We start from the raw sequence: 178,251 nt of genomic DNA, 5'->3' as shown, positions 1-178,251 counted from the left end.
AAAACTAAACGGCCTCAGTCCGATGGAGTTCAGGACGAAGGCCGCTTGATTGATTTTGATTTTTATACTGTCTACTTGACGGGGGGCTGTTCACGCGGCAGCTGCTCCAATTTTTTGTTCAGGACACCTCATCCAAAGCCAAATTCCCTCTCCGTTCGTCGAGAAATAGCAGTCATTCCACTACATTTCGAATTTTTTTGCTAAAATATGCAGGGGTAGCAGGCCGTTCAGACGTCTATTGAAGATAGAGAGGGGGAGAGGATATCCAGGACGACATCATCATCGAACAAATCCGTTCGGGCGACGTCGATGCGTTCCGGCAGCTGGTCGACAAATACCGCGAATACGTATTCAGGCTCGTTTATTCGACGCTTCGCCACCCGAAGGACGCCGAGGACGTAACGCAGGAAGTGTTCATGCGGATATACCTCTCCTTGCCGCAGTACCGAAATCAAGGGTTCAAAACTTGGATTTCGCGCATCGCGGTGAATAAATCGATCGATCTGAAACGATCTCGCATGCGAAAGCCGGAGGAATTGTCGGAAGCGACGGAGGAGCTGGTTCTCGAGCACGCGGCGGCAAATGAGGTGGAGGACGTATTCCTGCGCAAGGAACGCCGGGATCGACTCAGGCAGAAGGTGAACGAGCTTCCGCCGAATTACCGGAACGTGGTAGTCGCTTATTATATTGAGGAAAAGTCATATCAGGAAATCGCGCATAGGGAAGGGATCGAGATCAAGAGCGTCGAATCCCGGTTGTATCGGGCAAAAAAATGGCTTCGGGAGCATTGGAAGGAGGGCGACTTGGAATGAATCACGTTGATCGAAACATATGGCGAAGCTACATTGAAGGAAGATTGCCGGACGAAGAGATGACCGTTTGCGAAGAGCATTTATATGATTGCGACGAGTGTATGTCGGTTTATATGGACATCTTGGAGGAATCGGATCAAGCCGGAACCTTCGATGCCGTACGATTGCCGGATGCCGACAGCTTGACGGAACGAATTATGGCGGACGTCCGGTTGAACGCATTGCCTCGGTGGGAAACCGCTGCCGCAGAGTCCCAATTACGGTCCGAATCGGATGTATCGGTTACGATTGCCGCTCGTGCCCCGGCCAAACGGAGCTCGGCGTTCCGCAGAACCTTCTTCCATTATGTGATCGCCGCCAGCATCACGCTGCTGCTCATGTCGACGGGCGTCTTCCATCAGTTGATCGCCAACTCGATGCATTTGACACAAGCGGCTTCAACGAGCAAACAACCTTTTTCCCAGCAGCTGCTGGAGAAGACGGAGTCGATATTTTCAACATGGAGCAAGAAACGATAAGGGGGTCTATAAACTTGTATAAAAATCCTTTGGTTGCTTTTTTATTGGGCGTTATTCCCGGAGCAGGCCACCTATACTTGGGACGCAAAGGCCGCGCCCTTGTATATCCGCTTCTATTTTTCGGTCTTCTTGCGATGGGGGTGTTTTTCTCGGTCGTAAGCAATGACGATGCTCCGTTTGTGATGATGGGAATAGCCGCCGCCATCATTTGGGGCGTGAATATGCTGGACGTCCTCATATCGGCAATCACTTCCGGGCGCAGGCATGCCATGGAAATGACCGCCGCCGTGCCTTATCCCGACGGAACGGTGCCGATGCCGCCTTATCCGCATTCGCAACCGCAGCAGGCGAGAGATTCCGATGAACGGTTTCGCACGATTCTGCTTTCCTTCATCCCGGGGCTCGGACATTTCCAGCTTGGCTTAATGAACCGGGGGTTGACGCTGCTGATCGGCTTCTTCGGCTCGATGACGATGATTTTGTTCGTCTCCTTCCTCGCCAGACAGGACGGGTTCCTCGTGTTCTTCGGGGCATTGCCGATCATCTGGTTGTACGGCATGTTCGACGCCATCCGGATGGTAACGCGCAAGCAGCAAGGCGAAACGCTGATCGATCGGACCATTCTTGAAGATATCGACGAGCACCGGGAGTCGGGCAAGCGAAGCAAGGTCATCGCAACGCTGCTGGCGATTTTCCCGGGCGCCGGGCATATGTATCTGGGCTTGCAGAAACGGGGACTGCAGCTCATGGCCGCGTTTTTATTCTCGATTTATATTTTGGATGTGCTCCGGCTGTCGTTATTTTTATTTTTCGTGCCCATCTTATGGTTCTACTCTTTCTTCGATGCCTTGCAGCAAGTGACGCGATACAGCGACGGCAAAGAGGAGATGAAGGATGTTCCGATCGTCGATTGGCTCGTGAACCAGCAAAAATGGATTGGTGTCGGTTTGCTTCTGCTCGGCGGTTTTTATTTGGTGGACCAGTTTGTATTGGAAATGCTGGATCGCATGTTCCCCGACCGGAACATCGGCTATTGGCTGAGATCGTATCTCCAGACGATTGTCGTCTCCGCGCTGCTGATCGGCGGCGGCCTCAAGCTTGCATTCGGCAAAAAGAATAGGAAGGAAGAATAAGATGCGTCAGTGGCGTGTAGGTACGTTTTCGATGGGGCTGTCGCTCATCGCGATGGGGATCGTATTGCTGTTGTCCCAGTGGAACGGCAGCATGAAGGTCATGGATTNTTTCGATGGGGCTGTCGCTCATCGCGATGGGGATCGTATTGCTGTTGTCCCAGTGGAACGGCAGCATGAAGGTCATGGATTACATCATTATGTGGTGGCCTTTAATCTTTATCTTGTTAGGTCTAGAAATCATCTTTTATTTGTTCGTGCACCGCAAAGAAAATCCGATTGTCAAATATGACGCCTTCAGTGTCATTATTGTTGGCGCGCTTGGAACGGTTTGCATCTTGTTCACGGCGGTTAGCGGCTCCGGCATTATGCATGAGCTGCGTTATGTGCTGCAAACGGAAGAACACACGGTCGATTTGCCGCATCTGAAGCAACCGGTTCCGGCAGACGTGAAACGGATTGTCCTGCAAACATCGGGATATTTGAACAACGTCGTGCAGGCGGAGGGCTCGAACATGCGCGAGGTTCATTTGTTCGGCAATATGCGATATGTCGCTTCGTCCGTAACGGAAGAAGACAAGAAGCCGCCGGAATTCGATATGGCGGCGATCGAGCAGGTCGGCGATACGCTTTATGTCACGATCAAGCAGCCTTCGCGCAAGCTGGGTCTCGTGCGGGAGTATGCCGACGTCCGGTTGACGGTCGTGCTGCCGAAAGATATTGAAGTTCAAATGCGACAGGGCGGAAACGGCATCGACTGGGATCGCGAAGGGCTGCCGAACTGGAAGGCGCGATAGTAGATGAATTAAACCCCGCTGCTTTCAGCTTCAGCGGGGGGATTTTTTTGCAGGAGAACAAGCAAAAGGAGTGCCGCCTAAAAAATGCTGACCATTAGCGCCATGGTGCTGGTAAAGTCGACAGATTGAGGGCAGGAACCGTGAAGCAGCTGGCCGATATCAACAACAAGATGGCCATATATTCGTTACCCGGCGGAAAGACGGATTTGAGCCGGGTGTCCAAGTAACTATGCAACGCGGTGCTAGGCGATATTGCGGTTCATATTGGATGTCTCGGAACACAAACAACGCCCTTCCGACTTCCTTGGGAAGAGAAAGGGCTGGAAAGTTTGCTTACTAATTAAGTGGAACTTTGTTAACCCTTTGAACCACAATTAAGGTGATGTGAGAGGACGGAAGCCGCCCTCTCCTTTCTCGATTTTCGCCGATATGAAGCCCCCATGGGAGACTCCAACACTACCTGTCGTACCTTGTGTCTATTCCTCTAGCGACAAACTTCCTCTTCGCGCCGCTGCGCAGCGTATCAGGCAGCGCGAGCAATGCCGGGAGCAGCATCGGAAGCAAAATGTAACACAGTACGAGGAGACCAACGATGACCGCTACCGCAAGCTCGATCAACAGAACGAGTCCGGACGGCATCAGTGTGGCGAACGTGCCGCCCAAAATGACCATCGCTGAGATGACGACCCCGCCGACACGCTTAGCCGCCTCCACGATCGCTCGGCTCGGCGACATCTCGCCATATTCCTTGTACCGCATCATGAGGAAGATGCTATAGTCGACACCTACCGCCACGATGATGATGAAGGAGAAGAACGGCACGAAGGAAGAGACACCGTCTGCGCCGATGATGTAAGTCGTGACCGCCTTGGAGGCGGCCATCGCCACGTAATAGGACGCAAGCAGCGAGAGTATGATGTATACCGCCGGCCAAAATGAGCGGATCACGAGCAGCAGCACGAGGAACACGCCGACGACGACGATAACGGCCGTGCCGTTGAACGACTCCAACTGTGCGGCGTTCGTATCATACGTCGTTGAGCTCGGTCCCGCTGCGCCGAACTTCGCGTTCGCCAGCACCGTGCCTTGCAAGCCGCTTTTCATCTCCTGATTGATCTTCTCGATCGTGTCCATCGCATCCATCGAGTACGGATCATAGTCGAGCACGACGATCCATTTCGCGATTTTACGATCCTTGGACAGGAAGCTGTCTTCGGCTTTCCGGAAATCCGCGCTCTCCAGAGCCGCTTTCGGTATGAAAAAGGTTTTCGATGCCTGGTATTCCTTCAGGAAGTCTCCCGTCTTGCCCAGTCCTTCCGAAATGTCGCCCAGGCCGTTGCCGCTTTTGCCGAGCCCGTCTTTCAGCTGTGTCATGCCTTCGGACAGTGTGGAGAGGCCATTGTCCAGCTGTTTCTGTCCGTCCTGGATGCTGACGAGCGCCGTGTTCAGCTTTTTCATGTTCGCCTCGATTTTTCGGTTGCCCGCGCTCCCTTGCTTCAGACCTTTGGTCAAATCGTCTGCACCCTTCTGCAGCGCTGCCAGACCGTTCGAAAGCTTCGTTTGGGCCGAAGCAATCTGCGACAGCCCCTTCGCCGACTCGTCGAACGAACCGTTCAGCTTGGCAAAGTTGGCGTTCAACTCCTTCAGGCCGCCGCTCAACTGGGCCACACCGGATTCCAGCTTCTCACCCGTTTGTTTCAGCTTCTCGTAATCGACGTCGTTCTTCAATTCGCTATATTTCGTACCGAGACCGCCGATCAGCCCGTTCATGCCAGCCAATCCTTGTGCGATAGGTGGAAGTTGAGCTTCGAGTTGTTGATAGCCGCCGTCCAGAGAAGTATAACCCTGCTGGAGCTTACTTAGTCCGCTCGAGAGTTGCGTCGTGTTCCCGGCGATGGCGTCCAGGCCGCTCTTCATGCGGGCGATTCCGTCGTATAAGCCGGCAGCACCGTTCGCACCTTGATCGATGCCGCCAGTCACTTGCCCTAGCGCATTCGTAAGCTGTTCGTAGCCTTGCCGCACGTCGCCAGTGCCCGACACCAGCTTATCGACGCTTGTAAAGTCCGGGCTCGCAAGCTGCGACTGCATCTGGTTGATGCCGTCTTGAATTTGACTCACGCCGTTCTTGGATGCCGCGATGCCTTCCGTCACGTTCTCGGTTTGTGAGCTGATGTAGAATTCGTCGATCGGTTCCCCTTGCAGTTGGGTGATGCTTGCGACCTTACCGACGCCAGAGATGCCCTTCAGCTTATCGGTCAACTTGTCGATCACGGCCAAAGCGTCGTTGTTGTCGAGCGCCTGATCATTTTCGATAACTACGGTCGTCGGCAGCGCCTGCCCCCGGCTGAAATGATCCGCAACCAAGGTAAAGCCCTTGGTGGAAGGATATTTGTCGCCCAGCTCGCCAAGTTGGTCGAAGGATAAGGTTTGCTTGCTGAACAGCAGCGCTGGAATCATGGCGAGCACAATAAGCACCGTCGTAATAATCGGCCGCTTCACCGACACGGAAGTCAGCTTCGCCCAGAACTTGCTTTCCTTGTGGCCCGACGCCTTCTTGGAAGGCCAGAACAGCTTGACGCCCAGCGTCTTCATGAGAAACGGCGTCAGCGTCACGATCTCCAGCAGCAGCACGAGCGTACCGATCGCAACGACGTTCGCGGACTTGTAGATGCCGAAGGTGGAGAAGCTCAGCCCGGCGAACGCGATGAACACCGTTAATATACTGTAAAAAATCGTTTTGCCGGCTGTTTTGTATGTCTGAATGATCGCTTCGTCCGTGGAGCGGCCATGCGCCAACTCTTCTTTGAAACGATTGAACAGGAGAATATTGTAGTCCGTCCCGATGCCGAACAGAATGAGGATCAGCAGCATCTGCGTTACGCTCGTGACCGGGAAGTTCAGTTTATCGATGATTTGCGCGGCAATCCCCATCGACACCGCATAGGAGACACCGACGGCGGCCAAGGATACGAACGGAATGATAACGGAACGGAACATAATGACCAGCACCGCTAATATAAAGACGATCGTTAGAACGGCACTCTTCTCCACGCCTGCCGTCGATGCCTTTAAGTAATCGTTCTGGATGAAGTCCTCGCCCGACAAATAATACGGTACTTGCACGTCTTTCAGCACATCGTCGAACTCGCTCTTGATGTCGTCGACTTCCCGGCCCTTACGGTCCAGCGTGAAGCTGGCCATCAGTGTCGTCCCGTCTTTTGAGATGAGCGACGACTTCGCTTCGGGCATCGAGAACGGTTCGAGTAAACCGTCAAACCCGAGCTCCGCTTGATGCTGCTTTAAGCTGGCGACGGCGGATTCGATCCGCTTCATCTCTTCGTCCGACAGCTTATTCGGGTCGTGAAAGACGAGAATATCGCTCGCGCCCTTGGCGCCGCTCATTTTCTGAAGAATCTCCATCGCGACCTTGGACGGGCTGTTGCTTGTCAGCGGGTCCTGGCCACGAAGCCGCAGAATTGCGTTGACATCAGGCTGGAACACCGTGAGCAGCAAAGTCGCGACGAGCCATGCGGCAAGGATGGCCCAGCGCCATTTAATGATCGTTTTCAAGTTTCAATCCTCCTATGAATGCGTATACCATTAAATAAACAGGCGTTCATTTTTGCTGCAAAAGTTTGCTTGCGACGTACCCGAACAGTGCCGCGCTAACATCGACAATCGAGCGTGGCGCAGCAGGCATTAGGCGCTAGAAGCGATCCAGCGCCATAATGCCGGCGGCATACACGTGCACCAATTCGTCGACGAGCAGCTTGATCGTGGCGCTATCCTCGTAATCCCGCAAAATACAGATCAGCCCCTCGATGATCGTCGTTGCCAGCATGCGCGCAACATTCATCTCTTCCTTGTCTAAAGGCGCCGGCGGGCTCTTCCTTACCGAGAACGCATCCTGCAGAATGCTGAACGCAAGTTCGATCAAATCCTGCTTTAGCGACACATATTTCGAGCCCGCGCTGAAAATGAGCAAAATTCTCAGCTCTTGACTGGATTCCTGAAACAGCTCGAAAATCGACTGGTGGATCAGGTGTAAGTAGAGAAGTTTCCCTTCAGCCGCAATGCCGGAGGATGAGCTCCCGATCTCCCGCTTGATGTCGTCGTTGAAGCGGAGAAACTTGGCATAGGTCGGCTGGACGATATCGTCGAACAAGTCGTCCTTGTTCTTGAAATAGCGATAGATGTTCCCCGTCGTAATCCCCGCATCCTGCGCAATTCGCCTCATGGACGAATGCAGGTACCCATGCTGCTTAAACTCCTTCAAGGCGGCGGAAATAATTTTGTTCTTCACGTCGTCTTTCAAATATTGCATAAGTGAACACCTGTTTATTTATAAGATTATCATCATTATAATGACAACAGGAGTATATATCAAGTTGATTTGCAAATCACCTCCAGATCAGGACCTCGACCGAATTTCCTGGCGCATGAAAAGGACGTAGGACAGCCCGAAGCAGATGATTGTTGCCGCGATCAGACATGTTAGCTGAGGCCAGACGAGCAGCACGCTTTGCCCGAGCGGCAGCCGGCTGTTCGGAATGGCACCGTACAGCTGCTCCATCGTGAGCGGACCAAGCGAGCGCACGTTAGGCATGAGCAGCGTGGACGTCGCTTCCGTGAACAAGTAGCTCGGCGACAGCCGCTCGAGCAGCAGCATCCAGTTCTGGTAGCTGAGCAGCCTTTCAACGTCGGCCGTATCCGGCGGTACGGTTGCGCTTGCGACTAACTTGACGATCATATTGTAGAAAATCGCAAAGAACAGCCAAATCGAGATGCTGGACAAAGCGGAGGTCGCGGCCTGTCGGAAGCGGATGGAGAACAGGATCGACAGGTTGAGCCAGAAGCCGACGTATACGACAGTGACGACCAGGAAAAAGATGACGCGCCAAAATTCCTCCGGGGTCGGCGGGTAGCCGATCGTCAGCATGCCAAAGCCCATGACGAGAAAGCCGAGTGCGAAAAACATGACCGCGATCATCAGCAATGCCGCGACGAACTTGGCGTTGATGAAATAGTCCCGGTGAATCGGCTGGGACATGATCCGGCTGAGCGTTCCTTTGTTTCGCTCGGAATTGACCGCGTCGAAGCCAAGCGCGATGCCGATGAGCGGCCCGATAAAGCTGACGAACGTGATGAACGATGGCAGCGTGCCGTCGGTTGCCGTAAATATTTTGAGGAACAAAAAGGTCGTGTCGGCGTCGGCGGATTTTGCGCCCGTTTTCAGGGCGGTAATCGCCGTGTATATGGACCCGATGCACGTTAAGGCGATCAAGGCGAGCAGGATGACGTAGCGCCAGCTTCGCACGTGGTCGGACATTTCCTTCTGCACGATGACCCAGAACGGATGCAGAGTCCCCGAAGCGGTCTCGGAAGCGGTGCCTAAAGCTGCGCCGGCCGCATCATTTCGCTTTCTTAGCTTTAGCAGAAGCCCGTTCACGGGAATCTCCCCCTTCGAAGTAGCGGTGGTAAATTTCGTCCAAGCCATATTCCTTGCGGCTCAAATGCGTGATCGCCGCGCCGGCTTCCACGACACAACGCGAGATTGGGCCGGCGGCGTCGCTGGAACAGCTGACGATGAGCCTTTGGCCGCTGCGCTCAACCTTCAGTACGGCTTCGAGTCCGCCGATTCGCTCCAGCAGCCCGTCGTCCATCGGCTCGGCCTCAAGCTCGATCCGCGTCGCTTCGCCCTCGAACAGCGTACGCGACAAGGAGGCGATGTCGCCTTCCGCGATCAGGTTGCCGCGCACGAACAAACCGACGCGGTCGCAAATTTGCTGCACCTGATGGAGGTGGTGCGACGATAGAAGCACCGTTATGCCTTCGTCCCGGCTCAGCCGTTGAATGAGCATAAGCAGGTCGCGGACCCCCTCGGGATCGATGCCCAAGGTCGGCTCGTCGAGCACGATGACCTCCGGCTGCTTGATCAGCACATCGGCAAGTCCGAGACGCTGCCGCATACCTCGCGAGAAGGCACTCACCTTCTTCCGCGCCGCCTCGGCGAGGCCGACCCGTTCGATGAGACGGTTTGCCCGCTCCGTCGCTTCCTTCGGCGGGATCCGGTTCAACTTGGCCGTATACAGCAAGTTTTCCAGCGCGGTGCGGTCATCGTAGAAACCGAGGTCGTCCGGCATATAGCCGACCCGTTTCTTCACTTGTAGCGGCTGGCGGGTCGAATCGATGCCGCATACGCGCACCGATCCTCCGGACGGCTCGGTTAAGCCGAGCAGCATCAGGATGGTCGTTGATTTGCCCGCGCCGTTCGGTCCGAGCAAGCCGAATATTTCGCCTTTGCGGATCGACAGCGTCAACCGGTTGACGGCGGTTTGCTCGCCGTATCGTTTCGTCAGCCCCGACAATTCGATGATGTTGATGTCCTCCAAGGTTATCGCCTCCCGTATTTACGGAACAAATAATATATTCCGGCCAGGACAACAACGATAATGATGGCGCCAAGCCATCCCCACAGCACCGACGTTTGGACGGCGACGCGGAATTGGGCGTCGGACGATTTTTCGGCCGTGCTGGCCGTCATAGCCACGACGTAGTCGCCGGCGATCGATTTTTTGTCCGCTTTGATCGTTGCTTGCACCGAGGCGGTTTTACCGGGGGCTAGGCTGCGGATTGTCTTCGGCTCGAACGATACTTCCCAATCGACCGGCGCTTGCGAGCTTAACGAAATGTCCCGCAGCTCGCTTGTTCCCGTATTGGTGACGACGAGATCGAGCTTTTTGTCCGAACCCGCCGTCACGCTCGTGCTGAGCAGATCGTTCGGCGTACTCAGCTTGATGCCGTACGTGCCCGTAATGACGACTTCGAATTCGGCCGAGGCGGTCGTTGAGCTCGTCGCCGCTTCTACGGGAATTTTGTAGCTGCCTGCGGCGACTTTTTCGGGCGGATGAACTTCCAGGCTGATCGATGACGTAGCGTTCGGATCGACGCTGACCGACGATACGTTTTTGCCGCCGGAGCTGAACTGCACGTCCCAGCCTTCCGGAGCGGCTGCCCTTAACGCGTACAGCTGTTTTTCGACGGTACGGTTTTTAAGCGTCGCACTGAACGTGAAGGTGGAATCGGCGTGACCCTCCATGTTCGGTTGATCGGTTGTCAGCTCGCTTTTGTATGTCCCTTGCTCCTCGACCTTGACCTTCAACGGCAGCGACCCGAATCCTTTGGCCGTAATATTGAACGTATAGTCGCCTTTGTTCACCGCAAGCGGCACTTCCAGCTCGACGTTGACGGATTGGGATTCTTTCGGCTTCACCGAAATTTGCTCGATTTTCCGCCCGCCTGCCGTCAGGCTGTAGTTCCATTTATTCGCGCCGGCGTCGACGCCAAGTTCGACCGCCTGAATGGCATCGCTGTTGTTGATGACATCCACCGAATAATTGATCGTTTCGCCCGGCGAAGCGACGAGACTCGTATACGGCGTATACAGCGATACGCCGCTTTCGGCGTAAGCCGAAACGCTTGCCCCGATCACCCCTACCCATAAGCTGAGCAGCAGGCACCATGCCAATTTGCCGACTCTTTGCATTTGAACACCCTCCTAAATTGTAAGTAATAACAAAACTCGCATCGGAAGCATACGCCAAGTTTTGGTTTCACTCCGATTACGTTTGAGGGGAGGGTGCCGGATTTATAAAATTACATAAAAATTGGCTTAAAAGAACCTTAAAAAAATTAAATTCTCATAAAAAATGGCATGATGCGGTTCACTTGCGGCCTCTTTTTTGCTACATATGGGGAAAGAAATCATTTTGGCGCGAGGTGAACCGTGTGTCGACGGAGCATATCGAAATGATCGAGGTCATGCAGGAGATGAGCCGCGGCTCTTTGTCCGCGTTCCGGCGGTTTTACGAGCAATACGCTTCCTTTGTGCTGCAAATTGCGCAGCGCGTAACGGGAGACCGGATGGAGGCGGAGGACGTGTGCCACGACGTGCTGCTGCACGTATTGCAAAAAGCGGAGGGCTTCGACCCGTCCCGCGGCAGTATCGAAGCTTGGCTTGCGGTGACGACGCGCAACCGGGCGTTGGATCGGCTGCGGCGCAAGCAGCGCATGCTACCGGGCTTGCTGGCGGAGGAGGAGGCCGAGGCGGCGATTGCAGCGGCGGGAAGCTTTCCGCCGGTGGAGGATTCGGTTGTCGCCAAGCTTGACGGCGAAACGTTAAAAAATGCGCTGCAGCGGATACCGAGCATGCAGGCGAAAGCGATCGCGGGCTACTACTTGCATGCACAATCCCAGCGCGAGCTGTCGGCGGAGCTGCAAGTCCCGCTTAGAACGGTCAAATCGCTCGTCCGCTACGGACTGCACAATTTGCGCAAGCAGCTTGTCCAGCTCGGTTGGTCCGGATTGCAGAAGGGAAAGGGGGCGAAGCGGCATGAATGAGCAAAATACGGCGGTGCGAAACGAATGCGGTTGGCTGGATGAAGAACGGGCGGATTATGCTATGGGGCTCATGCAGGAGCAGAAGCGGTTCCGGTTCGAGCAGCACCTACGGCAGTGCGAAGCGTGTAGAACGGAATGCGACGAATGGCGCAGGCTGCTTGCCCCGTCCGCGGAAGTTCCCGGAGCAGCGGATACGGCAGCATTTGCAGCTGCTCGTAGCGGTACCTTTCCTTCAGCTGTTTTTCAAGGCACCTCCCCGGCAGCTCCGGCAGTACCGTACCAAGAATCGCCATCGGCTACCGTTAAGCGGAGACTTGAAGCCCGCGTTCGGCGGCGCAAAATCAAGTCCGTTTTTACCGAAGTATTGGCGCGTCCCGCCCCGATCCTCACGGCGGCATGCTGCATCGTTGGGGTGATGCTCGTTTACGGGCTGTTCTTCACGGCCGCTATACCGCCGTCCCCAACCCGAAGCGGCGGTGAAAAGGTCGCGAGAGAAGACGTAGAGCGTCATCCGTTTCTTGCAGATCCGGGGACGGTCGCTTATCGAGTGAAGCAGACGCCGCAGCTCGCCGTCAGCGGTTATGTATGGATCAACGGAGAGTCAAAGGAAATGCTGTTGTGGATCGAGGGTTTAATTCCTTCGGCGGAGCGGGATTTCCAGGCGTGGGCCGTTCAGGACGACGGCAGGCATGCCAACATCGGCGTATTAAGTCACGTAAGAGGGATCGCTCAGTTGTACGTGCAAGGTATTCAACTGGAGGATGCGGACAATATCGCTGTCAGCATCGAGCCGAAAGGCGGCAGTGCGCTGCCGACAAGCGAAGATTCGTTCTGGGTCAGCCTAAGGCCGTCGAATTGAACCAAGAAGAAGGGGATTATTGGCTGGTGGCCTGAATGGATGGCAAGGTAAATCACCGGGATCCTTTTGTCGAAATCCCCTTCGTTCAGGAAAGCCGCTTGTCCATTCAGACTTATCACCTTTGAGCGCGTCCGAAGCAAGGGGAACTTTCTCCCGTAAATGCTCATCCATGTAACCGCAAAGCAATAAGCAGAGTCGGTCATCGTTAGCATAGCAATTGACGGTTCAGTTAAACAAAACAATACTCGCCGAAGTTCCGATTCCTGAGCCAAAGGGATACCGGCAAAAGAGCAAAGTCAAAAGGCAAAGTCAAAAGAGCAAAACCCAAAGAGCAAAACCCAAAGAGCAAAACCCAAAGAGCAAAACCCAAAGAGCAAAACCCAAAGAGCAAAACCCAAAGAGCAAAACCCAAAGAGCAAAACCCAAAGTCAAAAGGCTGTCTTTCTCGATAAACGAGAAGGCAGCTTTTGTTCAAAATAAAATGCAAAATAAGGATTGACTGGGAGAACCCCTTTTTGATAAAGTATTAATACCAAGTAAAGTAATAGGAATTATTATAGATGTAATGCTTGTTCGGAATGCAGCGGGAGGTAGCGGACGTGAACGGAATCATTCGACATCGTTGGTGGAGCTGGGGTTTTCGAAGTACGGTCATGGTTTATTTTATACTGCTTATCGTATTGCCGATCGCGGGGGTTTATGTCAACAGCTTCTCGCCGGGGTGGAGCACATTTGTCGAAAATGTTACCCATACGCTGGCCTGGAAGTCCGTTCTCCTGACGATCAAGCTGGCATTGATCGCGACGCTCATTAATGTGGCCATCGGGACGATGGTCGCTTGGGTGTTGAACCGGTACCGGTTTTTCGGGCGGACGATTCTGAATAGCCTTGTCGATCTCCCGTTTGCCTTGCCGACGGCGGTCGGAGGCCTCATGATTCTGCTGCTGCTCGGTCCAAGAAGCTGGGTCGGGCAATTGGCCGATCAGCTAGGATTCGAAATCGTTTTTCATGAGCCGGCCATCGTGATCGCAATGGTATTCGTCACTTTCCCGTTTGTCATCCGGGCGGTTCAACCGCTCTTGGAGGAGCTGGACAAATCGGAGGAAGAAGCCTCCTATACGCTTGGCGCTTCCCGCGCGAAGACGTTTTTTCAAGTGATTTTTCCGTCGATGCTTCCCGGCATTTTGAGCGGAGCGATGCTTGCCTTTTCTCGCGCATTGGCAGAATTCGGCGCCGTCGTGCTTGTGGCTGGCAACATCCCCGGCAAAACGCTGATCGCCTCGGTTTATATTTTCGGCGAAGTGGAAAGCGACAACCCCAGCGGCGCGGCCGCGGTGTCCATCCTGCTATTGACGTTGTCTTTCCTGATCCTCTGGCTCATCAATATGGTGCAAATGAGGAGGTCTTCCGCAAAATGAAAAAAGTGCTGATCCCTCTCACCTATCTCGTTTTTCTCGTATTGCTCATCATTCCGCTCGGCAAAATTTTGCTCAGCTCCTGGGAAGACGGTTTGAGCGGCTTCATCGACGCCCTGACGCGCCCGCAAGCGCTCCATGCCTTGTATATGACCGGCCTCATCGTCGTTATCGTGACGCTGGTCAATACGTTGTTCGGCGTCATGCTCGCGATGTACATCGTCCGCGGGACGTGGATCGGAAGACGGCTGAAGCAGCTGCTCAACAGCTTGGTCGATTTGCCTTTTGCCGTATCGCCGGTGATCGGCGGACTGATGATCGTGCTCCTGATCGGTCCGGGAACGGCGATCGGAAGCTTGTTCGACAGCGCCGGAATCAAGATCGTTTACGCACTGCCCGGCATGATTATCGCGACATTGTTCGTTACGTTCCCGCTGATGGTGCGGGAAGTGATACCCGTCCTGCAGGAGATCGGCGCGCAGCAGGAGGAGGCCGCGTCGACCTTGGGCGCGCGTCCTTGGTATACATTTTGGCGCGTAACTTGGCCTTCTATACGGTGGGGCGTCATTTACGGCGTCGTGCTGACGGTAGCCCGTTCCTTGGGCGAATTCGGCGCCGTACTCGTGGTATCCGGCAACATTATGAACAAAACGCAAACGGCGACAACGCTCGTTTATCAAGACGTGGAGAACTTCAACCTAGTTTCGGCGAACGGCGTCGCGCTGGTGCTCGCGGCTTTTTCGGTGGCGCTGCTGCTGTTGATGGAATGGGCGAAAAAGCGAAAGGAAGTGCACTGAGATGCATATTGAGGTTAGCGGATTAAATAAGCATTACGGCCAGTTTCATGCGGTGAAGGATGTCAGCTTTTCGATCGAAAAAGGCCATTTGATCGGCTTGCTCGGCCCGAGCGGCGGCGGCAAAACATCGATTTTGCGCATGCTGGCAGGCCTTGAAGTGCCGTCCTCCGGCGACATCGTGTTTCATGGCCGGCGGGTGAACGATTTGCCTCCACAGGAGCGGGGCATCGGCTTCGTATTCCAGAACTACGCATTGTTCAAGCACATGACCGTTTATGACAATATCGCCTTCGGCTTGAAGGTGAAGAAGCAGTCGAAGCAGCAAATCGAAGGCCGGGTCAAAGAACTGGTCGAGCTGACCGGGCTCAAAGGGTTCGAGCATCGTTACCCGCACCAGCTGTCCGGCGGACAGCGCCAGCGCGTCGCCTTTGCCCGGGCGCTGGCGCCGGAGCCGCAGCTGCTGCTGCTTGACGAACCGTTCGCGGCCATTGACGCGAAGATTCGCCAAGAGCTGCGTACGTGGCTGAAGGACATGATCGAGCGGGTCGGCATTACTTCGATTTTCGTAACGCATGACCAGGAGGAGGCGATCGAGGTCGCCGACGAAATCATGATCATCAACCACGGGCGGTTGGAGCAGAAGGGCTCGCCATGGGACATTTACAAAAATCCGCAAACGCCGTTTGTTGCAAGCTTCGTCGGGGAATCGACGATTCTGGACAACGCGGCCAGCTTGAAGGGATTCGAGCAAGTGGCCCAGTGGCCTTCAACCAAAGCGCTTATTCGCCCCGAATATATCGAGATCGGCAAGCCGCATGAATTCAACATTTTGTCCGCGACGGAAAAAGGCCGGATCAAGCATATCCATTTCCGCGGCAGCGAATGGATGGTGGAGCTGGAGGTCGGTCAGCATCGGCTGATCACGTACCGTTCGTTGGAGAAGGAAGTGCTTCATCCCGGGGAAGAAGTGACGGTGCTGGTGCACCGGGCGTATTTGTTCAACGACGACCACAGCTGGGTCATGGAAAATAAGCTGAAGGAAGACCCGATGCCGATTCACATTTAGACGAAAAGAGTGTTCTTATGCGCATACCGATCTACCGGTCTTCCGGATTGGCACAACAAGCACGAAAAACCGCTATTATCGCAGTTTTGTTATTCTGCTTTTTCATAACGGCTTGCGGCAACACGGGCAGCGGCAACGGAACGGCGCCGCAAGGAACCGCGGGCGGAACCGGGGCGGCCGCGTCGGGCGACGAAGTGACGCTGACGATCGGGGCTTATTCCGTCATTAAGGAATCGCTCGGCGAAATTTTGCCGAAATTCCAGCAATATTGGCTCGCCAAAACCGGGCAGCACGTCAAATTTCAGGAGTCGTACGAAGCTTCAGGCACGCAAGCCCGTGCCATCGTCGGGGGGTTCGAGGCGGATGTCGCCTTACTCGCGATGGAGGGGGATATTCTCAAAATCGTCAAAGCGGGGCTCATCACGCATGATTGGCAGCAGGCGCCGAACAAAGGCATCATGACCCAGTCGATCGTGGCGCTTGGGACACGCGAAGGGAATCCGCTTGGGATCAAGGATTGGCCGGATTTGACGAGGACCGACGTCAAAGTACTGTACCCGAATCCGAAGACGTCCGGCGGCGCGCAGTGGGACATCAACGCGATTTACGGCGCAGGGCTGAAGCTGGCCGAGGAGCGGGGCATGGGCAAGGACGCCGCTGCGGCGAAGCAGTTTCTGGTCGACGTGCACAACCAAATCGAGTCGCTGGACAAAAGCGGCCGCGCTTCGATGGCGGCGTTTGAATACGGCGTCGGCGACGTTATCGTCACGTATGAGAACGAGCTGCTCGCCCGCATCAAGCAGGGCGTCCGATATGACATCGTGATCCCGAAGCATACGCTTCGGATCGAGAATCCGGCGGCGGTCATCGATGCGAATGTCGACAAGCACGGGACGCGCGAGGTGGCGGAAGCATTTGTCGACTACCTGTGGAGCGAGGATGCGCAGCGCGTCTTCATGGCGTACGGCTTCCGCCCGGTCATCGAGTCGCTTGCGGCGGAATCGGCGCAGCAGTTCAAACAGCCGAAGGACTTGTTCGACATCAGTTATCTTGGCGGTTGGGATCAAGTACGCAAGACGCTGTACGCCAAAGGCGGTGTGTGGGATCAAGTTCTGGCCGGCGAATAGAATAGGCAGGGAAATCGGATAATCCTCCTGTTGCCGTGCGGCGCAAGCCGTATGGACGCAGGAGGATTTTTTGCGCATTTGGGGTCGGTGGATGGCTGCGATTTTCAATTGGTGACTTCAATTCGGTGTGATGGTTGCGATTAACAATTGACGATATGCGGATGGTGTGAAAGCTGTGATTAGTAATTGGAGATTGCGGATGGTGCGGTAGTTGCGACTTGCGGTCGATTGCGGTTGATCCACAGCTTGCGATTTTTGAGATTGTTCGCATGGGATGGCCGCGTATATAATCGAATTGAACAATTTTTATGCAATGCCGACGGCCGCCAACTATGCGATACCTAAGCCAACCAAGATCTGGTTGGGTGCCTTTTTTCATTTAACTGTATATCATGTATTTAAATTTGCCCGTTTCGCTTGTTTTTGGAGCATTAACTGGAAAATATGCAGTTAATCCTTTCGTTTTCTTCGTTTTTCGGGTGAATGCGATAATTTACATACATGTTTTCCAGTTATTTTTCCCCAGTCCGAATTCTTTCGCTTAATAACTACGTATTTTCCAGTTAAATAATTTGGATTCATAGCATTTATCTAAAAAACGATGATTGGAGCTGATTCCGGATGGAACGTATCGTCTACTTATGGGACCGGGAAGTGCCTATGGCAAACGGCAGCAACGAAGAAGATAAGCCGTCTCTTGTTCCCTATCTGATCGACCAAGCAAACTCGCCGGCGGTCATTGTTTGCCCCGGAGGAAGCTATACGCACCGGGCGAGCCATGAAGGCGAGCCGATTGCATTGTGGCTCAACTCGCTTGGCATTTCCGCCTTCGTCTTGAACTATCGCGTTGCGCCGTATTTTCCGACCGTATCGCTGATGGACGCGAAACGAGCCGTTCGCTTGCTGCGTCATCGGGCGGATGAATTCCGTATCGATCCGCAGCGGATCGGAATGATCGGTTTTTCGGCAGGCGGTCATTTGACCGCCATGGCCGGGACGTTATTCGATCCGGGCAACCCCAGTTCCGAGGATGCCGTAGAGTGGCAGTCGAGCCGTCCGGACTTGCTTATTCTCGGATACCCGCTCATTTCCTTCTTGGACCCGCCAAGAGAAGAATTTCTAGATGAGTATAAAGCCGATCGATATGTGAGCGAGTCGACTCCTCCCGTATTTATGTGGCATACGTCCGACGACGACGTGGTGCCTTCCGTGAACAGCATTTCTTTTGCCGAAGCGCTTTCCAAATATCGCATACCGCATAGCCTTCATATTTTCGCCCAGGGCGTCCACGGACTCGGTCTGGCGGAAGAGCATGACGAATGCCGGGAATGGACGCGGCTTTGCGCCGGTTGGTTGCAGGGCAGAAAATTCATATAACGCGGACATGGACTTGAACCAGCACAAGGGGAGGGTATGCGATGTTTCGACTGACATTAAAAAAGCTCCATGGTTGGAACGCAATGACGCTACTTCTACTGACGGTGAGCGGCATCGTTCTGTACGTGCCGTCCATTCGCGGCGATCTGGGCGCTGCACGCGTAGTCCTGAAGCAAATCCATATCGGACTGGGCTTCGTCTCGGTGCTCCTCATCCTGCTCTATCTCCCTTTCATACGCAAGCATTGGCGACAATTGAAAAATAAGCTGCATCAGCAAGCTAACCTGTTGTTCGTATTAGCGCTCCTGCTAGGCTGGATCTTATCCGGTATCGTATTGTGGCAAGTGAAGCTGTTCCCATCGCACTGGACCGGCACGGCGCTCTTATGGCATGATTTGCTGACGTGGGTCGGCATACCTTATGGCGTTTATCATTCCGTATCGCGGAGCCGATGGCTGAAGCGTCATGGACGCAAGAGCGGGGCGGGTGCGGCTCGCTCCGCACAATCCCGGGAAAACACCGGAATAGCCGCAAGCGTAGAAGATCCCCATCCGGGCGATACCTTAATCGAAACGCTGAAGAACTCCCCGATATCGCGCCGCACTGTGCTGCGAGCGGGAATCGGGTTGTTGCTCGTTGCGGGCGTCGGCCCAACCTTCTACCGCTGGATGAAAAGCGCGCTGGACGACGGGGGCGCGAATACGGAACAGCTTGCCGCCTCGGACGGCAATGCCATGATACCCGAGCCCGCCCCGCTCCCCGATTCGAAGCCGCCCCTTGGCGGCGGAGCGCGTGGCAATTTCCGGGTTTACACGGTGACCGACATTCCGTCGTTCACGTCGGATAACTGGCAGTTCGCCTTATCGGGTCTTGTCGACAAGCCGAAGACATGGGACTGGCCAAGCTTTCTCGAGCTGCCCCGCAAAGTGCAGGTGAGCGATTTCCATTGTGTAACCGGCTGGTCCGTCTACAGCGTTACGTGGGAAGGGATCCCGTTATCGCAATTTCTGGAGCAGGCCGGGGTGAAGAAGAGCGCACGCTACGTCAAGTTTTATTCGGGCGACGGCGTTTATACCGATACGCTGTCGCTGGAGCAAGCGGAATTGGAGGACGTCATGATTGCCGTGCTGATGGACGGCAAGCCGATTCCGCAGCAGCTCGGCGGCCCCGTCCGGCTCGTCGTACCGCAAATGTATGCGTACAAATCGGTAAAATGGCTGCAAGCCGTCGAGTTGATCGAGCAGGAGCATATCGGCTATTGGGAGCTGAGAGGGTACGATCAGGACGCTTGGATAAGAGCGTGAACCGAAACTTCATCAAATGAAGGGCCTCTCGCATGCTCGGTCAATAAAACGTGTCAAAGCGGATGCTCCGATCCCGGCGTCCAGCCAACAAACGTCGGTTTACGAGCAGTACCGCAACAAATATCCGCTATCATAACGAAAAGCCGGGCTCCCGAATGGAGGGACCCGGCTTTAAAAATATAAGACTTCATTTGGACTGCGCAAGCCGTGTATCCTTGACAGGGGCGGGAGCAGGTCCGCTTCCATCTTTTCCATTACCTTACGCTTCAAATACGGGTAATTCGCATAAATTCGCTTGCTTTTTAAAAAAAATTATACTATAGTAAAATAAAGTTGAATAAAACGTTGTTATTTACTTTAACCGGCAAATGTAAGCGCTTTTTTTGGATCGCAATAAAACAGCCAGATCTCTTGAACATTGCCGACGCAAGCCATTGCTACGCTCTTACTCTTTGCAAAGTTGCCCTCTTTAAGCCGCTCCAATGTTTCTTTTTGTTCCTTGCTAAGATTCGATTCGTTCTTCAGCCAATGTATTTTGTCTTCCTCAGCTCTGACGCTTGTTTTGCTCTTCGATTCAACTGTCATCGACCGCTTCGCTCACCAGCTTCATCACATAGGATTTATCAAACGTAATTTCTGCCTCGGGATATTGTTCCTCTACATCCTTAATAAAAGCCGCAGACATACCGCAGCACAATTCTTCGATCTAGCCGAGTGCAGTGCTTTTACTCGTCAGATGTAATGGAAGCGTTTCCAACGTGTTTATTCCTTTGCCGACCATTGTAAATAATACTATTTAGCGGTCGACATCGACAAACAACGTAAAGTACTGGTGGCATGCCTTACACTCGATTCGAGGGAGGCTGGCGTGCATATACGTTTTCCCCAAAAAAATCCAAGTGCCTCCACGGTCTCTTGTTGGTATCATACACTTTACACATTCGACCGCATAGTGAGCCTTTGGTAAAGTCCACATACAGATGCCAAGCTTCTTACGTATGATCAAAGGTGATCTCCTTGAGTTCCCAAGGCTTTTCAACCTGCGACTTCTACACAAACAGTTCCATAAAAACGGGTTCTTCGCCAGTTGCCAAGTATTTAGACGTTATCCATCAGATATAGCGAGGAGGCTAGTAAATTGCGTATAAGACGACGTTTCAACAAGGATGATTTGGAACTGATATTTCTGGCTGTGCCTACTGCTTTATGGTATCTTCTATTCTGCTATCTGCCGATGTTCGGGATCATTATTGCTTTTAAACAGTTCAGGCCAATACCAGGAGCCGGCTTTATCGAAAGCTTGCTTAAGAGCAAATTTGTAGGCATAACCAATTTCAAGTTCCTCTTCGCGACACCGGATGCATGGATCATGTTCCGAAACACGGTTTTATACAATGCCGTTTTTATTATACTGGGCACATTTGTCACTGTTGCATTAGCGTTGATGATCTCCCAGCTGCGTTCTAAAAAGATGCGGAAGTTCAGCCAGACTGCCATGTTTCTTCCGCACTTCCTATCCTGGGTGGTAGTGAGTTATTTCGTATTTGCTTTTCTGAGCTCAGAGAACGGCTTGATAAGCAAACTAATAGAAATTGCAGGGGGAGATCCCGTTCAGTGGTATATGACGCCGGAATACTGGCCTTATATTCTGGTATTCGTATATCTTTGGAAGACTGTAGGGTATGGAATGGTCGTATATTTAGCCAGCATATCAGGAATTGATGAATCATTATATGAAGCCGCTATTATCGACGGCTCCACCAAATGGCAACAGGTAAAATACATTACACTGCCCTTACTGCAGCCCATCATCTTTATTATGTTTATTCTATCGGTGGGACGTATATTTTCTAGCGATTTTGGCCTATTTTATCAGGTGCCGCGTAATGCCGGTCCGTTGGTTGATGTGACACAGACCATTGATGTATATGTATACAAGGCACTTACCGGTCTCAACAATATCGGCTTTGCTTCCGCAGCCAGCGTATTACAGTCTGTGCTTGGCTTGATTACCATTTTGATAGCCAACTCGATTGTTAAGAAAATGAACTCCGAAAATTCTCTATTTTAAAAGGAGGAGGTAGATGAATGCAAAGAAGCCGGGGAGAATTGAGTGCAGTAGAGAGATTCAACCGTATATCCGTTCCAACCAACATCATCTTCAGTGCCTTGTTTATTGCACTTGCACTGATCTGTGTGATTCCCCTTGTATTTGTAGGTATTATTTCCTTATCGTCCAGTGAGTCTATAGAAAAGGTAGGCTATAGCTTCTTCCCGTCCAAGTGGTCTATCGATGCATATTCCTATTTGTGGCGTGAGCGGATTTCCATCGGCTCTGCAGTCTTTGTCTCGGTTTTTGTAACTGTGGTCGGAACGATTGCCGGCCTTTTCCTTAATGCAACGATGGGTTATGTGTTATCCCGCCCAACCTTTAAATTGAAAAAGTTTTTTACAATTTTTATATTCATTCCAATGCTTTTTAATGGCGGCCTGGTTTCATCCTACCTGATCAATACCCAGGTACTGAAGCTTACAAACACCTATTTAGCATTGATTTTGCCTATTGCCGTATCATCTTTTTACGTGATTATCTTAAGGACTTTTTTTCAAACGACAATACCCGACTCCATAATTGAATCTGCAAAAATCGACGGTTCGAGTCAAATGAGAATCTTCTTCAGCATTGTGCTGCCAATATCCCTGCCTGTACTGGCAACCATCGGACTGTTTCTTTCCTTTGGTTATTGGAATGACTGGTTCAGCGCCATGCTGTACATCCAGTCCAACCATCAGGAGATGTATCCTTTGCAGTATGTACTGATCAGCATTGAGAAAAATATGGAATTTCTGAGCCGTAGTGCCCAGTACATGTCACCGGACAGATCAACCTCCAGCCTTCCAACCGAATCCACCCGTATGGCTATCGTCATGCTTGTGGTTATTCCAATTGCCCTCTCATACCCATTCTTTCAAAAATATTTCATCTCCGGCCTGACCATTGGAGCTGTAAAGGGATAAGCCTCCGAAGAGGCAACACCCGGAATATTCCGGTAAATATAAATTATAGGAGGTCGTTTATGAAGAAGAGAGTATTCGTTCTGATCCTGGCACTTATCTTCATTGTAACAGCATCAGGGTGCGGCACCGGACAAGATGAAACGAAGGATGGGAATAAACCTACAGAATTGATCTGGATTATGGGTAACCCAGGCAAGGTTCCGGTAGATCAGGAAAAAGTCGAAGCAAAGCTCAACGAGATATCCATTCCGGCAATCAATGTAACTGTGAAGACGCTGTATTATGATGATGAAAAAACCAAACTCGCCCTTTCATCCGGTGAACCATTTGATATGGTGTTTACGAGTGAATGGTTCAACAACTTTGCTCTACAAGCTCAGGCAGGATACTTTGCGGACATCACCGACAAAGTGAAAACATTGACTCCGAAACTTTATGAGACCATGCCTGAAATCGTGTGGGAGGGCGCTAAAGTCAACGGTAAGATTTATGCGATTCCGGTCAAGAAGGACTATGCCGCAGAAATTTTCTGGCGTTTTGATAAAGCTTTGTTCGTAGATGATTTGAAGATGGAAGTCAAGGATAAAATGGACTTCTTTGAGGTCGAATCTTACCTTAGGGCTGCTAAGGATGCATGGAAAGCCGGCGATAAAGCTGCTGCCAATGCGGAATACCCCCTTAAGCTGAATAAGAATGGTCTTGCAGGAATAGATAGCAGCTTTGACATGATTAACCGTGATGTTATGCTCGGTATTCCGTATTCTGCGATCGGAACTGCCGACGAAAACAAAGTTGTTATCACTTATGATCATCCTGACCTCACCAATCGGCTTACAGCTCTGTATAACTGGTATAAGGCTGGTTACATCAACAAGGATGCAGCTACCGTTGAAGACACAGGCAAATATTCTGCAGTCAAGAATGGCCAAGGTTTTTATGGAGCAGATGCAATCTGGTCTGGCGGTGACGGATACACCCAGTTGATCTCCAAGTACAGTGGTCCGTACCTCTCCACCGCTTCCATCCGTGGTGCGATGAATGCTATTTCGGCTAACTCCAAAAATATCGACGCTGCTCTCAAACTCCAGGAATTGATAAACACCAATCAGGAGTATCGGGACATTCTACGTTATGGTGTACCGGGTGAACATTGGAACAAGAATGCAGAAGGTCTTGCTGTCAAGACACAACTTGGCCGTGATAACTATGGTCCATGGCCCTTCTCTCAGGGTTCTTATTCTCTAAGTACAGTGGAGGCTTCTGATGGTGTCAAGGCAGATCCGGATATGTGGAAGAAAATTTTCGATGGCTATAAGGATCTGAAAGCGACCAAGTCTATCGGTTTTGCTTTCGATATCACCAATGTATCCGCACAGGTTGCTGCCATTAAAGTTATTGCAGATAAATACAGAGGCGGACTTAATACCGGAACACTTGATCCAACGACTACATTGCCGAAGATGATGAAGGAGCTGGAAGCTGCAGGCATCCGAGATGTCCAGAAAGAATGCCAGAAACAGTATGATGCTTACATTGCAAGTAAATAAGCTGATGAATCACAAGTTGCCGCTTCGTTTCCCTGTCAGGAAACGAGCGGCTTTTTTTTGCAAAGGCTGGCGGAGACAGGAGACAATAAATGGTGGAAAAATAAATGGAAGACGTCGGTCATCCGCGCTTTTCTTGTTCGTCATTCAAAACAAATTTATCGATGACATGCTTCACGCCTTCATCGTTATTGGTCAGCGTGACATAATCGGCGACCTGCTTCAGCGATTCGATCGCATTGCCCATCGCAACGCCGAGCCCGGCGACCTCGATCATCTCGCGGTCGTTCCAGGCGTCGCCGATGGCGATCGTTTCTTCGATGGCACAGCCGTAATGTTCTGCCAAAAATTGAAGTGCATGGCCCTTCGTGCCTTCGCGATGCAAAACTTCGAGGTAGTGCGCCTTCGATTTCGTAATGTGCGTCTGATCGCCGATCAATTCGCCGAGTTCAATGGCAACCTTATCCAACAGATCCGGGTCGTCGATAATGAGCATTTTGGTCGTCGGCTGCGCGAGCAGCTTCGCGAAGCCCGGCTCGACGACAAAAGGAATTTTGGATAATTCGCTGTAGCCTTGCGCCTTCTCGTTCGCTTCCCTGACATAGAGGATGTCGTTGACGTACAGCTGCAGGTGCAGGCCGCGCCGCTCGCAATAATCAAGCAGCTTCTGCGCCGCTTCCTGCGGAACCGAACGTTCGTACAGCACCGTTTCGTCGAGCAGCCGTTTGACGAGCGAGCCTTGGTACGTAATGATCGGAACGTTCAGATCGATTTGGCGGGCGATTTTTTGCGCCGAAGCGAACATCCGGCCCGTCGCCAGCGTAACGACAACCCCTTGCTCGATTGCGCGGGAGAGTGCTTCCTTCGTTCCTTCCGTAACGACCAGATCGTCGTTCAGCAGCGTATCGTCCACGTCGATGGCAATGAGTTTATACATGATTTCTTCTCCTTTTTGTCTATATCGTCGATTTTGTCAGTTTCAGCTCCGCTAGCAGCATGCCGGCCAATATGCACGCGCATCCGGCGACGGCGCGTCCGCCCAATGTTTCTCCGCCGACCAGAACGGCCGTAAGCGCGGCGAATACCGGTTCCGTCGCGAATATAAGCGCAACGCGCGCCGCCGACGTATGACGCTGGCACACCATCTGGATCCAGAACGCAAGCGTTGTTGCGGGACCTGCCGTAATAAGGAGCGCCCATAGGACGTCCGGCTCCGCCAGCTTGGCGAATAGCGCCGGTCCTGGCGCAAAATCTTCGAATAGGAATGCGCCTGCGGTACTTAGCACGGCGACCGCGGTGATTTGCAAGAAGGCGAGCGGCAAGGGTGAAATGCCGGGTGCGTATTTGCCCGTCAAAATGATTTGCAGCGCGAAGGAGATAGCACAGAAAAATACAAGCACATCCCCGGTATTCAGGGAAAACGACCCCGAGAAGCTGAGCAGGTATAATCCGGCCGTCGCCGAAGCGACGCCGAGCCAGGCGGTCCAGCTGAGCCGCTGCTTCAGCATGGCTACGGCAAGCAAAGGGACGAGCACGACGGACAGCCCCGTGATAAACCCGGCTTTGGCCGAGGTGGTGAACAGAAGTCCGGCCGTCTGAAATGCATATCCGGCGAACAGCCAAATGCCGATCCAGCTGCCGGCGATCATGTTCTTGAACGTCAGCGCCTTCCATTGATCCCGATAACGTAAAGTTATAATCAGCGCCAGCATCGCAGCCGCTAATGTGAAACGGATAGCGTTATACGTCAGCGGCGGGACGGATTGGATGGCGTTTTGCACGATCACGAATGTCGTTCCCCAGATGAAGGTAACGAACAACAAAGCGGAATCGGCGATAATCGATCGTTTCATAGCGTTAAAAATCCTCTCGGTGCGTAAACTGGCTGTTGGTTCAATGTATTTCATTCTATCTCAAAAGCAGGACCCGTACAATGATAGTTTCGCTAAAAAGGAACGTTCCCTTGCCGCCGCATTGCCTGAACGGTATAATTTTGACCTGTGATTCGCGCGTGCGTTTCGCGTAAAGACCGAAGTAAAGGAAGATGCGAATGATTCGCAAGTTTATGTCGTTTTACCGTCCTCATATGAAGTTGTTTTATATCGATTTCGGCAGCGCTTTGATCGCCGCACTGCTCGAGCTGGCATTCCCGCTGGCGGTGAAGTGGATGATCGACGACCTGCTGCCCTCCGGCAACTGGCAGTGGATCGTATGGGCGTCGCTTGGGCTGCTTGGGCTTTATTTGCTCAATACGTTCTTGAACTTTGTCGTGACGTACTGGGGCCATATGCTCGGCATCAACATCGAATTCGATATGCGGCAGAAGCTGTTCCAGCATGTGCAGAAGCTGTCGTTCCGATTTTTCGACAATACGAAAACCGGGCATCTGATGTCGCGCATGGTGAACGATTTGTTCGATATCGGCGAGCTTGCTCACCATGGACCGGAAGATTTGTTCATTACGATCGTCACGATTCTTGGCTCATTCGGCATCATGCTCGCGATCGATTGGAAGCTGGCCTGCATTGCGATCGTCGCTTTGCCGATTCTGATCTGGCTGATTTCGATTTGCAGCATCAAGGTGGAGAAGGCGGCGGAGCAAATGTTCGCGAACATCGCCGACGTCAACGCTCAGGTCGAAGACAGCATGGCGGGCATTCGCGTCGTGAAGTCGTTTACGAACGAGGAGCACGAGCTGAGCAAGTTTTCCGTGAATAACCGGAAATTCCGCAAGGCGAAACTGGACTCGTACCGGATCATTGCCTACAGCACGTCCGGCATGTACTTGCTGACGCGGCTCATGTCGCTCGTCATCTTGTTTTGCGGAGCGGCGTTCGTCATTTTCGGAGACTTATCCTACGGCGAACTGGTCGGTTTCCTGTTGTTCGTCAACATCTTCATGAAGCCGATCGAGAAGATCAATGCTTTAATGGAGCTGTATCCGAAAGGCATGGCCGGCTTCAAGCGCTTCATGGAGCTGCTCGGCGTCGAGCCGGACGTGGCCGACGCGCCGGATGCGACCGACGTCAAGGGATTGCAGGGAGATATCGAGTTCCGCGGCGTAACGTTCGGTTACGAGGGCCATGCTCACGTGCTCCGCAACATCGACCTGAATGTCCGCGCGGGTGAAACCGTCGCGTTCGTCGGACCGTCGGGAGCGGGCAAAACGACGCTGTGCAGCCTCATTCCGCGTTTCTATGAGGTGGATGCCGGCGAGATCACGATCGACGGCATCGACATTCGCCGCATGACGCAGCGGTCGCTTCGCTCGCAAATCGGCATCGTGCAGCAGGACGTCTTCTTGTTCAACGGCACGCTGCGCGACAACATCGCCTACGGCAAGCTGAAGGCGACGGATGCCGAAATTCGCGAGGCGGCGCGCCGGGCGCATCTGGAGGAGTTCATCGACGGCTTGCCGCTTGGCTTCGAAACGCCGATCGGCGAGCGCGGCATCAAGCTGTCCGGCGGGCAGAAGCAGCGACTCGCCATCGCGCGGATGTTCCTGAAAAATCCGCCGATTCTCATTTTGGATGAAGCCACATCGGCGCTCGATGCCGAGACGGAAGCGGTCATCCAGCAGGCGCTGACCGAATTGGCCGTCAACCGGACGACGCTTGTCATCGCGCACCGCCTGGCCACGATCCGGCATGCCGATCGGATTATCGTCGTGACCGAGGACGGCGTTGCCGAGCAGGGCAGCCACGAGGAGCTGCTACGGCGCGGCGGCGTATATGCAAGGCTGTATCAGGTTCAGTTCGAGACGGTATAAGTCAATCGTCGCAAACTACAAAGCCGTTCGGAGCATCAAGCTCCGGACGGCTTTGCTTTGTGCATGCGGGCATCAAAAATGTATCATCGATACGATGATACCGGTGACCATCCCGAGTACTCCCCCGACGAAACAGTCGGAAGGATAGTGTAGTCCAAGATATACGCGAGAGACGCCGACAATAAAGGCCAGCAGCAGAATGAGCAATGAAATCCAACCGGTAATGAAGATGATCGGCGTTACCGCAGCGAAGATCGCGGTCGTATGGCCGGAAGGAAAGGAATGATCCCGAAGCGGCCGGCTGCCCAGCTTCGCCTCGGGCAAAGCTTCGTAAGGGCGTTTTCGTTGATATCTCCGCTTGATGACGACGGCGATCGCATGGCTGATCGACAACGCGGCGAAGCTTTGCCAGCCGGCTGCGCTCCATTTGCCTGGCGCCAGCAGAGCCAGCGTAAGTGTGCAAGCAACGGTAAAGGTAGCCCCGCCTAAATGCGTGAGCCATCTGAAAATCCGATCGAGCAAAGAATGGTTTAACGAATGATTGCACCATAAAAATAAACGTTTGTCATAGTGGTAAAGCTTTTTCCAATCGTAATGTTTCATGAATTGATCCCTCGAGGCAGTTCCATGTAGAACGTATAATGTCCATCCTGATGATTCAGTCCCATGACTCCGCCGTGCAGCTCGACGATATTTTTGGCTATCGACAGCCCGAGTCCCGAGCCGGGCGGCATATGGTTATCGTTGCGTGAAGCTTCGGCTTTATAGAACCGTTCGAATAGAAGAGCTTCCTGTTCTTTCGTGATCGGCTTTCCTTCATTGATGACGGCAAAATAAATGTGGCTTTGCCGTTCGAACAACCTGACGATAATTTCGCCGGGCTTATATGAAAATTTTAGAGCATTCATAAGCAGGTTGTCGATCGCCCGCACGATCTTTTCGACATCAACGCGCCCGAGAATCGGCCGCAGCTCCCGATTCGTCGACACCTTAAGCGAATGCTCGGCGGCAAGCGGCTCGAACTCGTTCACGATTTGCTCCAGAAGTTCACCGAAATCAACGGTTTGCATCGTTAAGCGGGCGCTTCCGCTCGTCAGGCGGGTATATTCGAACAAATCGTCGATGAGCTTCTTCAGCTGCTGCGATTTGTTAAAAGCGTTGTTGATGTACCGTTTATGCTCGTCGAGATCGGTATAATCGTCGTTCTGCAGCAGGTTCAAATAACCGATCAAGCTCGTGAGCGGCGTGCGCAAATCATGCGAAACGTTCGTGATCAGCTCCATCTTGGAAATCTCGGCTTGCCGTTCCTTGCGGATCATATCCTGCAGCTGCCCCGCCATATAGTTGATGCTCTTGGCGACTTCGCCAAGCTCGTCTTCATGGGTCTCGGGAATCCGGAAATCGAGATTGCCCCGCGCAATCGACATGAGACCGTCGGCGAGCGTGCGCAAGTAGCGGACGATAGGGTACGTGAAGAGAAAGAAGAAGAAAATAAACGTCACGATAATCATCGCAAAACCGCTCGGAAAGCCATATATCAACGATAACACATTTTCAAATAGAATAGACGTCAGCATCGATAGAATGAAGCTGAACAACGCGGACCAGAACATCCACGCGCGGATGTTCTTCTTCCAGTTCAGAACGGACAACAGCTCTTTACTCCACTTTATAACCGACACCCCATACCGTTTTAATATAACGCGGTTCCCGAGGATTGTCCTCGATTTTTTCGCGTATGTTCCGTATATGCACCATAATCGTATTATCGGACAAGAACTTGTCTTCCTTCCAGACGCTTTGGTAAATTTTATCGACATTAAAAACGTGGCCGCGGCGGCTGGCCATCAGCTCCAAGATGGCGAACTCCAGCGGCGTCAGCGACACGGCCTTATCCCGGACCGTAACGGTATGCCGAACTTTATCGATGACCATGTCGTTGATTTCGATGATCGCGTTATCCGCGGACGGACGATTGTCGCTCGCTGCGGCATACGTTTGCCTGCGCAGCTGCGCTTTGACGCGGGCGATCAGCTCCAGCGGGTTAAACGGCTTCGACACATAATCGTCGGCTCCCGTCGTCAGCCCCGTAATTTTATCGATATCCTCGCCTTTGGCGGACAGCATAATAATCGGAATGCTGGACATCTCGCGAATTTTGAAGCAAGCTTTGATGCCGTCCATGCCGGGCATCATGACATCCAGAATGACGAGGTCGATCGCCTCGCGGCGCATGAAGTCCACGGCCTGCAAGCCGTCTTCGGCTTCGAGCACTTGAAAACCTTCGTTTCGAAGGAAGATATGAACGACGTCGCGAATTTCGGGGTCGTCATCGGCGACGAGTACGGTTTTGGTCATGCTTGATCCCTCCTGTTAGAGTGCGGATGGCGTGCCGAATAACGAAGGATGAGATATACGGCGGTCAGCACGCAAGGGAGCCAGAGCCATTTTAATCCGATCCGGTAGATCATATCGCCGACCACCCCGGCGTGATCGCCGACGAAACGGCCGACGGTGAAAAAAATAAGCGTCCAGACAAATCCCGTTGTGAACGAGAAGAGGGCGTAACGTTTGAAGCTCATTTTGTTAAGGCCGACCACATAAGGCATCACATGGCGGATGATCGGAAAAAAATAGCTCATGCAGATGGCGAAGCTGCCGTATTTGCTTACCAGCTTTTCCGCAATATCGATATAACGATTCATGTTCCGTTTTCGTTTCAGCCGTTCAAGAACGGATTTGCCGAAAAATCGGCCGAGCACATATCCTATGGACAATCCGGATACGACGCCGAGGTAGGTCAGCAGAAAAGCGGGGTAAGGCAGCAGCATGCCGCCCGACGTCACCGCACCGCCCGTCATGACAACGACCTCGTCCGGGATCGGCATGCCGACAATGCCGAGCCATAAAGCCAGGAATAACGCGAAATACCCATACTGCTCAATGTACGTTACCAGCGTATCATAATTCATGGATGATTCGCTCCTTTCTTCTTAGCTTGAAGAAGGATCTCCTGACGACAAGGAACAGAACCTCCGACAGGATGATGCCGCCGGCGATGTCGAACAGCACATGCTGCTTGACGAATAGGGTAGATACGATGATCGCCCAAGAAGTCAGGCCTACGGCCGATTTGACGAGTTTGCTCCATTGACATTGAAACGCGGCTTTTAAGACGACGTGACTGGTGAGTACGTGAATGCTCGGAAAACAATTATACGGGGCATCCGTCGAGTATACGACATTGACAAGCCAATATAAAATGCCGTCTTGCGGCAGCATCGGGCGAATAATCGTCGTCTGATACAAATAGAATACAAGGTAGCTTATGACCAGCCCGATGCAAATAATCGTCAGGCTGCGATAAAAGACGATCCGGTCTTTGAAGAAAAATACGATCAACATCCCGAATACGAACGGATACCAAATCAAATACGGAATGACGAATACCGGAAGGAACGGAATCATTTCGTCCCAAGGGGTCGTTAAATTGCTAACGTTTCCTTTGCCATGGTTCAAAATGCCGTAAAATACGTTCAAAATCGGAATTGCCAGCATCCAGAGCAGCGGCGCATGCTCAATCCATTTTTTTCGCATAAGCTTCAGGCCCTCTTGCGGCATACATAAACGAATGCCGGCGGGATATTAAGCGGAACGTAGTGCACATGAAGGATGTCGAATTGCTGCTCCAGCTGTTTTTTCATCTGTTGGGAATATTGGAATGCGACGAACAATCCGCCCGGTTTGAGCGACAGGAAGATTTGGGCCATTAGCTGGTCGCGCAACTGCTGGGGGAAGTTGAAAAAAGGAAGTCCGCTGAAAATACAATCCAGGTGCTCGATGCCTTCCTTGCGCAACGCCTGATCGAGTTTGCATGCGTCGGCGTAACAGGGGTAATCGGGAAAGCGCCGCGCCAGCTGTTCGCGCAAAAATGCGTCCTGCTCGAACAACATGATGTTCGTTTGGGGGTATCTTGCGGAATCGAAAAATTTGGTGATCGCTCCCGTGCCTGCGCCCAGTTCGGCAACATTGCCGGCCTTGCTCCAGTCGAGCTGCTCGATCATCTTCTTGGCCAGAAACATCGAGCTTGGCGTTACGCTGCCGATTTGTTTCGGCGCGCGTGTAAACTTATATAGAAACAACAGCTTTTCCTGGATTGCCCTCATCATCGTGCATATCTCCCTTCGATCTTCCAACTGATCTCATCGTAGCATGCAAATCTTTGGATTCCGTGAAGGAAATTCTAAAGAAATTCTGTAGTGAAACTGCAGATTCATAAAGATATGAAAAACGAACAGGAGGTCGGTAACTTCCTGTTCGTTGGTGACGTGAGGACGTGGCTGAATCGACTAGATCGCCCAATTGCCCTTGCGGAAAATCGGTTCGACCGTGCCGTCATGATGAATGCCGTCGATGTCCATTTCAGCCGAGCCGATCATGAAGTCGACATGCGTCAAGCTGTTGTTGGCTCCGTTCTTCGCCAGATCCTCGCGCGACATTTCTTTGCCGCCCTCCAGATTGAAGGCATATGCGCTGCCGATCGCAAGGTGATTCGAGGCATTTTCGTCGAACAGCGTGTTGTAGAACAGAATACCCGACTGCGAAATCGGAGATTCGTGAGGCACGAGAGCAACTTCGCCGAGGTAATGCGAGCCTTCGTCCGTATCGACAAGCTGCTCCAGAATCGCTTGCCCTTCTTCGGCTTCCACTTTCACGATGCGTCCTTCCTCGAAGGTCAGCTTGAAGCGGTCGATCAGGTTGCCGCTGTAGCTGAGCGGCTTCGTGCTGGACACATACCCGTTCACGCCGCTCCGGAGCGGCATCGTGAACACTTCCTCGGTCGGCATATTGGCCATGAACGCGACGCCGGCCGCGCTCGTGCTGCCTGCTCCGACCCACAGATGCTTCTCAGGCAGTTCGATGGTCAAATCCGTACCCGGCGCCTTATAGTGCAGTTTATGGAAGCGCTTGGCGTTCAGCACGTCCACTTTCTTATGTAATGTTGCGTTATGCTCGTTCCATGCATGGATAGGTTCGGCCGTATTCAGGCGCACCGATTGGAAAATCGCCTCCCACAGCTTGCTGACCGCTTCTTCCGGTTGCGCATCGGGGAATACCTTCTGTGCCCATGCTTGCGAAGGGGCGGCGACGACCGTCCAGCTCACTTTGTCCGATTGGATCGCTTGGCGGAACTGCTCAAGCGCCTTGCCGGACGCTTTCTGGAAGTTGCCGATCCGCTGCGGGTCGATGCCCTTCAGCAAATCGGGATTGGAGGAAACGATCGAGATAAATGCGGCTCCGTTGTCCGCGAGCGTATTTCTTTTGAGTGCGTCCCATTCCGGGAATTGCGTGAACACGTCATCGGCTGCTTTTTCGTATTTCAAGCGGGACAACGTATCGTCGCTCCAGTCGATATGCACGTTGCGCGCACCCGCTTCATACGCTTTGCTTGTGACGAGGCGGGCGAGAGGAGCCATGTCGATCGAGCTGGATATGTTGACGTCCTGTCCTTGTTGGACGTTAACGCCAACTTTGACGATCAATTCTGCATATTGTTCAAGTTTTTGTTCGAATGTCATTTTAATTCCTCCTAATCGTTAGCCTTCAATTCTATTGTAACGCAATTGCAGTCCGTTAATAAATGGTATACTAAGAAAAAAAGGTATTGATGATGGGAGGCAGAGTATGGCGAACGGCACCATGGAGCCAGGCGAACGCGAAATCATGATTGAAGCCGACGGGCTGGTTAAACGGTACGGCGACTTCACGGCGGTGAACGGGATTCATTTTCAAGTGCGCAAAGGCGAAGTATTCGGGCTGCTCGGTCCGAACGGAGCAGGCAAAACGACAACGATGGAGATGATCGAAGGATTGCGCCAGCCCGATGGAGGAACGGCGAAGGTCGCCGGCTTCGACACGAAGAAGCAGCTCAAGAAAGTCAAAGAAGTCATCGGCGTGCAACTGCAGTCGACATCGTTATTCGATTTGCTTAAGGTAAAAGAGATTACGAAGATGTACGCGAGCTTTTATGCCAAGTCGGTACCGATCGAGCCGCTGCTGGAGTCGATGATTCTCGGCGATAAGATGAACGGGCGCGTCAAAAGCTTGTCCGGCGGGCAGAAGCAGCGGCTTGCCATCGCCTTGGCGCTGATCAACGATCCGCTCGTTGTATTTCTGGACGAGCCGACGACCGGGCTTGATCCGCAAGCGCGGCGGACGCTCTGGGATATCATCTTGCGCATGAAGGAGCAGGGCAAGACGGTTGTGCTCTCGACGCACTATATGGATGAGGCCCACATCTTATGCGACCGCATATGCCTGATGGATCGAGGCCAGGTCATCGCGCTTGATACGCCGCAAAATTTGGTGCGCAGCCTCCAGTCCGACAGTGCGATCGAATTTCGCGTTCCGGCCATGGAGCAGGCGGGCGCCGCGGAACAAGAGCGCCTTCGCGTGCAGCTGCTTGCTATCGATGGGGTGAAGCAGGTCGATCTCCGCAAGGATACCTATGTATTGTACACGGACGAATTGCAGCAATCGCTGCTTGGTCTTATCCATCAAGGGGAACGGGAAGCTATCGTGTTCACCGACTTGCAGACGCGGACGGCAACGCTCGAAGATGTGTTCATCCATATGACGGGAAGGAGTCTGAGAGAAGCATGAAAGCCTATTTGCAGCTAACAGCCGCTCAACTCCGAATATTCGGGCGAAACCGGCAAGTATTGTTCTGGAGTTTGTTGTTCCCCATATTTTTCATGATTATGCTCGGTTCGTTTAGCGGGGGAGGAGGAACAGGCTCCTTGACCGGATATATCATCGACGAGGACCGTTCGGCGGCGTCGCAAGCATTTATCGACTCGCTCCATAAGCAGAATGTGATCGAGCTCGAAACGGCGACCGACCGCGAGCAGGCGCTTGCACCGCTTCGCAAAGGAGACAAGGAGCTCGTCGTCGTGATCCCGGCCGGATACGGGCAATCGTTGACGCAGGAAGCGGCGGCAGCCGGCACGCCGGGATCGATTCTTCTGTATTATGACGAGACGCAGTCGGTCAAAGCGCAAATCGCCATCACCGCGATGTCGCAAATCGTGGACGGCATCAGCAAGCAGATCGTCCAATACAAGCCTGCGTTGACGCTGAAAACCGAAGGAATTCAAGCGCTCAATTTGCAATACATCGATTTCCTCGTGCCGGGTATCGTTGCCATGATGATCATGTCCAACAACCTGAACGGCGTCGCCGGTCAAATCGCGGCATGGCGGGAGCGTGGCATTTTGCGCCGGATGCAGAGCACGCCGCTGAACGCGTCGAGCTTTATCGCCGCGCAAATTACGGCGCGCTTGCTGCTTAACGGCATTCAAGCCGTCATCGTGCTGCTGATCGGAAACCTTGTATTCGGCACGAAGGTAAACGGCTCCTGGCCGCTGCTGCTCATGTTCGTCATCGTCGGTACGCTGGCGTTTATGGCGATCGGCTTCATCATTGCCGGCGTCGCGAAGAACCCGGAAAGCGCAGGGCCGATCGCCGGGTTTATCTCGTTCCCGATGATGTTCCTGGGCGGCGTCTTCTTCCCGATCAGCAACATGCCGGACTGGCTGCAGCCGATCGTCAAGCTGCTGCCGATCTCGCATTTGTCGACCGCGCTCCGCCAAGTGATGAACGTGGGCGCCGGATTGACCCAGCTTTGGGGCGAAGCGCTGCTTCTATGCGGCTGGCTGGTCGTGGCTTTTATCGTAGCGACGTTCACCTTCAAGTGGGAATAACGAGGAACTCGTCGTCCAATGAGAGCTATTGAATAGCATTATTCCAGACGGTCTTTTGAGGCTCTAAAAGACATTTGGGCTACGACCGAAGAAACAAAAGGCTTTAAGGTCGAAGGATCAAAGGGCCTTACGGCCAAAGGATCAAGCGCGACCGATTTACGGCGATTGTCCGCGGTCGAATAATTAAAGTCCCACCGATTCAAATCACGCCCGAGAATTAAGTCCGACCGATTGCGCTGATTGTCCAAGGCCGAAGAAACAAATGGCCAATCGATTCACGGCGACTGTTCGCGGCCTTATATCGAAGCCTGCCCCACTCCATTAGCTGGGGTGGGTATTTTTTTTGGCTGGATTTATACCTTTTTTTATTTTCATCAAGGTCGAATGCTTGAGTTCTTCCATTTTACCGTTACTTGTGTGGAGATGAGCTTCTGTCATTGCGTTCAGAAAAATATTTCTGAAATTCAGAAACTATTTTCTTAATTATCGGGGAAAAGATGGGAAATGAGCGGAATTCAGAAAATAATTTCTTATTTTAGCCAAAAAATTCTGTTTTTCAGAAACTATTTTCTGAATCTTTATAGGAACGCGAGTTATCAATTGAAATTCAGAATTATGCTGCTGAATTTCAGCCAAAATTTTCTGAATGTGTAAACGGTAGGTCAACGGCTCTGGAAGCTTGTTTCTCTATAAAGAGCTCCTTCATCGTGCAATGAGATGCTGATGGTAGTTGTGAGGCGAATTCGGTGGCGATTGGCGATGCATGTTGAATGGATCGGCGTATAATTCGTCAGGCGGAAGGGGAAAATAAGGAAATGAAATGATAGCGGTTGCAAAACAAGGCAAAGGAGCCTTCCGGGATGATTTTATACCAATTCGCGACTTGGATGGATGAGCGCCAGCGGCTGGCGGATACGATTCGTGCGTCGGGCGATGCCGACATCTCGTTCCTGCAGCAAAAAAAAGAGCAGGTAGAGCAGAAGATGCTCCATCAGGCGAATCTGTGGTTGCAGCCGATGCCGATGCTTGCCGCAGCCGATGGTGCGGCCTGGGAAGATGAGCCGCCCGGCGCGGCGGTTACCGAATTCGGCAGCTGACCTCGACGGGCAGAACGCAGGCCGGCCGAATCCGTCGCTTCGGAATTCGGCAGCTGAACCGGCGATTGATCGCCGTTATGCAGGGACAATGCCCATTTCGCGAAACTCGGCGATGAAGCCCTGCAGCCAATCTTCGCCAAAGTCGAGCGCTCCTGTATCGGTTGGTACAAATGCTGCATCAAGACTCATGACCCACCATCTGCGCGCCGCAGCAAAAAGCCGGACGGCTTCTTCGTCCTGCGCGGAAAACCCGCGAACCGTACGGTAGCCAGCCATAACGGCAGCCCATAACTTCTCGGCTTGATCCGGCATGTGACGTTTCCGCGACAACAGCACTTGGGCAAGATCGTATGCGCGCCAGCCCGACGCCGCCCATTCAAAATCAATATGCGCAAAACGTTCCCCATCCCGATGAACATTGTTGTTGCCATGCATATCCCCGTGACATAGTCCCCAATCCAGCCCTTGTCCCGTCGCCAGCTCGATTTTCTCTTTCAAGGCATAAGCGAATTGCCGGAGGAAAGGAACCGATTCGTGTTCCGCACCGACGTGCCCTAAAATCCGTTCCAGCGGCTCATCTACAAGAAAGCGCGTATCCAGCGCATAACGCGGCAGACTCAGCTCGACCCGGTCAAGCGCCAGATGCAGCTCCGCGGCGGAACGGCCGAACGCGAAGCAAGATCCCTCGTCGCGCATGCCGTTTTCCTCGCCGTCGACATAGCGGAACAAAACCGCGCATCGTGGGCCTTCCGGCGCATCCAGTACCGTGTACCTGCGCCCGTTTCTGTCGGCAACAGCTTCCGCCACGGAAGTGCTTTTGCCTGCAAGGAGCGATCGCAGCTGAGAGAGCAGCGCCAGCTCGTACATCACGTCCTGCTCGCAAACTTCCCGCCGATAAACCCGAAGAATATAATACCCTTGAGGCGTGCTGATCCGGTATGTATCGTTTAAGCCGCGAAGCCAATATTTGCATTCCTTCCAAGGGCCGGTATCGTATTGCTCACCCAAAATTTCCTGTATCGCGATAGGATTCAGCACCGAACGGAGTGCGAATGGCTGCCGTGTCATTTTCAGTCCATCTCCTTTAATAAAGTCATTCTTCTCAAGGCATGTTTTGAATATTGTACAGGTGCGCATGGTACAAAACTAGGGAAACTATACCTACAATCAATTTTTAACGGGCCATTGAAAAACAATATATCATGATATATTATTATGTTTATGAATGGCGTCGAATTGTGGGCGTATTGGGGGAACATTATGTCGAATGAATCGTCATCCAAACCGATGTACGAAAAAATATTTGAAACGCTGCGCGAACGCATCGTGGAGCGGAAGTATGAAATCGGCGAACGCGTTCCTTCGGAGAAAGAATTGGCCGAGGAATACAACGTCAGCCGCATTACGAGCAAAAAAGCGCTGGAGCTGCTCGCGGGCGCCGGCCTGATCGTGCGCAAGCCCGGACGGGGCTCGTTTGTCGCCGGCCTTTCGCCGTCCGAACCGGTTACATCCGCAGCCGCCGACAAAACATCCGTACCCAAACCAGTGCGCCGGACGTTAATCGGCTTGGTCATTACCGATTTTGCCGATAGCTACGGCACCGGGTTATTATACGGCATGGAAGCCGCATCGCGGGAAAACGATTGTTTCCTCGTGCTGCGCCGCACGTTCGGCATTCCCGGCCAAGAAGAGGAAGCGATCCGCGGGCTGCTTGATCTGGGCGTGGACGGTCTGATCGTTTTCCCGGCGCAAGGGGAATATTTTAACGCGGAAATATTAAAGCTTGTCATCGAGCAGTTTCCGCTTGTGCTCGTGGATCGCCACTTGAAGGGCATATCCGCCGCTTCGGTCAGCACCGACAATGTATCGGCCGCGCGTAAAGGAACCGACTATTTATTCCAGCTCGGCCACCGGCATATCGGCTTGTTGACCCCGCCGCCGCTCGATACGACAGCCGTTGAGGATCGGATCGAAGGTTTCGTACAGGCACACGCCGAAAAAGGAATAATGGTCGATAGAGGGCTGTGGATGACGGATATTACGTCGACGCTGCCGAATTCGTTCCATGATCCGAATATCGAGCAGGACATTCGCAAAATCCAAGGGCTGCTGCAGCGGAATCCGCATATAACGGCACTGTTCGCGAGCGAATACAACATGGCCTTGGTGGCCAAAGCCGCGGCTCAGCAAATGGACCTGCGCATACCGGAGGACATCTCGATCGTTTGCTTCGACAATCCGCCGGCGGGTCATGGCGGAGGATATTGCTTTACGCATTTGCAGCAAAACCAGGAAAGCATGGGTCACACCGCGATGGAATACGTCCTGAAGCTTGGCGCAGGGCACAGCGTGCCGAATAAAACGCTGCTTGACGCGAGGTTGATTATCGGCGAGTCGACCGCCGCCGCTCGCGAGGATCGGCCGGAAAACAAATAAGATCACATTTCAAAAATGATTTCTAGAGAGGCTGCCGCAGCAGTCTCTTCTTCTTTTCAATCTACATTTTTTCAATCTATATTTTTACAATCTATATTGTCATATTGATATGATATTTGAATGAAATATCACCTATTGACATACCAATTATATAACAATATAATAATCGGCAGATGGGATTTTCCATGATTAAGGGTGGAGGAGGATAGGAACGCAACATTTTTGGAACGGATTATGAAAACGCTTTATACATCTTGTGCGATCACATTCGTGGTTTATTGGACTTTGGCACGTACGTATTCATTCTCATGGAATTCATGAAACGGCAATCGAAGGGAGTCGTGCTTAATGACGAGTAAAAAAAGGCTGATTTTCACGTTGGTTATGATTTTGAACTTATTCTTATTTACAGCATGTACGTCGCAAGATACGGGTAAGTCCGATGACGCCGGCGATACGAAACAGGTTCAGGTAGCCGCTAACGATCAAGACTTGGAAAAAAATCCCGAGGCGCCCGCGGTGAATATGGATGAAGAGCTGACGTTAAAAAATCATGCTGCCGTGGGGCGAGGATGTACTGAAGGAACGGATAACCGACACGCTGTATAAAAAATATCCGAATATTAAGTTGGAGCTGTTGTCGCTGCCGGTGAATTCGGCAAACCTGCAGGAACTAAACGCCAAAGGAATCGTGCCCGACATCATGCTTGCGCACGAAGGGCTTGAAGTGCTTCAAGAAATGGATATGGCTTATCCGCTTGACGACATGATCGAAAGGTTTCGATACGATTTGACGAGGTTCAGGCCAGGGACCGTTGAAGCGATCAGAGCGAGAGATCCGGAGGGCAAAAAACAATTGCTTGGGCTTCCGGCGGAAGATTTGGTATGGGGATTGTTTTACAATAAAGAGATTTTCGATAAATTCGGGGTCAAATACCCGACGGACGGCATGACTTGGGATGAAGTAATCGATCTTGCGAAAAAACTGACGACCGAGGTAGAGGGAGTCAAATATCGCGGCATTAATTTTCACAATATGGAGCAAGCCTTCGCCCAACTGTCCGCAACCGGAACCGATCCGGAAACAGGCGAAACGCAATTTTCCAAAAACCCGGCTTTTGCCAAGTTTCTGGATTTGTTGAAACGGATGCAGAGCATTCCGGGCAATTACGAGAAGGATGTCGTCGATTTTTTCCAAAACCGCAATGTCGCGATGCAGATTGAATATATTTTGTATACGCCTTATTTTACGACCGTGGAAGGATTGAACTTCGATATGGTCAGCTTTCCGAGCTGGCCGGACAAACCGGGAATCGGACCGTCAAACTTCGTATATCCATGGGTCATCAATAAGTATAGCGAGCATAAGGAGCAAGCTTTTAAAGTGATCGAAAGCATTTTGTCGGACGAAAATCAGCTTGCCCTTACAAGAACCGGGGTTCCTTCGCCCCTGGCGGATTCGAACATCCATGAGCAATTCGGCGCGGCGAAAGGGCTGCAGGAGCTGAACTTGAACTTCAAGGGCGTATATTCGATGAAAGACGCGGAGCCCGTCTATTCTCCTTATGGGCCGGAAACCTTGGTGTTCGGAGGAAATTATATCCGTGATCAAATCCGCAAGTTTCTCGATTCGGGCGACGACATTCCAAAGTACTTAAGAAAGATGGATGACGAGTATGCGGCTGTCGTTGCGGAGATGAAGGAGAAAAAATAGCCGCGGACGCGAGCGGGAGTGGGCTATGTTGACGGATTTGCACCGAGAAGATCGGGTATGGTCGGCACGTGCGGACCTGGCTCAGGATGAGCTCTATGCATCGTATTGGGACGTATCGAGGAAGGTGTTTCGTAATGCCGCGCCTTGCAGCGGAGAGCTTTGCACCGATCCTTTTAATTACTGGTGGCTGGCGCATGCGGCCGATACGTTGACCGACGGGCTGGCCCGTACGGGCGATTCCAAATACAAACGGCGTTTAAGCACGTTGTACGAGGGGATTTTGGAGCGAAACGGCGGAGAATGGCCGAACGAATATTACGACGATATGGAGTGGATGGCGCTCGCTTGGCTTCGAGCATATGGCGCGGCGAACGAGGAGAAGTATAGGCGGGCGGCGCTCGTCTTGTGGGAAGACATCAAGACCGGCTGGAACAGCCAAATGGGCGGAGGCATCGCATGGCGTAAGCCGCAGCCGGATTACAAGAATACGCCGGCGAATGCGCCTGCCGTAATTTTGGCGGCTCGCCTGTACATGCGCTTCCATCGTGATGATGACCTCGCATGGGCGAAAAAAATATACGACTGGCAAAAGGCGAACCTTGTCGATCCGCATACGGGACTTGTTTGGGACGGCATGAACCGGACCGGCGACGGAGCGATCGATAAAGATTGGAAGTTCACCTATTGCCAAGGGGTCTACATCGGGGCCGGCGTCGAATTGTTCCGGGCGACGAATGAACGCGTTTATTTGGATGATGCCATCCGTACCGCGCGCAACGTCAGCATAGAGCTAGCCGATCCAGCGACCTGCGTGCTGCCATCGGAAGGCGATGGCGACGGCGGTTTGTTTAAAGGCGTGCTTGTCCGCTATTTGGCGCAGCTTGTGCTGGAAGACCCGGCTCGGCAAGAAACGGCCGCATTGCTGAAAATAAACGCGGACAGCTTATGGGGGTTCGGAAAGGCGCAGGATCATGTTTTATTCGGCAATAGCTGGGCGAATCCGCCCGGCTCCGTCGTTCCGCTCAGCACGCAGCTGAGCGGCGCGATCTTGCTGGAGCAAGTTGCGATGCTTGAGCGGGCGGGGCTTTTGGAGACATCGTAACTAGGTTCGATCCCCGGTGCCGGATGGTGCCGGGGTTGTTTTATGTTTCGCGAAGGGCGTTCGCTTCGTGTTTCCGGCTTTGTGTTTCCCGCGATGTCCGTGTAGAATAGGGGCATAACCCTAAGAACGAGGTCTGGACCATGAAAATCGTGTTGTCTACATTAAATGCCAAATATATTCATACGTCGCTCGCGCTTCGTTATTTGAAAGCATTCAGCGAGCGCGACTTTGCGATCGAAATCGCCGAATATACGATCAAGGACCCGGCGATGAATATCGTCTCGGACCTGTTTCAGAAAGATGCCGACGTCATCGGTTTTTCGTGTTATATCTGGAACATCGAAGAAACGATTACCGTCATTTCCATGCTGAAAAAAATCAAACCCGAGCTGCGCATCGTGCTCGGCGGCCCGGAGGTGTCGTACGACACCGAATATTGGATGAAGCGGCTGCCGGACGTCGATTTTATCGTCATAGGCGAAGGGGAAGAGACGTTCCACCATTTGCTGACGGAAATGTCGACCACGCAAAAATATCATTTCGTCTACGGGCTCGCATACCGCAAAGGGGAAGAGATCATTATGACGCCGGCTAGGCCGAAGCTGAAGCTGGACGATATCCCTTCGCCGCATTATTTTCCGGAGGACGTTCCGAGCTTGGCGAACCGCGTCGTGTATTTCGAGACGAGCCGCGGCTGCCCGTTCAGCTGCCAGTTCTGCTTGTCGAGCATCGAGGTCGGCGTTCGCTACTTCGATATCGAGCGGACGAAGCGGGACATTCTATATTTGATCGACAAAGGCGCCAAGCTGATCAAATTCGTCGACCGGACGTTCAACATCAAGCGCGATTATGCGCTCGAGATCTTCCAGTTTCTGATCGAGAACCACCGAGGCTGCGTGTTCCAGTTCGAGATCACGGCCGATATTATGCGGCCCGAGGTGCTCGATTATTTGGCGGAACATGCGCCGCCGGGTATTTTCCGCTTCGAAATCGGCGTCCAATCGACGAACGATCCGACGAACGAAGCGGTCATGCGCCGGCAAAATTTCGCCAAGCTGACCCGGACGGTCAATAAAGTGAAGGAAAGCGGCAAGATCGACCAGCATCTCGATCTCATCGCTGGCCTTCCGCATGAAGACTACGACACGTTCCGCAAAACATTCAATGACGTATTCGCGCTTGGGCCGGAGGAGCTGCAGCTCGGCTTCCTGAAGATGCTGCGCGGTACGGGCCTGCGCAACGACGCCGACAAATACGGTTACGTGTACATGGACCATGCGCCGTACGAGATGCTCGGCAACGACATTATGCCATTCGCCGATCTGGTTCGCATCAAACGGGTCGAGGACGTGCTTGAAAAATATTGGAACGCGCACCGGATGGACCGGACGCTGCAATATTTGATCGCGCGCGAGTTTCCTTCTGCTTTCGACTTCTTCCAGCAGTTCGGCGATTATTGGGAAAGCCGGGGCTGGCAAAAAATCGGCCACCAGCTGGAGGACTTGTTCACGCGCCTGCTGTCGTTCCTGCAGTCCCGGGAGACGCAGAACCTGGATGCGATCGTCGGCTTGATGAAGTTCGACTACTTCCTGAACCACAAGTTCAAGCCGCGCAAGGTGTGGTGGGATTTTGCGATGGACAAGGACCGCTGGGGCGCATTAATCCGCCTCGCCGCGGAACGCCCGGAGCAAGTATCCGGCGGGTTCGCCGCCATGCAGCCAACCGAGAAGGAGCTGCAGAAGCACGCCGTCATCGAGGTGCTGCCGTTCGACCTGCAGCGGTTCGTCGAAACGGGCGAGATGGCGCTTGATGCGAGCGAAAGACGCGATACGCTGCTGATTGTTTATTACCCGTCCGACGGCGAAACGAAGCCGAGCTGGCATACGATGCCGCTGTCTGAGGAAGCGTTGGTTTGACGGTTTTAAAACTTCAATAAATGCCAAGAAAGGCGCCCGAATTGTTCGGGTGCCCTTTCTTTGTCAGCGGGTTCATTTTTTCTTATGGTTGCATTGTACCGTGCGCGCTATGTATCTGTATGGTTCGCAATAAATTCATCTTTCGTTAACCCGAATAAAATCAAATCCATATGCCGCCCGTTCATGTAAATGACTTGACGGCGGACGCCTTCCTGAACGCAGCCGAGCTTCTTCATCATCCGGATCGAAGCTTCGTTCCCTTCAAGCGCGTAATCGTTGAATTTGTGAAGCCTTCGTTCGAAGAAGGCATACTTCAGCAGGATGCGCATCGCTCTCGTGCCGTAGCCTTTACCGCGGTGGTCGCGGTCGATTTGGATGCCGATGCTGAACGTGCCGTTGCGCTCGTCGATGCTGTTCAGGTTGACGCCGCCGACAGGCTCGCCCTGCAAATTTTCAATCGTAAACATAATGCGATGATGATCGGACGCGAAATCGGCGTATTGCTCCGCGAAACGGCGAGCTTCCGCTACGGTAGGCGGCAGTTCTACGGCGCACTCCAACAGACGCCTTGCCGGCGTATCGAAGCGGTTGACGTAATGATCCTCCCAGTCCTCAGCTCGGGTCGCGCGCAGCCTAATTTGTTCATCCTGCCAAAAATATTGGCTATAATCGATTTCCCGCATAACTTATCTCCTTCCAAAATCGTAAGAACAACCACATCTTAACATGAAGCGATGCGTTTGGAAGTGCCGTAAATGAATATATAACGATTGCGGTATAGCGTTATGTAGAAGGTAATGCCCCTTCCGCTTCATATGTCGTCATGCCCATCGAAACATTCATCCGAAATCGAAGTATGAGGCTATTTTCCTTGAACTTAAGGGTGTAGCTGACCTTGTATGGAGATTCGGTGTAGAACAAAACGAGCTCCAACGTGTCTTTGTCCTCCCAATAAGCGTATGTGACAACGTCCTGCTCGTGCAGGGACAAGTCCTTCGTGAATATGCCCCGGGTATGCACTGCTTTGGTCCAGTCGAACAATAGGCGATCCTCGTAGTCCCGGTATCGCAATTGAAGCTCCAGTTGCTCTCCTGTCATGTGGATGAAAAGTTCCAGGAGATGGCTTGGACTTTCATTCATCGCATAGCGCCTATGGTGCAGTTCGGGTATCCCTTTCGGTACAGTTCGAAAGGCGGGGACAGGGCAAGATCTGTCTGCCAGGTGCTGTTCCAGAAGACTGTAATCTTCCGTGCTTTGAGCCAGGCTTATATCCGGCCGATCCAGCCGATCGATAATAAATTCGTAGATCAAATTCAATAAGGTCTGCAGTTCGTTCATGCTGCGAAAACCGGACGTTGCCGCGATCACGATTTTTTCCTTGGGCGCCACAAAGCACAATTGGCCGAAGGCGCCGTCGCCGCGGTAGCAGCCGCGCCTGCACAAATGAAACTGATACCCGTACCCTTGCGCGGAATCGATGCGGGTCGCCTCTATGCGGTTATCGCTTTGTTCGGTTGTCGCGAGCTCGATATATCGTTCCGACACAATGCGTTTTCCTTCGTACATGCCTCGATTCAAAAGCATTTGACCGAATTTCGCGATGCCCTCGGTCGAGAGGCTAAGTCCCATGCCGCCTGCCGTAATGCCGAGCGGACACGTTTCCCATGAAGGTCTCGGTATACCCAGAGGCTCGAATAACCGAGGCATTAAGAAATCGACCAAACTGCCGCCGGTCACCCGTTCGATGACTGCGGACAGCATGTACGTGCAATGCGTGCTGTACCGATAGAAGGTCCCCGGTTCATACTGGACGTCTTGAGCCAAAAATGCCCTCACCCAGTCATGTTCCTTTGCGACAACGCTATAAATGTTGTCCTGATGTCCGGCGTTCATCGATAACAGATGATGAATAGTCATCTTCGCCAAATGATCGGAAACCGTCTCCGGAAGCTTATCCGGGAAGAAAGAGATCACTTGATCCGTTAACTCGAAGCAGCCTTCATCCCAAGCGATGCCGGCGGCGATGGAGGTGAAGCTTTTGCTGAGCGAAAACAATAATTGCGGGCATTCCGGACGATAAGGTTTGCGCCAAAACCGGGCGGTCGCTTTGCCATTCTGCAGCAGCATGAAGCTGTTGACATCTAGCCCCAATCGATCGATTTGCGCCAAAAACTCCAGCAGCGCTTCTGAAGAGAGTCCATGATTTTCGGGAAGATCGCTTAATATGCTCATATTTTCACCGCCTTTGGATGTATTTTTACAGAAAAAAAGCTTCCAAAACCACGGTGTAGGTGGGTTTGGAAGCTTCTTTCCAATCAATCGATCGCTTTGTCGATCGCGATCCGGCCGCCCGACCACACCTTCCGCGACGTCCATTCCTCTTCGCCCTGCCAGAATGCGTCGATATCCGGCAGCCCGAGGGGTAGAAACACCATCGAGCATAAGTAAAGGCTGCCTGTCGAGATATATTCCTCGCCGAGCTCGGGCTGGTGTCCGGCTAATCCGATCGTCAGCCAGCCGCTCGCATCGAACGTGCCGGGCATGTCCAGCGTCCGCCGGATGACCGCCGTCAGCGCGCACCGAACCTGCGCCGGCGCGAGCGCCGGGTCAAGCTTGCGCAGCAGCGCGATTTGCGACAGCAGCTGGAACGCGCCGAACCTGTATACGATCGAACGACCGATTGCAGGATAGGTGCCTTCCGGCGAAATAAGCCGCTCCAGCACGGCTGCATGCCGCACGGCGCGCCGTTCAATCGGTTCCTTCACGGCCGCCCAATCCCAATATTGCTCCGACAACGTGTTCGTAATATCGAGCAGCATCGGATGGATGACGAAGCTGTTGTAATAGTCCCAGTGAAACTTCGGCCCGTCGCTGTACATGCCGTCGCCGAGATACCACTGCTCGTGCTGCTTCAGCGCGTAATCGACCCGCATTGGGTCCCAGTCCGCGCCCATCCGATAAAGGGCCGTCTCGATCGTGGCCGCGAACAGCAGCCAATTGTTGAAGCCGGGCTTGCGCGTCCGGGTCGCTTTCAGCGCCGCTATAAGCTGCTGTTTCACGTGCGGCGCAAGCGCTTCCCAAAGCTCGTTTGGCGCTCTTAAGACGGCTTGCGCGAGAAAAGCGGCGTCCACGATCGGCTGCAAGCCCATTGGCGAAGTTCATGAAGTCCGGCGAGCCGGGATCGGTCGCCGCATCGATGGCGCTGCGCGCCATTTCGGCGTATGTATCGCGAAGGTCCGCTTCTTCGCCATGTACCTCGCGGTTTTCCAGCCAAGGCGCGATCCCTGCCAGCAATCGGCCCAGTGCTTCTAGGTAAGTGAAGTTGGGGCGGTCCTCCAGCTTAGCCTCCACGGGCATATGCTGTTTCAGCTCCCGCCGGGACAAGTGATACAATACGGGATATGCGATTTGTTGAATTGCCTCCAGCCAATAACGGCGGTCTTCCAATCCGCGTGACATCAGGTACGCCACCTCTCCCAAATCGGTGCAAAATGGTTTCGTCCCTCAGTATACCATGGCTTTGGCAATTGCCCCACACACTTTTGCGGAACTCTACAAGGGTGCTGCCGAGTAGGGGGCGAATCGGAGTGAGAGCAAGGGTAAGAACGAGAGTAAGAGCGAGAGTAAGAGTAAGGGTAAGAGTAAGGGTAAGAGTAAGAGTAAGAGTAAGAGTAAGAGTAAGAGTAAGAGTAAGAGTAAGAGCGAGAGTAAGAGTAAGAGTAAGAGTAAGAGTAAGAGTAAGAGTAAGAGTAAGAGTGGGAGTGGGAGTCGCGGATCAAGCATAACTGCAAAAATACAGTTATTTTCTGAGCCGGAACGAAAATAGCAGCAACTAACTGCGAATGTACATCTATTTGTCTAAAAATGATCCCGAACCGCACGGGTAGATAAAAATAACAGTACAATCGCAGTTATTCATTCTCGAGGCCGAGGGCTTGTGAAAATAACTGCACTTTGGCATTTATTGCGAGTCTGTAAAATACTTTGTGTAAACTCCCAAATCTATTAAAATGAAAGTAACAGGAAGGTTGGGGAGCACACATGGGATTATGGACAAAGGAGCAGCTCAGAGCGTTCATCAAGGAGAATAAGCTCGTCACCGCTCAAGATGCACAGAAAGCTTTAAAGGACTTGTTTGCCGAGACGCTGCAGGAAATGCTTGAAGCCGAAATGGACACGCATTTGGGTTATGAGAAGCATGACGTACAAAACAAACAGACGGCGAATAGCCGCAATGGCAAGAGCAAGAAGACGATCACCAGCGAATACGGCGAACAGGAGATTTCCGTTCCCAGAGACCGCCTCAGCGAGTTCGAGCCAATCGTGGTGAAGAAAAATCAGTCGAGCGTGACCGGCATCGAGGACCAGATTATCGCGCTCTACGCCAAAGGTGTCAGCACACGGGAGATTCAAGATCATCTCCAGAATTTGTACGGCATTGACGTGTCCCCGACGATGATCTCGAACGTAACAAACAAGATCATTCCACTGATCAAGGAGTGGCAGAATCGCCCGTTGCAAGGCGTTTACGCTGTTGTTTTCCTAGACGCCATTCACTTCAAAGTGAAGCAGGACGGAGCCATCGTAAACAAAGCGGCCTACATGGTCATCGGCATCGATCTGGACGGCAACAAGGACGTACTGGGCATGTGGATCGGCGAGAACGAGTCCGCGAAGTTTTGGCTCAGCGTTCTAAACGATCTCAAGAACCGCGGCGTTCAAGATATCCTCATTACCTGTGTAGACAATCTCACCGGTTTCTCACAGGCGATCTCTGCCTGCTATCCGAAGACGGAGATTCAGAAGTGCATTATCCACCAGATCCGTAATTCCACGCGCTATGTCTCCTACAAGGATCTAAAGAAGGTGACGGCGGATCTGAAGCCCATCTACAAGGCAGCGACAGAGGAAATGGCGCTGCTCGAGTTAGATCGCTTCGAAGAGACGTGGGGCGCCAAGTATCCACTCATTCTCCGTTCGTGGCGTACTAACTGGGACGAGCTTGCTACGTTTTTTAAGTACCCGCCAGAGATCCGTAAGCTTATCTATACGACGAACATGATCGAAAGCTATCATCGCCAGCTACGCAAGGTCACGAAAGGGAAAAGCATTTTCCCAACCGATGAGTCGCTGCTGAAGATGCTGTATCTCGTCACGATGGACGTCACGCGCAAATGGACGGGCCGCGTACAAAACTGGGGTCAAATGCTACTACAGCTCTCCGTTTTCTTTCCGGAACGGATCGGCCAGCATCTGCCGTGAGGGTCAATGTCCTCCGAGGGGGACATTCTCTATAAAAGAGTTTACACAAAATTATTGACAGACCCTTTATTGCTTCATGGGAGGGCAGCGAACAGGCTGAGTGAGGCATGGCGGAGCCGGATCGTGAAAAAAGTGCCGCCCTCGCATTTGCATAACCCCCACTAGAACATCCCCCATAAACCGTACACGCCCTCACCCCGCACACGGCTCCCATGGCACGGGGCTTTGAGATATAACGCGACCGGACACGCTGGCTTAGCCTTGGCCTTCAGCAGGATCGATCCGGTAATCGGTGGACTGCCGTGCCTTCAGCTCGAACGGCATCGTTAGCCTGATCGATCGGGAAATCGGCGGATCGCCACGCAACGCGGCAGCTCAGCCTTCGGCCGAAGCCACCCGGTAATCCGTAGACTGCCGCGCCTTTAGCTCGAACGGCACCGTGACCTTGATCGGCAGCGGATACGGGTCCTGCAGCGCATTAACCATCGTTCGGGCGGCGATAATGCCGATCTCGAACGTCGGAATGTGGATCGTCGACAGCGGCGGCACCGTAAATTGAGACGGCTCGTTGTCGTCGAAGCCGATGATTGCGATATCGTGCGGGATGCGGTAGCCTTTTTCGGCAACGGCGCGCATGGCGGCCATCGCCATAATGTCGCTTGCGGCGAATATCGCGGTCGGCAAATGCTCCTTGTGCCGATCGAGAAACGCCAGCATCAGTTCGTAGCTCGTCGTCGGATCCCAGTTGGCATTGACGATCCACTGCGGCTTGAGCTCCAGTCCCGCCTGTTCCAGTGCCGCCTTGTAACCGCGGAACCGCTTCTCCTTCTCGAAGTTGCCGGACAAGCCGGTACCCCCAATGAACACGATGTCGCGGTGCCCCTGCTCGATCAGATGCGAAACGGCGATTCTGGCCGCTTCGACCCGGTCGTACGAAATGTTCGGCACCGTATGATCGGTCGTATCGATGCCGACGATGCAGCGGATATGCTTTTTGAGCTGGCTGTAGATTTTGCTGTCGATCCCTTCGACGACGATAACGCCTTCGACCCGGCTGTCGTGAACCGCCTTCTGCAAAACGGCCGGGTTGCGCAAATCGTCCATCGTATACGTATACGTCAATTCGTAGCCGTGCTTCGCCAGCTCGCGCTCAATGCCTTCAAAAATCACCGAAAAATAAGGGTGATAATGCTTGTTCTGCAGCGTCGACACAATGCAGCCGATGCCTTTTGTAACAGGCGCCGCTTGGGCAACCTTTACCGGATAGCCGACTTCTTGGGCGGCATTCCATATTTTTTGCTTCGTCTCCTGGCTGACGGAACGGTTCGCTTCATTCTTCAAGACGCGTGAAACGGTGGATATCGATACTCCGACCAGTTGCGCAATATCTTTCAGCGTTGCCATGCTCGAGACCACCTTTTTTGTTCGTTTTTTATGCTATAGAAATGTTTGCGGCAAATTTGTATACGTTCACTTTATAATATTTTCAAGGTGGAGTCAATTATTGGGCAATAAAAATTCGCGGCAAAAACATATAAAAATTCGTTGACGTTCGCGCAACTTTTGATTATATTATGGGTGAATTTATTTTGAATTTGCTGCAAAAACGATCTGGGGGAGTGATCCAATTGACGAAAATATCGATCATCGGCGCAGGAAGCGTGTTTACAAAAGCGCTAGTCATCGACATTTTGAATATAGACGGAATGGATGAAGGGGTAATTGCGCTAGTCGATATCGACGAACGGCGGCTCGAAATCGCGCACAAGCTGACGGAGAAGATTGTCGTCCATTCGGGCAAGAAGTGGAGCGTCATCTCCTCGACACGGCGCAGGGAGGTGCTGTCGGATTCGGACTTCGTCATCAATCAGATCGAAGTGAATGGGATGGATACGGTCAAGAACGAATTCGAAATTCCGTTGAAATACGGCGTCAAGCAATGTATCGGCGACACGATGGGTCCGGGCGGCTTGTTCAAGACGCTGCGGACGCTTCCCGACTGGATCGAAATCGTTAAAGACATCGAGGAGCTATGCCCGAAAACAACGATTCTGAACTACACGAATCCGATGTCGGCGGTCACGCTCGCCACGGCGAAGATCACGAGCATCCCGGTCGTCGGATTATGCCATTCCATACAAAACTCATCCCGCCAACTCGCCAAGTACACCGGCGTTCCTTATGAGGAGCTGAAGTGGCGTGCCGGCGGCATCAACCATATGTCCTGGTTCGTGGAGCTGTCGCATAACGGCAAAGATTTGTATCCGGTGCTGCTCGAACGAATGAAGGACCCAGCGCTGCTGGTCAAAGATCCGGTGCGGCTCGATGCCGTTAAGTACTTGGGCGCTTTCGTTTCGGAATCGAGCGGACATTTTTCCGAATACATTCCGTATTACCGCAAGCGCCAGGATTTGATCGACGAGCATTGCAGCACCGGCTATAACGGCGGCACCGGTTTTTACGCGAACAACTGGCCGATTTGGCGGCGCTACAACGATGAGCGAATTTTGCGTCACCTGTCCGGCGAAGAGCCGATCGACTATACGTCCAGCAATGAATATGCGTCGACGATCATCGAAGCGATGGTCAAAAACGAGCCGAAGGTCATTTACGGCAACGTGCCGAACGGCGGACTCATCGAAAATTTGCCGTCCGACGGCGTTGTCGAAGTCGCTTGCCTGGTCGATCGTACGGGCATCCATCCGACCAAGTTCGGGAAGCTGCCGGAGCATCTTGCGGCACTGTGCCGAAGCAACATGGCGTTTTTCGAGCTGGCGGTTTCGGCGGTACTCCACCGCGACAAGGAAATGGCGATGCGGGCGCTGATGGTTGATCCGTTAACCGCGGCCGTCTGCTCGCTGGCCGAGATGAAAGCGATGTTCGACGAACTGTACGAAGCAGAACGAGAATATATCGGGGAGCTGAACTAAACATGACGATTTACGTAGTCGGCGAACTGAACGTCGACATCATCATGACGGGCGCCGACGTCATCCCGGCCTTCAATCGCGAGAAGCTGCTCGATACGTTCGATACGGTGCTCGGCTCGTCTTCGGCGATTACCGCATGCGCTTTGGCCGGTCTCGGCTGCGACGTCCGGTTCGTCAGCGTCGTCGGCGACGACGAATACGGCGCGTTCTGCATCGAGAGGCTGCGGGAGAAAGGGGTCAACACCGATCATGTGAAGCGCTACGCTGCGCTGAAGACCGGCGTCACGCTGTCGTTCTCGACGAGCACCGACCGGGCGCTTATGACCTATATGGGCGCGATTCCTTGCCTTACGCCGGACGATCTGCCGGAATCGATGCTGCGGGAAGCGAAGCATATTCATTTTGGTTCCTATTATTTGCAGGACGCGATGCAGGATCACTGGTCCGAGCTGTTCCGCAAAGCGCAGGAGCAGGGCATCGGCACATCGTTTGACACCGGTTGGGATTTGCACGGGGCGTGGCATCGCGACAAAATTACGGCGCTGCTGCCGCACGCGGACCTGTTCATGCCGAGCGAGGAAGAGCTGATGCACATTTTCGGCGCGGACAGCTTGGAGGAGGCGCTGGAACGGCTGCCAGCGGAACGCGGCCTCGTCGCCGTCAAGCGAGGGGCATCCGGCGCTATGGCCGTCGAAACGGATGGCCGCATCACCCGCACGAACGCCTACGACATCGTTCCGGTCGACACGACCGGGGCCGGCGACTCGTTTAACGCAGGCTTCATCTATGGCCGGCTCAGCGGCATGCCGCCGGAGGAGCGGCTCCGCTTCGCAAGTGCTTGCGGCGCACTCGCGACGCAGCGGATCGGCGGGGCGAGCGAGGTATCTTCGCTGGACGATATTGAGCGCTTCATGCGCACGCGGACGCTCAAACCGTAAGGCTCTGACGTCCGCGTGATTTGCAAATGAGGAGGAACGGGCTTTGACGAACAAAGTACGCAGGGGAGAGGTCAAACTTTAATTTGCACGGGCGCGGTGAAAAACGGACTCGGATTTACGGCATTTCCGTACCTTCCTTTCAGATGGCAAGCTGCACGTATTCATCCGGTTTGATGCCCGCATAGCGGGTGAAGGCGCGCTTGAACGAATATACATTCTCGTAGCCTACCCGGTGGGCGATATCGTCGATTGCGCATTTTTGCTCACGCAGCAATTCTTTGGCCATTTCCATTCTTAATCGGCACAAATAATCGTAAAAGTTGATGCCCGACACTTCTTTGAATAGTTTTGACACGTTCGACACGGACATTTGATACAACTCCGCCAGCTTTTTTAACGAAACGTCGGCGCTTGTGTAATTCTGGTTCACGTATTGAAGAAGCTTGCCGCCGACTTCCATCGTCGACGACGTGTTGGAGTACCGGTTCCGTTCGCACAATAACGTGCCGACTTCATACACGTAGCTCCACATCGACTCGGTGTCGGCTGCGCTGACGCGGTTCGCGAATTGTTTGGCATAAATGCCCGTATCGAGATTCAGCTCTTGAAGCACCCGAAGCATCGTTTCCATCAATAACGAAACGAGTTTGACGGTGCTGCCTTCGGATAGCTGCCGCTTGCCGTTTTCCGCGCTGATTTCCTGCAAAATATGCATCGACGTGTCGAGGTTGCCGATCTTCAAATTATTGATCAGCTGCACTTCCCAATCGGTCGGGTAATAATAGTCGACTTCGTTCTGGATCGTTTCCTCTTGTGCCGCAAGCAAATGTCCGCGTGAAAAGATTTTATGCTGCAAGCTTTCGTTCGCCGCATAATACGATTTGCTGATGCCGACAAGACCTTTCTCTATCGTGCCATAGAGGACGTCAGGGTGAAATCCGCAAGATCGCTCGATTTCCGCCGCGATTTCAGAAGCGATTCGCTCGATCATGCCGTCGTTCCCGAATCGATCTTCGGAGGACACGATCAGCGCCTTGTCCGCGTACGTCACTTCAAACAGCTCGAAGTCAAGCCCATAGCCTTGCATCGCTTTTTCGACGACGAGCATCGTGATCATCTCGATCTTGCGTATTTTCGCGAAGTCGGAGAAATCCCGAATGGCGTGGAAACTGACGAGCATCGTGCAATAGTGCATGTCATCGGTATAGCGGATTCCGAATTTTTTCAGCCCGTTCAACTGATGATCGTCCGGAAAATATCCTTTCAGCAAACGGAGGAACATGTTCGACCTTGCGGCGCTTTCGTAGTCCTGCATCGATTGTTGGAGCTTTTCGTTTTCAAGCAGCAAGCGATCGAACGACTTCTCGATATAATTGTATTCGGAGCCGGAGACCGCACCGCTTCGGACATCCTCATACCGCAGTGCGCCGGCGAGCTTGTTCAGCAAAGCGCGGAGCGGGCGGTAGCTGACTTTGGCCAATAAGAAAGCCGTGCATGTGCCGACGGCGATCGAAATGATAATGGCGAGCAGCGAGCCGAACAAATTATGGATCCAAACCCCGCTGCTGTCGGCATAGGAGATCGCATATTGCCATTCGCTCACTTGAGACGGCAGAACAAGCTTGTATTCTTTCCCTTCGGACGGGTCACCGTCCGTTATGCCGCGTGTTTGCCTATACACGGTCGCATTATGGGATGAAATTTCGATTTCCTTGGACTCGATGCCTCCGAAACGACGCATGTATTCCGTGAAGTAAGCGTTATCAATAAATAAGACCAAAACCGCGCGCGGGTGATTGACCACTTCCAGGCTTTGAAGCACGGGAATGACACGTTTGCTGTTGCCCCATAGCTTCATGGACGCCGGCGGCATAATTTTGAAGTAGTTATACTCCGGGAAGGAATTTTGAATCGATTGCCCGGCACCGTCGCCGAATTCGGCGATTTCCGCGAAAAAGTCTTTCTCCGCATAAGTGCCCCACGAAGACAGAACGAGCTGTTTCTCCGGAAAAACCACCATGCCGAAAGAAAGAATGCCGAGCGAGTTCATATCGTCCTCCAAACGTTTACGGATTTCGAGCATTTTGAGCAAATCGAATTCTTGGTCGTATACGTTCGTATTTTGCATCATTTTTTTAACCCAGGATTCGCCGCCCAGCACTTTGCCGAGATTTTTGAGCTCGTTTAATTTGTTGTCCACGATATCCGCGATCCGCTTTGCGTCCGAGGCGTGCTTTTCGTATTGCTGGCGCTGTTCTTCCATGATGTTCCGGTGTACGTTCAAGGCGCTGAACACGATGATCGGGATAATGAGAATGGCGGTGTAGGACATGAAAATTTTGCGAAACGTTTTGCTTCCGAACCTTTTTTTGTCCATGGGTGGCCCTCCCTCGTGGAATACAAAGAAACAAGGAAAGAAAAATGGCAGACCCGGCATGGGAGTGGAATCTGCCATCTTATATTTATCATATTTTCCTTGACCTTACTGGATGCTATTGTACCTGTCAAGCAATTGCTGGTCGATTTCAAGCAGTTGGTCAAGACCGAGTTTCTTCAACTCCGCAATATATTCGTCCCAGTTGTCGAGCGATTTTTGGCCTAGTGCGAGCTTGGTGGCAAGCTCCGAGGAGTACGTGGACAAATTGGTCAAAATTTTGGTCTTCGTCTCCAATTGTTTGTCATCCGGAATCGCCAAATAGTTATTATTCATGTTGACATAATACGGTTTATAATTCATAACGCTTAGCTCGTTATCCGCTTTATGCTTCGGCACGCTGGTCAGCTCGAACTCGAGATTGGCGAACTGCACGCGCGGAAAGACGGTGTCCCCGAACAGCTTGCTCCCGTTCACTTGGCCCGATTTGGCCTTTTCTTCGTCCGAGCCGTTGTTGATATATACGTTGGCGCCGCTGCTGTCCGTTTTGTAGGTTTGGCCCTCGATGCCCCAGTAGAGCAGTTCGGCGTATTTGTCCGAATAAACCGTATCGAAAAATTTAATGGCTGCTTCGACGTTTTTGGCGTCTTTGGTGATGGCATATTTCTGCCATACGAGGAACGGAGGCTCCAACTGCGCCGCAGGGGTAATGCCGTCTACCGCCGGAAGCGGCATGAGCGGAAGATAATCGCCGCCGCCCTGAATCGTCGGCTCATACCAAGTTTCCATATTGTAATTATGCAGCGAGGCGATCTGGTTGTTCGTCATTTTCTGCTGAATTTGTTCTTCGGTCGCTCCGATCAGGCTTGTGTCGAGCACGCCTTCTTTCACGAGACGCTGCAAATATCGGAAGTAGTCCTTGATTCCGTCCTGATACCACGGGGAGACGACTTTTTTGTTCTCTACGTCGACGGCCGTGATGCTTGTGCCTAGCCCGAACCATTGGGCAATGGAGCCTCCAAAATTGCTAGGGTCGTAAACGAGCACCTCATCCTTTTGTCCGTTGCCGTTCGCATCGTTGTCCCGCATTGTTTTAAGCGTTTGCAAATATTGCTCCGCCGACGTCGGCACCGGTAGCTTCAGCTTCTCGAGCCAGTCTTTGCGGAGGAGCATGGTGAGCGAGACGGGCGCAGGATCCTTCTGTTGGTACGTCTTCTTGTGCAAATTACTGAACCAATACATTTTGCCGTCGGGGGACGTCGTCGTTTTTCTGGCGTAAGGGAAGTCGACGTCGTACATTTTTTTAATGTTGCCGTTGCTGTATTTTTCGATCAACGGATTAAGGTCGAGCAGGACGCCTTGCTTGGCTAGGTTGAGCACCGTCGTATTGTCGAGTGCGGAAATGTTGACGATGTCGGGAAGATCGGCTCCGGTTGCCATTCTTGTCTTTATGACGACGCTATACTGCTCGTTCGGAACCATTTCGTAATCAAGCTGAAGGCCGGCGGAATCGAACAGCTTGCTGACCTCTTTCCATACCGGATATTTCTCTCTGTCCTCGAACTTGATGTACTTGTTCGCGCCGGCAGGGCCGAGCAGCCGAAGTTTGCTCGATTGCTGGCCGGATGAGCCGGTGGAGGCGGTGTCGCCGTTTTCTTCCGTTTTATTGCCGCTGCTGCTGCAAGCGGTGGCCGATCCGATGAGCAAAACCGCCGCCATGGCGGTTAGGAACGATTTTTTCCAGAGCTTCATATCGTTAGATTCCTCCTCTGAATGGTATTAAGCATTATTCTTTTAACGAGCCGAGCAGTGCTCCCTTGATAAAATATTTTTGAAAGAACGGGTACGTAAAAATAACGGGCAGCGTCGTAAACACGATGATCGCATATTTCAACTGAATGTTCGACAGCATATTGGCTACCGCACTGCGGGTATCCTCCAGCGACAGCATCTTCAAATCGACCGTTTGTTGGACGACGACACGGTACAAATACATTTGCAGCGGGTGAAGCTTTTCGTTCGGCAAATAAATCAAGGCGTCGAACCAGCTGTTCCATATGCCGACGACCGTATAAATCGCGATAACCGCAATGATCGGCTTCGAGATAGGCAGGATGACTTTGAACAGCAGCTGCCAGTGGGAGGCACCGTCGATAAAAGCGGATTCTTTGAGCCCCTCCGGAATCGTCGTGAAATACGTCCTCACGAGAATGATGTTCCAGATGCTGACCATCCCGGGGATTATGACCGCGAGCATCGTATTGTACAATCCGAGTTTGTTGACAAGCAGGTAGGTCGGGATTAACCCGCCCCCGAAATACATGGGGATCAGCAGGAAAGCGATCACCCATTTGCGCCCCTTCAGTTTGCGTACGGTAAGCGGATAAGCGCCCAATACGGCCGTCATGCAGTTCAGTAACGTCCCTGCGGTAACGTAAATCAACGTATTGGAGTACGCCCACCACATTTTCGAATCCCTTACGATCAATTCGTAGGATTTCAGGAACAGGCCTTTCGGATACCAAAAAACGTTCATGGCCGCCACTTCCAGGGGCGAGCTGATCGACATGATGACGACGAAATAAAACGGATACAGCGTGATCAAGCAAATGACGAGGGCGATGGCATATAGGACAATATCGACCGCGATTGAACCTTGCCTGATCTTGTTCGAATGTGTTCCGACCGGGGTGGTGGTCATCGTTCTCCCCCTTACCACAAGGCATAATCAGAATATTTGCGGCTTAGCTTGTTGGCGACGTAAAGCAGCGTGAAATTGATTACCGAGATGAACAGTCCGACTGCCGCCCCCGAGCTGAAATTGCCGCCAAGCAGGCCGTCGCGGTACAGATAGGTGCCGATGACATCGGCAGTTTCGTAAACCATCGGGTTATAGATCAATAGAATAAACTCGCTGTTTGCCGACAGCAGGTTGCCGATCGCGAAGATGAGCAGGATGAAGATGGTCGGTCGAATGGAGGGCAGCGTAATATGAAGCATTTGCTTGAACCGGTTGGCTCCGTCCATTTTGGCTGCTTCGTAAAGGTGCGGGTCGATGGAAGACATGGAGGCCAAATATAAAATGCTGCTCCAGCCGAATGATTTCCATATGCTCGTAATGGTGTAGATGGCGGGAAAATAACCGGGTTCCGTATTGAGCGCTACCGGCGTTCCGCCTAGCAGCTTCACGACGGCGTTGACGATGCCGTCCACATTGATAAAGGACAATACCATGCCCGCAACGACGACGTTCGAAATGAAATGAGGCAGATAGCTGGCCGTTTGCACGTACTTTTTGAATAGACCGCTCTTCAATTCGTTCAGCAGAAGCGCGAACAAGATCGGCACCCAAAAGCCAAAGATGAGGGTATAAACGCTAAGCAGAAACGTATTGCGCATCAGTCTTCCGAAATACGGACCGTTAAAAAAGTCGATAAAGTGCTGCAGGCCAACCCAGTTAACGCTTCCATCAAACGAAAGGAAAGGTTTCCCCGGGTAATAATTTTGAAAGGCGATCACGATACCGTACATCGGAATGTAGCTGAATATAAAAATGTGGATCAGAACGGGAAGCATTATCAAGTACAGCTGCATATTTTCGCGGAAGCGAAAAGATAAGCGCTTCGAAGGCGATCTCGTTGCTCTCATGATCTTCCCCTTTCAGTTAGCGATTGCGTAACCGGGCCCGTTCCGCAGCTTCATGATATAGCGCACCCGATCTTCAGGGCAAGCAACATTTTTTGAGCGGCTGCGCAATATTTTCGCTGGCTGAGGAATGTGCTTGATACCAGCGTTTATCGGATTTTGACAACGTTCAAGAACGTGAGAAAGGCCGTCCTGCGAAGATGACATGCATCTTCTGCGGGACAGCCTTTATTCGTATATGGTTATTCGTTCAAATAGGTGTTAATTCGGCCTGCCAGCGATTTGGCAACCGCATCAGCCGGTTTGCTGCCGGAAAAATAGGCGGCGGATTCGTCCGCGATCATGCTGAGCACTTTCGGATCTTGATTCGTATATTTGCCGACGGACGGCATTAAGTCCACTACTTTGGCGATATCTTCGTCAGTCAGCGTCGGTTGGACTTCTTTCCCATCCGGACCTTTCATCATGATTTTGCCCTTCTTGCCTTGTCCGTCGCCTTTGCCCGTAAGCATTTGCTGCACCTGGGTCAGCTTGTTTTTGAGCGCCGTCTTGTTCACGGGAAAATTCATCAGCGCCATCGAGGACTGTGTTTCTTCGGAAAGCAGGAATTTGACGAACGTCCAGGCCGCATCCTTCGCTTTCGAATTCGCGTTCAGACCGAGCACCTGGCTCGATTTGAACGGGATGCCCTCGTCCTTGCCGGTTCCCGGGGGACGAAGCATCGCCTGCGAGTTCCCGCTCATTTGCGGCATCATCACGATATTGATCGGGTTCTGCATGTTGATGTGGCTAAAGCTTGCATTCGGTCCCATCTTCTCCGAGGTTGCCAGACCGCTATCGTAGAGCTTCTTGATCTTCTCCATGTACGCTTGGAACGCATCGGCATCGAAGGCCGCGGAAGCGCCATCTCTCTTCACCAGCTGCCCGTAAACCGATCCGGCGACAAATTCGAGCAGCTTTTCGGGCGTCATCATGGCAATGCCGAATTTGCCTTCGGTTTTCGTTTTCTCGAGCAGGCCGACGAATTGGTCCCATGTCCACGTTTTGTCGTCCAGGCCGTTTTGCTTCAGAAGGGAAGAATCCCCGAGCATGACGTCTAACGAGAAGGAGGCGGGGATGCCGTACCAGCCGTTGCTGTTCGAAACGCTGTCAAAAATATTCTCGTAATAATCGGATTTATTGAAGTTGCCGTCTTTGCCGGCGAGTTCGTTCCAATCCGCTAGCAGTCCTTTTTCCGCGTACTTGTCTACGGGCAAATTTTCTAAGGAAATAATGTCCGATGCATTGCCCGACATGATCGCGGTATTGACGCTGTTTACGTATTTATCCACATCTTCCGGTTTGGGACCTGAATCGGAAAACATCACGACTTTGTCGCCGCTGCTCGTGTCCGCAGGCACAATTTCTTGGATTTGAATGTCGATGTCGGGATGTGCGGCTTCGAACTTTTGCTCCGCTTCCGCCAGGAAGCGGTCTTTGGTCATGACGGTCATCGTGACGGCCGTTTTGCCGTCAGACGTTTTCGGCGCGCTGCCGGATGATTCCGGCGATCCGCCCGCTCCTTCATTGTTTTTTCCTCCCGAGCATGCCGTTACTGCGGCGCATAGCAGGAGCAGTGCACCCGTTTTCCAAACGTTATTCCATGTTTTCATTTCGTTTCCTCCCTTTAATAACGGACGCGGTCTCCGTCGCTGATCGGTTCGCTGGCTTCCGTAACGAATTTTTCGTCAGGCCTCAGCCCGTCCGTAACTACCGTATTCTCGTTCTCGTCTTTGATCGTTACATAGGCTTTGCTGACGTAATAAGCGGCTCCGATCGGACCGTCTTTTTCCGTCACGGTGAACACGTAATAACCGTTATTGTCTTGTTTGAGCGCGGACTTCGGGATTTGCAGCCCAAATGATTTGCTTTGGTTTTTGATGTTGACGGAAGCTTTCAAGCCAGGCCGCAGCTTGGGGTCCTTCACGTCGAACGTAATTTTTTTATTTACGTCATCCGATCCGTTCGCACCGTTACCGCCGTTGCCCCCGTTGTTGTCCGCCGATGCGTCCTCGATTTCGGAGATCATTCCGTCAATGCTCCTCTGTGGTGTTTCATCCAGCTGCACAACGACTTTGTCGCCGATGCGAAGCGGAGAAGCAGCGAGGCTGTTCGCCACAATGGAAAATTGGTAGCCGGAAGCGTCGTCGGCGATTTCGACGATCGCCTGTCCGCGGCCGGAGGCTGCTCCTTCGGAAGCGTTAAGGGAAGTGATGACGCCGTCAATGGGCGCTTTCAGCATGCCGCCTTCAGCGATTTGCTTGTTCAGATCGGCGATTTTGCGCTCTTGCATCTGCATATCCAGTTGATGCCTTTCGATGTCGCGTTTCTGGTTTTCGATGCCGGCCGCATCGTCGCTCCGCAGCATCGTTTTCAGCTGATCCGTCATCTTGGCGAGCTGAAGCTTCTGCTGCTCGTAGCGAGTATTTTCATCCTGCAATGTTCTTTTTGTCGAAGCCGTATCGAAGGTGACGAGCGGATCGCCTCGTTTCACCCGATCGTTCTTGCGCTTAAGGATCTTGTCGACCTTCCAGTCCCCTTCCGCATAAAGCTGCGCGGTATGCGCCGCCCGGAGAACCCCGTCGCCCGATACGTTCTGATCCAGACCGCCCATTTCGGGCTTCTCGGCGGATACTTTGGGCAGCGACAATCCCTGAATCGTATTGGACAAAAACGTAAGCGCGAGGAGGCCGGAGAAAAAAAGGCCGATCATCCAGCGCAGCGTCTTTTTTCGCCGTTGCATGTTCGTATATCACCTCCTAAAAGTTTTGCGATGCATAATCTTCCTGCCATTCTTACCCTTTGATTCCCGACATTTGAATGCCTTCCACCAGATGCTCTTCGCCGTAGAGGAAAATAAGCACCATCGGGGCCATGTATAGGACGGACGCGGCGAAAGCGACCCCTCGCGCCCCTTCGGCGATATTCGCCAAATAGACGGACAACGGCTGGCGAATTTGCTCGGTCAGAAACAAGATCGGCTGCTCGACCATGTTCCAGTTATCCGCGAACGATAGGAGGATGAGCGCGGCGACGCCCGGCTTGGCGAGCGGCAGCGCGATATGGAGAAATGCCCGAATGGGGCCTGCGCCGTCGATTTTCACCGCTTCCAGATAGGCGTCCGGAATGCCCGCCATGAACTGCCGCATGAGGAACACGCCGAACGACGCGAAGATTCCGGGAAGCACAATCGCTCCGTAGCTATTCAAAAGGCCAAGCTTATCCGCCACCAGGTAGTTCGGCACGAGCGTAACCTGGAACGGCATGAGCATCGTAAGCAAATAAACGAAGAAAAGCCTGTCCCTCCCGGGGAAAGCCAGTTTTGCGAACGCAAACCCAGCTAGCGTGCCGACGATCGCCTGTCCGAGGATGATGGGGAGCGTCAGCTTGACCGAATTCCAGAAATGTAGCAAAAACTTCGGCCGCTTGAGCAGTACTTCGCCGAATTGGGATAATGTGACGCTTTCCGGGATAAGGCGGATCATTGCATGTTTGCGCGTTGCGGCGGAATCGCCGCTGTTCAATGCCTCGTAATGGCGGCCGATTTCCGCCTCGGACATGAACGAATTGCTGACCGTCAGCACGACGGGAAACAAAATCGCAAGCACGATCAGGGCAAGGAACGTCACTTTGAAAGAAGTTAGCGTATTGCGCAAAGCGGTTGTCATTTTTCGAGCGCCTCCCTTGACCGTCTTTCCGCCCGGAAGAGGACGTACACCGTAATCCCGATTACGATCGACAGCAAGACGGCCGCCGCCGTCAGCTTCGGATAGTCCAGCGACTTGAACATGTTGTTCATGAAATGCTGCAGCGTGTAAATGGAGTCGTGCGGGTAAGCGCCGGCCACCAAATACGTTTCGCGGAACACCTTGAACGATTGGACGATGCTCATGACGATGACGAAAAAGGATGTAGGCGCAAGTCCCGGCCATGTAATGTGCAGGAACTGGCGGAATTTCCCCGCGCCGTCGATCGACGCCGATTCATACTGTTCCGTCGGGATGTTGGATAAACCGGCGAGAAAAACGACCAGGTTGTAGCCGGCGTTTTTCCAAACGAATACGGCCAGCATGACGGCAAACGCCCACCTCGTGTTCATCCAATCGACGGGATCGAGCCCCCACTCCTCGAAGAGGCCGTTGATCGCGCCATTCCAATGAAACAGCGTCTGCCATACAAGGATGACGGAAGCGACGGGAACGACGAGCGGAAGCAGAAATATCGTCCGGAACGATTGGCGGAAAGGCAGCTTCCCCTTAAGAAGCAGAGCCAGTCCAAGCGATGCCGCGAAGAGCAAAGGCACGCTGACGCAGGCAAACATCAGGGAGTTCGCGAACGCTTTGCGAAATGATCCGCTGGCCCACAATGCTTCGTAGTTGTTGATGCCGACAAAGTTTCCGTTTACGGGATTATCGATAAACGAGTAATAGATGACCGCCCCGAACGGGACGATGAAAAACAGAAGAAATCCGGCGAGGCTCGGGGCAAGGAACAGCAGCGCGAACGGCGCGTCCCGCCGGTATTGTACTCGAATCCGTTTCAGATGATCTCCTCCTTTCTAAGGCGCGTTGCTTCGCGTTCGGTCGCGATTACGGCCCATTATATCCGCGTTTTGTGTCAGCCGTGTGACAGGCCGCGGCGTGACAAAGCTGCGTACGCTCGCCTATAATTAGGCGAAAGGAGGAGCCGACATGAAACCGAAAGTGCTGATTATCGAGGACGAACGGCGCATCCGGGAGCTGATCGCGGATTATTTGGAGGAAGAAGGCTTGGACTCATGCGAATGCAAGCGGGGAGACACTGCTCTGGAGACATTCCGGCAGCATGCGCCTCATCTTGTTATTCTCGATATTATGATGCCGGGTCTGGACGGGTACGACGTATGCGAAGCGATCCGGACCGAGTCGGATGTGCCGATCGTATTCCTGACGGCCAAATCCGAAGAAGACGACAAACTGCTCGGCTATGACCTCGGCGCCGACGATTACATAACTAAACCATTCAGCCCCAAAGTGCTGGTGGCCAAAATCAAAGCTTTGCTGAAGCGAGCGGAGACGACGAAAAAAGAGGCACTAAACGAGACAGAAGGCGATTGGTTGGAAATGGAAGGGCTGACGCTGAACGTTGCGGCGAGAGAAGCGACGGTATTCGGGATGCCTCTTGTGCTGTCGCCCAAAGAATTCGATTTGCTTCTCCATTTCGTTCGCAACCGCAACCGTGTCCTCAGCCGCGAGATGCTGCTGGATGCCGTGTGGGGTTACGATTACGAGGGATACGCCCGGACGGTCGATACCCATGTGAAAAGGCTGCGCCAAAAGCTGGGCGACCGGGCGGAGTGGATCGTTACCTTGAGGGGAAACGGGTACCGGATGAAGGTGACGCCGTGACCAAGTGGAGACATTCCGTCGCTTTTCGGCTGTTCGCCATCACGTTTCTTGTCGTTATGCTTTTTCTCGGGCTGCTGTTTTCGGTGCTTGCGGGCAGCTTCGCATCATTTTACGAGCGTCGGCAAATCAAGGACATTACGGAGCAAATCAATTTCATTCGGGATCGGTATGTTAGCGAAGGAATGCCGACTTCCTCCGAGGGCGGGTTCCCTTCATACTTTTTTCAGTTCGAAAATGAATATTTCGCACAGATTTCGCTGGTGACCCTGGAGAAGGACGGTGGAATCCTTATCCAAAGAGACATGCAGAATAAGAAAAATGTAATTATTAAATCATACGTACCTAATCTTCGGCTGGGTCAATTTTACGGATTTAAGTACCCCGGTCCCCTTGGTCCAATCAATGAGCAGTCCGACAATTTTTGGCCGGCCCTTGCGGAATGGCAGGGGGACGGAGAAGTGTTTGATCGGGTCATGAAGCAGCGTGAAACGCTTGTATACCGTACTCAAGGAGTTGGCCCCCTTAAGCTTGGGGGCGAGCAGCTGATCGCGGTCGCTCCGCTCAAAACCGACGGATTCGGCTACGGAACCGTGCTGTTCGCCGTATCCTCGCTGCAGCCGATTATCGGGGCCGCGAGCGCCATTCACGACTTTTCGTGGTACGCGTTTGGCGTCGCTTTCCTGCTGGTGCCGCTCCTTGCTTTCCTGTACGCCGGCATTCTCACCAAACCGCTCCGCTCCTTAAACGAGCTTGCCGGCAGGCTGGCGTCGCTCGATTTTTCCGCACGCATCCGGTGGCGCCGCAAGGACGAGATCGGCAAGCTGGCCCGTACTTTCGATTTCCTGGCGGATAATTTGCAACGGGCGCTCGCGGAGCTTCGCGAGGCCAACGACAAGCTGCGGGAAGATATCGAAAGGGAAAAAGCGCTGGAGCGGATGCGCCGCGATTTCGTGACCGGGGTTTCGCACGAGCTCAAAACGCCGCTCAGCCTGATCGGAGGGTATGCGGAAGGCTTGCAGGACAACATCGCATCCGGAGCCAAGCGGGAGAAATACGTGGAGGTCATCCTGGACGAAACGCGGCGCATGTCCGCCATTGTCGGCGATATGCTGGACCTGTCCCAGCTCGAAGCCGGGCAATATAGGCTGAACCGGGAGCCGTTCGATGCGTCGGAGCTGCTAAGGGAATCGGGGGAGCGGGCGAAAGCGCTCGGAACGGAAAGAAACGTCCGGGTGGAATTGTCCTTGCCTGCGGAAGGGGACGGGGAGGTCGAGGTTGAGGCGGACCGGTTCCGGGTCGGGCAAGTGCTGACCAATCTGGTCACGAACGCCGTGCGGCACGTTCCGGAAGGAGGGACGGTCACGCTGTCGGCTGCACGGGATGGGGGCGACTGGCGTTTCTCCGTCCATAACGAGGGCGAACCGATCCCGGAGAAGGAGCTTTCGCGCATATGGGGCCAGTTTTATCGCGTCGACAAAGCGCGCACCCGGGAAGGCGGCGGCACCGGCATCGGGCTCGCCATCGTGAAGCAAATTCTCGAGCTGCACGGCAGCCGGTACGAAGCGCGTAATGAGCGGGGAGGTGTCACGTTTGATTTCACGCTTCCCGCGTCGGAACTTTCCGTGCCGCCCGTGGAGCAGCCATCGTCGCCGTAACCGATTCGCTTCGGCCAAAACTCAGGTCCGCGCGATACAGGGCATCATTTTCTTTGTGTAGACCTAAATCGGCTTGCAATTAGCTTGAAAAAGAGCCCCCGCTAGCGCTTTGCTGCGGGGGCTCTTTTGACGCCGGCGCCAATCTCGTTGTGCGCCTTGCCAGTGTGAGGGTTGACGGTTTAAACTCACCTGAGAATAAAATAACTGGAAAACATGTCGTTAATTCGACGCAAGGTTCTCTAATCCCACGAATAAATGGAAATCATGCATTTATTTTTACGATATTGGTTCGATAGGATTGAAATGTGCGGAAATAACAGCATGTTTTCCAGTTGTTGCTGGCATATCGCCGCATTCATGCAAAATTAACTGCATGAAATCCAGTTATTCGCGTGCGATGCATGACCTGAATGTCGGCGAGTCTATCATCCGTCTGACTCATTGCCAACGCAAGCAGGTACCCCGCGCTTAAGGCAAGTAGCTGCGCAGCACGGTCATGCCGCCTTGCAGCGTGTAGGCGCCGAGGCTTGCCGGAAGCAGGAAGCATTCGCCGGCTTTGACATCTTGCGCGCCGCCGTCCCATGCGATGGAGCCGGTGCCGTCGCAAACGACGACGATCGTGAAGCTTTCCGGCGTCGTCTGCAGGCTCCATGGCGCGTTCACGATGCCTTTTTCGACGATGAAATAAGGGGAAGTCGCCAGCGTCAGCCATTCGTTCGCCTTGGCGCCATCCGTCTTCATGCGGGTCGCGCCGGAACCTTCGTAGGCGATGACGTTAAGTGAATCTTCAATGTGCAGCTCGCGCAGCTTGCCGTCGAGGCCCGGACGGTTGTAGTCGTACAGCCGATACGTCGTGTCGGAGTTTTGCTGAATTTCCGCTACGACCACGCCCGCGCACAAAGCATGTACGGTTCCCGCCGGAATGTAGAAGGAGTCGCCTGCGGCAACCGGCACTTCCTGCAAGCAGTCCATGATCCGGTTTTCGGCGATCGCTTGGCTGAGCTGCTCGCGGTCTACGCCCGGCTTCATGCCGTAGATGATTTTGGCGCCCGGTTTGGCGTCGAGCACGTACCACATTTCCGTTTTGCCCAGCTCGCCTTGCGGCAAGCCTGTATAGTCATCGTTCGGATGAACTTGGATCGACAGATCGTCGTTGCAGTCCAGCAACTTGATCAGCAGCGGGAAGCGGCCGTTTTTCTCCGAAAATCCGCGCGTTCCGAAAAACTCCTTGCCGTATTGCTCGCGAATTTGATCCAGTCCGAGACCCGCAAGTTCGCCGTTTATGACTTTGGTGGTGCCGTTCGGGTGATCGCCGATCATCCAGCCTTCGCCGATGGCGCCTTCGGGCAGCTCGAGTCCAAACTGCTCAAGCGCGCGTCCTCCCCAAATTCGTTCTTTCATTTCCGGTTGAAATTGCAATGGATAAGGTTTTGTCATGATGATGCCTGCTTTCGATATGGATTGGATGGCAACGATTATTTCGTGCCGGGTTGGAAAAATTCAAGAAGTTCGCCGTCCGGACCGTAGAAGAAGAAATAACGGCTGCCGTTGGACAACGTTGTAATTTCCGTGTCCATGAGCGGAACGTTCAGCTGTTTCAGACGATCGACCTCTTGCTCGACGTCGTCCACCGTAAAGGCGAGATGATGCACTTTGCCTTCCGCCGGCAGGTTCGGATTAAAGCCTTCGACCAGCTCGATCTCCGTTTGTTTGGCGCCTGGGAAGGATAAAAAGGCAAGTTTGATGTTCTCGTCGTTATGTACAAGCGTCGACGTGTGCTCCATGCCAAGCACTTCGGTATAAAAGCGGATCGAAGCCTGCATATCCTTGACCATAACGCCAACGTGCTCCAGCTTTTTGATTGCCATGGGGGGAACCTCCTAAAAGTTTTGTGAAGCCTAGCTTCCTGAGCAGTCCTCGCAACAAAACTTGCAACGGAAGCATATGCTAAGTTTGTAGAATGGGAAGCCATAAACTCAAGGTACCGACTTGCAAGGAGGATGTCAAGCCTTGCCGAGCTGCTTTAGCAGCCTTTTTGGCGCGGCCCGGCAATAACCTTCCTCGATCAATCCGACGATTTCCTGCCACTCGACCCGATCGAAATCGCGGATCGAAACCCAGCCGTGTTGGCCGATGTACGGCGTTTTATAGTAATGCTCCTGCTGCAAAAGCACTTCTTGCGTAAACGGCGATGTTTTGATGGAAAGCGACGCCTTTTCTGTTTCCGCATGTTCGCCGATCATGACAAACGGCTTGTCCTTGACGCGGAACGAAGTATGGCCGAAGGCATCAACCGCTTCCGTCATCTCGGGCAGTTTCATGCACTCGCTTCTGACTTTTTCGAGCAGTTGCTTTCCTTTTGCGGACTTGATCGATGGGTTGTGCATTTTGCCGCATGCCTCCTCGCCTTGTTAGGATAACAAACCGTTATCCTTGTAATATCGATAACCGCGCGCCGTTAAATCAGATAGCTCGTCGATGACGGCAGGTGTGATTTCTTGCTTGAAATTGAAGCACGATTTGCCCTGCATCCGCTTCTTTAACTCGTCCGTCATATTTTCGAGCAAAGAGGGACAGGCATATACCGGCATCAAATGAAAGCTGACATAATTTTTGCCGATTTTCACCGAGCCAAAAAAGACGGGCAGCTTGTTTTTCGTGTAAATCTTATGCGTATCCAAATAATATTGCTCGTCGCTGTCCGCTTTGACAAGCATTTCGGACGCGTAAGGAATCAAAATTTGTTTAAGCTGCTGAAAAACACCGGTAAACTTGCTGTGTGCGGCCATGCTTCTACCCCCCGATTGAACGAGTGTGAGAGTTGCTTCTATTAATGTAGCATCTCGGTTTCTATCTTTTTTCGACGGCAATCAGATAGGGAGCATTATCGCTGCGGTTGATCATCCGGTAGATGACCGTCTGCGCAGCCGAGCCGGGCAGCTTCGAGGCCCATTCGTAAACGGCCGCCGCTTCCGTATCCCCGCCTTCATGGCCGGGGTATACGACGATCGTCGCGATGCCGCCGCGGCGAAGCAGGGAGAAGGCCGCTTCCAGCGCGGGAAGGGTCGATTCCGGCGTCGTGATGACGGTTTGATCGAAGCCGGGCAAGTAGCCGAGATTAAACATGACCGCGGCCACGTTGCCATGCGACTCCTCCTGCAGCGTCTGCGCCATCTCGGCATGGCTGCGCTGCACGAGCAGAACTCGCGGGTGAATGCCGTCATGTGCCGGATCGGGGCAGCGATCCGCTATACCTGTCGAACCGCGAGGTTGCGCTTCATCGCGAAGACCTCCGCCAGCGTAGGCTGGCTTTTCGCCGTTCATCGCCACGCCGCGGTCAGGTTTTGCGCCGCTGCTGTATTCGACGGCGCAGCCGATGTTTGCGGCCGCAAGCCGCGCGGCGGTTTTGTCCAGCGCCTCGCGCTGGACGTCGAAGCCGTAAACGCGGCCGCCTTCGCCGACAAGCCCGGCGAGAAACAACGTGTCGACGCCGCCTCCGACGGTCGCGTCAACAACCGTGTCGCCGGGCAGCACGCGCTCTTGCGCCAATTTATGCGCAAAGCTGAGTACAGACAAGAAGCCCATCGCTACGGCGCCCTCCAGTACTTGCCTTGCCACGTGTCTCGCGCTTTCAGTTCGGCGTCGATCGCATTCAGTACTTCCCACTTCTTGAGGCTCCACATCGGTCCGATGAGCAGGTCGCGCGGGGCGTCCCCGGTCAGCCGGTGCACGATCATCTCCGGCGGCAGCATTTCCAGCGAATCGGCGATGAGCTTGACGTATTCGTCCATCTCCAAGAAGCGGACGAGCCCGGCTTCGTATTGCTTCACCATCGGCGTTTTGCGCATCAAGTGGAGAAGATGGATCTTAATGCCTTGCACGTCCATTCCGGCCACGGCACGGCAAGTATCCAGCATCATCTCGTGCGTTTCGCCCGGCAGGCCATAGATGATATGGGCACAAACGCGAATGCCGCGCTTGCGCAGCCGTTCCACCGCGTCATAGTAACAAGCCGTATCATGGGCGCGATTGATGAGCGTCGAAGTCGATTCATGTATCGTCTGCAGCCCCATTTCCACCCAGAGATAAGTGCGTTCGTTCAACTCCGCCAAATAATCGACGACATCGTCAGGCAAGCAGTCCGGTCTTGTCGCGATTGACAAACCAACGACGCCAGGCTGCTGCAAAATGACTTCATAATATTCACGAAGCTCCTCTACCGGCGCGTACGTGTTCGTATAGGCTTGAAAGTAGCCGATATATTTCGCTTCCGGCCACTTCTTGTGCTGCAGGTCGCGAATATTGTTGAATTGCGTCACGAGGTCGTCCCTTCGGCTTCCGGCAAAATCCCCCGAGCCCCGCGCGCTGCAAAACGTGCAGCCGCCCTTGGCAATGGAGCCGTCCCGATTCGGGCACGTAAAGCCCGCGTCCAGCATCACCTTGAACACTTTGCCGCCGAACTGCTCCCGCATTTCGTAGTTCCACGTATGAAATCTTTTATCCACCCACAAGCGGGGTTGATTTCCCGTGGCATGTATTGTTTGTTCCATAAAGGAATCCCCTTTGCTGATTGCCATTAAATCGTTGTAACATGATTTTCAAAATGTTGTACTGCATACAACAGCATAGTACCAAAAGAGGCGATTTTAAGCTGGAAATTGCAGTTTATACAACAACTTCCTTGGATATCGCCTGTTATTGCCCAAATTGCTGCATCTACTGCAACAATTCCTGAAAATAGAACCCGGTGAATGGGGGAATGTTGTACCCGATACAACATTTAAACACGAATGTATCTTCGTCGAAAGGCTTCGATCGGAAGCTTTTCTTAACGATAAAGAATGTTAGAGTTCGGTAAAGTGTAGACCGAAAGAGAACATTCTTTACCAAGAAAAGCTACCTCTATAACACGAATGTATCTTCGTCGAGAGGCTTCGATCGGAAGCTTTTCTTAACGATAAAGAATGTTAGAGTTCGGTAAAGCGTTAGACAGAAAGAGAACATTCTTTACCAAGAAAAGCTACCTCTAAAACACGAATGTATCTTCGTCGAAAAGGCTTCGATCGGAAGCTTTTCTTATTGTAACGAAAAAAAAGGCGAAATGCGAGCATGAACCGTCTTCCATACTCGCATGATCGCCCATCGGCAATGCGTAAGTTATTTTAATGCCGCAGGCATTTCCACGGCATACAGTTTTGTTTTGCCCCGGACAATAACCACTCCGTCCGCAGCTATGGTGGAGCCATATTCGCGTTCTTTCGTAACGAGTTTAAACAGAGGCTTGGTCGTCTCCAAGTTGAAGCCGATGAATGTCCCATCCGTTTGTCCGGCATACACGCCATTTCCGACAAGGTCGACGCGCGAGATTGGGTTGCTGATGCCGTTGTAGGCACTCGCTTGTCCGTTTGCCGTCTTGACTGCCGAGAGGCTGCCCATTTTATTTTTATCCAAGAAAAATAACCGGTCTCGATAAGGACCAAGGATCAGGTCCGTACCCCCATTTACATTTATCGTTGAATACTTTTTCGGCTGATCTTCCTTCGAAGCGTCCGTCGCCGAATATCGATATGCGGCTTTTTTGCCGCTAACATAAATAAAGTCGCCTTCCACTGCGATTTCTGCATTCATATCGTCAAGTTTAAACGTTCTCGTCGCCGTCTTTTCGCCCGTCTTCAAATCCAACAGGTCGATGTCGTAATAAGGAGGCACGTCGAACGATTGCAGCATGTTGTATCTGGTGTAAACGAGATTATCCCGAACGGCGAGCGGTTCATCATGCCAATCCGCTATCCATAGTTCCGCGCCCGTCAGCAAATCGTATGCCAGTAGGTTGTTATGGGTGAGCGCTCCGGATACTTGGATCGTGCGAATAACAACGTTGCCCGAAATGAAAAGCGGAGCTTCGTTCATATAATCGGATGCATGCTTCGCTTGCCACAATACCTTGCCTGACTTGCGATCGAGCGCGGTAATGGCCTCACGATTCAATACCAATAAGCGGTCGCCTTCCGCAACGATCTGCTCCGCGTCTGTGATTTTAATGCCGGAGGCCCATTTTTTGCCGCCGTCTTTGGACGATAGGGCATAAACCGTTCCGTCCTTCGAACTGGAATAAACGATCTCGCGGTCGTAATAGACGGGGGCGGACAGCGACTTGCCGGACGTCCAGCGCGTTTTGCCGGTTTGGGTCGATAGGGTCGTCAGCCGGTTGTTCTTATAGACGAAAAGCTTCCCGCCTCCTGCGGCGATCGGTTCGGTCAAAATCCCATCCTTACGGGAGTCGAATTCGGACGTCCATTTCAGCTTTGCCGTCGGTATAGAGGCAGTATCTCCCCAATAGCCGCCGATATATGTATTCTGCGGCAACTTGTTCGCATATGCGGACGGCGTGGTTGCGATGATCGCGACAAGTGCGACGACGGCACATGCGATCGATTTGAATTTGTTCAATATAAACATCTCCTTCGAGTGAATGGAATGACGTTGCAATTGTTAGACGTCGACCCGACGATAAAAGTTACATAAAAATGAAACAATATCCAAATTTCCGTCGAAACATTTTCCAGAACAATCGTTTGTTTTTCTCGAAAACCACTTGCGAAACCTAACATGGTGTGTTATATTAAAAGTGCCTTAAGTTCAGCAATATCAATGGTTTTCAAGCCTTATATTTATCTTCGTCGCTGAGGAATTCATAGTTAGATCGTTCAATGGGGAAACTGGTAATTAATTAACCTAAGAGGTGATGATCCATGAATTCGCAATTCAATGTCAACCAAGGAAGCGATAAAGTGATGGTCGAATTGACGATTAACGAAGCGATGGCTTTGACGGGCGTCAGATTCAACCAGAACCCGCAAGTGAAGGCAGAGGCACGGCGCAAGTTGCACCAAGCTCTGGATAACCAGCTGAACCTGAACAAGAAGGATGCCATCGATTACCGATTGCTTGTTTAATACACGACTCGAACATAGAGCGTTCCTCGTCAGCGAATTGCTGCGACGGAACGCTTTTATTTTGCGCTCTTTACATTTTCGGGTTTGTTAGGCACAATAGGGCAAGGAGTTTGAATCGAACTTGTGGAGGATTTAGTACGATGCGGTTAAGAGGTAGAAAAGGCATACGCGAAAATTTGGAGCAGCAGCCGGAGCTCGTCCTGCTGCAGCCGAATCAATATAAAGGCAAATGGGCCGAATTTTTCGGCAACGACCGTCCGATTCACGTCGAGCTCGGCATGGGCAAAGGTCGTTTCGTAAGCCAGATGAGCGGCAAGTACCCGGAAGTGAATTTTATCGGCGTCGACATGTACGACGAGCTGCTGCGCCGCGCCAGCGAAAAAGTGAGAGCGGTCTGGGAGGAAAAAGGCGAGAGCGAGCCGCCGAACGTGGCGCTTGCGTTGTTCAATATCGAGCGCATCGAGGATATTTTCGAGGAAAACGAAATCGAACGGATTTATCTCAATTTCAGCGATCCATGGCCGAAGAAGAAGCATGCCCGGCGCCGTCTGACGCATGCCGGCTTCCTGGAAAAATATAAGAAGCTGCTGAACGAACGCGGCGAAATTCATCAAAAAACCGATTCGCAAACGTTGTTTGAGTTTTCGCTCAACTCCTTCGCCGAGATGGGGCTGCAAATGCGCAATATTTCGCTCAATTTGCATCGCGACGGCATCAATGAAGATCATGTCATGACCGAATACGAATCGAAATTTGTCGAGCAGGGTATTAACATTCACCGGTGCGAAGTTGTTATCGGCGCCGAAGCGCTAGCCGAATATGAACGCAGCAAAAAGGAGCTTTCCCGCTAATTACGGGAAGCTCCTTCTTTTTGTTCCACGTATGGCTTTACGCCTTCGAGCCTATGACATGAGGCGCATAATCTCTTGCGAGCAAGCGGTCGGATTGTAGCTGGCTATCATTTCGACAAGCTTGCGGCGCCGTTCGGATACGGCGGGATATTGGTCGCGCAGCAGGTTGAACCAAGTATCGATGGTCTCGAACGAAGTAATCTGCTCGCCGTAGCCTTGCTGGGTGAAGTACAGGCAATTTTCTTCTTCTTGTCCGGGAAGCGGCTTGTAGAACAGCATCGGTATTCCTTTGGCCATGCCTTCCGTACAGGTCATGCCGCCCGGTTTCGTTATGAGCAAATCCGATACTTCCATCAATTTATCGACTTCTTTCGTAAATCCGAGCAGCCGAATGTTCGTATGTCGAAACAACGGATTGGACGATAGTTTCGCGCGAATTTTGTCGTTGCTGCCAAGGCAAAAAATAAGCTGTATCCGATCGCGCCAGCGGGTCATATATTCAATAAGTTCGATATTGTCCAGCAGTCCCCAGCCTCCGCCCATAATGAGCACGGTTGGCATGTCTTTAAGCAGAAAACGCTCGCGAATTTCATTTTTGTTCTGATGCTCCCAGAAGTTCGGATGAACGGGGATGCCGGTCACCTGGATTTTGCTGCTGGGGACGCCGCGGTCGAGCAGCTTCTTCTTCACTTCCGCAGTCGATACGAAATATTTGGTCACTTCGGGGCTGATCCAGGTACCATGCGCGTCGTAATCGGTAATGACCGTGCATAGAGGCACATTTAACCCAAGCCGACGCAGCCGGGAGATCACGGCGTTCGGAATGGGGTGCGTGCATACGATCGTATCGGGACGTAGCTGCCGGATCATGCTGAGCGCCTGGGTGTAAAAAATACGGTGCAACGCCAGCGTGGTCAAACGGTTCAACGATTTATGGTATTGGGAACGATACATCATGCCGACCAGCTTCGGTTGAGAGCTGACCGTTTTGCGGTATGCGGACAATATCCATGGAGCGATAGTCGGGTGAAAAAAACTTCCTAGCTCAAATACGCGTGTCTGTACGTTGGGGTAAAGCTTTCGCAAACTGATCGATAGCGCATGGGCAGCCTGCGTATGACCGGCGCCGAAGCCTTCGGAGAACAGCAGAACTCTTTTTTTGCGCAATGGATTTCACCTATCCCATACCTTATAGTACCTTTTACAATACCTATTTTATGGGAAAAAAGCAACCGTCCCCATCGCAACGGCCGTTCCGATGACACCGCCCGCGGCGCAATCCGACGGGTAATGCAGGCCGAGATAGATTCGCGACAAACCGACGATAACGGCTACCGGGATCAGAATGAAAGCAAGCCAAGGCATTGCGACGATAAACGGTACGACAACGGAAAAAATCGCCGTCGTGTGCCCGGACGGAAAGGAATGATCGGACAGCGGATTTTTGTGTGTATTCGTTTGCGGCAGTACGAGATACGGCCTGAGGCGCGGATATTTCTTCTTGATAATCGCCACCGGAATATGGCTTATGGCAAGTGCGATCAGGCTTTGCAACCCGACGGTACCCCATGGTGCCGGAGCGAATAAGGCGAACGATAGCGTAATGAATATCGTCAATGTCGCGCCGCCGAGAAAGGTCAAATAATATAAAAGAAAATCGAGAATGGCGTGATTGATGCGGCGGTTTACCCAAAAAAACATACGCTGCTCATGCTCTTGAAGCCAACTGACAACCCGGCTCATCGCGCGTCCTCCTCGTCATGTAGTTTGAGAACATTCTTTACCAATACAAGCCACCGCTGAAACACGAATGGATCTTCCTCGAAATACTTCGATCAGATGCTTTTATTATAAATGATAAATGTCAGGCGAATATCAACCAAAAGTAAATTTTCTTTAGTGTAACCGATATTCGAAAAAAGCAAAAGTGTTACGAAAATGTTACAGAATGATTACAAAGTGAAACCTTTTTTATCGTTCCCTCGTCTAAATTTGTAACAATCCTGAAATAAAAAACGAGAAAATGGATGAAAATAAGACATATGGAGTTTGAGGAAGAGAACTTTGGCTCCGTAACGTTCCATTTCACCCATTAACCTGCCAATAGGCAATATGAAGGCGAATAGCGCTTTTGACAAATCGGTGGGAAGATAGGAAAATCATTTACGGCACTAAGGCCGTAACGAAAGAACGATGAACAACGAACTAAAGCTTGTTGTGGACAAAACAAATAAAGATAGGTGCAAGGGGGCAAAAATCGTATGTTCAATATTATTTTGGTTGCGGCACAAATTTTAATGGCGTTGATCGGCGTGTATCAATTTAGCATTTCGATCTTTGGCATCATCAAGAAAAAAACGCGGAAGCTTCATGCGCCGCAAAAATCGTTTGCCGTGCTCGTAGCCGCTCATAACGAAGAGCAGGTTGTCGGAGCGCTTATCGAAAATTTGAAAAATCTCGACTATCCGAAAGAGCTTTACGATATTTTCGTCATTTGCGATAACTGCAGCGACCGTACGGCCGAAATCGTCCGAAGCTATGGCGTTAACGCCTGCGTGCGGAACAACCCGCACCTTCGCGGCAAAGGCCATGCGATCGAATGGATGCTGAAAGAACTGTGGAGCATGCCTCGCCAATATGACGCCGTTGTTATGTTCGACGCGGACAACTTGACGAATACCGATTTCTTGACGCATATGAACAATGATTTGTGCAACGGCCATAAGGTCATCCAAGCGTATCTCGATACGAAGAACCCTGCGGATTCCTGGATTACGGCAGCTTACGGCATTACGTACTGGTATTGCAACAGACTGTGGCAGCTATCCCGTACGAATTTGAGGATGGCCAACTTCCTGGGCGGCACGGGGATGTGTTTCGAATCGAACCTGCTGAAGGAAATGGGCTGGGGCGCAACGAGCCTTGTCGAAGATTTGGAATTCACGATGCGCTGCGTGAAGAAAGGCATCAACCCTGTCCTGAATTACGACGCCAAAGTATTCGACGAGAAGCCGCTGACGTTCCAAGCCTCGGCTCGCCAGCGCCTACGCTGGATGCAAGGACACTTCAACGTGGCAAGACGCTTCTTCTTCCCGCTGCTGTGGCAGAGCATCAAGGAACGCAACTTCATCAAGTTCGACGCTGCATTGTACTCCGTAACGGTGTATAACGTCTTGCTCGGATTTCTGATGACGGTTATGCTGTGGGTAGACAATATCATTCCCGCGGACAACGTGTTCGTATCCATTTACGAATATTTGCCGTCTTGGGTCATCGGCATTTCGATGTTCTGCGCGATTGTCATGTTCCCGCTTGCGCTCATTCTTGAACGAGTGAAGTCGTGGAAGATGTATGCATACATGCTGCTGCTGCCGTTTTTCTTGTTATCGTGGTGGCCGATTACGTTCTACGCGTTTTTCACGCAGAACAACAAGCAATGGAGCCATACGCAGCATACGCGCGTCCTTCGTCTGGACGAAGTACAGAACAAGCAGCTGTAGTCTGTGAATCTTTCGTTGACATATGTCGTGACAAGTGTTACACTGATCTAGTGTATTAAATATTCTCCGAAGTAGAAGCGCCCGCTTCTCACCTGACCGACGTTCGTTGGCTGGTCTGCGATCAAGCACGATGATGCGAATTTTTGCTCATTTGGTCCATGAAGATGTGGGTGACTTACGCCCGCATCTTTTTTTGTGCGGTCAAAACGGATCCCTAGTAACGATAGGTTAAAGAAATTGGGTAGCTAAAGTTGGAGGTGGCTGTATATCAGTAAGGAACATATGATTAACGACGAAATTCGCGTGAAGGAAGTGCGACTCGTCGGACCGGAAGGCGAACAAATCGGCATTAAGCCGATTCGTGAAGCGTTGCAAATGGCGATTGACTTGAACCTGGACTTGGTGAACGTCGCACCGACGGCAAAACCGCCGGTATGTCGGATTATGGACTACGGCAAGTTCCGTTACGAATCGCAGAAGAAAGAAAAAGAAGCGCGCAAAAATCAAAAAATCGTCGACATCAAGGAAGTTTGGTTCCGCGCCAACATTGAAGAACACGATTATCAGACGAAGCTGCGCAACGTCGTTAAGTTTTTGAAGGACGGCGACAAGGTGAAGTGCTCGGTTCGTTTTCGCGGACGGGAAATTACCCATGCGGCGATCGGCCAGAAAATTCTGGACCGGCTGGCGCAGGAAGTTAGCGAGCTCAGCAACCTGGAGCGTGCTCCGAAGCTTGAAGGACGCAGCATGATCATGATTTTATCACCGAAATGATTAGGAGGATTCCCCATGCCAAAGATGAAAACACACAGCAGTCTTAAAGACCGCTTTAAAGTGACGGGTACCGGCAAAGTGAAAAGATACAAAGCTTACAAAAACCACCTGCTCTCGCACAAATCGGGCCGCCAAAAACGCGTTCTGTCCACGAGCCCGCTGATGGCCAAAGGCGATGCAAGCCGTTTGAAGCAAGGATTGGCTCAACTTTAATAATCACTTAACACTATTTTTGGAGGTAGAACGAAATGGCAAGAGTTAAAGGCGGTATCGTACGCGCTCGTCGTCGTAAAAAAATATTGAAGCTTGCAAAAGGATATTTCGGTTCGAAACATAGATTGTTCAAAACAGCTAACGAACAAGTCATGAAATCGCTGCTTTATGCATATCGTGACCGTCGCCAGAAAAAACGCGACTTCCGCAAGCTGTGGATCGTACGGATCAATGCAGCGGCTCGCATGAACGGATTGTCTTACAGCAAGCTGATGCACGGACTGAAACTGGCAGGCGTGGACATCAACCGCAAAATGCTGGCTGATCTGGCCGTTAACGACCTGACTGCATTCAACTCGCTAGCAGGCGTTGCCAAAGGAAAAATCAACGCGTAAGAAGCGCACGGCGCGCTTTTTTGCGGAAAGCAAGCCGTCACCCGAAGGTGACGGCTTTTTCGTTTGCTTGTTTGTGTGTTAAGATGGGAAAAATAGCGAACAAACCTTTTGAGGAGGACGCGATGAATACCGCATCGATCGCAATTATCGTATTGCTGGGCGTGAGCACTGTCGTTTTGGCCGCTTTTGTCGTGCAGCTTCGGAGCAAACGTCTCCGATTGGAGCATGAAATAACGAGTGTCAACAAATTGCTGGATGCGAGCATGGCCTTGAATTCCTGCATGCGCGAACCGGAAGAGCTGCTTGAAGTTCTGATGGAAAAGGCGGTCGAGGTGATCGGCGCGGAGGCGTCCTCCGTGATCTTGAAGGATGAGACGAAGGACGAGCTGTATTTTAAAGTGGCGACTGGGGAAAAACGAAGCGAAGTGAAGGAAATCCGGCTTCGTATGGGGGAAGGCATCGCCGGATGGGTCGCCATGCACGGCAAGCCTCTCAAGGTGGATGAAGTCGCGAGCGATACGCGTTGGTCAAGCAAAGTATCCGACAAAACGAGCTTTGCGACCCGGAATTTGATTTGCGTTCCGATTAAGACGAAAGCCGGCGTAATCGGGGTCGTGCAATTGATCAATAAGGTCGGCAAGCCGCATTTTAGCGATCAGGACGTTCGCCTGCTGGAATCGATCACGATGCCGGCCGGTATCGCGCTCGAGAACGCCCGTCTATATGAAGAATTGAGTAAATCAACCGATTCGTAATGGGTTACATAATAGACAAATGGATAAGCATTATGAAAGCTACCTGCATAGTATATGATAAATTGCTAGAAAGGTGGCTTTATAATGCAGAATACGATTAGCAAACAGGAGATCGAACAGCTCATTGGCAAGCAGGTTTATGTGATGAAAAAAGACGGCACGATGGTTTCCGGCAGACTTGTACGCAATCGCAACGGTTTTTGTATCGAACGGGCTGATGGATCGAAGGCAGTGACGCAGGCTTTTATACCGCTAGTGCTGTTCGATTTGCTGGCGATCGGGACGCAGCCTTTCGGATTCGGCGGATTTAGCCCGTTTGGGTTCGGCAGCCCGTTTGGGTTCGGCGGATTTTTCTAAACCGGATTAGGGATAAAACGGTTTGTGCATCTCCCAACATTTTAATTCATCATGCTGTTTGACCGGATAATAGCCGCGGCGCAAGTAATACCTGTATGCGGCGGTATTCGAGTTATTGACCAGCAGGCCGGCAAACGTGCAGCCGCTGCGCAAGCCGTGCAGCTCTGCCGTTTGCATAAGCTGGCTACCCCAGCCCCTCTGCCGTTCGTCGGCCTTGACTGCGAGCATATCAATGAAGATCATATGACCAATGATCATCGTGTTGACGAAGCCGACGGGAGGAATCGACTTGCCTCGGGCGTTTAGCGCAACGAACGTCGTCCCGGATGACAGTTTTCGGCGGATTTCCGACTTATGCCGAGGGTCGGTCGGATGCGAAATCCCCGACCAAGGCATCAGCTCCGTTTCAATGAGCGAATAGATCGTGCGATCGTCCCTGCGCGGATGTCTAAGCCGTATCATTCCGAATCCCCTCTCCCGAGTTCGTTGCCGATTTGTTCTAGCATATGTAGGGAAAGTTTGAAATGTCGCGAATGTTTGAAGATCGTGACAACAGACCATACGGGCAGAGCATATGGCACATACAATAAATTCGGGTTCAGCAATCATCCGCGGAGCCGTAGCAGTTGCGGAACCCCGATCATTCGGAGAGGGGGGTTTGACGATGGGTGGAATCGGAGGCGCATTTACAAGCACAGGTGTTATTCTGGTGTTGTTTATTTTGCTCGTCATCGTACTTCGCTCTTGTTTCATTTAATTCGAGCGAATCGGGTCCTAAAGCCGCGGGTCGATATGTCGACCTGCGGCTTTTGCGTGAGCGGCATGAAGGCGCTGCAAATTAATTTAAGAATTCATTTCGTGTAGGTATTGACTAATGTACGGCCAATGCATATAATAAGCTTTAACATTGAATTGCGATATTGTGAATCGGCTATGATGAGGACGAAGTCTTAAGGGCTCTTATGCTCAGAGAGTGTTTGGAATATGCTGAAACCAACACCCTAATCCCTTATGTACGAGCTCACCTCGGAGCTGTTTTTCTGAAAAGCGGTCATGCGGCCGGTTATTAGGAAAAATCGCGAGGCACGCGTTATTGTGCCATAGGTATCGGATGATGCGCGTCATCGTTCGGTTTACCTACTAAGGTTATGTGTCGCGAGACGCATAACAAATTTGGGTGGTACCACGGAAGAGATCAACCCCTTTCGTCCCGCAAACGCTATGCGTTTGGGATGAAAGGGGTTTTTTATTTTATCAATCATTTGACTTTCGAAGAAGGAGGATGACGCTTATGAGCGCACAACATGCAACATTGCGGTCGAAAGAAGAATTAAGGGAAAAATGGGTGCAGCCCGATGTCATTACGGGCTCGGAAATGTTATTGCGTTCCCTGCTGCTGGAGGGAGTGGACTGCGTGTTCGGATATCCCGGAGGTGCGGTGCTCTATATTTACGATGCAATGCACGGGTTTTCGGACTTTAACCACCTGCTGACACGCCACGAGCAAGGAGCCATTCACGCGGCGGACGGATACGCGAGATCGACCGGCAAAGTCGGAGTATGTATCGCCACATCCGGACCGGGGGCGACGAATTTGGTGACAGGCATCGCTACGGCCTACATGGATTCGGTGCCGCTCGTCGTCATCACGGGCAACGTCGCAACTTCGGCGATCGGAACGGATGCGTTCCAGGAAGCGGACATCGTAGGCATTACGATGCCGATTACGAAACACAGCTATTTGGTGCGTGACGTAAACGATTTGCCGCGCATCATCCACGAGGCGTTCCATATCGCTTCGACCGGCCGCAAAGGACCGGTGCTGATCGATATTCCGAAAGACGTCTCCGCGGCCAAAGCGATGTTCAAACCGGTAACTTCCGTTGATATTCGCGGTTACAATCCGACGGTGAATCCGAACAAGCTGCAAGTCGACAAGCTCATTCAAGCAATCGAGGAAGCGGAACGCCCGGTCGTTCTGGCAGGCGGCGGCGTCATCTACTCCGGGGCGCACGACGAGTTGTTCGAATTCATTAACGCGACGCAAATTCCGGTCACGACAACGCTGCTCGGACTTGGCGGCTTCCCAAGCGGAAACGACCTGTGGATGGGCATGCCGGGCATGCACGGCACCTATACGGCGAATATGGCGCTGCAAAACGCGGATTTGCTGATTAATATCGGCGCGCGGTTCGATGACCGGGTGACGATGAAGCTCGACGGCTTTGCGCCGAAAGCAAAAATCGTCCACATCGACATCGATCCGGCGGAAATCGGCAAAAACGTGCCGACCGACATTCCGATCGTCGGCGACATCAAGACGGTGCTGCAAATCGTCAACAAAGACGCCAAGCTGACTAAAAAAGCAAGCGCGTGGAGAGAAGAAATTCAGCGCAATAAAGCAAACTATCCGCTTAAATATACCGATTCCGATACGGAATTGAAGCCGCAATGGGTTATCGAAATGCTGAACGAAACGACCAAAGGCGAAGCGATCGTTACGACCGACGTTGGCCAGCACCAAATGTGGGCGGCTCAATTTTACAAATACGTCCATCCGCGTTCCTTGATTACGTCCGGCGGACTTGGCACGATGGGCTTCGGCTTCCCGTCCGCAATCGGTGCGCAGATGGCGAACCCGGACCGGCTCGTTATCTCGATCAACGGCGACGGCGGCATGCAGATGTGCGCGCAGGAGCTTGCAATATGCGCTATCAACAACATCCCGGTTAAAGTCGTCATCATCAACAACCAGGTGCTCGGCATGGTGCGCCAATGGCAGGAGATCATTTACGACAACCGTTACAGCCATATCGATTTGGCGGGCAGCCCGGATTTTGTGAAGCTGGCCGAAGCTTACGGCGTCAAAGGACTTCGCGCAACGAACAAGGAAGAGGCGCGGCGCGCTTGGCAGGAAGCGCTGGATACGCCGGGACCGGTCGTGATCGACTTTGTCGTCCGCAAAGGGGAAAACGTCTATCCGATGGTTACGCAAGGCAACACGATCGGACAGATGCTGATGGGGGATGATGAACAATGAGACATACGATAGCAGTACTCGTAAATGATCAGCCGGGCGTTCTTCAGCGCGTATCGGGTTTGTTCGGGCGCAGAGGCTTCAACATCGAAAGCATCACGGTCGGCCAATCCGAAGAGCCGGGATTGTCGCGCATGGTCATCGTGACGACCGGCGACGAACGGACGCTGGAGCAAGTGCAGAAACAGCTTTACAAAATTATCGACGTCATTAAGGTCATCGACCTGAGCGCTCACCCGATGGTTGCCCGCGAGCTCGCTCTCATTAAAGTGAATGCGGAGCCGAGCACGCGTCCGGAAATTATGGGCGTCGTCGAAACGTTCCGCGCGGCGGTTGTCGATATCGGCACGGCGTCGCTTACGGTTCAAGTCGTCGGCGACTCGGAGAAAATCGATGCGATGATCGAGCTGATGAAGCCATACGGCATTCGTGAGCAATCGCGCACCGGCGTTACGGCGATGATCCGCGGCAACGCGAAGTAAGCGAAAATCGTCATCGGTTTCGCATCGGTATAACATGCCGGCATAGATCGGCACACGCAATGTATTCATTTTGGAAGCACCCGCGTTGGGCGGGTGTTTGAGGACATCGACGGGCGCAAGACGGCTAGTGACAACTCGCTTGTACAACAAGGAGTAGCGGCGAGGGCACTGAGGTCCGGTAACGGTTCAAAGCGCGATGGTTCAAACACCCGCTCAAAGGGTTTAAATTAAAGGAGGACTTATTCCCATGGCAGTTACTATGTATTATGAAAAAGACGCTGACTTCAACGTACTTAAAGGCAAAACGATCGCCGTTATCGGTTACGGCAGCCAAGGCCACGCGCAAGCGCAAAACCTGCGTGACAGCGGACTGAATGTCGTTATCGGTCTTCGCGAAGGCAAATCGGCCGACAAAGCAAGAAACGACGGATTCGAAGTGCTTTCCGTAGGCGAAGCGACAAAACGCGCCGACGTTGTACAAATCCTGATGCCGGACGAAACGCAAGCGAAAGTTTACAAAGAAGAAATCGAGCCGAACCTGAAAAAAGGCGCAGCTCTGATGTTCTCCCACGGCTTCAACGTTCATTTCGGACAAATCGTTCCTTCGAAAGATACGGACGTATTGCTCGTAGCGCCAAAATCCCCGGGACATCTCGTACGCCGTACGTATGTCGAAGGCTTCGGCGTTCCTGGACTGATCGCGGTTGAGCAAAACGCAACGGGCAACGCTTTTGCGATTGGACTAGCCTATGCTAAAGGCATCGGCTGCACGCGTGCAGGCGTTATCGAAACATCGTTCAAAGAAGAAACGGAAACCGACCTGTTCGGCGAGCAAGCCGTACTTTGCGGCGGCGTAAGCGCCCTGATCAAAGCAGGCTTCGAAACGTTGACTGAAGCAGGCTACGCTCCGGAGATGGCTTACTTCGAGTGCTTGCACGAGCTGAAGCTGATCGTCGACCTGATCTATGAAGGCGGTCTGGCTACGATGCGCGACTCCATCAGCAACACGGCTGAATACGGCGACTACGTTACCGGCCCTCGCATCGTAACGGAAGAAACGAAAAAAGAAATGAAGCGCGTCCTGTCCGACATCCAACAAGGCAAATTCGCCCGCGACTTCATCCTTGAAAACCAATCGAACCGCGCATTCCTGACGGCTACCCGCCGCAACGAATCCGAGCATCCGATCGAAGTGGTCGGCGCTCAGCTGCGTGAAATGATGCACTGGATTAAAAAGTAATTGTTATTCATATTATGTAGAGAGCGCTGCGACCATCGGGCGCTTTCTGTACGTTAATCATGCTAAGCGCTTGTGACTATCGCAGGGGGTGAACGGTATGCGCAAAATATACATTTTTGATACGACGCTTCGCGACGGCGAGCAATCGCCGGGCGTCAATTTGAACACGAAGGAAAAAGTAGAGATTGCCCTGCAGCTGGAGAAGCTTGGCGTCGACCGGATGGAAGCCGGATTTCCGGCAGCTTCCCCAGGCGATTTGGCGGCAGTTAATGCGGTAGCCCGTGCCGTGAGAAACGCAACGGTCGTTGGCTTGTCCCGTTCTCGCGAACAGGATATCGAAGCGGCCCGCGAGGCGCTCAAGGACGCTCAGGACCCGTGCCTCCACCTGTTCCTGGCGACTTCGCCGATCCATCGCAAGCATAAGCTGCGGATGGAGAAGCACCAGGTGCTGGAAACGGCCGAAGCGGCGATCAAATACGCGAAGAAGTATTTTAGCAAAATCGAGTTTTCGCCGGAGGATGCAGGCCGCACCGAGCTGGACTTCCTGTGCGAAGTGACGGAGATGGCCATTCGCGCGGGCGCGACGGTCGTCAACATTCCGGATACGGTCGGTTACATGACGCCGGGCGAATTCGGCAACATCTTCAAGACGCTGAAGGAAAACGTCAAGGGCATCGAGAAAATCCAGCTGAGCGCGCATTGCCATGACGATCTCGGCATGGCGACGGCGAACGCGCTGGCGGCGATCCTGAACGGTGCCGATCAAATCGAAGGCACGATCAACGGCATCGGCGAACGGGCGGGCAATACGTCGCTGGAGGAAGTGGCGCTGGCGCTGGAGACGCGCCAAGAGTTTTTCCAAGCGAAGACAGGGCTCGTGCTAAGCGAAATTTACCGTACGAGCCGACTTGTCAGCAAGCTGACCGGCATGGTCGTACCGGGCAACAAAGCGATCGTAGGCGCCAACGCCTTCGCGCATGAGTCCGGCATTCACCAGGACGGCATGCTGAAGGAAAAAACGACGTACGAGATCATCTCGCCGGAGACGATCGGCCTCAAGGAAAGCAAGCTCGTCCTGGGCAAACATTCCGGGCGCCACGCGTTCCGCGAGAAGCTGGTTGATCTGGGCTACGACTTGAACGACGAGCAAGTGAACGCGGCGTTCGCCAAGTTCAAGGACCTCGCCGACAAGAAGAAGGACGTCAGCGATGAAGATATCCGGGCGATGATCGAAGAGAAGCTCGTCGATACGCCGGAAGTGTTCTCGCTGGACTTCATCCAGGTGACCTACAGCAACCAACAGGTGCCGACCGCAACGGTGCGCATTCATACGATTGACGGCGGCGTGCTGGAGGAAGCGGCGATCGGCAATGGTTCGGTCGACGCCATTTATAAGGCGATCGACAAGGCGACGAAGGAAGAAGTCGAGCTGGACGATTACTCCATCAAGTCGGTTACGCACGGCAAAGACGCGCTTGGCGAGGTCCACGTCGTGCTGAAGCAGGGCGATTACTCCGCGCAAGGCCGCGGCGTCAGCACCGACATTTTGGAAGCGAGCGCCCGCGCCTACATCGACGCGATCAACCGTTTGATCGACAAACGCAACGCACCTGCAAGCAAGCGCGACAAAATGAGCTTGATCTAAGGTGCAGCTTCGCAAATAGGAACAGCCCCTGCATGCCATGTGAATGGCGCGCGGGGGCTGTTTGTTAGTAAATGGTGCAATTGGGTTGTTAGTTTCGCGATACGATGTTCCAACTCTATTGAGATGAATGTTGAGAATGTTGCTTCTTCGAAAGCGCCACTGCAGGCGAGGTCTCGCAGTCCGCAGCAGGCGAGGTGTCGCAGTCCGCAGCGGGCGAGGTTACGCAGTCCGCTGCAGGCGAGGTTACGGAGTCCGCAGCAGGCGAGGTTCGCAGTCCGCAGCAGGCGAGGTTTGCAGTCCTCTGCAGGCGAGGTGTCGCATTCCACTACAGGCGAGGTCCACGCAGTCCGCAGCATGCGAGGTGGCGCAGTCCACTGCAGGCGAGGTCACGCAGTCCGCCGCAGGCGAGGTCACGCAGTCCGCAGCAGGCGAGGTCCCGCAGTCCGCCGCAGGCGAGGTCTCGCAGTCCACTGCAGGCGAGGTCACGCAGTCCGCCGCAGGCGAGGTCACGCAGTCCGCAGCAGGCGAGGTCCCGCAGTCCGCCGCAGGCGAGGTCTCGCAGTCCACTGCAGGCGAGGTCTCGCATTCCACTGCAGGCGAGGTCACGCAGTCCGCCGCAGGCGAGGTCATGCAGTCCGCCGCAGGCGAGTTCTCGCAGTCCGCAGCATGCGAGGTCACGCAGTCCACTACATGCGAGGTCACGCAGTCCGCAGCGGGCGAGGTTACGCAGTCCGCAGCAGGCGAGGTGTCGCATTCCACTGCAGGCACGACTTCGTAAACCGCTCTGGTTTGCGTAGCGACAAGGCAATCGAACTCGCCCGAAAGCGCCTAGGGCAGGAAGGGCAAATGCCTCTAATGTAGCAACAACTGGAAAACATGCAGTTATTTTTGTCACATTCGGCAGTTTTGATATAATTAACGGGAAAACATGCATTTATTTTCACCGAGTACCGGGATTTTTGCGAAATCGTATAAATTTACCTACATGTTTTCCAGTTATTATTCTCCAAACCTTCATCCGTCTCGGATTATATGCATATTTTCCAGTTATTTTTCCGATGGAATCGTCGTCACAATGCGGTTGCTTTCCCGGTCCAGCCACATTCTCCAATGTCAACCTTCAATCCGCTCCAAACGGCCAAGCCGTTCGAGATCGCCCGCGGTAACGCCGGCCAGACGGTTCAGGAACTCGGCCTGGAAGCTGTCGGCCTTTCAACCAACAGCAGATCCAATGTCAGCCTTCAATCCGCTCCAAGCGTCCAAACCGTTCGAGATCGCCCGCGGAAACATTGGCCAGACGGTTCAGGAACTCGACCTGGAAGCTGCCCGGCCCTTGCTCCGCGGTGGAAGCCGCAGCAAGCTCGGCAGCCACGCCGTACGTCACTAGCGCGGCGACGGCCGCTTTGACCAGGTCGGTCTCCACGGCGGCAAATGCGCCGATCACCGACGACAGCAAGCAGCCGGTACCGGTAACCTTCGTCAGAATCGGATGCCCATTGCGCACGACGTACGTCATGCGGCCATCGGAGACGATGTCCTCCTTGCCGGTGATCGCCGCGACCGTTTGCAGCCGCTCGGCTGCATAACGCGCGAGCTCGGCAGGATCGCCGCTTCCTGCGCCCGCGTCGACGCCTTTAATATTCGATTCGCGTCCGACGACATTCGCGACTTCGGCCACATTTCCCCGCAGGATGCCTATTCGCAGGCTGCTCATGAGCGTTTGGGCCGTCTCCGTCCGGTAAGCGGTCGCGCCCGCTCCGACAGGATCCAGCACGATCGGTACGCCATGCGCGTTTGCGGAGCCGCCCGCGAGCTTCATCGAATGGACGACGGTTTCGTCCAACGTTCCGATATTCAGCACGAGAGCGCCTGCGATTTTGGCCATGTCGGCCACTTCTTCCTTGGCATATGCCATCACGGGGGAAGCGCCCAAAGCGAGCAAACCGTTCGCGGTAAAATTGGTGACTACCACATTGGTGATATTATGAACCAGAGGATTACTTTCACGAACCTTCTTCAGTAAGTCGATGACGTCTTGAATGTTCATTCCTTATTACTCCTCTCCGATTTCGGGTCGTAAACTAAAAAACGCCTTGTCCGCATAAGCGGGCAAGGCGCAATAAACACAGTATCGCTGCATGCTTCCTACGATGGCATTACCCAACAGGTTAAGACGGTCAATGGCGGATTAGCCATACTCTCAGCCTGCTGCCGCAAGCTCCCGTGATTATGAAATTGGATGGAGCGGACGACGGGAATCGAACCCGCGACCCTCGCCTTGGCAAGGCGATGCTCTACCGCTGAGCCACGTCCGCACTAGAAAACAGTTTAGTACACCTTGCGGCAAATTGCAAGATGATGTTTGCGTCGATTTTGTGTCAATCATGGCAGCAAGATGGCTTCGTGCTCGGAAAAAAGGATCGGGATGACTTGAGCCGCTATCAATCTCTTTTCCGCTGAATGGTTTGCGAATCATTCGCAGGCTCGGACGATTTCGGTATGATTGCCTGAAATGAGGTTCGGCCGTTGCCTTGAACAAGCTTCAGCTCTCCGCCGTGGCGTTCGATCGCCTTCTTCGCGATAGCGAGTCCAAGCCCGGTTCCGCCGCCGCTTTGCCGCGACTCGTCACCGCGCACGAACGGGTCGAACAATGTGTCGCGCAGCGATTCGGGGATGCCGGGGCCGTTATCGGTGACATGCAGCTGCACCGATTGCTCCGTCTCGATCAGTTCGATGACAACCTCCGTACCCGTCCCGCTATGCTTTAATGCATTGGACAGCAGGTTGGACACCGCGCGGTACATCGAACTCACGTGAAAGCGAAGCATGATTTTGCCACTGGGAATTTCGACGATCAGCTCCTGGCCTTTGCTTTCGAACGGTTCTACGTAATCGATTGCGATGTGGCGGATGAATTCGGCGAAGTCGACTTGCTCGGCGGCGAACGGATACTCCTCGTTATCGAGCATCGCAAGCTGGAACATATCGTCGACGAGGGCCGTGACGACAACGGACTTGTCGTAGATCATTTTCAAATACCGTTCCTGCTTGTCCGGGCTGTCGACGAAGCCGAGATGAAGCGCTTTGGCATAGCCTTGAATTGTAGTAACCGGCGTTTTCAAGTCATGTGACAGGTCGAGCAGCATTTGCCGTTTGCTTTGCATCAGCTTCTTGTTCTCCAGCTCCGACTGTTCGAGGTGTGCCGACATGTCATTGAAATAGTCCTGGATGAGATTGAATTCGTAGTTGGAAACAAACGACATTCGCTCTCCGTAATGGCCGTTCCGCATCCGCTTAATCGTTATCGTAATTTTCTCCAGCGGCCCGGTAATCCTCCTGGCCGTCCAACGGCCGTACGCATATACCGCAATGCCGAACAACAGCAGCAGCACCAGGTTCAGCTGAATATCGAAGTTGTTATGCTGTTTGGGCATCGCGAGCAGCAAGGAATAGATTTTGCCGTCCACCGTCTGGAATGGAACAAGAGAGTACACGTTGGCCAACTCCGGCCTGTCGTACAATCGTTCCAGCAGCTGCTCCGCTGTGTACTTCTCCGTCCGGTCTGCCGGGCTTCCGTCCCGGTAGACGACCCGCCGCTGCTCATCCAATATGTCCAGATGGCCGCCTAACGACGTAATCCGATCGGTTGGGATATGCTCGTAATCCGGGCGAACGATAGCGGCCGCGCTCACCTGGACCGTTGCCCCCGTTTCGAGCCAGTTCCCCATAAACAAGGCGACGGCAATGTTGATCGCACCGAGGGTGAGCGCGAATAAAACAAAGGTTTTGACGAGCGAGATGGAGAGCTTAGTTGGTTTTTTCAACGAAATCGTCCTTCGCAGCGAATTTGTAGCCTAAACCCCGTACGGTTTTGATGAATGCGGGCGGCCGGTCCGGGTCCTCGATTTTGTCTCTGAGCCGGGAGATGAGCACCATTATGCTGTTGTCGTCTTCCCAATACGGCTCCGCCCAGGCTTGCTCGAACAGCTGCTGCTTCGTAAATATACGTCCCGGCGACAGCATGAACGTTTTCAGCAGCTTATATTCCAAAGAGGTCAAGGCAATTTCAGTTCCGCAACGGTAAACGACGCATGCGCCGTGATCCAGCGTAAGCGGGCCGATTGTCGTTTGCGGAGGCGATTCGGGCTCTTCCGGCTTCGTTTCGGGCTCGTTGAACTCGAATGCCCTGCGAAGCTGCGCCTGGATACGTGCGACAACTTCAAGAGGGTTAAACGGCTTGGCGATAAAATCATCGGCGCCAAGTCCAAGCCCTAATATTTTATCGCTATCCTGATTTTTGGCCGACAAAATAATAACGGGCAGCTTGTACTCGGCGCGCAATCTCTTGATCAATTGGTATCCGTCCAGCTTCGGCATCATAATGTCAACGACGGCCAGATCAATCCGGCGCCGGCGAATGCATTCCCATGCCTGCTCGCCGTCGTACGCTTCGATGACCTCATAATTTTCCCTCTCGAGGAAAAGCTTCAGCAGTTCGACGATTTCCCGTTCGTCGTCGGCAATAAGAATCGTTTTCCTCATGACCGGGCACTCCTTTTCTTCGGATGTCCTAGTGACATCGACAGTCTGCATACGTTGTTCTCTCTTCATCCGGCAAATCCTCTTTTGTAAGGTAAATGTAAGACAGGGCTCAGGCTGAAGAAAGATTGATCCCTTATGATGAAGGGGTGAACGATATGACTGGCCAATGGGAGGTTTCGGATGTGATGAAAGCATTACGAATATGGAAAAAAGCGCGTACTGTCACGGTCGCCGCGGGCATAGGTCTGGCGCTCACGGTCAATGCGGCGGCAGCCGGTGCGGGAGAGCAGGTATCTGGGGCCGGTTTGGAGGCGAAACAAGGCGTAGCAGAGCAGCCGACAGGAGCAAGTATGGGCACGGTTTCGAAGCAAGGCGCAGCAGGGCAGCCGACGGGAGCAAGTACGGGCACGGTTTCGAAGCAAGGCGTAGCAGGGCAGCCGGCTGGAACGAGTACTGCGGCGATGCAGGCCACGGCAGCGAAGTCTGTTGATCTTAGCGGCCTTGAGGCGCTTTCCGATCAATTCATGAAAGGCCGAACGGGAGCGGAAGAACCTCCGGGTACGGCAATTGTCGTCGTGCAAGACGGACGCATCGTCTTTCAGAAAGGCTACGGCTTCGCCGATGTGGGCAAAAAAACTTTGGTGGACCCGGCGAAGACGGTTTTTCGCGTAGGCTCGGTCACCAAGGCGGTTACGGCGGCGGCAATCATGAAGCTGGCCGAACAGGGGAAAATCGATTTGAAAGAAGACGTCCAGAAGTACATGGGCGGGATCAAGCTGGACAACCCGTTCAAAACGCCGGTTACGATTCACGATCTGCTGACGCATACGAGCGGATTTCAAGTAACGGTAGAATCGCCGGAATTTTATACACCTGATCTTAAAAACAACGTAAGTTTGAAGGACTTCGTGGAACAGTACATGCCGCCCGTCGTTCGCGAGCCGGGAACGTCGTACATGTACGACAATTTTGCGTTTGAATTGCTCGGTTATGTTGTCGAGAACGTTTCCGGCAAATCGTTTACAGAGTACGCCGATGAAAATATATTCCGCCCGCTGGGGATGAAGCATACGGAAATCGCGATCACGGAGAAATCGCTGCCGCAGCTAGCGACCGGCTACGACGCGGACAACAATGCAATGCCGCCTTACGCGACGACGCCAACGGAAATGGCCGACGGCGGCATGCTGATGACGGCGGAGGATGCGGCGCATTTCATGATCGCCCAATTAAACGGCGGCATGTACGGCGATACGCGCGTTTGGAGCGAATCGTCCATCCGGAAGATGCAGCAGTTCCAGACGGGGATTCACCGGGCTTATCCCGATGCGACCTATGGCTTCGAAAACTTGTTCGATGCGAGCAAAACGGGCGGCCTGCACGTGATCGGCAAAGGCGGGGACGTGCCCGGATACAGCTCGTATATGCTGCTCATACCGGAGAAGAAGATCGGCATCTTCCTTATCCATAACAAGATGGGGGCTTCGACGAAGCTGGCTTGGGACTGGTACTCCATGTTCATCGACCGGTATTTCCCGACGAGCGAGCAAAAACCTGCGGCGCTCTCAATGCCGGCCGAGCAGTTGAAGCGATTTGAAGGGACGTATTCCGACCTGCGGATGAGCATGCTGTTATTCCATGTTTCGGCGACAGGCCCAGGAGAGCTGACCGTCGAGGTTTACGGCCAAATGAAGAAGCTGAAGCAAATCGACCCGCTGTTATTCGTGGATGAAACCGGGCGCATGCTCGCTTTTAAGGAAGAACAGGACGGCACAATTTCGTACTTGAAGTACCTCAACCCGGTCAGTTACGCCGGGAAAGTTTCGACGAAGTTCGTCGACGTTGACGTGAAAAACGAATATGCGCCGTATATCGGAACATTAAAAGCAATGGGCATTTTGCGCGGAGCGGAGGACGGCCGGTTTCATCCGCGGCAACCGGTGACAAGGGCCGAGATGACGGCGCTTATGGTTCGGATCATGGGAGTGACCGGGGTGACCTTGTCGAAGCAGCCTGCAAGGTACAAGGACACATTAGGTATGTGGGCGGAAAGGGAAATCGAAACGGCCGCGGAAGCGGGGTTCGTTCAAGGGATAACGGACACAACCTTCGCGCCGAATAAGGCGATAACGCGGCAGGATGCGGCGATGCTTCTCGTTCACGCATTCCAACGCACGTCGACCCCGGAGCAACTGGCGGCGCTGCCGCTGGACAAAATCAAGCTGGCTCAGCCGGGAAACGCGGAGGCCGATGAGGCGATGAAGATCATCGTTGCCGTCGGGCTGGCGGGACCCGACTTAACGTTGAAGGACAAGGAAACGGTCGATTTCCGGCCGAATGATCCGTTCACCCGTCAGGAAGCCGCATACTGGTTCGCCCAGTTTATTTACAAGTTCATTATGGGGATCGGGTAAGGAAAGAGAGCTGGTGTTCATTCGTGGAGGCAAACATATGAATACGGAGGGCGGGGGCCGGGGCTCCCGCCCTTCCTCGCATTACAATCCGGCCGTGCGAGCCCTTTTTGGGTCGCAGCCTGCTGCTTTCAGCGGCACATTGCAGAGCTACGGTTCCTTGCGTTCGTTGCCCCACAGCGTTGGGGACGCTCCCATCGATTGCCGCCATGCATGGCGCCAGCGGTGAATATCGTTCACATGGATTTCCGGCATATTGGCGCGCGTCTCCTTAGCCGGAATCGCCGGGAAAGGCTTATGCGGCTCCGCCTGGTACCAATAAGCGACCGTGCATAAATCCAGTGTCAAGCTGTTGTCATGGCCGTGCTCAATGCTGGCGCGGAGGCTTTTGGAGAAGCGGATCGGGTCCTCGAGAAGAAACCGGTAGCAATGCGTCCGGCCCGTCCAGCCAAACTTGTCCGGCACCCGCGCATAGCCGAAATAAGGATGCGCATACAGCTCATTCGGACTCCATGAGCTGTTGAAGAAATCTTCCGTACCGGTGCCGTGCAGCGACCCCGGCCATGCTTCGCCGTCGATCATCCACATGTCGTCGCCTTCGCCGTACCACATCGGGCCGGGATTGTCGACATAATAGTTGATGCCGACGAACTGCCCGGTGCCTTCAATGTCCGCGAATACGTAGTTGTGCGCATCGGTCGGATTGCTGCCTTGCGGGGCGATCACTCCCCATTCGGTTTCGCCTTCCCGCGGGTGGACGCCGGTAATCTCCCGGTTCCACCAGGCATGGAAGCGCCCCATCGTATCCGGAATGGAAGGGTGAACTTCGTAGTCGACGTAATAATAGAAGCTGCCAATATCGTGGTCGGATTCATTCTCCACCGTGATCCGCGCTCCGTTGCCGAACGGCATCGGGAAGTAGCTGTTAAGCGCTTTGCCCTTGAGCGGAGCGGCTGCCAAAGGCAATGAACTGAAATTGTACTCCTCGCCCCAACCTTGACCGAAGAAGTCGCCGATCGGCGATTCGACGCTAGGCTCCGTCTCCCCGTCCCAATACATTCGCAGGATGGCGTTGCGGCGGATAAACGGATCGGCGGTTGCGATCGTGATCCAGATATGCTTGATGATGCCGGCTCCGGAAATGGCGGCGATTTCTTTCGTCTCCCCGGCGGCGATCGGGATATAGTCGGCATTCCCTCCCGACCGGTCATAGCTGGATATGCGCTTCGAGCGGACATCCTTCTGCAAATGAACGATGTTATGCAGCGGTCCTTGCACGGCAATACACTCCTTTGGCTAACAAGGTCAATTTCACCCCCATTATAATCTAGACTGCGCCGATTGAATTTAGCACAAGTTGTATCGCTTTTTAACAATTATTGCTATGATGAAATGGAAATGCAGGAGAGCAGGCAGATCGATCCCAGGAACGGACGGTGGCCGTTTTGACCGGTTTTCATTCGATATCGCCCTATATTCGCGTTGCGATGGATAGTTATATCGATTGCCCGTGGAGCGTCCCCGAACGGGTGCTGTGGGACTATGAAATTTTGTATTTGAAGCAGGGGGAGCTGCATGTCACGTTAGAAGACAGATCATATACAGCCGCGCCGGGCGACGTGTTCATTTTCAAGCCAAAGCAGAGTCACTCTATCGTGCGGATCGGCGACTCGCCGGTTAGACAGCCGCATATTCAAAAATGGAAAAAGCAAAACAAGCGATCCAGTTTACGAATGAGCCGCTCAGCCGGATTGCCGAACGGTTCGGGTATCCGAGCATCCATTCGTTTAGCCGCGCCTTCAAAAATAACGAAGGTGTGCCGCCGTCGTTTTATCGAAGCAGAAAAGGGTAATCCGATATTTTCGTTATTGAAACTCTCTATAGAATAAACCTATTAAGATCATAGGTTTTATATCTTTGTCATAATAGCTGGAATGTGTTACAACTGAATTAGATTACAAAGGCAACGTACGTTGTACGATATGGAGGAATGAATACGATGGCAGACGTGAAAAAAATCGCGATTATCGCGGGCGACGGCATCGGGCCGGAAGTCGTAGCGGAAGCGGAAAAAGTATTAAAACGCACGGAGGAGCTGTTCGGATATCAATTCGAGACTTCCCACAGCTTATTCGGAGGCATTGCGATCGACGAGAAAGGCACGCCGCTGCCCCAAGACACGCTCGACAAATGTAAAGCTGCCGATGCGGTATTGCTGGGAGCCGTTGGCGGCCCGAAATGGGACAACAACCCGAAGGAGCTTCGTCCGGAAACCGGCTTGCTCGGCATCCGCAAAGCACTTGGCTTGTTCTCGAACATTCGCCCGGCAACGGTATTCGATTGCTTGAAGGACGCTTCGACGCTGAAGCCTGAAGTGCTGGACGGCACCGACCTGATCGTCGTGCGTGAGCTGACGGGCGGCATTTATTTCGGCGAGAAGTTCCGCCGCGAGGGCGCGAACGGTCAAGAAGCGGTCGATACTTGCGTATATAACGTTAACGAAGTTGAGCGTATTGCTCGCCAAGGCTTCGAAATCGCGCAAAAACGCCGTAAGAAGCTCGCTTCGGTCGACAAAGCGAACGTACTCGAAACTTCGCGTCTGTGGCGTGAGGTCGTAAACCGGATCGCTCCGGAATATCCGGACGTTGAGCTGGAGCACGTGCTTGTAGACAACTGCGCGATGCAATTGCTGCGCCGTCCTTCGAGCTTCGACGTAATCGTTACCGAGAACATGTTCGGCGACATTTTGAGCGACGAGGCCGCTATGCTGACGGGTTCGATCGGCATGCTGTCGTCCGCATCGCTTGGCGAAGGCAGCTTCGGTCTGTACGAGCCGGTGCACGGCTCCGCGCCTGACATCGCCGGACAAGGCATCGCGAACCCGATCGCGACGATTCTTTCCGTAGCGCTTATGTTCCGTCTGACGTTCGGCTACGAAAATGCTGCAGCTTCGATCGAAAATGCAGTGAAATCCGTGCTTGACGCCGGACACCGTACGGGCGATATCGCCGTCGACAAGAGCAAGGCGATCGGCACGACAGCGATGGGCGATCTGATTGTCGCTGCGATGCAAGCTTAATTGAATTAGGATGGGGATACCCCTGGAGCGGCTTCGGCTGCACCGGGGGTTATTTGCAAAATCTTAATTAGAATTATTATAAATAAATAATAATTTTATATTGACTTTAATTCTCATTGATGGTACGATGATATCCGTGGATGCAATAGGCAATCCAAGCTCCCGAGAAGCGGCAACTGCAGGGCTCGAGCTTAGGCGAAACGCCGTGCGGGATCATGCATCCCGGGCAGCTTTAACTTTATTTTTACCCATTCTAAGGAGGTAATTGAACAATGGCAGAACGTTTGGTAGGTAAACAAGCACCTGATTTTACGATGGAAACCGCACATGGCAACGGCAAAGACTTCGGTAAAGTTTCGTTGTCCGATTACAAAGGAAAATGGCTCGTATTATTTTTCTACCCACTGGACTTCACTTTCGTATGCCCAACGGAAATTACGGCATTAAGCGACGCCGCTTCCGAATTCGACAAATTGAACACGGAAATTCTCGGCGTTAGCGTTGACAGCATTCATTGCCACCGCGCATGGATCAACACGCCTAAAGCAGACAACGGCCTTGGCCAGCTGAACTTCCCGCTTGCCGCCGACATCACGAAACAAGTCGCAAGCGACTACGGCGTACTGATCGAAGAAGAAGGCGTTGCACTTCGCGGGCTGTTCATCATCGATCCGCACGGCGAGCTGAAATACCAAGTCGTTAACCACAACGACGTAGGCCGCAGCGTTGAAGAAACGCTTCGCGTGCTGCAAGCTCTGCAATCCGGCGGACTGTGCCCAATGAACTGGAAGCCAGGCGACAAACACCTGACTGCGAAATAAGATCAGGTTCACGGATACACATAAACATAAACATGAACACGAACCCTTTCGGCCAAGGCCGGGAGGGTTTTTGTCGTGTTGGGAAGCGGGACAGGCTCACAAAATTGTATGAACTGCAGCAATTTCGAATAGGTGAGTCCATAATGTTGTTATTGTTGCATCGAGTACAACAATGTAGGCTGAAGCGGATCATTCCGGCGAAAAATGCTGTACGCAGTACATTATTTTCCAGGATACAGCCCGAAGCAATTTTGCTCTCCATCAACTTGGCCTTCTTGTGCCCCATGCTACCGCCAGCCGCTCAAAGTCGAGTCGAATTTCCGCTTCGAATAACCCGCCGGAAACGGCTCATGAATGGTTTGCAGCGGCGCATTGTGCTTTTTGACCCATCTTCTTTTATTGAACGGCAAATTGGCGTAATCGTCATAACGAAAACGGATAACTCCTCCTTTTTACGGTGTGAAAATAGAAATATTTCTTCATTACCCCGTTGGATTATCATATAATGAAGCAAGAGGGACAGGGGAGAAGAGAAGCTATGCCAGTTTGCTTGGTCAAAGGAGCATAGCGATGAAGAAAACTTGGATTTCCTTGATGGCGTTAATGCTTGTCGTTTGGATTGTAATTCCCGTTCATCGGGCTGATGCGGCAGGGGCTTCCGTATACTCGAAGGGGAGCTTCATCCAACCTACGGTGGTCAAAAACTGGACTGTGCAGGATTGGAGCGAGGAGCTTGGCTATTTGAAGGAAGTAGGCAACGAGTTAATTATTTTGCAATGGACGGCGGACTCGCGCTACATGACTTCGATTTACCCGACAGCCATCCCCGGATTTACAAAGGATGCTTCCTACGCGGGCGACCCGATCGAAAATTTGCTGACGGCGGCCGATTCGGTCGGCATGAAGGTATGGCTCGGCACGAACAACAACGACGATTGGTATGTCTATCATGCGACGAATAAACTATGGCTGGATACGTTGTTCGGCTACAGCGAGCAATTTGTCGCCGAACTGCAGGCCAAGTACGGGGCTCATGCTTCGCTTACCGGGTATTATTTTACGAACGAGATGGAGAATTGCAGCTATCAGGATCCGGCTTCCATTCAAAATCTTAAGGAAGCGTACGCCTCCCTGGCGGATCTGGTTCACTCGTATCCCGGCACAACGTTGTCGCTTGCTCCGGCCATATGGCCGGAAAGCTGGTGCGGACAAACGTACGAAATGAACAGCAGCGCGTGGGAAACAACTTGGGACGGCATATTAAGCGGAGCCGATATCGATTATTTGATTCCGCAGGACGGCCTCGGCGGCGGATTTCATACGAACGAGCAGATTGTGACCTGGTATCAATTCATGAAATCGGTCGTTGACCGCCATCCGGCTACCGAGCTGTGGGCCGATATCGAGACGTTCCATGTCGTCAGCCCGAATCCGTGGATTGCCGAGCCGATGGCGATCAAGGATGTCGTACAGCATATGAACCAGGTTAGTCCATATGTTGAAAAAATCATTACGTTCTCATACGATCATTATCAAAGCCCGAAGATCATACCGAACCCGCAATACCATCAAGCCTATAAAGCTTATTACGAAACGGGAGCCGTCGACAGCACCGGACCCGCCGTACCGTCCGGGCTTGAATCGACCCGGCAAGGCACGGATCAAATTGTGCTTAAGTGGAACAACTCGCCGGATGCCGTTTACTATATCGTCTATCGCGATGGCGTGAAGCTGGGCAGGACGAATTCGGCTGCTTACCAGGACAGCAGCGGACTAGCGGCCCATACGACCTATACATATCAAGTCGAAGCGTATGGCGCTACCGGTTATCCGTCCGCGTTATCGCAGCCGCTGCAGGTGACAACGCTTGCTTCGGCCGTGGTGTTGTCCGCAAACAAGCCGTACACCAGCTCGGTGCCGGCCAATATGTATTATGCGGACACGAACGGCACGGAATTGACGGACGGGGTATGGGGCGGCAGCGATTTCCTGAATGCCGCTTGGCAAGGCAGATCGAACGAACAGGATCCACTCGTATTTTCGTTTACGGTTGACCTCGGCTCGAAGCAGCGGATCGATGCTGTCACGATGAACTTTTTCCAGGATCTCCAATCGGCAATTAAGCTTCCGCAATCGGTCGAATATTTCGTTTCGGACGATAACGCGAATTACACTTCCATCGGGATGAAAAGCCTGACGCCGGGCCAGCTCACGCCGGACCGATCGCCGACGCAATACGGCATTGTAACCGATCCCAATACGGAGGGGCGTTATGTCAAAGCGGTCGTTACGAGCCAGCCGTACGGCTGGACGTTTATCGATGAGATGCGCGTTGAGCAATACCCGACGAACGTTGCGTTCCATCAACCGTACACGTCGTCCAAGCAAGCGCATCCGCATGTGCCGGACACCGGCGGCAAAGAATTGACGGACGGCGTGTTCGGCAGCACATCCTATATGGATGAAGCATGGCAGGGGAGGACAGGAAACGCCTCGTTCTCCTACACGATCGACCTGGGCGCTTCGCAAAGCTTAACCGTGTTCGAAGCGACGTTCTTGCGTGACGACGAGCAAGGAATCCGACTGCCTTCATCGGTCGAATATGCCATATCGGACGATAGCCTGACGTTTCAAGCCGCGGGAACGGTGACGATGCCGGCATCGTCCGATTTGAGCTCGAATGTATACCGGCTGACTCCGGCCCAATCGGTAAGCGGGCGGTATGTCAGGGTGACGGTGAATCCGTCAAAATCAAGGACGTTTATCGACGAAATTCAGATCATTCGATAGATTGAATCATCGTGCAACCACAATAAACCCCTTGCCGGGAGACCGGCAAGGGGAATGGCGATGGCATTTACGAGGCAGTTATTCGCGGGCGGGGGGAGCGGGAGGCGTGCCTTTCCCGAGCTCGTTCATCTTGTTCAAGTACTTGTTGACGGCAAGCACATAGGTCGCATGCGACCAAGTGAGCGGCGCGACGGACAGCGGACCTCCGTCAAACGGATCGAGCTGCTCCGGCAATACGCCGCTTTCGAGCGCATGGGCGGCGACCCATTCCAGCGTTCGGCGCGGGACGTCCAAATCGGCCAAGGAACAAGCGCGCTCGATTTCCCACTCGGCTACCCAGAGCGTACAAATAATCCATGGGTTGCCCGGCACGCGGTCGATGTCCGTACTGCGTTGAAAGTAGTAGTCATGATTGTAACGGGCGATTCCGCCTACAGCGGTTCGGACGGACAGCCCGGACTGGATCGCCCGCATCGTCCGGGCGACGCGTTCGTCACCCGCGGGCAGCACGCCGAATTCGAACAAAGCGTACACGCTGCTCTCGAGCGTCATGTCCTGCACCCAGCGCCCGTCTTGACGATACAAACCGCGCGCGAAGCGGCCGTGCTCTTCGTTCCACAAATGCTTCAGTATGCCGGCTTTGATGTTCGCGGCAGATTGCATATATTTCTGCGCCCGTTCGTCGTCGCCGAACAGGCGGGAGAAGTTGGCCGCAGCGACAAGTCCCCCGTAAACCGCCGAGGCGGTAAACGTGAAGATGCCGTACCGTTCCTCCCACAAATCGTAGCTCGGCTTCGGCAGCCCCAAGTCTGGCTCGACGTACGAAATGAGGAACTTGGCCGCCTTGCGGATCAAATTCCGGTATAGCGACTGCGGCAGCTCGATATCGCCGTGCAGGTCGTAGTCCTTCCATAAGGCGAACAGGACAAGAGCCGTTTCGTCCTCCTGAATGGGCAGCTGTTCTTTGCCGCCTTGGATGTACGGATGCCAGCTGGAGCCCACCGTCCCGTCGGGGTTGTATTTGTGCTGCAAGTACCCGTCGGGCGTAAGGGCGGACGCGCAAAACCGGAAGAAAGGGGCGATCATGCCGTGATAGCCCGCCATCGACATGGCGTAAGCGACAAGCGCTCCGTCCCGCGGCCACATATAGCTGTAATGGTCGCGGTTGAACTGCATGATGTCGGAATCGTTCGCCGCGACGATTGCGCCGTCCGCGTCGGTTTGCGAACGTACCATGAGCAGGCTGTGTTTGTACAGCTTGATGCACGGTCCGCTCAAATCGGCGTAATCCATCGGTTTTTTGTTCGCCCACCGCTGCCAATAAATGTTGATGCGGCCCAGCAGCCGGCCGGGGTGATTGTCACGCACATAAGCGTCGAGCGCCTTGACCTGCTCCAAATTTCGGCCTGCCGCAAACCAGTAATACACATCCTTCGAACCGTTCGGCGGCACGAAGATTCGCAAGCTGATCGTGCTGTCGACCGACCCTTGCGCGATTGGGTTACCCATCAAATGCCCGTCCTCGGCATCCCTCCATGTGCCTTCCGCCCCATGAAATCGCTTGACCCCGGTCGAAAACTCATAAATGCCCTCGGACCCGGCCATCCCGTTAAACATAAAGTAGGTATCCTTCTTGTAGTGGATGACGGTATGATTGGACGGATAATAAACGCACGTATCGCCGACTTCGGTTTCGTTGATGACGAGATCCTGGTTGAAAAACAAGCGCACCTCGCGCTCCGTGCCCGACCGGTTAATGACCGTGATGCGCTTCAAATAGATGGAATCGCGCTGGTGGACGCCGTCGCTCATGTAGAGCAGCAGGCCAAGCCTGTCATTCACGGCGGTCACATCGGTTACGAGCGAATCCTCGGCATAGGAGAGCTGAAATTTCCAATCGGGATCGCTGAGCCAGCTGAATTGGCCGTCAACCCATAACCCGGCGCGGCAGCGGTAACCTCCTACATGGTTGAGCTGTCCGACGTACGGATAATAAATGTCGCGGATGAAAGCGTGCTGATCCAGATTGACGAGAAATTTCCCGTTTCCTACGACCAGATGTCTGGGCACCTTCTCACGTCCTTAACGAATGGTTGAATTGAGAATCCGTTCACTGTAGCTCGCAATCATCGTTCTGGCGGATTGCATCGTCTTCGATTGGGCGACAAGCTTGAAGGCCGGGCCGTCGGAGTCGGGCAAAATCAGCACCCATCCGTCGTCGGAAAATATTTTGATGCCGTCGGTTAATTCGACCGTCCGATCCTTTGTTTCGCCCATCATCAATCTCATAATACGCCCTTTTTCGCTCCATGGGCACGGCACTTCCTCTTTGGCGATGCAAAATTGAGGAATTTGCTCAAGCAATGCGGTGAATGTGAGCTGTTCCGCGGCCATCGCCTCAAAAATCGCGCCCAAGGCGTACAAATCGTCGAACAGGGGAGAGAACGTCGCGTCGGCGTTGACTTCCATCATCGCCCGCGGCGTTTCTTTCGTGCGGATGACGGAGGCGCCGGATGCGGCGGCAATCGTTTCGATAATTTGCGGCGCGCTGACAGGAACGCCCAGCACCGCGTGGCGGCCGCTGCGGAACGAAACCGCCGTCTTGAGCGCCAGCAGCAGGTCGTCGGCGACGGCGTCACCGCGGCCGGTGTACAGTGTCATCGGCCCGCCGCTCGCGTCGATCCGGACGGCAAGGTCGGCGCCGATGCTGGCGGCGAGATCCGCCATTTGATGCAGCGACAAACCGTCGGACGGCACGGTGACGACCGATGTTCCGAGCAGGCGGAGCCACCGGAGCAGCAAGGATGTATCGTGCTCGTCGGCGTCCCTTTGGATGACGATGCTGAAACGGGCGGCGCGGATCGCATCGAGGTCGAAGTTGGCGGCGAGCGCCTGCAAATAATCGTTTTCGGCCGCTTCGGCATAAGCGAGATTCACGCCGATGCCTTCAAGCCGGCTACGGACGAAATCTTCCTGCCAATACGCGTTTTCGATTTTGCGCTCCTCGTTTTTCGCGAGGGGCAGCCCGCGCCGGTCCATGAAGGCGATGACCAGCTTCGTTTCGTCGCCCTGCCGGACGAAGCGAATATGAATGCCGCCGTCGAGCCGCAGCGATTTCACCGTATAGCGGGAAACGGCCATGTCGGCCAAGCCGAGGTCCGTCGTATGAATGCCGGCGGAGTGAAGCCCGGAGGCAAAGGCAGTCTTGATAAGCTGAGCGAAAGGAGCAGGCGACGCGCTGACGGCGATCCGGCCGCCCCGCGGCAGCAGCGATCCGTAGGCAGCCGCCAGCTTGCCCGCGAAGTCGGGCGTCATGTCGATATTCGCGGTGCCCTGAACGCCGATGCTCCCGAACAGCGCACTGGCCGCCTGTTCTCCCCAGATAAGCGACGTATGTACGGTCGCGCCGGCTTGAACATGCTTCTTCGGCCAAATTTTGACCCCGGGGCGGATTATTGATTTGGGGCCGGTCGTGCAGCCCATGCCGATAACGGAGCCTTCGTGCAGCGCCGTATTCGGCGCGAGGCGGGTTTGCCCGCACAGGGAAGTTCCCTGCAGCTCGCAGCCTGCGGCGATACGGTTGCCGTCCCACAGGATCGACCGCTGAATCGCCGTGCCGGCGGCGACGATGTTGTGCTTGCCGAGCACGGTATATTCGCCGATTAAGGCATCGTCCTCGATGACGGTGCCGCTGCCGATATAGGCAGGACCGACGCATTTGACCCGGGAGGGCAGCTTCACGCGTTCTTCCATATAGATGCCGGGCAGCACTTCGCTGGCAGCGATCCGTACATTCACTTTTTTGTCGAGCATATCGAATTGGGTTTGCCGGTATTGCTGCAGATTTCCGATATCGGACCAATAGCCTTCCGCAACATAACCGTATAGCGGCGCGCCCCGGCGAAGCAGCATCGGGAACAAATCGTTGCTGAAGTCGAAGACGGCCCCTCTCGCGATATCCTGCAGCAGCTGCGGCTCCAGAATATAGATGCCCGTATTGACCGTGTCGCTGAACACCTCGCTCCAGCTCGGCTTTTCGAGGAAACGGACGATCCGCCCGTCATCTTCGGTCATGACGACGCCGAACTCCAGCGGAGACGGAACGCGGGTCAGCACGATGGTGGCGATCGATCGCTTGCGGCGGTGGAAGGCGATCGCCTTGTGTAAGTCAAAATCGGTCAGCGCGTCGCCGCTAATGACGATGAACGGCTCGTCGAGAAAATCCTCGGCGTTTTTGACGCTGCCCGCGGTGCCAAGCGGCTCCGTCTCTTCGAAGTAGCGCAGCTTCACGCCGAATTCGGCGCCGTCGCCGAAATAATTGCGAATGACCTCCGGAAGGTATTGCACCGTTACGGCAATATCCGTGATTCCATACCGCTTCAGAAGCTCAATGTTGTATTCCATGCACGGGCGGTTCAGCAAAGGAACCATCGGCTTAGGAACATGGCAAGTGAGCGGACGCAACCGGGTTCCTTTACCCCCGGCCATAATGACTGCTTTCATGTACCTTCACCCCTTCGTAGATCTTTAAAGTACGTACGGCGATTGCGTTCCAATCGTAGTGTTCGTTCACTTTATCCTTGGCGCTGGCGGCCATGAGCGCAGCGAAAGGACGGTTTCCGAGCATCTCGGACACATGCCAGGCGAGCGATTCGACATGGCCGGGCAATGCTTTGTAGCCGTCGACCGCATGGTCGATAATTTCGGCGAGCCCGCCGGTGTCGGACACGACAAGCGGGGTGCCGCTTTGCATAGCCTCAAGCGCTACGATGCCGAACGGCTCGTAGAGGCTCGGAAATACGCAGACGTCGGCCGCGGCCAGCAGCTCGTTGCGAACGGCGTCGCTAATAAAGCCGGTAAACAGTACTTTGCCGGACGGCAGCTTGGCTGCTTGGTCCATAAGCGCCTGTTTCATGGGGCCGGTGCCGGCGATCACCAGTTTGGCCGAGGGATGCCGTTCCAGCACGGTAGGCATCGCCTCGAGCAGCACGTGGACGCCTTTCTCGTGGACAAGTCGGCCGATATAGAAAATGATCGATTCCTCAGGCGCGGCGTATTCGCCGCGGTCAAAGGCACCGGCTGCGGTACGGCCTGCGGACGAGGCGGCAAGATCGACCCCGTTCGGAATAATGTCCAGCTTATCTTCGGGCAGTCCAAACAAATGCACGAGTTCCCGCCGCATCGAACGGCTGCAGACGATAACGCGGGACGCTTCGTAAGTCAGCTCCCATTCCAGGGAATGGATGCGATGTTGAAGCTCGTTATGTAAATTACCGTGATTGCGGCCGTATTCGGTCGCATGAATGGTGGCGACCAGCGGCACGTCATACGTCATCTTCAGCTCGCGGGCGGCATAATAGACGAGCCAGTCGTGAGCATGGATGACGTCGAAGCGGAGCTTCAGACGATCGATCAGGGAGATCGCACAATCGGTAAAAGCGGCGTTCATCTGGAACACCCAGTCGAAAAAGTCGATCGACGTGACGGTGCGCAGCACGCCGACCCGGTGCACGTGGACGCCGTTCATCAGTTCATAGGCCGGGGCATTCGGGGCTTCGCCGGTGATGACGTGCACGTCGCAGCCTTGCCGGGCCAGATGGCGCGATAGATCGTATACCGAACGCGCCAGGCCGCCAACGACAAGCGGCGGGAATTCCCAGGCGAGCATCAGGATGCGCTGCCCGCTGCCCTTAGGCGCGGTAGATGCTGCTGCGGGATCGGCGCCCGCAATGCTTTCGCCGCTATGCGTCCCGCGTTCGTGGCTTGCCGCTGCCGCCGTAAGGCCGGCATCGCCGCTCGAAACTGCGCCGCGCTCGCTGCCTGGCGCCGTAGCCGCCGCATGGCTTGCATCGTCGCGCGTAACCGCGCCGAGCCCGCCGCCTGGCGCCACAGCCGCCGTAAGGCTTGCATCGTCGCGCGTAACCGCGCCGCGCTCGCTGCCTGGCGCCGTAGCCGCCGCATGGCTTGCATCGTCGCGCGTAACCGCGCCGAGCCCGCCGCCTGGCGCCACAGCCGCCGTAAGGCTTGCATCGTCGCGCGTAACCGCGCCGCGCTCGCTGCCTGGCGCCGTAGCCGCCACAAGGCTTGCGTCGCCGCAAGCATCCGCGCCTCGCTGGGCCGCGTACAGCCGGTGCATCGCTTCGTCTGCGCCGTCGGGCTTACGGCGGTATCGCCGCCAGTCGACGCCTGGGAAGCATGGCGACTGGCGTTCGATGGCGGCGAGCCTTTGCGCATCGAAGCGCTCGTCGTCCGCCACCATGTCGAGCAGCTCGTGCAGCTGCAGCAGATGGCGCTGCGTCCGGCGGGCCGCATACGACGGCACCGTGCCGGCGTCGAGAATAAACGCCCAGTCGCTGCTCTGCGCGAGCATCAGCTCGCGAGCGGCTTGATTGAGCAGCCGATCGGTCGCGCCGATCGCGGTCTCCGTCGTCTCTGTCGACTCCAGCGATGCTTCTCGATGCCCCTCAAGCTGCGCCAAGCCTTCCGCCGCTTCTTCCTCCGCAAAACCGATTCTTTCCGTGACCGCCTGGATGAGCCGATCCTCGGCATAATGGAGATGCCGGTAAATCCAATCGTTGTTCCCCTGCAGCCATACGTCGGCATACCCGTTACGCCCCCAGCTGCAGAACGGAATTTTCGCTTGCTGGGATTCCGGGTATTCCGCGAGATAATCTTCGGGCGTCGCCAGCCGAACGGGACCGCCCCGCCGGTCGAATTCCCGGCATAACGCTTCGATCCATGCCGGACCTTCATACCACCAATGGCCGAACAATTCGGCGTCATAAGGACAGACGACTATCGGTTTGCGGTCGATGGAGCTTGCGTAGTGGGCGAGCTGCCGTTCCCGGCAATCCGCGAAATGAGCCGCATGCATACGGGCTTTGTTCATCGCCCAATCGACGTTGTACGGCTGTTTGTCCTCCCCTTCGCCGGTGATCCGGTAATACTTGATGCCCGTATGAATCCGATCTCCGTTCGACAGGACGTGCGGGCGTATATACTCCCATTCCTCGGCGTCGTACCAGCCCAAGTCCCAGCCGATATCGCGGTAATACTCGCGATAGTCGTGATCGCCGGGATAACCTTCGTGGCTGCTCCATACTTGCTGCGACGACTCGGGATCGCGGGCGAATGCGTGAATCCCGCTTTCCGTGGCGACGGGCGCGGCCAAATCCCGCACCGGCTTCGGTTTCGCATACCTCAAGCCGTGCGCATCAACGATAAAATATTGAATCCCATGCGCTTTCAGCACGGCGTCCACGTGCTCGGCATAACCGCATTCGGGCAGCCAAATGCCTCGCGGCGCACGCCCGAAATGGCGCTCATAATCGAGGGCGGCGGTAGCGATTTGCGCATGGATCGCCTCCGTGTTCTTGACAAGCGGTAGAAAGGCATGAGTGGCGGCACAAGTCAAAATATCCAGCACGCCGCGATCCTGCATCGCCCGAAACTGGCCGATGAGATTGCGGTCGTACCGGGTGTACATCTGGAAGAAATGCTGAAGCTTGTCGGCATACATGCTCGCAACGGTTTGAAGCGCTTCGTCCGGCGCGGTGCGTTCGACTTCGGCGCGCGCGAGATCGGTCAGCTTAAGCAAATGGGCTTCGTACCTGATCTGCATTAGCGGATCTTCCATTAGCGCAAGCAAGGTAGGCGACAAGGTCATGGCGATGCGGAAGCCGACGCCGTCTTCGTTCAGTCGCTCGAATACGTCGAGCAGCGGCAAATACGTCTCCGTCATCGCTTCGAAAAACCAGCGCTCCTCCATGTAGTCGTCCCGGTCGATATGGCGGACGTACGGGAGATGAGCATGCAAAATAAGCGATACGTAGCCGTTTATGTGTTCGTTCATCAAATGGCCTCCGAGTGCGGTTCATATAAGGTATAAGCGGAAAATTGCTCGAACATAGCTCCGTCCAGCTCTTGAAACCAGATGGATCGGCCATGTGGCGAATGTACCTCCGGCGAATCCGTTTCGTCGAAATCGGCCTCGGCATTGCGAGGCGTCATGACGATATTGGAACGCAGCAAAGGAATGAACTGACGTTGTACGTTCAGAATGCCGAAATCGGCAATATACGTGCAGTTGGGTAAGAGATGAGAGAAATACCAGGAGCTTGAATCGCCCACATTTGTATCTGCATAGGTGCGGCGATGTCCCGTTCCGTCGGAACGGCTGCCCGGCATGGCGTATAACCGGACGATCTTGGGCATGACCGACCAATCGGCGCAATAGTGCTGGGCGACGAGCCAACGCTTGCGGTCCGATACGTCCCAATACGCATAAAGCGTTGTAGGATCTTTGACCAGAAGCTGCAGCGTGTCCGCGTTGTAGCGTTCGGCTAAATGTTGATTTTGAACCATTTGACCCCTCCGAAAATTTATGTTCTGCTTTGAGCGACAGCCTGTAAAGAAAATTTATGAAAGTCGGCTGCTTGTTTGATTAACGACCGGACGTCAGCTTGACGAAGCAATCGTATTTGTTATCCGAGCGAAGCAAAGTCTCGAAGGCGTCGACCGGTACGGACGAATAAGATTTGATCTCTCCCGTACAGTAATGGGCAAGCAGCTCATGCGTCGTATCGTTATACAACAGATGGCTGATTTGCTTGGATTCCAGCGGTATGACATTCAAAGTCAACCCTCTCCTTTTCTTTGAAAATAGAGTACCGAAATGCAAGTTTCGAAGAATTGGCATCCGGCTTGCGCTTTCGGATTTTTCATGTATATGACGAAATGAAAAACATTAGAAGTCATTTGCCGTAAACTCAATCTTTGAAAAAGGGCTTACCCACGCCGCTTATAGGCCGTGTTCGTCCGGAAAACGATTACATAAAGTATTTGTAAATCGGTATCTAACGGGATTAGAGGGGGGGATGGATCCATTTTCCACCGCATAAAGGAGGAATTATGCGCAGCCGAGTCGAATAGTTTAGTTAGTAATCGTCTGAACTAGAGCCGCTAGGCATGGGAGGGATGAATATGAGCTTTTGCTGCGGAGCAAGCATGATCGGCACCAAAGGTACGCTCAAATATTTTCGGACACAAATTCATAACGTTCCTATATTGTTTTGTCCGGTTTGTCACCGGATCGAAGTCCATCATCTGATCGAAAACGAATATGAAATATTAGCTGAATATGCGCATTGCGACGGCGCTCCCGAAGTGGATTTCCACGAATATGTGGAGCAGAAGGAAGAGATGCTGTTCGAAAACTGCGTCAACAACGAAAACGAAGATCCGATGGACGTCGTACGGAGTCAAATCGACATGGCGCTGGACTTGCTCATTGTCGCCAAGCAGTTGAATGATGAAGAGTGGGAGCGCCAGCTCAAAAAACGCCTCGGCGTATTGAGCGAGCGGCGCATGAAGCTGAAGCAAAGAAATACGATGGGCGGCTTACGCTGATATTAAAAATGACGTCCCCAGTCGGGGGCGTTTTGTTTTTCTAATGCAGCGATTCGGGGTCCCCGCAAAGCATCAGAATAAAATTTCGAAGTCAGGCCCCACTTCGTGCGGATTTTTTACCCGCGACCCCCGCAAAAGACATCAAGATTACGATTCCTGTATTGTGAGGTGGAGCAGTGTTACTCGTACTTTTTAAGAAGCTGTTCGGAAAGGGGCAAACTCAAGACGAGCAACAAAACCAGTCGTCTCCCGAGCGCCAGGTTGAGCGCATTCAGGGGGGGGATTTGCTCCTGCGCAACGAATTCATTACTGCCTATCAGCCATTTATCGTAAAAGCGGCAAGCCGCTTCTGCAAACGATATATCGACCCTAGCCGTGATGATGAGTTCAGCGTAGCACTGAACGCTTTTAATGAAGCCATCGACGGTTTTTCGGCGAGCGCGGGAAGGTCCTTTCTCGGCTTTGCGGAAACGGTAATCCGCCGGAGGTTGATCGATCATTTGCGCAAGGAGCAGCGTTTTTCGCAGCAGGTTCCATACAGCGCTTTTGATCACGAGGATGAAGAGGACAATATCGTCAATCCGGTTGAGACGCATCAAGCGATGGAGCAGTTCAAGAAAGATCAGCTGGCTGACGAACGCCGCACGGAAATATTGGAATTAAACGAACAATTGAGGGAATTCGGTATTTCTTTTGTCGATTTGGTGGAAGCTTCGCCAAAGCATGCCGATTCGCGGGAAACTTTGTTCTCAATTAGTCGAATTTTGTCGAAAGATGAAGTGTTGATGCATATGGTACGTACAAAAAAAATGCTGCCGATCAAGGAATTGATGGAACGCGTCCACGTTTCCCGAAAAACGCTAGAACGCAACCGGAAATACATTATTGCGGTAGCGCTTATTCATGGTGGAGCTTTCCCGCATTTGCAGCAATACGTACATAGGACCGCAGGCGTTGAGGTCGACAGTGAAAGGAGGAGGAACGGATGAACCGGGGAGTTGTAATGGAAGTTGCAGGCACATATGTCATCGTGTTGACGCCTGACGGCCGATTCCGGAAAGTGCCCCGCATGGCGGGAAACGACCGGATTGGCGAAGAAATTCAGTTTGCCATCCGTTCCTACGTCCGACGAATATGGCTGTCGTCTTTAGCGGCAGTTGCTTGCGCCGCTTTATTCGGTCTGATCTGGTTCGCCGGTTTCGGAGGTTCGCAAGGCAGTTTGGTTGCCGCCTATGTTACGCTCGATATCAATCCGAGCTTGGAGTTCGGCATTGATGATGAGGAGAAAGTCATCGAAGCGTCCGGTTTGAACGATGACGGCATTCGATTGCTCGAAGGGCTGGTGTACAAGGGCAAAACGTTGGATTCCGTCACCGAATCCGTCATGCAGCGAGTTGAAGAACAAGGATTTTTCCGCGACGATGAAGGCGATGTCGTGATTACGAGCACGATGGTCAAGGATAATCCGAAGCTGGATGAAACGAAGCTTACGGATAAAATGAACGATCAGGTGAGCCGGATCATTCGCAATGCGTCGCCCGCCCAAGCGGACAAAGTTAAAATCACGATTTTGGCCGCGCCGCGGGAAGTGCGGCAGGAAGCGCAAAACCAAGGCGTTTCGACAGGCAAAATGGCCGTATATTTGATCGCCAAAAACGAAGGCCGCGACGTAACGATCGAGCAGATGAAAACGACGTCCATCCATCAAATCGCCAAATCGTGGGGCGGTTTGCAGCAGGTCATCGACAATAAGAAAAAACCGGATAAAGATACTTTGAAAAAAATGCTCGAACAGGAGCAGAAAAAAGAGAAGCGGAAGAAAGAGAAGGAGAAAGAAAAGGAGAACAAAGAGAAGGAAAAGGAAGAACAGCACAAGAACAACGGGAACAAACCGGATGATCATGGTCCCAAAGGCAATCATGGCAAAGGGGACGTTAAACCGACGAACGGTTCTCCCGACAAGAATCGCGGTTCTGGCAAAGGTAACCGAAATAATGATGATTCGAAGCTCGACTTCGAATGGAAAAATTCCGCGGCGTACAAAAAATGGCAGGATGCCCGAAAAAAGTGGCAGGAGGAGCGGAAGAAACATCATGGCGAGCTGAAGAAGCAGTTCGAGGAGAAGAAAAAACAGCTGGAAGACCTGAAGCGGCAAGCCGAGACGGAGAAAAAAAATTTGGAGGCTTTATTGAAACGGGCCGAAACGGAGCAGAAGAAGCGGGCCGAGGAGAATAAAGCCGAGGTGAAGAAGCAAGCGGAGGAGAAAAAGAAGGAGGAGGAGCGGAAGAAGGAAGAACGGGAGAAGGAGAAGCAACAAAAAGAACAACAGAAGGAGGAGCAGAAAAAAGAAAAGGAACAGGAGAAGAAAAAGGAACAGGACAATAAAAATCGCAATGATGCGAACAACAATTCTCGAGAAGACAAAGGGAATCGCAAGGACGATAACAAGCATGATGACAACAACGGAAAACAACAGAAGGATCGCAATCGCGAACGCGAGCGCGATTAAAGTCGTTCATCCGACAATTCGATAGGCCGAACGACACATTTTTACTTAACCGCACAAACTCCCTTTTTTCGACATGATCTCTTATTGACGGTGTTGCAAATATTTGACTATGATAAATATAATGGCCGTAATAAGGTTGGTTTCGGATATAGGAGGCATGCGAGATGTTGGAGGTTCGTAAACGATATACTCGCGCTTTAGCCGAGTATGTAAGGGGCAGCAGCAGTCGCTCGCTCCGTGAAGCAGCCGGCTTGGGCGATCTGTTCAAGGCGTACGAGCCTGAAGTTGTTCTGGCGCTGCACGAAGAAGCCGTACATATGCTCAAGGCGAATGCCGAGCCTGAAGAGGCGATGGACATCGTTCGGAAGGCGCATTTTTTTGTAATGGTGATCCTGTTTTCATATTGGACGAATGGCGGGTCGCCGGATCGTGACATGGAGCCTTCAAGGCCGATCATCGAGTTGCTGAACTCGATCCAACCGAATGAAGATCTCGTACGCAGCAAGCATGAGAATTTGCTGCAGCATTTGGATAGCGCGATTCTGCTGCTCGATGCCGAAGGCTTTGTAAGTTTCGTCAACTTAAGCATGGCGAGGCTCCTTGGCGTCCCCAGGCGGGCGTTGCTTGGCTGCGATGCGATAGAAATCGTGAAGCACCGGGAACTCAGCAGAGAGAAGAAGAGAATGATCCTGCGATTCTTCAAGGAAATGAAGCGGAATCGGAGCAAATATCACGAGATGGTCACTTATGACGGTCGACATTTGCTCGTTACGGTCAAAACAGACAGTGAGCTTGACGGCGACTGTCTAATTAGCGTTAAGGACTTGACGGAATACAAATCGATCGAGCAATCGTCGTATCAGAACGATAAGCTGGCGATGCTCGGCAAAATCGCCGCAGCGATCGCCCATGAAATCCGCAACCCGCTCACTTCGATACGGGGATTCATTCAATTGCTCCGATCCGATTTGGCGAAGCTTGGGAAAGAGGAATATGCCCGCATCATTCTGTCGGAGATCGATCGCGCGAATGAAATCATTCATGAATTTCTAAATTCGTCCAAGCCTTCAGCACCGGTGAAAGAAGAGGTCGAGGTCCGCTCTTTGCTCAAGGAGGTTATCCTGCTGTCGGAGAGCGAAGCGCTCATGCACGGCTGTCAGCTCATTTGCGAGCCTGTCGCGAGCCAGCTCATCGTGTCGATCGACGTGAAGCAAATCAAACAGGTTCTGCTGAACATGATCAAAAACGCAATCGACGCCATCAGCGAGAAGAAGGAGCAACGAAACGGGATGATTACGATCCGCGCGGTCAGCGAAGGGCGATTCGCGCATATTTGCATACGCGACAACGGCAAAGGGATGAGCAAGCAAACGATGAATCGGCTGTTCGATCCTTTTTTCACGACGAAGGAAGAAGGAACGGGCCTAGGTTTATCCGTCAGCTATCGGATTACGAGAAACCACGGCGGCACGATCCGGGTGGAAAGCAGCGTAGACGAAGGGACGGAGTTCGATATTTTGCTGCCTCTCGTCGGTTATTCGAATGGGCGGCCGGCTTAGAATCAATAGATTATGATAAAATCGGAGCATGAATTGCCGGCAGGGAAGGATGATCGTTATGCGTATCGATGCGCATCAGCATTACTGGAAGACGGAACGGAACGATTACGGCTGGCTGACGCCTGAAACGGGGCTGCTATACAAAGATTATTTGCCCGAGCAGCTTCACGGGCATCTGAACCGGCACGGCATTGACCGCACGATCGTGGTGCAGGCCGCGCCGACGGTGGAGGAGACGGAATTTCTGCTGTCACTGTGCGATCAAGATCCAACGCTAGCCGGGGTTGTCGGCTGGATCGATCTGGAGGCGGACGATTTCCGCGAAACCTACGCGAGACTGCGGCAAAATCCGTATTTCGTCGGCATTCGTCCGATGCTGCAGGATTTGCCGGACGACCGCTGGATTTTGCGGCCGAAGGTGCTGGAGGCGCTGCAGGTGCTCGCCGCGGATCGGTTCGCGATCGATTTGCTCGCGAAGCCAAGACATTTGCCGCATATCTTGGAGCTGCTTGAGCGGGTGCCTAATCTACATGCGGTAGTCGACCATATCGCGAAGCCTTTTATTAAGGATCGGATCATGGAGCCTTGGGGAGAGCACATTCGGCAAATTGCCGCTTTCGGCAACGTATTCTGCAAGCTTTCCGGCATGGTGAACGAAGCGGATGCCGACTGGAAGCCGGACGATTTTGTGCCGTATGTCCGGCATGTCGTCGAAGCGTTCGGACCGGACCGGTTGTTGTTCGGCAGCGATTGGCCGGTATGCCTGCTGGCCGCTTCATACGACCAAGTGATCGGGCTGGTACAGCAGACGCTTCCCTCGACATTGACCGCAGGTGAGCTTGAAGCGATTTTTGGCGGCAATGCGCTCCGTTTCTACGGATTGGATCGGAATTGATAAGTAAAGCCCTTGAGTAATCATGGGCTTTTTTTGCTCTTGTTTTTATGCGCTTGTTTTTGTGTCGATCTTTCGAACTCAGAAAAAATTTTCTGAAATTCAGAATCTTTTTTCTTAAATATTCGGGCAAAAGAGGGGAATAGGCTTAATTCAGAAAAAAATTTCTGTTTTTAGCCAAAAATTTCTGAATCTGTGGTTGAACGTAAATTTTCAAAGGATTTTCAGAAAATTTCTTCTGAATTTCAGCCAAAATTTTCTGAATGAAAAACGCCTATCTACCCGTCCAGTGGTACCAACCAACTTACTCGAAGTGCGTGCCAATCTGCGTACCTATGCCGCTGCGAGCTGCATGCCGGACAAGTCCGTCGCTTCAGCGAACTTTTGCTTTGTCCTTCGAAAACTGGGGATTTGTGCTACAATATTGGGGTAATCTAGTGTCAGCGAAAGGATTGGCTTATGAATAAACGAATCGGATTGATCGGTATTGGCGACATCGCCCAAAAAGCGTATTTGCCGGTCATCGCGGTGCGTAGCGATATCGAGTTGGTCGGGCTGATGAGCCGCTCCGGCGAGACGGTGGAACGCGTTGCCGGCCAATATCGCATTGCCGGCCGGTTTACCGAGCTCGATGCTTTGCTGCGGCAAGAGCCGGACGCCGTTTTTGTCCATGCTCCGACCGAAGCCCATTACGATATCGTAAACGCTTGTTTGACGGCAGGAGTCAGCGTTTATGTCGACAAGCCGCTTTCTTACGATATCGGCGAATCGGAGCGGCTCGCGAGATTTGCCGAACGGAAGGGCAAGCTGCTGGCCGTTGGCTTTAACCGCAGGTTTGCGCCGCTGTACCAGGAAGCGAAAGCATGGCTCAAGGAAGCGGGCGGCTTCAACGTTTGCGTCGCCGCGAAGCATCGCATCCGCCAGCAGCGTCATAGCGCGAAGCATACGCTGTACGACGATTTGCTACATATGATCGACTTGCTCGTATGGCTTGGAGGCGAAGACGACAAGCAAGTGGCTTCCTATATCGAGAGGGCCGACGATGCGGGGAGGCTTGTTCATGCGACAGGCAGTCTAAGGCTGGGGCAGGCCGCTGCCGTGTTTACGATGGACCGGTTCGCCGGCGCCGATCTGGAGAAGCTGGAGCTGCACGGAAGCGGCCGGTCTGTCGAAGTGACGAACATGGAGACGGCCACGTTCTACGATAAGCAGGGCGGGGAGCGGAAACGCTCGTTCGGCAGCTGGGATACGACGCTGCACCGCCGCGGGTTCTCGGGCGTGATCGATCATTTTCTCACCACTCTGGACGAGCCGGAGCAGTGCATGATCCGGGCCGACCAGGTGCTTGAAACGCACAGATTAGTCGAAACATTAAGCGGGCAGTAACGACATACGGGAGGGAAGCGACATGACGAACGAAACGAAAGACCGCGTGCCCCCAGGGCAGAAGCTGACGGAAGGTTTTCCCGTTCTGCATCACGGTGAAGTGCCTTATTACAACGATATGAGCAAGTGGGATTTGCGCATTTTTGGCTTGGTCGAACAGGAAGCGACGATCCCTTATTCCGAATTCATGAAGCTGCCTCGGCAGGAATTCAAGAACGATATTCATTGCGTCACCACCTGGTCCAAGCTGAACAATGTATGGGAAGGCATCGCCGTCGCGACGATTATGGAGAAGGTGAAGCTGAAGCCGGAAGCGCATTACGTAATGCTGCACGCCGAGCATGGTTGGACGACAAACCTGCCGCTCGAAGATTTCCTGCAGCAGACTTCGTTTCTCGGCATTCTCCATAATGGCGAGCGGCTGTCGCCGGAACACGGGTATCCCGTGCGCATGGTCGTACCGCACCTCTACTTCTGGAAAAGCGCAAAATGGCTGCGCGGCATCGAATTTATGGCGAAGGACAAGCCGGGCTTTTGGGAGCGGAACGGTTATCATATGTATGGGGATCCTTGGAAAGAAGAGCGCTACGATTTTGATTGATCTTCAAGCCGCACGCAATATGAATCTAAAAACTGCTGCAGCTTCGTCTAAGGATGAAGTTGCAGTTTTGCGTTTCAGGAAGGGGAGGCAAAGGTCTGCTGCGAGACTTGGTTCTGAATTATTCGATTCTAGTTTTATTTGTGTTTTTGATAGCCCCGCAATTTATATATGCGGGGATGAGAAACGCACCGAACTTTCGCGATAAGCTGTATGTCGGCATCGTTCATGGCGGGCTCGCTATTGTTTTATTCGTATTTAGCGTAAATATGGGGAATTGCATGAAGCTTAATTTTTCCGAGATCGCAATACTGCTGGCTGCTTTTTTCGGTGGTCCTGTCGCAACGATCGTCGTCGACGTGATGATGTTCGGTTGGCGGTATGTTTTTGAAGGGAATGCGATCGTGATACCGTTTTTGTTCGGCGGAACGGCTGTCATCGTAGCATGGCGAAGTCATCGCGGTCATTGGCTGCGGAGTTTCTTCCAAAACCATCCTCCCGGCTTCGATAAGCGGCAGCCGGAATCGGCGCCGTGAACACGGCCGGCGAAGCGTTCGGCCAAATTCGGAATTCCGTCAACGCAGCGGCTCATCAAATCCAAGAAGTATCGGCTGCGTCACAGCAAATGTCTGCCGGGACCGCGCAAGTGGTCCATTCCATCGATGTCATTGCGGGAATTGCGGAGAACGCATCGTCCGGAGCCCAGCAGGTGTCGTCGGCGTTGGAGGAACAAGTGGCGTCGATGGAGGACATCGCCTCTTCCGCAGATGCGCTTGCGGCTTTATCCGAAGACTTGCAATCGGCCATTAAGCAATTTAAGGTTTGATCGCCCGCCATGGAATTGCATGATTAGGTTTTAACGTTGCATCAAAGTATGATAAAATTTGGTGCAAAACATGGCGAAGGAGTTACGCACAATGAATTCAAGAACATCCGGCCGGCTTTTGGCCTTCATCGGCTCATATGCCAATGCTTCAGACCCTGGTTTATACGTATGCACGTTTGACGAGCGTACCGGAAGCCTCACGCTGGAAAGCGAAGTTTCCGGCTTGCAAAATCCTACTTTCCTTGATGTCGATTCCGCGAATCGCCGGTTGTACGCAATCAAGGAAATGACCGATGCCGAAGGCAAACGCAAAGGAGCTGCTGCGGCTTACGCGATCGATGCGGAGCAAGGGCGGCTCGAACTGCTGAACGACTCGGAGACCGTGCCGGGACCGACCTGCCACATTCTGCTTGAGTCAACGCGGCGGAGCTTGCTGGTAGCGAGCTACCACGGCGGCATGATCGGGCTAGTCCCGCTCGAAGCTGACGGCCGGATCGGCAAGCTTGCCGATATGCAACAGCATGAAGGCTCCAGCATTCATCCCGCGCAGGACAAGCCGCATCCGCATTCGGTGTTCCCGGATCGGGCGAACCGTTACGCGGTCGTACCGGATCTCGGCCTGGATCGGATCAAGGTATACAAGCTTGACTTGGAGGCGCAGAAGCTCATTCCGAACGGGGAAATTTCGGTGGAGCCGGGAGCGGGTCCGCGGCACTTTACGTTCCACCCGTCGCTTGCTCGCGGGTATGTGATCAATGAGCTCAATTCGACGATCACCGCTTTTGCATATGATGAGGAAGCGGGGCGGCTTGCCCATCTGCAAACGGTATCGACGCTGCCGGAAGGCTTCGAAGGCGACAATGCGTGCGCCGATATTCATCTTTCGCCGGACGGCCGTTTCCTGTACGGCTCGAACCGCGGGCACGACAGCATCGTCGTGTTCGCCGTCAATCCGGCTGACGGAACGCTTGCACCGGTGGAGCACGTATCTACCGGCGGCAAGCATCCGCGCAACTTCGCCCTGACGCCGGACGGCCGCTTCCTGCTTGCGGCGAACCGCGACACGAACAACGTCGTCGTGTTTTCCCGCGACGAGGCGACAGGCAAGCTGGCGCCAATCGGCCAAGAGCTGAACGTATCGAAGCCGGTATGCGTGAAATTTATGACGATTGCCTAGCGATCGGCGAACGGTCCTGTTGTCATCCGAAACGGATGAGAACGGGGCCTTTTCTTTTGAAATCGTTCATCTAGATGTACCAACCGACAAAACGATTTACGCCATTTGCTTCCGTCATGTACAATGATGAAAACGTTAACAAAGAGAAGCGGGGTCCGCGCATTGAAAAGACGCTTTAAATTTGCCGAGCTGCATGTGTACCAGAAAATGATCGTGATCTTCATCATTTTGATCATTCCGGTTTATTTAATCAATTTATGGATGAACATGATGGGGATCTCGGTCATAAAGGACGATGTATCGAATTCCATCAAATCGAACGTCAAGTTTTATTCGCGGCAGCTCGATAACCAAATCGCGTTTATCCGCAATTTGCAGCTGCAATTTTTGAACGACTCGGAGCTGCAGAAGCTCAGCTTCCTTGGCACCCGGATCGACGGCTTCGAAGAAATCCAGCTCGTAAACCGGGTCAAAGACCGATTGTCGACCATTATGAATTCCAGCAGCCTCGTACTTAATGTAGGGGTTTATATCAAATCTTTCGCGCGAACGATGTCGACGCAGAACGGAATCGTCAAGCTGCCGAATGCCGAGCATGCGCGCATCGCGTCCTTTTTGGAGAATAAACCGAGACCGTCATTATATTTCAGCGGCGACAAGCTGTATTTTATCGAAACGGCCAACAACGATACGATCGTCGTTTACATGGAGCTATCGATGACGACATTGCGAAATACGCTGCACGAGCTCGTCCAATACTACTCGGACTCCGGCGCCATGCTGGCCGACGAGGGTTTCCTCCATACAATGAGCCTGAAGCCGGGCGACGGCTTGGCGGCGCCCATTATGGATAGTTTGGTGCAACGGCCACCCAATACGGAGTTCGACAGCTACGTTCTGCCGATTTCGATGCATGAAGGGAAAGCGGTGAGCCCGGGCAACACGAAGGCAGGCCAAGTCAATTACCGGATTACGTACAGCAAGATCAGCACGTTAGGCTTAACGCTGTACACCTACATTAACGAAAATGAAATTACAGGACCGCTCAAAAAATTCAATCTATGGTTCATCATTTTGTCGATCGCGTCCATCGCCGTCATTTTTGTTTTTTCGTTATCCGTCAACTGGATGATACATCGGCCTTTGAAAAAGCTCATCCAAGCGTTCAAAATTCTCGAAACCGACAATTTGAACGTGATCATTCGCCCGAAAAACGATAACGAGTTCGGTTATTTGTACCGCAGCTTCGACCGGATGGTCGAGAAGCTGAAGGAATCGATTCAGGAAAATTACGAGCAAAAAATCAACCTCCAGCATTCCGAATTGAAGCAGCTGCAGTCGCAGATCAATCCGCATTTTTTGTACAACAGCTTCTTCAACATCTACATGATCAGCAAAAGCGGCGACAACGAAAATGCGGCATTGCTCGCGCAAAAGCTCGGCAGCTATTATCAGTTCATTACGCGAAGCGGCCGGGACGAGGTACCGCTGGATCAGGAATACCGGCATGCGCTCGATTATTGCGACATTCAGGGCATCCGGTTCTCCAACCGGATCAACGTCGAGGCCGAGCCGCTGCCGGAACGCTGCAAACCGCTGATGGTGCCTCGGCTCATGATTCAGCCCGTCGTCGAAAACGCCTTCGAGCACGCCTTTGAAAACGGCATGCGGCGCGGCCAAGTTCATGTTAAGGCAGCTCTGGCTGAAGAGGGCTTTCCCGTACTGCGCATAACGGTGGAAGACGACGGCGATGCGCTCACGGACGAAGGGCTGGCCGCCTTGCAAAGCCAATTGGACGATGCATCGAATGCGCCGGAGAAGACGGGGCTGATCAACGTATGCCGCAGAATCCGGCTGAAGTTCGGGCAGAACAGCGGCGTATACGTATCGCGCAGCCAATGGGGCGGATTAAAAGCGGAAATCGTCATTTATTATTAATTTTAATATTTTTGAAAACAGGGAGCTGATTCGCGAATGTACAGATTATTGATCGTCGACGACGAACCCGCAATCGTGGATGGACTCGTATTGCAATTTCAAGAGCATAAGCAGCTGGAGCTGGACATCTGCAAGGCGTATTCCGCCCATGAAGCGCTAGACATCGTCAAGAAGACCAAAATCGATTTGGTGATCAGCGATATTCGGATGCCGGGTAAAAGTGGCCTGCAGCTAGCCGACGACATCCTGATGTATTGGCCGGCATGCCGTATCGTGCTGCTGACCGGCTACAGCGAGTTTGATTACGTATATTCCGCGATTCAGAAAAACGTGGACAGCTACATTTTGAAAACCGAAGGAATGGAGGTCATCATTCGCGCGATAGAATCCGCCGTCGGCAAGCTGGACGAGGAGAAACGCAACAAGGCGAGGCTCGAGCTTGCGGAACGGCAAATGTCGGCGGCGGAGCCGCTGCTGAAGAAGCAGTATTTCGAAGCGCTGCTGCTGGGCGAGAAGGCGTCGGAAATCGCCAAAGCGGGATATTTCACCGAATTATCGCTGCAACTTGACGCCTCACGGCCGCTGCTGCTCGTTGTCGGCAAGGCGGAGCGGGGCGACCGGGAAGAAACGTATACGGAGAAGCTGGATTTGTATTATTCCGTTCAAGAGCTGTTTGCCCGTCATATTCCTGCGATGTTTGCAGTCGAGCAAGTCGTGCAGGATCACTCCTTGCTCGTCTGGTTCATTCAGCCCGGCTTGCAGGATGGCGCATTCGTACATGCGGACGGGGAAATCGATTGGCGGGGCGTGACGACGTATTTGAAGGGCGTGCTGGAGCCGGTGCAGAACAGCTGCCGAGACAGGTTTGAAGCTTCGGTTTCTTTCGCTCTCGGGCGCGGCAAGGTGGAATGGGACGGCATCGGCGGCGAGTTCGAGCTGATGAAATCGGCGCTGCGGCAGCATGCGGCATTCGGCCGAGCGATGTCGGTCATCGATCTCGGCATGCCGGACGGCTTGTTTAAGGCGGAATCGCCGAAGCCGGCGGCGGAATCGGGGGCGTTCCACAAGAAGCTGACGGAGCTTTCGAAGAAGCTGGAAGCGGGAGACGAACTAGGTGCAGGCGCTTTGGCCGGCGAGCTGCTGCAAGGCATACGGAGCGAGCTGCCGGTGAATTATATCGTCGGCATGGAGCGATATTATCATTTCCTGCTGACGTTCATCGGGCAAATGAACGAAGTGCAGCCGACCGGCTTGCCTGTTCTGGAGCCGCCTATGGAATGGGGAGCGGCGGAACGGCAATTTGCCGGACTCGTGAAAATGGTCTGCGAGCAGAAGAAAGCGTATATCGAAAAAGGCGAGCACATGCTGGTCGAGCGCATTCACCGGTTTATCGGCGACAATCTGGGCGGCGATCTGTCGCTTGCGCGGATTGCGGAAGCCGTATTTTTCAACCCGTCGTATTTGTCGCGATTCTACAAGCAGCTGACCGGGCGCAATTTGTCCGATTATTTGAACGGCGCGAAATCCGAAGCGGCGCAAGCGATGCTGGCCGACACGCAGCTGAAGGTGAACGAGGTGGCGCTGCGGCTCGGTTTCGAGTCCCCGTCGTATTTTACCGCGTTCTTCCGCAAAATGACCGGCAGCACGCCGCAGGAATATCGGGATCAGGCGCAGCTACGGGGAAGAGGCTAAGGGTAGCGTTGGTAACGCGCAGTGAGTTGGAGTGAGTGGAGTGGCATGATAATACGAAGTGGTATGGAACGAGCGGTAAGAAAACCTTTTATATCGAAGCAATTCGATGAAGATACATTCGATTGAAGTAAACAAAACAGAACGATGTAAAGATGTTTATATTGTTGCGGCGGTCTCCCCGCCTTTATGATGAAAAAGTAAAGCGCTTTACAAACACGACTACGCAAATGATGGGGGAGAACGTATGTTGAAAAAGTGGGCAAGTCTGGTACTGAGCCTTGCATTCGTCTTGACGACCGCGGCGTGCGGCGGCACGGAAGAGAAAAAAGCGGAGGATCAGCCGAAGCAGGATAATGCAGCAACAACGGACGATGCGAGCAAAAACGACGATACCGCGAATCCGCCGGCAGAACAAGCCGACCCGCTAGGCAAATACGCGGAAACGGTTACCGTCAAGCAAGTGCTTGGCTACGGTCCTCCGGAGGATCCAAAAACGCCTTCCGGCATTACCCCGGATCAGAACACGTACTTAAAGGACCTCAAGGAAAAGCTGAACATCGACGTGAAATATATGTGGACGGTTCCGTCCGATCAATATGAACAGAAGTTTTCGCTTGCGGTCGCTTCCGGCGATTTGCCGGACGTGATGGACGTCGACATCCGCAACTTCGAAAAATTCAAATCGCAAGGCGTGCTCGCCGACCTGACCGAAGCGTACGAAAAATATGCTTCCCCGACGCTCCGCAAATTTATGGAGTCCGACGGCGGGCAAGCGATGAAGACGTTGTCCCAGGACGGCAAGCTGTATGGCATTCCGGGCTTCGAGGAGCCGTTCCTGTCGACGCAAATCATGTGGATTCGTACCGACTGGCTGAAAAACGTCAACATGGAAGCGCCGAAGTCGATCGATGAGTTGGAGAAAGTAGCCGAAGCGTTCGCCAATAACGACCCGGACAAAAACGGCAAAGCGGACACGTACGGTCTCGCGATTTCGAAGTCGGTCATTTCGTGGGGCTTCGATCTTCGCGGCTTCTTCAACGGATTTGGCTCCTACCCTGGCGGCTGGATCAAAGGCAGCGACGGCAAGCTTGCCGCCGGCGAAATTCAACCGCAGACGAAGCAAGCGCTGGAGCGCCTGCAAACGTGGTACAAAAAAGGCATTCTCGACAAGGAATTCGCGCTCAAGGACGACAACAAGGTCGTTGAAGATATCGTGGGCAGCAAAGTCGGCATCGTATACGGCGAGTGGTGGTATCCGAACTGGCCGCTCAACCTGAACCGCGACAAGGACCCGAACGCCGATTGGGTGGCGGTGCAGCTGCCTTCCATCGACGGCACGCCGGGAAAATCGCTTGTGCCGAAAGTGCGGATGGGCCATATCGTAACGGTAAACAGCAAATTCGCCAATCCGGAAGCGGCGATCAAAATGATCAATTTCTACATCGACATGAACTCCAAAGATCATTACGACACGAACAAGCCGGAAAACGGCTACGTGTACAACTGGTTCGTGCCGAGAATTTATAACCCGACGGAAATGGAAACGATTTACACCGAAGTCAACAAAGCGCTGGAAAGCAAAGCAAACGAAGTAAGCCAGGATGTTCCTTATTACCTCAATATCCAAAAACCGCTGGATGCGGCGAAAAAATTCTTAGCCGGCGACAAGAGCGGCTGGGGACTGTACATGAGCCGCGTATCGCCGGACGGCGGCTGGGGCCTGACGCGCAAAATCCGCGACAGCCAGCAATTCGTATGGAATGAGTTTTACGGCTCGGCAACGGAAACGATGGTCGAAAAAGGAGCTCAGCTCGACAAGCTGCTCAGCGAAACGTTCACGAAAATCGTGATGGGCGGATCGATCGACGAGTTCGACAAATACGTAGACAGCTGGAAAGCGCTAGGCGGAGACGACATTACGAATGAAGTCAACGAGTGGTACGCGAACGTATCCAAGTAACGAATAGGCAAGAAACGGGGGAGAGGTGCGATAGGCGACCCTCCCTTGTCTCTTCTTGGAGGAGGTTTCCCGCATGAAGGCCAAAGCAATCAAAAAACGCAGTATGAAATGGGAGATCCCTTTTCATTTGATGCTCATTCCGGGCGTGATCGTGACGCTCATCTATGCTTACGGACCGATGTTCGGCATTGTGATGGCATTTCAAAAGTTCGACCCGATCCTGAGCTTCTGGAAATCGAAATTCGTCGGATGGAAAAACTTCCGTTATATATTTCATCTCCCTGAGTTTAACCAAGTGATGTGGAACACGGTAATTATCTCCGTGATGAAAATCGCCTTCGGCTTGATCGTGCCGCTCGTGCTGGCATTGCTGCTCAACGAGCTGACGAAAAACTGGTTCAAGCGGCTCATCCAAACGAGCATATTCCTGCCCTTCTTCTTATCGTGGACCGTGCTCGGCGGGGTTATTCTGGAGCTGTTCATGCTGAAAGGTCCGGTCAACTCGCTGCTTGGCGTATTCGGCGTCGATCCGATTATGTTCATGGGCGACGGCAACTGGTTCCGCGCGATCATTGTCGGCTCCGACGTGTGGAAGGGGATGGGCTACAACATGATTATCTTCCTTGCGGCGATCGTCGGCATCAACTCGAATTTGTACGAGGCAGCCGAAGTCGACGGAGCAGGCAAATGGAAGCAGCTCATCCACATTACGCTGCCGGGCATGATGCCGATCATCATCCTGATGACGACGCTGAGCCTCGGCAATATTTTGAACGCAGGCTTCGATCAAATATTGATCTTGTACAACCCGATCGTTTACGATCATGCGGACGTTATCGACACGTTTGTGTACCGGCTCGGCATATTCAGCCAGCAATATGCGCCTGCGGCCGCCATCGGCCTGTTTAAATCGGCGATATCGCTTGGACTTGTCGGCATATCCTATTTTCTCGCATACCGGTTCAGCAATTACCGGATCTTCTAAGAGGAGGAGCGAACGTGGTCTACAGAGCAACGTTAGGCAGAAAAATTTTCATATTCTTCAATGTCGTTATCTTGATCGCCGTCATGCTGATGGGCATCCTCCCGTTTGTCCACTTATTGTCGGTCAGCTTAAGCTCGAACGTCGCCGCGATGGCTGCGGAAGTCAAGCTTTGGCCGGTCGGATTTACGCTGGAGGCGTACAACTATTTATCGCAAAAAGTCGAATTCCTTCGTTCGTTGTGGGTGTCGGTGGAGCGGGTCGTGCTCGGCACGCTGATCAACATGCTGCTGACGATCATTACGGCATATCCGCTATCCAAAAGCAACGAGCAATTCCGTTTCCGCACATTATACGTCTGGTTTTTCGCGATTACGATGTTTTTCGGCGGCGGGCTTATTCCGACTTATATTATCATTAAAGAAACCGGGCTGATCAATACGATTTGGGCGCTTATTATTCCGGGAGCGCTGAACGTGTGGAATACGGTCATGCTGCTGAACTTTTTCCGCAACATTCCGAAGGACATGGAGGAAGCGGCGACGATCGACGGCGCGAGCCAATGGGCGATCCTATGGCGCGTATATTTGCCGGTCTCGCTGCCGTCGCTGGCGACGATTCTGCTGTTCACGATCGTGGGGCATTGGAACTCTTGGTTCGACGGCATTCTGTATATGAACTCGCCGGAAAAATATCCGCTGCAAAGCTATTTGTCCACCCTCGTGACGTCGATCAACAAAAAGGCGATATCGATCGACGACTTGAACGCGCTCGAGAACGTCAGCGAAAAAACGCTGCGCACCGCGCAAATTTTCCTCGGTGCCTTGCCGATTATGCTCGTGTATCCGTTCCTGCAGAAGTATTTCATTAAAGGGATTACGGTCGGCAGCGTGAAAGAGTAGAATAGATCCATTCTGGAGATGAGCGATGATATGGCAAAAGTAAAAGTGGCGCTAATTGGCGCCGGCCTGCGCGGACAAAATTACGTCAACTACGCGCTCGGCAATCCGGAGGAGATGCAGCTTGTGGCGATTGCCGACCCGAATACGGATCGTCTCGGCAGGCTGAAGGAGCTTCACGGCGTGGCGGACGACATGGTCTTCGCCGATTGGCGCGACCTGCTCGATCGGCCGAAGCTGGCCGATGCGGTGCTCATTTGCACGCAGGATAAAATGCATTTTGAGCCTACGATGAAGGCGCTTGATGTAGGCTATCACGTCATGCTGGAGAAGCCGATGTCCCCCGATCCGCAGGAATGCGCCATAATGGGCGCCAAGGCGGAGGAGTCGGGGCTGATTTTCTCGATTTGCCACGTGCTGCGCTATACGAATTTTTTCGGCACGATCAAAAGGCTGCTGGACGAAGGCGCGATCGGACGACTCATGTCGATCCAGCATAACGAAAACGTCGCCCATTGGCACCAGGCGCACAGCTTCGTGCGCGGCAACTGGCGCAACAAAGCCGAGTCGAGCCCGATGATCTTGGCCAAGTCGTGCCACGATCTCGACATTTTGCTGTGGCTCGCCGGAGCGGATTGCGAGCGGGTGTCCTCGTTCGGCAGCTTGTCGCATTTTCATGCGGGCAATGCCCCGGAAGGCGCGCCGAAGCGATGCACGGACGGCTGCCCTGCGGCGGATGACTGCTTGTATTATGCGCCGAACGTTTATTTGGACGACAAGTCCGGCTGGATGGCGCTGGCGATCAGCGACGACCACAGCCGGGAGGCGCGGCTGAAGGCGCTGCAGGAAGGGCCGTACGGCCGTTGCGTATACCATTGCGACAATGACGTTGTCGATCATCAGGTCGTGAATATGGAGTTTGCGAACGAGGTGACGGTTGCGTTCACGATGTCGGCCTTTACGCAGGACTGCAGCCGGACAATCAAGCTGATGGGGACGAAAGGCGAAATTCGCGGAGCGATGGAGAAAAATGAAATCGAGCTGACCCGTTTCGGCGGCGAGCCGGAGCTTATTTCGCTTGAAGCTCCCGGAGGACATGCCGGACACGGCGGCGGCGATTACGGGTTAATGCGGGATTTCTTGAATCTTGTGCGGAGCGGCGGCCAGTCGGAGAGCTTAACGTCGGCGGCAAAATCGGTGCAGAGCCATTTGATGGCCTTCGCAGCCGAGCAATCCCGCTTGGAGCGGCGCGTCATCGAAATGAAAGAATATGCGGCTTCGTTTTCGGTTCGATAGAGATAATTTCAGCTAATAGCTTCATAGATTTGCCCTTTCAAACGGTCTGCTCTTTTCATAGAGTATAGTATCGAATGAAAGGAGGTAAGATTACTATGTTCCTTCGCTCAAATTGTCGACGCACTTCTTCAGGTGGGGCTAAATCCACCCGTGGCGTCAAGTCCACTCGTGGCGTTAAGTCCACTCGCGGTGTCAAGTCTAACGTTGTTGGAGGAGTCAGCCGCGGTTCTAAGTCCGGTGTAGACCCGATCGTCCGTTTTCTCAGAACTTTAGCGATTGGCACAGAGGTACAGATCCAATTCGACGATCAGCCGGTTGCAACCGGTAGATTCGAAGGCTTCCAAGACGGTCTGGTACTGCTCACCAATTTCAACGGCTTCACCGGCGTTACCCGTCTTAACCCAAATCGGATCAATGCAGTATCCGTTTAAAGGGACAAAAAATAACCAGGTCATGCAAATGACTCTGGTTATTTTTTGCTTTACAGCGCCTCGGGCAGCTCAATTTGCTTTAATTGATAAAATACGCCTTTGCGCGCCATGAGTTCCTCGAAGGAACCGATCTCCGCGCAAACGCCGTCTTTCAGCACGACGATGCGGTCCGCATCGCGGATCGTCGACAGCCGGTGCGCGACGATAAACGTCGTACGGCCTCGAATGAGCTGCTTCATCGCTTTTTGCACCTGATACTCGGAGTGGTTGTCGAGCGCCGAAGTCGCTTCGTCCAAAACAATGACCTGCGGATCGCGGATGAGCGCCCGGGCGATGGCGATTCGCTGCCGCTGCCCGCCGGACAGCTTGCCGCCGTGTTCGCCTACGGAAGTGTCCAGCCCTTTCGGCAGCTGGTCGATCAATTCCCGCAAGTTCGCCATATCGATTGCTTTGTTCAACTGCTCTTCGCTGACGGACGGCAGCCCGTACGTAATGTTGTCGCGGATCGTTCCCGAGAACAGCACGTTCGTTTGCGGAACGACGGCCAGGTGATGCCGATACGATTGCATATTCAATTCGTCCATCGGTAAACCGTCCACGACAACCGATCCGAGATGCGGCTTGTAGAAGCCGATGATCATATTCAGCAGCGTCGATTTGCCGGCGCCCGACGCGCCGACGAAGGCGATGCATTCGCCGGCCTTCACGTCGAGGTTGAAGTTGCGCAGAACCGGCGTTTCCGCATCCCGGTACCGAAACTCCACATTGTTGAATTGATAGGAGCCCTTGAAGTTCGGAAGCTTCTTCTTGCCTTGATACTCCTCAAGCTCTTGCGACATCAATATTTCGGACACGGATCGGATCGATTCCATGCCTTTGGCGACGTTCGGATAAATCGTCAAGATTTGCGATACCGAACCGAGGATCATGCCGAAGAAGCTTTGATACATGACGACGTCGCCGACCGGAATTTGACCGCGATAAGCGAGATAAGCGGTGAAGATCAAACAACCGACCTGGAACATCTGAAACACGACCCAGTTCGAGGAACCGAACAGCGCCTCCACCATGTCGAGGCGATAGCCTTTGCCGCGAATATTTTGCAGCGCGTTGTCGATCTTCCGGATTTCCACGTCTTCCAGGCCGTGCGCCCGGGTAATCGGGATCATATCGACCATTTCGGATACTTTCCCCGACATTTCTTCGATTTCTTTGCGGAACTCGCTGTTCGTATTCCGGATTTTTTTGCGGAAAATACTGAGCAGCAGAAGCGAAGCCGGTATGGTCAGGAAGAAAAACAACGTCACCGTCAAGCTTTTGTTGACCGTGATGACGACGGCGATGATCACGTTGAATAAGGCCGGCAGAAACGAAACCATCAGCTGCTTGGACAGGAATTCGATGCCCTCTACGTCGCGCAGCACCTTCGATTGCAGCCTGCCGGATTTGAGATCGCCGTGGAATGCCATCGACAAATGCTGCAGCTTGCGTACGAGCGTGCTGCGAAGGCCGGACTCCACAAAACGTATCGCTTTGCTCATATATTTGACGTGCAGGGAATGCGTCGGAATGTTCTGTACGATCACAATCGAGATCAGCAGCAGATTCAGCCAAATTTCGGATAAGCTATGATCCTCCGGTTTGCTCGCGATGTTGATGAGATTGGCCGTTACGATCGGCAATACCCAAACCGGCGCTTGCTTCAGCAAGAAGAAGAGGGTGGATAAGGACAATTTGGCGATGTTGCCTTTGTACAAATAATACAAGGTCGAAAGCGGCTTGCTTTTGGTCAGCGTGTTGCCGTTGAACAGCTGCTCAAAGTGGGGCGGTTGTTGTTGCTGTTGTGTGCTCATAAACTCTCCTTTGAGGACGATCATTCTGCTTGGTATGTAATCTATAACATTACTACTCCACTTTGCGTGATTTGTAAAGGTTGATTTCAGCGGATTTTCTAGGGCATTCCAACATTTTTTTATTTCAGCGGCTGCCTTTTTAACTTATTTTTGCTATCATGCAAGTGAAAGCGATTGCGATCCGATGAAGGAGTGTGGGAGAAATGAAACCGAACGAAGGGAAGAACGCACTGCATTACGACGAAAATATGAAGCTGGTCGCCGGCGATCATTCCGGCATGGTCTGGATGTCACCGATGGAGGAGCCGTTTCGCCTATCCGGTTTCGCTTGGCTCGCGGAGGACGGGGTCTATCGCCGTCTGCCGGTCGCGCCGCGATGGAAGCTGCCGGAGGCGGTCGATTATTTGGCCAACCATACGGCCGGCGGGCAAATCCGGTTTACGACCGATTCGCCGAAGCTCACCGTCAAAGTCCGGTTAGCGAGCGCCGCCGATATGTACCACATGCCGTCGACGGGCCAGTGCGGATTCGATTGCTATATCGGGGAGCCGGGCAACTCGCAATATTGCTCGACCGTCGCTTACGATCACCGGCAAACCGAATATGAGCATACGCTGTACGCTTTCGACTCGCGGGAGAAACGCTGCATTACGCTGAACTTCCCGTTATATCAAGGGGTGAAAGAAGTGCTGGTCGGGCTTGAGCCCGGTTCGCTGATCGGCTCGCCACCGGCTTATGACGATAACAAAAAAGTGATCATTTACGGGACGTCCATTACGCAAGGAGGCTGCGCGAACCGTCCGGGCATGGCTTATCCGAACATTATGAGCCGGAGAATCAACCGGGAGTTCATTAATTTGGGTTTTTCGGGCAACGGTAAGGGGGAGCCGGAGCTTGCGCGCATCATCGGGGAAATCGCCGATCCGGCTTGCCTTGTGCTCGATTATGAAGCGAACTGCGTGAGCAAGGAATTGTTCGCGGAGACGCTGCCCGAGTTTATCCGAATTTACCGGGAGCGGCATCCGATCGTTCCGATCGTGGTCGTTTCGAAAATATCGTTCGCCCAGGAGCTATGGAATAAGGCGCAGGCGGCGCTGCACGAAGAGCGCAAGCAATTGCAGCGTTCCGTGGTAGAGAAAGCTCGGGAGGCGGGGGATCGCGACATCTATTTTGTCGACGGCTCGGCATTCCTGGGGGAATACGGCCAAGAGGGAACTGTCGACGGGGTTCATCCGACCGACCTCGGCTTCCTGGAAATGGCCAATCATTTTACCCCGATCTTGCGGGAAATTCTGGCGGAGTCGTAATGTCGGGATCGGGATGGGGATCAGGATCTGTTCAGGCGGAATGCGTGAGCGGATGCTGCTATACATTTACGCCGCTATACATAGCGCTGCCGCTCGCTGCGGTAAACGCCGGGCGTACAGCCGATACGGGCGCGGAATAGGCGGATAAAATAGTTGGCGTCGTCGAATCCGATCCGCGCGGCGATTTCCGCAACGGACAAATCGGTTGTCGACAGCAGCCGCTTCGCTTCGGTCATCCGCAGAAACTGCTGATACTTCAGCGGGCTCATGCCCGTGCGGGTTTTCAGGCAGCGCGCCAAATAATCGAAGGCGAAGTGAAGCTGCTCTTCCATGCGGCGCGGCTCCAGCTTCCGATACGCATGGGCGGCCAAGTACCGCTCGACGGAGGCGCCGATCGCGGCAACGCGCGAATAGCCGCCGGTCGTTGAAGCGATGCTTTGCAGCTGCGCGATTAGGCGGACGAACAAGGCGTGCAGCTCGGCTACGTGCTGCAAGTCGAGCTTCTCGTGCAGCGACGTCATCGCATCGAGCGTCGGCAGCAGCGGGCTCAAGTCCGCAGCCATATATTTAGGCAGCAGGATGGACTGGTCCAGCGGACTGAGGTCTTTGTCGGTGCCTTTCTGCACATAGGCCGACCAAGGCACGTCGGAGCGGGAGCAGCGCGCCGGAGGCGACGGATGGACAAAATGAACCCAATAAATGTCCGTTTCCGTCTCGCAGGGCCGATGCCCGTAATGGACACGTCCGGGTTCCAGAACGAGCATTTGTCCCGGGCCGATTTCATAAGGCGTATCGTCCTCGGTCATGTACAACGTGCCTTTGGTGACGATCAGCATGTCATAGACTTCAAACGTTCGGCGAAAATGCTGGGTGCCCGGCGCCCAGGCGGCGTGTCCGACCGTAATAAAATGCGGCAGCGGAGGAATTGACAGCTGCAAGCAATCCATAAGATCCCGATCCCTTCCCGATTGACGATCATAATTAGACGATGTCCCGAGCTGCCGAAGCCTTTGTTTCGGCAGCTCGTTTCATTTCAACGATATTGTACTTATTGGGAAAATACTTTACCGGATAGTATAACATAGCGATGCTACAATTTGGTCGGTATTGTGCTATAGAAAGTCGGGAATCGTTCTATTCGCCTGCCTCTTGGACGGTTACACTGGGCATAAGACAGCCATTATACCGTGAAAGGCGGGCGTATTCGCAATGAATTTTCGTCAAGTGCATCTGGATTTTCATACTTCCGAAGCCATCGACCGGATCGGCAGCCGATTTTCCAAAGTCCAATTTCAATCGATGCTGAAGCTCGGCCATCTGAATTCCATCACCGTATTTTCCAAATGCCATCACGGCTGGGCCTATCATCCGTCCGAAGCGAACGAAATGCATCCCGGACTTGACTTTGACCTGCTGGGCGCCATGATTGAGGCGGCGCATGAGATCGGCGTCAAAGCGCCGGTGTACGTGTCTGCCGGATTGGACGAAAAGCTCGTGCTGCGCCACCCCGAATGGCTGCGGCGCAACTGCGATAACGGGCCGATCTGGGGTTCAGGCTTCTTGAAGGCAGGATATCACGAATTTTGCTTGAATACGCCGTATCTGGACGTTTTGGTAAAGCAGGTGGAGGAAGTCGCGCGCAATTATGACGCGGACGGCATTTTCCTCGATATTGTCGGGGTCCGCGATTGTTACTGCCATCATTGCATCACGAAACTGCGCGAGCGGGGCCAAGACCCTCGTGACGAAGCGGCCGTATTCGCCCTAGGTGAAGAAACATACGCGAATTATACGAGCCGCATCAAGGAAGCGGTCCATGCGATCAAGCCGGATATGCCGATCTTTCATAACAGCGGACACATTACGCGCGGCCGCCGGGACTTGGCGCATATGAACACGCATCACCTCGAGCTGGAATCGCTGCCGACCGGCGGCTGGGGGTACGACCATTTCCCGCTATCGGCTCGGTACGCCCAGCCGCTTGGCATGCCGTTCCTCGGCATGACCGGCAAGTTCCATACGACGTGGGGCGAATTCGGCGGCTACAAGCACCCGAACGCGCTGCGTTACGAGACGGCGCTCAGCATCGCGAACGGCGCACGCTGCTCCATCGGCGACCAGCTCCATCCCGAAGGCGAGATGGATGAGGCGACATACCGGCTGATCGGCGCGGCATATGCCGAGATCGAGCAGAAGGAGCCGTGGTGCGAAGGCGTCCGCAATGTCGCCGACGTCGCGTTGCTATCGCTGGAAGCGGTGATGCAGGCAGCGGGAAGGAAAGCGGAGGGCCTCTCCGGCGATCCTGATGCGGGCGCTGTAAGAATGCTGCTGGAAGGCAGCTTCCTGTACGACGTCATCGATGCGGAGACGGACTTTACACCGTACAAGGTGCTTATTTTGCCGGATCAGGTGCAGCTAAGCGCGAGGCTGGCCGAGCGCATCAACGCTTACGTGGCGGGTGGCGGCAAGCTGCTGGCAACCGGACGTTCCGGACTTAACGAAGCAGGGGATGCGTTCGCCGTGGATTTGGGCGTGGCCTACGAAGGTAGGAACCCGTACAAGCCGGATTATTTCCGCCCTGCGTTCGACGTGCCGAATCTCGGTCAAGCGGGCTTCATCTTCTACGGCGAGGGGCAGCAAGTTGCCTTGAAAGGCGGCACGGAGCTTGGCGCCCGGCAAAACCCTTATTTCAACCGCGACGCGTTCCGGTTCTGCTCCCATCAGCACACTCCGAACTCCTTCGAATACGGCGGTCCGGGTATGGTGGAAAGCGACCACGGCATATATATTGCCTGGAACGTATTCGAGGACTACGCGGCCAAGGGCAGCCTGATTGTGAAGGAAACGGTGCTGTACGCCTTGAACCGGCTGCTGCCCGCGAAGACGCTGCGCACCGGCTTACCTGCGCAAGGCGTCGTAACATTGCAGCATCAGCCACTGGAGCAGCGATATGTGAACCACTTGCTGTACGCCGTACCGGTTCGGCGCGGCGCCTCGATCGAAGTGATCGAGGACATCGTGCCGCTTTACGATGTCGATGTGGAGCTGCGCCTGCCGGAGGCGGCAAAAGCCGTTTACCTCGCGCCGCAGCATACGCCGCTTGCTTTCGAGCAAGAGGGAGGCGTACTCCGGTACACGGTGCCGAAACTGGAATGCCACCAGATGGTCGTGATCGATGTCGAATCCAATTAACGAAACGAAGAAAGGCTGCCCTTCCGGGTAGTCTTTTTTTTCTAGCAAATGTTCCTCTATCATCTTTGTTGGATTTTGTCGATAGCTATGATAGACTCTTTGAAAATGGCTCATTTTTCTACTGTACGGAGGCTGCACTATGAATAAGTATAAAGAGGCTCTGATGACGAACATCAATCGGCAGCTGGAGGCGTGGTTCGACCAGACGGAGCCTATTCCGCACGACCAGGTTCATCTGTTTCTTCATTCGATCAAGGGTACGGCTGGGACGATCGGTTTGGACGAACTCGCCCTGGTCGCGCAAGGGCTGCTTGAGGTCGTCGAGGCTTCTTCGGCAAGCGACTGGCAAGCCGGCGAGCTGCGGGCGTTCCTGTTCGAGCTCATACGGAACAGCTACGAGCATGCGACGGAGCCCGAGCTGTTGCTCGAAGCGGGGCACGGCGAGATTGGCAAACCCGAGGAATCCGGCGAATCCGGCGAGTCCGTCAAGGATCAGCCGCTGGTTCTAATTCTGGATGACGACGTCACTCTATTAATGTTTCTAAAAGAAGAATTGGAGAAAATCGGCTGGTCCGTCATTGCGACAACGCATCCGAACAAAGCCATCGATTATTTCCACGACGTTTCGCCGGATTGCCTTGTGCTCGATATACATATTCCGCAATCAAGCGGGCTTGACGTCATGCAGACGCTGCAGGAAAAAATCAAAAAACAATACGTCCCGACAACGATTATTAGCTACGACAGCGATAAAGCAACCCGGCTGAAGGCATACCGCATGGGCGCGGACGATGTCATGAGCAAGCCGCTCGATATGGAGGAATTCGTTACGCGGCTGGAAAGGCAGCTGAACCATAAGCGATGGCTGGACCGCGTCTTGTTCGTGGACGAGCTGACCGGCGCTTATAATCGCAAATATTTGCAGGAAGCGTATGAACGGTTGTCCTCCGAAGCGCTGCGTACCGGAGCGAACTTCTCGCTTGTTCTGCTGGATTTGGATCATTTCAAGCAGGTGAACGACCGGTACGGGCATTTGATCGGCGACCAGGTGCTGGCGGGTTTCTCGTCGTATATCCGGTCAAGCGGCCGGACGACCGATTTGTTGATTCGGTACGGCGGCGAGGAATTCGTCCTGCTGATGCCGAGAACCGGAACGCAGGAAGCGAAGCTGGCGCTCGAGCGAATGATCGCTCAGTTTTCCGAGATGAAATTCGACTCCCCGCAGGGCGAATTTTCGATCAGTTTTTCGGCTGGCGTCGTTGAAGTAACCGATCCGCAGCTGCACCGCCAGTATTGGCTGCAAGCGGCGGATCAGGCGCTTTATGCGGCGAAGAAGCTCGGGCGGAAGCGAGTCGAAGCGGCTGGATCGTCCAATATGCAGCCGAGCAAGAAGAAGATCAAAATTGCCGTCGTTGATGACGATGCCATTGTCAGGGCGATGCTGACGGAATATATGAAGGATTGCTTCGGCGATCAGGCCGAAGCCGAAGTCCGTACATACCGGAACGGGGAGCTGTTTCTGGACGATGTCTTGCACGGCGGCGATGACCCGTGTATCGTGCTGCTGGACGGCATGATGCCGGGGATGGACGGCCTGGAGGTGCTGCGGAGAGTCCGCACATTGCCGAACTCGGGACAATACAAGGTCATTATGCTGACCGGACGCAGAGGGGAACAGGATATCGCCAGAGCGCTTCAATTGGGCGCGGACGACTATATTACGAAGCCGTTCGGCATTAAATCGTTGGAAGCCCGAATTCGTAAGCTGGTTCGGCAAGTCATCTAACATGAAAGGGGAGGAGAAGATGGCGAAAATTTTGCTGGCGGAAGACGAAGCGGTATTGCGCATGCTCGTAGGCGATACGCTGGAGGACGAAGGTTACGACATGGATGTCGCCTGCGACGGCGAGGAAGCGCTTCGCTGCATCGAGCGGCACGATTACGACCTCATTATCCTGGATTATATGATGCCCAAAATGACGGGGCTCGAGGTAATCTCGCAAGTGCGGACAATGCCGGGCAAAAGTGCGGTGCGGATCCTCATGTTGTCCGCCAAAAGCCAACAAGCGGAGCAGGAAAAAGTGCTCGCGCAAGGCGCGGACGATTTCATGTCCAAGCCGTTCAGCCCGGCCGAGCTCGTACGGAAAGTGAGAGCTATGCTGCATGAATAATATGTTCCGTTATCTCGGAAGAAGCATTACCCGCCGTTTCGTCGCGATGATGCTTACGCTGCTGACGTTCATTATGGTCGGCGCGGGCATCGTGCTGTGGATCAACTACGATACGTTTCAACAATACGAAGCGACTTCGAAGCAGCTGAAGCAGAAGGAAAAGCTGATCGCCGAAATCGCCGAGCATACGAATCAGATCTTTTTCCGGGCGAGAGGGTATTACGCCTTCATCAATCGTGCGGAACACGACCTGATTTTCAAGGAGAAGGACTTGCTCGACAAGTCTTTGGCCGAATTCAAAAAGCTGCCGATCAGCGATTCGGAGATGGAGCTCATCGTTTCCATCGAATCGTTCTTCAATAATTATTTCACCAATGTGCTGCCGCGCGCTTTTGAATTTGTCGAACAAGAAGATTACGAAGGCTTGCGCAAGTTTTCGTCCAGCGGACTTAACGATTCGGTCAACAAGCTGCTCAATTACGCGGTGGACTACCGTCAGCAAAGCGAAACGATGCTGAATGCCGAAAGCGAGCGGCTGATGGAGCGTTTGCGTTATCAGAGCTTATGGTTCGCGTTATACATATTGATTATGTTCATCATCTCCATTGTTCTGATTGCGAAATCCGCTCGCGATATCGGCAAGCCGCTGGGCAATTTGTCCGCGGAGGCGTCGCGGTTTGCCCGGGGGGAAATGATAACGCCTATGGATACGTCGCGTCAGGACGAGATCGGCCAGCTCTCCCGATCCTTTCAATATATGATCGGCCAAATCCAATTGAAGGAAGAAGAGCTGCTCGCGCAAAACGAAGAGCTGCAGGCGCAGCAGGACGAATTGCAGGCGCAGCAGGAGGAGCTGCAGGAAGCGCTGACGAAGACGGAAGCGAACGAACATTATTTGGAAAAAAGAAACGCATTGATTCAGTCGCTTACCAATACGCTGGACAAACGCGAACTGCTCCAGAGCATCGTGAAAAACACGGTGGAAGTAACCGGTTCGGACAAAGGAGTCGTCGTGCTGCTGAATGGGGAGCTGGACTATGCGGCCTTCGGCGTTTCGGAGCAAGGGGTCGCCCAGGTGCTGCATAGCGTGGAGCACGATGTGCTGGCTCGAATTGACCATACGAAGCAGCCTTACGCCGTCACTCGCGAAATTCGCGGCGTCGAGCGCGGATATCACACCGAATCGATGCAATGCCACGATTTGCATGTGCCTTTGACGAACGCGGACGACAAGGTGATCGCCTGGATTATTCTTACTCGCTTTAGCGGGGCTTTTACGGTAATGGAGCAGCAGGATGCGGAAGGGCTTGGCAAGCAAATTTCGCTGTCGCTCGAGAAGCTTGCGATGTATGAGAAGACGGAGGAGCAGCGGCAGCTGACCCAAAATATTCTCGATACGATTCAAGAAGGGGTACAGCTCCTTGATCTGGAAGGCACGACGCTGCAGGTGAACCGCAAGATGCTTGAGCTGTTCGGCCACGATGCCGCCTTTCTCACGACGGAAATGAAGCTAATGCCTTGGATCGAGCACTTGCGCAATCAGGTCGTCGCACCGGAGCCAATGGCGCGCTTCGTCGAAAATATCGTTCACCGCCGGGAAATGGAGGCCCGCGTACATATTTACGAAATGTTCGCGCCGTCCCGCCGATATATTCAAATGTATTACGAGCCGATCTTCCGCAAGCAGGAGCAAATCGGCACGATTCTCGTCCATCGGGACATTACGAAGGAATATGAAGTCGACCAGATCAAATCGGAATTCGTCAGCACGGTGAGCCATGAGCTAAGGACGCCTCTAGCCAGCGTGCTGGGCTTCGCCGAGCTGATGCTGAGCAAAGAGCTGAAGCCGGAGCGCCAGCGCAAATATTTGCAGACGATTCATCAAGAAGCGCTGAGGTTAACTTCGCTGATCAACGATTTTCTGGATTTGCAGCGGATGGAGTCGGGGAAGCAAGCTTACGAAATGAAGCCGGTCGCCATTGGGACGATTGTCGAGGAAGTGCTGGAGTTTTATCGCGAGCAGCATCCGCGGCACACGTTAACGTTCGACAACCGGGCCGGATCGGCGGTCATTATGGGCGACCGGGACAAGATGCGTCAGGTGCTGACGAACCTGCTGAGCAATGCGGTCAAGTATTCGCCGGAGGGCGGCGGCGTGACGGTCGTTGCCCGCAGGGAAGGAGCGCAGCTGTGCGTGGACGTCAAGGACGAAGGCCTTGGCATTCCGGCTGAGGCGCTGTCGAAGCTGTTCTCCAAGTTTTACCGGGTCGACAATTCGGACCGCCGCGAGATCGGCGGAACGGGCCTTGGCCTTGCCATCGTCAAAGAGATTATTAACATACACGGTGGAGACATTCGCGTTCAATCGGAATACGGCCGGGGCAGTACGTTTACCTTCGTGCTTCCTGTCGTGGGCGTCGAGGCGCTTTCTGAAGCGGCGCCTGCTTCGGAAACGGCGGAGGAGCAGAGTCATCCGGTTCAGCATCGGAAGGTGATGATCATCGAGGACGATTCCAACTTGTCGGAGCTGTTGACACAGGAGCTGCAAGAGCGCGGTTTTGCCGTCTTTCGATTCGCCGACGGTGAAGAAGCGTTAAACGCCATGCCGCGGGTCGAACCGGATGCCGTCGTGCTTGACCTCGTGCTGAAGCACGGACGCGACGGCTGGGACATCTTCGAGCGGATGGCGAAGGACGAGCGGCTTCGCGCGATCCCGATCATTATTTCGAGCGCCTTCGAAGAGAAGAAGAAGGCCGGCGAATGGGGCGCGAAGGGGTATTTGGTGAAACCGTATCATCCGAGCCTGCTGTCGAGAGCGGTTGTCCAAGCGATTTCGAGCCGCGATAGCGGCGGACAAATATTTGTGCCGGAATTCAAATGATTATATTGCGAGCAACATATGAGCATCCCACTGGGTAAAGAGAGTGGGATGTTTTTTATTTGCATAAGGCACTGAAAGATACAACGGTCTCTTTAACTCGCATTACTGGGCGTTTTACGAATAATTCGACAAAAATTGCTTTGCTTTGCGCGGAAACTTCAAGTATGATGAGAAAATAAGAAAAATTTTTATCCCCATAGGCGGAGAGTTGTTCTTGGTAAAGAAAGTATCCGTTCGCTTTAATGCTGCAACGCATCGAACCGAAGCTTTTTTATCCTTAGAACAACGAAGAGATGGTTAGATTAATAAGCAAAAGGAGCAATTGTACAAAATGAATACGAAGACGAAGCATTGCAAAATTGTCGATTGTACGATCCGTGACGGGGGGCTCGTCAACAACTGGGATTTCAGCGTTGAATTCGTACAGAACCTGTATAACGGGCTGAACGAGGCCGGCGTTGACTACATGGAGATCGGATACAAAAATTCGCCGAAGCTGCTGAAGGGCGCCGACCAAGCAGGCCCATGGCGTTTCCTCGACGATGATTTCCTGCGTAAAGTCATCCCGCAAAAGCTGAACACGAAGCTGTCCGCGTTAGTCGATATCGGCCGCGTGGACGAAAACGATATATTGCCGCGCAGCGAAAGCATGCTGGACCTGATCCGCGTCGCTTGCTACGTCAAAGACGTCGACAAAGCGCTTGAGCTGGTGCAAACGTTCCATGACCGCGGATACGAAACGACGATCAACATCATGGCGCTCTCGAACGTCATGGAGAACGAGCTGCTCGAAGCGTTCGAAATGATCAAGGAAAGCGTCGTCGATTACGTGTACATCGTGGACTCGTACGGCAGCCTTGACCATAACGACATGCGTTACCTGGTCGAGAAATTCAAGACGCACCTGCCGAACAAAAAGCTGGGCGTGCATGCGCACAACAACATGCAGATGGCGTTCGCCAACACGCTCGTTGCGGCCGAGCTGGGCGTCGAGTTGCTTGACGCTTCCGTATACGGAATGGGCCGCGCAGCGGGCAATACGCCTACGGAGCTGCTCGTCGCTCACTTGAAAAACACCAAATACAACGTTCGTCCGGTATTGGACGTGATCGAACGCTTCATGATTCCTCTTCGCGAAAAAGAAGAGTGGGGCTACATCATCCCTTATATGATTACCGGCATGCTGGATGAGCATCCGCGTTCGGCGATGGCGCTCCGCAATTCGGCGGACAAAGACAAGGCCGTCGAGTTCTACGACAAGCTGACAACGCCGGAAGTATTGCACGGCAAACAATAGTTTACGATAAAAAATCCATCCCGATCCGTTCGTTTGAACGGCGGGGATGGATTTTTTGTTTTGTTTGGCTGTGCCGTATGCCGTAAGCGAGGACCTACCGCTCATCTCCACGACCGGTTAGCCCGCCTTAACTGCTAATCGACAAGCTAGAGTCGTGTCTAATCAGGGCGGATGACGAAAATACCTGCAATTGTGCAGTTATTTGTACCGGTCTGGCTCAATAGCGGCGAATACCTGCGAATCTACATCTATTTCCCACTGTCCGCGCATTTCTGACATTATCAAGCAAGAATAACTGTATATTTGCAGGCTTTTGCCTCCCACTGGCGAGTAGTTCCCGAATTAACTGCACATTTGCAGTAATTCCTCAGTTCGCCAATCCCACAATACACTTTTCGTCAACTCCGGACTCGTGAACTTAGAAACTCTGAACTCGCCAACTCCGAATTTCAAAACTCGCGAACTTTAGAACTCCGAGCACGCAAACACCGAACTTGCGGACCTCAGAATTCCGGCCTGCGAACTCCGGAACTCAGAACTCGAGAACTTCAGATCTCCGAGCGATGGAATCTCGAACTCCCCAACTCTTTAATTCCCCGTCTCCTCAGCTCGATATTCCAACTATACCCCGATCACGCACCCCATCGAACTTGCGAGGACTAACCGCCTCTCTCAACGTCAATCGGCTTCGCCGATTGGCGCACGATCATCTCGGACGGCAGAATCAGCTTGCGCCACTCGCCGGCGACGGCGGTGCCTTGGATGCGCTCGATCAGGAACTGGATGCCGAGCGCGCCGAACTGATACGCCGGCTGGGCGGCAACCGTCAGGAACGGGTCGATCGCCGACGACGCCCCCAAATCGTCGAAGCAGACGACGGAGATGTCGTCCGGGACGCGCAGCCCTTTGCCGCACAGCTCCCGGATTGCGCCGAGCGCGAGAAAGTTGTTCGCCGCGAAAATGGCGGTCGGCCGCTCCGGAAGAGCCAGCAGCGCATCAATGACGCCGCTGTCGGTGAGCTGCTTATAGCCGACCTCGAACACTAGCTCCTCGTCGAACGGGATATCGTTCAGCTTAAGCGCATCGCGATACCCGGTGTACCGGTGCCGGGCCGTCGAGACGTCCGGCGAGCCGTTGATCAGCGCGATGCGCCGGTGGCCAAGCGACACGAGGTGCTCGACGAGCTGCCGCGCGCCTTCCTTGCTGTCGCCGAGCACCATGTCGGACTCAACCCCCGGCACCTCGCGGTCGATCAGCACGAACGGGATGTTGTGGCGGATGAGCGTCTCCAGATGCTTGTCGGACGCATCGCCCGCCGGGGCGAACAATACGCCGTCGACGCGGGTCGACAGGATCATGTCGACGTATTCTTTTTCCTTATCGAGATTTTCGTCGCTATTCCCGAACAACAGCTTATATCCAAGCCGCATCGCAGTATCCTCCGCGCCGCGGGCTAACGTCGTATAAAACGGATTCGTAATATCGGCAATGAGCAACGATAAAATTTTCGTCTGCTGCAGAACGAGACTGCGAGCCATCGCGTTCGGTACATAATTCATTTCGTCCATGACCCGTTTCACCTTGAGACGGGTTTTTTCGCTAATGCGTCCGGTGTTATTGATAACTCTCGATACCGTCATGGCCGAGACATTTGCTTGTTTGGCGATATCGTAAATCGTTACCATGCATGACCTTCCTTTGCTAGCTAATATGTTATTTTACGATAAAGAAAATTTAAGTTCGCTGAGCTTTAAAGCGAAAGAGAATTTTCTTTACCAAGAAAAGCTTCCTCTTACGCAGGGTCATTCATCGTGGAGCAGACTCCGAATAGAAGCTTTTCTTATTGTACTGAATAAAAAGGTTGACAGCAATAGCGTTCCTTGTTATGTTGGAGTTATCGGTAACACAAACTTTATCACTAGAGGTGATTGGTGTGGCAAAAGCGATAGATGCAAGCGCGGACGCGCTTGTGATGGACGAAAAAGACCACGTCGCGACAGCGATCAAGGATATTCAAGCAGGAGAAACGGTAACCTACCGGATCAAGGACCAGACGGTGCAAATCGCGGTGACCGACCCGATTCCGTTCGGCCACAAAATTGCAATCGTCGCTATAGTTCCGGGCACGCATGTGCGCAAATACGGCGAGGTGATCGGCGCGGCGACGGTGGACATCGCAATCGGCCAGCACGTTCACGTTCATAATATCGAAGGCATCCGCGGACGCGGCGACAAAGCGAAAACAGAAGGAGGCGCACAATAATGGGTCATTTCATGGGATACCGGCGCCCGAACAATCAAGTGGGCATCCGCAATCATTTGCTCATCATTCCGACGGTCATTTGCGCGAACCAAGTTTGCTCCCGCATTATGCAGATGGTGCCGGAAACGGTAGCGATTCCGCATCAGCACGGCTGCAGCCAAATCGGCGCAGATAAAGAGCGTACGTTCGACGTGCTCGCAGGCACGGGCAAAAACCCGAACGTCGGCGGCGTGATCATCATCAGCCTCGGCTGCGAAGTCGTTGATCCGCACGCGCTTGCGGAAGCGATCAAAGTTACCGGTAAACCGGTTGAAGTGATCGACATCCAATCCGTCGGCGGTTCGGTTAAGGCGATCCAACACGGCGTGGAGCTGGCGCGCAAAATGCGCAAAGAGCTGGACGCGATGGAGAAGGTGCAAATTCCGCTTAGCGAGCTGATCGTTGGCGTGAAATGCGGCGGCTCCGACGCGACGAGCGGCCTGGCATCGAACCCGGCGCTTGGCGTAGCGGCGGACGCGCTGATCCAAGAAGGCGGCGGCATCGTCATCGGCGAAACGACCGAGATCATCGGCGCGGAGCATGTGCTGGCGGAGCGCTGCCGGACGCCGGAAACGGCCGAGAAGCTGTATTACATCGTCGACCGCTTCGAGAAAGAAGTCGAGCGGATGGGCGCCGACATGCGCGGCGGCAACCCGAGCCCGGGCAACATCGCGGGCGGACTGTCCACAATCGAGGAGAAGTCGCTTGGCTGCATAAGCAAATGCGGCACGGCGCCGATTGAAGGCGTTATCGAATATGCGGAGCAAATCCCGAACAAAGGGCTGTACTTCATGGACTCGCCGGGCAACGACATCGAATGCGTATCAGGCATGGCGGCCGGCGGCGCACATATCGTCTGCTTTACGACGGGACGCGGAACGCCGACAGGCGCGGCCGTAATCCCGGTTATCAAAATTACGGGCAACGAAAAAATGTTCCAGCGCATGTCCGACAACATGGACGTTGACGTTAGCGCAATGCTGGCGGGAACGCTGTCGCTGGATGACGCAGGCGAACTCATCTGGAACGAAATCAAAGAAGTCGCTGACGGCAAGCTGACGAAAGCGGAAGTGCTCGGCCATCAGGAGTTCAGCATCAACCGGATCGGACCAAGCTTGTAATTCCATAAACCATGCACTTGTACATGCACACGAACATGCACGGCTGGCGGTCAGAGGCCCGCTATTCAGGGCATTAGCCGTGCGCTGAACCTAACAATAACAAGGAGAGATCATCTCATGAATCGTTTGAAAAACCGTATTGCGCTCGTCACCGGCGGCAGCCGCGGCATCGGCGAAGCGATCGTTATCCGTCTTGCGGAGGAAGGCGCTGACGTGGCGATCAACTTTACGTCCGACCGTTCCCGTGCCATCGCCGAAGAAGTGAAGGCGAAGGTCGAGGCGCTCGGCCAACGCGCAATCGTCGTGCAAGCCGACGTAGGCAACAGCGCGCAAGTGAAAGCGATGTTCGACCAAGTCGAAAGCGAGCTCGGACCGGTTGACATTCTCGTCAACAATGCCGGCATCGCGCCGTTCGAATCGTTTATGAAAGTAACCGAGGAGACGTGGGATCGGACGCAAAACACGAACCTGAAGTCGATTTTCCTTTGCTCGCAGCGCGCTGCCGCAGGCATGATCGAGCGCCGTTTCGGCAAAATCATCAACGTATTGTCCACGGCGAGCCTGGTCGTAACGAGCCCGGTTATCGTTCACTACCAATCGTCCAAAGCCGGTGCGCACATGCTGACCAAAGGCATGGCCATCGAGCTCGGGCCATACAACATCAACGTCAACGCGGTTGGACCAAGCACGGTTGATACCGACATGTGCACGGACTACTTGGCCGATCCGCGCATCCGCGAGCAAGAAGTGCAGGCGAACCCGATGAAGCGTCTCGGCACGGCTCGCCAAATCGGCGATTCGGTCGTATTCCTCGCATCCGAAGAAGCGATGCAAATTAACGGACATCTGCTTATGGTCGACGGCGGCCTCGTAGTTAAAGCGGCACAGCCTGACGACCATATGGAACGATAAAAGGAGCGGCTATGGCAGGAACGCGTTGGCAATACCACATCGTAACGGATCGTGCGGCGCTTCCGGAGCTAGGCCTGGAAGGCTGGGAGCTCGTCAGTGTGGCGGTCCTGCAAGGACTTGAGCAGTTTTATTTGAAGCGTCCGGCGCCTTCCGTCAGCGAAGAGATTACTTTGTCGCAGCGCGCTCACGTGTTAGCGCAAAAAACGGCGGAGGAGGGTGGCGAGTCATGAAACGAGGCGGAATTTTGCACCCGACGCTGAATCGGATTTTGACGGAAACGGGCCATACCGATATTTTGACGATATGCGATCGAGGTTTCCCGGTTCCACAAGGCATTGAGCGTCTCGATCTCGCGCTTGTGGACGGTATCCCATCCGTCCTTGACGTGCTGAAGGCCGTGCACGGCGAATTCGTTATCGACACGATCATCGTCGCCGAGGAAATGAAGGACGCCAGCCCGGAACGCTTTCGCGAACTGACGGAGCAATACCCGGACATTCATTTCATGATCGTCAGCCATCAGCGATTCAAACAAATTTGCAAGGAATCGCGTGCCGTCATCCGTACGGGGGATACGGTGCCTTATGCAAATTTGATGATCGTTTCCGGATAAGCAACGTACAACGAACGGCTCGGGGCGCATGGCAGCGCGCTTCGGGCTGTTTTTCTTTTGCCTCGGCTGGTATAATATGTGTATCGTGTTAAAAGAAGAAACCGGAGGAGCAAGCGTTGGATATCGCCAAAATTACAACTCGCAAAATATATGAAGAAATCGCCGAACAAATCAAACAGCAAATCGTGTCCGGCGCACTACCGCCCGGTCATAAGCTGCCTTCGACGCGGGAGTTGACGGAACGGTTCCAGGTCGGGCGTTCGACGATGAGGGAAGCGCTAAGCGCTCTTAAGGCTATGGGTTTGATCGAGATTCGGCAGGGCGAGGGCTGCTACGTGAGAATTGTGGAATCGGCCGACGTTCCATTGCCGGAATTCGACTCGCTGCTAATGGGCAAGCAGACGGTGTTAGAGCTGATGGAAGCGCGCAAGGCGCTCGAAATCGCCAATGCCGCGCTAGCCGCGGAGAAGCGGACGGATGAAGATTTGGCGGCGTTCGAAGCGGTGCTGGAAATGATGGAGCGCAATCTGGGCGACGAGGAGCAGGGGGAAGTCGCGGACGTTCGCTTCCACCTCGTGCTGTCGCAGGCGACGCACAATTCGATTATGGTGCGGCTGCTGGAGTCGATCTCTTCGCAAATGCAAATCGCGATCCGCGAAACGCGCAGGCTGCAAATGTATGCGAGTGCGGAAGTGTCGCGGCAGCTGTGGCAGGAGCACTCGGCAATCTATGAAGCGGTTCGGGACCGCGATCCGCTGCGCGCACAGGAAGCGATGCGGACCCACCTGCATCACGTGGAGAAAGTGCTGATTCGATTTATGAAATAAGAAATTTCGAAAACAACAAGTAAAAATATTTTCTTTTCAATTGTTAACATGTCTGATAACCTGATAATAAGATAATAAATGTGGAGGTCAATGCAATGCGAGTTTCGTTGTTTATTACTTGTTTGGCGGACCAGATGTATCCCGAGGTCGGCGAAAGCGTAGTACGTATTTTGCACCGTTACGGCTGCGAGGTTGATTTTCCGGAGACGCAAACATGCTGCGGGCAGCCGGCGTTCAACAGCGGATACCAGGACGAGGCGCGGGAAGTGGCGCGCAATCTGATCCGGGCGTTCGAGCATAGCGATTATGTCGTGTCTCCTTCCGGCTCCTGCACGGGCATGGTGCACCATTATTACCCGCATCTGTTCAAGGACGAACCGGAATGGGCCGCCAAAGCGGAAGCGCTCGTAAACAAAACGTATGAATTCGCGCAATTTATGGTCAAGGTGCTCGGCGTCACCGACTTGGGCGTTCGGTTCGATCACAAGGTGACGTATCACCCTTCATGTCACGCGACAAGGCTGCTTGGCGTAAAGTCCGAGCCGCTCGAGCTGCTGGAGAACGTCAAAGGCATCGATTTTGTCGACCTGCCGAAAAAAGAAGACTGCTGCGGCTTCGGCGGCACGTTCGCCGTCAAGATGGCCGACATGTCGGAGGCGATGGTGTGCGAAAAAGCCGCGCATGTGTGCGAGACCGGGGCGGAAGTGCTCGTCGGCACGGACATGGGCTGCCTCATGAACATCGGCGGCCGGCTGAACAAGGAAGGCAAGCCGATTCGCGTCATGCACTTGGCGCAGCTGCTTGAGGAAGGGAGGACGCGGGCGTGAGCGTGACGGATAAAGAGCTGGAGCTGATCGGCACGGGGTTGAAGAAGCGGACGGAGATCGCGCTGAAAAACGAGTTTTTGCGCAAGGCGGTCGCCTTTACGACCGATAAGCTGAAAACCGGGCGACTCGCGGCGATGGACGCGATGGGCGACTGGGAGCTATGGCGGGAGCGCGGGCAAGCGATCCGGCAGCATACGATCAGCAACCTGGACTATTATTTGAATCAATTCGCCGACAATGTGGCCAAAGCGGGCGGCAACGTCCACTTCTGCAGCGGCGCGGACGACGCGGTGAAGACGTTTATGGGCATCGCTCAAGAGCGTAAGGCGAAGCTGGTTGCGAAGGGAAAGTCGATGGTGTCGGAGGAAATCCACCTCAACCACCATTTGGAGGACGCCGGGATCGAAGCGATCGAAACCGATTTAGGCGAATATATTTTGCAGCTCGCGAAGGAAACGCCATCGCACTTGATTATTCCGGCGATCCACAAGAACAAGCAACAAATCGCCGATTTGTTCTCGGAGAAGTCCGGGCAGCATTTCGAGCCGGAGACAAAAATCCTTGCGGAATATGCCCGGCAGAAGCTGCGCAACTACTTTCTCGAAGCGGACATCGGCTTAACGGGCTGCAACTTCGGCGTCGCCGAAAGCGGTTCGATCACGCTTGTTTCGAACGAAGGCAACGGGCGGATGGTGTCCACCTTGCCAAAATGCCACGTCGTCATCATGGGCATGGAGCGGCTCGTGCCGACGTTCGCCGACCTCGAAGTCGTGTTGAATCTGCTGGCGCGCAGCGCGACGGGGCAAAAGCTGACCGTATACACGTCGATGATTACGGGGCCGAAGCAGCAGCCAGACCACGACGGACCGGAGGAGTTGCACGTCATCATTCTCGATAACGGACGTTCCTCGCAGCTCGGCGACCCGATGTTCCAGGACGTGCTGAACTGCATCCGATGCGCGGCGTGCTTGAACGTCTGCCCGGTGTACCGCCAGGTCGGCGGCCATACGTATGGCTCCGTCTACAGCGGACCGATCGGCGCCGTACTGACGCCGCTTATCCAGCAGGACATGAAAGAGGCGGGGGCACTGCCATACGCGTCCAGCTTGTGCGGAGCGTGTTACGAAGCGTGTCCGGTCAAAATTCCGCTGCACGACATGCTCGTCCATTTGCGCCACCGTAAAGTGAAGATGAAGCTGACGTCGCTGCCTGAGCGGCTTGCGTTCAAATCGTTCCGGACCGTGTTCGGCAACATCACGCTATATAAGCTGGCGACGAAGTCGGCTTATTACTTGCAGCAGCCGTTCGGCAGCAAAGGCGTCATCCGCAAAGGGCCGGGGCCGATGTCGGGCTGGACGCAATCGCGCTTCTTCCCGATGAAGCCGAAGATGTCGTTCCGCGACAAATGGGCAGCATTGCAGCAGGAGCTGAAGCAGGAGCCGCGGATCTCCGCCGCGCCGACAGCGCCCGCACAGCAGAAACGAGGTGAGTCGCATGACAGCTAGAGGAACAATCAACGGACGCGAAGCGTTCATGCAAAATATCGCGAACCGGCTTGGCCGCAAGCAGCCGCAAACGACGGCACCTGCGCGTCCTTTCGTCGGCGTGCCGGAGCATTATGCGGCCGTCAGCTTGAGCGAGGACGAGAAGATCGATCTGTTCATCCAGAACTGGTCGGCGCTGAACGGCAAAGTGCTGATCGTCGATCGCCACGAAGCGGCGGAAGCGATTCAAGCTTATATCGGCGAAGTATGCGCCGAGCTTGGCGTAACGCGCGTGGCGCGCTGGGAGCATGAAGCGCTTGCGGAGCTTGGGCTCGACGAGCCGCTGAAGCAGCGCGGCGTCGACGTGCTGCCGTGGAAGCCGCTGGACGAGGTGCCGGACTGGGCGGCTCGCGCCCGCGAAGAAGCGCTGGCTCAGCAGCCGGGCTCCGGCGGAAGCAACTCGGCTTCCAACTGGAGCAAGCGCAGCCCGCTGTTACGCGCGGCCGAGACGTGCCAGATGGGCATCGTCTGGCCCGACTACGCGATCGCCAACACGAGCACGCTCGCGCTGCTCGCTCACGGTGGCCGGGGACGCTCCGTGAGCCTGGTGACGACGGTGCTGATGGCGATTTTCCGCGCCGATCAGCTGGTGACGCGGATGGGCGAGGCGTTCGAGCAGATCCGCTCGCAATATGCCGGAGACGAACCGCTGCCGTCGTCGCTAAACCTAATTACGGGCCCAAGTCGAAGCGCCGATATCGAAAACGACTTGACGATCGGCATTCACGGCCCGGGGAAAGTATACGCGGTTATTATCAAGTAACTAGCAAACAAACAAACGGAAATAGACCCGAGTTCCGCTCCATGCTGCATGGATGCACTCGGGTCTTTTGTTTTTTAGATTGCATTTTGTGCAATGGGCGAGGGTGATTGAACCGTTTCCGGTTGTTTCTGTTGCATAAAGTGCAATGCATCGGTACAGGCACCCCTAACTTGGGGATAGCTCGGCTCGATTGATTGCATAATCTGCAATGGAATCATGAATTGCGCAGATAAATGGTGTTTCCATTGCATGTTTTGCAATGAATGCACTCAGCTTGGAACGAGCGACACGTGAGCAGGGAAATTATCCACCTTGGATCGGGAGTCTATTTATTGCGCCACGCCTGCTCCAGCACGATCGCCAGCAACGTGCTGACGAGCAAGCCGTTGCCGAATACGTATTGTAGAATCGTCGGGAGCCCCTGGAAAGCGGCTTGCGGCAGGAACATCAGCCCGACTCCGACGAGCAGTGTGATGGCGAGAATCGTTGTCCGCCGCTCATCTAGCGGATCCTTCGTGACCGAATGCAGCGCGATGCCCAGCATCTGCACGAAGGTTGCGAGCAGGGCGCCGCTTGCGATCGGAACCGGCAGCAGTGCCGCGCCGCCTACGATCGCGGGAAACAGCGAAATGGCGGCAAGAGCGAGCGTCCCCCATATGAACGGTTGAGCGCGGGGCTGCCCGGTCAGCCGGATGAAGCCGGCGGAAACGGGCAGCGGAACGACCGCTATGCCGGAGAACAGCGCCGACAGCCAGTGGGAGACGCCCCCGACAGCGATGCCGCGATTCAGCGACCGGTCGGGATTACGTTCTTCGCCCGGTGCGACCTGACGAACCGCCGTCACGGCGGCGATCGTGTTGGAGACGAGAATGAGCGTGAACAGCACGGCAGTGATCGCTACGCCGCCGTTCCACTGCGGCATTCCCCAGGCCAGCAGCTCGGGAAATCGGACGAACGAGCCGGAATCGGTGAACGGATGCAGCTGCTTGCCAGGCAACATATAGATCAGCCAGCCTGCGGCGATGCCGATTAATACGGCGTATTGCTTGAGCCAACCCCGGCCCCGGGCGGATAATACGATGATCGTCAGAAATACGAACAACGCCAAAGCCGCCGTTCCGTAATCGGGCTGCGGATTTTCGCCTTGCAGGCCAAGCATGCCTTTCATCATGACGCCGCTTAGTTGAAGCGCCAGGATGAACAGAAAGGAGCCGGTGACGAGCGGCGTAAACAGGCCGAGCAGCTTGCGGACCGTCCCTGTCAAGCCAAGCAGCAGGAGCAGCGCTCCGGCAATCACGACGCCGCCTTCGATCAGACGCAGCGATTCTTTGGCGCTATAGCCTTGATGCGCCGCAACGTCGGCCATTACGATGAATACGCCGACCCACGACCCGGCCGGGCCGTCGGCAATCGGGAAACGGTGGCCGAATCGCGCCTGGAGGAACGAGCTGACGCCGACAATAAAAAACGTCCGCTGCATGAGCGCGGACACCTCTTCGATCGACAGATGGAACACGGTGCCGATAACGATCGGCATCGCGACGGAATTGGTCAATAAGAAGATGAACCATTGCAGGATGCTGAACCCGGATATCCAAGACCGCTGTTTTAATTCATGACTCACGGAGCTAGCTTTATCTCTCATTGGCATAGTTTCATTTCGCCCCGGCATCCAGCAGCAAACGCTCGATTTCCTTATATCCGCGTTTCCGGCTATGCTCAAGCGGCGATACGCCGTCTTTATCCGGGATGTTGACGTCGGCGCCGTGCTCGATCAGCAGCCGAACGATTTGCTGATGGCGCGAACCGCCGTCGCTGAGCACGATCGCTTCCATGAGGGCCGTCCAGCCCAAATTGTTGATATGGTTCACATCAATCCCGGAACGCTCCAGCAGCTCCCGGACCACTTCGACATGGCCCCGTTCCGAAGCGGGGATTATCGCCACGCCGCCGTATCGGTTCGTCAGCTTCGGATCGGCGCCGGCATCGATAAGCAGCTTGACGATTTCAAGCATGCCTTCCGCTCCCGCGTATAAGAAAGGATTGTCGCTCCGGGCGTCGCGCAAATTCATATCGGCCCCGGCGACGATCAGCGCCTTAACGGTATCGGGATGATTGCCGTGGGTGGCGGCCAGAATGGCCGTGCGGCCGCGCGAATCGGTGGCGTCGATGGGAGCCCCGTCTTGGATCAATTGCAGGACAAGCTTCGTTTTCCCTTTTTCCGCTGCATCGATAAGAGCTTGACTCATAGGTTTCACGTCCTTTTCCATAATTGAGGCATTCTCCGTCTTGGACGAATTGCCGAGGGCATCGCATCCGGCTAGAAGCAGGAGCATGACCAGGATCAAATGTCGCGGCAACAACGGAATCGCCTCCTTTTGCTGTATCCTATCCATCATGCTAACATGAAGGTATCTATATGCAAAATATTTAAATCGTAGCTTTTTAATACTTTCATCATATACACAATCGAGGAGCGCTCAAAAATGGATATCCGGCAGCTAAAATATTTTATTGCGATCGCGGAGGAACGGCAAATTACGGCAGCCGCCCGAAGGCTGCATATGGCACAGCCTCCTCTAAGCCAACAGTTAAAAGCGCTGGAGCAGGAGCTCGGCGTAGAGCTGGTGGAGCGTCACGGCAAATCGCTGGAGCTGACGGAAGCGGGAGCGATGCTGTACCAGCATGCGCTGACCATCGTCGGCATGCTGGAGCAATCGCAGCTGGAGGTGAAGGAGGCCGGCCAAGGCATTAGCGGCAAGCTGACGATCGGCATCAATACGTTATCCGACCCGGACTTGCCGAAGCTGCTGCTGACATTCCGGCAGCGATACCCGAAGATTACATACAAAATCCAGCAAAATGATTCGGCACAGCTGTGCAAGTTGGTCAGGGAGCGGGAACTCGAGTTTGCGATCGTAAGATTGCCCCCGCCGCTGCCGCTGAGCGATTTTTTCGTCATCCCTTTTCGAAATGAACGATTTTATTATGTCATCTCCAACCAGCAGCAATTCGAGGGACATGAGGAGAAGTGGGGAACCCGGGAGCAGAGTGAAGCGAACGCGGATACCCGTGAGCAGAATGAGGAAACCCAGGGGCAGGATGGACCGATTGCGGAAATCCGTGAGCAGAATGCGAATACCCTGGAGAATGAACCGAATGCGGAAACGCGAGAGCAGGATGAACCGGATGCCGTAACCTGGGAGCAAATCGCTTGTTTCCCTATGATCATCCCGAGCACGGAAGGGCTCGGATTGTACGAACGGATCGTGGAGCAGTTCATGCAGCGTCATGTGAAGCCGAATATTTTGTGCGAATGCTCCGACATCGCCGTGCTGTTGAATCTTGTATCGGCGGGTTTCGGGGCGACGATCGTGCCCGAAAACGTCCTAAACCTGCATCAAGGATACGCTTCTCAGCTTCGCGTATATCCTATTGCCGAATCCCGGCTTACGGCGGCTTCGGGTCTTATCGGTTTGAAGCGGCATCACCTGTCCAAAGCGGCGCGCCATTTTATCGAACTGCTTGCCGAAACGCAAAAAACGGAGCCGCCATCGCAGCCCCGTTCCTTGAATGATTAATCGGTCGTTATTGCCAGCTTGCCTTTCTCTTCTTTGTCGCCGCTTGGGCGAACCTTGGCGGCTTCACGCTGGCGCGCCCGTTTGGACGGCCACCAGTTCGCTTCCCCGAACAGGAAGGAGAGCGCCGGTACGATAAGCCCCATGAATACTGTAGAGTACAAGAGCAGCCCGATCACGATACCGGCTCCGATCTGCAGCAGCGTATTGACGCCGGAGAACATCAGCGCGGCGAACGTGCCGCCCATAATGACCGCGGCCGAAACGATTACACCTCCGGTCGTGGTCATCGCTTTGCTCATCGCTTGAACGATGCCACCCGGACGGTATTCCTCCTTGAAACGCGCCATCAGGAAGATGCTGTAGTCGACGCCAAGCGCTACGATGATGAGGAAGACGAAGAACGAAGCGTTCCACGACAATCCTTCGAACCCGAGCAGCTTAACGAATACGAACTCCACGATGCCCATCGTGACGAGAAAGTTGAATCCGAGCGACAGCAGCAAGTAAAGCGGAGCCAGCACGGAGCCCAGCATGAGAGCGAGTACGATATAAATTCCGATGAGGACAAAGGAACCGGTACGGATAAAGTCGCTTTGCGAGATTGCGCTTAATTCGGTGGATTGCACCGTTTTGCCGGTGAGCTTCACGACCGGATCCGCAATCGAGGTACCGGCTAGGCTTATCTTCATCGTGTCGCGGATTTGATCGATCGCATCCATCGCTTCATTCGAATACGGGTTTTCCTTCAATACGATTTCGAACTTCGTCGTTTTGCCGTCAGGCGACATGTAGTGATCGATCGCCTGCTTCAGTTCCTCGCTGTCCAGCGCCTCCTTCGGCAAATACCAGCCGGAAATCTGCTTGCCGCCGTTATCGACGATGCCTTGCTGCGCGCCGCGCACCTGGGCGATGCCGTCGGCGATTTTGTTTAGCGCCGCGGAGCCTTCCGTCAACCCGTCGCTGAGCTGACCCAGGCCGCCCTTCAGCTTGACGACGCCGTCAGCCGCTTGCTGCTGGCCTTGCGACAGCTGTCCCATGCCGCCTGCAAGCTGCTGGAGGTTCGGCGAAATTTTCGCCAAGCCTTGCTGCATGGAAGGCATCCCCTGGTCGATCTTGGTTAACCCGTCGGTCAAGCCTTGCTGCTTGCCCATCAGCATTTGGAAATGCGGATTTTTTTGCAGCTCCGGATTGTCTTTCAGCAGTGCTTGCAAATCGTCAGCCATCGAAGCGGCGACCTGCTTGGAGCTGCCGACGCCCTTGGCGACGCCGCCGACCCCTTGCTCGATCTGCTTCAAACCGCCGCCGATTTGCTCCAGCCCTTGCTTGGCCTTCAGCGTCTGATCCGACATCGTGACGAGACCGTCATGCAGCTTGTCGATATCTCCCGTGCCGGACCCGGCTTGTTTGCCGGCGTCGGCCAACCCTTTGGATACTTTCTCCACGCCATCCTGCATTTCGTTTAAAGCGCCGTTCACCTTGTCGAGCTGATTCGGTACGGTCAGGTCGGTCAATTGCTTGCCGAGCGGCCGAATGGCGTTGCGCACCTCTTGTACGGTGCCAAGCTTCATCAGGCTTTGGCTGGTCATTTCGATGGCGGCAAGCGCTTCGGGTGTCCGCATCGATTGCGACGATTGCAGCGCGATCTCCACCGGGAAAACCTCACCCGCGCCGAACGATTGCTCCACCTGACGGAATCCGACGACGGAACCGAGCTTCGGATCGATCTCGGCCAAATCGTCGAACGATCGGCTCCCTTGGTACAACAAGATGAGCGGGCTCAGCACGAGCAGCGATACGAGAATGACCGCGATCGGCTTGCGCGAGCTGAGGCGCGCCATGCCTGCCCATAGCTTCGATTCTCCATGGCCTTGGCCATGCTTGATCTTGACCGGCCAGAACATGATTTTGCCGAAAATCATCAGCAGCGCCGGAGCCAAGGTCAATCCCGCAAGCAGCGTAACCGCCACGCCCAGCGCAACGCCCGCCGCGGACTGATACAGTCCGAATTTGGCGAAGCCGATCAGGAAAAAGGCGAAAAATACGGTGCTTGCCGAGAAAATGACGGTTTTGCCGACGGCTTTCATCGTCAGCGCAAGCGCGTCAACGGGCCCGTGGCCGTTGCCAAGCTCCTCGCGGAACCGTTGGATGATCAGAATGCAGTAGTCGGTGCCTGCGCCGAACAAGACGGCGATCAGGAACGACTCGGTGAAGGAAGAGACCGGCAAGCCGAACAGCTCCGTCGCCCAGCCGACAAGTCCTCGCGTAATGACGAACGAAATGCCGATCGCGATCAACGGAACGAAAGGAGCGATCGGCGAACGGAATACGACGAGCAGAATGACAAGCACGAGCCCGACTGTCAGCACTTCCGTTTTCTTCAAGCCTTCTTCGGACGATTTTTGAAAATCTTTCGAAATCGGCGCGCTGCCCGTCAAGTTGACTTGGGCGCCTTCCGGATGATCGCCGACGAGGTCGCGCACCTTGTCGACCGATTCCTGCGTCAGCGTGTCGTAATCGGCCCGCTCGAAGCCGACCAACACCATCTGCGTTTCTTTGTCTTTGCTGACGAATTTGGAAGCTAAGTCCGGGTTATCGAACTTGGACAAGATCGAAGTAATGCCCAGCTCGTTTTTCTGATCCTGAAGCTTCTTGACAATGCCCTGAAGCCACTCGTCGTCCGCGGCGGTAGCGCCGCCGTCGCGATGAAAGGCGATGAGCGCATTCGCCTTCGCTTTGTCGGACGGATCGATAAGTTCCAATAGTTGTTTCGCTTGAATGGACTCCGAATCGGAAGGAATAAACTTCTGTTCGGTTTGCCGGATAATCGTTTGCAAATTCGGTGCGAAGAGCGCCGATACTACGGCGAGGGCAATCCAAATGAGCAATACGATCCAGCGGGCTTTCGCCAAGCCGCGAATCCATCTTTCGACCATGCATGAGCCTCCTTGAAATCGAATATAGTTTACTTATACAATAATAAATGACCGGTAGTCAAGTTTATTTTGAACCGATGGTCAAGTTTTGTTTTGTACAAATTATGAATATTATCAAAGGTTTGTTGCAACGTAATGAGATTCTTTTGGATAATAAAATGACCAATAGTCATAAAAATGTTTACCGTTTCCCGTCGAATATGGTACAATACGAACAAGCCTTGCGAGAGGAGGCGTTACGGTGAATCGGGAGCAGAAAAAACAAGAGACCCGAAAGCGGATCATCGATGCGGCGATGCAGCTGTTCGGGGAATACGGATATGAAGCCGCTACGGTCGCGCAAATTACCGAACGCGCCGGCGTGGCGAAGGGAACGTTTTTCAATTATTTTGCCAACAAAGAAGAAGTGATATTGGACACGCAAGGGCTGTGGGCGATGCAGGAGATCGTCAAGCTGACGGACAAGCCGGGGCCGATCATTCCGCGGCTCATGGTAAGCCTGATCCAGATCATGAGCCGGTTCGAGATGAGTCGGGGATTGGCGAGAGCGCTTATCCAGGGCTCGCTCAGCAGCTGTCAGAGAAGAGATGAGGAAGGCTCGCCTAAGGATCTGAACGAAGTGTGCGAAGCGATTCGCCTCGTTATCGAGCATGGGCAGCGCCTTGGCGAATTTCGCACGGACCTGCCTGCGGTGCAGATGGCCCAGATGGCGGTGCAAATCTATATGGGCGTGCTGACGATTTGGTCGATGGGGCTCGGTGATGACGATAATTTGGTCGAACAGATGGCGTTCGCATTCGAAGTGTTTATTGACGGCATCGAAAAGCGCACATAAGCGATATCCGAAGCAGGCAAAAGGGACGAAACATACGGCGTATGCCGGTTGTTTCGTCCCTTCTTACGTTACACGGCCGCGTACCCGGCCAATTCGCCAACGCCCCGAATGGCGGCGCTTCTGACCGGCGCATTCGCATGCAAGTAGCCGATTCCGCGCAGCACGGCCCCTTTGTCCGTGATCGCAGTCACTTCGACGCGAATGTCCTCGCTCCGGCTGAAATGCTCCAGCAGCTCCGCATTCGTTGATTCCGTCACATCGATATACCAGCTTTTTTCGTAAGACCACGATCAATTCCGCGCGGGCGAACGTTAACGATTGCGCCGTATCGTTGTGCCTAACTTCAATTGCCGACAGCTCAAACGTCTCCATCGTCCACCTCCATGACGTTTCTACATTCTTAATCCTCTTCATATTCGTTGGTTCGGTCCGGCCAGAGAATGGACGAGCGCCATGAAATATTTTTTACTAAACCCGTCCGAGTATGCAACATCTGGAAAAGAAGCTCCGTTTAGTGGATAGACCATATAAAGGGGGCAGATGGAATGAAGCGGTATTCATTTGCGTTAAAAAGAATGGCTCTGTTACTGCTTGTATTCGCTTTCGCAGTGGTGGCGGCTGCTGGCTGTTCAGGTTCGAGCAGGGATGATGCAAAAAGCGAAACGGCGGCGACCGAATCCAAAAGCGACAGTGAAACGGCAACCGAAGACGGCTCTGGAGTTACCAAGAACGAGGCATCGCCAAAAGCCGAGGAACCGAAGCCAGCCGATGGCATGGACGGCAGCAAGGATGACAGCGGCACGGAGTCCACGGCCGAAGAGCCTGTGAAGCGCGAAGAGGATCGCGGGGGCGATGAAGGCGAGGAGAAACCGCAGGTCGACCACGGCAAAAAGCCGCAAGCCGGTCAACTGACGGCAGGGGAGTGGAACGATCTGGACCATTGGGATTGGTGGCTGAAGCTGATGAACCGGCAGAAATGGTCCCAATATCCGCATGCTTGGGGCTTCTCCACCTATGAGAAGCTGACGGTGATCGCGAAGTCCGATAATGAGCCGGCGGTTGACGCCAAGGTAACGGTATTCGACGAGCAAGATAACGTTGTATGGACCGCCCGAACGAACAATCGGGGCGAAGCTGTCGTGTTCGCTCGATTGTTCTCCGAAAATGAGACGCAAGAAGGCGAAACGTATACGGTGAAGGTCGTATCCGGCCAATATTCGGGCACGGCGGAGGACGTGCAAATCCCGCGCAGCGGACCGTTGACGGTCGAGCTATCCTCCGTGCAGAAGAAGCCGGACCTGCTCGACGTTATGTTTGTCGTGGATACGACGGGCTCCATGGCCGATGAGCTGAACTATCTGGAAGCCGAGCTGAAAAACGTCGTGAACCGCGTGAAATCGCATAACGACAACGAGCTTACCGTGCGGCTGAGCAGCAACTTTTACCGCGACGAGCAAGACGAATACACGGTTCGCTCGTTCCCTTTTACCGAAGATGTCGATAAAGTGGTGAACCAAATCGGCAGACAGGAGGCGGACGGCGGGGGAGATTATGAAGAGGCTGTCGAGAAAGGGCTCGACGACGCGATTAACGACCATAAATGGAGCGACGAGGCCCGCGCTCGTCTGCTGTTCCTCGTGCTCGACGCGCCTCCGCACAAGACGGACAACATCGCCGCCAAAATTCGCAAACTGTCGGCGCAGGCGGCAAAACAAGGTATTCGAATCATTCCGGTCGCCTCAAGCGGCGTGGACAAAAACACCGAATTTCTGATGCGGACGCTGGCCATCGTAACGGGTGGAACGTATGTATTTTTGACCGACCACAGCGGCATCGGCGGAAGCCACATCGAAGCGACGGTCGGCGATTATGACGTTCAATTTTTGAACGATGCGCTTGTCGAAATCGTGGATCGTTACGTGAAATGACCCCGGCATAGCCGTATAGAAACAACCGTCGAGGCGCAGCTTCGGCGGTTATTTTGGTTTACTTGCGGATTCGCATCCGATACGGATGCCGCGGGGCGCAGAGGGATGCCTCGGGACGCAGAGGGATGCCGCGGGACGCAGAGGGATGCCGCGGGACGCAGAGGGATGCCGCGGGATGCAGAGAATGTCGCGGACGCAGAGGGATGCCCCCCGGGACGCACGGATGCTACGTGATGCAAAGATGTCAGAAGAAGCAGGGAGCTGCCGCAGGAAGCAATGGGATGCCGCGAGTTGCTTGGAGGTGCCGTAGGAAATAGCGGTGCCGCGGGGCGCAGAGGAATGTCGCGGGATGCATGGATGCTGTGGGATGGATGCATCTCAGCACGATTCCACATATGTCGGTCAAAATGATGATGTTGATGTATTTCAGCAAATAATTTCTGAAATTCAGAAACAATTTTCTGAATTTCCGAGGAAAATTGATAGCGAGAGCAGGATTCAGAAAAAATTTTCTGAAAGCCAAAATTTTCTGTTTTTCAGAAAATAATTTCTGAATGTTTGATTTAGCTGATCAATTTATAGGAAATTCAGAAAAAACCTTCTGAATTTCAGCCAAATATTTCTGAAACTGATTTTAAGATTTGACTTAGGGTAGATAACCGAGAAATTCTACGGATAGCATTCTACAGATGGTAAACAGAGGGGCATCCAACCGAGGCATTCAACCGAAAGCAGCCCAACCGAAGCCGCGAGCAATTCAACAGTAAACTGCAGGCTGCCGGTTAATGTGCTGTAAGCTGTATTGTAAACATCGGCAATTGTAGCAAACCTGCCATCGGGTGTGGTCTATTGGCAGACTGACAATGCTCCGATCCGATCGCCAACGCATATTTCCATCATATGAGTTGACATTTTAGTAACCAATGGTTATTATATAACCAACGGTTACTAAATGATGCAATTCATCTCGAAAGGACGAATAGGCAATGAAAAAAACGAAGCATGAACAACGCTCGGACGAGACGAAACGAAGCATTTTGGAGGCGGCGGGCTCCCTGTTCGCAACCCGCGGCTACGATGCCGTCACGATGCGGGAAATCGCCAAGGAAGCGGGCTGCTCCCATACGGCCATATATATTCATTACAAAGACAAGGAGGCGCTGCTTCATCAGCTTGCGGAGCCTCCGCTTATCGCTCTTCGGGACGGCATCGCCGCGATCATCGGCAACGGTTCGCAGCCGGCTGTCGAGCGATTGCACGAAGTGACGCTTGTTTTTATCCGATTTTGCCTGCAATATCGTGCAATGATCCCTATTCTGTTCACTGTTCGCGCGGAACGCGTGGATGTGGTGACGACGGAGCTGCCTATCAATCGGCTGCGCAACGATCTGTTCGAACTGCTAAAGGCGGCACTAACCATAAGCTTGCCGTCCGGCATCGATGATATGCAGCGATTGATGTTTTCGCGGGTTTACTTTTTCATGATTCACGGTCTGGCCCATACGTACATTCATAACGAAGAGCCGACTGAAGATTTGCTGATGCGTCTTACTCCGACGATCAAACAAGCGGTCAACGTCTTGATAATGGGCATGAAAGAGCAAATTTTATCCGAAGCGGGAGGCGAAACGGTATGAAAGTAACGAAAATTTCCGAGCACATTTGGAGCTTGAAAACATGGATCATCATCCCGATCCATGTATGGCTTGTCGCCGACAAGGATGGCTTGACGCTGGTCGACGCCGGAATACCTTCCATGGCATCCGGTATATTGCGCACGATCGACGGGCTCGGGCGAGGTCCGCTTAACCGGATTGTGCTGACGCACGGGCATTCCGACCACGTCGGCGCTATACCCCGCATTATCGCCAACCGGAAAGTGCCGGTATACGTCAATTCCATTGAAATTCCGTATATGGAAGGCGAACTGGCTTATCCACGGAGGAAAAAGGCGGCGGCTAGCGTACCGAAGGGGATCGTGCAGCCGCTCGGCCAAGGAGAAGAGAATGCCGGCCTCCAAGCAATCGGCGGATTGAAGCCCTATTGGACTCCGGGCCATTCACCCGGCCACACCGCATTCTATCATGAACAAGACCGTGTTCTGTTGGCAGGAGATTTATTCACTTCGAAGAAAGGTCGCCTGAATCGTCCGATGCCGATGTTTACGGCCGACATGGAAGAAGCGGTTCGCAGCGCCGCCATCGTCCGGGAGCTGCAGCCGGCTCGCGTCGAAGTATGTCACGGCAATTCCGTGCTTCTTCCGGGAAAGCAAGTCGAAGATTATATGCGCAAGTTTTTGCCGGGACTCAGCATATAAGACTTTGACGAATGCACATCACATGAAATGAATATGCACAAAAAAGACGACGTGCGCAGGTGCGCCGCCGTCTTTTTGTATGAGTCCGTTGCTTGCAGGGCATGGAATTAGTCCTCGCGGACATATTCCCGTTCCCCGGTTTTAGGATTATAGTAGACACGATACTTGAGTCCGTCCTTCGGATCGATGAACACTTCCGGCGTACGGATGAAGTCCCCGTTGTACATGCCGAGAGACTTGGACTCCTCCGGGGAATCTTTCGATTTGTAACGCTTGTCGTAATAAAGCCAGCCCAAAAGCAGCAATACGAGAAAGCCGACGATCCAAAAAAGGAAATATCCTGCGGCGAATATCATGCTTGCCGGCTAATCTTCACGGCCGTTCCGTAGGCCACGATCTCGCTCATATTCTGGCCGATTTCCCCGCTGTCGAAACGCATCATCACGATCGCATTGGCGCCCATCGCATGGGCGTTCTGAACCATACGATCCATCGCTTGCCTGCGCGCGTCTTCTATCATTTGGGTGTATTGCGTAACTTCGCCGCCGACAAGCCCTTTCAGCGAAGCGAGAATATCCCCCCCGAGACCTCTGGATCGGACAACGACGCCAAACGTCGTTCCGAGCACTTCCGTTATAACGTGATTGCTTACATTTTCGGTAGTAACAACGATCATAATAAGTTCGACTCCTTTATAAAATTCGGAAAAATGTACGGCCTGGCTCCATTATATAGAAAATCGGCTGCGAATGAAATAAGCGTCTTCAAGCGTAGTTTCGGCAGGAACACAAAAGCTGCAGCCGGCCATTCCTTCATGGCCGATGAACCTTACATCCGCTTCGCCGCCGTCAATCCGGAAATGGATGATGCGATTTTCCGGCAGCTCCTGAAATTGCTCGATCCGCATTCGTGCTTGCCATACGCCAAGGGAGGCGGGAAGCTGCATCCATTCGGCAGGCGTACCGTAAAAAAGCGGCCGGCCGCCCTCGAACCATAGGATACGCTCAGCACAATAAGCCCATTCATTGAGCTCATGGGTCGATACGACGATAAGCCGATTGATGGCATATTGGGCCAGATGCCGCACAACCTGCTTGCGCTCCGGGCTGTCCAAATAATTCAGCGGCTCGTCAAGAAACAAATAGGAGGGCGAGCCGAGCAGTGATTGCGCGATTGCGATACGCTGACGTATGCCATAAGGCAGCTTCTTGATTTTTTTGTCCGTGAAAGGCTGCAAATGAAATTGCGCGATGAGCGCGTCGATCTGCTTGCGGCCGTGTATGCCTTTTAACTGGGCCAAATAACCGAGCAGCTTCTCCGGCTTCATCTCCTCATACAGCTCAAGTCCCGTCGGGACGAATCCGATCTGCCCTCGGATGAGCGGCAGCGCTTCCGCGGCGGTTTTGCCGCCGTACCGGATTTCGCCCGACTGCGGGAACAAGGCGGTTGCGAGCATATGCAGCAGCGATGTTTTGCCTGCGCCGTTGCGGCCGACGAGGAGCGTCAGACCGGGACGCAGGCGCAGCTTTTCGACGAAAAGCTGGAACTTCTTGCGGCGCCAAGCCACGTTATTGAGCACGATCATACTCTATTTATCCTTTCAAAATCCTTTCAAAAACCGATCCGAATCCGCGTCGTTCATTGAATCATTTTCAGATGAAGGCTGCGCTGGTAGGCGACCCATAACAGAAGCAAGCCAACGACAAGCAATACCAGTTCCAGCATCAATGTCGCCGAGACCGACCTTGAGAATAAAGGCATTGTTTTCACCGCATTGACGACAATCCAGAAGAACAGCGAAACGGCAATTCCCGTGCGAACGCCTTTCCAGAACATCGTAACGGCAAGCAGCCCGCCTAGAAACAAAAGTATCGACAGCCAATTCACGAGAAACACCAGCATCGGAAAATGTTCGCTCGCAGCGTTCAAATAAATCGCGCTTACCGTTCCGAGCACGATGTTAAGTCCAACGACGATCAGCAGTCTGCACAACAGCAGCAGCGCCGGCGGAAAAGGCGATACGCTTTCGATCAACCGCATTTCCCGATTCCAGGACTTGTAGCTGTAAACGATGCCGGCGATCAGGAGCAGCGGCATGGCGATCGTAAAGATGTCGCCGGAAGCCGAATACGTATACGGGTTGATTTTCGACATAATCAGCGTCATCATGGCGAAAACGAACACGCTCGCCAGCCAGAACATGCGCGTATACGAAGCAAATTGCGAAATGAACAGCTTCATCAGCGTAGGACGGTGGACGTTCGGATTTGAAGTCAGCTCGAACAAGTCCGCTTCGGGCTTCAACAGGTCGAATTCGCTTTGCAGACTGCGTATAAGCAACGCCGTATCGTCCGAGGATACGGGATTGGCGACAAACCCGGACAACGGCTCCCGAAGCTCGCGTTCCAGCTCTTCAATTTCCCGGTCGATGGGATCGCGCATATGGATTCCCTCCTGTTGATTTCGATTCGAATTTCACTTTCAGCTTTTTTAACCCGTTGTATAAGCTTGTTTTGACTGAGCCAAGAGGCAGTTCAAGAATATCGGCGATATCCTGCAGCTTCAAATCCTGATAAAAACGTAAAATAATAACTTCCTTTTGCGCTTCCGGCAAGTCGTCAAGTGCTTTCATCATTTCCCGCCTCGTTTCCTGCCGTTCATAGATTTCTACGACAGGCGTCGACATATCCTTCGTTTCCGGAGGTTCGGCGAAGGTAGTCGCTTCGTTGCGGAAGGCGAGGCTTTTCCAGTAGTCGCGGCATAAATTCAAGGCGACGCGGTACAGCCAAGGGCGTACCTGATCCGGAACATTGCCTTGGCGAAGCTGCCGGATGAGCCGAAGAAACGTTTCTTGCACGAAATCTTCGGCTTTTTCCGTCCGATGCAGCATCCGGAATAAATATTTTTGCAGCGGTCCGTGATAACGGTGCACGAAAGCCTCGAAGGCGGCTTGATCGCCGCGGGCCATCGCTTGCACCAGTTGTTCGTCCGAAACCATGTCATCGGTCCTTTCATTTCGTATTGAATTGCTGCCACGCGGCCTTCCATTCCTGAAGCGTAATTTTCGGATAGGCCGGAGGATTGCTTTCCTCGTATGAAATCGGGTTGCTTTCCCAATCGACGTGCAGCCCTTTATCGTAAAAATATTTCAGCACTTGCTTCGCTTGCTCGGATCGGCCGGTTTTCACGGCTTGCCCGATCGCGCTATAGATAGGTTTACCCACTTTGTCGGACGAAAAACCGTTCGTCGTCGGCATCGATATTTCGCTCTCCGTCCGTTTGTCCATATGCTCCAGGACGTATAAATAATAAAACGCGTCGCGGATTTCGCCCGCATACGATTTGCGTTTACCCGTTTCGGACGAATATGTCTGCCCGACGGCCAGGTCGCCGAACAGCAGCGCATTCATGACCAAAGTGCGTTGGAAGCCGTAAAACGTTAGGTATTTGTACTCGGAAATAAAGTAGCTGTTGCCCGTTAGCTTCTCGATGTTGTAGGCGCTGCTGAACAGCATATTCATCGGGAAGAAAAAGATTTGCTTGTAACGGTCGAGCGGAACGTTAAGCCATTCCTTGTAATAAGCTTTTAGCTCCGATACATCTTTCAAAAATCGCTCGACCTGCTGACGGTTGCTTGGCGTCGTAATGATTTTGAGCGTTTCTCCGGGAATCGACACCTCAATATACTTGCCGCCAAGCAATGTAACATCGGTCACGCCGGGATCGGCAAACCGATACTGTGCGTCATTTGCGGAGCTTGCCTCCGTTTCGGGGGCGGTGTCGATGCTCGCATACAGCTTATCCGCAAAACCGCTTGCGGCGATTCGGAACGAAGCGGGCTTGGTCGCTTTGCGATTTTCATTGATCTCGAACGAATTCGGAAATCGCCGAACATAGATCGGCTCATTGCTTGCAAGCGGGTACCAGCCAATCGTTGAAGGAAGCCAGACATTCCCCCCGCTCACGAATGCGGATAGCTTCTCGTTGTATCCGCCGCCGCTGTTCCAGGTACGGACGAGCAGCTTTCCACTGTAATGGATGGAAACGTTATGTTTCCCTGAAGCTTTTGCCTGAGACTGAAATAGCTCTTTATCCAGCTCCAGCAGATCGTTGCGCCTTGTAAAGTCCACTTTAGCTCCGTCCACGAGGACTTGTGCGACAGCAAACGAACGGTTGAGTGTAAAAGGAAGCCTGGACGTTCCTTTAGGAATATCCGAGTGTCGGATCGTCATGTGCGCGACTACGGACAATTTGTCGTCCGGGCTGCGCTCCATTCGGATATCATAGGCTTCGACAGGGAATGTCACAAGCGATCGGTTTTTCGCGTTGCTCACGATGATTGGCGCATCCTGAAAAATCGCATCCATAGCGGAATATCGTTCGTTCCATAGGAGTGCATAAGGAGCAAAGGCTGCCCCCGTCAGAACAAGCATGGCGATGCTTGCAGAAAGCCAAATGCGGGACGCCCGGACCGACTTGGCTGCGTTGAGAACGGCAATGATGACAGTCAGCAGCAGAAGCGCAAAAGCCGCAACGAATACTCGGCTAAACTTAAGTTCTTCCGCGGAAAAATAAGGGCCCCACAGCTCGTGAGCCATGTAGCTCTCCGAGAAAAACTGATTCAGATGAAATGTTTTCAGCGGATAAAGTCCGCTGGACGTAATGATATATAATTCCATGAAGAACGTACCGAACATCCAGGCGCAAAACCCGATAATAAAGCTGATGCGGCCCGGCAATACGGCGCCAAGAAGCATCGCAAGCGCAAGCGTCACCCCGTATGACCATTCATATTGAATTAACGCTTGCCACGCTTGGCCTGGCAGCAGCTCGATGGGCAGTCCGTACCGGATTGCGGCATACGTATAAGCAATGAGCATGCCGGCCGAAAACGTGCTCAAGTAAAGAAAACCCGCAGCGAATTTGGAGAACACGTAAGCGGCCGGCGTTACCGGCAGCGACATCATCCATTCGTAAGCGGATTGCTTGACATCGCGGCGAAGCAGCATAATGCCGACCATCATGGCGGCGCCAAGGCTTATGGATTGGGATAAATAATTATTTTCAAGCATGTTCATATATACGTCTTGCGACTGGTGCGAAATTTGGGTGACCGATAGCAGCATCCACAGCATGTACAGCGGCGGCAAAGCGGCGAACAGCCAGTTGGACCAGAGCAGCTTGGATTCCAGGCGAAACGGCGCAAGCCATTTGATCACGCCGATTCACCGCCGATCAGGGCAAGATAGCCGTCTTCTAGCGACGGCTCGACCGGCATCGCGTAAGGCGAAGGCGAATCGTAAGCAATCAGCTTGCACGCCAAACCGTTTTCGGTGCGGCGGACGGAAACGATGTTGCGGTGTGCATTCGATTGCGACGCGAATTCTCGTTCCGTCATCTCAAGCTCCCATACCCGCCCTTCGGCGAGAGCTTGAAGCTGCTCCCGCGTACCGGACATTTGCAGCTTCCCGCCGTTCAATACGGCAACGCTTGTGCAGCTGCTCTCGATATCGGCAACGACGTGGGTCGACAAAATGACGATCCGGTCTTCCGAAAATCGGGCCAACAGATTGCGCAGCCGGACTCGTTCCTCCGGGTCAAGGCCCGTCGTCGGTTCATCGGCGATAATGACCTTCGGATCGCCGAGCAATGCTTGGGCGATGCCGATTCGCTGCTTCATGCCGTTCGAATAGGACCGTATCTTCTCTCGAGCCTTGTCGGTCATGTTCACTTGCTCCAGCAGCGTATCGATTGCGGCTTTTCGTTGTTTCGCGCCGCCGATCCCCTTGATTCGTCCGATATGGTCCAACAGCTCGATGCCGGTCAGCTGAGGATGCAACTGATAAAATTGGGGCAAATATCCGATAATCCGGTGTATCGCTTCGGTCGAACGGATCGAATGCCCGAATACCGTCGCGTCGCCTGAGGTAGGCGGAAGCAAGGCGGCGAGGAGCTTCAGCAGCGTGGACTTGCCGGCGCCGTTTGGTCCGAGCAAGCCGAGCATGCCCTGCTTCATTTGGAACGAAACGTTGTCAAGCGCGCGTTCTTTTTTGTAATGCTTGCATAACAAATTAACGCTAATCATTCGGCATAATCCTTCGGTTGTGTTGTGTCAAATCTATAAATATAACGAGTAGCTTCGTCAAAAAGTTTGCCGCTGGACATTCGCGGCGATCTGTTTCAAACTTATTGTATCCGAGAAACGCACGGAAACAAAGGAGGTGCCCCGTTTGTCGAACGGAAGCGGAACACAGACTGTCGAAACGGGACTGCGATGGATGATGCGGCCGCTTGGCGAAAGCGCCGTTGTCGTCTCGTTCGGCGATACGCCCGGCGAGGAGACGCGTCGCGCCATTCGCCGTTACGCGGCGGCGCTTGCTGCGCATCCGCTGCCATGGGTGGAGGAGCTCGTCCCCGCTTATACGACGCTTACGGTATATTACGACCCGATGATGCTTTATAGCGCTATTCAACCCGGAACAGGACCGGAGCCAGCTTCAGTCGACCAAGATCAAGTAAAAGCGTCGGGCGAACGGTACAGGGAGCGGGAAAGCGAGTGGGGAGCATTGTTCGCATCGGCATGTGAAGCCATTGAGAGACTGTTTGCTTCGGCTGAAGCCGATGTAGCGGAGGTGTCGCCCCGTGTCGTCGATATCCCCGTTTGTTACGGCGGCTCATTCGGTCCTGATCTCGCTGCGGTGGCTTCGCTTTGCGGAATAACGGAGTCGAAACTGATCCGGCTGCATTCGGAAGCGGTTTATGCAGTAGAAATGATCGGCTTTGTTCCGGGCTTCCCCTATTTGAGCGGGCTGCCGGCGCAGCTTGCCGTGCCCCGCCGGGCGGTGCCGCGCCAGAACGTGCCGGCCGGCTCCGTAGGAATCGGCGGTTCGCAAACCGGCGTATACCCGCTGGAAACGCCCGGCGGCTGGCATATTATCGGTCGTACGCCGCTGCGGTTGTTTCGCCCCGAGCTGGAATCGCCGGCCTTGCTTGCGGCAGGCGACCTTGTACGGTTCCAGCCGGTTACTTCAGATCGATATGCCGAGATCGAGCGGGGTGAACGAAGGTCCGTGGAGATGGGCGTGTGAAGATGGCATGGAAAGGGGAGTCTGATGCAGGAACAAGGTTGATGAAGAGCGTTCCCTAGGCACTTCATCTCTCCTGCGAAGTTCCCACAAGAAGTTCACTGTAGCATGAATCCGATATAGAGCAATTTGTTGACTGTTACGGGGATGCGGGACTTGCAGAACTTGCAGAACTTGCAGAACTTGCGGAACTTGCAGAACTTGCAGAACTTGCAGAACTTGCAGAACTTGAAGGACTTGAAGGACTTGAAGGACTTGGGGGACTTGAGGAAGGCATGGCAGCCGGAAGTTAAACGGTGTATTTGCACGAAAGGGAGACGAGAAGTAGGAAGGGGAGGACAACCATGGAATTTGTCGTAGTCAAACCCGGTTTATTATCGACAGTGCAGGATTTGGGGAGGCCGGGGCTGCAGCGGCAGGGCATTCCCGTCGGAGGCGCTATGGACCGCAATGCCTTTCGCGTCGCCAACCTGCTCGTGGGCAACGACGAAGGCGCCGCAGGAATCGAGCTGACGCTCGTCGGGCCGACGCTGACGATGAGCGGCGACGCGCTCATCGCCGTATGCGGCGCCGACATGGCGGCCCGCCTCGACGGCCGCGAGCTGCCGCTATGGCGGCCCGTGCTCGCCCGCGCCGGCAGCACGCTCGCATTCGGCGCCGCGAAGCACGGCTGCCGCGCTTACGTCGCCATCGCGGGCGGCGTTGCCGTGCCGCCTGCGCTCGGCGGGCGCGGCACGTATTTGCGCGCCGGGCTCGGCGGCGTGAGTGGCCGCGCGCTCGCAGCGGGCGACCGCGTGCCCGCCGGCGAGCCGAGCGCGCTCGCGCGCGGCTGCGTCGCCGCGCTGCGCGAGCGTGCGTCAAGCGGCGGCGCAGCCGCTTGGCACGCTGCTCCGCGGGCGGCCGCCGCAGCAGGTCCGGCGCTGCTGCGGGCGCTGCCGGGCAGCGAGCACGCCGCGTTTGCGGCGGCGAGCCGGGCTGCGCTGTTCGCGGCCGACGCGGTGTTCGCGGTGTCGCCCGCGTCCGACCGGATGGGCTGCCGCCTTGCGGGCGGCCCGGCCCTGACGCTTGCGGCGCCGCTAGAGATGGCGTCGCAAGCCGTGACGCCCGGCACGGTCCAGGTGCCGCCAAGCGGCGATCCGATCGTGCTGATGGCGGATTGCCAAACGACCGGCGGTTATCCGAAAATCGCCCAGGTCGCCGCAGTTGACCTCCCGATTCTCGCCCAATGCAAGCCCGGCGATCGCGTGTCGTTTCGGCAAATTTCGCTGGAGGAGGCCCATCGGCTGTACATCGCGCAGGAGCGGGAAATGTCGCTGCTTAAAGCAGCGATCAAATTAAAGATGATCCATATGGGTGAACGAGCAACTCAAGTAGTGAAGTGATTATCATAGGCCATTCGGCGTTTCAGAATATTAAAGTAAAGGGAGATCACATCAATGCCAACCCATCACGGATTGACCGTAAGCATCGATCTCAATTGCGATCTCGGCGAGAGCTACGGCGTATATACGATCGGCCAGGACGAGGTGCTGCTGCCGTATATTACGTCAGCCAATATCGCCTGCGGCTTCCACGCGGGAGATCCACGCACGATGCGGGAAACGGTGCGGCGCTGCATCGAAGCCGGCGTCAGTATCGGCGCCCATCCGGGCTTGCCGGACCGGGACGGCTTCGGCCGCCGGAATATGGCGGTTACGCCACAAGAAGCGTACGACATGATCGTGTATCAAGTCGGCGCGCTGCTCGGGTTCGTCCATGCCGCGGGCGGAACGATGGCGCACGTGAAGCCGCACGGCGCCTTATACAATATGGCCGCGACGGATAGGCGGCTTGCCGATGCGATCGCCACGGCGGTGCGCGACATCGACTCCCGGCTGGTCTTGTTCGGCCTTGCCGGGAGCGAGCTGGTCCGCGCAGGCGAAGCGGCCGGCCTGCAGACGGCGGGCGAAGCGTTCGCCGATCGCGCATACCGCGCCGACGGCACGCTGACGCCGCGCAGCGCCCCGGGTGCGGTCATCGCAGACGAACGGGAGGCCGCAGCGCAAGCGGTCGCGATCGTCCGCGACTCCAAGGCGTTTGCCGACGGCGGCACGCCGGTGCCGATCGCCGCGCAAACGCTGTGCATCCACGGCGACAGCCCGCATGCGCTGGCGATCGTAAAGGCGTTGCGCTCCGCTTTCGAAGCGCAGGGCATTGCCGTTGCTCCGGTTAAACGTTGCTTGCGCTAGTCTATTGACGCATCCTATTAAGAACATCGCCATCATTTAACAAGCGAATTGAATCGTGCTAGAATAAATGAAGCGTAGCTGCAGGTCGCAAAAACTGCTTTTAACACGTTTGGCGCTATAATTTTTTTGCGGCTAAATAGATGCATGTTTTCCATATGTTGCTCGGCATCACAACGAACTCGCATACTTATGAGCGATCATTTACTCAATATATGAGGAGCTGGGTAAAACACCAAGAAAGGAGGAACGTCGATGGCGGAAAAAACGATCGTACCGTTCGGCGACCCGATTTTAAGAAAAAAATGCAAGCCGGTAGACCAAATCAACGAAAGAACGATCAAGCTGCTGGATGACTTGAAGGATACGCTATATGCCAAGGAAGGACGCGCGGGTTTGGCCGCCCCGCAAATCGGTATGCTTCGCCGGATCGTGGTCATGGATTGCGGCAACGGCTTCATTGAGCTGATCAATCCGGTCATTACTCATGCGAGCGGCGAGCAAACTGGTACCGAAGGCTGCTTGTCCTATCCGGGTTATCTCGGCGTCGTCAAGCGCGCCCAGAAGGTCGTTGTCGAGACGATGAACCGTCAAGGCGAAACCGTAACGATGGAAGCGGAAGGTTATTTGGCCCGCTGCATCCAGCATGAGGTCGATCATCTGGACGGCATATTGTACATCGACCGCATCGAGGGCGATTACCTATTTCAAGAAGATACGCAGAGAAAAGTGAGCGTTCTCGACGCGTTGCGGATCGCGGGCCAAGGCTCATAGCGAAAGGCCTTCCGGATTGGATTCTAACGAGTACTTGCAATCAGGAGGCAGGCAAACAGCACTGAATCAAGATCGTGGTTGATAATGGGACGGCGGAAAAGTAGTTGAACCGGTATACGGCCATGAGCAGTGAGTAACTTTTTGAGGAGTTCAGCAAAAAGTTTCTGAAATTCAGAAAGTAATTTCTTAATTTTTCTGAAATCTAGGGGGAATTGGACGGATTCAGAAATTATTTTCTGAAAATGGAAAATAATTTCTGTTTTTCGGAAAAAATTTTCTGAATCTGCCCTCGTACGAAAGTTTATATGAGATATTCAGAAAATAACTGCTGAATTTCAGCAAAAAGTTTCTGAATGCGCGGCTACGAATAGAAGCTTTTCTTTAGAGATAAGAATGCATAAGCCCACAATTTCAACTTCCTTATCTCGCAAGAAAAGCTTCATCTTACGCAGGGTCATTCACCGTGGAGAGGGCATCGAATAGAAGCTTTTCTTTAGAGATAAGAATGCATAAGCCCACAATTTCAACTTCCTTATCTCGCAAGAAAAACTTCCTCTAACGCAGGGTCATTCATCGTGGAGAGGGCTACGAATAGAAGTTTTTCTTTAGAGATAAGAATGCATAAGCCCACAATTTCAGCTTCCTTATCTCGCAAGAAAAACTTCCTCTAACGCAGGGTCATTCATCGTGGAGAGGGCTACGAATAGAAGTTTTTCTTTAGAGATAAGAATGCATAAGCCCACAATTTCAGCTTCCTTATCTCGCAAGAAAAACTTCCCCTTACGCAGGGTCATTCATCGTGGAGAGGGCTACGAATAGAAGTTTTTCTTATAATCATTCTTTCCCTTGTACGTAACCCCGCCGATTGGCTACACTATGAGTAGCTGGCCGGCTAATTCCTGTGGAAAGGAGTGATCGAATTGATTACAACGGCAGAGGTGGTCTCCGTTTAATACGGGGATCGTCACATAAGGGAGGCTCTCGGGCCTCCCCCAATAAAATTTTTTAGGTGAAAATACATATTGCCAAATGTCTTTGGATAGTATAAAATTGGGTTCGTAGTTAAAAATAAACTAGGTGAAAGGAGTGTTGAAGATGTTTATCCATAATGTTCTTTTCTTCGGTGCCGCTGAGGGGTTTTTCCGATAACTGAATAGGGATCATTTTCACTAACCGTCACCTGCTTTATTTACAATTGAAGCATAAAAACAGGTACACGATGATTAGGTCGTGTTTTTTTATGCTCATTTTTAGGGTCCCGTGGAGGTTTGTGTCCACGGGATTTTTGTCTCTACCGGTTAAAATCGCAATACCCGCAAGGCCAAAACAAAAATTCTGAATAAGGAGGTTAAACTATGAAAATCGCAGTGAATGTTTTTAACGCTACTACAATCTGCATCATAATTAACGAGGAGGGTAACTTGAATGAGTTACAAAAACGGGAAGGACTTTCTTCCGGCTAGGTTGTTAAAGGAACTGCAAGAGCATATTCAAGGTGAATTGATATATATCCCGAAAAAAACCGAGCAGAAACGCGCCGGTTGGGGTGAGAACAACGGAACGCGTCAAATTATCGAGCGGCGTAACAAAGAAATTTACGGATTGTACAAAAACGGCAAATCGGTCTCCGAGCTGATCGATTTGTACCACCTGTCGGAAGACAGCATCCGCAAAATCATTTTGAAAACAAAAAGCTTGCTTAAAGAGGCGGTGCACGCGAATTGATGCGGATCGAATTAAACAACAACCTCATCATTCGCCATGAAACGCCGAAGGATTATGCCGCCATCGCCGAGGTACATACGGCAGCGTTTACGTACAGCCATGCGAACCGGGAAGCTGCGCTTGTCGCATTGCTTCGCAGCAGACGTAAATTCGACGCCGAGCTCTCGGTGGTGGCGGAGGTCGATGGAACCATCGTCGGCCATGTGTTGTTTACGCCTTACGAAGTGCGAGTTGGAGGGCGCACGCTGCATGCGGCTGCGCTCTCTCCACTCGCTGTTTTGCCGGATCGGCAGCGAAGCGGAATCGGCCGTGAGCTTGTGCTGGAGGGCCATCGCCGGCTAGCGGCCAAAGGCTTTGATTTTGCTTTTCTGCTCGGTCATCCGGACTATTACCCGAAATTCGGCTATCGTCCGCATCGCTTCGGGACGTGTCGGAGCAAGTGGAAACGTTCGGCGCTTGCACACTCGTATGGCGAGATTGCCTCACGCAGGGTCGAAGCGCCGGATGTCCCTTTTTTGAGGGCCATGTGGGAGCGTTGGTACGGAGATGCCGATCTTGCGATTATGCCGGAGGATACGTTGACTGATTGGATCAGCCCTTCGGATTACGTAACGGCCGAGGTGTTGTGCTCGGAAGGGCGCGTGCTCTCATATGTCCGATACGATACGGCCAACGCGGCGAATGTCCATTGTTTTGTAGCCGTAGACCGTGACGCGGCATTAGCCGCCTTGAGCTGGTTGAACGATCGGATCGGGGAGGAAGCAAAGGAGCTTTCGCTGCCGATACATCCTGGCAGTAAAGCGCTTTCGGAGCTTGGTTCCGCGGCGGCATTTACTCCGCATGTCGAGACGTGGGAAGCGGCGATGATTCATATTGTGAATGCCGGGTGCGAGGAGATCGTTCGATATGACGAAGAGGTTGAGGCGAAGCGGCGATCTGCCGGCAATTTGATTTGGCCGGTTGAATTTCACATTTTCAATTAACGATAACAATAGATTGTTTTAATTATAGGAGGAATTCATCGATTGAATTTGAAAGATATAGGTTGGAACGATCAGTGGGGTCAAATTTTTCAGACTTTTCTGAATATGGATCCCGAATATAGTGCCGGACGGGTTGTATTGGAGCATAAGCATATGTATCGGGTGTTTTCGGTGCACGGCGAGCTGCTCGCGGAAGTGTCGGGGAAAATGAAGCATATCGCCACAGGCCGCGAACATTATCCGGCTGTCGGGGATTGGGTCGTCATGAAGGAGCGTCCTGAGGAAGGCAGAGCGACGGTTCATGGAATTTTGCCGCGGACGAGCAAGTTTTCGCGCAAAATCGCAGGTTCTACAACGGAGGAACAAATCGTTGCGGCCAACGTCGATACGGTGTTTCTCGTCAATGCACTGAATCAGGACTTTAACCTGCGCCGGCTCGAACGATATCTGATCTTGGCGTGGGAGAGCGGGGCGAATCCGGTCATCGTGCTGAGCAAAGCGGATTTATGCGACGACGTGGAAGCGAAGATCGCCGAGGTCGAATCGGTCGCAATCGGCGTACCGGTCCATGCGATCAGTTCGCAGGAACGGCAAGGGCTGGAGCAGCTGGAGCCTTATTTGGGCACGGGACAGACCGTCGCTTTGCTCGGTTCGTCGGGTTCGGGCAAGTCGACGCTGATCAATACGATGCTGGGCAATCAGGTACAGGAGGTACTGGCTGTTCGCGAAGGCGACGACCGAGGCCGCCATACGACGACCTACCGCGAGTTGTTCCTGCTGCCGAAGGGCGGATTGATGATCGACACGCCGGGGATGCGGGAGCTGCAGCTGTGGCATGCCGACGAAGGGTTTCAGGATGCTTTTGACGATATCGAACAGCTCGGGCAGATGTGTTATTTCTCCGATTGCAAACATCGCAAAGAACCAAGATGCGCCGTCCGCGAAGCGATCGACAACGGTACGCTGGACCGTTCCCGTTACGACAGCTACCTGAAGCTGAAGCGGGAGCTCGCTTATCTTGAAGCCAAGGACAATCAGAAAGCGAAGCAGCAGGCGAAATCGCAGCAGAAGAAAGGCGCCATGGTCATGAGGTATGAGGATTAGACCGAGCGGGGACAAAAAGGAGCCGAACCATGGGTGCTGCCGATAAGCGGAATAAGCTTGATGAAGAAATTTTCTCGTGTCGGATGACGAAGGACGGCAAAGTGCTGATCTCATGGCGCGAAAAGCAAGTGACGGTGCTCAAAGGCGGGGAAGCTGCCGCATTCATCCGCAAATATAGCGATGCCGACGACAAGCATCGGCAGCTTCTAATGGCAAAAGCAACCGGCAATTTCAAAAGGGGTAACGAAAAAACGTGAAGCTTATTTCGAATTACAAAAATAACGTTGAACTGAGGAACAGCTTCAACCGACTTGCGCATAGAACCTTCGGCATCGATTTTGAAGCTTGGTACAATCAAGGATTCTGGGACGACAGGTACGACGCCTACTCCTTTGTTGACGGAAGCGAAGTCGTCTCGAACGTTTCCGTGAGCAAGCTCGATTGGGTCTGGGGAGGAAAGCGGCTTCGCGCGCTCCATATCGGCACGGTTATGACGGACGAGGCGTACCGCGGACGCGGGTTATGCAGAAGAATGCTGGAGCATATTTTAGATAAATACGACGGCCAATTCGATGTCATCTATTTGTTTGCGAACGAAACGGTGCTGGATTTTTATCCGAAGTTCGGCTTTAAACCGCTGATGGAAAGCAGTTTCGAATATGAGATTAGTCGTAAGGATATAAGCGAGGATTCGTCGATTCTGCGCAAGCTGGATATGAATGACGATTACGTTTTGCGGCGGTTTGCAGGGATTGCGGCGGAGCGAAGCCCGATCTCCCGAATTTGCGGCATAATAGGCGGCGAGACGATCACGGCTTGGTCCGGTATCTATGTGTTTCGAGATTGCATCTATGAAGTTGACGGCTATGATGGCTTGCTAGTCATTTGTGAGCGGAAGAATGACGACGTCTTGGATGTATATGATGTGCTTGCCGTAAGACTGGAAGGCATTGATTTTTCCCGTTTGTTCAAGCTGATCGCAGGTCCCGAGGTGCGGAAGGTCCGGTTACATTTTACCCCCGACTTGTTGAATTTGGAGACAACCTGCGTTCCTTTGGAAGAAGGGGACCGATTGTTTGTCAAGACGGCGACGATCATGGCGAACGAACCCTTTAAATTCCCGCTGACCGCACAAGCATAGTTGGATAACGAAAGAAGGATAAACATGAACATTTATGAGATTTTAGCCGAACTTCGCGGCCTTGGGATGATCCCCGAACAAATGACGGAATGCCGCCGATTGGAGGGCGGGACGAACAGCAAAGTGTGGGCCGTCACAGATGGAGGCGAGCCGGCTTTGGTCATTAAGGCGAATACGCCGGATTCGGTGCGCAGCGAAGTTCGTTTTTTGTCTTTTTATTACGATCTTCCGTATTTATCAAAGCTTATGTTTACAGATCCGGATGGCCGTTATTATGTGTATAGTTATCTGCAAGGGAAAATCGATTATAAACCCGGCCGTAAAATAGAGTTGCTGGAGCGGCTGGCAGAACGGTTCATCGGACGGTATAAACCCGTTCCGGACATGATCGGATACGGTGTAATAGGCGAAAGCCCTTACGAGACATGGCAATCGTTTCTCGAGAGCGAGCTCCAGGGGGCGCGCCAAGCGGTAGGAGAGCATGTATCCGAAGCGGATTATCTTGATGTAATCGCCTTGGCTCAGAAAGAAGCACGGACGAGTGCAAGTCAGGCCTATATGCTGCACGGGGATTGCGGCATGCATAACTTCTTGTTCCGGCAAGGCGAGCTGAGCGGCATTATCGACCCGATCCCGATGGCGGGGATGCCGATCTATGATCTTGTTTTCGCCTTCTGCTCGTCCCCGGACGAGCTGGAGCCGGAGACGATCGCCCATGCGGCCGAGCGGCTGCCGGGTTGGCAAGGCACTTTCCGGGATTTGCGGGAAGAAGTGCTGATCGGCCTTTATTCAAGGATGTCGGCGTGCATCTATCATCATCCTCAAGATCTTCCAATCTATTTGCAAGCATGGGAGCGGTGGAAGAGCCTATGATCACGATACGTATGATGAAAATCGAAGAAGCGGAGCTTATTCGGAGCTTGGACCGCTCCGAATTGATCGAAGCGACTTACCGCTGCGTCGGCGGAAGGCTGGAGGAAACGCGAGTGCAAATCGATTGTCCCAATTGGTCGGAGTCCCAGTTTGATACGATTATCGCTCGTTTTCGCCGCAATGTAGAGGGGGATGGTGTCGCATTCGGAGCATTCGAGGGGGAGCGGCTTGCCGGGTTTGCCGTACTGGAGGGCCGCTTCCGAGGAGAACGGCTCAATCGGCAGCAGCTGGACCTTATGTATGTCAGCCGCCAATATCGGAGACAAGGGATCGGTACAAGGCTGATGGAAGAAGTTAAGGCCGAGGCTAAACGAAGAGGAGCGGCTTATTTGTATATTTCTGCTGCCGATACCGAATCTGCCGTCAATTTTTATCAACGTTCGGGCAGCCGGTTGACGGAAGAAATCGATGAGGAGCTTTTTCAGCTGGAGCCTAAAGATATTCATATGGAACTCAAATTGTAAAGTGCACATCCTGAGGTTTGATCTCGGATTGAATGGGCTTCCGCAGCGGACTGTTCAATTTCAGGAATCAAACCTTTTTATTATCGATGGAGGAGATGAAGGACATGAAGCCGATTCGAAATTCCGCTAAAGCGGTTATTGTACAGAACGATAAGGTGTTGTTGACCAAAAACGTCGACAGGGAAGGTTTTTTCTATTTGTTCCCCGGAGGTGGCCAAGAGAAGTTCGAAACGCTGAAAGAAGCCGTCATTCGGGAATGCATGGAGGAAATCGGGCAGCCTGTTCAAGTGGAAGATTTGCTGTTCATTCGGGAATACATCGGACGAAACCATCAGTTCGCCGAATGGGATGCGGATGTGCATCAGGTGGAGTTTTATTTTCGCTGCAGCCTTGCGGAGGCGGGAGCCGATGGACGGTTTGAAGGAAACAACCCGGACAGTGATCAAGTCGGCGTTGAATGGGTGGAGCTGAATCGGCTGGAGGAGATTCGCATTTATCCGGCGGCGTCAGGCGTTAACTTGAAGCAGGGCGTTTTCAAGTCGATTTATTTGGGCGATACCAACTAAGACTGCGATCGCTCCAAGAGGTATGGAACGGCGGATTCATAGATTGTTTATCGATCTTCGCAAAATATGCAACATAGTAACATATTCCTTCGTTTAATAATTACAGTTGGCATACAACGAAGGAGTGGAATTATGAAGAGAGAACATAGACAAAAGATATCGTTGGCGCTGGCCGCCGCATTCATCGCAGTGACGGTAGCGGGCTGCAGCTCGGGATCAGGTGATTCGAAAGACGGGGCAGCGACCGGCAAACCGCAAGCTGAAACGAACCAGGGTGGCAAGGATTCGCCGGCGACGGGAGGCACTACGACGGACAATGGAGCGCAAACGCCGGAAAACGGCAAAGCCGATCAGGCAAAACTTCTCGAGGAGTACGAGAAGGTGGTAAGCGAAGCGAAAAGCGCGTCCGACATCGTTGCTTTTCTGGATTCGCGCTTGAAGGAAGCGGATCCGGC

At 53.6% G+C, this 178,251-nt stretch carries 160 protein-coding genes, 1 tRNA gene and 1 pseudogene (1 of these 162 running past the window's edge); 98 read left to right on the top strand and 64 right to left on the bottom strand.

Going from position 1 to position 178,251, the window contains the following annotated elements; all coding sequences use genetic code 11:
- Nucleotides 1-227: 227 nt before the first annotated feature.
- Nucleotides 228-380, bottom strand: a complete 153-nt coding sequence (locus AC0LWM_RS10310) for a hypothetical protein (RefSeq protein ID WP_474674836.1) — start codon at nucleotides 378-380, stop codon at nucleotides 228-230.
- Here AC0LWM_RS10310 and AC0LWM_RS10305 point away from each other — a divergent pair.
- The 4 genes from AC0LWM_RS10305 to AC0LWM_RS10290 all read left to right on the top strand — a co-directional run bounded on the left by AC0LWM_RS10305 (nucleotide 324) and on the right by AC0LWM_RS10290 (nucleotide 3,257).
- Nucleotides 324-812 carry a sigma-70 family RNA polymerase sigma factor gene (locus AC0LWM_RS10305; RefSeq protein ID WP_474674847.1) on the top strand — a complete coding sequence of 163 codons (489 nt, stop codon included), beginning with the start codon at nucleotides 324-326 and terminating at the stop codon, nucleotides 810-812. The genes AC0LWM_RS10310 and AC0LWM_RS10305 overlap by 57 nt on opposite strands.
- Entirely contained in the window at nucleotides 809-1,330 is a 522-nt protein-coding gene (locus AC0LWM_RS10300) for an anti-sigma factor family protein (protein WP_474674835.1), read from the top strand. Before AC0LWM_RS10305 ends, AC0LWM_RS10300 begins: the two co-directional genes overlap by 4 nt.
- A gap of 14 nt (nucleotides 1,331-1,344) precedes the next feature.
- A complete protein-coding gene (locus tag AC0LWM_RS10295; protein ID WP_474674834.1) occupies nucleotides 1,345-2,463 on the top strand; it encodes a hypothetical protein in 1,119 nt (372 codons plus the stop codon).
- 113 nt (nucleotides 2,464-2,576) lie between these two features.
- Nucleotides 2,577-3,257, top strand: coding sequence for a hypothetical protein (locus AC0LWM_RS10290; protein WP_474674833.1), 681 nt, complete (start codon nucleotides 2,577-2,579; stop codon nucleotides 3,255-3,257).
- Nucleotides 3,258-3,713: 456 nt separating this feature from the next.
- Here AC0LWM_RS10290 and AC0LWM_RS10285 read toward each other — a convergent pair whose 3' ends face one another.
- From AC0LWM_RS10285 to AC0LWM_RS10265, 5 genes are all read right to left on the bottom strand, one after another.
- Complete coding sequence (locus AC0LWM_RS10285) at nucleotides 3,714-6,827, bottom strand: MMPL family transporter (RefSeq protein ID WP_474674832.1); 3,114 nt, start codon at nucleotides 6,825-6,827, stop codon at nucleotides 3,714-3,716.
- 136 nt (nucleotides 6,828-6,963) lie between these two features.
- Nucleotides 6,964-7,581 carry a TetR/AcrR family transcriptional regulator gene (locus AC0LWM_RS10280; protein WP_474674831.1) on the bottom strand — a complete coding sequence of 206 codons (618 nt, stop codon included), beginning with the start codon at nucleotides 7,579-7,581 and terminating at the stop codon, nucleotides 6,964-6,966.
- 87 nt (nucleotides 7,582-7,668) lie between these two features.
- Nucleotides 7,669-8,706 (bottom strand): ABC transporter permease, encoded by a 1,038-nt coding sequence (locus AC0LWM_RS10275; RefSeq protein ID WP_474674830.1) that lies wholly within the window; start codon nucleotides 8,704-8,706, stop codon nucleotides 7,669-7,671.
- A complete protein-coding gene (locus AC0LWM_RS10270) occupies nucleotides 8,669-9,649 on the bottom strand; it encodes an ABC transporter ATP-binding protein (RefSeq protein WP_474674829.1) in 981 nt (326 codons plus the stop codon). The genes AC0LWM_RS10275 and AC0LWM_RS10270 overlap by 38 nt, the downstream gene beginning before the upstream one ends.
- A gap of 2 nt (nucleotides 9,650-9,651) precedes the next feature.
- Nucleotides 9,652-10,803, bottom strand: coding sequence for a COG1470 family protein (locus tag AC0LWM_RS10265; protein WP_474674828.1), 1,152 nt, complete (start codon nucleotides 10,801-10,803; stop codon nucleotides 9,652-9,654).
- A gap of 242 nt (nucleotides 10,804-11,045) precedes the next feature.
- Here AC0LWM_RS10265 and AC0LWM_RS10260 point away from each other — a divergent pair, with 242 nt between their 5' ends.
- The 9 genes from AC0LWM_RS10260 (at nucleotide 11,046) to AC0LWM_RS10220 (ending at nucleotide 19,602) form a co-directional block, all read left to right on the top strand.
- Entirely contained in the window at nucleotides 11,046-11,657 is a 612-nt protein-coding gene (locus tag AC0LWM_RS10260) for an RNA polymerase sigma factor (protein ID WP_474674827.1), read from the top strand.
- Entirely contained in the window at nucleotides 11,650-12,516 is an 867-nt protein-coding gene (locus AC0LWM_RS10255) for an anti-sigma factor domain-containing protein (RefSeq protein ID WP_474674826.1), read from the top strand. The genes AC0LWM_RS10260 and AC0LWM_RS10255 overlap by 8 nt, the downstream gene beginning before the upstream one ends.
- Before the next feature lie 217 nt (nucleotides 12,517-12,733).
- On the top strand, nucleotides 12,734-13,015 hold the full coding sequence (locus tag AC0LWM_RS10250) for a hypothetical protein (RefSeq protein WP_474674825.1): 282 nt from the start codon (nucleotides 12,734-12,736) through the stop codon (nucleotides 13,013-13,015).
- 100 nt (nucleotides 13,016-13,115) lie between these two features.
- On the top strand, nucleotides 13,116-13,934 hold the full coding sequence (gene cysT / locus AC0LWM_RS10245; protein WP_474674824.1) for a sulfate ABC transporter permease subunit CysT: 819 nt from the start codon (nucleotides 13,116-13,118) through the stop codon (nucleotides 13,932-13,934).
- Nucleotides 13,931-14,728, top strand: a complete 798-nt coding sequence (locus AC0LWM_RS10240; protein WP_474674823.1) for a sulfate ABC transporter permease subunit — start codon at nucleotides 13,931-13,933, stop codon at nucleotides 14,726-14,728. Before cysT ends, AC0LWM_RS10240 begins: the two co-directional genes overlap by 4 nt.
- A 1-nt stretch (nucleotide 14,729) precedes the next feature.
- Nucleotides 14,730-15,794 (top strand): sulfate/molybdate ABC transporter ATP-binding protein, encoded by a 1,065-nt coding sequence (locus AC0LWM_RS10235; RefSeq protein ID WP_474674822.1) that lies wholly within the window; start codon nucleotides 14,730-14,732, stop codon nucleotides 15,792-15,794.
- 17 nt (nucleotides 15,795-15,811) lie between these two features.
- Entirely contained in the window at nucleotides 15,812-16,921 is a 1,110-nt protein-coding gene (locus AC0LWM_RS10230) for a sulfate ABC transporter substrate-binding protein (protein WP_474674821.1), read from the top strand.
- Between the two features lie 621 nt (nucleotides 16,922-17,542).
- Nucleotides 17,543-18,298: an alpha/beta hydrolase gene (locus tag AC0LWM_RS10225; RefSeq protein ID WP_474674820.1), complete on the top strand. Its 756-nt coding sequence runs from the start codon at nucleotides 17,543-17,545 to the stop codon at nucleotides 18,296-18,298.
- 41 nt (nucleotides 18,299-18,339) lie between these two features.
- Nucleotides 18,340-19,602 (top strand): molybdopterin-dependent oxidoreductase, encoded by a 1,263-nt coding sequence (locus tag AC0LWM_RS10220; RefSeq protein WP_474674819.1) that lies wholly within the window; start codon nucleotides 18,340-18,342, stop codon nucleotides 19,600-19,602.
- A gap of 357 nt (nucleotides 19,603-19,959) precedes the next feature.
- On the opposite strand, the gene AC0LWM_RS10215 is transcribed toward AC0LWM_RS10220, so the two are convergent.
- Nucleotides 19,960-20,187 carry a hypothetical protein gene (locus AC0LWM_RS10215; RefSeq protein ID WP_474674818.1) on the bottom strand — a complete coding sequence of 76 codons (228 nt, stop codon included), beginning with the start codon at nucleotides 20,185-20,187 and terminating at the stop codon, nucleotides 19,960-19,962.
- The gene (locus tag AC0LWM_RS10210; RefSeq protein WP_474674817.1) at nucleotides 20,177-20,287 is read right to left on the bottom strand and encodes a transposase; all 111 of its coding nucleotides are present in this window, start codon (nucleotides 20,285-20,287) and stop codon (nucleotides 20,177-20,179) included. The genes AC0LWM_RS10215 and AC0LWM_RS10210 overlap by 11 nt, the downstream gene beginning before the upstream one ends.
- Nucleotides 20,288-20,740: 453 nt before the next feature.
- Here AC0LWM_RS10210 and AC0LWM_RS10205 point away from each other — a divergent pair, with 453 nt between their 5' ends.
- From AC0LWM_RS10205 to AC0LWM_RS10195, 3 genes are read left to right on the top strand one after another with little or no spacing between them, the layout of a single operon-like run.
- Nucleotides 20,741-21,673 (top strand): ABC transporter permease, encoded by a 933-nt coding sequence (locus AC0LWM_RS10205; RefSeq protein ID WP_474674816.1) that lies wholly within the window; start codon nucleotides 20,741-20,743, stop codon nucleotides 21,671-21,673.
- Between the two features lie 17 nt (nucleotides 21,674-21,690).
- A complete protein-coding gene (locus AC0LWM_RS10200) occupies nucleotides 21,691-22,620 on the top strand; it encodes a carbohydrate ABC transporter permease (protein ID WP_474674815.1) in 930 nt (309 codons plus the stop codon).
- A gap of 59 nt (nucleotides 22,621-22,679) precedes the next feature.
- A complete protein-coding gene (locus tag AC0LWM_RS10195) occupies nucleotides 22,680-24,167 on the top strand; it encodes an ABC transporter substrate-binding protein (RefSeq protein ID WP_474674814.1) in 1,488 nt (495 codons plus the stop codon).
- 118 nt (nucleotides 24,168-24,285) lie between these two features.
- Here the strand turns inward: AC0LWM_RS10195 and AC0LWM_RS10190 are convergent, their stop codons facing one another.
- Together AC0LWM_RS10190 and AC0LWM_RS10185 are read right to left on the bottom strand one after the other, a co-directional pair.
- Nucleotides 24,286-25,101 (bottom strand): Cof-type HAD-IIB family hydrolase, encoded by an 816-nt coding sequence (locus AC0LWM_RS10190; protein WP_474674813.1) that lies wholly within the window; start codon nucleotides 25,099-25,101, stop codon nucleotides 24,286-24,288.
- Between the two features lie 19 nt (nucleotides 25,102-25,120).
- Nucleotides 25,121-26,017, bottom strand: a complete 897-nt coding sequence (locus AC0LWM_RS10185; RefSeq protein WP_474674812.1) for a DMT family transporter — start codon at nucleotides 26,015-26,017, stop codon at nucleotides 25,121-25,123.
- Between the two features lie 197 nt (nucleotides 26,018-26,214).
- Here AC0LWM_RS10185 and AC0LWM_RS10180 point away from each other — a divergent pair, with 197 nt between their 5' ends.
- Nucleotides 26,215-27,933, top strand: a complete 1,719-nt coding sequence (locus tag AC0LWM_RS10180; RefSeq protein WP_474674811.1) for an ABC transporter ATP-binding protein — start codon at nucleotides 26,215-26,217, stop codon at nucleotides 27,931-27,933.
- Nucleotides 27,934-28,005: 72 nt separating this feature from the next.
- Here the strand turns inward: AC0LWM_RS10180 and AC0LWM_RS10175 are convergent, their stop codons facing one another.
- The 7 genes from AC0LWM_RS10175 to AC0LWM_RS10145 all read right to left on the bottom strand — a co-directional run bounded on the left by AC0LWM_RS10175 (nucleotide 28,006) and on the right by AC0LWM_RS10145 (nucleotide 33,512).
- A complete protein-coding gene (locus AC0LWM_RS10175; RefSeq protein WP_474674810.1) occupies nucleotides 28,006-28,536 on the bottom strand; it encodes a phosphatase PAP2 family protein in 531 nt (176 codons plus the stop codon).
- Complete coding sequence (locus tag AC0LWM_RS10170) at nucleotides 28,533-29,585, bottom strand: sensor histidine kinase (protein ID WP_474674809.1); 1,053 nt, start codon at nucleotides 29,583-29,585, stop codon at nucleotides 28,533-28,535. The genes AC0LWM_RS10175 and AC0LWM_RS10170 overlap by 4 nt, the downstream gene beginning before the upstream one ends.
- 7 nt (nucleotides 29,586-29,592) lie before the next feature.
- Entirely contained in the window at nucleotides 29,593-30,291 is a 699-nt protein-coding gene (locus AC0LWM_RS10165) for a response regulator (RefSeq protein WP_474674808.1), read from the bottom strand.
- Entirely contained in the window at nucleotides 30,288-30,905 is a 618-nt protein-coding gene (locus tag AC0LWM_RS10160; protein ID WP_474674807.1) for a DedA family protein, read from the bottom strand. The genes AC0LWM_RS10165 and AC0LWM_RS10160 overlap by 4 nt, the downstream gene beginning before the upstream one ends.
- The gene (locus tag AC0LWM_RS10155; RefSeq protein ID WP_474674806.1) at nucleotides 30,895-31,530 is read right to left on the bottom strand and encodes a phosphatase PAP2 family protein; all 636 of its coding nucleotides are present in this window, start codon (nucleotides 31,528-31,530) and stop codon (nucleotides 30,895-30,897) included. The genes AC0LWM_RS10160 and AC0LWM_RS10155 overlap by 11 nt, the downstream gene beginning before the upstream one ends.
- Nucleotides 31,531-31,535: 5 nt before the next feature.
- Complete coding sequence (locus AC0LWM_RS10150; protein WP_474674846.1) at nucleotides 31,536-32,099, bottom strand: class I SAM-dependent methyltransferase; 564 nt, start codon at nucleotides 32,097-32,099, stop codon at nucleotides 31,536-31,538.
- Nucleotides 32,100-32,282: 183 nt separating this feature from the next.
- Nucleotides 32,283-33,512 carry an aminopeptidase gene (locus AC0LWM_RS10145; protein WP_474674805.1) on the bottom strand — a complete coding sequence of 410 codons (1,230 nt, stop codon included), beginning with the start codon at nucleotides 33,510-33,512 and terminating at the stop codon, nucleotides 32,283-32,285.
- Nucleotides 33,513-33,618: 106 nt separating this feature from the next.
- Between AC0LWM_RS10145 and AC0LWM_RS10140 the strand changes: the two genes are divergently transcribed.
- The 3 genes from AC0LWM_RS10140 to AC0LWM_RS10130 all read left to right on the top strand — a co-directional run bounded on the left by AC0LWM_RS10140 (nucleotide 33,619) and on the right by AC0LWM_RS10130 (nucleotide 36,793).
- Nucleotides 33,619-34,596: an ABC transporter ATP-binding protein gene (locus tag AC0LWM_RS10140; RefSeq protein WP_474674804.1), complete on the top strand. Its 978-nt coding sequence runs from the start codon at nucleotides 33,619-33,621 to the stop codon at nucleotides 34,594-34,596.
- On the top strand, nucleotides 34,593-35,696 hold the full coding sequence (locus AC0LWM_RS10135; RefSeq protein ID WP_474674803.1) for an ABC transporter permease: 1,104 nt from the start codon (nucleotides 34,593-34,595) through the stop codon (nucleotides 35,694-35,696). Before AC0LWM_RS10140 ends, AC0LWM_RS10135 begins: the two co-directional genes overlap by 4 nt.
- 860 nt (nucleotides 35,697-36,556) lie before the next feature.
- Entirely contained in the window at nucleotides 36,557-36,793 is a 237-nt protein-coding gene (locus AC0LWM_RS10130) for a hypothetical protein (protein ID WP_474674802.1), read from the top strand.
- 75 nt (nucleotides 36,794-36,868) lie between these two features.
- Here AC0LWM_RS10130 and AC0LWM_RS10125 read toward each other — a convergent pair whose 3' ends face one another.
- Nucleotides 36,869-37,861 (bottom strand): phosphotransferase enzyme family protein, encoded by a 993-nt coding sequence (locus AC0LWM_RS10125; protein WP_474674801.1) that lies wholly within the window; start codon nucleotides 37,859-37,861, stop codon nucleotides 36,869-36,871.
- Between the two features lie 192 nt (nucleotides 37,862-38,053).
- Between AC0LWM_RS10125 and AC0LWM_RS10120 the strand changes: the two genes are divergently transcribed.
- The 5 genes from AC0LWM_RS10120 (at nucleotide 38,054) to AC0LWM_RS10100 (ending at nucleotide 43,961) form a co-directional block, all read left to right on the top strand.
- Nucleotides 38,054-39,229 (top strand): GntR family transcriptional regulator, encoded by a 1,176-nt coding sequence (locus AC0LWM_RS10120; RefSeq protein ID WP_474674800.1) that lies wholly within the window; start codon nucleotides 38,054-38,056, stop codon nucleotides 39,227-39,229.
- 348 nt (nucleotides 39,230-39,577) lie between these two features.
- The gene (locus tag AC0LWM_RS10115) at nucleotides 39,578-39,838 is read left to right on the top strand and encodes a hypothetical protein (RefSeq protein WP_474674799.1); all 261 of its coding nucleotides are present in this window, start codon (nucleotides 39,578-39,580) and stop codon (nucleotides 39,836-39,838) included.
- Nucleotides 39,783-40,943: an ABC transporter substrate-binding protein gene (locus AC0LWM_RS10110; RefSeq protein ID WP_474674798.1), complete on the top strand. Its 1,161-nt coding sequence runs from the start codon at nucleotides 39,783-39,785 to the stop codon at nucleotides 40,941-40,943. The genes AC0LWM_RS10115 and AC0LWM_RS10110 overlap by 56 nt, the downstream gene beginning before the upstream one ends.
- 25 nt (nucleotides 40,944-40,968) lie before the next feature.
- Nucleotides 40,969-42,045, top strand: coding sequence for a glycoside hydrolase family 76 protein (locus AC0LWM_RS10105; RefSeq protein ID WP_474674797.1), 1,077 nt, complete (start codon nucleotides 40,969-40,971; stop codon nucleotides 42,043-42,045).
- Between the two features lie 140 nt (nucleotides 42,046-42,185).
- Entirely contained in the window at nucleotides 42,186-43,961 is a 1,776-nt protein-coding gene (locus tag AC0LWM_RS10100; protein WP_474674796.1) for a B12-binding domain-containing radical SAM protein, read from the top strand.
- A gap of 107 nt (nucleotides 43,962-44,068) precedes the next feature.
- On the opposite strand, the gene AC0LWM_RS10095 is transcribed toward AC0LWM_RS10100, so the two are convergent.
- From AC0LWM_RS10095 to AC0LWM_RS10085, 3 genes and pseudogenes are all read right to left on the bottom strand, one after another.
- Entirely contained in the window at nucleotides 44,069-44,644 is a 576-nt protein-coding gene (locus tag AC0LWM_RS10095; RefSeq protein WP_474674795.1) for a GNAT family N-acetyltransferase, read from the bottom strand.
- 100 nt (nucleotides 44,645-44,744) lie between these two features.
- Nucleotides 44,745-46,193, bottom strand: a complete 1,449-nt coding sequence (locus AC0LWM_RS10090) for a serine hydrolase domain-containing protein (protein WP_474674794.1) — start codon at nucleotides 46,191-46,193, stop codon at nucleotides 44,745-44,747.
- Nucleotides 46,194-46,276: 83 nt separating this feature from the next.
- Nucleotides 46,277-47,420, bottom strand: a pseudogene (locus tag AC0LWM_RS10085) (DUF2264 domain-containing protein).
- A 582-nt stretch (nucleotides 47,421-48,002) separates the two neighbouring features.
- Between AC0LWM_RS10085 and AC0LWM_RS10080 the strand changes: the two are divergent.
- Entirely contained in the window at nucleotides 48,003-49,223 is a 1,221-nt protein-coding gene (locus tag AC0LWM_RS10080) for an IS256 family transposase (protein WP_474674793.1), read from the top strand.
- Between the two features lie 375 nt (nucleotides 49,224-49,598).
- Here the strand turns inward: AC0LWM_RS10080 and AC0LWM_RS10075 are convergent, their stop codons facing one another.
- The gene (locus tag AC0LWM_RS10075) at nucleotides 49,599-50,627 is read right to left on the bottom strand and encodes a LacI family DNA-binding transcriptional regulator (protein WP_474674792.1); all 1,029 of its coding nucleotides are present in this window, start codon (nucleotides 50,625-50,627) and stop codon (nucleotides 49,599-49,601) included.
- 185 nt (nucleotides 50,628-50,812) lie between these two features.
- On the opposite strand from AC0LWM_RS10075, the gene melA reads away from it, so the two are divergent.
- Both melA and AC0LWM_RS10065 read left to right on the top strand, forming a co-directional pair.
- Entirely contained in the window at nucleotides 50,813-52,153 is a 1,341-nt protein-coding gene (melA, locus tag AC0LWM_RS10070; protein WP_474674791.1) for an alpha-galactosidase, read from the top strand.
- Between the two features lie 2 nt (nucleotides 52,154-52,155).
- Nucleotides 52,156-53,091, top strand: a complete 936-nt coding sequence (locus tag AC0LWM_RS10065) for a carbohydrate kinase family protein (RefSeq protein ID WP_474674790.1) — start codon at nucleotides 52,156-52,158, stop codon at nucleotides 53,089-53,091.
- A 139-nt stretch (nucleotides 53,092-53,230) separates the two neighbouring features.
- Here the strand turns inward: AC0LWM_RS10065 and AC0LWM_RS10060 are convergent, their stop codons facing one another.
- The 8 genes from AC0LWM_RS10060 to AC0LWM_RS10025 form a co-directional block, all read right to left on the bottom strand.
- The gene (locus AC0LWM_RS10060) at nucleotides 53,231-55,468 is read right to left on the bottom strand and encodes a helix-turn-helix transcriptional regulator (RefSeq protein ID WP_474674789.1); all 2,238 of its coding nucleotides are present in this window, start codon (nucleotides 55,466-55,468) and stop codon (nucleotides 53,231-53,233) included.
- 105 nt (nucleotides 55,469-55,573) lie between these two features.
- Entirely contained in the window at nucleotides 55,574-57,217 is a 1,644-nt protein-coding gene (locus AC0LWM_RS10055) for an extracellular solute-binding protein (RefSeq protein WP_474674788.1), read from the bottom strand.
- A 34-nt stretch (nucleotides 57,218-57,251) separates the two neighbouring features.
- Nucleotides 57,252-58,166, bottom strand: a complete 915-nt coding sequence (locus AC0LWM_RS10050) for a carbohydrate ABC transporter permease (RefSeq protein ID WP_474674787.1) — start codon at nucleotides 58,164-58,166, stop codon at nucleotides 57,252-57,254.
- 11 nt (nucleotides 58,167-58,177) lie between these two features.
- On the bottom strand, nucleotides 58,178-59,113 hold the full coding sequence (locus AC0LWM_RS10045; RefSeq protein WP_474674786.1) for an ABC transporter permease: 936 nt from the start codon (nucleotides 59,111-59,113) through the stop codon (nucleotides 58,178-58,180).
- A 239-nt stretch (nucleotides 59,114-59,352) separates the two neighbouring features.
- Nucleotides 59,353-60,762, bottom strand: a complete 1,410-nt coding sequence (locus tag AC0LWM_RS10040) for an ABC transporter substrate-binding protein (protein ID WP_474674785.1) — start codon at nucleotides 60,760-60,762, stop codon at nucleotides 59,353-59,355.
- Between the two features lie 14 nt (nucleotides 60,763-60,776).
- Entirely contained in the window at nucleotides 60,777-61,892 is a 1,116-nt protein-coding gene (locus tag AC0LWM_RS10035) for an efflux RND transporter periplasmic adaptor subunit (protein ID WP_474674784.1), read from the bottom strand.
- 52 nt (nucleotides 61,893-61,944) lie between these two features.
- The gene (locus tag AC0LWM_RS10030) at nucleotides 61,945-62,817 is read right to left on the bottom strand and encodes a carbohydrate ABC transporter permease (RefSeq protein WP_474674783.1); all 873 of its coding nucleotides are present in this window, start codon (nucleotides 62,815-62,817) and stop codon (nucleotides 61,945-61,947) included.
- On the bottom strand, nucleotides 62,814-63,470 hold the full coding sequence (locus AC0LWM_RS10025; RefSeq protein WP_474674782.1) for a carbohydrate ABC transporter permease: 657 nt from the start codon (nucleotides 63,468-63,470) through the stop codon (nucleotides 62,814-62,816). Before AC0LWM_RS10025 ends, AC0LWM_RS10030 begins: the two co-directional genes overlap by 4 nt.
- A 370-nt stretch (nucleotides 63,471-63,840) precedes the next feature.
- On the opposite strand from AC0LWM_RS10025, the gene AC0LWM_RS10020 reads away from it, so the two are divergent.
- Together AC0LWM_RS10020 and AC0LWM_RS10015 are read left to right on the top strand one after the other, a co-directional pair.
- Nucleotides 63,841-64,536 carry a response regulator transcription factor gene (locus AC0LWM_RS10020; RefSeq protein WP_474674781.1) on the top strand — a complete coding sequence of 232 codons (696 nt, stop codon included), beginning with the start codon at nucleotides 63,841-63,843 and terminating at the stop codon, nucleotides 64,534-64,536.
- Nucleotides 64,485-66,191, top strand: coding sequence for a sensor histidine kinase (locus AC0LWM_RS10015; RefSeq protein ID WP_474674780.1), 1,707 nt, complete (start codon nucleotides 64,485-64,487; stop codon nucleotides 66,189-66,191). Before AC0LWM_RS10020 ends, AC0LWM_RS10015 begins: the two co-directional genes overlap by 52 nt.
- A 468-nt stretch (nucleotides 66,192-66,659) precedes the next feature.
- Here the strand turns inward: AC0LWM_RS10015 and AC0LWM_RS10010 are convergent, their stop codons facing one another.
- The 7 genes from AC0LWM_RS10010 to AC0LWM_RS09980 all read right to left on the bottom strand — a co-directional run bounded on the left by AC0LWM_RS10010 (nucleotide 66,660) and on the right by AC0LWM_RS09980 (nucleotide 72,641).
- Nucleotides 66,660-67,628, bottom strand: coding sequence for a type I phosphomannose isomerase catalytic subunit (locus AC0LWM_RS10010; protein WP_474674779.1), 969 nt, complete (start codon nucleotides 67,626-67,628; stop codon nucleotides 66,660-66,662).
- Between the two features lie 38 nt (nucleotides 67,629-67,666).
- Complete coding sequence (locus AC0LWM_RS10005) at nucleotides 67,667-68,059, bottom strand: VOC family protein (protein WP_474674778.1); 393 nt, start codon at nucleotides 68,057-68,059, stop codon at nucleotides 67,667-67,669.
- Nucleotides 68,060-68,194: 135 nt separating this feature from the next.
- The gene (locus tag AC0LWM_RS10000; protein ID WP_474674777.1) at nucleotides 68,195-68,578 is read right to left on the bottom strand and encodes an MmcQ/YjbR family DNA-binding protein; all 384 of its coding nucleotides are present in this window, start codon (nucleotides 68,576-68,578) and stop codon (nucleotides 68,195-68,197) included.
- Nucleotides 68,579-68,602: 24 nt separating this feature from the next.
- Complete coding sequence (locus tag AC0LWM_RS09995; RefSeq protein ID WP_474674776.1) at nucleotides 68,603-68,980, bottom strand: hypothetical protein; 378 nt, start codon at nucleotides 68,978-68,980, stop codon at nucleotides 68,603-68,605.
- A 61-nt stretch (nucleotides 68,981-69,041) separates the two neighbouring features.
- Entirely contained in the window at nucleotides 69,042-69,809 is a 768-nt protein-coding gene (locus tag AC0LWM_RS09990) for a tRNA (mnm(5)s(2)U34)-methyltransferase (RefSeq protein ID WP_474674775.1), read from the bottom strand.
- A complete protein-coding gene (mnmL, locus tag AC0LWM_RS09985; RefSeq protein ID WP_474674774.1) occupies nucleotides 69,779-70,741 on the bottom strand; it encodes a tRNA modification radical SAM protein MnmL/YtqA in 963 nt (320 codons plus the stop codon). The genes AC0LWM_RS09990 and mnmL overlap by 31 nt, the downstream gene beginning before the upstream one ends.
- Nucleotides 70,742-71,348: 607 nt before the next feature.
- Nucleotides 71,349-72,641, bottom strand: a complete 1,293-nt coding sequence (locus tag AC0LWM_RS09980; RefSeq protein WP_474674773.1) for an outer membrane protein assembly factor BamB family protein — start codon at nucleotides 72,639-72,641, stop codon at nucleotides 71,349-71,351.
- Nucleotides 72,642-72,943: 302 nt separating this feature from the next.
- Between AC0LWM_RS09980 and AC0LWM_RS09975 the strand changes: the two genes are divergently transcribed.
- Nucleotides 72,944-73,147: a hypothetical protein gene (locus tag AC0LWM_RS09975; RefSeq protein ID WP_474674772.1), complete on the top strand. Its 204-nt coding sequence runs from the start codon at nucleotides 72,944-72,946 to the stop codon at nucleotides 73,145-73,147.
- 140 nt (nucleotides 73,148-73,287) lie between these two features.
- Nucleotides 73,288-73,998: a tRNA (guanosine(46)-N7)-methyltransferase TrmB gene (gene trmB / locus AC0LWM_RS09970; RefSeq protein WP_474674771.1), complete on the top strand. Its 711-nt coding sequence runs from the start codon at nucleotides 73,288-73,290 to the stop codon at nucleotides 73,996-73,998.
- Between the two features lie 51 nt (nucleotides 73,999-74,049).
- On the opposite strand, the gene AC0LWM_RS09965 is transcribed toward trmB, so the two are convergent.
- Both AC0LWM_RS09965 and AC0LWM_RS09960 read right to left on the bottom strand, forming a co-directional pair.
- A complete protein-coding gene (locus AC0LWM_RS09965) occupies nucleotides 74,050-75,165 on the bottom strand; it encodes an MGDG synthase family glycosyltransferase (RefSeq protein ID WP_474674770.1) in 1,116 nt (371 codons plus the stop codon).
- Between the two features lie 48 nt (nucleotides 75,166-75,213).
- Nucleotides 75,214-75,741: a phosphatase PAP2 family protein gene (locus tag AC0LWM_RS09960; RefSeq protein ID WP_474674769.1), complete on the bottom strand. Its 528-nt coding sequence runs from the start codon at nucleotides 75,739-75,741 to the stop codon at nucleotides 75,214-75,216.
- Between the two features lie 518 nt (nucleotides 75,742-76,259).
- On the opposite strand from AC0LWM_RS09960, the gene AC0LWM_RS09955 reads away from it, so the two are divergent.
- The 6 genes from AC0LWM_RS09955 (at nucleotide 76,260) to AC0LWM_RS09930 (ending at nucleotide 79,992) form a co-directional block, all read left to right on the top strand.
- The gene (locus tag AC0LWM_RS09955; RefSeq protein WP_474674767.1) at nucleotides 76,260-77,498 is read left to right on the top strand and encodes a glycosyltransferase family 2 protein; all 1,239 of its coding nucleotides are present in this window, start codon (nucleotides 76,260-76,262) and stop codon (nucleotides 77,496-77,498) included.
- A 282-nt stretch (nucleotides 77,499-77,780) separates the two neighbouring features.
- The gene (gene infC, locus AC0LWM_RS09950) at nucleotides 77,781-78,272 is read left to right on the top strand and encodes a translation initiation factor IF-3 (protein WP_474674766.1); all 492 of its coding nucleotides are present in this window, start codon (nucleotides 77,781-77,783) and stop codon (nucleotides 78,270-78,272) included.
- 15 nt (nucleotides 78,273-78,287) lie between these two features.
- A complete protein-coding gene (rpmI, locus tag AC0LWM_RS09945; RefSeq protein ID WP_474674765.1) occupies nucleotides 78,288-78,485 on the top strand; it encodes a 50S ribosomal protein L35 in 198 nt (65 codons plus the stop codon).
- A gap of 35 nt (nucleotides 78,486-78,520) precedes the next feature.
- A complete protein-coding gene (gene rplT, locus AC0LWM_RS09940; protein WP_474674764.1) occupies nucleotides 78,521-78,880 on the top strand; it encodes a 50S ribosomal protein L20 in 360 nt (119 codons plus the stop codon).
- Nucleotides 78,881-79,002: 122 nt separating this feature from the next.
- Nucleotides 79,003-79,635: a GAF domain-containing protein gene (locus tag AC0LWM_RS09935; protein ID WP_474674763.1), complete on the top strand. Its 633-nt coding sequence runs from the start codon at nucleotides 79,003-79,005 to the stop codon at nucleotides 79,633-79,635.
- Nucleotides 79,636-79,719: 84 nt separating this feature from the next.
- Nucleotides 79,720-79,992, top strand: coding sequence for a hypothetical protein (locus AC0LWM_RS09930; protein ID WP_474674762.1), 273 nt, complete (start codon nucleotides 79,720-79,722; stop codon nucleotides 79,990-79,992).
- Nucleotides 79,993-79,998: 6 nt separating this feature from the next.
- Here AC0LWM_RS09930 and AC0LWM_RS09925 read toward each other — a convergent pair whose 3' ends face one another.
- Nucleotides 79,999-80,454, bottom strand: coding sequence for a GNAT family N-acetyltransferase (locus AC0LWM_RS09925; protein WP_474674761.1), 456 nt, complete (start codon nucleotides 80,452-80,454; stop codon nucleotides 79,999-80,001).
- Between the two features lie 202 nt (nucleotides 80,455-80,656).
- Between AC0LWM_RS09925 and AC0LWM_RS09920 the strand changes: the two genes are divergently transcribed.
- From AC0LWM_RS09920 to AC0LWM_RS09895, 6 genes are all read left to right on the top strand, one after another.
- Entirely contained in the window at nucleotides 80,657-80,749 is a 93-nt protein-coding gene (locus AC0LWM_RS09920; RefSeq protein WP_474674760.1) for a YjcZ family sporulation protein, read from the top strand.
- 534 nt (nucleotides 80,750-81,283) lie between these two features.
- Nucleotides 81,284-83,032 (top strand): biosynthetic-type acetolactate synthase large subunit, encoded by a 1,749-nt coding sequence (gene ilvB / locus AC0LWM_RS09915; RefSeq protein WP_474674759.1) that lies wholly within the window; start codon nucleotides 81,284-81,286, stop codon nucleotides 83,030-83,032.
- Nucleotides 83,029-83,511, top strand: a complete 483-nt coding sequence (gene ilvN, locus AC0LWM_RS09910; protein WP_474674758.1) for an acetolactate synthase small subunit — start codon at nucleotides 83,029-83,031, stop codon at nucleotides 83,509-83,511. The genes ilvB and ilvN overlap by 4 nt, the downstream gene beginning before the upstream one ends.
- 247 nt (nucleotides 83,512-83,758) lie before the next feature.
- The gene (gene ilvC, locus AC0LWM_RS09905) at nucleotides 83,759-84,751 is read left to right on the top strand and encodes a ketol-acid reductoisomerase (protein WP_474674757.1); all 993 of its coding nucleotides are present in this window, start codon (nucleotides 83,759-83,761) and stop codon (nucleotides 84,749-84,751) included.
- A gap of 97 nt (nucleotides 84,752-84,848) precedes the next feature.
- Nucleotides 84,849-86,396 carry a 2-isopropylmalate synthase gene (locus tag AC0LWM_RS09900; protein WP_474674756.1) on the top strand — a complete coding sequence of 516 codons (1,548 nt, stop codon included), beginning with the start codon at nucleotides 84,849-84,851 and terminating at the stop codon, nucleotides 86,394-86,396.
- A 628-nt stretch (nucleotides 86,397-87,024) separates the two neighbouring features.
- Nucleotides 87,025-87,174: a hypothetical protein gene (locus tag AC0LWM_RS09895; protein WP_474674755.1), complete on the top strand. Its 150-nt coding sequence runs from the start codon at nucleotides 87,025-87,027 to the stop codon at nucleotides 87,172-87,174.
- 456 nt (nucleotides 87,175-87,630) lie between these two features.
- On the opposite strand, the gene thiM is transcribed toward AC0LWM_RS09895, so the two are convergent.
- The 4 genes from thiM to AC0LWM_RS09875 form a co-directional block, all read right to left on the bottom strand.
- A complete protein-coding gene (gene thiM, locus AC0LWM_RS09890) occupies nucleotides 87,631-88,443 on the bottom strand; it encodes a hydroxyethylthiazole kinase (protein WP_474674754.1) in 813 nt (270 codons plus the stop codon).
- 193 nt (nucleotides 88,444-88,636) lie between these two features.
- Nucleotides 88,637-88,711 (bottom strand) — tRNA-Gly (locus tag AC0LWM_RS09885).
- 126 nt (nucleotides 88,712-88,837) lie between these two features.
- A complete protein-coding gene (locus AC0LWM_RS09880) occupies nucleotides 88,838-90,220 on the bottom strand; it encodes a sensor histidine kinase (protein ID WP_474674753.1) in 1,383 nt (460 codons plus the stop codon).
- On the bottom strand, nucleotides 90,204-90,938 hold the full coding sequence (locus tag AC0LWM_RS09875; RefSeq protein WP_474674752.1) for a response regulator transcription factor: 735 nt from the start codon (nucleotides 90,936-90,938) through the stop codon (nucleotides 90,204-90,206). Before AC0LWM_RS09875 ends, AC0LWM_RS09880 begins: the two co-directional genes overlap by 17 nt.
- 185 nt (nucleotides 90,939-91,123) lie before the next feature.
- Here AC0LWM_RS09875 and AC0LWM_RS09870 point away from each other — a divergent pair, with 185 nt between their 5' ends.
- Nucleotides 91,124-93,352: a serine hydrolase domain-containing protein gene (locus AC0LWM_RS09870; protein WP_474674845.1), complete on the top strand. Its 2,229-nt coding sequence runs from the start codon at nucleotides 91,124-91,126 to the stop codon at nucleotides 93,350-93,352.
- A gap of 147 nt (nucleotides 93,353-93,499) precedes the next feature.
- On the opposite strand, the gene AC0LWM_RS09865 is transcribed toward AC0LWM_RS09870, so the two are convergent.
- On the bottom strand, nucleotides 93,500-94,627 hold the full coding sequence (locus tag AC0LWM_RS09865) for a glycoside hydrolase family 172 protein (RefSeq protein WP_474674751.1): 1,128 nt from the start codon (nucleotides 94,625-94,627) through the stop codon (nucleotides 93,500-93,502).
- A gap of 251 nt (nucleotides 94,628-94,878) precedes the next feature.
- Here AC0LWM_RS09865 and AC0LWM_RS09860 point away from each other — a divergent pair, with 251 nt between their 5' ends.
- From AC0LWM_RS09860 to AC0LWM_RS09845, 4 genes are all read left to right on the top strand, one after another.
- The gene (locus tag AC0LWM_RS09860; protein ID WP_474674750.1) at nucleotides 94,879-95,238 is read left to right on the top strand and encodes a cupin domain-containing protein; all 360 of its coding nucleotides are present in this window, start codon (nucleotides 94,879-94,881) and stop codon (nucleotides 95,236-95,238) included.
- A 110-nt stretch (nucleotides 95,239-95,348) separates the two neighbouring features.
- A complete protein-coding gene (gene leuB, locus AC0LWM_RS09855) occupies nucleotides 95,349-96,428 on the top strand; it encodes a 3-isopropylmalate dehydrogenase (protein WP_474674749.1) in 1,080 nt (359 codons plus the stop codon).
- A gap of 272 nt (nucleotides 96,429-96,700) precedes the next feature.
- Complete coding sequence (locus tag AC0LWM_RS09850) at nucleotides 96,701-97,249, top strand: peroxiredoxin (protein WP_474674748.1); 549 nt, start codon at nucleotides 96,701-96,703, stop codon at nucleotides 97,247-97,249.
- Nucleotides 97,250-97,819: 570 nt separating this feature from the next.
- Entirely contained in the window at nucleotides 97,820-100,039 is a 2,220-nt protein-coding gene (locus tag AC0LWM_RS09845; RefSeq protein ID WP_474674747.1) for a DUF4434 domain-containing protein, read from the top strand.
- Nucleotides 100,040-100,117: 78 nt separating this feature from the next.
- On the opposite strand, the gene AC0LWM_RS09840 is transcribed toward AC0LWM_RS09845, so the two are convergent.
- From AC0LWM_RS09840 to AC0LWM_RS09820, 5 genes are all read right to left on the bottom strand, one after another.
- Nucleotides 100,118-102,109, bottom strand: a complete 1,992-nt coding sequence (locus AC0LWM_RS09840; RefSeq protein ID WP_474674746.1) for a glycoside hydrolase family 15 protein — start codon at nucleotides 102,107-102,109, stop codon at nucleotides 100,118-100,120.
- A gap of 12 nt (nucleotides 102,110-102,121) precedes the next feature.
- Nucleotides 102,122-104,542, bottom strand: a complete 2,421-nt coding sequence (locus AC0LWM_RS09835; RefSeq protein WP_474674745.1) for a sugar phosphate nucleotidyltransferase — start codon at nucleotides 104,540-104,542, stop codon at nucleotides 102,122-102,124.
- Nucleotides 104,514-107,891, bottom strand: a complete 3,378-nt coding sequence (locus AC0LWM_RS09830) for a 1,4-alpha-glucan branching protein domain-containing protein (protein ID WP_474674744.1) — start codon at nucleotides 107,889-107,891, stop codon at nucleotides 104,514-104,516. Before AC0LWM_RS09830 ends, AC0LWM_RS09835 begins: the two co-directional genes overlap by 29 nt.
- Nucleotides 107,891-108,403 (bottom strand): DUF4912 domain-containing protein, encoded by a 513-nt coding sequence (locus AC0LWM_RS09825; RefSeq protein ID WP_474674743.1) that lies wholly within the window; start codon nucleotides 108,401-108,403, stop codon nucleotides 107,891-107,893. Before AC0LWM_RS09825 ends, AC0LWM_RS09830 begins: the two co-directional genes overlap by 1 nt.
- Nucleotides 108,404-108,482: 79 nt before the next feature.
- The gene (locus AC0LWM_RS09820; protein ID WP_474674742.1) at nucleotides 108,483-108,674 is read right to left on the bottom strand and encodes a KTSC domain-containing protein; all 192 of its coding nucleotides are present in this window, start codon (nucleotides 108,672-108,674) and stop codon (nucleotides 108,483-108,485) included.
- A gap of 347 nt (nucleotides 108,675-109,021) precedes the next feature.
- On the opposite strand from AC0LWM_RS09820, the gene AC0LWM_RS09815 reads away from it, so the two are divergent.
- The 16 genes from AC0LWM_RS09815 to AC0LWM_RS09740 all read left to right on the top strand — a co-directional run bounded on the left by AC0LWM_RS09815 (nucleotide 109,022) and on the right by AC0LWM_RS09740 (nucleotide 127,161).
- Nucleotides 109,022-109,447 carry a hypothetical protein gene (locus tag AC0LWM_RS09815; protein ID WP_474674741.1) on the top strand — a complete coding sequence of 142 codons (426 nt, stop codon included), beginning with the start codon at nucleotides 109,022-109,024 and terminating at the stop codon, nucleotides 109,445-109,447.
- A 176-nt stretch (nucleotides 109,448-109,623) separates the two neighbouring features.
- A complete protein-coding gene (gene sigI / locus AC0LWM_RS09810; protein ID WP_474674740.1) occupies nucleotides 109,624-110,436 on the top strand; it encodes an RNA polymerase sigma factor SigI in 813 nt (270 codons plus the stop codon).
- The gene (locus tag AC0LWM_RS09805; protein WP_474674739.1) at nucleotides 110,433-111,956 is read left to right on the top strand and encodes an anti-sigma factor domain-containing protein; all 1,524 of its coding nucleotides are present in this window, start codon (nucleotides 110,433-110,435) and stop codon (nucleotides 111,954-111,956) included. Before sigI ends, AC0LWM_RS09805 begins: the two co-directional genes overlap by 4 nt.
- Nucleotides 111,957-112,120: 164 nt before the next feature.
- Complete coding sequence (locus AC0LWM_RS09800; protein ID WP_474674738.1) at nucleotides 112,121-113,515, top strand: ATP-binding protein; 1,395 nt, start codon at nucleotides 112,121-112,123, stop codon at nucleotides 113,513-113,515.
- A 58-nt stretch (nucleotides 113,516-113,573) separates the two neighbouring features.
- Nucleotides 113,574-114,410 carry an amidohydrolase family protein gene (locus AC0LWM_RS09795; protein WP_474674737.1) on the top strand — a complete coding sequence of 279 codons (837 nt, stop codon included), beginning with the start codon at nucleotides 113,574-113,576 and terminating at the stop codon, nucleotides 114,408-114,410.
- Between the two features lie 456 nt (nucleotides 114,411-114,866).
- A complete protein-coding gene (locus AC0LWM_RS09790) occupies nucleotides 114,867-115,793 on the top strand; it encodes a Gfo/Idh/MocA family protein (RefSeq protein WP_474674736.1) in 927 nt (308 codons plus the stop codon).
- A 22-nt stretch (nucleotides 115,794-115,815) separates the two neighbouring features.
- Nucleotides 115,816-116,394 carry a sulfite oxidase-like oxidoreductase gene (locus tag AC0LWM_RS09785; RefSeq protein ID WP_474674735.1) on the top strand — a complete coding sequence of 193 codons (579 nt, stop codon included), beginning with the start codon at nucleotides 115,816-115,818 and terminating at the stop codon, nucleotides 116,392-116,394.
- 53 nt (nucleotides 116,395-116,447) lie between these two features.
- Nucleotides 116,448-116,927, top strand: coding sequence for a LytS/YhcK type 5TM receptor domain-containing protein (locus AC0LWM_RS09780; protein ID WP_474674734.1), 480 nt, complete (start codon nucleotides 116,448-116,450; stop codon nucleotides 116,925-116,927).
- Complete coding sequence (locus tag AC0LWM_RS09775) at nucleotides 116,924-117,217, top strand: hypothetical protein (protein WP_474674733.1); 294 nt, start codon at nucleotides 116,924-116,926, stop codon at nucleotides 117,215-117,217. The genes AC0LWM_RS09780 and AC0LWM_RS09775 overlap by 4 nt, the downstream gene beginning before the upstream one ends.
- 91 nt (nucleotides 117,218-117,308) lie before the next feature.
- Nucleotides 117,309-118,394 carry a lactonase family protein gene (locus tag AC0LWM_RS09770; RefSeq protein WP_474674732.1) on the top strand — a complete coding sequence of 362 codons (1,086 nt, stop codon included), beginning with the start codon at nucleotides 117,309-117,311 and terminating at the stop codon, nucleotides 118,392-118,394.
- 162 nt (nucleotides 118,395-118,556) lie between these two features.
- Entirely contained in the window at nucleotides 118,557-120,332 is a 1,776-nt protein-coding gene (locus AC0LWM_RS09765) for a sensor histidine kinase (RefSeq protein WP_474674731.1), read from the top strand.
- 36 nt (nucleotides 120,333-120,368) lie between these two features.
- On the top strand, nucleotides 120,369-122,024 hold the full coding sequence (locus AC0LWM_RS09760; RefSeq protein ID WP_474674730.1) for a response regulator: 1,656 nt from the start codon (nucleotides 120,369-120,371) through the stop codon (nucleotides 122,022-122,024).
- A 244-nt stretch (nucleotides 122,025-122,268) separates the two neighbouring features.
- The gene (locus AC0LWM_RS09755; protein WP_474674729.1) at nucleotides 122,269-123,984 is read left to right on the top strand and encodes an extracellular solute-binding protein; all 1,716 of its coding nucleotides are present in this window, start codon (nucleotides 122,269-122,271) and stop codon (nucleotides 123,982-123,984) included.
- A gap of 73 nt (nucleotides 123,985-124,057) precedes the next feature.
- Nucleotides 124,058-124,969, top strand: a complete 912-nt coding sequence (locus tag AC0LWM_RS09750) for an ABC transporter permease (RefSeq protein ID WP_474674728.1) — start codon at nucleotides 124,058-124,060, stop codon at nucleotides 124,967-124,969.
- A 44-nt stretch (nucleotides 124,970-125,013) separates the two neighbouring features.
- Complete coding sequence (locus AC0LWM_RS09745; RefSeq protein ID WP_474674844.1) at nucleotides 125,014-125,868, top strand: carbohydrate ABC transporter permease; 855 nt, start codon at nucleotides 125,014-125,016, stop codon at nucleotides 125,866-125,868.
- Nucleotides 125,869-125,898: 30 nt separating this feature from the next.
- Entirely contained in the window at nucleotides 125,899-127,161 is a 1,263-nt protein-coding gene (locus AC0LWM_RS09740) for a Gfo/Idh/MocA family protein (RefSeq protein WP_474674727.1), read from the top strand.
- Nucleotides 127,162-127,642: 481 nt separating this feature from the next.
- Here the strand turns inward: AC0LWM_RS09740 and AC0LWM_RS09735 are convergent, their stop codons facing one another.
- Nucleotides 127,643-129,445 carry an ABC transporter ATP-binding protein gene (locus AC0LWM_RS09735; protein WP_474674726.1) on the bottom strand — a complete coding sequence of 601 codons (1,803 nt, stop codon included), beginning with the start codon at nucleotides 129,443-129,445 and terminating at the stop codon, nucleotides 127,643-127,645.
- A gap of 203 nt (nucleotides 129,446-129,648) precedes the next feature.
- Here AC0LWM_RS09735 and AC0LWM_RS09730 point away from each other — a divergent pair, with 203 nt between their 5' ends.
- On the top strand, nucleotides 129,649-130,752 hold the full coding sequence (locus tag AC0LWM_RS09730) for an SGNH/GDSL hydrolase family protein (protein WP_474674725.1): 1,104 nt from the start codon (nucleotides 129,649-129,651) through the stop codon (nucleotides 130,750-130,752).
- A 74-nt stretch (nucleotides 130,753-130,826) separates the two neighbouring features.
- On the opposite strand, the gene AC0LWM_RS09725 is transcribed toward AC0LWM_RS09730, so the two are convergent.
- Entirely contained in the window at nucleotides 130,827-131,699 is an 873-nt protein-coding gene (locus AC0LWM_RS09725; protein ID WP_474674724.1) for a helix-turn-helix transcriptional regulator, read from the bottom strand.
- Nucleotides 131,700-131,961: 262 nt separating this feature from the next.
- Here AC0LWM_RS09725 and AC0LWM_RS09720 point away from each other — a divergent pair, with 262 nt between their 5' ends.
- From AC0LWM_RS09720 to AC0LWM_RS09700, 5 genes are all read left to right on the top strand, one after another.
- Nucleotides 131,962-133,944 (top strand): beta-galactosidase trimerization domain-containing protein, encoded by a 1,983-nt coding sequence (locus tag AC0LWM_RS09720; RefSeq protein WP_474674723.1) that lies wholly within the window; start codon nucleotides 131,962-131,964, stop codon nucleotides 133,942-133,944.
- Nucleotides 133,945-134,083: 139 nt separating this feature from the next.
- Nucleotides 134,084-135,730 (top strand): diguanylate cyclase, encoded by a 1,647-nt coding sequence (locus AC0LWM_RS09715; protein ID WP_474674722.1) that lies wholly within the window; start codon nucleotides 134,084-134,086, stop codon nucleotides 135,728-135,730.
- A gap of 19 nt (nucleotides 135,731-135,749) precedes the next feature.
- Nucleotides 135,750-136,115, top strand: a complete 366-nt coding sequence (locus AC0LWM_RS09710) for a response regulator transcription factor (protein ID WP_474674721.1) — start codon at nucleotides 135,750-135,752, stop codon at nucleotides 136,113-136,115.
- Nucleotides 136,108-138,996: an ATP-binding response regulator gene (locus AC0LWM_RS09705; RefSeq protein WP_474674720.1), complete on the top strand. Its 2,889-nt coding sequence runs from the start codon at nucleotides 136,108-136,110 to the stop codon at nucleotides 138,994-138,996. The genes AC0LWM_RS09710 and AC0LWM_RS09705 overlap by 8 nt, the downstream gene beginning before the upstream one ends.
- Before the next feature lie 331 nt (nucleotides 138,997-139,327).
- Nucleotides 139,328-140,293 (top strand): aldolase catalytic domain-containing protein, encoded by a 966-nt coding sequence (locus tag AC0LWM_RS09700; RefSeq protein WP_474674719.1) that lies wholly within the window; start codon nucleotides 139,328-139,330, stop codon nucleotides 140,291-140,293.
- Between the two features lie 659 nt (nucleotides 140,294-140,952).
- On the opposite strand, the gene AC0LWM_RS09695 is transcribed toward AC0LWM_RS09700, so the two are convergent.
- Nucleotides 140,953-141,978, bottom strand: a complete 1,026-nt coding sequence (locus AC0LWM_RS09695) for a LacI family DNA-binding transcriptional regulator (protein WP_474674718.1) — start codon at nucleotides 141,976-141,978, stop codon at nucleotides 140,953-140,955.
- A 248-nt stretch (nucleotides 141,979-142,226) separates the two neighbouring features.
- Here AC0LWM_RS09695 and AC0LWM_RS09690 point away from each other — a divergent pair, with 248 nt between their 5' ends.
- The 9 genes from AC0LWM_RS09690 to AC0LWM_RS09650 all read left to right on the top strand — a co-directional run bounded on the left by AC0LWM_RS09690 (nucleotide 142,227) and on the right by AC0LWM_RS09650 (nucleotide 149,202).
- The gene (locus tag AC0LWM_RS09690; RefSeq protein ID WP_474674717.1) at nucleotides 142,227-142,556 is read left to right on the top strand and encodes a UxaA family hydrolase; all 330 of its coding nucleotides are present in this window, start codon (nucleotides 142,227-142,229) and stop codon (nucleotides 142,554-142,556) included.
- Entirely contained in the window at nucleotides 142,556-143,716 is a 1,161-nt protein-coding gene (locus AC0LWM_RS09685; RefSeq protein ID WP_474674716.1) for a UxaA family hydrolase, read from the top strand. The genes AC0LWM_RS09690 and AC0LWM_RS09685 overlap by 1 nt, the downstream gene beginning before the upstream one ends.
- A 117-nt stretch (nucleotides 143,717-143,833) precedes the next feature.
- On the top strand, nucleotides 143,834-144,628 hold the full coding sequence (locus AC0LWM_RS09680) for an SDR family NAD(P)-dependent oxidoreductase (RefSeq protein ID WP_474674715.1): 795 nt from the start codon (nucleotides 143,834-143,836) through the stop codon (nucleotides 144,626-144,628).
- An 11-nt stretch (nucleotides 144,629-144,639) separates the two neighbouring features.
- Nucleotides 144,640-144,858 carry a hypothetical protein gene (locus AC0LWM_RS09675; RefSeq protein WP_474674714.1) on the top strand — a complete coding sequence of 73 codons (219 nt, stop codon included), beginning with the start codon at nucleotides 144,640-144,642 and terminating at the stop codon, nucleotides 144,856-144,858.
- Nucleotides 144,855-145,241 (top strand): D-ribose pyranase, encoded by a 387-nt coding sequence (gene rbsD / locus AC0LWM_RS09670; protein WP_474674713.1) that lies wholly within the window; start codon nucleotides 144,855-144,857, stop codon nucleotides 145,239-145,241. The genes AC0LWM_RS09675 and rbsD overlap by 4 nt, the downstream gene beginning before the upstream one ends.
- Before the next feature lie 116 nt (nucleotides 145,242-145,357).
- On the top strand, nucleotides 145,358-146,068 hold the full coding sequence (locus tag AC0LWM_RS09665; RefSeq protein WP_474674712.1) for a FadR/GntR family transcriptional regulator: 711 nt from the start codon (nucleotides 145,358-145,360) through the stop codon (nucleotides 146,066-146,068).
- A gap of 95 nt (nucleotides 146,069-146,163) precedes the next feature.
- Nucleotides 146,164-146,895: a (Fe-S)-binding protein gene (locus AC0LWM_RS09660; protein ID WP_474674711.1), complete on the top strand. Its 732-nt coding sequence runs from the start codon at nucleotides 146,164-146,166 to the stop codon at nucleotides 146,893-146,895.
- Nucleotides 146,892-148,400 carry a LutB/LldF family L-lactate oxidation iron-sulfur protein gene (locus tag AC0LWM_RS09655; RefSeq protein WP_474674710.1) on the top strand — a complete coding sequence of 503 codons (1,509 nt, stop codon included), beginning with the start codon at nucleotides 146,892-146,894 and terminating at the stop codon, nucleotides 148,398-148,400. Before AC0LWM_RS09660 ends, AC0LWM_RS09655 begins: the two co-directional genes overlap by 4 nt.
- Nucleotides 148,390-149,202: a LutC/YkgG family protein gene (locus AC0LWM_RS09650; RefSeq protein ID WP_474674709.1), complete on the top strand. Its 813-nt coding sequence runs from the start codon at nucleotides 148,390-148,392 to the stop codon at nucleotides 149,200-149,202. The genes AC0LWM_RS09655 and AC0LWM_RS09650 overlap by 11 nt, the downstream gene beginning before the upstream one ends.
- A gap of 325 nt (nucleotides 149,203-149,527) precedes the next feature.
- Here AC0LWM_RS09650 and AC0LWM_RS09645 read toward each other — a convergent pair whose 3' ends face one another.
- A complete protein-coding gene (locus AC0LWM_RS09645; protein WP_474674708.1) occupies nucleotides 149,528-150,847 on the bottom strand; it encodes a purine/pyrimidine permease in 1,320 nt (439 codons plus the stop codon).
- Nucleotides 150,848-150,857: 10 nt separating this feature from the next.
- Nucleotides 150,858-151,538 carry an ankyrin repeat domain-containing protein gene (locus AC0LWM_RS09640; protein ID WP_474674843.1) on the bottom strand — a complete coding sequence of 227 codons (681 nt, stop codon included), beginning with the start codon at nucleotides 151,536-151,538 and terminating at the stop codon, nucleotides 150,858-150,860.
- 150 nt (nucleotides 151,539-151,688) lie between these two features.
- Here AC0LWM_RS09640 and AC0LWM_RS09635 point away from each other — a divergent pair, with 150 nt between their 5' ends.
- Nucleotides 151,689-152,783 (top strand): LysR family transcriptional regulator, encoded by a 1,095-nt coding sequence (locus AC0LWM_RS09635; protein WP_474674707.1) that lies wholly within the window; start codon nucleotides 151,689-151,691, stop codon nucleotides 152,781-152,783.
- On the opposite strand, the gene AC0LWM_RS09630 is transcribed toward AC0LWM_RS09635, so the two are convergent.
- The gene (locus AC0LWM_RS09630) at nucleotides 152,780-155,716 is read right to left on the bottom strand and encodes an MMPL family transporter (protein ID WP_474674706.1); all 2,937 of its coding nucleotides are present in this window, start codon (nucleotides 155,714-155,716) and stop codon (nucleotides 152,780-152,782) included. The two genes, AC0LWM_RS09635 and AC0LWM_RS09630, sit on opposite strands and share 4 nt — an antisense overlap.
- A gap of 241 nt (nucleotides 155,717-155,957) precedes the next feature.
- Here AC0LWM_RS09630 and AC0LWM_RS09625 point away from each other — a divergent pair, with 241 nt between their 5' ends.
- Complete coding sequence (locus AC0LWM_RS09625) at nucleotides 155,958-156,551, top strand: TetR/AcrR family transcriptional regulator (protein ID WP_474674705.1); 594 nt, start codon at nucleotides 155,958-155,960, stop codon at nucleotides 156,549-156,551.
- Nucleotides 156,552-156,619: 68 nt separating this feature from the next.
- Here the strand turns inward: AC0LWM_RS09625 and AC0LWM_RS09620 are convergent, their stop codons facing one another.
- The gene (locus tag AC0LWM_RS09620; RefSeq protein ID WP_474674704.1) at nucleotides 156,620-156,808 is read right to left on the bottom strand and encodes a hypothetical protein; all 189 of its coding nucleotides are present in this window, start codon (nucleotides 156,806-156,808) and stop codon (nucleotides 156,620-156,622) included.
- 288 nt (nucleotides 156,809-157,096) lie between these two features.
- On the opposite strand from AC0LWM_RS09620, the gene AC0LWM_RS09615 reads away from it, so the two are divergent.
- The 3 genes from AC0LWM_RS09615 to AC0LWM_RS09605 all read left to right on the top strand — a co-directional run bounded on the left by AC0LWM_RS09615 (nucleotide 157,097) and on the right by AC0LWM_RS09605 (nucleotide 160,796).
- Entirely contained in the window at nucleotides 157,097-158,479 is a 1,383-nt protein-coding gene (locus AC0LWM_RS09615) for a VWA domain-containing protein (RefSeq protein WP_474674703.1), read from the top strand.
- Between the two features lie 986 nt (nucleotides 158,480-159,465).
- Nucleotides 159,466-160,116: a TetR/AcrR family transcriptional regulator gene (locus AC0LWM_RS09610; protein WP_474674702.1), complete on the top strand. Its 651-nt coding sequence runs from the start codon at nucleotides 159,466-159,468 to the stop codon at nucleotides 160,114-160,116.
- Nucleotides 160,113-160,796 (top strand): MBL fold metallo-hydrolase, encoded by a 684-nt coding sequence (locus AC0LWM_RS09605; protein ID WP_474674701.1) that lies wholly within the window; start codon nucleotides 160,113-160,115, stop codon nucleotides 160,794-160,796. The genes AC0LWM_RS09610 and AC0LWM_RS09605 overlap by 4 nt, the downstream gene beginning before the upstream one ends.
- 107 nt (nucleotides 160,797-160,903) lie before the next feature.
- Here the strand turns inward: AC0LWM_RS09605 and AC0LWM_RS09600 are convergent, their stop codons facing one another.
- The 7 genes from AC0LWM_RS09600 to AC0LWM_RS09570 are packed head-to-tail and all read right to left on the bottom strand — an operon-like array spanning nucleotide 160,904 to nucleotide 166,881.
- The gene (locus AC0LWM_RS09600; RefSeq protein ID WP_474674700.1) at nucleotides 160,904-161,152 is read right to left on the bottom strand and encodes an HD family phosphohydrolase; all 249 of its coding nucleotides are present in this window, start codon (nucleotides 161,150-161,152) and stop codon (nucleotides 160,904-160,906) included.
- On the bottom strand, nucleotides 161,149-161,472 hold the full coding sequence (locus tag AC0LWM_RS09595; RefSeq protein ID WP_474674699.1) for a YbjQ family protein: 324 nt from the start codon (nucleotides 161,470-161,472) through the stop codon (nucleotides 161,149-161,151). Before AC0LWM_RS09595 ends, AC0LWM_RS09600 begins: the two co-directional genes overlap by 4 nt.
- 51 nt (nucleotides 161,473-161,523) lie before the next feature.
- Nucleotides 161,524-162,381 (bottom strand): ATP-binding cassette domain-containing protein, encoded by an 858-nt coding sequence (locus tag AC0LWM_RS09590; RefSeq protein ID WP_474674698.1) that lies wholly within the window; start codon nucleotides 162,379-162,381, stop codon nucleotides 161,524-161,526.
- A 53-nt stretch (nucleotides 162,382-162,434) separates the two neighbouring features.
- A complete protein-coding gene (locus tag AC0LWM_RS09585; protein WP_474674697.1) occupies nucleotides 162,435-163,238 on the bottom strand; it encodes a hypothetical protein in 804 nt (267 codons plus the stop codon).
- A complete protein-coding gene (locus AC0LWM_RS09580; protein WP_474674696.1) occupies nucleotides 163,210-163,794 on the bottom strand; it encodes an RNA polymerase sigma factor in 585 nt (194 codons plus the stop codon). Before AC0LWM_RS09580 ends, AC0LWM_RS09585 begins: the two co-directional genes overlap by 29 nt.
- A gap of 13 nt (nucleotides 163,795-163,807) precedes the next feature.
- A complete protein-coding gene (locus AC0LWM_RS09575; protein ID WP_474674695.1) occupies nucleotides 163,808-166,015 on the bottom strand; it encodes an ABC transporter permease/M1 family aminopeptidase in 2,208 nt (735 codons plus the stop codon).
- Nucleotides 166,012-166,881 carry an ATP-binding cassette domain-containing protein gene (locus AC0LWM_RS09570; RefSeq protein WP_474674694.1) on the bottom strand — a complete coding sequence of 290 codons (870 nt, stop codon included), beginning with the start codon at nucleotides 166,879-166,881 and terminating at the stop codon, nucleotides 166,012-166,014. The genes AC0LWM_RS09575 and AC0LWM_RS09570 overlap by 4 nt, the downstream gene beginning before the upstream one ends.
- Before the next feature lie 145 nt (nucleotides 166,882-167,026).
- On the opposite strand from AC0LWM_RS09570, the gene pxpB reads away from it, so the two are divergent.
- The 13 genes from pxpB to AC0LWM_RS09505 all read left to right on the top strand — a co-directional run.
- Nucleotides 167,027-167,884 (top strand): 5-oxoprolinase subunit PxpB, encoded by an 858-nt coding sequence (gene pxpB, locus AC0LWM_RS09565; RefSeq protein WP_474674693.1) that lies wholly within the window; start codon nucleotides 167,027-167,029, stop codon nucleotides 167,882-167,884.
- A gap of 341 nt (nucleotides 167,885-168,225) precedes the next feature.
- Entirely contained in the window at nucleotides 168,226-169,263 is a 1,038-nt protein-coding gene (locus AC0LWM_RS09560; protein ID WP_474674692.1) for a 5-oxoprolinase subunit C family protein, read from the top strand.
- Nucleotides 169,264-169,317: 54 nt separating this feature from the next.
- Nucleotides 169,318-170,109, top strand: a complete 792-nt coding sequence (locus AC0LWM_RS09555; RefSeq protein WP_474674691.1) for a LamB/YcsF family protein — start codon at nucleotides 169,318-169,320, stop codon at nucleotides 170,107-170,109.
- A gap of 252 nt (nucleotides 170,110-170,361) precedes the next feature.
- On the top strand, nucleotides 170,362-170,880 hold the full coding sequence (gene def, locus AC0LWM_RS09550) for a peptide deformylase (RefSeq protein WP_474674690.1): 519 nt from the start codon (nucleotides 170,362-170,364) through the stop codon (nucleotides 170,878-170,880).
- 1,425 nt (nucleotides 170,881-172,305) lie between these two features.
- On the top strand, nucleotides 172,306-172,605 hold the full coding sequence (locus AC0LWM_RS09545; RefSeq protein ID WP_474674689.1) for a CD3324 family protein: 300 nt from the start codon (nucleotides 172,306-172,308) through the stop codon (nucleotides 172,603-172,605).
- Nucleotides 172,605-173,588, top strand: coding sequence for a GNAT family N-acetyltransferase (locus AC0LWM_RS09540; RefSeq protein WP_474674842.1), 984 nt, complete (start codon nucleotides 172,605-172,607; stop codon nucleotides 173,586-173,588). Before AC0LWM_RS09545 ends, AC0LWM_RS09540 begins: the two co-directional genes overlap by 1 nt.
- A 42-nt stretch (nucleotides 173,589-173,630) precedes the next feature.
- Nucleotides 173,631-174,692: a ribosome small subunit-dependent GTPase A gene (gene rsgA, locus AC0LWM_RS09535; protein WP_474674688.1), complete on the top strand. Its 1,062-nt coding sequence runs from the start codon at nucleotides 173,631-173,633 to the stop codon at nucleotides 174,690-174,692.
- A 29-nt stretch (nucleotides 174,693-174,721) separates the two neighbouring features.
- Complete coding sequence (locus AC0LWM_RS09530) at nucleotides 174,722-174,949, top strand: hypothetical protein (RefSeq protein ID WP_474674687.1); 228 nt, start codon at nucleotides 174,722-174,724, stop codon at nucleotides 174,947-174,949.
- Nucleotides 174,946-175,833, top strand: coding sequence for a GNAT family N-acetyltransferase (locus tag AC0LWM_RS09525; RefSeq protein ID WP_474674686.1), 888 nt, complete (start codon nucleotides 174,946-174,948; stop codon nucleotides 175,831-175,833). The genes AC0LWM_RS09530 and AC0LWM_RS09525 overlap by 4 nt, the downstream gene beginning before the upstream one ends.
- Before the next feature lie 24 nt (nucleotides 175,834-175,857).
- The gene (locus AC0LWM_RS09520; RefSeq protein WP_474674685.1) at nucleotides 175,858-176,706 is read left to right on the top strand and encodes a phosphotransferase; all 849 of its coding nucleotides are present in this window, start codon (nucleotides 175,858-175,860) and stop codon (nucleotides 176,704-176,706) included.
- On the top strand, nucleotides 176,703-177,230 hold the full coding sequence (locus AC0LWM_RS09515) for a GNAT family N-acetyltransferase (protein WP_474674684.1): 528 nt from the start codon (nucleotides 176,703-176,705) through the stop codon (nucleotides 177,228-177,230). The genes AC0LWM_RS09520 and AC0LWM_RS09515 overlap by 4 nt, the downstream gene beginning before the upstream one ends.
- Nucleotides 177,231-177,334: 104 nt before the next feature.
- Nucleotides 177,335-177,796, top strand: coding sequence for an NUDIX domain-containing protein (locus AC0LWM_RS09510; RefSeq protein ID WP_474674683.1), 462 nt, complete (start codon nucleotides 177,335-177,337; stop codon nucleotides 177,794-177,796).
- A 132-nt stretch (nucleotides 177,797-177,928) separates the two neighbouring features.
- Nucleotides 177,929-178,251 carry the 5' portion of a hypothetical protein gene (locus AC0LWM_RS09505; protein ID WP_474674682.1) on the top strand. 727 nt of this gene lie beyond the right edge of the window, so 323 of the gene's 1,050 nt are visible here — the first part of the coding sequence; its start codon is at nucleotides 177,929-177,931; its stop codon lies beyond the right edge, outside the window.

Source organism: Paenibacillus sp. sgz302148, from assembly GCF_056120465.1.
Note: the sequence above shows the minus strand (reverse complement) of the source record. Positions and strands in the feature narration are given on the sequence as shown.

What these genes read in the sequence shown, in the direction of transcription:
- AC0LWM_RS10300 (WP_474674835.1), top strand. Translation starts at nt 809, where the DNA reads ATGAATCACGTTGATCGAAACATATGGCGAAGCTACATTGAAGGAAGA.
- AC0LWM_RS10290 (WP_474674833.1), top strand. Translation starts at nt 2,577, where the DNA reads ATGGGGCTGTCGCTCATCGCGATGGGGATCGTATTGCTGTTGTCCCAG.
- AC0LWM_RS10280 (WP_474674831.1), bottom strand. Translation starts at nt 7,581, where the DNA reads ATGCAATATTTGAAAGACGACGTGAAGAACAAAATTATTTCCGCCGCC.
- AC0LWM_RS10265 (WP_474674828.1), bottom strand. Translation starts at nt 10,803, where the DNA reads ATGCAAAGAGTCGGCAAATTGGCATGGTGCCTGCTGCTCAGCTTATGG.
- AC0LWM_RS10255 (WP_474674826.1), top strand. Translation starts at nt 11,650, where the DNA reads ATGAATGAGCAAAATACGGCGGTGCGAAACGAATGCGGTTGGCTGGAT.
- AC0LWM_RS10240 (WP_474674823.1), top strand. Translation starts at nt 13,931, where the DNA reads ATGAAAAAAGTGCTGATCCCTCTCACCTATCTCGTTTTTCTCGTATTG.
- AC0LWM_RS10235 (WP_474674822.1), top strand. Translation starts at nt 14,730, where the DNA reads ATGCATATTGAGGTTAGCGGATTAAATAAGCATTACGGCCAGTTTCAT.
- AC0LWM_RS10230 (WP_474674821.1), top strand. Translation starts at nt 15,812, where the DNA reads ATGCGCATACCGATCTACCGGTCTTCCGGATTGGCACAACAAGCACGA.
- AC0LWM_RS10225 (WP_474674820.1), top strand. Translation starts at nt 17,543, where the DNA reads ATGGAACGTATCGTCTACTTATGGGACCGGGAAGTGCCTATGGCAAAC.
- AC0LWM_RS10220 (WP_474674819.1), top strand. Translation starts at nt 18,340, where the DNA reads ATGTTTCGACTGACATTAAAAAAGCTCCATGGTTGGAACGCAATGACG.
- AC0LWM_RS10215 (WP_474674818.1), bottom strand. Translation starts at nt 20,187, where the DNA reads ATGACAGTTGAATCGAAGAGCAAAACAAGCGTCAGAGCTGAGGAAGAC.
- AC0LWM_RS10210 (WP_474674817.1), bottom strand. Translation starts at nt 20,287, where the DNA reads ATGTCTGCGGCTTTTATTAAGGATGTAGAGGAACAATATCCCGAGGCA.
- AC0LWM_RS10200 (WP_474674815.1), top strand. Translation starts at nt 21,691, where the DNA reads ATGCAAAGAAGCCGGGGAGAATTGAGTGCAGTAGAGAGATTCAACCGT.
- AC0LWM_RS10195 (WP_474674814.1), top strand. Translation starts at nt 22,680, where the DNA reads ATGAAGAAGAGAGTATTCGTTCTGATCCTGGCACTTATCTTCATTGTA.
- AC0LWM_RS10190 (WP_474674813.1), bottom strand. Translation starts at nt 25,101, where the DNA reads ATGTATAAACTCATTGCCATCGACGTGGACGATACGCTGCTGAACGAC.
- AC0LWM_RS10185 (WP_474674812.1), bottom strand. Translation starts at nt 26,017, where the DNA reads ATGAAACGATCGATTATCGCCGATTCCGCTTTGTTGTTCGTTACCTTC.
- AC0LWM_RS10180 (WP_474674811.1), top strand. Translation starts at nt 26,215, where the DNA reads ATGATTCGCAAGTTTATGTCGTTTTACCGTCCTCATATGAAGTTGTTT.
- AC0LWM_RS10175 (WP_474674810.1), bottom strand. Translation starts at nt 28,536, where the DNA reads ATGAAACATTACGATTGGAAAAAGCTTTACCACTATGACAAACGTTTA.
- AC0LWM_RS10165 (WP_474674808.1), bottom strand. Translation starts at nt 30,291, where the DNA reads ATGACCAAAACCGTACTCGTCGCCGATGACGACCCCGAAATTCGCGAC.
- AC0LWM_RS10160 (WP_474674807.1), bottom strand. Translation starts at nt 30,905, where the DNA reads ATGAATTATGATACGCTGGTAACGTACATTGAGCAGTATGGGTATTTC.
- AC0LWM_RS10155 (WP_474674806.1), bottom strand. Translation starts at nt 31,530, where the DNA reads ATGCGAAAAAAATGGATTGAGCATGCGCCGCTGCTCTGGATGCTGGCA.
- AC0LWM_RS10150 (WP_474674846.1), bottom strand. Translation starts at nt 32,099, where the DNA reads ATGAGGGCAATCCAGGAAAAGCTGTTGTTTCTATATAAGTTTACACGC.
- AC0LWM_RS10145 (WP_474674805.1), bottom strand. Translation starts at nt 33,512, where the DNA reads ATGACATTCGAACAAAAACTTGAACAATATGCAGAATTGATCGTCAAA.
- AC0LWM_RS10140 (WP_474674804.1), top strand. Translation starts at nt 33,619, where the DNA reads ATGGCGAACGGCACCATGGAGCCAGGCGAACGCGAAATCATGATTGAA.
- AC0LWM_RS10135 (WP_474674803.1), top strand. Translation starts at nt 34,593, where the DNA reads ATGAAAGCCTATTTGCAGCTAACAGCCGCTCAACTCCGAATATTCGGG.
- AC0LWM_RS10130 (WP_474674802.1), top strand. Translation starts at nt 36,557, where the DNA reads ATGATTTTATACCAATTCGCGACTTGGATGGATGAGCGCCAGCGGCTG.
- AC0LWM_RS10125 (WP_474674801.1), bottom strand. Translation starts at nt 37,861, where the DNA reads ATGACACGGCAGCCATTCGCACTCCGTTCGGTGCTGAATCCTATCGCG.
- AC0LWM_RS10120 (WP_474674800.1), top strand. Translation starts at nt 38,054, where the DNA reads ATGTCGAATGAATCGTCATCCAAACCGATGTACGAAAAAATATTTGAA.
- AC0LWM_RS10115 (WP_474674799.1), top strand. Translation starts at nt 39,578, where the DNA reads ATGACGAGTAAAAAAAGGCTGATTTTCACGTTGGTTATGATTTTGAAC.
- AC0LWM_RS10110 (WP_474674798.1), top strand. Translation starts at nt 39,783, where the DNA reads ATGCTGCCGTGGGGCGAGGATGTACTGAAGGAACGGATAACCGACACG.
- AC0LWM_RS10105 (WP_474674797.1), top strand. Translation starts at nt 40,969, where the DNA reads ATGTTGACGGATTTGCACCGAGAAGATCGGGTATGGTCGGCACGTGCG.
- AC0LWM_RS10100 (WP_474674796.1), top strand. Translation starts at nt 42,186, where the DNA reads ATGAAAATCGTGTTGTCTACATTAAATGCCAAATATATTCATACGTCG.
- AC0LWM_RS10095 (WP_474674795.1), bottom strand. Translation starts at nt 44,644, where the DNA reads ATGCGGGAAATCGATTATAGCCAATATTTTTGGCAGGATGAACAAATT.
- AC0LWM_RS10090 (WP_474674794.1), bottom strand. Translation starts at nt 46,193, where the DNA reads ATGAGCATATTAAGCGATCTTCCCGAAAATCATGGACTCTCTTCAGAA.
- AC0LWM_RS10080 (WP_474674793.1), top strand. Translation starts at nt 48,003, where the DNA reads ATGGGATTATGGACAAAGGAGCAGCTCAGAGCGTTCATCAAGGAGAAT.
- AC0LWM_RS10075 (WP_474674792.1), bottom strand. Translation starts at nt 50,627, where the DNA reads ATGGCAACGCTGAAAGATATTGCGCAACTGGTCGGAGTATCGATATCC.
- AC0LWM_RS10065 (WP_474674790.1), top strand. Translation starts at nt 52,156, where the DNA reads ATGACGATTTACGTAGTCGGCGAACTGAACGTCGACATCATCATGACG.
- AC0LWM_RS10060 (WP_474674789.1), bottom strand. Translation starts at nt 55,468, where the DNA reads ATGGACAAAAAAAGGTTCGGAAGCAAAACGTTTCGCAAAATTTTCATG.
- AC0LWM_RS10055 (WP_474674788.1), bottom strand. Translation starts at nt 57,217, where the DNA reads ATGAAGCTCTGGAAAAAATCGTTCCTAACCGCCATGGCGGCGGTTTTG.
- AC0LWM_RS10050 (WP_474674787.1), bottom strand. Translation starts at nt 58,166, where the DNA reads ATGACCACCACCCCGGTCGGAACACATTCGAACAAGATCAGGCAAGGT.
- AC0LWM_RS10045 (WP_474674786.1), bottom strand. Translation starts at nt 59,113, where the DNA reads ATGAGAGCAACGAGATCGCCTTCGAAGCGCTTATCTTTTCGCTTCCGC.
- AC0LWM_RS10040 (WP_474674785.1), bottom strand. Translation starts at nt 60,762, where the DNA reads ATGAAAACATGGAATAACGTTTGGAAAACGGGTGCACTGCTCCTGCTA.
- AC0LWM_RS10035 (WP_474674784.1), bottom strand. Translation starts at nt 61,892, where the DNA reads ATGCAACGGCGAAAAAAGACGCTGCGCTGGATGATCGGCCTTTTTTTC.
- AC0LWM_RS10030 (WP_474674783.1), bottom strand. Translation starts at nt 62,817, where the DNA reads ATGACAACCGCTTTGCGCAATACGCTAACTTCTTTCAAAGTGACGTTC.
- AC0LWM_RS10025 (WP_474674782.1), bottom strand. Translation starts at nt 63,470, where the DNA reads ATGTTTGCCTGCGTCAGCGTGCCTTTGCTCTTCGCGGCATCGCTTGGA.
- AC0LWM_RS10020 (WP_474674781.1), top strand. Translation starts at nt 63,841, where the DNA reads ATGAAACCGAAAGTGCTGATTATCGAGGACGAACGGCGCATCCGGGAG.
- AC0LWM_RS10010 (WP_474674779.1), bottom strand. Translation starts at nt 67,628, where the DNA reads ATGACAAAACCTTATCCATTGCAATTTCAACCGGAAATGAAAGAACGA.
- AC0LWM_RS10005 (WP_474674778.1), bottom strand. Translation starts at nt 68,059, where the DNA reads ATGGCAATCAAAAAGCTGGAGCACGTTGGCGTTATGGTCAAGGATATG.
- AC0LWM_RS10000 (WP_474674777.1), bottom strand. Translation starts at nt 68,578, where the DNA reads ATGCACAACCCATCGATCAAGTCCGCAAAAGGAAAGCAACTGCTCGAA.
- AC0LWM_RS09995 (WP_474674776.1), bottom strand. Translation starts at nt 68,980, where the DNA reads ATGGCCGCACACAGCAAGTTTACCGGTGTTTTTCAGCAGCTTAAACAA.
- mnmL (WP_474674774.1), bottom strand. Translation starts at nt 70,741, where the DNA reads ATGGAACAAACAATACATGCCACGGGAAATCAACCCCGCTTGTGGGTG.
- AC0LWM_RS09975 (WP_474674772.1), top strand. Translation starts at nt 72,944, where the DNA reads ATGAATTCGCAATTCAATGTCAACCAAGGAAGCGATAAAGTGATGGTC.
- trmB (WP_474674771.1), top strand. Translation starts at nt 73,288, where the DNA reads ATGCGGTTAAGAGGTAGAAAAGGCATACGCGAAAATTTGGAGCAGCAG.
- AC0LWM_RS09960 (WP_474674769.1), bottom strand. Translation starts at nt 75,741, where the DNA reads ATGAGCCGGGTTGTCAGTTGGCTTCAAGAGCATGAGCAGCGTATGTTT.
- AC0LWM_RS09955 (WP_474674767.1), top strand. Translation starts at nt 76,260, where the DNA reads ATGTTCAATATTATTTTGGTTGCGGCACAAATTTTAATGGCGTTGATC.
- infC (WP_474674766.1), top strand. Translation starts at nt 77,781, where the DNA reads ATGATTAACGACGAAATTCGCGTGAAGGAAGTGCGACTCGTCGGACCG.
- rpmI (WP_474674765.1), top strand. Translation starts at nt 78,288, where the DNA reads ATGCCAAAGATGAAAACACACAGCAGTCTTAAAGACCGCTTTAAAGTG.
- rplT (WP_474674764.1), top strand. Translation starts at nt 78,521, where the DNA reads ATGGCAAGAGTTAAAGGCGGTATCGTACGCGCTCGTCGTCGTAAAAAA.
- AC0LWM_RS09935 (WP_474674763.1), top strand. Translation starts at nt 79,003, where the DNA reads ATGAATACCGCATCGATCGCAATTATCGTATTGCTGGGCGTGAGCACT.
- AC0LWM_RS09930 (WP_474674762.1), top strand. Translation starts at nt 79,720, where the DNA reads ATGCAGAATACGATTAGCAAACAGGAGATCGAACAGCTCATTGGCAAG.
- AC0LWM_RS09925 (WP_474674761.1), bottom strand. Translation starts at nt 80,454, where the DNA reads ATGATACGGCTTAGACATCCGCGCAGGGACGATCGCACGATCTATTCG.
- AC0LWM_RS09920 (WP_474674760.1), top strand. Translation starts at nt 80,657, where the DNA reads ATGGGTGGAATCGGAGGCGCATTTACAAGCACAGGTGTTATTCTGGTG.
- ilvB (WP_474674759.1), top strand. Translation starts at nt 81,284, where the DNA reads ATGAGCGCACAACATGCAACATTGCGGTCGAAAGAAGAATTAAGGGAA.
- ilvN (WP_474674758.1), top strand. Translation starts at nt 83,029, where the DNA reads ATGAGACATACGATAGCAGTACTCGTAAATGATCAGCCGGGCGTTCTT.
- ilvC (WP_474674757.1), top strand. Translation starts at nt 83,759, where the DNA reads ATGGCAGTTACTATGTATTATGAAAAAGACGCTGACTTCAACGTACTT.
- AC0LWM_RS09900 (WP_474674756.1), top strand. Translation starts at nt 84,849, where the DNA reads ATGCGCAAAATATACATTTTTGATACGACGCTTCGCGACGGCGAGCAA.
- AC0LWM_RS09895 (WP_474674755.1), top strand. Translation starts at nt 87,025, where the DNA reads ATGCAGTCCGCCGCAGGCGAGTTCTCGCAGTCCGCAGCATGCGAGGTC.
- thiM (WP_474674754.1), bottom strand. Translation starts at nt 88,443, where the DNA reads ATGAACATTCAAGACGTCATCGACTTACTGAAGAAGGTTCGTGAAAGT.
- AC0LWM_RS09875 (WP_474674752.1), bottom strand. Translation starts at nt 90,938, where the DNA reads ATGAGGAAAACGATTCTTATTGCCGACGACGAACGGGAAATCGTCGAA.
- AC0LWM_RS09870 (WP_474674845.1), top strand. Translation starts at nt 91,124, where the DNA reads ATGAAAGCATTACGAATATGGAAAAAAGCGCGTACTGTCACGGTCGCC.
- leuB (WP_474674749.1), top strand. Translation starts at nt 95,349, where the DNA reads ATGGCAGACGTGAAAAAAATCGCGATTATCGCGGGCGACGGCATCGGG.
- AC0LWM_RS09850 (WP_474674748.1), top strand. Translation starts at nt 96,701, where the DNA reads ATGGCAGAACGTTTGGTAGGTAAACAAGCACCTGATTTTACGATGGAA.
- AC0LWM_RS09845 (WP_474674747.1), top strand. Translation starts at nt 97,820, where the DNA reads ATGAAGAAAACTTGGATTTCCTTGATGGCGTTAATGCTTGTCGTTTGG.
- AC0LWM_RS09835 (WP_474674745.1), bottom strand. Translation starts at nt 104,542, where the DNA reads ATGAAAGCAGTCATTATGGCCGGGGGTAAAGGAACCCGGTTGCGTCCG.
- AC0LWM_RS09830 (WP_474674744.1), bottom strand. Translation starts at nt 107,891, where the DNA reads ATGAACGAACACATAAACGGCTACGTATCGCTTATTTTGCATGCTCAT.
- AC0LWM_RS09825 (WP_474674743.1), bottom strand. Translation starts at nt 108,403, where the DNA reads ATGGTTCAAAATCAACATTTAGCCGAACGCTACAACGCGGACACGCTG.
- AC0LWM_RS09815 (WP_474674741.1), top strand. Translation starts at nt 109,022, where the DNA reads ATGAGCTTTTGCTGCGGAGCAAGCATGATCGGCACCAAAGGTACGCTC.
- AC0LWM_RS09805 (WP_474674739.1), top strand. Translation starts at nt 110,433, where the DNA reads ATGAACCGGGGAGTTGTAATGGAAGTTGCAGGCACATATGTCATCGTG.
- AC0LWM_RS09800 (WP_474674738.1), top strand. Translation starts at nt 112,121, where the DNA reads ATGTTGGAGGTTCGTAAACGATATACTCGCGCTTTAGCCGAGTATGTA.
- AC0LWM_RS09795 (WP_474674737.1), top strand. Translation starts at nt 113,574, where the DNA reads ATGCGTATCGATGCGCATCAGCATTACTGGAAGACGGAACGGAACGAT.
- AC0LWM_RS09790 (WP_474674736.1), top strand. Translation starts at nt 114,867, where the DNA reads ATGAATAAACGAATCGGATTGATCGGTATTGGCGACATCGCCCAAAAA.
- AC0LWM_RS09785 (WP_474674735.1), top strand. Translation starts at nt 115,816, where the DNA reads ATGACGAACGAAACGAAAGACCGCGTGCCCCCAGGGCAGAAGCTGACG.
- AC0LWM_RS09780 (WP_474674734.1), top strand. Translation starts at nt 116,448, where the DNA reads ATGAAGTTGCAGTTTTGCGTTTCAGGAAGGGGAGGCAAAGGTCTGCTG.
- AC0LWM_RS09770 (WP_474674732.1), top strand. Translation starts at nt 117,309, where the DNA reads ATGAATTCAAGAACATCCGGCCGGCTTTTGGCCTTCATCGGCTCATAT.
- AC0LWM_RS09760 (WP_474674730.1), top strand. Translation starts at nt 120,369, where the DNA reads ATGTACAGATTATTGATCGTCGACGACGAACCCGCAATCGTGGATGGA.
- AC0LWM_RS09755 (WP_474674729.1), top strand. Translation starts at nt 122,269, where the DNA reads ATGTTGAAAAAGTGGGCAAGTCTGGTACTGAGCCTTGCATTCGTCTTG.
- AC0LWM_RS09750 (WP_474674728.1), top strand. Translation starts at nt 124,058, where the DNA reads ATGAAGGCCAAAGCAATCAAAAAACGCAGTATGAAATGGGAGATCCCT.
- AC0LWM_RS09740 (WP_474674727.1), top strand. Translation starts at nt 125,899, where the DNA reads ATGGCAAAAGTAAAAGTGGCGCTAATTGGCGCCGGCCTGCGCGGACAA.
- AC0LWM_RS09735 (WP_474674726.1), bottom strand. Translation starts at nt 129,445, where the DNA reads ATGAGCACACAACAGCAACAACAACCGCCCCACTTTGAGCAGCTGTTC.
- AC0LWM_RS09730 (WP_474674725.1), top strand. Translation starts at nt 129,649, where the DNA reads ATGAAACCGAACGAAGGGAAGAACGCACTGCATTACGACGAAAATATG.
- AC0LWM_RS09725 (WP_474674724.1), bottom strand. Translation starts at nt 131,699, where the DNA reads ATGGATTGCTTGCAGCTGTCAATTCCTCCGCTGCCGCATTTTATTACG.
- AC0LWM_RS09720 (WP_474674723.1), top strand. Translation starts at nt 131,962, where the DNA reads ATGAATTTTCGTCAAGTGCATCTGGATTTTCATACTTCCGAAGCCATC.
- AC0LWM_RS09715 (WP_474674722.1), top strand. Translation starts at nt 134,084, where the DNA reads ATGAATAAGTATAAAGAGGCTCTGATGACGAACATCAATCGGCAGCTG.
- AC0LWM_RS09710 (WP_474674721.1), top strand. Translation starts at nt 135,750, where the DNA reads ATGGCGAAAATTTTGCTGGCGGAAGACGAAGCGGTATTGCGCATGCTC.
- AC0LWM_RS09705 (WP_474674720.1), top strand. Translation starts at nt 136,108, where the DNA reads ATGAATAATATGTTCCGTTATCTCGGAAGAAGCATTACCCGCCGTTTC.
- AC0LWM_RS09700 (WP_474674719.1), top strand. Translation starts at nt 139,328, where the DNA reads ATGAATACGAAGACGAAGCATTGCAAAATTGTCGATTGTACGATCCGT.
- AC0LWM_RS09695 (WP_474674718.1), bottom strand. Translation starts at nt 141,978, where the DNA reads ATGGTAACGATTTACGATATCGCCAAACAAGCAAATGTCTCGGCCATG.
- AC0LWM_RS09685 (WP_474674716.1), top strand. Translation starts at nt 142,556, where the DNA reads ATGGGTCATTTCATGGGATACCGGCGCCCGAACAATCAAGTGGGCATC.
- AC0LWM_RS09680 (WP_474674715.1), top strand. Translation starts at nt 143,834, where the DNA reads ATGAATCGTTTGAAAAACCGTATTGCGCTCGTCACCGGCGGCAGCCGC.
- AC0LWM_RS09675 (WP_474674714.1), top strand. Translation starts at nt 144,640, where the DNA reads ATGGCAGGAACGCGTTGGCAATACCACATCGTAACGGATCGTGCGGCG.
- rbsD (WP_474674713.1), top strand. Translation starts at nt 144,855, where the DNA reads ATGAAACGAGGCGGAATTTTGCACCCGACGCTGAATCGGATTTTGACG.
- AC0LWM_RS09660 (WP_474674711.1), top strand. Translation starts at nt 146,164, where the DNA reads ATGCGAGTTTCGTTGTTTATTACTTGTTTGGCGGACCAGATGTATCCC.
- AC0LWM_RS09650 (WP_474674709.1), top strand. Translation starts at nt 148,390, where the DNA reads ATGACAGCTAGAGGAACAATCAACGGACGCGAAGCGTTCATGCAAAAT.
- AC0LWM_RS09645 (WP_474674708.1), bottom strand. Translation starts at nt 150,847, where the DNA reads ATGAGAGATAAAGCTAGCTCCGTGAGTCATGAATTAAAACAGCGGTCT.
- AC0LWM_RS09640 (WP_474674843.1), bottom strand. Translation starts at nt 151,538, where the DNA reads ATGCTCCTGCTTCTAGCCGGATGCGATGCCCTCGGCAATTCGTCCAAG.
- AC0LWM_RS09635 (WP_474674707.1), top strand. Translation starts at nt 151,689, where the DNA reads ATGGATATCCGGCAGCTAAAATATTTTATTGCGATCGCGGAGGAACGG.
- AC0LWM_RS09630 (WP_474674706.1), bottom strand. Translation starts at nt 155,716, where the DNA reads ATGGTCGAAAGATGGATTCGCGGCTTGGCGAAAGCCCGCTGGATCGTA.
- AC0LWM_RS09615 (WP_474674703.1), top strand. Translation starts at nt 157,097, where the DNA reads ATGAAGCGGTATTCATTTGCGTTAAAAAGAATGGCTCTGTTACTGCTT.
- AC0LWM_RS09610 (WP_474674702.1), top strand. Translation starts at nt 159,466, where the DNA reads ATGAAAAAAACGAAGCATGAACAACGCTCGGACGAGACGAAACGAAGC.
- AC0LWM_RS09605 (WP_474674701.1), top strand. Translation starts at nt 160,113, where the DNA reads ATGAAAGTAACGAAAATTTCCGAGCACATTTGGAGCTTGAAAACATGG.
- AC0LWM_RS09600 (WP_474674700.1), bottom strand. Translation starts at nt 161,152, where the DNA reads ATGATATTCGCCGCAGGATATTTCCTTTTTTGGATCGTCGGCTTTCTC.
- AC0LWM_RS09595 (WP_474674699.1), bottom strand. Translation starts at nt 161,472, where the DNA reads ATGATCGTTGTTACTACCGAAAATGTAAGCAATCACGTTATAACGGAA.
- AC0LWM_RS09590 (WP_474674698.1), bottom strand. Translation starts at nt 162,381, where the DNA reads ATGATCGTGCTCAATAACGTGGCTTGGCGCCGCAAGAAGTTCCAGCTT.
- AC0LWM_RS09585 (WP_474674697.1), bottom strand. Translation starts at nt 163,238, where the DNA reads ATGCGCGATCCCATCGACCGGGAAATTGAAGAGCTGGAACGCGAGCTT.
- AC0LWM_RS09580 (WP_474674696.1), bottom strand. Translation starts at nt 163,794, where the DNA reads ATGGTTTCGGACGAACAACTGGTGCAAGCGATGGCCCGCGGCGATCAA.
- AC0LWM_RS09570 (WP_474674694.1), bottom strand. Translation starts at nt 166,881, where the DNA reads ATGATTAGCGTTAATTTGTTATGCAAGCATTACAAAAAAGAACGCGCG.
- AC0LWM_RS09560 (WP_474674692.1), top strand. Translation starts at nt 168,226, where the DNA reads ATGGAATTTGTCGTAGTCAAACCCGGTTTATTATCGACAGTGCAGGAT.
- AC0LWM_RS09555 (WP_474674691.1), top strand. Translation starts at nt 169,318, where the DNA reads ATGCCAACCCATCACGGATTGACCGTAAGCATCGATCTCAATTGCGAT.
- def (WP_474674690.1), top strand. Translation starts at nt 170,362, where the DNA reads ATGGCGGAAAAAACGATCGTACCGTTCGGCGACCCGATTTTAAGAAAA.
- AC0LWM_RS09545 (WP_474674689.1), top strand. Translation starts at nt 172,306, where the DNA reads ATGAGTTACAAAAACGGGAAGGACTTTCTTCCGGCTAGGTTGTTAAAG.
- AC0LWM_RS09540 (WP_474674842.1), top strand. Translation starts at nt 172,605, where the DNA reads ATGCGGATCGAATTAAACAACAACCTCATCATTCGCCATGAAACGCCG.
- AC0LWM_RS09530 (WP_474674687.1), top strand. Translation starts at nt 174,722, where the DNA reads ATGGGTGCTGCCGATAAGCGGAATAAGCTTGATGAAGAAATTTTCTCG.
- AC0LWM_RS09520 (WP_474674685.1), top strand. Translation starts at nt 175,858, where the DNA reads ATGAACATTTATGAGATTTTAGCCGAACTTCGCGGCCTTGGGATGATC.
- AC0LWM_RS09515 (WP_474674684.1), top strand. Translation starts at nt 176,703, where the DNA reads ATGATCACGATACGTATGATGAAAATCGAAGAAGCGGAGCTTATTCGG.
- AC0LWM_RS09510 (WP_474674683.1), top strand. Translation starts at nt 177,335, where the DNA reads ATGAAGCCGATTCGAAATTCCGCTAAAGCGGTTATTGTACAGAACGAT.